Source organism: Streptococcus sp. cx1 (assembly GCF_052384325.1).
Classification (GTDB): Bacteria; Bacillota; Bacilli; order Lactobacillales; family Streptococcaceae; genus Streptococcus; species Streptococcus salivarius_G.
Genome location: NZ_JBQSUN010000001.1, coordinates 1 through 230,686, shown reverse-complemented (window position 1 = coordinate 230,686; position 230,686 = coordinate 1). Strand labels below are relative to the sequence as shown.

Annotated in this window: 205 protein-coding genes, 6 tRNA genes, 4 pseudogenes, 1 riboswitch and 2 other annotated features (1 of these 218 cut by a window edge); of the genes and pseudogenes, 24 read left to right on the top strand and 191 right to left on the bottom strand. The window is 41.0% G+C overall.

Going from position 1 to position 230,686, the window contains the following annotated elements; genetic code table 11:
• From parC to parE, 3 genes are all read right to left on the bottom strand, one after another.
• On the bottom strand, window positions 1-1,637 hold the 5' portion of the coding sequence (gene parC, locus ACT170_RS01075; protein WP_444817929.1) for a DNA topoisomerase IV subunit A. It extends 820 nt beyond the left edge of the window; the window shows 1,637 of its 2,457 coding nt (coding positions 1-1,637); the start codon lies at window positions 1,635-1,637; its stop codon lies off the left edge, out of view.
• A 91-nt stretch (window positions 1,638-1,728) separates the two neighbouring features.
• Window positions 1,729-2,256, bottom strand: a complete 528-nt coding sequence (locus ACT170_RS01070; RefSeq protein WP_444817928.1) for a hypothetical protein — start codon at window positions 2,254-2,256, stop codon at window positions 1,729-1,731.
• A 154-nt stretch (window positions 2,257-2,410) separates the two neighbouring features.
• Window positions 2,411-4,360, bottom strand: a complete 1,950-nt coding sequence (gene parE / locus ACT170_RS01065; RefSeq protein ID WP_444817927.1) for a DNA topoisomerase IV subunit B — start codon at window positions 4,358-4,360, stop codon at window positions 2,411-2,413.
• 137 nt (window positions 4,361-4,497) lie between these two features.
• Between parE and plsY the strand changes: the two genes are divergently transcribed.
• On the top strand, window positions 4,498-5,139 hold the full coding sequence (gene plsY / locus ACT170_RS01060; protein ID WP_145516351.1) for a glycerol-3-phosphate 1-O-acyltransferase PlsY: 642 nt from the start codon (window positions 4,498-4,500) through the stop codon (window positions 5,137-5,139).
• A gap of 115 nt (window positions 5,140-5,254) precedes the next feature.
• Here plsY and ACT170_RS01055 read toward each other — a convergent pair whose 3' ends face one another.
• The 9 genes from ACT170_RS01055 to ACT170_RS01015 form a co-directional block, all read right to left on the bottom strand.
• Complete coding sequence (locus tag ACT170_RS01055) at window positions 5,255-5,632, bottom strand: helix-hairpin-helix domain-containing protein (protein ID WP_060971327.1); 378 nt, start codon at window positions 5,630-5,632, stop codon at window positions 5,255-5,257.
• Window positions 5,633-5,706: 74 nt separating this feature from the next.
• Window positions 5,707-5,961, bottom strand: a complete 255-nt coding sequence (locus tag ACT170_RS01050; RefSeq protein ID WP_002886199.1) for a DUF1912 family protein — start codon at window positions 5,959-5,961, stop codon at window positions 5,707-5,709.
• 112 nt (window positions 5,962-6,073) lie between these two features.
• Window positions 6,074-7,024 (bottom strand): homocysteine S-methyltransferase, encoded by a 951-nt coding sequence (gene mmuM, locus ACT170_RS01045; protein WP_444817926.1) that lies wholly within the window; start codon window positions 7,022-7,024, stop codon window positions 6,074-6,076.
• Window positions 7,025-7,035: 11 nt separating this feature from the next.
• The gene (locus tag ACT170_RS01040; protein WP_139724061.1) at window positions 7,036-8,412 is read right to left on the bottom strand and encodes an amino acid permease; all 1,377 of its coding nucleotides are present in this window, start codon (window positions 8,410-8,412) and stop codon (window positions 7,036-7,038) included.
• Window positions 8,413-8,541: 129 nt separating this feature from the next.
• The gene (yihA, locus tag ACT170_RS01035; RefSeq protein WP_444817925.1) at window positions 8,542-9,141 is read right to left on the bottom strand and encodes a ribosome biogenesis GTP-binding protein YihA/YsxC; all 600 of its coding nucleotides are present in this window, start codon (window positions 9,139-9,141) and stop codon (window positions 8,542-8,544) included.
• Window positions 9,142-9,150: 9 nt separating this feature from the next.
• Window positions 9,151-10,377 carry an ATP-dependent Clp protease ATP-binding subunit ClpX gene (gene clpX / locus ACT170_RS01030; RefSeq protein ID WP_002890340.1) on the bottom strand — a complete coding sequence of 409 codons (1,227 nt, stop codon included), beginning with the start codon at window positions 10,375-10,377 and terminating at the stop codon, window positions 9,151-9,153.
• Window positions 10,378-10,394: 17 nt separating this feature from the next.
• Window positions 10,395-10,565, bottom strand: a complete 171-nt coding sequence (locus ACT170_RS01025; RefSeq protein WP_002886174.1) for a hypothetical protein — start codon at window positions 10,563-10,565, stop codon at window positions 10,395-10,397.
• A gap of 4 nt (window positions 10,566-10,569) precedes the next feature.
• Window positions 10,570-11,073, bottom strand: coding sequence for a dihydrofolate reductase (locus tag ACT170_RS01020; RefSeq protein WP_013990945.1), 504 nt, complete (start codon window positions 11,071-11,073; stop codon window positions 10,570-10,572).
• A 107-nt stretch (window positions 11,074-11,180) separates the two neighbouring features.
• Window positions 11,181-12,041: a thymidylate synthase gene (locus tag ACT170_RS01015; RefSeq protein ID WP_070476514.1), complete on the bottom strand. Its 861-nt coding sequence runs from the start codon at window positions 12,039-12,041 to the stop codon at window positions 11,181-11,183.
• Window positions 12,042-12,511: 470 nt separating this feature from the next.
• Here ACT170_RS01015 and ACT170_RS01010 point away from each other — a divergent pair, with 470 nt between their 5' ends.
• The 4 genes from ACT170_RS01010 (at window position 12,512) to trhA (ending at window position 16,240) form a co-directional block, all read left to right on the top strand.
• A complete protein-coding gene (locus ACT170_RS01010) occupies window positions 12,512-13,678 on the top strand; it encodes a hydroxymethylglutaryl-CoA synthase (protein WP_038675548.1) in 1,167 nt (388 codons plus the stop codon).
• A 1-nt stretch (window position 13,679) separates the two neighbouring features.
• The gene (locus tag ACT170_RS01005) at window positions 13,680-14,951 is read left to right on the top strand and encodes a hydroxymethylglutaryl-CoA reductase, degradative (RefSeq protein WP_410532737.1); all 1,272 of its coding nucleotides are present in this window, start codon (window positions 13,680-13,682) and stop codon (window positions 14,949-14,951) included.
• A gap of 169 nt (window positions 14,952-15,120) precedes the next feature.
• Entirely contained in the window at window positions 15,121-15,570 is a 450-nt protein-coding gene (locus ACT170_RS01000) for a DUF1836 domain-containing protein (protein ID WP_139724069.1), read from the top strand.
• A complete protein-coding gene (trhA, locus tag ACT170_RS00995) occupies window positions 15,563-16,240 on the top strand; it encodes a PAQR family membrane homeostasis protein TrhA (protein ID WP_183136252.1) in 678 nt (225 codons plus the stop codon). The genes ACT170_RS01000 and trhA overlap by 8 nt, the downstream gene beginning before the upstream one ends.
• 171 nt (window positions 16,241-16,411) lie before the next feature.
• Here the strand turns inward: trhA and tnpA are convergent, their stop codons facing one another.
• Window positions 16,412-16,885: an IS200/IS605 family transposase gene (gene tnpA / locus ACT170_RS00990; RefSeq protein ID WP_002891962.1), complete on the bottom strand. Its 474-nt coding sequence runs from the start codon at window positions 16,883-16,885 to the stop codon at window positions 16,412-16,414.
• A gap of 157 nt (window positions 16,886-17,042) precedes the next feature.
• Here tnpA and ACT170_RS00985 point away from each other — a divergent pair, with 157 nt between their 5' ends.
• Entirely contained in the window at window positions 17,043-17,234 is a 192-nt protein-coding gene (locus ACT170_RS00985; protein ID WP_002886147.1) for a PspC domain-containing protein, read from the top strand.
• Window positions 17,235-17,306: 72 nt separating this feature from the next.
• Here the strand turns inward: ACT170_RS00985 and ACT170_RS00980 are convergent, their stop codons facing one another.
• The 28 genes and pseudogenes from ACT170_RS00980 to ACT170_RS00845 form a co-directional block, all read right to left on the bottom strand.
• Entirely contained in the window at window positions 17,307-18,365 is a 1,059-nt protein-coding gene (locus tag ACT170_RS00980; protein ID WP_444817924.1) for a DUF3114 domain-containing protein, read from the bottom strand.
• Between the two features lie 29 nt (window positions 18,366-18,394).
• A complete protein-coding gene (locus ACT170_RS00975; RefSeq protein WP_444817923.1) occupies window positions 18,395-19,333 on the bottom strand; it encodes an alpha/beta fold hydrolase in 939 nt (312 codons plus the stop codon).
• 49 nt (window positions 19,334-19,382) lie between these two features.
• A complete protein-coding gene (gene thrS / locus ACT170_RS00970) occupies window positions 19,383-21,329 on the bottom strand; it encodes a threonine--tRNA ligase (protein WP_002886069.1) in 1,947 nt (648 codons plus the stop codon).
• A 48-nt stretch (window positions 21,330-21,377) separates the two neighbouring features.
• Window positions 21,378-21,770, bottom strand: coding sequence for a hypothetical protein (locus tag ACT170_RS00965; protein ID WP_021144519.1), 393 nt, complete (start codon window positions 21,768-21,770; stop codon window positions 21,378-21,380).
• A gap of 458 nt (window positions 21,771-22,228) precedes the next feature.
• Window positions 22,229-23,551 (bottom strand): glycosyltransferase family 4 protein, encoded by a 1,323-nt coding sequence (locus ACT170_RS00960; protein WP_021144520.1) that lies wholly within the window; start codon window positions 23,549-23,551, stop codon window positions 22,229-22,231.
• Window positions 23,552-24,550 (bottom strand): glycosyltransferase family 4 protein, encoded by a 999-nt coding sequence (locus ACT170_RS00955; RefSeq protein ID WP_021144521.1) that lies wholly within the window; start codon window positions 24,548-24,550, stop codon window positions 23,552-23,554. It lies immediately after the preceding gene.
• A gap of 130 nt (window positions 24,551-24,680) precedes the next feature.
• On the bottom strand, window positions 24,681-27,707 hold the full coding sequence (locus ACT170_RS00950; protein WP_444817922.1) for a Spy0128 family protein: 3,027 nt from the start codon (window positions 27,705-27,707) through the stop codon (window positions 24,681-24,683).
• 392 nt (window positions 27,708-28,099) lie between these two features.
• A complete protein-coding gene (locus tag ACT170_RS00945; protein ID WP_002886153.1) occupies window positions 28,100-28,792 on the bottom strand; it encodes a 5'-methylthioadenosine/adenosylhomocysteine nucleosidase in 693 nt (230 codons plus the stop codon).
• A gap of 66 nt (window positions 28,793-28,858) precedes the next feature.
• On the bottom strand, window positions 28,859-29,119 hold the full coding sequence (gene macP, locus ACT170_RS00940; RefSeq protein WP_014634097.1) for a cell wall synthase accessory phosphoprotein MacP: 261 nt from the start codon (window positions 29,117-29,119) through the stop codon (window positions 28,859-28,861).
• Window positions 29,120-29,122: 3 nt separating this feature from the next.
• On the bottom strand, window positions 29,123-29,671 hold the full coding sequence (locus ACT170_RS00935) for an NUDIX domain-containing protein (protein ID WP_014633436.1): 549 nt from the start codon (window positions 29,669-29,671) through the stop codon (window positions 29,123-29,125).
• A gap of 79 nt (window positions 29,672-29,750) precedes the next feature.
• Window positions 29,751-31,133, bottom strand: a complete 1,383-nt coding sequence (gene glmU / locus ACT170_RS00930; RefSeq protein WP_444817921.1) for a bifunctional UDP-N-acetylglucosamine diphosphorylase/glucosamine-1-phosphate N-acetyltransferase GlmU — start codon at window positions 31,131-31,133, stop codon at window positions 29,751-29,753.
• A gap of 284 nt (window positions 31,134-31,417) precedes the next feature.
• Window positions 31,418-34,078, bottom strand: a complete 2,661-nt coding sequence (mgtA, locus tag ACT170_RS00925) for a magnesium-translocating P-type ATPase (RefSeq protein WP_444817920.1) — start codon at window positions 34,076-34,078, stop codon at window positions 31,418-31,420.
• A gap of 224 nt (window positions 34,079-34,302) precedes the next feature.
• Window positions 34,303-34,458: riboswitch (M-box (ykoK) riboswitch) on the bottom strand.
• A 464-nt stretch (window positions 34,459-34,922) separates the two neighbouring features.
• A complete protein-coding gene (gene fni / locus ACT170_RS00920) occupies window positions 34,923-35,927 on the bottom strand; it encodes a type 2 isopentenyl-diphosphate Delta-isomerase (protein WP_444817919.1) in 1,005 nt (334 codons plus the stop codon).
• Between the two features lie 49 nt (window positions 35,928-35,976).
• Window positions 35,977-36,972 (bottom strand): phosphomevalonate kinase, encoded by a 996-nt coding sequence (locus tag ACT170_RS00915; RefSeq protein ID WP_444817918.1) that lies wholly within the window; start codon window positions 36,970-36,972, stop codon window positions 35,977-35,979.
• Window positions 36,965-37,909 carry a diphosphomevalonate decarboxylase gene (gene mvaD, locus ACT170_RS00910; protein ID WP_444817917.1) on the bottom strand — a complete coding sequence of 315 codons (945 nt, stop codon included), beginning with the start codon at window positions 37,907-37,909 and terminating at the stop codon, window positions 36,965-36,967. The genes ACT170_RS00915 and mvaD overlap by 8 nt, the downstream gene beginning before the upstream one ends.
• The gene (gene mvk, locus ACT170_RS00905; RefSeq protein ID WP_444817916.1) at window positions 37,891-38,769 is read right to left on the bottom strand and encodes a mevalonate kinase; all 879 of its coding nucleotides are present in this window, start codon (window positions 38,767-38,769) and stop codon (window positions 37,891-37,893) included. The genes mvaD and mvk overlap by 19 nt, the downstream gene beginning before the upstream one ends.
• A 242-nt stretch (window positions 38,770-39,011) precedes the next feature.
• On the bottom strand, window positions 39,012-40,328 hold the full coding sequence (locus tag ACT170_RS00900; RefSeq protein ID WP_444817915.1) for an FAD-containing oxidoreductase: 1,317 nt from the start codon (window positions 40,326-40,328) through the stop codon (window positions 39,012-39,014).
• A gap of 141 nt (window positions 40,329-40,469) precedes the next feature.
• Window positions 40,470-41,270, bottom strand: coding sequence for an alpha/beta fold hydrolase (locus tag ACT170_RS00895; protein WP_155123835.1), 801 nt, complete (start codon window positions 41,268-41,270; stop codon window positions 40,470-40,472).
• Between the two features lie 36 nt (window positions 41,271-41,306).
• Window positions 41,307-41,669, bottom strand: coding sequence for a hypothetical protein (locus ACT170_RS00890; RefSeq protein WP_195914466.1), 363 nt, complete (start codon window positions 41,667-41,669; stop codon window positions 41,307-41,309).
• Window positions 41,670-41,890: 221 nt separating this feature from the next.
• On the bottom strand, window positions 41,891-43,003 hold the full coding sequence (gene ald, locus ACT170_RS00885; protein ID WP_444817914.1) for an alanine dehydrogenase: 1,113 nt from the start codon (window positions 43,001-43,003) through the stop codon (window positions 41,891-41,893).
• Window positions 43,004-43,464: 461 nt separating this feature from the next.
• Entirely contained in the window at window positions 43,465-44,610 is a 1,146-nt protein-coding gene (locus tag ACT170_RS00880) for an amidohydrolase (RefSeq protein ID WP_444817913.1), read from the bottom strand.
• A 248-nt stretch (window positions 44,611-44,858) separates the two neighbouring features.
• Window positions 44,859-45,579 (bottom strand): annotated as a pseudogene (locus ACT170_RS00875) (16S rRNA pseudouridine(516) synthase).
• Between the two features lie 79 nt (window positions 45,580-45,658).
• Window positions 45,659-46,342 carry a VIT1/CCC1 transporter family protein gene (locus ACT170_RS00870; RefSeq protein WP_444817912.1) on the bottom strand — a complete coding sequence of 228 codons (684 nt, stop codon included), beginning with the start codon at window positions 46,340-46,342 and terminating at the stop codon, window positions 45,659-45,661.
• Between the two features lie 178 nt (window positions 46,343-46,520).
• Window positions 46,521-47,294, bottom strand: a complete 774-nt coding sequence (locus ACT170_RS00865; RefSeq protein ID WP_444817911.1) for a nucleoside phosphorylase — start codon at window positions 47,292-47,294, stop codon at window positions 46,521-46,523.
• A 78-nt stretch (window positions 47,295-47,372) separates the two neighbouring features.
• The gene (locus ACT170_RS00860; RefSeq protein ID WP_444817910.1) at window positions 47,373-47,867 is read right to left on the bottom strand and encodes a DUF6773 family protein; all 495 of its coding nucleotides are present in this window, start codon (window positions 47,865-47,867) and stop codon (window positions 47,373-47,375) included.
• Window positions 47,868-47,880: 13 nt separating this feature from the next.
• The gene (locus ACT170_RS00855; protein ID WP_180473436.1) at window positions 47,881-48,078 is read right to left on the bottom strand and encodes a helix-turn-helix transcriptional regulator; all 198 of its coding nucleotides are present in this window, start codon (window positions 48,076-48,078) and stop codon (window positions 47,881-47,883) included.
• Between the two features lie 178 nt (window positions 48,079-48,256).
• On the bottom strand, window positions 48,257-49,240 hold the full coding sequence (gene trhO / locus ACT170_RS00850) for an oxygen-dependent tRNA uridine(34) hydroxylase TrhO (RefSeq protein WP_444817909.1): 984 nt from the start codon (window positions 49,238-49,240) through the stop codon (window positions 48,257-48,259).
• 190 nt (window positions 49,241-49,430) lie between these two features.
• The gene (locus ACT170_RS00845; protein ID WP_444817908.1) at window positions 49,431-50,132 is read right to left on the bottom strand and encodes a glucosamine-6-phosphate deaminase; all 702 of its coding nucleotides are present in this window, start codon (window positions 50,130-50,132) and stop codon (window positions 49,431-49,433) included.
• A 151-nt stretch (window positions 50,133-50,283) separates the two neighbouring features.
• Between ACT170_RS00845 and queA the strand changes: the two genes are divergently transcribed.
• Window positions 50,284-51,327, top strand: a complete 1,044-nt coding sequence (queA, locus tag ACT170_RS00840) for a tRNA preQ1(34) S-adenosylmethionine ribosyltransferase-isomerase QueA (RefSeq protein WP_444817907.1) — start codon at window positions 50,284-50,286, stop codon at window positions 51,325-51,327.
• A 97-nt stretch (window positions 51,328-51,424) separates the two neighbouring features.
• Here the strand turns inward: queA and ACT170_RS00835 are convergent, their stop codons facing one another.
• The 27 genes and pseudogenes from ACT170_RS00835 to ACT170_RS00705 form a co-directional block, all read right to left on the bottom strand.
• Window positions 51,425-53,212, bottom strand: coding sequence for an ABC transporter ATP-binding protein (locus ACT170_RS00835; RefSeq protein ID WP_444817906.1), 1,788 nt, complete (start codon window positions 53,210-53,212; stop codon window positions 51,425-51,427).
• 12 nt (window positions 53,213-53,224) lie between these two features.
• The gene (locus ACT170_RS00830; protein WP_444817905.1) at window positions 53,225-54,961 is read right to left on the bottom strand and encodes an ABC transporter ATP-binding protein; all 1,737 of its coding nucleotides are present in this window, start codon (window positions 54,959-54,961) and stop codon (window positions 53,225-53,227) included.
• Between the two features lie 216 nt (window positions 54,962-55,177).
• Entirely contained in the window at window positions 55,178-55,846 is a 669-nt protein-coding gene (locus ACT170_RS00825; RefSeq protein WP_444818049.1) for a LysR family transcriptional regulator substrate-binding protein, read from the bottom strand.
• A 51-nt stretch (window positions 55,847-55,897) separates the two neighbouring features.
• Window positions 55,898-56,071: pseudogene (locus tag ACT170_RS00820) on the bottom strand (LysR family transcriptional regulator); the annotation flags it as partial.
• Between the two features lie 9 nt (window positions 56,072-56,080).
• On the bottom strand, window positions 56,081-57,634 hold the full coding sequence (locus ACT170_RS00815; RefSeq protein WP_118184741.1) for a BCCT family transporter: 1,554 nt from the start codon (window positions 57,632-57,634) through the stop codon (window positions 56,081-56,083).
• Between the two features lie 165 nt (window positions 57,635-57,799).
• Window positions 57,800-57,865, bottom strand: a pseudogene (locus ACT170_RS00810) (nucleotidyl transferase AbiEii/AbiGii toxin family protein); the annotation flags it as partial.
• Window positions 57,862-58,455, bottom strand: a complete 594-nt coding sequence (locus ACT170_RS00805; protein WP_444817904.1) for a type IV toxin-antitoxin system AbiEi family antitoxin domain-containing protein — start codon at window positions 58,453-58,455, stop codon at window positions 57,862-57,864. The pseudogene ACT170_RS00810 and the gene ACT170_RS00805, both read right to left, overlap by 4 nt.
• Window positions 58,456-58,512: 57 nt before the next feature.
• The gene (locus ACT170_RS00800; protein WP_444818048.1) at window positions 58,513-59,589 is read right to left on the bottom strand and encodes a CHAP domain-containing protein; all 1,077 of its coding nucleotides are present in this window, start codon (window positions 59,587-59,589) and stop codon (window positions 58,513-58,515) included.
• Between the two features lie 56 nt (window positions 59,590-59,645).
• Window positions 59,646-59,768 (bottom strand): hypothetical protein, encoded by a 123-nt coding sequence (locus tag ACT170_RS00795; protein WP_002269975.1) that lies wholly within the window; start codon window positions 59,766-59,768, stop codon window positions 59,646-59,648.
• Window positions 59,769-59,980: 212 nt separating this feature from the next.
• On the bottom strand, window positions 59,981-60,349 hold the full coding sequence (gene rplL / locus ACT170_RS00790; protein ID WP_004183006.1) for a 50S ribosomal protein L7/L12: 369 nt from the start codon (window positions 60,347-60,349) through the stop codon (window positions 59,981-59,983).
• A gap of 74 nt (window positions 60,350-60,423) precedes the next feature.
• Window positions 60,424-60,927, bottom strand: a complete 504-nt coding sequence (gene rplJ / locus ACT170_RS00785) for a 50S ribosomal protein L10 (protein WP_084914879.1) — start codon at window positions 60,925-60,927, stop codon at window positions 60,424-60,426.
• Window positions 60,928-60,958: 31 nt separating this feature from the next.
• Window positions 60,959-61,095, bottom strand: a sequence feature (ribosomal protein L10 leader region).
• Between the two features lie 122 nt (window positions 61,096-61,217).
• Window positions 61,218-62,426, bottom strand: a complete 1,209-nt coding sequence (locus tag ACT170_RS00780; RefSeq protein ID WP_444817903.1) for an ABC transporter permease — start codon at window positions 62,424-62,426, stop codon at window positions 61,218-61,220.
• Between the two features lie 9 nt (window positions 62,427-62,435).
• On the bottom strand, window positions 62,436-63,122 hold the full coding sequence (locus ACT170_RS00775; RefSeq protein ID WP_155198189.1) for an ABC transporter ATP-binding protein: 687 nt from the start codon (window positions 63,120-63,122) through the stop codon (window positions 62,436-62,438).
• Between the two features lie 10 nt (window positions 63,123-63,132).
• Window positions 63,133-64,386: an efflux RND transporter periplasmic adaptor subunit gene (locus tag ACT170_RS00770; RefSeq protein WP_444817902.1), complete on the bottom strand. Its 1,254-nt coding sequence runs from the start codon at window positions 64,384-64,386 to the stop codon at window positions 63,133-63,135.
• 62 nt (window positions 64,387-64,448) lie between these two features.
• Entirely contained in the window at window positions 64,449-65,204 is a 756-nt protein-coding gene (locus ACT170_RS00765) for a class I SAM-dependent methyltransferase (protein ID WP_444817901.1), read from the bottom strand.
• A 366-nt stretch (window positions 65,205-65,570) separates the two neighbouring features.
• A complete protein-coding gene (gene carB / locus ACT170_RS00760) occupies window positions 65,571-68,750 on the bottom strand; it encodes a carbamoyl-phosphate synthase large subunit (protein ID WP_070579254.1) in 3,180 nt (1,059 codons plus the stop codon).
• A 227-nt stretch (window positions 68,751-68,977) separates the two neighbouring features.
• On the bottom strand, window positions 68,978-70,066 hold the full coding sequence (locus ACT170_RS00755; protein ID WP_002885900.1) for a carbamoyl phosphate synthase small subunit: 1,089 nt from the start codon (window positions 70,064-70,066) through the stop codon (window positions 68,978-68,980).
• 163 nt (window positions 70,067-70,229) lie between these two features.
• Window positions 70,230-71,156, bottom strand: a complete 927-nt coding sequence (locus ACT170_RS00750; protein WP_002885976.1) for an aspartate carbamoyltransferase catalytic subunit — start codon at window positions 71,154-71,156, stop codon at window positions 70,230-70,232.
• 24 nt (window positions 71,157-71,180) lie between these two features.
• Entirely contained in the window at window positions 71,181-72,458 is a 1,278-nt protein-coding gene (locus ACT170_RS00745) for a uracil-xanthine permease family protein (RefSeq protein WP_045001885.1), read from the bottom strand.
• Between the two features lie 419 nt (window positions 72,459-72,877).
• Window positions 72,878-73,399 carry a bifunctional pyr operon transcriptional regulator/uracil phosphoribosyltransferase PyrR gene (gene pyrR, locus ACT170_RS00740; protein WP_002886175.1) on the bottom strand — a complete coding sequence of 174 codons (522 nt, stop codon included), beginning with the start codon at window positions 73,397-73,399 and terminating at the stop codon, window positions 72,878-72,880.
• 220 nt (window positions 73,400-73,619) lie between these two features.
• On the bottom strand, window positions 73,620-74,510 hold the full coding sequence (locus ACT170_RS00735; RefSeq protein WP_002886027.1) for an RluA family pseudouridine synthase: 891 nt from the start codon (window positions 74,508-74,510) through the stop codon (window positions 73,620-73,622).
• A complete protein-coding gene (gene lspA, locus ACT170_RS00730) occupies window positions 74,494-74,955 on the bottom strand; it encodes a signal peptidase II (protein WP_037602007.1) in 462 nt (153 codons plus the stop codon). The genes ACT170_RS00735 and lspA overlap by 17 nt, the downstream gene beginning before the upstream one ends.
• An 8-nt stretch (window positions 74,956-74,963) precedes the next feature.
• Window positions 74,964-75,869 (bottom strand): LysR family transcriptional regulator, encoded by a 906-nt coding sequence (locus tag ACT170_RS00725; RefSeq protein ID WP_004183016.1) that lies wholly within the window; start codon window positions 75,867-75,869, stop codon window positions 74,964-74,966.
• Window positions 75,870-75,984: 115 nt separating this feature from the next.
• Window positions 75,985-77,223 carry a CD20-like domain-containing protein gene (locus tag ACT170_RS00720; RefSeq protein ID WP_444817900.1) on the bottom strand — a complete coding sequence of 413 codons (1,239 nt, stop codon included), beginning with the start codon at window positions 77,221-77,223 and terminating at the stop codon, window positions 75,985-75,987.
• A gap of 306 nt (window positions 77,224-77,529) precedes the next feature.
• Window positions 77,530-78,120: a hypothetical protein gene (locus ACT170_RS00715; protein ID WP_151404433.1), complete on the bottom strand. Its 591-nt coding sequence runs from the start codon at window positions 78,118-78,120 to the stop codon at window positions 77,530-77,532.
• Window positions 78,121-78,122: 2 nt separating this feature from the next.
• Window positions 78,123-79,184, bottom strand: a complete 1,062-nt coding sequence (locus ACT170_RS00710) for an SPFH domain-containing protein (protein WP_371510957.1) — start codon at window positions 79,182-79,184, stop codon at window positions 78,123-78,125.
• Between the two features lie 332 nt (window positions 79,185-79,516).
• Window positions 79,517-80,863 (bottom strand): hypothetical protein, encoded by a 1,347-nt coding sequence (locus tag ACT170_RS00705; RefSeq protein WP_444817899.1) that lies wholly within the window; start codon window positions 80,861-80,863, stop codon window positions 79,517-79,519.
• Window positions 80,864-81,150: 287 nt separating this feature from the next.
• Between ACT170_RS00705 and ACT170_RS00700 the strand changes: the two genes are divergently transcribed.
• Complete coding sequence (locus ACT170_RS00700) at window positions 81,151-81,909, top strand: peptidylprolyl isomerase (RefSeq protein ID WP_444817898.1); 759 nt, start codon at window positions 81,151-81,153, stop codon at window positions 81,907-81,909.
• A gap of 39 nt (window positions 81,910-81,948) precedes the next feature.
• Here the strand turns inward: ACT170_RS00700 and ACT170_RS00695 are convergent, their stop codons facing one another.
• The gene (locus ACT170_RS00695; RefSeq protein ID WP_444817897.1) at window positions 81,949-83,850 is read right to left on the bottom strand and encodes a beta-glucoside-specific PTS transporter subunit IIABC; all 1,902 of its coding nucleotides are present in this window, start codon (window positions 83,848-83,850) and stop codon (window positions 81,949-81,951) included.
• 306 nt (window positions 83,851-84,156) lie between these two features.
• Here ACT170_RS00695 and ACT170_RS00690 point away from each other — a divergent pair, with 306 nt between their 5' ends.
• Window positions 84,157-84,792 carry a nucleotidyltransferase gene (locus ACT170_RS00690; RefSeq protein ID WP_444817896.1) on the top strand — a complete coding sequence of 212 codons (636 nt, stop codon included), beginning with the start codon at window positions 84,157-84,159 and terminating at the stop codon, window positions 84,790-84,792.
• 71 nt (window positions 84,793-84,863) lie between these two features.
• Here the strand turns inward: ACT170_RS00690 and ACT170_RS00685 are convergent, their stop codons facing one another.
• The 8 genes from ACT170_RS00685 to ACT170_RS00650 all read right to left on the bottom strand — a co-directional run bounded on the left by ACT170_RS00685 (window position 84,864) and on the right by ACT170_RS00650 (window position 95,814).
• Complete coding sequence (locus tag ACT170_RS00685) at window positions 84,864-86,255, bottom strand: amino acid permease (protein WP_151404437.1); 1,392 nt, start codon at window positions 86,253-86,255, stop codon at window positions 84,864-84,866.
• A 167-nt stretch (window positions 86,256-86,422) separates the two neighbouring features.
• Window positions 86,423-86,680 (bottom strand): DUF896 family protein, encoded by a 258-nt coding sequence (locus ACT170_RS00680; protein WP_045769030.1) that lies wholly within the window; start codon window positions 86,678-86,680, stop codon window positions 86,423-86,425.
• 12 nt (window positions 86,681-86,692) lie between these two features.
• The gene (gene glyS / locus ACT170_RS00675; RefSeq protein WP_444817895.1) at window positions 86,693-88,729 is read right to left on the bottom strand and encodes a glycine--tRNA ligase subunit beta; all 2,037 of its coding nucleotides are present in this window, start codon (window positions 88,727-88,729) and stop codon (window positions 86,693-86,695) included.
• Between the two features lie 281 nt (window positions 88,730-89,010).
• Window positions 89,011-89,928, bottom strand: a complete 918-nt coding sequence (glyQ, locus tag ACT170_RS00670; protein ID WP_002886077.1) for a glycine--tRNA ligase subunit alpha — start codon at window positions 89,926-89,928, stop codon at window positions 89,011-89,013.
• Between the two features lie 457 nt (window positions 89,929-90,385).
• Complete coding sequence (locus ACT170_RS00665) at window positions 90,386-91,630, bottom strand: YkvI family membrane protein (protein ID WP_037601981.1); 1,245 nt, start codon at window positions 91,628-91,630, stop codon at window positions 90,386-90,388.
• Window positions 91,631-91,735: 105 nt separating this feature from the next.
• Window positions 91,736-92,884, bottom strand: a complete 1,149-nt coding sequence (gene nagA / locus ACT170_RS00660) for an N-acetylglucosamine-6-phosphate deacetylase (protein ID WP_048790603.1) — start codon at window positions 92,882-92,884, stop codon at window positions 91,736-91,738.
• An 84-nt stretch (window positions 92,885-92,968) separates the two neighbouring features.
• A complete protein-coding gene (locus ACT170_RS00655; protein WP_444817894.1) occupies window positions 92,969-94,600 on the bottom strand; it encodes a Na/Pi cotransporter family protein in 1,632 nt (543 codons plus the stop codon).
• A gap of 137 nt (window positions 94,601-94,737) precedes the next feature.
• Window positions 94,738-95,814, bottom strand: a complete 1,077-nt coding sequence (locus tag ACT170_RS00650; protein ID WP_021144569.1) for an SH3 domain-containing protein — start codon at window positions 95,812-95,814, stop codon at window positions 94,738-94,740.
• Window positions 95,815-96,038: 224 nt separating this feature from the next.
• On the opposite strand from ACT170_RS00650, the gene ACT170_RS00645 reads away from it, so the two are divergent.
• A complete protein-coding gene (locus tag ACT170_RS00645; protein WP_175063613.1) occupies window positions 96,039-96,545 on the top strand; it encodes a YgjV family protein in 507 nt (168 codons plus the stop codon).
• A gap of 18 nt (window positions 96,546-96,563) precedes the next feature.
• Here ACT170_RS00645 and ACT170_RS00640 read toward each other — a convergent pair whose 3' ends face one another.
• From ACT170_RS00640 to ACT170_RS00480, 33 genes are all read right to left on the bottom strand, one after another.
• Window positions 96,564-97,385 (bottom strand): Cof-type HAD-IIB family hydrolase, encoded by an 822-nt coding sequence (locus ACT170_RS00640; RefSeq protein WP_175063612.1) that lies wholly within the window; start codon window positions 97,383-97,385, stop codon window positions 96,564-96,566.
• A gap of 17 nt (window positions 97,386-97,402) precedes the next feature.
• Entirely contained in the window at window positions 97,403-98,059 is a 657-nt protein-coding gene (locus tag ACT170_RS00635) for a glucosaminidase domain-containing protein (protein ID WP_048790595.1), read from the bottom strand.
• A 92-nt stretch (window positions 98,060-98,151) separates the two neighbouring features.
• Window positions 98,152-98,493 carry a P-II family nitrogen regulator gene (locus ACT170_RS00630; protein WP_175063611.1) on the bottom strand — a complete coding sequence of 114 codons (342 nt, stop codon included), beginning with the start codon at window positions 98,491-98,493 and terminating at the stop codon, window positions 98,152-98,154.
• Between the two features lie 10 nt (window positions 98,494-98,503).
• Window positions 98,504-99,739: an ammonium transporter gene (locus ACT170_RS00625; protein ID WP_014634017.1), complete on the bottom strand. Its 1,236-nt coding sequence runs from the start codon at window positions 99,737-99,739 to the stop codon at window positions 98,504-98,506.
• Between the two features lie 137 nt (window positions 99,740-99,876).
• Window positions 99,877-100,743, bottom strand: a complete 867-nt coding sequence (gene rsmI / locus ACT170_RS00620) for a 16S rRNA (cytidine(1402)-2'-O)-methyltransferase (protein ID WP_179968674.1) — start codon at window positions 100,741-100,743, stop codon at window positions 99,877-99,879.
• Between the two features lie 2 nt (window positions 100,744-100,745).
• Complete coding sequence (gene yabA / locus ACT170_RS00615; protein WP_002887582.1) at window positions 100,746-101,066, bottom strand: DNA replication initiation control protein YabA; 321 nt, start codon at window positions 101,064-101,066, stop codon at window positions 100,746-100,748.
• Entirely contained in the window at window positions 101,053-101,859 is an 807-nt protein-coding gene (gene ricT / locus ACT170_RS00610) for a regulatory iron-sulfur-containing complex subunit RicT (protein WP_324711867.1), read from the bottom strand. Before ricT ends, yabA begins: the two co-directional genes overlap by 14 nt.
• Complete coding sequence (locus ACT170_RS00605) at window positions 101,856-102,731, bottom strand: DNA polymerase III subunit delta' (RefSeq protein ID WP_070654894.1); 876 nt, start codon at window positions 102,729-102,731, stop codon at window positions 101,856-101,858. Before ACT170_RS00605 ends, ricT begins: the two co-directional genes overlap by 4 nt.
• Window positions 102,732-102,739: 8 nt before the next feature.
• Entirely contained in the window at window positions 102,740-103,369 is a 630-nt protein-coding gene (gene tmk, locus ACT170_RS00600; protein ID WP_324711868.1) for a dTMP kinase, read from the bottom strand.
• Window positions 103,370-103,492: 123 nt separating this feature from the next.
• Window positions 103,493-103,565: transfer RNA gene (locus ACT170_RS00595), tRNA-Thr, on the bottom strand.
• Window positions 103,566-103,657: 92 nt separating this feature from the next.
• Window positions 103,658-105,643 (bottom strand): transketolase, encoded by a 1,986-nt coding sequence (tkt, locus tag ACT170_RS00590; RefSeq protein WP_270326553.1) that lies wholly within the window; start codon window positions 105,641-105,643, stop codon window positions 103,658-103,660.
• Window positions 105,644-105,905: 262 nt separating this feature from the next.
• Window positions 105,906-106,664 (bottom strand): triose-phosphate isomerase, encoded by a 759-nt coding sequence (gene tpiA / locus ACT170_RS00585; protein ID WP_002890214.1) that lies wholly within the window; start codon window positions 106,662-106,664, stop codon window positions 105,906-105,908.
• Between the two features lie 253 nt (window positions 106,665-106,917).
• Window positions 106,918-108,114, bottom strand: coding sequence for an elongation factor Tu (gene tuf, locus ACT170_RS00580; protein WP_002890213.1), 1,197 nt, complete (start codon window positions 108,112-108,114; stop codon window positions 106,918-106,920).
• A gap of 236 nt (window positions 108,115-108,350) precedes the next feature.
• Complete coding sequence (gene ftsW / locus ACT170_RS00575) at window positions 108,351-109,631, bottom strand: cell division peptidoglycan polymerase FtsW (protein WP_270615316.1); 1,281 nt, start codon at window positions 109,629-109,631, stop codon at window positions 108,351-108,353.
• 260 nt (window positions 109,632-109,891) lie between these two features.
• On the bottom strand, window positions 109,892-110,308 hold the full coding sequence (locus tag ACT170_RS00570) for a F0F1 ATP synthase subunit epsilon (protein WP_002890211.1): 417 nt from the start codon (window positions 110,306-110,308) through the stop codon (window positions 109,892-109,894).
• A 12-nt stretch (window positions 110,309-110,320) separates the two neighbouring features.
• Window positions 110,321-111,727: a F0F1 ATP synthase subunit beta gene (atpD, locus tag ACT170_RS00565; protein ID WP_002890209.1), complete on the bottom strand. Its 1,407-nt coding sequence runs from the start codon at window positions 111,725-111,727 to the stop codon at window positions 110,321-110,323.
• A 75-nt stretch (window positions 111,728-111,802) separates the two neighbouring features.
• The gene (locus tag ACT170_RS00560) at window positions 111,803-112,681 is read right to left on the bottom strand and encodes a F0F1 ATP synthase subunit gamma (protein ID WP_002890208.1); all 879 of its coding nucleotides are present in this window, start codon (window positions 112,679-112,681) and stop codon (window positions 111,803-111,805) included.
• Window positions 112,682-112,699: 18 nt separating this feature from the next.
• Entirely contained in the window at window positions 112,700-114,205 is a 1,506-nt protein-coding gene (atpA, locus tag ACT170_RS00555) for a F0F1 ATP synthase subunit alpha (RefSeq protein WP_002885972.1), read from the bottom strand.
• 15 nt (window positions 114,206-114,220) lie between these two features.
• Window positions 114,221-114,757 carry a F0F1 ATP synthase subunit delta gene (locus ACT170_RS00550; RefSeq protein ID WP_021144582.1) on the bottom strand — a complete coding sequence of 179 codons (537 nt, stop codon included), beginning with the start codon at window positions 114,755-114,757 and terminating at the stop codon, window positions 114,221-114,223.
• The gene (atpF, locus tag ACT170_RS00545) at window positions 114,757-115,254 is read right to left on the bottom strand and encodes a F0F1 ATP synthase subunit B (protein WP_014634008.1); all 498 of its coding nucleotides are present in this window, start codon (window positions 115,252-115,254) and stop codon (window positions 114,757-114,759) included. The genes ACT170_RS00550 and atpF overlap by 1 nt, the downstream gene beginning before the upstream one ends.
• 20 nt (window positions 115,255-115,274) lie before the next feature.
• Window positions 115,275-115,982 carry a F0F1 ATP synthase subunit A gene (atpB, locus tag ACT170_RS00540; protein ID WP_151404497.1) on the bottom strand — a complete coding sequence of 236 codons (708 nt, stop codon included), beginning with the start codon at window positions 115,980-115,982 and terminating at the stop codon, window positions 115,275-115,277.
• A gap of 32 nt (window positions 115,983-116,014) precedes the next feature.
• Complete coding sequence (locus tag ACT170_RS00535) at window positions 116,015-116,212, bottom strand: F0F1 ATP synthase subunit C (protein WP_002886037.1); 198 nt, start codon at window positions 116,210-116,212, stop codon at window positions 116,015-116,017.
• Between the two features lie 624 nt (window positions 116,213-116,836).
• Window positions 116,837-119,704: a hypothetical protein gene (locus ACT170_RS00530; protein ID WP_444817893.1), complete on the bottom strand. Its 2,868-nt coding sequence runs from the start codon at window positions 119,702-119,704 to the stop codon at window positions 116,837-116,839.
• A gap of 71 nt (window positions 119,705-119,775) precedes the next feature.
• On the bottom strand, window positions 119,776-122,427 hold the full coding sequence (locus tag ACT170_RS00525) for a valine--tRNA ligase (protein WP_145516457.1): 2,652 nt from the start codon (window positions 122,425-122,427) through the stop codon (window positions 119,776-119,778).
• 13 nt (window positions 122,428-122,440) lie between these two features.
• Window positions 122,441-122,620 carry a hypothetical protein gene (locus ACT170_RS00520; protein ID WP_002885940.1) on the bottom strand — a complete coding sequence of 60 codons (180 nt, stop codon included), beginning with the start codon at window positions 122,618-122,620 and terminating at the stop codon, window positions 122,441-122,443.
• A gap of 1 nt (window position 122,621) precedes the next feature.
• Window positions 122,622-122,987, bottom strand: coding sequence for a hypothetical protein (locus tag ACT170_RS00515; RefSeq protein ID WP_002885992.1), 366 nt, complete (start codon window positions 122,985-122,987; stop codon window positions 122,622-122,624).
• Between the two features lie 63 nt (window positions 122,988-123,050).
• Window positions 123,051-123,611 (bottom strand): GNAT family N-acetyltransferase, encoded by a 561-nt coding sequence (locus tag ACT170_RS00510; protein ID WP_444817892.1) that lies wholly within the window; start codon window positions 123,609-123,611, stop codon window positions 123,051-123,053.
• Window positions 123,598-124,176 carry a flavin reductase family protein gene (locus ACT170_RS00505; protein WP_444817891.1) on the bottom strand — a complete coding sequence of 193 codons (579 nt, stop codon included), beginning with the start codon at window positions 124,174-124,176 and terminating at the stop codon, window positions 123,598-123,600. The genes ACT170_RS00510 and ACT170_RS00505 overlap by 14 nt, the downstream gene beginning before the upstream one ends.
• Before the next feature lie 446 nt (window positions 124,177-124,622).
• Window positions 124,623-124,826 (bottom strand): hypothetical protein, encoded by a 204-nt coding sequence (locus tag ACT170_RS00500; RefSeq protein ID WP_002886082.1) that lies wholly within the window; start codon window positions 124,824-124,826, stop codon window positions 124,623-124,625.
• Between the two features lie 133 nt (window positions 124,827-124,959).
• The gene (locus ACT170_RS00495) at window positions 124,960-125,577 is read right to left on the bottom strand and encodes a PepSY domain-containing protein (RefSeq protein ID WP_037604153.1); all 618 of its coding nucleotides are present in this window, start codon (window positions 125,575-125,577) and stop codon (window positions 124,960-124,962) included.
• Between the two features lie 112 nt (window positions 125,578-125,689).
• Window positions 125,690-126,574 (bottom strand): EamA family transporter RarD, encoded by an 885-nt coding sequence (gene rarD, locus ACT170_RS00490; protein ID WP_444817890.1) that lies wholly within the window; start codon window positions 126,572-126,574, stop codon window positions 125,690-125,692.
• Window positions 126,567-127,427 carry a homoserine kinase gene (gene thrB / locus ACT170_RS00485; protein ID WP_444817889.1) on the bottom strand — a complete coding sequence of 287 codons (861 nt, stop codon included), beginning with the start codon at window positions 127,425-127,427 and terminating at the stop codon, window positions 126,567-126,569. Before thrB ends, rarD begins: the two co-directional genes overlap by 8 nt.
• Window positions 127,428-127,510: 83 nt before the next feature.
• Window positions 127,511-128,797, bottom strand: coding sequence for a homoserine dehydrogenase (locus tag ACT170_RS00480; RefSeq protein WP_156685156.1), 1,287 nt, complete (start codon window positions 128,795-128,797; stop codon window positions 127,511-127,513).
• A 174-nt stretch (window positions 128,798-128,971) separates the two neighbouring features.
• Between ACT170_RS00480 and ACT170_RS00475 the strand changes: the two genes are divergently transcribed.
• Window positions 128,972-129,850, top strand: coding sequence for a polysaccharide deacetylase family protein (locus ACT170_RS00475; RefSeq protein ID WP_059749088.1), 879 nt, complete (start codon window positions 128,972-128,974; stop codon window positions 129,848-129,850).
• A gap of 40 nt (window positions 129,851-129,890) precedes the next feature.
• Here the strand turns inward: ACT170_RS00475 and ACT170_RS00470 are convergent, their stop codons facing one another.
• From ACT170_RS00470 to ACT170_RS00375, 20 genes are all read right to left on the bottom strand, one after another.
• Window positions 129,891-131,021 carry an acetylornithine transaminase gene (locus ACT170_RS00470; protein WP_021144594.1) on the bottom strand — a complete coding sequence of 377 codons (1,131 nt, stop codon included), beginning with the start codon at window positions 131,019-131,021 and terminating at the stop codon, window positions 129,891-129,893.
• Window positions 131,022-131,024: 3 nt separating this feature from the next.
• Window positions 131,025-131,762, bottom strand: a complete 738-nt coding sequence (argB, locus tag ACT170_RS00465) for an acetylglutamate kinase (protein ID WP_444817888.1) — start codon at window positions 131,760-131,762, stop codon at window positions 131,025-131,027.
• A gap of 26 nt (window positions 131,763-131,788) precedes the next feature.
• A complete protein-coding gene (gene argJ / locus ACT170_RS00460) occupies window positions 131,789-132,982 on the bottom strand; it encodes a bifunctional glutamate N-acetyltransferase/amino-acid acetyltransferase ArgJ (protein ID WP_444817887.1) in 1,194 nt (397 codons plus the stop codon).
• A 28-nt stretch (window positions 132,983-133,010) separates the two neighbouring features.
• Window positions 133,011-134,033: an N-acetyl-gamma-glutamyl-phosphate reductase gene (gene argC, locus ACT170_RS00455; protein ID WP_410532653.1), complete on the bottom strand. Its 1,023-nt coding sequence runs from the start codon at window positions 134,031-134,033 to the stop codon at window positions 133,011-133,013.
• Between the two features lie 127 nt (window positions 134,034-134,160).
• Complete coding sequence (locus tag ACT170_RS00450) at window positions 134,161-135,342, bottom strand: pyridoxal phosphate-dependent aminotransferase (RefSeq protein WP_410532651.1); 1,182 nt, start codon at window positions 135,340-135,342, stop codon at window positions 134,161-134,163.
• A gap of 9 nt (window positions 135,343-135,351) precedes the next feature.
• Window positions 135,352-136,134, bottom strand: coding sequence for a carbon-nitrogen family hydrolase (locus tag ACT170_RS00445; RefSeq protein WP_410532649.1), 783 nt, complete (start codon window positions 136,132-136,134; stop codon window positions 135,352-135,354).
• A gap of 132 nt (window positions 136,135-136,266) precedes the next feature.
• Window positions 136,267-140,343, bottom strand: a complete 4,077-nt coding sequence (gene ldcB, locus ACT170_RS00440) for an LD-carboxypeptidase LdcB/DacB (RefSeq protein WP_444817886.1) — start codon at window positions 140,341-140,343, stop codon at window positions 136,267-136,269.
• A gap of 283 nt (window positions 140,344-140,626) precedes the next feature.
• A complete protein-coding gene (locus ACT170_RS00435; RefSeq protein ID WP_084914946.1) occupies window positions 140,627-141,184 on the bottom strand; it encodes a transcriptional regulator in 558 nt (185 codons plus the stop codon).
• A 97-nt stretch (window positions 141,185-141,281) separates the two neighbouring features.
• Window positions 141,282-142,601 carry a sensor histidine kinase gene (locus ACT170_RS00430; RefSeq protein ID WP_444817885.1) on the bottom strand — a complete coding sequence of 440 codons (1,320 nt, stop codon included), beginning with the start codon at window positions 142,599-142,601 and terminating at the stop codon, window positions 141,282-141,284.
• On the bottom strand, window positions 142,598-143,332 hold the full coding sequence (locus ACT170_RS00425) for a response regulator transcription factor (protein ID WP_444817884.1): 735 nt from the start codon (window positions 143,330-143,332) through the stop codon (window positions 142,598-142,600). The genes ACT170_RS00430 and ACT170_RS00425 overlap by 4 nt, the downstream gene beginning before the upstream one ends.
• A gap of 208 nt (window positions 143,333-143,540) precedes the next feature.
• Window positions 143,541-146,096: an SH3 domain-containing protein gene (locus ACT170_RS00420; protein ID WP_444817883.1), complete on the bottom strand. Its 2,556-nt coding sequence runs from the start codon at window positions 146,094-146,096 to the stop codon at window positions 143,541-143,543.
• A 175-nt stretch (window positions 146,097-146,271) separates the two neighbouring features.
• A complete protein-coding gene (gene alaS, locus ACT170_RS00415) occupies window positions 146,272-148,890 on the bottom strand; it encodes an alanine--tRNA ligase (RefSeq protein WP_151404507.1) in 2,619 nt (872 codons plus the stop codon).
• Between the two features lie 24 nt (window positions 148,891-148,914).
• Window positions 148,915-149,400 carry an LURP-one-related/scramblase family protein gene (locus ACT170_RS00410; protein WP_037611989.1) on the bottom strand — a complete coding sequence of 162 codons (486 nt, stop codon included), beginning with the start codon at window positions 149,398-149,400 and terminating at the stop codon, window positions 148,915-148,917.
• A gap of 132 nt (window positions 149,401-149,532) precedes the next feature.
• A complete protein-coding gene (locus tag ACT170_RS00405) occupies window positions 149,533-149,670 on the bottom strand; it encodes a hypothetical protein (RefSeq protein ID WP_153300621.1) in 138 nt (45 codons plus the stop codon).
• Between the two features lie 68 nt (window positions 149,671-149,738).
• Window positions 149,739-150,881, bottom strand: a complete 1,143-nt coding sequence (locus ACT170_RS00400; protein ID WP_014633987.1) for a peptidyl-prolyl cis-trans isomerase — start codon at window positions 150,879-150,881, stop codon at window positions 149,739-149,741.
• Window positions 150,882-150,942: 61 nt separating this feature from the next.
• Window positions 150,943-151,650: an O-methyltransferase gene (locus tag ACT170_RS00395; RefSeq protein WP_151404508.1), complete on the bottom strand. Its 708-nt coding sequence runs from the start codon at window positions 151,648-151,650 to the stop codon at window positions 150,943-150,945.
• A 71-nt stretch (window positions 151,651-151,721) separates the two neighbouring features.
• Complete coding sequence (locus ACT170_RS00390) at window positions 151,722-152,942, bottom strand: L-lactate MFS transporter (RefSeq protein WP_104020688.1); 1,221 nt, start codon at window positions 152,940-152,942, stop codon at window positions 151,722-151,724.
• 211 nt (window positions 152,943-153,153) lie between these two features.
• On the bottom strand, window positions 153,154-154,959 hold the full coding sequence (pepF, locus tag ACT170_RS00385; RefSeq protein WP_014633984.1) for an oligoendopeptidase F: 1,806 nt from the start codon (window positions 154,957-154,959) through the stop codon (window positions 153,154-153,156).
• Between the two features lie 10 nt (window positions 154,960-154,969).
• Window positions 154,970-155,929, bottom strand: a complete 960-nt coding sequence (locus ACT170_RS00380; RefSeq protein WP_444817882.1) for a competence protein CoiA — start codon at window positions 155,927-155,929, stop codon at window positions 154,970-154,972.
• 1,299 nt (window positions 155,930-157,228) lie between these two features.
• Window positions 157,229-159,166, bottom strand: a complete 1,938-nt coding sequence (locus tag ACT170_RS00375) for a GbpC/Spa domain-containing protein (RefSeq protein WP_288586388.1) — start codon at window positions 159,164-159,166, stop codon at window positions 157,229-157,231.
• A 410-nt stretch (window positions 159,167-159,576) separates the two neighbouring features.
• Between ACT170_RS00375 and ACT170_RS00370 the strand changes: the two genes are divergently transcribed.
• The 3 genes from ACT170_RS00370 to ACT170_RS00360 all read left to right on the top strand — a co-directional run bounded on the left by ACT170_RS00370 (window position 159,577) and on the right by ACT170_RS00360 (window position 162,305).
• A complete protein-coding gene (locus tag ACT170_RS00370; RefSeq protein ID WP_288586390.1) occupies window positions 159,577-160,317 on the top strand; it encodes a CPBP family intramembrane glutamic endopeptidase in 741 nt (246 codons plus the stop codon).
• Between the two features lie 235 nt (window positions 160,318-160,552).
• Entirely contained in the window at window positions 160,553-161,449 is an 897-nt protein-coding gene (locus ACT170_RS00365) for a LysR family transcriptional regulator (RefSeq protein WP_002885507.1), read from the top strand.
• Window positions 161,450-161,459: 10 nt separating this feature from the next.
• Window positions 161,460-162,305, top strand: coding sequence for an aldo/keto reductase (locus ACT170_RS00360; protein WP_444817881.1), 846 nt, complete (start codon window positions 161,460-161,462; stop codon window positions 162,303-162,305).
• Between the two features lie 203 nt (window positions 162,306-162,508).
• Here the strand turns inward: ACT170_RS00360 and metG are convergent, their stop codons facing one another.
• From metG to gdhA, 20 genes are all read right to left on the bottom strand, one after another.
• Window positions 162,509-164,512 (bottom strand): methionine--tRNA ligase, encoded by a 2,004-nt coding sequence (gene metG, locus ACT170_RS00355; protein ID WP_444817880.1) that lies wholly within the window; start codon window positions 164,510-164,512, stop codon window positions 162,509-162,511.
• Window positions 164,513-164,621: 109 nt separating this feature from the next.
• A complete protein-coding gene (locus tag ACT170_RS00350) occupies window positions 164,622-165,500 on the bottom strand; it encodes a hypothetical protein (protein WP_037612004.1) in 879 nt (292 codons plus the stop codon).
• A gap of 130 nt (window positions 165,501-165,630) precedes the next feature.
• Complete coding sequence (locus ACT170_RS00345; RefSeq protein ID WP_038675405.1) at window positions 165,631-166,719, bottom strand: hypothetical protein; 1,089 nt, start codon at window positions 166,717-166,719, stop codon at window positions 165,631-165,633.
• Between the two features lie 152 nt (window positions 166,720-166,871).
• Entirely contained in the window at window positions 166,872-167,570 is a 699-nt protein-coding gene (locus ACT170_RS00340) for a hypothetical protein (RefSeq protein ID WP_038675404.1), read from the bottom strand.
• Between the two features lie 124 nt (window positions 167,571-167,694).
• On the bottom strand, window positions 167,695-168,759 hold the full coding sequence (locus tag ACT170_RS00335) for a PhoH family protein (RefSeq protein ID WP_444817879.1): 1,065 nt from the start codon (window positions 168,757-168,759) through the stop codon (window positions 167,695-167,697).
• A gap of 79 nt (window positions 168,760-168,838) precedes the next feature.
• Window positions 168,839-170,104, bottom strand: coding sequence for a LysM peptidoglycan-binding domain-containing protein (locus ACT170_RS00330; protein ID WP_444817878.1), 1,266 nt, complete (start codon window positions 170,102-170,104; stop codon window positions 168,839-168,841).
• A 239-nt stretch (window positions 170,105-170,343) separates the two neighbouring features.
• Window positions 170,344-170,559, bottom strand: a complete 216-nt coding sequence (locus tag ACT170_RS00325; protein ID WP_002885591.1) for a YozE family protein — start codon at window positions 170,557-170,559, stop codon at window positions 170,344-170,346.
• 8 nt (window positions 170,560-170,567) lie between these two features.
• The gene (gene cvfB / locus ACT170_RS00320; RefSeq protein ID WP_410536499.1) at window positions 170,568-171,425 is read right to left on the bottom strand and encodes an RNA-binding virulence regulatory protein CvfB; all 858 of its coding nucleotides are present in this window, start codon (window positions 171,423-171,425) and stop codon (window positions 170,568-170,570) included.
• Between the two features lie 89 nt (window positions 171,426-171,514).
• Window positions 171,515-172,072 carry a ribosome recycling factor gene (gene frr / locus ACT170_RS00315; protein ID WP_002885567.1) on the bottom strand — a complete coding sequence of 186 codons (558 nt, stop codon included), beginning with the start codon at window positions 172,070-172,072 and terminating at the stop codon, window positions 171,515-171,517.
• A 14-nt stretch (window positions 172,073-172,086) separates the two neighbouring features.
• Window positions 172,087-172,824 carry a UMP kinase gene (gene pyrH, locus ACT170_RS00310; protein WP_002885551.1) on the bottom strand — a complete coding sequence of 246 codons (738 nt, stop codon included), beginning with the start codon at window positions 172,822-172,824 and terminating at the stop codon, window positions 172,087-172,089.
• A 236-nt stretch (window positions 172,825-173,060) separates the two neighbouring features.
• A complete protein-coding gene (locus ACT170_RS00305; RefSeq protein ID WP_129852143.1) occupies window positions 173,061-174,284 on the bottom strand; it encodes a sensor histidine kinase in 1,224 nt (407 codons plus the stop codon).
• A 13-nt stretch (window positions 174,285-174,297) separates the two neighbouring features.
• Window positions 174,298-174,975, bottom strand: coding sequence for a response regulator transcription factor (locus tag ACT170_RS00300; RefSeq protein ID WP_129852144.1), 678 nt, complete (start codon window positions 174,973-174,975; stop codon window positions 174,298-174,300).
• A 1-nt stretch (window position 174,976) separates the two neighbouring features.
• Complete coding sequence (locus tag ACT170_RS00295) at window positions 174,977-175,600, bottom strand: GTP pyrophosphokinase (RefSeq protein WP_129852145.1); 624 nt, start codon at window positions 175,598-175,600, stop codon at window positions 174,977-174,979.
• Window positions 175,601-175,748: 148 nt separating this feature from the next.
• A complete protein-coding gene (locus ACT170_RS00290) occupies window positions 175,749-176,372 on the bottom strand; it encodes a GNAT family N-acetyltransferase (protein WP_444817877.1) in 624 nt (207 codons plus the stop codon).
• A gap of 107 nt (window positions 176,373-176,479) precedes the next feature.
• Window positions 176,480-178,258: an ABC transporter ATP-binding protein gene (locus ACT170_RS00285; protein WP_037612017.1), complete on the bottom strand. Its 1,779-nt coding sequence runs from the start codon at window positions 178,256-178,258 to the stop codon at window positions 176,480-176,482.
• The gene (locus tag ACT170_RS00280; protein ID WP_444817876.1) at window positions 178,248-180,062 is read right to left on the bottom strand and encodes an ABC transporter ATP-binding protein; all 1,815 of its coding nucleotides are present in this window, start codon (window positions 180,060-180,062) and stop codon (window positions 178,248-178,250) included. Before ACT170_RS00280 ends, ACT170_RS00285 begins: the two co-directional genes overlap by 11 nt.
• Window positions 180,063-180,065: 3 nt before the next feature.
• Window positions 180,066-180,509, bottom strand: coding sequence for a MarR family winged helix-turn-helix transcriptional regulator (locus tag ACT170_RS00275; protein WP_002885568.1), 444 nt, complete (start codon window positions 180,507-180,509; stop codon window positions 180,066-180,068).
• Between the two features lie 185 nt (window positions 180,510-180,694).
• Entirely contained in the window at window positions 180,695-181,105 is a 411-nt protein-coding gene (locus tag ACT170_RS00270; protein ID WP_038675386.1) for a peptide deformylase, read from the bottom strand.
• Window positions 181,106-181,262: 157 nt separating this feature from the next.
• The gene (locus ACT170_RS00265) at window positions 181,263-182,804 is read right to left on the bottom strand and encodes a hypothetical protein (RefSeq protein WP_444817875.1); all 1,542 of its coding nucleotides are present in this window, start codon (window positions 182,802-182,804) and stop codon (window positions 181,263-181,265) included.
• Window positions 182,805-183,084: 280 nt separating this feature from the next.
• Entirely contained in the window at window positions 183,085-184,437 is a 1,353-nt protein-coding gene (gdhA, locus tag ACT170_RS00260) for an NADP-specific glutamate dehydrogenase (RefSeq protein ID WP_002885547.1), read from the bottom strand.
• 356 nt (window positions 184,438-184,793) lie between these two features.
• Between gdhA and ACT170_RS00255 the strand changes: the two genes are divergently transcribed.
• The 3 genes from ACT170_RS00255 (at window position 184,794) to ACT170_RS00245 (ending at window position 187,291) form a co-directional block, all read left to right on the top strand.
• Entirely contained in the window at window positions 184,794-185,900 is a 1,107-nt protein-coding gene (locus ACT170_RS00255; RefSeq protein ID WP_014633960.1) for an AAA family ATPase, read from the top strand.
• A 56-nt stretch (window positions 185,901-185,956) separates the two neighbouring features.
• Window positions 185,957-186,718 carry an NUDIX domain-containing protein gene (locus ACT170_RS00250; protein ID WP_444817874.1) on the top strand — a complete coding sequence of 254 codons (762 nt, stop codon included), beginning with the start codon at window positions 185,957-185,959 and terminating at the stop codon, window positions 186,716-186,718.
• Between the two features lie 69 nt (window positions 186,719-186,787).
• Window positions 186,788-187,291, top strand: coding sequence for an HdeD family acid-resistance protein (locus tag ACT170_RS00245; protein WP_013990123.1), 504 nt, complete (start codon window positions 186,788-186,790; stop codon window positions 187,289-187,291).
• A gap of 78 nt (window positions 187,292-187,369) precedes the next feature.
• Here ACT170_RS00245 and ACT170_RS00240 read toward each other — a convergent pair whose 3' ends face one another.
• The 13 genes from ACT170_RS00240 to ACT170_RS00180 form a co-directional block, all read right to left on the bottom strand.
• Complete coding sequence (locus ACT170_RS00240) at window positions 187,370-189,250, bottom strand: ABC-F family ATP-binding cassette domain-containing protein (protein ID WP_410541213.1); 1,881 nt, start codon at window positions 189,248-189,250, stop codon at window positions 187,370-187,372.
• Window positions 189,251-189,333: 83 nt separating this feature from the next.
• Window positions 189,334-190,536, bottom strand: a complete 1,203-nt coding sequence (locus ACT170_RS00235) for a CCA tRNA nucleotidyltransferase (protein WP_195214741.1) — start codon at window positions 190,534-190,536, stop codon at window positions 189,334-189,336.
• Window positions 190,533-191,300 carry a 4-hydroxy-tetrahydrodipicolinate reductase gene (gene dapB, locus ACT170_RS00230; RefSeq protein WP_410532612.1) on the bottom strand — a complete coding sequence of 256 codons (768 nt, stop codon included), beginning with the start codon at window positions 191,298-191,300 and terminating at the stop codon, window positions 190,533-190,535. Before dapB ends, ACT170_RS00235 begins: the two co-directional genes overlap by 4 nt.
• 60 nt (window positions 191,301-191,360) lie before the next feature.
• Window positions 191,361-192,203: a DegV family protein gene (locus tag ACT170_RS00225; protein ID WP_410532611.1), complete on the bottom strand. Its 843-nt coding sequence runs from the start codon at window positions 192,201-192,203 to the stop codon at window positions 191,361-191,363.
• Window position 192,204: 1 nt separating this feature from the next.
• Window positions 192,205-192,579, bottom strand: a complete 375-nt coding sequence (locus ACT170_RS00220; RefSeq protein ID WP_002885550.1) for a DUF1149 family protein — start codon at window positions 192,577-192,579, stop codon at window positions 192,205-192,207.
• Between the two features lie 199 nt (window positions 192,580-192,778).
• Entirely contained in the window at window positions 192,779-193,474 is a 696-nt protein-coding gene (locus tag ACT170_RS00215) for a GNAT family N-acetyltransferase (RefSeq protein WP_014633953.1), read from the bottom strand.
• 57 nt (window positions 193,475-193,531) lie between these two features.
• Window positions 193,532-193,822: a 50S ribosomal protein L27 gene (gene rpmA, locus ACT170_RS00210; RefSeq protein WP_002885483.1), complete on the bottom strand. Its 291-nt coding sequence runs from the start codon at window positions 193,820-193,822 to the stop codon at window positions 193,532-193,534.
• Window positions 193,823-193,857: 35 nt separating this feature from the next.
• Complete coding sequence (rplU, locus tag ACT170_RS00205) at window positions 193,858-194,172, bottom strand: 50S ribosomal protein L21 (protein ID WP_002885597.1); 315 nt, start codon at window positions 194,170-194,172, stop codon at window positions 193,858-193,860.
• Between the two features lie 40 nt (window positions 194,173-194,212).
• Window positions 194,213-194,287 (bottom strand) — a sequence feature (ribosomal protein L21 leader region).
• Window positions 194,288-194,399: 112 nt separating this feature from the next.
• Entirely contained in the window at window positions 194,400-194,936 is a 537-nt protein-coding gene (locus tag ACT170_RS00200) for a GNAT family N-acetyltransferase (RefSeq protein ID WP_048790147.1), read from the bottom strand.
• A gap of 4 nt (window positions 194,937-194,940) precedes the next feature.
• On the bottom strand, window positions 194,941-196,260 hold the full coding sequence (gene gtfB / locus ACT170_RS00195; RefSeq protein ID WP_002885503.1) for an accessory Sec system glycosylation chaperone GtfB: 1,320 nt from the start codon (window positions 196,258-196,260) through the stop codon (window positions 194,941-194,943).
• Window positions 196,253-197,764 carry an accessory Sec system glycosyltransferase GtfA gene (gene gtfA / locus ACT170_RS00190; RefSeq protein ID WP_175061060.1) on the bottom strand — a complete coding sequence of 504 codons (1,512 nt, stop codon included), beginning with the start codon at window positions 197,762-197,764 and terminating at the stop codon, window positions 196,253-196,255. Before gtfA ends, gtfB begins: the two co-directional genes overlap by 8 nt.
• Window positions 197,765-197,869: 105 nt before the next feature.
• Window positions 197,870-199,093 carry a tRNA uracil 4-sulfurtransferase ThiI gene (thiI, locus tag ACT170_RS00185; RefSeq protein WP_014633950.1) on the bottom strand — a complete coding sequence of 408 codons (1,224 nt, stop codon included), beginning with the start codon at window positions 199,091-199,093 and terminating at the stop codon, window positions 197,870-197,872.
• A 54-nt stretch (window positions 199,094-199,147) separates the two neighbouring features.
• Entirely contained in the window at window positions 199,148-200,293 is a 1,146-nt protein-coding gene (locus tag ACT170_RS00180) for a cysteine desulfurase family protein (RefSeq protein WP_444817873.1), read from the bottom strand.
• Window positions 200,294-200,401: 108 nt separating this feature from the next.
• Between ACT170_RS00180 and ACT170_RS00175 the strand changes: the two genes are divergently transcribed.
• Window positions 200,402-200,863 (top strand): DUF6556 family protein, encoded by a 462-nt coding sequence (locus tag ACT170_RS00175; RefSeq protein ID WP_022496261.1) that lies wholly within the window; start codon window positions 200,402-200,404, stop codon window positions 200,861-200,863.
• Window positions 200,864-200,907: 44 nt separating this feature from the next.
• Window positions 200,908-202,164, top strand: a complete 1,257-nt coding sequence (locus ACT170_RS00170; RefSeq protein ID WP_156685173.1) for a bifunctional folylpolyglutamate synthase/dihydrofolate synthase — start codon at window positions 200,908-200,910, stop codon at window positions 202,162-202,164.
• 212 nt (window positions 202,165-202,376) lie between these two features.
• Here ACT170_RS00170 and gorA read toward each other — a convergent pair whose 3' ends face one another.
• Window positions 202,377-203,729 carry a glutathione-disulfide reductase gene (gene gorA / locus ACT170_RS00165; protein WP_022496024.1) on the bottom strand — a complete coding sequence of 451 codons (1,353 nt, stop codon included), beginning with the start codon at window positions 203,727-203,729 and terminating at the stop codon, window positions 202,377-202,379.
• Between the two features lie 236 nt (window positions 203,730-203,965).
• Between gorA and ACT170_RS00160 the strand changes: the two are divergent.
• A pseudogene (locus tag ACT170_RS00160) lies at window positions 203,966-205,215 on the top strand (ISL3 family transposase).
• A gap of 80 nt (window positions 205,216-205,295) precedes the next feature.
• On the opposite strand, the gene ACT170_RS00155 reads toward ACT170_RS00160, so the two are convergent.
• The 4 genes from ACT170_RS00155 to ACT170_RS00140 all read right to left on the bottom strand — a co-directional run bounded on the left by ACT170_RS00155 (window position 205,296) and on the right by ACT170_RS00140 (window position 210,743).
• A complete protein-coding gene (locus ACT170_RS00155) occupies window positions 205,296-207,272 on the bottom strand; it encodes a PTS fructose transporter subunit IIABC (RefSeq protein ID WP_048790245.1) in 1,977 nt (658 codons plus the stop codon).
• Entirely contained in the window at window positions 207,269-208,180 is a 912-nt protein-coding gene (gene pfkB / locus ACT170_RS00150) for a 1-phosphofructokinase (protein WP_002885581.1), read from the bottom strand. The genes ACT170_RS00155 and pfkB overlap by 4 nt, the downstream gene beginning before the upstream one ends.
• A complete protein-coding gene (locus ACT170_RS00145; RefSeq protein ID WP_014633945.1) occupies window positions 208,177-208,923 on the bottom strand; it encodes a DeoR/GlpR family DNA-binding transcription regulator in 747 nt (248 codons plus the stop codon). The genes pfkB and ACT170_RS00145 overlap by 4 nt, the downstream gene beginning before the upstream one ends.
• A 212-nt stretch (window positions 208,924-209,135) precedes the next feature.
• Window positions 209,136-210,743: a ribonuclease Y gene (locus ACT170_RS00140; RefSeq protein WP_002885478.1), complete on the bottom strand. Its 1,608-nt coding sequence runs from the start codon at window positions 210,741-210,743 to the stop codon at window positions 209,136-209,138.
• Window positions 210,744-210,886: 143 nt separating this feature from the next.
• On the opposite strand from ACT170_RS00140, the gene ACT170_RS00135 reads away from it, so the two are divergent.
• Window positions 210,887-211,369, top strand: a complete 483-nt coding sequence (locus ACT170_RS00135; RefSeq protein WP_002885585.1) for an S-ribosylhomocysteine lyase — start codon at window positions 210,887-210,889, stop codon at window positions 211,367-211,369.
• A gap of 29 nt (window positions 211,370-211,398) precedes the next feature.
• Here ACT170_RS00135 and ACT170_RS00130 read toward each other — a convergent pair whose 3' ends face one another.
• The 14 genes from ACT170_RS00130 to ACT170_RS00065 all read right to left on the bottom strand — a co-directional run bounded on the left by ACT170_RS00130 (window position 211,399) and on the right by ACT170_RS00065 (window position 222,931).
• Window positions 211,399-212,169, bottom strand: a complete 771-nt coding sequence (locus tag ACT170_RS00130) for an acetyl-CoA carboxylase carboxyl transferase subunit alpha (protein WP_002886662.1) — start codon at window positions 212,167-212,169, stop codon at window positions 211,399-211,401.
• Window positions 212,166-213,032: an acetyl-CoA carboxylase, carboxyltransferase subunit beta gene (gene accD / locus ACT170_RS00125; protein ID WP_048790246.1), complete on the bottom strand. Its 867-nt coding sequence runs from the start codon at window positions 213,030-213,032 to the stop codon at window positions 212,166-212,168. The genes ACT170_RS00130 and accD overlap by 4 nt, the downstream gene beginning before the upstream one ends.
• Window positions 213,033-213,037: 5 nt before the next feature.
• Complete coding sequence (locus ACT170_RS00120; protein ID WP_002885488.1) at window positions 213,038-214,408, bottom strand: acetyl-CoA carboxylase biotin carboxylase subunit; 1,371 nt, start codon at window positions 214,406-214,408, stop codon at window positions 213,038-213,040.
• Between the two features lie 118 nt (window positions 214,409-214,526).
• Window positions 214,527-214,952, bottom strand: a complete 426-nt coding sequence (gene fabZ / locus ACT170_RS00115; RefSeq protein ID WP_002885470.1) for a 3-hydroxyacyl-ACP dehydratase FabZ — start codon at window positions 214,950-214,952, stop codon at window positions 214,527-214,529.
• Window positions 214,949-215,443, bottom strand: a complete 495-nt coding sequence (gene accB, locus ACT170_RS00110; RefSeq protein ID WP_002885548.1) for an acetyl-CoA carboxylase biotin carboxyl carrier protein — start codon at window positions 215,441-215,443, stop codon at window positions 214,949-214,951. Before accB ends, fabZ begins: the two co-directional genes overlap by 4 nt.
• 3 nt (window positions 215,444-215,446) lie before the next feature.
• A complete protein-coding gene (gene fabF, locus ACT170_RS00105; protein ID WP_002885574.1) occupies window positions 215,447-216,679 on the bottom strand; it encodes a beta-ketoacyl-ACP synthase II in 1,233 nt (410 codons plus the stop codon).
• A gap of 61 nt (window positions 216,680-216,740) precedes the next feature.
• Window positions 216,741-217,475: a 3-oxoacyl-[acyl-carrier-protein] reductase gene (gene fabG / locus ACT170_RS00100; protein ID WP_002886656.1), complete on the bottom strand. Its 735-nt coding sequence runs from the start codon at window positions 217,473-217,475 to the stop codon at window positions 216,741-216,743.
• A 12-nt stretch (window positions 217,476-217,487) separates the two neighbouring features.
• Window positions 217,488-218,408, bottom strand: a complete 921-nt coding sequence (gene fabD / locus ACT170_RS00095) for an ACP S-malonyltransferase (protein WP_021147171.1) — start codon at window positions 218,406-218,408, stop codon at window positions 217,488-217,490.
• A gap of 22 nt (window positions 218,409-218,430) precedes the next feature.
• Window positions 218,431-219,396 carry an enoyl-[acyl-carrier-protein] reductase FabK gene (gene fabK / locus ACT170_RS00090; RefSeq protein WP_021144652.1) on the bottom strand — a complete coding sequence of 322 codons (966 nt, stop codon included), beginning with the start codon at window positions 219,394-219,396 and terminating at the stop codon, window positions 218,431-218,433.
• A gap of 105 nt (window positions 219,397-219,501) precedes the next feature.
• Window positions 219,502-219,726 (bottom strand): acyl carrier protein, encoded by a 225-nt coding sequence (locus tag ACT170_RS00085; RefSeq protein ID WP_002885495.1) that lies wholly within the window; start codon window positions 219,724-219,726, stop codon window positions 219,502-219,504.
• 63 nt (window positions 219,727-219,789) lie between these two features.
• Window positions 219,790-220,752, bottom strand: coding sequence for a beta-ketoacyl-ACP synthase III (locus ACT170_RS00080; protein WP_444817872.1), 963 nt, complete (start codon window positions 220,750-220,752; stop codon window positions 219,790-219,792).
• Window positions 220,752-221,186 (bottom strand): fatty acid biosynthesis transcriptional regulator FabT, encoded by a 435-nt coding sequence (fabT, locus tag ACT170_RS00075; protein WP_002885562.1) that lies wholly within the window; start codon window positions 221,184-221,186, stop codon window positions 220,752-220,754. The genes ACT170_RS00080 and fabT overlap by 1 nt, the downstream gene beginning before the upstream one ends.
• Before the next feature lie 104 nt (window positions 221,187-221,290).
• Window positions 221,291-222,082 (bottom strand): enoyl-CoA hydratase, encoded by a 792-nt coding sequence (locus ACT170_RS00070; RefSeq protein ID WP_002885566.1) that lies wholly within the window; start codon window positions 222,080-222,082, stop codon window positions 221,291-221,293.
• Window positions 222,083-222,292: 210 nt separating this feature from the next.
• Window positions 222,293-222,931, bottom strand: a complete 639-nt coding sequence (locus ACT170_RS00065) for an HAD family hydrolase (RefSeq protein ID WP_002885510.1) — start codon at window positions 222,929-222,931, stop codon at window positions 222,293-222,295.
• Between the two features lie 130 nt (window positions 222,932-223,061).
• Between ACT170_RS00065 and ACT170_RS00060 the strand changes: the two genes are divergently transcribed.
• Window positions 223,062-224,420, top strand: coding sequence for an aspartate kinase (locus ACT170_RS00060; protein WP_444817871.1), 1,359 nt, complete (start codon window positions 223,062-223,064; stop codon window positions 224,418-224,420).
• A gap of 149 nt (window positions 224,421-224,569) precedes the next feature.
• Here the strand turns inward: ACT170_RS00060 and asnA are convergent, their stop codons facing one another.
• A complete protein-coding gene (gene asnA, locus ACT170_RS00055) occupies window positions 224,570-225,562 on the bottom strand; it encodes an aspartate--ammonia ligase (RefSeq protein WP_013990097.1) in 993 nt (330 codons plus the stop codon).
• 109 nt (window positions 225,563-225,671) lie between these two features.
• Window positions 225,672-227,027 carry a 23S rRNA (uracil(1939)-C(5))-methyltransferase RlmD gene (gene rlmD / locus ACT170_RS00050; protein ID WP_084915011.1) on the bottom strand — a complete coding sequence of 452 codons (1,356 nt, stop codon included), beginning with the start codon at window positions 227,025-227,027 and terminating at the stop codon, window positions 225,672-225,674.
• A gap of 34 nt (window positions 227,028-227,061) precedes the next feature.
• Here rlmD and recX point away from each other — a divergent pair, with 34 nt between their 5' ends.
• Window positions 227,062-227,838, top strand: coding sequence for a recombination regulator RecX (gene recX, locus ACT170_RS00045; protein ID WP_084915013.1), 777 nt, complete (start codon window positions 227,062-227,064; stop codon window positions 227,836-227,838).
• A 70-nt stretch (window positions 227,839-227,908) separates the two neighbouring features.
• Window positions 227,909-228,442: a nucleoside tri-diphosphate phosphatase gene (gene ntdP / locus ACT170_RS00040; RefSeq protein WP_002886644.1), complete on the top strand. Its 534-nt coding sequence runs from the start codon at window positions 227,909-227,911 to the stop codon at window positions 228,440-228,442.
• 29 nt (window positions 228,443-228,471) lie between these two features.
• Here the strand turns inward: ntdP and ACT170_RS00035 are convergent, their stop codons facing one another.
• The 7 genes from ACT170_RS00035 to ACT170_RS00005 form a co-directional block, all read right to left on the bottom strand.
• Window positions 228,472-229,131 (bottom strand): DUF1803 domain-containing protein, encoded by a 660-nt coding sequence (locus ACT170_RS00035; protein WP_410532596.1) that lies wholly within the window; start codon window positions 229,129-229,131, stop codon window positions 228,472-228,474.
• 54 nt (window positions 229,132-229,185) lie between these two features.
• The gene (locus ACT170_RS00030) at window positions 229,186-230,118 is read right to left on the bottom strand and encodes a manganese-dependent inorganic pyrophosphatase (RefSeq protein WP_048790253.1); all 933 of its coding nucleotides are present in this window, start codon (window positions 230,116-230,118) and stop codon (window positions 229,186-229,188) included.
• Between the two features lie 89 nt (window positions 230,119-230,207).
• Window positions 230,208-230,279, bottom strand: a tRNA-Glu gene (locus ACT170_RS00025).
• Window positions 230,280-230,286: 7 nt separating this feature from the next.
• A tRNA-Thr gene (locus ACT170_RS00020) sits at window positions 230,287-230,359 on the bottom strand.
• A 12-nt stretch (window positions 230,360-230,371) separates the two neighbouring features.
• Window positions 230,372-230,453, bottom strand: a tRNA-Leu gene (locus ACT170_RS00015).
• Window positions 230,454-230,458: 5 nt separating this feature from the next.
• Window positions 230,459-230,531: transfer RNA gene (locus ACT170_RS00010), tRNA-Lys, on the bottom strand.
• Between the two features lie 18 nt (window positions 230,532-230,549).
• Window positions 230,550-230,622 (bottom strand) — tRNA-Asp (locus ACT170_RS00005).
• Window positions 230,623-230,686 lie beyond the last annotated feature (64 nt).

Here is a 230,686-nt window from a genome sequence, read left to right as displayed (position 1 = left end):
TGTGTCGTCTTGGCCTGCTGGACAAGAATCAAATCATCGTCATCACGTTTTCCAACTTCGTCAATCGTTGAAGCATTGAAGGAACGTGGGCTGGTACGTTTGACGTAGCCACCACGAGTGATGCTGACATAGGTTTCTTCTTCAACAATCAAACTTGCAGTATCAATTTCAATAGTCTTGGTTTCTGCTTGCAACTCTGAACGACGGTCATTACCAAATTTCTTCTTGATATCACGGAGTTCACGTTTCATGACATTAAACATGGTACGCTCGTCACCAATGATGGCAGCCAAGGTCGCGATTTGTTCGCGTAAATCGGCTTCCTCATTTTGGAGAGTGACGATATCCGTATTGGTCAAACGATAAAGTTGCAAGGTCACAATAGCTTCTGCTTGTTCTTCTGAAAAATCATAGCTGACCTTAAGATTTTCCTTAGCGTCAGCCTTATTTTCAGAAGCTCGGATAAGAGCGATAACCTCATCCAAAATAGAGATAACTCGGATTAATCCTTCGACAATATGAAGACGTTTTTCAGCTTTTTCCTTGTCGAATTTTGAACGAGCAACGATAATATCACGACGGTGGGCAATGTAGCTAGACAAAATCTTTTGCAAGCCCACTTGACGTGGGGTGAAATTATCAATAGCCACCATGTTGAAATTGTAGTTGACCTGAAGATCCGTATATTTCAAAAGGTAGTTAAGAATAGTTTGGCTGTCAGCATCCTTCTTAAGTTCAATAGCAATACGCAACCCTGTACGGTCAGACTCGTCACGAACTTCTGCAATGCCAGGAACCTTGTTATTGACACGAACATCATCGATTTTTTTAACAAGAACTGCCTTATTAACATCGTAAGGAATTTCAGTAACAATGATTTGCTCCTTACCACCTTTGAGTTGTTCAATTTCAGTACGTGAACGCACAACGACGCGGCCCTTACCAGTTTCGTAAGCCTTACGAATCTCATCTTTGCCCTGAATGATAGCCCCTGTTGGGAAATCAGGGCCAGGCAAGAATTCCATCAATTTATCCAGTTTAGCAGATGGGTGATCAATCATGTAGACAACAGCATCAATGACCTCTGCCAGATTATGTGGTGGAATGTCTGTGGCATAACCAGCAGAAATCCCTGTAGCCCCATTAACCAAGAGGTTTGGAAAGGCGGCGGGTAAAACGGTTGGTTCCTTCTCTGTATCATCAAAATTCCAAGCCCATGGGACTGTGTTTTTATCGATATCTTGAAGAAGGTAGCCCGCAATCTCTGACAAGCGTGCCTCTGTATAACGCATGGCCGCTGGTGGATCACCGTCCATAGAACCGTTGTTACCGTGCATCTCAACCAAGATTTCACGATTCTTCCAATCCTGAGACATACGGACCATGGCGTCATAAATAGAGATATCACCATGTGGGTGGAAATTACCCATGATGTTACCCACCGACTTGGCAGATTTACGATAGCCCTTGTCATGAGTATTGCCATCCTTATTCATGGAATAAAGAATACGACGTTGAACGGGTTTCAGACCGTCACGAATATCAGGAAGCGCACGCTCCTGAATAATGTATTTGGAGTAGCGCCCAAAACGCTCCCCCATGATGTCCTCAAGGGACATGTTTTGAATATTAGACATAAGATTTCTCTTTATTTTTTAGTTTAAGTAATGATTTGAAATAATATAAAAGACAAATAGTAGACCCCCTACTTCACTGCAACACCTCTAATTACAATGTTGTTCCTTGACTTTGTAACTGTAGAAGAATGGTTTTCACCTTCCTAGTTTCTATTTCACCAATCACAAATTGAACCACTGTGCTTATCGCAATTAAAATGAAAGATACACAAGATAGTGTCAATGAAGTAGAAAGTTCCCCAAAGAATAAAATAAGGTTTAAAATTGTTAGACCGGTCATTATGGAGCCATTGATCACGAGAACTAGAGCTAATGGCATACGGAATAGCTTATAATGATAGATACTTTTTAAAAGAGATGTGATACTACAAACAACACTTAGGGGAGAAAAAACATAGACATAGTAGAAAGCCAATAACAACCCCGTGTAGGTCCTCTGTGAGAAGGGATTATCTATCAAAGATAGAAGGAAGGTTATCACTACTAGTATAGGCAAGATCAAAAAGCGTGTTTTTAGTGGCCTCTTTTTATAAACTCTTAAATAAGCTATTGCCCCTGCACATACAGGAAACACCACTTGAGGATAGTAAAGTAAAAAACTTAATACCTTAGATAACATAGTTCTACCTCCATTGATTTCTAGTCAATGACACTGTAAATAGTTAATAAACTATGTAGAAAATAATTAACTTAATTTTTATAAACCCTAGTAGCTATTGATAGTAAGCGCTCTCCCTGACTCTATCTTATTACTTTCCCTTCTGGTCTGCAACCTAAAATACGCCACTTTCTTCCAAGGTAAATTTAACGTTATCTTCAATCCATTGACGGCGTGGTGCTGCCTTATCTCCCATAAGAACTGAGACGCGACGTTCGGCACGCGCTAGATCGTCAATCGTCACTCGGATAAGGGTTCTTGTTTCTGGATCCATGGTTGTTTCCCACAGTTGGTCAGCATTCATCTCACCAAGCCCCTTGTAACGTTGGAGAATAGCGCCACGACCAAATTTTTGACGAAGTTCTTCAAGTTCCCCATCCGTCCAAGCGTATTCGACAACTTCCTTCTTGCCTTTACCTTTGGACATCTTGTAAAGAGGAGGCAGAGCGATATAAACGTGTCCTGCTTCCACTAGTGGACGCATATAACGATAGAAGAAAGTAAGAAGCAAGGTCTGGATGTGAGCTCCATCGGTATCGGCATCGGTCATGATGATAATCTTGTCATAGTTAATATCATCAAGGTTAAAATCAGCTCCAACCCCTGCACCGATAGTATAAATCATGGTATTGATTTCTTCGTTTTTGAGAATGTCTGCCATTTTGGCTTTCTCAGTGTTGAGGACCTTCCCTCGAAGGGGAAGAATGGCCTGGAATTTACGATCGCGGCCTTGTTTGGCTGAACCGCCGGCAGAATCCCCTTCGACCAGATAAAGCTCATTTTTCTTAGCATTTTTAGACTGGGCTGGCGTCAATTTTCCTGACAAGAGTCCCTTGTCTTTTTTATTTTTCTTACCATTTCGGCTAGCATCACGAGCTTTTCTGGCAGCTTCACGGGCATCACGAGCCTTAATAGCCTTACGCACCAAGTTAGAAGCCAGATCCCCATTTTCCATAAGGAAGTAAGTCAAATGCTCTGAAACGATACTATCAACAATAGGTCGAGCTAAAGGAGATCCAAGTTTGTCCTTGGTTTGTCCTTCAAACTGAAGGTGTTCCTCAGGAACCAAGAGCGAGATAACTGCTGACAAGCCCTCACGATAATCTGACCCTTCGAGGTTCTTATCCTTTTCTTTAAGTAAGCCAGTCTTACGTGCATAATCGTTAAAGGCCTTGGTAATGGCGGATTTGAAGCCCGTCTCGTGGGTACCTCCGTCCTTAGTGCGGACATTATTGACAAAGGAAAGGATATTATCAGAGTAACCATCGTTGTACTGAAGGGCTAATTCTAGGTGAAATTCCTGCTGGTCTCCATCAATATAGATGACTGGTGTCAGCGTTTCCTTGTCCTCATTCAAGTAAGATACAAAGTCTTGAACCCCATTTTCATAGTGGAATTCTTCACGAACTTCTTCTTCGCCACGCAAGTCTGTCAATGTCATAGTGACATTCTTAAGAAGGAAGGCTGATTCTTTGAGACGTTCTGAAATGGTGTTAAATTTGAAGTCAGTCGTTGAAAAGATGCTCGCATCAGGCATAAAGGTAACTTTTGTACCTGTCTTAGACTTAGGCGCCTTACCAATCTTTTCAAGCCCTGTTGCAGGGTGACCACCATTTTCAAAACGTTGGCGATAAACACTACCGTCACGGGTAATTTCTACCTCAAGCCAGCTAGACAGCGCATTAACAACTGAAGAACCCACACCGTGAAGACCTCCAGAAGTTTTATAACCACCCTGTCCAAATTTACCACCCGCGTGGAGAACAGTGAAAATAACTTCAACTGTTGGTTTACCCATGGCATGCATACCTGTCGGCATCCCACGTCCAGAGTCAGAAACAGAAACGGAACCATCCTTATTTAGGGTGACAGCGATGACATCACCAAAACCAGAAAGGGCTTCATCGACCGCATTGTCGACAATCTCCCAAACTAGGTGGTGAAGCCCTGTTCCATCTGTTGAGCCAATGTACATTCCTGGGCGCTTGCGAACCGCATCCAACCCTTCTAGTACCTGAATGGCATCATCATTATAATTATTTACATTTATTTCTTTTTTAGCCAAGAGTGACCTCCAAAATTTTCATCCTTATTATTTTATAAGTTTTCAGAAGAATTTGCAAAAGAAATCAAGAAAGTCCAAAAGATATCTTAAGGCTGACTGACTTTGTCAATTACTAGGCTGTATGCTATAATTATCTCATGAAAATCTTATTGTTAATCCTAATCGCCTACTTGTTAGGTTCCATTCAGACCGGCCTCTGGATTGGGAAACTTTTCTTCCATACCAATCTTCGTGAGCATGGCTCTGGAAATACTGGAACAACCAATACCTTTCGTGTTCTAGGTAAGACTGCTGGTACCATCACATTTTTAGTTGATATGTTCAAGGGTACCTTGGCTGTTCTTCTACCTATCTGGCTTGGTGTCACAGAAGTTTCACCTCTTGTCATTGGTTTCTTTGCCATTATCGGACATGTTTTTCCAATCTTTGCTGGATTTAAAGGTGGGAAGGCTGTTGCGACAAGTGCAGGGGTGCTTCTTGGCTTTGCCCCACTCTACTGTGTATTCCTACTCTTGGTCTTTGTCCTAACACTCTATCTAACCAGCATGATTTCATTTTCAAGTGTCACTGCAGCAATTGTTGGACTTATTACGCTGGCTGTGTTTCCAGCCATCCATTTCTTACTAGATGGCTATGACCTTATTTTCACTGGGGTTCTTACCATCATGGCTTTGCTTATCATCTTCCGCCACACTGAAAATATGGGACGCATCCGCAGGCATCAAGAAAACTTGGTACCTTTTGGACTTAATTTAACCAAACAAAATCCAAAGAAATAAACAATCCAGACCTACTAACCACTAGATTTACTAGTGGTTTTCTTGTTTTTCTAATCAAGCAATGCTTTCTAAAACAATAAAAAATCCGAAGGCTACACCTCGGTTCTTTTTAGGCTTAAGCTTTGAAGCTAACACCATTTTCTTTCAATTTTTTAACTGTCGCAGGTCCGACACCCTTGAGGGCAAGAACTTCTTCTTCAGTCACAGTAGCAAAAGCCTCTACTGAAGTCAAACCTTCATTATAAAGAGTTTCTACAAGGTTTGAACGAAGGCCTTCAACTTCTGGAAGTTGGGCGAAAGCTTCAAGACTAAGGTCTTTGGCTGCTACTTCTTCCTTGGCAACTGTCTTAGTTTCAGCAACAGGTTGTGGTGCTACTGGTGGAACTGGTGGAACAGGCGCAACGGGTGGAACAGGGGCTTTAACATTATTGAAAAGTCCTTGTTTTTTCAAACGGTGTTTAAAAGCTTTCTTTTTATTTTTTACTTTAGCCATGTTTAGTTTTCTCCTATTTTGATAGACGATACCTTTCTATAAAGTAGTATCGCCATTTTCTTTTTCATCCTTTATTAATAGTGACGTTCCCCGAACAAGCCATCTGGCATATCATGGAAACCTTTGCCAGCACGATAGTTGGCAAACTTACCAATTAGGAAATTGTAAGCATCCAATTTAGCTTCATAGCGGTAACTTGCATCACGTGCACGTTCATCGCCGTCTTCTTCCCAGATTTTCTTGCTAGCGGCCAAGGCCGTTTCGTTTACTTTAACTTGGGTAACAACCCAGGCTTCGAAGTCTTTTAGAAATTCTTGTTCGTAGGTCATATTTTCCTCTTCATTTTAAAAACCAGCTTAACGCTGGCTTCATTTTCTACTAATAGTGTGTAGAGCTCATAGCCTTACAGTCTCCTATTATAACAAATAATTAGAAATTTGACTAGGTTCTAAACTCTGTATATAAGGCTTTAATGTCATTTGGACGTGTGCGGCAGCAACCACCTAAAATCTTAACTCCAAACTGTGCATGCCAATCTTTACTATGTTCAACTATGGTTAGAGCATCCTTATCCTTAGGTTTCCAAGTCTGCGTACTGCCATCATAAACCTCACCTGAGTTTGGGTAAGTAATGAGGGCTTTTCCAGCATTTTTAAGAATAGCAAGAGCCTGATCATAAAGAAGAGGCGAACTACAGTTGATTCCTAAAGCCAAGATTTGATCTGACTGGGAAACAAGCTTGGCAATCTCATCTAAAGAAGTCCCGTCACTGATAGTGCCTGGTTCTTGGACTGTAAAACTGAGATAAGCTTCTGATTCTGGAAATTCTTCAGCCAGGAGTTCAATCAGAGCTTGTGCTTCCAAACGATTTGGAATAGTTTCCAAAGCTAACAAGTCCACACCTTGATCTAGGAGAATTTGAATCCTAGGGCGATGAAAATCCTTAAGCTCCTCGATAGTAACTTGACCATAATCACCACTATACTCAGAACCATTAGACAAATAAGCTGCGTAAGGACCGACATCTCCAGAAATCAAAGGATATGGTCGTTTTGCTTTCTCAGTCTCATCCAAGGCTCCCCATACCTTATCACGTGCAACCTTTGCCAACTGAACTGTCAAGACAATAATCTGCTCCGCTTCTTTCTCAGTAAGACCAGCCTCCATCAAGCCTGGCAAGGTCGCCTGATAAGACGATGTGGTAATCAAGTCAGCCCCAGCGGCTACATAGGTTTCGTGGATTTTTTGAATAACTTCTGGCTTTTCAAGAAGGTACTTGGCTGACCAGAGTTTGCCAGAGATATCATAACCCAAGCTCTCCATCTCTGTTCCTAGTGCCCCATGAAGGATAAGAGGAGATTTATTCTCTAAATAGTCTTTAAATATTGCCATACAAGGCCTCCTTACCATTTTTTAAAGCGAAGGTAGTGATAAAGGTAACAGAAAATCATGAAAGGAATACCAAAGTAAAGTCCCGCACGTTGTGAACTATCCCAAGCAATCCCAAGCACAGAAATGGCCAAGAGAACGATTGTGATATAAGGTAGGATTGGGTTAAACGGTGTCTTGTAATCCAACTCATCATCAGAATGTTCTAAATTCCACTGTTTACGGAAGTTGATTTGTGCCAAAGGAATGGAGAGCCAGACAACAACAACTGCAAAACCAGCGATTGATACTAAAGCTAGATAAACCGTATCTGCAGCATAGATACTTGAAAAGAGCGATAAAACTGCTCCTGCCATGGAAATCAAAAGGGCTGTCATTGGAACTCCATGTTTATTAATTTTCACTAGCTTTTTATTGAGCATTCCCTCATTGGCCAAAGACCAAAGCATACGGCTTGAAGCGTAGAGTCCCGAATTCCCAGCAGAAAGAATAGCTGTCAGGATAACAAAGTTCATGATATCTGCCGCAAATGGAATCCCCATCTTGTCAAAAACATCAACGAAAGGTGCTGAAGATACCCCTGCTTCTTTCATGGGAAGAAGTGAAGCCAAGACCACAATGGTCAAGACAAAGAAGATAACCAAACGTCCAATAGTTGTTTTAATAGCACGTGGAACAGCTTCCTTAGGATTGTCTGTCTCACCAGCTGCGATACCGATTAACTCTGTTCCCGAAAAGGCGTAGTTAACCGCCAACATGACTGACACAATGGCAAGACCACCATTTGGAAAGAGACCATTAGCCGTCAGATGCTTGAACATAATAGCTTCATGATGACCATCAAAGCTGACCAAACCAAACATAGCCCCCAGACCTAGGATGATGAAAACCAGGATAGCAATGACTTTTATTGACGAGAAGAAAGATTCCGCTTCCGCAAAAGATCTTACGCTCAAAGCATTAATCCCAAAAATCACTAAGGCAAAGAAGGCTGCAAACATCCAAGCCGGAACTGAGGGAAACCAGCGTTGCATCAGCATGGCCGCACCTAGGAATTCTGTCCCCAAGGCAACCGTCCAACAAATCCAATAAAGCCAGGCTACAGTAAAACCTGTTCCAGGACTGATAAACTTTGTGGCATAGGTGTGAAAGGATCCCGTTACTGGCATAGCAACAGCTAGCTCACCTAATGAAAGCATGACTAAGTAAACAACGATAGCCCCCACAAGATAAGATAGTATCGCACCAAGAGGGCCTGCTTGTGCAATCGTATAGCCTGAGCTAAGAAAGAGACCGGTACCAATGACACCACCTAGCGAGAGCATAAAGAGGTGGCGTGAGGTCATCTTCCGTTGGAACTGACCTTCATTTTCATAATTATGGTTTTCCATAGATTCCTCCAATATATGTGATAAAACAAGCTTATCACAATATCATCCCCTTGGATAATAGGTGGAATCTATCAAAGAGATAGACAAAAACTATCGCAAGAAAAAAACTCGGATTTCTCCGAGCTCTTTTTATAATTCTGCTAAAATCGTATCCCATGCTTTATCATAACCGTCACGTGTGACAGATGAAAAGACGATGAAATGGTCATTTTTATCGAAATTGAGTTTTTTCTTAATAATTGATTCGTGCTTGTTCCATTTTCCGCGAGGAATCTTGTCAGCCTTAGTCGCTACAACGATGACCGGAATTTCATAATACTTGAGAAATTCATACATTTGGATATCGTCTTGAGTTGGTTCATGTCGGAGATCAACCAAGCTAACAACGACACGAAGATTATCTCGAGTCACGAGGTACTCCTCAATCATTTTGCCCCATTTGGCACGTTCTTTTTTAGACACACGGGCATAACCGTAACCTGGCACATCCACAAAACGAAGCTTATCGTCAATATTGTAGAAATTAAGCAACTGAGTTTTCCCTGGTTTCCCAGAAGTACGTGCTAGGTTTTTACGACCAAGAAGTGTATTGATAAAGCTTGACTTACCAACATTCGAGCGTCCTGCTAGGGCAACCTCAGGGAGGTCATCTTGGGGATAGTGGCTCTTATTCGCCGCACTGAGCAAAATCTCAGCATTGTGCGTATTTAGGACTTGTTCTTCAGCCATAGAACCTCCTTATGCTGTTTCCAAAACTGGAGCAGCTGTGCCGTCAACGGCTTCTTTGGTAATACGAACCTTAGTCACATCTTCCTGGCTAGGAATTTCAAACATGACATCCATCATGACTTCTTCAATGATAGAGCGAAGCCCACGCGCACCAGTCTTACGTTCAATCGCCTTACTTGCAATAGCTTCAAGAGCATCTTGGTCAAACTCAAGTTCAACCCCATCATAAGACAAAAGGGTTTGGTACTGTTTAACCAAGGCATTTCTAGGCTCTGTCAAGATACGAACCAAGTCGTCCACCGTTAACTGTTCCAGGGCAGCAAGGACTGGCAAACGTCCGATAAACTCAGGGATAAGACCGAATTTTTGAATATCTTCAGCCACAATTTCCTGCATGTATGATGAGTCATCATCAATAGCCTTATTATTTTGACCAAAACCAATGATTTTCTCACCAAGACGTTGCTTAACGATATCTTCGATACCATCAAAAGCACCACCCACGATAAAGAGAATATTCTTCGTATCAATTTGAATCATCTCTTGGTTAGGGTGTTTACGGCCACCTTGAGGTGGAACGCTAGCTACTGTTCCTTCGATAATCTTCAAGAGGGCTTGTTGAACCCCTTCACCAGAAACGTCACGAGTGATTGATACGTTTTCACCTTTTTTAGCAATCTTATCAATCTCGTCGACATAGATGATCCCACGTTCCGCACGTTCAATATTGAAGTCTGCCGCTTGAATCAGTTTGAGGAGGATATTTTCCACGTCCTCACCCACATAACCTGCCTCTGTCAATGATGTCGCATCCGCAATCGCGAAAGGAACATTCAAGCTACGAGCCAAGGTCTGAGCCAAGAAAGTCTTCCCTGAACCAGTTGGTCCAATCATGAGAATATTTGATTTTTGCAAATCCACATCATTGTCTTCACGACTTTCTGTGAAGTTGATACGTTTATAGTGGTTGTAAACAGCTACCGCCAAGGCACGTTTAGCACGGTCTTGCCCCACGACATAGTTGTTCAAAATATCCAAAAGTTCTTTTGGCTTTGGTGTTTCAGCCAAGTCAGCCAAAACTTCTTCTGCCATTTCCTCACGAATGATTTCTTGTGACAAGGCCACACATTCGTTACAGATAAAGACGCCATTCCCAGCGATAATTTTCTTTACTTCTTCTTGGTTTTTGCCACAAAATGAACAATAAACCATTTCTTCATTACGATTTCCAGCCATTTATTCCTCACTCTTTTCTAAAATAGGGTGCCATAGAAGGCGTGAATAGTATTGACAAGGTTGGTAAAAGCATTTAAAAAGAGAAAAACTGCTAACCCATAACGTTTCTTGCGAAAGGCAGGAATGGCAGAGAGCACACAAAGTACTCCCAATAATGCAGTAAATAACCCAAAAACACTACGTTGCATGAACCTAGTCTCCTTCTTTTTCATAGCGACTTATGCTAAAGTCGTAGGCATTTTTATCATCCTTGGCCACACGTTCGTGTGATACCACTTTAAATGCCGTCATATCTAGTTGTGGAAAATACGTATCTCCCTCTAAATCAGCCTCAATAGTTGTCTTGATGAATGCATCATAATGCCCATCAAAAGCCTTGTAGACACCAGCACCACCAGCAATATAGAGATCCTTATCTTGCTGTTCAAACCAAGCTAGGGCTTCCTCAACACTCGTAACGGTCGTTACACCCTCACAGTCGAAGTCCTTGTCTCGTGTCAAAATCAAGGTTTCACGTCCTGGTAGACAACGACGGTTCATGCCATCAAAGGTCACACGCCCCATGAGAATTGCTGAGCCCATGGTCGTTTTCTTGAAATGTGCCAGTTCAGCAGGCAAATGCCAAGGCATGGTGTGATTCTTCCCAATAACATGGTTATGAGCTTCCGCCCAAATAGCAATGAGTTGTTTAGACACAGTATTTCCTTTTCTTTTTAAGTTTACAATCCATTCTAACAAAAAAAGAGAAAAAGAGCTTGGAAAAACTTTGCCAGCTCTTTAAGGGCTTAAACCATAAGCATTTATTAAATTGCTAAGTCAAATTTGAGTTGAGGCTTAACAGGATCATAGTCAACCAATTCAAAATCTTCCGGTTTGATATCGAAGAAATTCGTTCCATCAGGAACGTTGAGGACCAAACGTGGTTGGCAATCAGCTGGCTGACGTTTGAGAAGTTCCTCAGCTTGCTCAAATTGATTGTCATAGATATGGAGGTTATTGATGAAATAAAAGAATTTACCAACTTTCCAACCAAAGTGCTTGGCAATCATCATCTGAAGAGCCACATACTGCATGGCATTAATATGATGAGCCACCAACATATCGTTAGAACGTTGCGTCAAAGTGGCGTCCAAATAAATGTCCTCGCCCACACGGCGAACGTCAAACATAGTTTGGAAGGCACAAGGCTGAAGTCCTGCTGTCGCCTCGAAGGCCTCGTAATCCCAAAGGGAAATGACATTGCGACGGTTCCACGGATTAGCCTCCAACTGTGCCAGCAAACGGTTAATGATATCGTGCTTCTTAACAATCGCTCCATAACGCTGACCAATCGAACGCTTGTCCCCATTATTGGCAGGCACGCCTTCAACTTCCCAGTCATTCCAATAGTGGACATTGTATTTGTCTTCAAGGACATCTAGGCTGTTTGTCTGGTCTTGATAAATCCAAAACACTTCTTTGATGGCAGATTTGATAGCGATAGGACGAAGAGTGGTAATTGGAAACTCTCCCTTGCTCAAGTCATATTCTGCAAAAGCTCCAGTGATGTATTTGGAGTTGGCTGTGGTGCCATCCTTGTATTTAGGACGTGCTTGCTCCGACCAAACGCCTTCTTCCATGATTTTAGTGATATTTTCTTTAAAAATAGTGTCTGCTTTTGTCATGATTTTCCTCTTTATTCTATTGAAAACAAAGTATTTTTTGAGACTTCCCTTAAGTGATTACGGACGTCTGCGAACTTCTTCGAAGTTCCAAGACTAATTTTTGAGCCTATGGTCTCAAAAATTCCGAGTGTCTGTAAACAAAACACTTTATTTACAGACACTTATCTCACAGCGGAAAGTCTCACTTAACGCTCGCAATGATTTCAATATATAACAACAATTTTACTTTTCTAACATAGCTAAAAAACAAGTAGATTACCACTTCAATTTTACCTTATTCTGGTGTAAATGAGAAATATAAGCTATGGAATAGCAAAAGTAAGTCGTTTAAAATCCCCTAGTTCCTACCAAAAAATGAGATATAACTAACTATCAAAGTTTTTTCAAGGCGAAAGCGCTCTTTTATGGTAAAATCACTATAGATTAGTATCTTCTGGATACTCTACAATGAAGAAAAAAGGAAACATCATATGTCTATTGGAATTGATAAGATTGGTTTTGCGACCAGTCAATATGTTCTAAACATGGCTGATCTCGCTCTTGCCCGTGGGGCGGAGCCTGAAAAATTCAGCAAGGGGCTGATGCTTGATGCAACCAGTATTACGCCGATTACAGAAGATATCGTGACGCTTGCCTCTGATGCGGCGGCTGATATTTTAAATGACGACGACAAAAATGCTATCGATATGGTCATCGTAGCTACTGAGTCTTCCATTGACCAGTCTAAGGCTGCTGCTGTCTATGTCCACAGTCTTTTAGGTATTCAGCCTTTTGCTCGTTCTTTTGAAATGAAGGAAGCTTGTTACGCTGCAACTGCTGGACTTAACTATGCTAAGTTGCATGTGGCAACTCACCCAGATAGCAAAGTTCTGGTTATCGCTAGTGATATTGCCCGCTATGGTGTCGGATCTTCTGGGGAGTCAACTCAAGGAGCTGGTGCTGTAGCTATGCTAGTCAGTCAGAATCCACGTATTTTGGAACTTGCTGATGATAATGTGGCACAAACTCGTGATGTCATGGACTTCTGGCGTCCAAACTACAGTTCAACGCCTTATGTTCAAGGCATCTATTCAACCAAACAGTACCTTGACAGTTTGAAGACAACTTGGGTAGCTTATCAAGAACGCCATCAGGCTAACTTTGCTGATTTTGCTGCTTTTTGTCTCCATCTTCCTTATCCTAAGCTAGCTCTTAAGGGACTTAATAAGATTATTCCAAAAGATTTGAATCCAGAGAACAAAGAGCGTCTGACAAATAACTTCGATGCTTCAATTACCTATAGTCGTCAAATTGGGAATATCTATACAGGGTCACTCTATCTTGGACTTCTTTCTTTGCTTGAACAGTCGCAAGACCTTAAAGCCGGAGATAAGATTGGCTTCTTCTCTTACGGTTCTGGAGCTGTCTCTGAAATTTTCTCAGGACGTCTGGTTGAAGGTTACAAAGACCTGCTTCGTTCGGACCGCCTAGATACCTTTGCCAAACGTCAACAATTAAGCGTTGCTGATTATGAAAAACTTTTCTATGAGGAGGCGCAGTTGGATGACACTGGTTCTACTCAATTCGCTGATTACCAAACCGGAGCTTTCCGTTTAGCTGAAATCTCTGAACACCAACGTATCTATAAAGGACATTAATATGACTAAACTCTCTTGGACTGGTTTTTCCAAGAAGACACCGCAAGAACGTAAAGAGCATTTGAAAACGAATGCTCTTTTGTCTCAGGAAAATCAAGATCTTCTGGATAAGGACCAACAACTCACCCTTGAAACAGCCAATCAGATGGCTGAAAATGTCATTGGTCGATTCACACTCCCCTTTGCCATTTGCCCAGATGTATTGGTAGATGGTGTGACCTATCAGGTTCCCATGGTTACCGAAGAACCTTCAGTTGTGGCTGCTGCTTCCTACGCTAGCAAACTCATTAAGCGTTCTGGTGGTTTCACGACTACAATCCATGACCGTCAAATGATTGGCCAAGTTGCCCTCTTTGACCTTCCTGATAAGGCTGCTGCCTCAAGCAAAATTCAAGCAGCCAGTCAGGACCTTATAGAGATTGCCAAAGAGGCTCACCCTTCTATTGTTAAGCGTGGGGGTGGCCCTCGCAAGCTCTGGACTGAGACTAAAGGAGACTTCCTCATTGTCTATCTAGCCGTTGATACCCAAGAAGCCATGGGAGCCAATATGGTCAACACCATGATGGAAGCCCTGGTGCCAGAATTAGAAAACCTGTCAGAAGGTCAAAGCCTCATGGCTATTCTCTCAAATCTAGCCACTGAAAGTCTTGTGACAGCGACTTGTCGTCTTAGCACACGCTTCCTCAGTCGTAATAAGGAAGAGGCACATGACCTGGCTAAGAAAATGGAGATGGCCAGCCAACTGGCTCAGGTGGACCCCTACCGAGCAGCTACCCATAACAAGGGAATTTTCAATGGTATCGATGCCCTAGTTATCGCGACCGGAAACGATTGGCGAGCAGTTGAGGCCGGTAGCCATGCCTATGCAAGCAAGGATGGTAGCTACCGAGGTCTGTCCACATGGACTTATAATCAGGAATCTAAGGAACTAGTTGGAGAATTATCCCTCCCCATGCCAATCGCAACCCGTGGCGGTTCTATCGGACTTAACCCTAGTGCTTCTATCGCCCATGATTTGCTTAATCATCCAGATGCCAAAACCCTAGCCAGTATCATCGTCTCTCTTGGTTTGGCACAAAATTTGGCTGCTCTGAAAGCTCTGACTTCAACAGGAATACAAGCAGGACATATGAAACTCCAAGCCAAATCCCTGGCTTTGTTAGCTGGGGCCAGTCCTGAAGAAATGCCTCAAGTTTTGGCTGAACTTCTCAAGGCCAAACATATGAACCAAGAAACTGCACAAGCAATTTTGGAGAAACTCAGAACCCCATAAAAAGAGAATATGAAGCAATAAAATATCACTCTGCCTTATCACATAAAAAATAAAGATGTTGGAAATTTTATCTCAACATCTTTTTCATATCTCACAAGTTCTGACTTGACTTGAATTTCTATAATGTTATAATCTAGTTATGAAAACTAGATAAAGAGGTTTTTATAATTTGACAACACAACAATACCCTCTCTGGGAAGAATTACCAGAGATTGAACTCTATTTGGATCAGGTTTTGCTCTATGTCAACCAGGTCACCCAAAGTACTTTGGGACCAAACGACAAGGGGCTAACCGCCTCTATGGTCAATAATTATGTCAAACATGGCCATGTCGCAAAACCCATCAAGAAAAAATATAATGCTGCTCAGGTAGCTAGACTTATTGTCATCACTAGTCTGAAGACCGTCTTTGAGATTTCTGAGATTGCCAAAACCTTAGAAATCCTACGAACAGATGCTGAAAGCCAAAAGAGCTACTACAATGACTTTGTAGCCTGTATGAATGGTCAGTTTCCTCAAGAAGCTCCGCAAGTCATACTCTCAGCCTGTCAGACGCTTCAATGCTACCGAGCTACACATCAACTTTTGAACGACCTTGAAGGAGAAAACAATGTCTAATACTGCTACTTTTAATACTTCTCCCAACCTCAAACTCAGTAAAAAACTTAGCTTTGGTGAGGAAGTGGCTAACAGCGTGACTCACGCCGTCGGAGCTATGGCCATGCTGGTCTTATTGCCAATTACTGCTGTTCATGCCAACAACGGCTATGGTATGACTGCTGCTGTCGGGATGTCTGTTTTCGTTATCAGCCTATTCCTCATGTTTTTGAGCTCAGCCATCTACCATGCTATGGATTACAACTCACCCCACAAGATGGTTCTAAGAATTATTGACCACAGCATGATTTATATCGCCATTGCTGGAAGCTACACCCCTGTTGCCCTCTCATTGGTTGGCGGTTGGCTAGGCTATAGCATCATCATCCTTCAATGGGGAACAACAATTTTTGGTATTCTCTATAAAATTTTTGCTAAAAAAATCAATGAAAAGTTCTCCCTCTTCCTCTATCTGATGATGGGATGGTTGGTTATCTTTATCATTCCAGCTATCGTCACTAAGACAGGACCAGCCTTTTGGGGGCTCATGCTTGCTGGAGGATTGTCATACACGGTTGGAGCAGCTTTTTACGCTAAGAAAAAACCATACTTCCACATGATTTGGCACCTCTTCATCATGCTGGCTTCAGCACTCCAATATCTGGGTATCGTCTACTTCATGCTTCCTTAAGCTAATACTAGACTTCTAGGTGTTATGGTATAGTCAAAACCACCCGTGAGAACGGGTGGCTTGCTCTTCGGCTGAAAGCCTCTGCTACCGGCCGAGGCCTAAAGGCCTACCGAATGGTTTCCCTTCAGCACCACCTTTGCTAGCTGACCCGTCTAGCGGGTCTCTTTAAGATTACTTTCTTTTATTCTTCTCACCTGTAAACGGATCATACTCCTCAAAAAGACTGAGCTGATCTGCTATCACGTCTTCTTGTAATTGATTACGAATATATTCTTCAATTCGCTTCTGATTTCGCCCAACCGTATCAACATAAAAACCTCGACACCAAAATTTGCGATTCCCATATTTATACTTTAAATTAGCGTGTCGGTCGAATATCATTAAGCTACTTTTACCCTTTAAATATCCCATAAATGAAGAAATACTTAGTTTCGGTGGTATACTCACTAACATGTGAATATGATCTGGGCAAGCTTCTGCTTCATGAATTTCAACGCCTTTTCTTTCACATAATAACCGTAAGATTTGACCAATACTTGCTTTGTATTTCCCATAGATTATCTGACGTCTATATTTTGGGGCGAAAACAATATGGTACTTACAATTCCATGTAGTATGTGCTAAACTATTATTATCCTGTCTCATCAGGGGTCCTCCTTTTGTATATTAGTTAGTGGTCGGGAAACCTTATCTAATATAACACTTTAGGGGGACTTTTTTGATACATCGCTAAAAGCTTTTCGGAACCACTAGCACAGCTAGTGGTTTTCGTAAGACAATAAGGCATACGGAGGTAAATCATATGAAAAAAGAACTCAGACGAGATCCAAACAACAAAATCATTGCCGGTGTTTGTTCTGGTATCGCTAAATATCTTGACATCGACCCTGTCATTATTCGCCTTATTTGGGCTGCAGCGATCTTCTTATTTGGAACAGGTTTTCTTTTCTACATCATTTGCTGGATTATTATCCCAGAAGAAAGCAAGTGGTAAGCTATAATTGAATATACAAAAAGTGATACAGATCTAAATTCTTACCATTTAGGTCTATATCACTTTCTTTTTTTATTTTCTCAAGCGGAAAATGAAATAGCTGACGTTAACTAGGAGTAAAACACTCCAAAGAATAAGGAAAGGAATATTTCCTCGGACAGCATTGTGCCAAATACCCAGGGCATATAAGGCCATAAATACTAGTGATCCTAGAACTGCTGTTCCTTTATTGTTTTGTGGTTGTTTAGACATATGAACCTCCTTTGTTTGCTTTTTCTGAACTGGTTTAAAGCCATAAACCATGGCGAGAAAAAGTCTGGCTTGGCGTTTGACATCATTGGCCAAAGATCTATGAGACTGGGCATAGATACCATTTGGATTGTAAAAAGACTTGTCAAAATGCTCAGGCTCTTTCTGACCCCACTTCTTCCTAAGTTTGTTGGGGGATCGAAAACCCTTGGTCATCCGATTACGAAAGGCAGGATCATGTGGTTGAACCGGCTCCACATCCAGTTGCCAGTGGCGCTTGAAATTACCATAGTTGAAACTAGCACCATTTACCACACCACTCTCAGTTACCTTCTCGGCATCGACCTCATTGAGAAAATTTCCCTGACTATCTAGAATAAACTCTACGCGATTATAGAGGAGAATCTTGAGATTAATACTAGGAATCCCATCTGGATAAATCCCCTTGCCATCACAGAAAGAAATCTTTTGGTGCAGACGCCCCTGATCAAACATGGTGAAAGGTTTCCATCTCAGATAGACAGCTAAAGCTTCTTTGTCTGTCATCCCCTTTTTTTTATAATGCGTCCTCACATACTGGGCCTGTTGACTAGAAATCAGGTAACGTAACTGATGGATTTGTCGCTCTACAAGGCCTTCCTGAGACAAGCTATCACCAGGAAAAGCCAAATCTACCAACCTGGCAACATCCTTCCAGAAAGCATCATGAGGCGCTAAGTCAGGGGCAAAATAGGATAATAAACGCTGAGTTTCCTCTATCTCCCCAGATAGATCCTCTGGCATCTCTATATAAGCCAGCAATAACTTCAGCACTTGCAGTGGCTGGTAGTCCCTTCGCCAGTCCTCCCACAAGTTTCGAAAGGCTTTTGAACCAATGAGCATCACATCCCTCCTCAATAACATACGTAAATTTAATCAGTCGTCTCTTTGATGAACTCCTCTATCTTCTCGGCCACCTCTTTGGTCTGATAGTGATAAAGATAATGCGGAGAATCATAAAAAGTCACTTCAATATTTTTCTGGTCCTTTGCAAAGCTAGTCGCATAATGCCGCCAGTCCTCCTGGCTAAAACTCGTGCCTTCTCCATTAGAAACCAAAAGTAAGGTGGGGATTTGTGAATTTATCTTAGCATCAACCTTTTTAGCATTTTCCTTAACAGACAGGCTCTCATTTAACATAGCCTTTGACAAAATTTGACGATAGGCTATCCGTTGATAGAGGCGGTGGTCACTACTACTGAGATTGGCATTAGGCACATATAAGCGACCCGGTAAATACCTTAATAAGCCTAATTGACTTCCCCAACGAGCCATACGTAAAATCTGGGGATGTATTGTTAAATGTGCATAACTTTCTGGTAGGGCCCAATCTAAACCAATGATAGCTTTCACTTCACTAGGGTATTTTTCCTGCCACAGAAGTGTCTCTAAGGAGGCCATCGAATGGGAGAGGATAATATAAGGACCTGATACATGGGCCTTGGCTAGGGCTTGACGTGTCTCTGAAAGAACCTCAGAAACATCTCGGGACTTAGACGTGTCCTCGCTGTAACCATAGCCACCCCTTTCAACAACGACTATCTTATACTGCTTCGAAAGCCCATCATACAAGTCTTTAAAATCTAGAATGGGAGAGGCTGTTCCAGCACCAGAAAGAAAAACTAGAGTTTGTGGCCCCTCCCCCTTTACAAAGACGCTCATGTCATGGCCATTGACAGACACCATTTGTCCCATAGGGTTGAGGGAAGCCTTCTCTCTTTGCAAGGCTAATCTGTGATAAGTAAAGCTAGACAGTAACAAGAGCAGGACTGCTCCCAGCAGAAATAAAAGTCTTTTCCTAAAAACGTGCATGGTTTATCCTACTAAAAAGTCAGCTAGCTTAGCTAACCGACTTTCTGAATTATTCGGCATCTGGGCGTGATTTGCGAGCAATATCAGCAAGGATATTTTCTACAAATTCTGACACAGCTTCAGTGTGTGTTTGTTTTTGTCCATAGCGACGAACGTTAACAGTTCCGTCTTCCATTTCCTTATCACCAACAATCAATTGGTAAGGGATTTTTTGTGTTTGAGACGCACGAATCTTGTATTGCATTTTCTCGTTACGTTCATCCACTTCAACACGGATACCACGGTCACGAAGTTGTTTAGCAACTTCCCAAGCGTAATCTGTGTGGGCTTCATTTGAAACTGGGATAACAGTTACTTGTTGAGGTGCCAACCAAGTTGGGAAGGCTCCTTTATAGTTTTCAATAAGGATAGCTGTAAAGCGTTCCATTGTTGAGATAACCCCACGGTGAATCATAACTGGACGGTGTTCTTCCCCATCAGCTCCGATGTATTTAAGGTCAAAGCGTTCTGGAAGCAAGAAGTCCAATTGGATAGTAGAAAGTGTTTCTTCATTACCAAGGGCAGTCTTCACTTGGATATCAAGTTTTGGACCGTAGAAGGCAGCTTCACCTTCTGCTTCAAAGTAGTCGAGTTCCATGTCATCCATGGCTGATTTCAACATGCTTTGAGCATTTTCCCACATTTCGTCATTGTCAAAGTATTTGTGAGTATCTTTAGGGTCGCGGTATGACAAACGGAAACGATAGTCAGTCAAGTTGAAATCTTCGTAAACGTCGATAATCAATTGAAGCGTACGTTGGAACTCATCTTTGATTTGTTCTGGTGTTACGAAAGTATGACCGTCATTAAGTGACATTTCACGCACACGTTGAAGTCCTGTAAGGGCACCAGATTTTTCATAACGGTGCATCATACCGATTTCAGCGATACGGATAGGCAATTCGCGGTAAGAGTGCACATGGTGTTTGTAAACTTCGATGTGGTGAGGACAGTTCATTGGACGAAGGACAAAGGCTTCACCATCTCCCATATCCATTGTTGGGAACATATCTTCACGGTAGTGATCCCAGTGACCTGAAGTTTTGTATAGCTCAACTGAGGCAATTGGTGGAGTGTAGACGTGTTGGTAGCCTGCTGCTACTTCCTTGTCCACGATGTAGCGTTCCAAGACACGACGGATTGTCGCACCGTTTGGCAACCAGAATGGAAGACCTTGACCAACTTCTTGAGAAATCATGAACAAATCAAGTTCTTTACCAAGTTTACGGTGGTCACGTTCTTTAGCTTCTTCAAGACGTTTAAGGTAAGCCTTGAGATCTTTTTTATCGAACCAAGCTGTACCGTAGATACGTTGCATCATAGCATTATCGCTATTTCCACGCCAGTAAGCACCTGCAACATTCAAAAGATGGAAGACTTGGATACGACCAGTTGATGGTACGTGTGGGCCACGGCAAAGGTCAACGTACTCACCTTGACGGTAGATAGTCAAACCACCTTCGTCTTCTGAGTGCTCTTCAATCAATTCCAATTTATATGGGTCATTTTTGAAGATTTCACGCGCTTCGTCTTTAGTCACTTCTTCACGGATTGATGGGAAGTTTTCTTTAACGATTTTCTTCATTTCTTCTTCGATACGAGGAAGGTCTTCGTTAGAAATTTGACCAGCTTCATTATCAGTGTCGTAGTAGAAACCATCTTCAATCGCTGGACCGACACCCAAGTGGATATCAGGGAAGAGACGACGAGCAGCTTGGGCAAACAAGTGAGCCGCTGAGTGACGCAAGATTGGAAGAGCATCTTCATGATCAGGTGTCACGATTTCGATGCTTCCGTCTTCAGTGATGGCACGTGTAGTGTCAATCAATTTACCGTTGAATTTACCAGCAAGAGCTTTTTTAGCCAAAGAATTGCTGATAGATTGTGCAATGTCAAAAGTTGTAACGCCAGATTCGAATTCACGAACAGCGCCATCTGGGAAAGTAATGTTAATCATAATTAAGATGTAGAGCTCTAAAGGTCGAGCCCTTTCGTCCTTTCTATATTAATTATTTTTGTTGTAATAATTTGTTTCTAGGATGCTTTGCAATTCTGTCTTATGCCAACCTGCACCAATCATCATCTTGTTGATATTAAAGTCTAGCTCCCTATCATCAGTTAGAACGAAACGAAGTTTGTAACCAATGAACAAACGTTTCTTAAACTGATAGGACCTAATCATCTCTTCAGGAAGTGTAGCGATAATCTTTCCTAATTTTCCTAAAGGAGTAATCGAGATAATGAAAACCTCTTTTTCTGTAAAAACAATAAGAAAATAAGCATTGGCTGTTCCACCAAGTCTTTGGGTAGCATAGATAGCATGCATAGTCTCAGCAAGACTAGCATCTACACCGTGGTCAATCAAGTAGGCCTTGATAGCTTCATATTTGAACCCCATAAAATTCTCCCTCACCTAAAAAGATAGTGTCACCTCGTTCTAAACAATCCTTTTAGTAATCAAAGAGAAAATATATAGTCACAAAGTAAAGCTTTTCTATCTAAACTAGACATTCTAAAAATTGTAAAGCATACCAAACAATATAAAAAGCGACATCCTAAAAAGGACGTCGCAACGTGGTTCCACCTTAGTTCATGTACGACAAAAAACGAGTCTGTCCTACACCTCTGATTGGCTCTAACGTGGCCACCGTTTTATGTTTGCATAAAAAGTTAATCGAGTAGTCCCAATCATGTCCTCTGCGTGATTTCCAGCACCACACGCTCTCTGAAAGATTTCCCATGACTGATATGTCTCTATGCGTTATTATAGCATGAAACTGTAATTTTTCAAGCTAATTATCTCTTTTATTAATCAATTCTAAGATTTTATCTGACTAGGAAAATCTGGTAGCTTTCCTAATCCAAAAGTTTCGTGATATTTCTGATTTTCTTGACCTGTTTGGCTGATCCTTTAAGGATACGAACAGAGCCATTAACAGGCAAGGTAATAGCCTTAGTCGGCAAATAAGTTACCATACGCGTCAAGCGTTTCATGGTACTATCTTCACCATTCAAATCATTGTGGAAATCCTTAGAAATCGTAAGGTCCAAGTAATACTCATAGACACGTTTTCCAAAGTTTTCCGCAGAAATTTCATAAAGCTTGTCAGCCCACTTAGTTTCGTCTTTTTCTGGTGTTGCAATGGCTGCTTCCAAAATGGCCCCAGCTAAATCATTATCATGATAATAAAGCGTTCCAAACATCTGGTCTGTAATCACATTATCCAAATAAGGATTTCCGTGAGCAATGATTGGGGTACCACTAGCCAAGGCTTCCAGATAGGTCAAGCCTTGAGTCTCACTGGTTGAAGCCGAAATGAAGAAATCAGCAGACTTATAATAAAGAGCTGTCTCACTAGGCGCAATCATACCAGTGAAAACCACCTTGTCCTGAATACCTAGTTTTTTGGCTTGAGACTTAAGATCTGGTAGGTAAGGACCGTCACCAGCCACAACCAAACGCACCTTGTCGTCTTCCTCCAAAACAGAAGGGAGAGCAGCCAGCACAGCCTGGATGTTTTTCTCATAGGACACACGAGAGAGGCTCAACAACATGGTCTCATCAGAGGCGATACCAAGCTTGGATCTCAAGTCTGCCACATCATCTTCAGTAATCTCTGGACGTTGGAATTTTTCAAGTTCAATTCCAGTTGGAATGACACGTTTTTCAGCTGCAACCTTGTACTTGAGCAAAAGGTCATAAACAATCTCACTCGGACAGATGACTCCATCCAAATCGCTCATAAAGCCACGAACAATGTACTTAACCATACTTGGACGGATAACCATACCTTTGGCAATATAGCGGACATAGTCTTCATACTGAGTATGGTAGGTATGCACAACAGGAATCCTAAGTTCGCGTGCAATGGCAATCCCTAGCAGACCTAATGAAAACTCTGTCTGCGTATGAATAATATCAAGCTTATATTGTTTAGCAATCTCTAGTGCCTTGGAAAAGCCACGATAAGCTACACGGCGATCCTTAAAAGCAAAGAAAGGCACACTCGGAATACGGACAATCTGCCAGTCTTCATAGCGGCCAACATCTCTATCAGTCGTGGTAAAGATAAAGACTGTATGTCCCATTTTTTCCAACTGCGTCTTCAGCGTGCGAATACTAGTCGCAACACCTGATACCTGTGGAAAATAGGTATCTGTAAACAATCCGATACGCATTTAAATCTCCAATACTTCTTTGTAGGCTTCAACAAGCTTTTGGGCGACATCATCAATCGAGCGACTTTCTGCAACCTTATAGCCTTCTTCACGTTTGTCCACTTTACCATCGATAATATCTTGCAAGGCTACTACAAATTCGTCCACGTTGTGCCCAAATGAGGCCGATTTGTCATCAACCCAGCCTTCATAAACAGGAATATCACGCAAAACTACATGCTGGTGACTGGCAAAGGCTTCTAGCACCACAATCCCTTCAGTTTCCTCGTAAGATGGGAAAAAGAAAGCATTAGCACCACTCATGGCTCCCTGGAAGACGGCTCCCTTGAAATAACCTGGGAAGCTGACATTATCAGGATGCTTACCATTGACAATGTCTCGAATCTTCTTAGGAATCAACCATTTGCTGATACTACCTAACCAAATAAAACGAACATGAGGCATCTTTTCGGCAACCTTGACGAAATCTTCAATTCCCTTGCGTTGGAAATAAAGACCCGCACAAATCACCACTGGCTGTCCTTCCTTGATACCAAAGTAGTCTCGGAAAACTTCTTCCTTACGTGGATCCTTACCGTATTTTTTCAAATCAATCCCATTTGAAACAGCAATGATTGGTGTCGTAACTCCGTAAGACTGAATCAATTTTTTGGAATACTCAGATGGCGTAATCACGTAATCGGCCTTTTGATACATGTGGGCCAAGTATTTCCCAAAAAGTGGAGCCAAAAGGTTAGAACCGATGAATGAATTCTCAAAGTCCTCACGTGTCGAATGGCCATGCATGATGACCTTCTTGCCACGGCGTTTTGCAGCGTGCAACAACATCAAACTGCGTGGCCCATAAGTATTAATATGAACGACATCATAATCACCCAAGATGTCCGTTGTATAGGGAATCCCCGCCAAGTCCAAGGCATGCATCTGATGGTGGAGAGCCCGTCCGATTCCTGATTTTTCAAGAACCGATTTTCCTTCAAGATAAAGTAGAACTTTCATACTCTTCATTATAGCTTAATTTAGTAGAAATTTCATCTTGCAGTTGGCTTTATCTTGATTTCTCATTTAATGAGATAGGCGGCCAAATACTAAAAAAGATCGAGAATACTCGATCTTTTAGGTCATCATCTTAAACGTCTTTACGGCGACGATGGCTATATGCTACACCTATGACTGCTGCCACTTCTGCTGCCGCACCAAGGGCAAGCAAGGCAGTATCGTTAGCTTGACCAGTCTCTGGAAGTTGAGGTCCTGATTTCTCAGAGGATTGAACTGGCTTAGCTGGTTTTGGAGTCACCGGTGGAGTAGGCGGAGTTGGTGGTGTTGGCGGAACCACTGGTGGTTTAGGTGGGACACTTGGTGGTGTCGGTGGTGTTGGCGGTGTAGGAGGTTTTGGAGGAATGTAACTATTGTTAAATTCTGTATCCAAAGGAAGGAGAACGGCTGCTACAAGTAGATTTTCCTTTTCACCTACAGTCTTAGTTACGGTCACCTGGAATTTAGCCACCATGTTATCATAAACCACGTCAGCTTCATTACCCTTGACTTCTTCAACAGTGTAGTAGTAAACACCTGGTTTGTCGTAGACAATATTTCCAAAACTAATATTTCCTTGTGCATTATTGGTCACTGTTTGGATAACATTACCCTTGTCGTCCTTGAGAACGAAACTAAACTCACCATCTTTGAGGTTACGACCTGTAAGAACCTTGGTCAATTCGAATTTGGCCTTAGCTGGTTGCACGTCTTTCACATAGTTATTGAAAACAGTATCTTTTGGATTAGCAACTGTTGATACCAAAGCATCACCATCTCGTGTCACTGTAATCCAGACAGTTGCTTTCATACCATCATAGATGATATCTTCGTTAGTTCCCTTAACTTCTTCAACAGTATAAGTGTAAGTTCCTGCCTTATCAAAGTGAAGTTCACTAAAGGCAACACGACCATCAGCTGTATTACCAACTGTTTCGACAATATGACCGGCACTATCTTTGAGAACAAATTGGAACTCATTAGCAGTCAAAGTTTGGTTGACACCTGCCTTAGTCAATTCCTTACTGAACTGAATAGCGGCCTTAGCTGGAGTCACAAACTTGTTGTTAAAGATAGTGTCTTTAGGATTAACCACGGTTGAAACAAGGGCGTCGCCATCACGTGTTACCGTGATAGAAACAGCAGCTTTCATGCTGTCATAAACAATCGAGTCATCCTTACCTGTAAGCTCTTCAACAGTGTAGTTGTAAGTACCTACCTTGTTAAAGGTTAACTCACTAAAAGCAACCTGACCATCAGCTGTATTACCAACAGTTTCAAGGACTTTTCCAAAACGGTCTTTGAGAACAAATTGGAATTGATCTGCTTTTAGATCTTGTTTAACGCCTGCCTTGGTCAATTCCTTACCGAATGCGATTTTAGCTTTAGCTGGAGTGACCAATTTATTATTAAAGATAATATCTTCTGGATAGACAACTTTGGCAACCAATTTAACTTGATTATCCACAGTTTCACGAACAACCTGAATAGTGATATTAGCTTCTAGTTTGTCATATACCACATCTTCATCATTACCTGGAACCTCTGTCACACGATAATGATAGATGCCTGGCTTACTGAGTGAGAGATCTGAAAAGATGATTTTACCCTTGGCATCATTAGTGGTTTCCCCTAAGTCAACAGGATTGGCACTATCAGTCACATCAACCAATTTGAAGGTAAATTCTTTGTCCTTGAGGTCTCTACCCGCCAAGTCCTTCTCAAGCTCAAGATTGAAATGAGCGAGGTTATCTCCGATGGCATCTCCTCGGCCACCAACCAAGCGAATAGTTGACTTGTAAGAATCGGAAACAACATCAGCATGAAGTTTAATACGGTTGACAGGGTTAGCTGATTCTTCAACAGGTTGTGTCAAACGGGTTTGATACCAAACATAAACCATGCGGTCCAACTGATTGAGTTTAAGCTCAAAATGGCTATCATCATAAGAGAAACTCTTAATCAGATCCATAGCTGATCCCTTGTCAATCCAAGGATCTGCCGAATCAATGTAGCGAAGTTGCAAAGAACCGTCCACAAATCTTTGATTGTCAGACCAAGTATCAACCAGTTTCAAGTTGTTAAGGAGACGTCGTGAGTAATTGAGACGCATCTGCCAATTCAAAAGCGTAGGATCATGCTTGTCTTGACTACCCCACTTAGAAATAACCTCTTGACCTGGAGGAGGTGATTGCACTTTACCCACTGAAACATGAATGATACGTCCCTCAAAATCAAGAGTAAGATGTTCCCCTTCATCTACTTCTTCAGAATAAAGGGTATCCAACTCCAAACTCATGAGCTTATTGTTGGGATGTGTTTGGAAATAGTTATTAAAGGTCGTTGTGACACGATTCTTCTCAGGATCAATTTGAGCCAGACCTACAATTTGATTGTCTGGATTATAGACATTGATATCGTAGCTAGTACGGAAACGCAACTGCTCAGGCAAATTAAAAATGACCTGATCCCCTTCATTGATAGTCATATCATCAGGGAAAGGAATATTGTGGTAGACAACCTTGCTAGTAGCGTACTTACTATTTCCGTTCGGAAATTCCATTTCCACATCAGGATTTTGAACAGTGATTTCAGTACCTGTCTTAGTCACCTTGACATCCGCTGGAATCGGGCGACTTAGGTTGGTAACCTTAAGTCCAAAATTATCAGACGAAGTGGAACTCGTATTGTTAGCTGCAGCGAGGTCGCTAGCGCTAGCTTCTCGTGTTTCATTGACTGTAACAGGTTTCTCACTGAGCCCCTCACTAGTCTTATCTTGTGATGAACTTGTTTGCTCAGAGCTTGCAACCGTTTGCTCTTGAAGCGCAACTTCACTAGAAACAGCAGTTACTGAGATAGCACTGGTACTTTCTGCTTGAACGGTAGGTTCAGCTGTCACTTCTTGACTTGAGGCACTAGTGCTCGTCCTTTGGCCCCCACCATCAGACTCACTGGCTTCCTCAAGTACACTCGTCGCTGGTTGGCCTTTAGGCTCTTCAGCTTGATCTGCTTTGGCGGTACTTACACCAAAAACTGCAGACGAAAGTAAGACCGAAGCAACGCCCACCGTAAACTTACGGATGGAGAAACGCTGCCTCGAATCACCGAATCGGTTATTCATGATTCTATCCTCCCATTTTTACAAATCTTAACATTTTTGTAACCCTTTTCATTCTGAATTATACACTATTTTCAGAACTTTGCAAGATAATTATTTACCCCTTTGGAGGTTTTGTAAAGCTTTCTAAGATATCAATAGATAGTGAAATTTGTAAACCCTTATATGATAAGCTTTCTTTCGGAGTCTCTCTTTTAATATTATTTTTCTTTCTCATTTTATTGCCATAATTTTAATTCAACTTCCGTCTGAAAAATGCTAAAATTCAGATTTTTTCTTTAAAAAATGAGAAGCTTATCTTATCTAAAAGCAGAAAAAAACTGCCATTCTTAAATGAATAGCAGTCATCTTTAAATTAATTAAGAAAATGAGCATAAGCACTCATTTAATGTATTTTAGGCAAGTTCTTTGAGAAACTCAACCAAGATAGCAGCTGATTGTTTCCCCGCCTGAATAATGAATTCATCAAAGGTAATGTTAGCATCATGAGCCGCTGTATCACTCATGGCACGTACAACGATGAAAGGCTTTTTGACACTGTGTGCGGCTTGAGCAATAGCTGCTCCCTCCATCTCTACAGCCAAGACTTCTGGAAAATGCCCCTTAATGGCATCAATCTTGTCTTGACCTGCAATGAAGCTATCACCCGTAGCGATAAGCCCAATCTTAGAATCAATGGAAGCCTGAGCCAAGACCTTTTCGAAAGTCTCTACGAAGGTAGAGTCACTTTCAAAGTAAAGTGGCTGCATAGACATTTGCCCATAATCATAGCCAAAGGCTGTCAAATCAACATCGTGATAGGCTAATTTTGAAGCTACAACCACATCTCCAATTTTAAGTCCAGGTGCTACTGCTCCTGCAGAACCAGTGTTAATGAGGGCATCAACGCCAAAATGGTCTGCCAAGACAGCCACAGACATGGCTGACATAACCTTACCAACACCTGATTGTACCAAAACGACGTCGTGTTTTCCCAAACGTCCTGTGTAGTAGGTATTGCCAAGAACAGTTTCTTCAACCTTATTTTCCAATTGCTCCACTAGAAGCACTAACTCCTGCTCCATGGCAGCGATAATTCCGATTTTCATATAGTTCCTTTTCAGCTTGTAATCTTTCCTGAATCAGTAGCTAGGGCTATCTGACTCATAGACTTTTTAGAAATAAAAGACAGCAATGAAGAGAAGAATCAAGAGGACCACTACCCAAAAGAGGATGCGATTAAGCTTGTGTTGAAATTGATTGCGTTTGGCATTCTCAATTCGACGGCTCTTGTAGGCAGAAGGCTGGTAATCAGCCTCATAATCCTCGTCATAGAACTCTTGATCATAGTCCTCATAATAAGGATGTTCCTCTAAATCGATTTCCCCACGCTTGGCCTGCTCAATGATATCTTCGGTCAAAAGTGGTTTTCCCATAGCTTATTTTCCTCCGAAATGAAGTGCATAGTATTGGAGTGCGATGATAGTTTTGGCATCCTGGATAGCCCCTGACGCTACAAGTTCCATACACTCTTCATAGGTCAATTCATAGAGTTCAAGGAACTCATCATCATCAAGTGGACGTGGATTTTCCACAGGTTTAAGGTTGGTCGCTACATAGAGTTTGATTCTCTCATTACAAAAGCCAATGGCTGTGTAAAATTCATAAATCAATTCCAGATCACCCTTGTATTGAGTCTCCTCTTCAAGTTCACGCGCCGCTGCAGCCATCTCATCGCCAGCTTCACCGACTTCCAGTTTACCTGCAGGAATCTCGTAAGAAACCGCCTCAATAGCCTTACGGTATTGCTTGACGATAATGATTTTCCCTTCTGGGGTAACCGCTAAAACAGCTACAGCTCCCTTGTGAAAGATGAGCTCACGACCAGCCGTCTTACCGTCTGGCAAGAGGACCTCGTCTACTGCAACTTCAAAAATATGTCCCTTAAATTTTGACTCACGTTTGAGTGTTTTTTCTTCAAACTCCATGAATTGACTCCTTTTACTTCTGACCTCATTCTAAGCTACCTCTACTCTACAAGAGAATCTAGCTCAGATAGTCTTAAGCCTACTTTTGTTGGCTTGGGTGGTGAGGTTTTTTAATGGCATAGCCTTCTTTATTGACCTGACGGCCACGTCCAATGGCTACGCTGTCAGCTGGCACATCATCTGTGATGGTTGAACCAGCCGCTGTAAGAGCGTTAGCCCCAATTTCAAGCGGTGCAATCAAGGTTGAATTGCTTCCGATAAAGACGTTATTAGCAATTTGGGTCTTGAATTTATGTTGACCATCATAGTTTACAGTGATTGTCCCTGCACCAAAGTTAACGTCAGAACCAACTTCCGCATTACCAATGTAGGTCAAGTGACCAGCCTTAGTATTTTCACCGATAGTAGAACCCTTAACCTCAACGAAGTTACCGATATGAACGCCTTCTTTGAGAAGTGAATCCGGACGAACATGGGCAAATGGTCCCACTGTAACACCTTTTTCAAGCACTGAATGCTCGATCATTGAGTTAGTGATAACAGTTTTAGCACCGATTGTTGAATCAACAATATAAGTCCCATTGGTAAGCACTGATTCTGCACCAATCTTAGTTTTACCTTTAAGCGTTACATTAGCTTCAATGACAACATCTGGATCAATTTCCACATCGACATCGATATAAGTAGCGTTTGGATTTTGGAAAGTAACACCATTAACCATGTGAGCTTGGTTGATGCGACGACGCATAACATCTTCTGCCGTAGCCAAGGCAACACGGTCGTTAACCCCGAGACTTTCTTCAAATTCACGAAGAGTGAAGGCACCTACTTTTTCACCATTCTCACGGAAAATAGAAATAACATCAGTCAAATAGTATTCCCCTTGAGCATTGTTGGTGTTGATGTTTTTAAGTGCTTCGAAGAGGCGTTTATTATCAAAAACGTAAGTCCCTGTATTGATTTCTTTGACCTGTTGTTCGAATTCGTTGGCATCTTTTTGCTCAACAATCTTAGTCACTTCGCCATTTTCGTTACGGATAATACGACCATAACCAAATGGATTGTCCGCAGTTGCAGTCAAGATAGTGGCAACATTTTTGTGATTAACATGGAAATCAATAAGGTTTTTAAGGCTTTCACCAGTAATCAAAGGCGTGTCACCGGCGATAACAAGCGTTTGCCCTTCCAGTCCAGCCAACTCTTCTTCAGCCATCATTACTGCGTGACCAGTCCCCAACTGCTCAGTTTGCATGGTGAAGGCAGATTGACCATCCAAAACCTCACGAACAAGTTCAGCCTTGTGACCAATAACAGTAACGTTTTTAGCTGGTTCGATAGCTGAAACTGCACGGAAGACGTGCTCAAGCATAGTGATGCCTGAAACCTTGTGCAATACTTTTGGAAGATCTGATTTCATGCGAGTTCCTTTACCCGCAGCAAGGATAATAGCGTAATTACTCATTTTCTTTTTCCTTCTTAATATTTTTTTGTGATGATTTCTTTCGTGACGGTCTTAGCCTTGAGCCCCAAATCTCAGGACCTCAACCTCCCACTGGGATGGCCAACGAAAGAAAGGGGCCTTGGAAACATAGTCTCTCATTTCTTAGAAAAGATGTCCTCATAACTGACGTTTTTTAGGGCCTCTGATTATCTATAATCGCCCTATTATACCATAAATGAAAAAGTTTTGGCAGAATGGACGGTAATGAAAAAAGAGCTTATGCTCTTTTTCTAAGTATAGTTATCCTATAACCATTCTTTGTATTTCTTAATATAGATATGCTTCACAAAGGTAACACTAAGCATATACAAAGTAATGATGATAAACAAGAGAATGAAATAGAGACCGTTTAGATGGCTGAGTTTTAAGAAACCAGCCAATGGACTGTATGGAAGAGAAGTCACAAAGAAAGCAGCAAATAAGGTTGTCACAACAACTGATAGTGCTGGGTGACTTTGAATAAATGGTAGTTTTGGTGAACGTAACATGTGGATAACCATGGTTTGAGACCACATAGATTCGATAAACCAACCTGTTTGGAAAATAATGATAAAGGCTGCTGCTTCTGGTGAACCATGAACATAGCCATGCCCCAAAATCATTGGCACAATGATGAAATAGAGCAAGATATATGTCAAAATATCAAATACGGACGAAATAGGTCCTATCCAAGCCATGAAACGCATGATTGATTTGGCTTCCCAGATATGTGGCTCTTTAAGAAATTCCTTGTCCACATTGTCAAATGGAAGGGCGATACAGGAGATATCATAGACAAGATTTAGGACAATCAAATGCACAGGTGCCATTGGTAGGAATGGTAAGAAAATGCTGGCAAAGAGGAGAGAAAAGATATTCCCGAAATTTGAAGAAACGGTCATCTTGATATATTTGGTCATATTAGCATATACCTTCCGTCCTTCAACCAAACCTTTTTCCAAGACCATTAGATCCTTATCAAGCAAGATAACATCTGCAGTTTCTTTGGCGATATCAACAGCTGTATCCACAGAAATCCCCACATCTGACACCTTCATGGATGGGGCATCGTTGATACCATCACCCATATAGCCTACCTTATGCCCATTTTCCTTAAGGCTTAGGATAATTCGTGCCTTTTGGTCTGGGGATAACTTAGCAAAAACTGTTGTCGTTTCCACAGCCTTAGCCAAATCTTGATCTGACATGGTATCAAGATCACTTCCAAGTAGAATGTGCGTCACATCTAGACCAACTTTTTCACAGACAGCCTGTGTCACCTTATCATTGTCTCCAGTCAAAATTTTTGTGGTCACACCATATTCCGCCAAAGCCTTGATAGCAGGTGCTGCTGATGGTTTTGGTGGGTCAAGGAAGGCAAGATATCCCGTCAAAATCATATCACTTTCATCTTCGACACTAAAGACGTCATTTTCATTAAGCTGTGATTTGTAGCTAACACCGAGAACACGCAAACCTTGTTCATTCAACTGTGCAACTTCCGCAAGGACTTCCTCACGAACATCGTCAGTCAATGGGATAATGTCTCCCTTGTATTCCACATAGTTAGAAACAGAGAGCATTTCTTCAAGGGCACCTTTTGTCACCATGCTGACAAAGCCATCATTGTCTTGAACAATGACACTCATGCGACGACGTTCAAAATCAAAAGGTAGCTCATCAATCTTGTGGAAGGTCTGGTCAAGGTCACGAACGATGTCATGTTTCTTAGCTTCTCTTTCAGTTCGGCTAATAATGGCACGGTCCATAAGATTTTTTAAGCCAGTTTGGAAATAAGAATTAAGATAGGCTCTCCGAAGTACTGATAGGTCAAGGTCACCATGGATATCAAGAGGGTACTCAAGAACGATTTCATCCTGAGTCAGGGTTCCTGTCTTATCCGTACAAAGGATATCGATAGCCCCTAGGTCTTGAATAGCATTAAGCTTTTTGATGACCACCTTTTCCTTGGCCATAATGATAGAACCCTTGGCAAGACTGGCTGTGATAATCATCGGCAACATTTCTGGGGTCAAACCGACTCCCACACTAAGGGCAAAGACGCCGGCTTCAAGCCAGTCCCCATCTGTTAAACCGTTAATCACAAAAACAACAGGAACCATAACCAACATGAGTCGAATCAAGAGCCAAGAAATGGAATTCATCTCACGTTCAAATGAAGTTGGTTCGTCATAAGTATTGATGGTCTGCTCAATTGCTCCCATCATGGTTTCATCACCAACAACTAAAACCAAGGCTGTTGCACGACCAGAGATAACATTAGTTCCCATGAAAGCAAGGCTCTCACTTTCAAGCAGGCTCTCTAGATTTTGACCATCTGCTTTAGCCAGACAAGCTTTTTCCACAGCATCGCTTTCACCTGTCAAGCCAGACTGTTGAACAAAGAAATCACGAGAATCTAGTAAGACCACATCAGCCGGAATCATATCTCCCGCACTTAGTTTGACCACATCTCCAACCACAATTTCATCAATTGGGATTTCTTGCTCACTGCCATCTCGAAGTACTGTTGCTGTATTGACAATCATGCGAGACAAATTACTGGCAGCCTTGTCGCTACGAAGTTCTTGAATAAAACGGATACCACCAGATATGAGAACCAGAGTGACAATGATGATAGAAGTCGTTGGGTCTTCTTCACCCGGTTTAGCAAGCCAGACATTGGTGATAAAGGAAACCAGAGCAATGACTAAGAGAATAACAGTAAAGGGATTGATGATAGATTCATAAATCTTTTTGATGATAGAATCCTCTTGTCCTTTGGTTATGACATTTTCCCCATAAAGGTCACGGTTTTCTTCTACTTGGTCTTCCTTCAAGCCATCCAAATGAGTCTTGTAGCGAGTAAGGGTTGTTTCAAGTGGCTCTTGAAGAGCAGCAATAAGTCTTTCTTTATTTGTTGACATTGGAATCTCCTTATTTAATCAGGAGCCAATCACTTATGGAGTCCCTAAGACACTAATCAGCGATTGACTGGTTAGGTGCGGTTCGGGGTGATCGTCGATTAGTCTCATAGGTTTCTCCTTTCATTTTTTTACATAGTGGGTGGACCTCAGACAAAAGAAAAGAGTCCTACCCATATACAGGTAAGACTCTATAAACTCGAGGTTGATTTTTTAATAGATTCTGTCAAAAAATGGACCGTTCAAGCTTTAGCTCCGCAAGGCGATGAAATGAGCTTAGTCTTGACCTTGGCGATCAGGACTGTTGACCAACGAGTAGTGTCTCCACTGCTTTGCGGTAGTCATCCGTATCCTTGTGGTAGCCTCACCTACCGTATTTCACTGAAAATAATACTCCTAAGGCAGTAACTTGTCAAGGGGAAAAGTTACTTTTTGCTTGAGTGGGTAATAAAAAAAGAGCTTCCGCTCTTTTTTGTAAGATATTCTTTTGTAAAATGGATTTTTTTAGACTTTCCTTAAGTGAGTGCGGACGTCAGCGTACTTCTTCGAAGCTCCATGACTAATTTTTGAGACCCTTCACTTTTTAATTTCTAGGCTCAGGCTAAAACAGTTCCCCAAACTGTTTTACTCTCAAAAATTCCGAGTTCTAGAAATACAAGTATTTCTAGAGCTTTTCTCACAGCGGAAAGTCTCGTTAAGTGCTCGCTTTGCTCGCTAGAAACAAATCAAATCAAGAATGTTATTATTTATCCTTGACCGGTGTTAAAATGATGTCTCCATAATATCATCGTCTAGAGAAATTGTTTTATCATCTTTAAAAATTAAAAAAGAGCACTTGGCTCTTTTCCTACTTTCTTTGCTTGATATAAGTCCCTTGTAGCTTACCATGTAAGATGTAATCAACAGATTTTAGCTCATCAATAGCCCGACAATCAAGAGCACACATAATAAGACGAAGGTCGTCCTTCCAGCCATTGACAATAGCCACAACCTTATCCACAGGGTAACGTTCCACCAATTCAAGGACAGTTCGTGAGAGGCCAACGCCTTTTGCTCCTAGGACCAGACATTTGACCATATCGAGTGGGTTTCGCACGCCACCAGAGGCTAGGATTTCCACATCCTCACGAAGGTCTTGGGCTTGCAAGAGGGTCTGAACGGTGCTTTGTCCCCAGTCATTGAGGTAATCACGGTTGCCGCCTCGACTATTTTCAATATAGGCGAAGCTAGTCCCACCACGACCTGAGATATCCACAGTCTTGACGCCTTGAGACATGGCATAACGAATGGTTTCCACATCCATACCAAAGCCGACCTCCTTAAGCACAAGAGGAATCTCTATGTTCTGTGCATAAGCCGCCACATTTTCCTTCCAAGTGTGGAAAATACGCTCTCCCTCAGGCATGAGAAGCTCCTGCATAAGGTTAACATGGAGCTGTAAAAAGACTGGATCCATAGCTTCCACCGTCTTAATCCCCAGGTCCACAGACTTATCCACACCGATATTAGTCGCTAGATCTAAGTCTGGAAACTCTTGACGAAAGTCAAAGGACTCTGGTGCTTCTCCTTTTAGAGCAGCACTGTAGGAACCCGTCACCATGAGAATACCTGTTCGACTGGCCACCTCAGCCAATTTACGATTAACTGCACCACCTTTGGCAGAACCACCTGTCATGGCATTGATATAAAAGGGAAAGTTCCAATCTCGTCCTGCAAAATGTGTGGACAAGTCAATCTGATCTAAATCATAAGTTGGTAGAGACTTGTGGATAAGTTCCATATCGTCAAAACTATTGTAGGGCGACTGGTACTTAAGGGCATAACGGATGTGATCGTCTTTACGATTTGTCATAGGTTATTTCTTTACTTTCTTGCGTGATTATTATCTACTAAGCTGATTCCTATACCTCATACAAGAGCTCTATCCCTGCCTGCTGCCAACGCTCAACTAGAGCATCTCGGCTAGCTTGGTCAAAGGCAAAGGCGATACCACAGTCGCCACCTCCAGCTCCAGAGGACTTAGCAATGGCATCGAGTCCTTGCTCTGCTTCTTTGAGTTTTTTCAGCTTGTCCACATAAATATCTGGACTCAGTGATTCCAACTGGTCACTGACAGTTTGAAGGCTGCTCTTCAGCAAGTTCTTATCTCCTGTTTCCAGAGCCTTGATGGCAGCTTGAACAGCCACTTCGGTTTCACCTAGATACTTGCTTGATATACGAGATTTGGCCATCTTAACCATGTCTTTTGAGATAGCAGCTTGCTTGGTCCACCCCACCAAAAAATGAGCTTTGAGAGCTGGCACTACAGGTCTGATACGATAGCCCCAGTCTTTCTCCAAAAGTTCTGATAGAGTCATTTGGTCTATAAGCTCTGCTATTTTTGCACGGTCAAAAGAGCGATAGGAAACCAGATCCTCGTATACGATACAAGCTAGGTCCCCCATAGAACCGTTGTCTCCTTGTTTGAGGAGGGTGTAACTAGCTAATTTAAAGAGAATGTCTTTGGATAAATCTTTCTGAAGGGCTGCTGCCAAGGCCTTGAGGGTCAATACCACAACAGAACCCGAAGAACCGATACCAAATTTAACACCATCTCGCTCCAACTTTCCAGTAATTGAAAGATCCAGAGTGGGCAAGTTCTCACCACAATAGGCTTCAAAAGTATTCAAAGCCTCTTGAATGAGGGCATAATTTGCGTCTGGCTCACGGTTAACACTATAGTCAAACATATCAGAAGATAGCTGTGTGCTTGGTGCTTCCTTGACCTCTGCTGACATAAAGATAGGGATGAACTGGATTAGGGCTGTCTGCCCAGGTGTTAGAACTGAATATTCTCCAGCAATGTAGAGTTTTCCGCCAGTTTTTACCCTGACTCGACTGACCGACTGCTTAGGCATCTGGCAACTCCTTGGTGCGTGAAACAATGACCTGATAGTCCTTACGGAAGTGCTCTGCTAGGCGGTCCAGGTCTTCTTCCAGACAAAGCACCTTAACATTTGGTCCTGCATCCATAGTGAAATAACACTGTTCACCAGAGGCACGGAGGGCCTTAACCTTGTCCATAGCCTGATAGGAAGCATCCGTCAGATATGAAAATGGAGGGTTGGCCGTACTTGTGGTTTGGTGCATACGAAGGGCATTGGCTTCAGTGAGCTCACCGACCGCTTGGAAATCATTAGCCTTGAGGTAGCCTAACATATCCTTGTAATCCTGCTCGGACTGTTTAATCCACTCTGGAAAGGATGTCGATGTTTCGGTGCACAATTTCATACCATCACGGCTTGATACGGGTTTCTTTTGATCCGTCAAAACCAGCATAATCATGGCCAATTTGAGGTCTGTTTCAACTTGGTAAACCTCACCGCTATCCTTGTCCCAAGCTGCCAATGGACCAAAAAAAGACCGTGATGATGAGCCTGAGGCAAACTTGGCAATTTGAGCCAATTCAGACTGCGTTTTTCCGACTTGGAAGAGTTCGTTAGCCGCCTTAACTAGGGCAGAAAGACCAGAGGAACTTGATGATAAACCTGCAGCTGTTGGCATGTTGTTCCAAGTTTCAATCTTGACATGTTGGTTGGGATTGGTACGGAAGAGATCTAAAACCTTGCTGGCCTTGGTTGTTTCTTTTTCCCCTTGGAGCTCATCATCGATATACATGACATCACCAGTCGCATCCTCAGGCAGAAAAGACAACTTGGTTTCCGTATACATATTCTCCAAAGTCAGTGAGATACTACTGGTTGAAGGAATCATACGCTCCGCATCCACCTTACCCCAGTATTTGACAATAGCAATATTTGCGTACGATTTGACGCTTACAGGCTTTCTATCCACGTGTTTACGGCTCCTTTTTCTTGAAGTTTTTTAGCAATCGTTTGGGCTTGATCCTTGGTACTTGTTAGGGCAATAATGCAACCACCCAGTCCCCCGCCTGACATCTTGGCACCCAGTGCACCATGCTCCAGAGCAGTTGCTACTAGAAGGTCCGACAAGTCACAAGATACCCCTAAAGATTTAAGGTGATTATGGGCTTGAGACATGAGTTGCCCGAGATGCTTTTGATCCTTGGCTTTGAGGGCTTCCTCTGCCTGCTGACTTAATTCGCCCAGTCGGTTCAGGTCTGATAAGGCATCTAGTCCTATAGCCTCAACCTTTTCCACGGCCTCACGGGTATTTCCATGGATGCCCGTATCAGCAATAACCAGATAGGCACCTAGATTGACCTCGATTTCCTTGAAACCAATGTTTCGCGTAAAGCTAATGGCTTGGTCACTCAAGCAGGTCTTGGCATCTAAGCCACTAGGTTTACTATGGGCAATAGTCTCTGCCTGATGGACCAGCATTTCCAAGGTCTCCTGGCTAAGCTCCTGGTCAAAATAATCAAAAACCGCACGAATGGCCGCAATGGCCACTGCAGCAGATGACCCCATACCACGCTTTTCAGGGACACTAGACTTAATAGCATAGCTAATAGGCTGATTCTTGATTTTCAGATAATTAAGAGCTGAAAAAATCGCTGTCGTCAAGGGATCTTGAGCCTTGAGCGTCAAAGGAGTCTCAGCCGCCTGAATCTGACAGACAACCTCAATATCCTTAAGAGGGAGAGCAAGGGCAGGATGACCATAAACGACCGAGTGCTCCCCCATCAAAATAATCTTACTGTGAGCCTTGCCCACTCCTACTTTCTTAGTCATAAGTTACACACACTCACAGACGCATTTGCAGGCGAGTGTCTTTCTAGATTTTTCATACAGATTCTAGTGGTGACTCAAGGTCAATCAACCTCACTGAGTGGATTAAGAGCACCAATCTAAGGAATTTTCCTATGTCACTTCTATCTTATCATCAAAGCGCAAAAAAAGCGACATCTAACCTAGAGTGTCACTTTGTATGGATGATATACTCACAAAAAAAGAGCCTCTCGGCTCTTTTCATTTTAAATCGCAAACAAATCATTTAGGTTCTCAGCCATAGTTGGGTGAGTAAAGATTTGTTTAGCCAAATCTGTGTATGGGATACCATGATTCATCGCTAGGGTAATTAGATTGATAATTTCATGAGATTCTTGACCAAAGAGGGTCACTCCCAAAATTTCCTTAGTTTCAGGATTTACCACAGCTTTGAAAGCACCGCGCAAATCACCGTTAACATGACCACGAGGCATGCCAGCAACTGGAAGTTCCTTGACAGCAACTGGTCCACCTGCTGCTCTGGCTTGGTCTTCAGTAAGGCCAACCTGAGCCAAAGGTGGGTTGAGGAACATGGCAGTTGGAACAACTCCACGCGTTTCAAGGTTATAGCTACCATCCCCTGTTAAGTAATTAAAGACAATACGGAAATCATCTAGTGAGATATAGGTGAATTGAAGACCACCATTAACATCACCCACCGCAAAGACACCAGGAACACTTGTTTCCAAATGTTTATTGACCTGGATACCGCCACGTTCTGTCAAGGCAATATCTGTATTTTCCAAGTGAAGGGGTTCGATATTAGGCTTGCGTCCTGTCGCATAGAGGAGCGCATCAAAACGGAACTCGCCTTTGTCAGTAACAACGACAACTTCATCACCGTCATTCTTAACTTCAGATGTTTTAACACCTTGCTCAAAGACAATGCCGTCCTCTTCCATGTATTCTTTGGCCAACTTAGCAATAGATGGCTCCACACGTGGCAAGAAGCTAGTCGCAGCATCCAAGACAGTCACTTGGCTTCCCAAACGGTTATAAAGGCCAGCAAATTCAAGACCGATATTACCACCACCTAGGACACCCAGACGTTTTGGCAAGGCTTCAAGGGTTTGAATACCAGTTGAATCGTAGACATGCTCAGTTGTTGTCAAGCCAGAAATAGGCAAGACATTAGATACAGCACCAGTATTGATAACAATGGTCTCAGCTGTAAGCTCTTGACGGTCATCACCAGCCACCACTTCGATGACCTTGTTTGACACAAAATGTGCCTCTGCATCAATGACATCAACGCCATTGTCTGCCAACATTTTATAATTCTTAGCATTAAGACGACCAGTCACTGCACCACGTTCCTTCATGGTGTCGTCAAATGACCAGCCCTTCTCAGCCGCAACAATCATAGTCTTGGTTGGGATACACGCAATATTAATGCAAGTACCACCATACATGGCTTTACTGCGCTCGATGACAGCAACTTTCTTACCAGCTGCATTCATCTTAGCAGCCAGAGTTTTACCGGCTTTACCGAAACCGATAACAATCAAATCATAGTTTAACATTTCTGTATCCTCCTATCTATTGCCATTCTATCATTTAATTTTTCAGACTGCACATATCTGAACTGAAAATAAAAAGAGGCTACAAGCTCCACTGTAACCCCTTTCTCATTCTATTTTAATAGATTTCCATAAGTCCACTACCTAAGTGTTTTCTCGCAGAAATTCTAATATCATTTTATTAAATTGCTTACTTTCAATAAAGGCTGCGTGCCCCAGTTTGCTAAATTCATAATAGGAAGCATTTGGAATGCCATTTGCCAGCTCCCTGGCGCCATCCACACCCAGAACTAAATCGTTTTTGGCTCCCAGAACAAGGGTCGGACAAGTGATTTTATCAAGCGAACTATAGCAATCAAAGGCTAGAATTGACTTGGCTAAACAGACAAAGCGATGGCGTTTTTCCTTGCTTACAGACTTCAAAAATAATCTGTTAATCACATATAATTTCTTTAAAACAGGTGACGAAAATGATTTACTCATGGAATCCATATTGAGCTTATCCATATCACCATTTTCTGCCATCTCTATCCACCCTCCTATGGTTTCTCTACTGATGGCATTATTGCGAGAGAGTGTCAGAGCTAATACTAGTTTCTTCACCTCTTGAGGATATTTGATAGCAAATAGCTGAGCAATCATGCCTCCCTGTGATATGCCTATGATAGAGGCATTAGCAATATGTAATTCTTGCAAGGACTGATAGAGGTCATCCGCCATATCCTCAATAGAAACGCCTTCTTCGATGTGGTCCCTTCTATCAAAAATATAGACCTTGTACTCCTTAGCGTATTGATAAAATAGTGAGTAAATAGTCAGGTTGGACATATCACCTAATCGTTGCAAACTTAATCCCGTAATGATAATAAGAGTTTTGTCTCCCTTACCAAAAGTGACATAATCTACACCTGGGTCCGACAAATGATTTCTTTGAATGGTAAACATTATCTACACACTTTCTATTGTAAGATTTAAGTAGTATCATGCGTCTGGGGCATTATTTGATGCCATGATGATAATACTTACCAAGACAACAAAGGTAACTTGCCAAAGAGTGAAGGCCATGAAATCCCCACCTTTAAAAATAAGTAGGTCACAAACTAAAATAGCCAATAGCACAGCATTTTTTCTAAAAAGTTGGTCACAATTTTTCCAAAAAGTTTCAAAAGAAATATTAGCTCCTATCTTACGAACAAGCCTCACATGATAAATAATCTCAACTAGAGATGCTACAGTTACTGTGGTTAGCAGTTTGGTCAAAGAGACATCCATACGAAAACCAAAATAAAAGACGACAAGCTGCGAGAAAACAATTGCTGTGATCACACGAATATGGTTGGCCACGATAAAACCTCCTAATGGCAAGCATTATAGATACTCATTACTCCCCTTAATATTTCTACTCATTATAGCATAAAATAAGACCAAAATTAGAAAAAATCCATCCTTTGCAACTACTCACCCCTCAACTAGCAAAAAAATGATTCACTTCTTGTCTCAGACCACAAAAAAAGAGCCAACCAAATCATGGTGCGACTCCTCTTTGTTTATGCTAAATAATCTATTTATGCCAATTCATCAATTGATGTATACTCTCTGTCTAAGCCCTTTGCAACCGGTTTGCTAGTAATATGACCTTGGTAGGTTGTAACCCCTTGACGAAGACCTTCGTCGTCGTTAATGGCTTTTCTGAATCCTTTTCCTGCAAGGGCTTCAATATAAGGCAATGTGACATTGGTAAGGGCAATGGTTGATGTACGTGCCACAGCTCCTGGGATATTGGCAACAGCATAGTGAAGGACACCATGTGTTTCATAAACAGGCTCATCGTGAGTAGTCACACGATCCGCAGTTTCAACAACCCCACCTTGGTCAACGGCAACGTCCACAATCACTGAACCTGGACGCATTTGTTTAACCATATGGTCAGTAACAAGTTTTGGTGCTTTTGCCCCTGGGATAAGAACTGCACCGATAACCACGTCAGCATCACGAACGCTCGCTTCAATGTTGAGCGGATTTGACATCAGTGTTTGAATTTGGCTACCAAAGACCTCTTCAAGGACAGACAAACGTTTGGCACTGATATCAAGGATAGTCACTTGAGCTCCCAGTCCAAGGGCAATACGAGCTGCATGTGTCCCTACGACACCACCCCCAATAATTGTGACTTTACCTTTAGGAACTCCAGGCACACCACCTAGGAGAACACCAGAGCCACCTTCTTGTTTAGTCAAGAAATGTGCACCGATTTGAACGGCCATACGTCCTGCTACTTCACTCATTGGAACCAAAAGTGGTAGGTGACCTTCTTGGCTACGTACTGTTTCGTATGCCACACCTGTTGTCTTAGCATTGACCATAGCATCTGCCAATTCTGGAGCTGCTGCCATGTGCAAGTAAGTAAAGAGTAAAAGGTCTTCACGAAGGAAGCCATATTCTGCAGCAAGAGGTTCTTTAACCTTAACCACGAGCTCAGCTGCCCACGCTTCTGCAGCAGTTGCAACAATTTTGGCACCTTGTTTTTCGTAGTCTGCATCCGTAAAGCCAGATCCAAGACCTGCATTGGTTTCAATAAGGACTTCATGACCCTTAGCTACAAGACTTTGCACTCCAGCAGGCGTTAGAGCCACACGGTTCTCGTTATTTTTGATTTCTTTTGGAATACCAATTAACATACGTTTCTCCTTATTCGGAAGTTATAAGGTAAAACATCATAAAGATGACTTGACCACTTCCTATCTATTTTTTGAAATGATAACGCTTTCATTTTATCTAAAAAGCTCAAAAATAGCAAGTGAAAAATTCTCACCCCTTTTTAAATCCTGAAATCTTGCTTCGAAAATACGACAAAAGAACCCAACCAATCGGCTGGGTTCTTAAGTGTAAACTAAATGATCAAAAGATTATTTTTCCTTAGGCACGTCCTCCTTTTCAATTTCAAATGTGGCACCAATGTAAAATCCTAAAACCTTATTTAAAACTCTTAACAAAATAATCAAAGAGTCCTTGGTCTTTTAAGAGCTTATGTCCCAAGAGAAACTCAGGATGCCACTGAACACCTATAAATGGGGCGTCAGCGAAGCTCTCAACTCCCTAACAGGGTTTTCATTACTGGTAATACCGATTAAGGGAATGGTCATTTGCCTTTCTCCTTAAAATAGTCAAGTAGGAATAGGGCGTTTTCCACATAGTAATTCACAGCTACTGGCAAGGCCTCATCTTTGACAAGGAAATCATCATGGTGCCAGTCTGGTGCATTTTCTTCACCATTTGAGCCAACAAAGGCAAAGACTCCTGGTATTTCCTTTTGATAGGCTGCAAAATCTTCGCCCCCTGTTGATGGCAGAGTTTCAATCACTTCAGCAAAGGACTTAGAATTTTCAAAGATGAGTGGTGTGAGTGTCTGGTCATTGTAAGTCACGTAAGGTGAATTACCCCAAGTAATGTCAACTTGAGCACCAAACTGGTCTGCTGTCGCCCGAACGACCTTTTCAAAGCGGACAATGACATCTTCACGAACCTTAGGCTCAAAGGTACGAATCGTTCCTTCGAAAAAGCCCGCTGCTGGAAGAACGTTCCAAGTATTTCCAACTTCGATATGAGTAACTGACAGTACAGCTGATTCAAAGGGCGATACTGTACGAGCCACAATCTGCTGTAAATTGTTGATGATGGTCGTAGTGACCAAGACCGTATCCACACCCAAATCAGGACGGGCCGCATGGGAAGAAACACCCTTAACATCAACCCTAAACTGCTCCACACCAGCCATGATGGCACCCGAACGAAGACCAATCTGACCAGGTTTCAAGTGAGGATTATTGTGATAACCGATGATAGCTGACACACCGTCAAGACCACCCGCTTCAATGACCTGATAGGCCCCTTGGAAATTTTCCTCGGCTGGTTGAAAAATCAAGCGAACAGTCCCCTTAAGCTCTGCTTCTCTCTCTTTTAAAAGCTGAGCAGCTCCAAGTAGAGAGGTCTGGTGAAAGTCATGACCACAGGCATGCATGGCCCCATTGTTGCTGGCATAAGGAAGTCCTGTCTTTTCCTTAATCGGTAGGGCATCAATATCAGCACGCAAAGCAATAATCGGATGACCTGACCCAACCTCAGCGATAAGTCCTGTCTTCAAGGGATAATTTAAAGGCTCAATACCTAGATTTTTCAAATAACCTTTCAAAAAGACTGTCGTCTCATGCTCCTCCTCAGAAACCTCTGGATGTTGGTGAATCTGATGACGCGTCTTTGCTAAATGATCGTAAAATGCTTCTGTCATAATGAACCTCCCTCTCTGATTAGACCTGCTCATTGCTCCTGACTTACTTCAGTTCTCAATTGAATTGTTACCATCATACCACCAGAAACAAGGCTTGAGAAATTAAAAAAACTTATAGAATGCCATAAGTTTCACTTATACCCCTAGAAAAGACCGTCGTTATCGGGCTTATAGTCTTAAGGCTCGTGATAGAGGGAACCTATCATGAGATTGAAAGTTCCTATCGCACTTTAAGCCACATAGGGCTGCTAGCCAAGATAAGTACGTAGAATTGCTTTTTCCGCTTCGGTCAACGTTCGGTAGGAGCCTACTGCCATCCCTTCATCAAGCTTAAACTCTCCAAAAGAAATCCGCTTAAGATAGGTCACCTTAACGCCATAAGCCAAGAACATCTTTTTCACCTGATGAAATTTCCCTTCCGAAATCGTGATTCTAGCACAACTCTTGTCACTCGCAGAACTTAGAATTTCTAACTGAGCTGATTTACAAACAGTACCATCCTCAAAGACAACACCTGACTCAAAAAAATGCAGGTGCATCAGGCCCAAGAACATCATTGACCTCGACATAATAAGTCTTAGCCACATGATAGCGTGGGTGAAGCATGGCAAATCCCAAGGGACCATTGTTAGTAATCAGCACCAAACCTTCCGTATCTCTATCCAATCGCCCAACAGGATAAAGCCCCTCTCGCTAATCTTCAGGCTTAATCAAATCAATGACTGTTTGGTGTTCCTTGTCCCTTCGAGCTGACACTACACCTGCTGGCTTATTCATAAGGTAGTAGACTTCTGGGGCATGCTCCAGTTCCTTACCAGAAACCGTGATGGTTTGAAGACTAGCATCCACATTAAGATTATCTTGTTCAGCCAAGATGCCATCCACAGATACCTGACGGCTACGAATAAGCTTCTTGACTTGATTGCGAGAACCATAGCCCGCCTGTCCTAATAATTTATCTAAACGCATAGCCCTATTGTACCATGGATAAGTCTGGTCTAGTAGACTAAAAAAGCCTACCTAAAAGGTAGACTCATATTACTAACAATTACACATTCACATGGAAGACTTGCCCAACTACATAGGTCACGAGCATGGTCAATAGTCCTACTGTCAAGTTACGCAACATCGCTTGTTTAACGGGCGCTTTTCCAAGTTTGGCACTGATATAACCAGTCAAGATCAAGGTCAGCGCAACCACAACCACTGTTACAGGAATGCGGTAAGGCTCTGGGAAAAGCATGATTGCTAATGTTGGTGGCAAAGAACCCACTGAAAAAGCAAAGAAACTAGAGATGGCAGCATGCCATGGATTGGTAATTTCATCCAAGTCCACTCCATATTTTTCCTCAACTAAGACCTTGATAGGATTTTTACTGAAGGCTTGATTGACCTTGACTTCGGCTGCTGTTTCGCAATCCCCCTGACTGAGGAAGGTTTGGTACAAACTCTCTCTAGCTGCTTCAGGTGAGCGATCCAAAAGGGCTTGTTCCTTAGCGACAGCCGCTTCTTCTGTATCCTTTTGCGTTGACACACTGACATATTCACCACCGGCCATCGAAAAGGCACCGGCAAAAATGGCTGACAAGGCTGATATCAAGATAAACCAGATGTTAGATGTCGCACTGGCCACACCGATAACCACTCCCGCAATGGAAATGATGCCATCATTGGCACCCAACACACCAGCTCTCAAAATATTTAAACGTTCTGCAAAATTCTTATCTTCCATTTGTTTACTCCTTATTTAGAATCATTCTAAAAAACATTATAACAGTTATTTAGAATGATTACAAATAAGAAGTTTGAAAAAGAGAGATTTATGTCATCCCAATAAAAAATCAGACCCAAAAGTCTGGTCTGATTCTAACACTATTTAGTCTTCATTCTCCAAATCGTCTAGCTGTTTTTCAAGAGGCTTTCTCCCATAAGAGTGCAAATTGGATGGCTAACTCCGCGATTCGATCCTTACCATCTAAATCCTCATGACTAGATAAGGTTCGGATATCCCATTTTTCTTCTGAGAGGTGGTCTGCTGCGTAGAAGAAATGGCAGAGCTCAAAGCCCCGAAAAGCTGCTAAGGCTGCCACTGCCGAACATTCCATATCCACACAGATGGCTCCTGCTTCCTTTCGACGTTTCATCTTGTCGATGGTTTCCCGGTAGGGTGCATCTGTCGTCCACACTTTTCCTGACTGATAGGAAACCTTGTGACTATCCAGAAAGGATTGGAAGAGAGGGAGGGTTTCCTTATTCACTTCCACTTCATCACTAGCCGGAAGATAGTGGTAACCGGTGCCTTCATCCCGAAGAGCAGCTGTTGGAATGATGATGAAGGTCGCTTCGATATCCCTGTCCAAAACTCCACAAGTTCCAAAGAGAACGAGTTTTTCCATCCCAAATTGAATCAAATCCTCTATAATTCCCTCACAGGAAGCAGCCCCAACTGGTGCATTAAAGACAGCAATCTGTTGGTCTCCAATAGTAAGCCCATAGACAATGACTTCAAAGTTAGCCATAGAGGTTCTTGTAATCTCATCATGTTCGTAATTCTCAAGCAAGCGCGCAAAGGTCACTCTTGAAAAGCAAGAGATAACTACTTTTGGAAATCCCTCAATTGGTTCATGTAGGTCTTGTGGATTGATAATCGCTTGTCTATTCGCATCAAATTCAGTTAGTAGCATACGTGACCACCTTAGTTTTAGGACCCATTATAACATAATAAAATCAGACCCAAAAGTCTGGTCTGATTCTAACCCTATTTATTCTTCATTCTCCATATCATCTAGCTCTTTTTCAAGACGCCTTCTCTCATATCTTCCCAGTGCAACGAGAGCCCAATTCATAAAGAAAACAACAGGAGCATATATGGTATAAGTAATTGGCCAAGCCATAAGATATCTAGGATCCAAGGGATTATTATGATAGACATCATGGTTGTACCGATAGTTAGCTGACATTATCATAAGGGTGATAAGCCCAGTCACTAGTAAACAACCTAGGACTGTCATACCAGAACCCCCAAAAGTGTTAACACTAAGTCGTGCAGATCTATAAATAGACCAAATACTACTTATCAACAATGGATAAAGTAAGTAATCAGCAGAGATGACACCATTGTTAAAGAGGGAGCCATAAACTAAGCATACAAGCGTCCCTGCAATCATTATGTAAAAACATTCAGCAGCAACTTTATTATTTAGAGCTTTCTCGCGTTCATCTGTAACCTCATTATTAATCAGTTTGAATTTCATCATCTTTACTTCCTTCCTAATCCTCCCAAAACAGTTGATCCAAGGTCCTATCCAGTGTCTTGCAAATGGCAATGCATAAGGCTAGGCTGGGATTGTACTTTCCAGCTTCAATCAATCCGATGGTTTGTCTTGTTGCACCTACCGCTTCAGCCAAGTCACCCTGAGTCATATCATGCTCCGCTCGTGCTGCTTTTAAACGTAAATTCTTTGCCACATGCCCCCTCCTTTTCATCATATCTGATATTATCGTCGAAATTGATTAGGTTCACCAGCTATTTTCATCTTAATTATACACTATATATTTCTAATTGCAATATATATATGTCATAATTTTAGAAATAAATTGCAAAATAAAAAGCCGAGATTTCTCTCAGCTTCTTCTCTATTTAAACTTAGGCAGGTGTTACATCCAAGCTCTCACCAATTGCCGCAAGGCGTTCGATAACGTCTTCTTGGCTCAAACCATTTTCAGAGACATAACGATTGCGTGGGTGAACACGGCATTCGTGTGAGCAGCCACGGAGATATTTGTCTTCATTTTCCTCTGAAGCAAGGATACGGCGATTACAGAATGGGTTGCCACAGTTGACATAGCGTTCACAAGGTGTGCCATCGAACCAGTCCTTACCGACAACTATAGGATCTACATGGTTGATATCAACAGCAATACGCTCGTCAAAGACATACATCTTACCATCCCAAAGCTCCCCTTGAACCTCTGGATCTTTTCCGTAAGTCGCAATACCACCATGCAATTGGCCAACATCTTTGTAGCCTTCACGGACCATCCAACCTGAGAATTTCTCACAGCGGACACCACCAGTACAGTAAACAACCACGCGCTTGTCCATGAACTCTTCTTTATGGTCACGGACCCATTGTGGCAATTCACGGAAGTTGCGAATGTCTGGACGAATGGCTCCACGGAAGTGACCAAGGTCATACTCATAGTCATTACGTGTGTCAAGGACAACTGTGTCCTCATCTAGAAGGGCGTCTTTAAACTCTTTTGGTGACAAGTAAGCACCCGTTGTTTCAAGCGGATTGATGTCGCTGTCAAAGTTATCATCCTCTAAACCAAGGTGAACGATTTCCTTCTTGTAGCGAACAAACATCTTCTTGAAAGCTTGCTCCTCTTCCTCATCAATCTTGAACCAAAGGTCCTCCATCCCTGGAAGGCTGTGAACATAGTCCATGTATTTTTGAGTGGTTTCATAGTCACCAGAAACCGTTCCATTAATTCCCTCGTCGGCGACCAAGATGCGTCCTTTCAGACCGATTGACTTACAGAAAGCCAAGTGGTCAGCCGCAAATTGCTCAGCATTTTCGATGGGAAGGTATTTATAATAAAGCAATACTCGAATAGGTTTTGCCATTGTATATCCTCTTTCTTTATGAAATATCTATATCCGTTGTTTGATAGTCAAAGTCAACTTAACTATTATAGCGCTATCAAAGAGGGCTAGGCAATTGATTTGCTTGGAAGTAACTTTTCACAAAAGAAAAAGGCTGAGCGCCAAATGGCTCAACCTGAGTTTCGTGGGATTGATTTTCCACAAGATAGTATTACAATTTCGCAGCGGCTGCCTCATCTAAGATAAGAGTCACATCTGGATGATTTTGCAAGACACTGGCTGGGACTTCCTCTGTCACAGGACCCTTGACCATCTTGAAAATGGCATCTGCCTTCTTGTCACCATAGGCAAACAAAATGATCTTCTTGGCAGCCATAATGGAAGCAATCCCCATCGAAATAGCCTTTGTAGGGACTTGGTCTCGACTGGCAAAGAAACGGCTATTGGCTTCAATGGTACTGTCAGTCAAGTCGACCACATGGGTTTGGCTATCAAAAGGCGTACCTGGCTCATTAAAACCAATATGCCCATTACTTCCAATTCCTAAGATTTGTAGGTCAATAGCATGGTGCAACAAGATCTCATCGTAGTCCTTAGCCGCCTGCTCCAAATCTTCAGCCATACCGTCAGGCAAGAAGCTCTCTTTAAACGGTTTCGCATTAAAAAGATGTTCTTGCATGAAAGCATGGTAGCTCTGCTCATGGTCTGGTGCTAGTCCAACATATTCATCCAAATTGATACTGTATAGTTTCGAAAAATCCAAGTCGCTTTCAACCATCTCTTGGTAAAGGGCGATAGGTGAACTACCTGTAGCCAATCCCAATGTCTGAGCACCCGCTGCAAGGCTCTCTTTTAGAAGATCAAAGGCAACTTGGCCTCCCTCAACTTGATTTTTAACTAAAATCTTTTTCATTCTATTCACCTCGATATTGGTATATACCATTTTTCTTTATTATCTCTTTTTTTAACCTTTTTGTCAAGCGCTTTCACTCGACAAGTTTAATGACGGTCGTCCTATATCGTGCTATAATAAAAAGGCTGAACATTTTTAAACGAGGAAAGAAATGAATACAAACGATTTTGATTTTGAACTGCCAGAGGAACTGATTGCTCAAACCCCATTGGAACAACGTGATGCCTCTAAACTCTTAGTCATTGACCCTGTAACCAAGGAAATGACTGATACCCACTTCGACCACATCATTGACCAGCTTAATCCTGGCGATGCCTTGGTTATGAACAATACACGTGTGCTTCCAGCCCGTCTCTATGGTGAAAAGCCTGATACCCACGGTCATGTAGAATTTCTCCTTTTGAAAAATACCCAAGGGGATCAATGGGAGGTTTTGGCTAAGCCTGCGAAACGCCTTAAAGTAGGCGCCAAGGTCAGTTTTGGTGATGGCCGTTTGACTGCCACTGTCACTGAGGAACTAGATCACGGTGGTCGAATCGTAGAATTTAGCTACGACGGTATCTTCCTTGAGGTTTTGGAAAGTTTGGGCGAGATGCCATTGCCACCTTATATCCATGAAAAATTGGAAGACCGTGACCGTTACCAAACGGTCTATGCCAAAGAAAATGGCTCTGCCGCTGCACCAACAGCTGGTCTCCATTTCACTCCTGAATTGCTTCAAAGGATTGAAGCCAAAGGCGTAAAATTGGTCTACCTCACCCTCCACGTTGGACTGGGAACCTTCCGACCTGTTTCTGTTGAGAATGTCGACGAACATGAGATGCACTCAGAGTTTTACACCCTCAGCCAAGACGCTGCCGATACCCTCAATAGCGTCAAAGCTGCTGGAGGTCGCATTGTTGCAGTAGGTACAACCTCAATCCGAACACTGGAAACAATCGGCAATAAATATGATGGCCAACTCCAAGCCGACTCAGGCTGGACCGATATCTTTATCAAACCAGGTTATCAATTCACAGTCGTAGATGCCTTCTCAACTAACTTCCACCTTCCAAAATCAACCTTGGTGATGTTGGTTTCAGCCTTTGCTGGTCGTGAATTCGTCCTAGATGCCTACAAACACGCCGTCCAAGAACGCTACCGCTTCTTCAGTTTCGGAGATGCCATGTTCGTAACACGACGTGCGGAGAAATAAATAGTGATGTTAAGACTTCTCTTACTGGGAAAGTCTCTCTTATTACTCGTCACATTCAGAAAAAATCCATCAGTTCATAACTGATGGATTTTTCTGTTTATTTCTCCGCAAACTGACTATTATACAAATCGTAATAAAAACCTTTATCTGCAAGGAGGGATTCATGGTTCCCTTGTTCGATGATTTGTCCATCTTTAAGGACCAAAATCTTGTCTGCCTCTTGGATAGTTGACAGACGGTGAGCAATGACAAAGCTTGTTCGACCCTGCATGAGAGTCTTCATAGCCTTTTGAATCAAGAGTTCCAAACGAGTATCAACTGATGAGGTTGCCTCGTCCAAAATCAAAATTTTCGGATCAGCCAAAAGCGCACGCGCAATGGTCAAAAGTTGCTTTTGTCCCAGTGAAATGTTACTTGATTCCTGGTTCATTTCCATGTTGTAACCACCAGGCAGCGTACGGATAAAGTGGTCCACATTGGCAGCCTTAGCGGCTTCAACAATTTCTTCGTCAGTTGCCTCAAGATTACCAAAACGAAGATTTTCCTTGATAGTTCCTTCAAAGAGCCAAGCATCCTGAAGTACCATACCAAACTGTTTACGATAATCCTGACGTGATAAGTTACGAATATCATGACCATCAACCGAGATAGAACCTGCAGTCACATCATAGAAACGCATGAGAAGATTGATAATCGTTGATTTTCCGGCACCAGTTGGGCCGACAATAGCGACCATTTCGCCAGGATTGACTTCAAGATTAAAGTCACGAATCAAAGGTTTATCAACCACATACTGGAAGTCTACATGCTTAAAGCTAACCCGACCGGTCAAATCTCCTTCAAGCACTTCAGTAGCATCATTAGCCTCGTCTGGTTCATCCATCAGTTGGAAAATACGGTCCAAAGAAGACTTAGCACTCTGCAATTGTCCAGCTAACTGAGTCAAGTTCTGAATAGGTTGATTAATCTGCCAAACGTACTGAACAAAGGCCTGCATATTACCAATCGTCAAGCGACCAGCCAAAACTTGCAAACCACCTAGAACAGCGACAATTAGATAGGTCAAGTCAGATAAACCATTAAGTACAGGCATCATGAGGCCTGAAATGAAATTGGCCTTAAAACCTACCTTCTGAAGGTCTTCCGTAATCTCTTTAAAGTCGTCTAAAGATTTATCCTCACGGCCAAAAAGTTTAAGCACATTGAAACCAGTCAGATTTTCCTGAACAAAACCGTTAAGAGTACCTAGGGCATCAGCCTGCTGCTTAAAGTAAGGTTGAGACTTACTCATAATGAAGCGAGCGCCAAAGTAAGTAATGGGAATAGTGACGACAACTATAGCTCCCAATTGAAGATTAAGGTAAAGCACTGTCCCAATAACCAAGACTAGAGTAAAGACGGCATTAACTACCTGCAAAAAGGACTGCTGCAAAGCATTCGAAACTGTCTCGACATCACTGGTAAAGCGGCCCAAGAGGTCCCCAAACTGGTGCTTATCAAAGTATGAGACTGAGGTACGATTGATTTTCTCAGTCATCTCATTTCGCATATCTTGAACCGTTGCTTGCACGGCATTGGTCATAAAATAGTTGGAATAATAAGCAGCCAACTCATAAATAAGACCACGCAAGAGATAAACAACTAGAACCCAACCAACATAGGAAACGTTAATATGAGCGCCTTCCACACCCTTGAACATGTCCAGTGTATTTTTAGTCAGTTCCGTAATGGCTAATCCAATCACAACAGGTTCGAGAACACTCATAATGACACTAACAATTTTCAGGAAAATAGCTAGGTAAAGTGGGAAACGATAAACCTGCAAGTATGACCAAAGGCGGCCAAAACTTGAGGAATGACTTGTTTTCATTTTATTTTTCTTCATTTTGACCTCCTTCTAGTCTTCCGCCAGACTCTTTTGGTTCAGTTGGGAATTAGCAATTTCACGGTAAATATCATTACTTGCCATGAGCTCTTCGTGACGGCCACGACCAACAATTTCACCCTTGTCAAGAACGATAATCTGGTCAGCATCCATAATGGTTCCCACACGTTGGGCCACAATCAAGACTGTCGCATCCTGGGTCACTTCTTTTAGACGACGGCGCAAGGTCGCATCAGTCTTGTAGTCCAAGGCAGAGAAGGAATCATCAAAGATATAGAGATCAGGACGCTTAACCACCGCACGTGCAATTGACAAACGCTGCTTCTGTCCACCAGAAAGGTTGCTGCCACCCTCAGCCAAGTGAGAATCATAGCGTTCTTCCTTACTTTCGATAAATTCCTTGGCTTGAGCCACATCAGTAGCTTGATTCAATTCTTCATGACTGGCATTTTCCTTACCATAACGGATATTTTCACCGATAGTTCCAGTAAAGAGTAGAGCTTTTTGTGGAATAAAGCCAATCTTACGACGAAGAGCCTTAAGATTGTAGTCACGGACATCCACACCATCAACAAGAATGCGTCCAAGTGTGACATCATAAAAGCGTGGGATCAACTGCACAAGAGAGGATTTCCCTGAACCCGTAGAACCGATAAAGGCAATGGTTTCACCTGGTTTAGCCTTGAAGGAAATATTGTGTAGGACAGGACTCTCAGTTTCACCAGGATAGGCGAAGGTCACATTATCAAATTCCAAATATCCCTTAGTATCAGTCTCTGTCACCCCATCTTCATTTGGATTGATAGAAATCGGCATGTCCATAATTTCCTGCAGACGTTCACTAGATACCGCCGTACGAGGATACATGGTAAAGAGATTAGCTAGGAAGAGGAAGGACAATAGTGCATGGAAACTGTACTCAATAAAGGCAACCAAGTCCCCGATTGCCAAAGTCCCAGAACCTAATGGCTCTAGAGCAAACCAAACAATAGCCACAATCATAGCGATGATGATTTGCACAAAAAGGGGCTCTGTTAAACCAGTCAATTTAAAGAGCTTGTTTGAATTATCCGCATAGACAGCATTTTCAGAGGCAAACTTCTGCTCTTGGAAATCTTCTCTAGCGAAAGCACGGATGACACGAAGCCCAGTCAGATTTTCACGAGCATACTGGTTAATCTTGTCGAGAGTTGCCTGTTGCTTTTCAGAAAGCGGACGCGTTTTTACCGCCACATACCAGACAACTACGGCTAGGAAAGGCAAGGAGATGGCCACAATCCAAGCCAAAGATGGACTGGTCGTCAAAATCAAAAAGACACTGGAAACCATCATCAAAGGAGTGATAACCCCTAGCTTAAGAACCTGATCCGCAAACTGCATAAGCACAAAAGCATCTGATGTAATACGAGTCACCAAAGAGGATACCCCAATCTGCTCGTACTCATGGTGTGAATACTCCTGAAGCTTGGCGTATATATCATTACGCATGACTTGCACCATAGTAGTGGTCAATTTACCAACCGCATAGGACAGAAGTATACGACCAACAATCCCAGTCAAAACTACACCAAACATGACCCAAGCATAAGCGTAAAGCTTATCAACATCACCACGGTTTATTCCCTCATCAATCATTCTGGCAAGAACCGTCGGCAAACCCAGATTAGCAATAACAAATAAAATGGCCGCCGTAAAATTCATCGCCAGCCACTTAGGATAACGCCTGAGATAAGACCAAATATAAGCCATAAATTTCTCCTTTTCTTTTTAGCATTTACCATGCCTTTAAGATTTTTATAGTTATTTACAATCACTAAAGCCGTAAAAGACACAGAAAAAGGGCGTGACAAGCACGCACATTACCTACATTCTAACAAATGAAAATATTAAAAGCAATAGAAAAAACCAGAGCTTATGCCCTGGTTTTCTTTTTTAAGCGACTTGAGTCGTTACCTTATTATTTCTTTAGAATAACTCTGCTGGATAATAAACTTTAATCCGCTTTAAAAATTCTTGTGCCACAAGAGAAAGATAGCGACTTTCCTTCCAGACTAATATCATCTCAGAGTAGAGAGAAGGCTCCATAGGGACAAAAGTTACCTCAGCATTGATTCTGTTTTTGACAGCTCCCTCAATACAGACTAGAGCCCCGATTTCATGTTCCACCAGAGGAATTGCATTGAAAGCCAGATTACTACTACCGATAACCACCATGTTATCTTGATGACCTCTAGCCCAAGGAATCAAAAAATCCTTGATTTCCTTTCGGTTTGGGAAAATCACTGGGATGTTTTCCATATCTGTGACAGTCACTCTTGGAAATTTGGCCAGATGGGAATGGCTACCTACCAAGACTCCCCATCGCTCCTTCACAGGCAAAAAATGACTTTGATACCGATCTACATTAACTGGGGTTAAAAGTATACCGAAATCCAAAATCCCTTTATCCAACTTATCCTGAATATCATCACTTGTTCCACTATAAAGCTGAAAATTCACATGCGGATAATCGAAAAGCAAATCCTCAATTATTCCACCCAACAACTGGCTACTCTCAGATTCAATGCAACCGATAGCTTTCTGTCCAGAAAATAGAGCCTGTCTGCGACGCTCAAATTCCTCCTCGGTCTGCATACTTAACTCTAGGATATCCACTGCTCTATCCTTGAGGAAATGTCCAGCTTCTGTGAGAATCATTTGTTTATGTTCACGGATAAAAAGAGGTTCACCAAGTTCCTGCTCCAAATCTTTTAACTGACGACTGAGTGTCGGCTAAGTAATCATCAGCTTCTCAGCTGCATTGGAGATACTCCCCTCCTCAGCAATAGTAATAAAATAACGAAGCACTCTTAACTCCATGCCATCCTCCTAATTTTCCTCATAAGATTTAAACGGTTGATTCTTCTCAGGATATCGGTCTGGTGTAATGGCGAGTCCCATTTGCTCTTTTTCGTGATATAACTCTTTCATAAGCGACCACATCATCAACACTAGTACTATGGAAAATGGAAAAGCGACAATAATGAGCGTGTTTTGTAAAGCTGTCAATCCACCAGAAAACATGAGTGCAATAGCAATCAAGGCCAGCATGACACCCCAAATCACCTTTTTACGATTACTTGGATTTAGATTGCCATCTTCAGACAACATGGCCAAAACATAGGTGGCAGAATCCGCCGAGGTCACAAAGAAGGTTAAAACTAAAATAATTGCCAGGAGTGAAAGGACACTTCCCAGAGGATATTCATTAAAAGAGGCAAAAAGAATTTCTTCTGTGGCAAAACGTATCAAATCAACCCCCGAATCTTGTAGTGAAGTAGATAAGGTACCAAAAGCAGAAAACCAGATAAAACTAAGGACTGTTGGTGCCAAAAGCACTACTGTCAAAAATTCGCGAATAGTCCGACCTTTTGAGATACGGGCAATAAAGACGCCCACAAAAGGTGACCAGGAAATCCACCATGCCCAGTAAAAAATGGTCCATTGGTTAATCCAAGCCCGCTTGGTCTCATCAAAAGCCGCCGCCCGAAAACTCATACGGAAGAAGTTTTGAAAATAAAGGCCGATAGAGTCTGTCATGGTGTCAAATATCTTAACCGTTGGCCCCAAAACTATGACTCCAGCAAGCAAGACAATAGCTAAAATCAAGTTTGTATTAGATAGGATTTTAACACCCTTTCCTAAACCTGATAAGGCAGAAATAAGAAAAAGAATTGTCGCAATGATGATAATGATGACTTGCACAAGACTATTATTAGGAATACCAAAGACATAGGAGAGACCACCATTGATTTGTGAGGCACCAAAGCCGAGCGTTGTCGCTACCCCAATCACTGTCGCAATAATGGTGATGGTATCGATAATGGTTGCTATTGGTCCGTCCGCATATTTTCCAAAAAGAGGCTTAAAGACGACTGAGAGCTGATATTTCTCCCGTTTACGAAAGCCAAAATAAGCCAAAGACAATCCCACCAGGGCATAGACCGCCCAAGCATGAAATCCCCAGTGAAAAAAAGTAAAACGAAAAGCATCTGCGAGAGCATCCGCACTGCCTATTTCTGCATTGGGCGTCGAGATAGCAAAGTGACTCAAAGGCTCTGCTGCCCCATAAAAGACCAGACCAATCCCCATTCCAGCAGAAAACATCATGGCAATCCATGACGTCGTCGAATGCTCTGGCCGACTCGTGGGATTACCCAAGCGAATCTGCCCTATCGGACTTACAATTAAAAAGACACAAAAAATTAAAATCCCCGTAACCAATAACAAGTAAAACCAGCCAACACTAGTTGTTAAGAGATTTTTTAAGTAAGAACTAATATTTTGAAACTGCTGGGGAACAAAGAGCCCTAACAAGACTAAAATAAATATGATGACGAGTGAAAGCTGAAAAACTTTCGTTCTTTTAGAATGCTTCACCATTTTACCTCCTTATGTGTTCTTAGTTATAAAAAGTTTTTGAGAAAACTTAAAATTCTATATGGTTTCATTGTAACACAATTGTTTAATTTATACATATAACAACCGAATACATCCAACATATTCGCACCGTATTCTTCAAATATTTGACTAATCTTTTGAGAAAGAGATCCCTTTTTCTTTTGCAATATTCTTGATTTTAGCTTTGAAACTATTAGCATTTGAAAATTTCACGACAAGACCTCCACATATGATTGTAGTTTTTCGGTTACTTTAAATAGTTGTGCATAGTGATACAACTTGGCATAATCAACAGCTCCTTTTTTAAAGTAAGCTTGAAAAGCTGGAGCAATAACTTGAATATCGACATGATAAGCTGTTCTCAAACACTCCACTAATGTTCGTTCCATATCATATACTGAGATAAACTGTCCAGCCTGTCGCTCCAGTCTAATAATACCGATTTCATGATACTTTCTAGCGACAATTGGCTTGACACCAGCTTCTTTCATTGGCCTCGTATTTGTCCCGAAAGGAAAAGTCATCACAGGCTCAAATGGAATGGTAAGGGACAGACCATGTAACCAAAGTGCTGTTTCTAAGGAATAAATTCCTTTTGGAAAACGGTACTGTAAACTAAAATAGTCATCGATATAGATATCTGGCAGATGATAGATACCTCTTTCAATTGATTCCACTTTCCCTTTTGAGACTAATTGATTCAGTTGTTGATAAGAAAAGTTAAGCTCTTCCATATCACGAAAAGTTATTACTCCATGATTATTTTTAATATAATTATAAACGGGTTTCTCTAACAAATCCATATCACCACCTCCAAAACAATATGCTAACAAATCAAGTCATTGTTAGCATATCCTTTTTTATTTCGTCGTATACGCAAAACTCAAGTTACTATCCACTCCAGATAATTTACGGAAGGTATGGTTTGAATTGCCATTGTAATTGGTTTCGGAGATAAGGAATGAGCCATTTGGGTAGAGTTTTTCGATGAAAGCCACATGTCCGTATTCTGCTGGTGTGCCATGTCCTCCTCCCGCAAAGGAAATAATAGCTCCTGCTTGTGGACTTGTCCCTGTCTCCCCACCGAGACTTGCGGCTGTTCGTACCCAATCTTGGCCATTGCCCATGGTACTGATAATTGGAATCTTCTCACCGTTTTTTCCTTTGAGTTTTAGACCCAGTTGGTTAATACGGGCTGTGACTCCCCAAGTACATTGGCCGTAAGCGTAACCCATACCATCACCACCTCCTGGAATAGAGTTTTCAAAAAGGTCTCCTCGTACAGCTTCAAGTGCTTTTAGATCACTTTGTGCTGTCCCGCCGTTGGGTTGACTAAAGTCTTTTTCAATTTGGTAATACCACTCACTGGCTCGTGTCTGACGTTCAAGTAGTTTATCACCACTATTTCCTTCCCAGTAAATGAGAAAGAGTTGGGCGATATTTTGCAAGATTGGTACTAGACTCATATTCCAAGAGCTAACTATTGAGGTTTGTTCGGCGAAGTCTGGGATTTCTCCGACATTAGCAAACTCATCCAGATAGCTTCTAACATGGATAGGCAGTTGCCCTTTAAAGTCCACATCAGCCTGTCTGGTCAAAGTGGAGAAAACCATAGAGAAAAATAAAGCAGATAGAAAACGAAAGGTAGTATCATTATCTGGAATAACAAGATAGACCATAGTCTTCTGAGTGCCCCACGTTTTCAAGTCCATAGAGTCTTTTTGCGTCAAATCAATCACCGATTGGATATTAAAAAGGGTAAACTTCGCTGTTGTGACCGCAATCACCAAATCCAACGTCTTATCCTTATAGTATTGAAAATCTGCCCAGTTTCTCATGGTAAAGTTCTCGTGACCGTATTTTTTAGCGTAATCTTCAAACAAGACTTTTGGGAGTTTATAATAACGCTCTGATGTCTGAAATTGATTAGCAGTAATACGTTTCATGATTATCCCTCCAAGACTAAAATTCCAAAATTCCCGAATTCATCAAATCAGATTAAACCTGTTTGTTCCATTTCATTTACCAGTTGAGTTGCTTTTAGATTATCAACTCCCATGATGGTCATGATATGGCTCTTCACGATTTGACGTGATGACTGTTCTTCCTTTTGCATAATTACCTCCGAAACGCAAAAAAAAAAGGGTAGACAATCTAGTGTCTACCCCCGAAAGTTTATTAAAACAAAAAAACTGCCAAAGAATTTTTGGCAGGATTTTTGGCAGGAAACCAAATCAATTTATCAGTTTCTCATAATCGCTTATCGTAATAAAAAACCAGAGCTGATGCCCTGGTTTTCTTTATTAAGCGACTTGAGTCGTTACCTTATTATTTAAGAGTAACTGAAGCTCCAGCTTCTTCAAGTTTAGCTTTGATTTCTTCAGCTTCAGCTGCAGCAACACCTTCTTTAATAACTGATGGTGCACCGTCAACGATAGCTTTAGCTTCTTTAAGACCTTCGCCTGTGATTTCACGTACAACTTTGATAACGCCAACTTTTTTGTCGCCTGCAGATGTCAATTCAACGTCGAATGAATCTTTAGCAGCACCAGCGTCAGCAGCACCAGCTGCAGCAGCAGCTACAGGAGCAGCAGCAGTTACGCCAAACTCTTCTTCGATAGCTTTTACAAGGTCGTTCAATTCAAGGATTGAAGCTTCTTTAATTTCAGCAATAATGTTTTCAATGTTCAATGCCATTGTGATTTCCTCCAAATGTGTTTTTTAATATAGTGTTTTAAACGTAGCTTAGGCTACGAGTTGTGAAGATGGGCTTATGCAGCACCGTCTTCTTTGCTTTCTGCAACCGCTTTGACAGCGTATGCAACGTTGCGCACTGGCGCTTGAAGTACAGAAAGGAGCATAGAAAGCATACCTTCTTTGTTTGGAAGTGATGCAAGAGCGTTGATTTCTTCGACTGAAGTGAACGCACCGTCAACAACACCACCTTTGATTTCAAGAGCTTCAGCACCTTTAGCAAATTCGCTAATAACTTTTGCTGGTGCGATAACATCTTCGTTTGAGAATGCTACTGCAGATGGACCAACGAAAAGTTCTTTAAGGTCTTCAAGACCTGCTTCTTCAGCTGCACGGCTCAAGATAGAGTTTTTGATAACTTTAAATTCAACGCCTGATTCACGAAGATTACGACGAAGAACTGTATCTTGGTCAACTGTAAGTCCACGAGAGTCAACAACAACGATAGATGCTGCTGCTTTCATTTTCTCAGCGACGATAGCAACCTGTTCAGCTTTCTTAGCAATAATAGCTTCACTCATTAGTAGTTTTACCTCCGTTTTTATTTTTGGGCTAGGCACAAAAAAATCGTACCTAAACCTAGACACGAAAGTACAATACGTTACAAAAAAATAGTTACGTTTTGTGCCTCGGTTGGATGTTTACGAGTCTAGCTCCCCAACTGTCTTAGGTCAGTTTTTTCAAACCTTATTTATAATATCATGACCTAAATCAGACGTCAAGAAAAAAATGCAATTTTTTTATTTTTTTCTCTATCTTTTTTCGAAGACCATAAAACCTCTCAAAATCTAAAGATTTCAAGAGGTTATTTCTAATCATACCTAAGAGCTTCGATAGGATCGAGTTTCGAAGCCTTATTAGCCGGTAGGAGACCAAAAATGATTCCTACGCCTGCTGAGAAGGCTATGCTTCCCATGGCTACACCAAGAGAAACCGTCGCTTTAAGGTCCATGGCATTCCCAATTGGTCCAACTACAAGGGCCGCAAAACCTAGACCAATCAGACCACCCAGGATGGTAAGGACCATCGATTCAATCAAAAACTGAGTCAAGATTTTACGACGTGTGGCGCCTAAAGCTTTACGGAGACCAATCTCTCGTGTCCGCTCAGTTACCGAAACCAGCATGATATTCATAACACCAATTCCACCAACTAATAATGAAATCCCAGCAATCGCACCGACAACAGTGGTAATGGTTCCAAAAATCGTGTTCACCTGATCTAGGGCCGAACTCATATCTGCCGCCTTATACTCTCCATTGTCATCTTGGGACAACTGGGTCAAGCGTTTAGCGGCATCCTTAGCGACACTGCTACTATTTTTCACATCAGTCACATGGAAAAAAATCTGACCAATAGGATCCGTATTATTCTCAGCTGCTAACTGGGTATTGGCGACAAGAGCTGTCCCAATTTCACCAAAGGCACCAATCGCTGTGTCTTTATTCTTATAAACACCAATCACACGATAATCATTTTTCCCAATAGTAACCACTTGGTTAAGGGCATCCTCATTCGTCTCAAAGAGTTTTTTAGCCACCATCTGATCAATGACAATGACTCGTGAAAAGTTTTTATAATCATTGTCTTGCAAGGAACGTCCTGTCAACATCTCTAACTTTTTAGCTTTAAAGTAGCCCTGGCTGGCACCTGTGATATTAACATTCTTCACAGTCTTTTTCTGGAGGGAGATAGAGGAAGTTAGGCTGTTGGTCACAAAATAACTATCGATACCAGGCGTCTGCCTAGCCACTTGCTCCAACCAAACTTCTTTAACCGGTTTGGTCGGATGTGACAGGTCCGCATAGGCAGGATCTAGCTCCTCACCCTTGGCTTCATAGTAGACTTGAACGGTATCCTTATCACCTGTCACACTATCGGTAACACTCTGACGCATCCCATTTCCTAGACCCATGATAAGTACTACCGCAGCAACACCAATGATAATCCCCAACATGGTCAGGAAGGACCGCATCTTGTGAGAACGAATAGAACTAAGAGCAAATTTCCAATTTTCCATTCTTACCTCCTAGTCTATCCGAACGCTGTCCGTTGTGTCTTGGGTGATTTCCCCATCACGTATGACAATCTTACGTCGGGCATAATCCGCAATCTCTGGTTCATGGGTAACCATGACAATGGTCTTCCCTTCTCGGTTTAGCTGGGTTAAGAGATCCATAATCTGGGTTCCTGTCTTGGTATCAAGCGCACCCGTAGGTTCATCCGCCAAAATGATTGCCGGATCGTTAGACAGTGCACGCGCAATAGCCACCCTTTGCTTCTGTCCACCAGACAGCTCTGACGGCAAATGATGTCTGCGGTCTGACAAGCCGACTTTTTCCAAGAATTGTTGTGCCCTTTGCTTACGTTCACGTGGAGATTTCCCCGCATAAATCAAGGGAAGCTCTACATTCTTTTGGGCACTTAACTTTGGCAAGAGAAAAAACTGCTGAAAGATAAAGCCAATCTGGTCATTTCTTACCTTGGCCAGGCGGTTTTCAGAGAGATCAGCCACATCCTCGCCCTCGAGTTGATAGGAACCTGTAGTTGGTTGATCAAGAAGTCCAATAATATTCATGAGGGTTGATTTACCTGAACCAGAAGGGCCCATGATTGCCACGAAGTCACCTTCATCAACTGATAAGTCAATCCCCTTAAGGACCTGCAAGGACTCTTGGCCATTTTTGAAAGACTTGGTGATCCCCCTTAAAACCATAAGAGCTGGCTTAGTCACTAGACTTCACCTCTTCTCCACTAGTCTCTTTTGATTTTTTGCTATCGGCATCCGTCACATCCTTTAGTGTCTCACCATCCTTGAAGGATTTTTCAGCCTTAGTAATAACCTTTTGACCTTCTTTAAGCCCTGATGCAATTTCTTGCTGCTTAGCATCTGCATTACCAAGTTTGACCTTGACTTGCTTGATTTTTTGACTCTCGTCATCGTAAACCCAGACGTAGTTGTCAGAGCCTTTCTTGGTCACAGCAGTTACTGGAACTAACAGGGCATCATCATCTTTGGTTACTTCAAGAGATACATTGAAACCTTGTTTGAGCTTGCCGATTGGACTGGTCAATTGAACCTTGTATTCATACTGGGAGCCTGTCTGTCCTGAATTGCTAGATGTACCCGCTGACTGACTGGCATTTTGCTTAGGATAATTGGAAACGTAACTGACTTTCCCTGTCCAAGTTTGATCTGGGTATACTTTGGAAGTAATCTTGACCTTTTGACCTACTGAAATATTTGGAATGTCATATTCCGTTAAGGTTCCTTGAATCTCAAATTGGCCTTCACTAGTCACATGAACTAGGGTCTGGCTCTCTTTTGAAGCAGGGTCCACAGAGTCCGCAACTTCTACGACTGTCCCATTAACATCTGAAACAATGACCGTTTGGTTGAGGACGTCTTGTGCCTTTTCTAGCTCTGAGGCTGCATTAGCAACAGCATCATTATAATCTTGCAAGGTTTGGTAATTACTTGCCTCGGTTTGCTGACGCTGTTGAGGGCTAACGGTAGTCGTCAAATCATCCTCATCCGAATCACTATTTGTTTGTGCCGAAGCCGCAGGAGCTGTCCCATACTGTTGGAAATAATTACGGTCACGAACTGCCTTATTATAGGCACGGCTAGCCGTATCATAAGCCGCTTGGGCAGAGATGCTGTCGTATTGGACCAGTTGCTGACCAACGCTAACCTCCTCACCAACAGAGACTGTCACAGTGGCATTGCGTCCAATGGTATTGTCAAAATAAACGTACTGTTCCGACTGAGCCTTCACCATGCCAGTCAGAAGGGTGGACGAGGCCAACTGCCCCTTGGTTACCTTACTTGCTGTGGGGGACTCGGAAGCCTTATCATCTTTGCCACTACCTGCAAAAAGGTTAAAACCTAGGACCAAAAGGACAAGGAAGCCAATTCCTCCAATGATCCAAACTCTTTTTTTATTTTTAAATAACTTTGGACTGATTTTCTTTCGCATAAGTCTCTCTTTTCTTTTGTATCACATAAATAAAACAATTGTAATACTTTTAACTTTCTGTGTCAATGGCCTTCGCTTAAATCCATGACACCATAGTGCAGCTTTTGATTGGGACGAATCTGACGTTCAAACCCAAGTTCCTCAAAAACGGTATCTCGAAAATGCGCCTTGATGATAATTTTTTGTCGTGCGACACGCTTAGCCTCATTTAACCATTCTTCTGTCAGACGGCTGCCATTGGCCAAAGGTTTGATAGCTTGTAGATTTTCCGATTCCTTGATAGTCTCTGAAAACATAGGATCGGCATAGATGATATCAAAAGAGTGATTAGCCTGGGATTTCAAAAAGGATAAGCTATCGCTCTTAATAGCCTTAATAGAACGCATCGCTTTTTCAAGCTGCTTGTCATCTGTCTGATATGTGGCCAGACCACGAGAAACCACCTGAAAAATCACTTCTTGACTCTCAAGGGCAGTCACCTTATTTCCCGCTGCCGCCATAACTAGACTATCGGAAGCCAGACCCATGGTTGTGTCGAGAATAGACTTGGAAGACGAACCCAAAAGATTAACTAGAGCATCGTGTGGCGCCTTAATCCGAAGAACTGCTGTATCTGGATGAAAGGACAGCTCACTGCCATCCGCATTGACAAAAGACAATCTGTCTTTATATAGAAGATAAAAAGCTCCAAATCGCTCTAAACATTTTGCCAAGGATAACTTGCGACGAGGTTGATAGTCAGCCCCGAGTTCGCTAGCTAATTCTTGGGCATGCGCAATCAAGGCCTCATTTTCACGTAAAGATGTGGTAATAATCATGTTACTAGTATAGCAGAATCTTAGAAAACAAAACCATGGTCTTAGCTTTCATTTTAATTTGTTAGCTTACATTTGTGTAAGAAAAAAGCCCCAGCAAGGCTGAGACTCAGAACATAATTAAACTATTTTTAAATATGAAATAGATTTTGCGAACCTAGTAAGCTTATACCGAGACTTTTCGCAGTGATAAAAACGTCTGAAACGATTAGTTTCAGGCGTTCGGAAGTTTTGAGACTTTCGGCTCAAAACCTAGTCATGGAACTTCGCAGAAGGTCGCTGACTTCCGTCATCACTTAAGAAAAGTCTCAAAAGAAAACTTTGTCTTCAATAAAAAAGCCCCAGCAAAGCTGAGACTTTGTTTCGTGATTAGATAGCTTCTGTTGTAAAGCTACGGCTTTCAAGCACACGCACCATAGCATCTGCTGTATCAAGCGCTGTGAAGAGTGGAATTCCAGCTTCAATAGCTGAGCTACGGATAGCTGCTCCGTCTTCGTCATAAGTACGTTTGTTACCAACTGTATTGATAATGGCTTGCGCTTTACCTGTACGAACGAGGGCTGGAATGTCGTTATCATCATTTTCACCCAATTTGTTAACAAGCGTTGCGTGAACCCCGTGTTCATTCAAGAACTTAGCTGTTCCTTCAGTCGCATAGATACCATAACCGATGGCATCGAAACGACGGGCCAAGTCAAGGGCTTCTTCTTTAGTATCATCATGAATAGTGAAGATAACGTTACCAAAGGTTGGCAAGTGGAGGTAAGATGCTTCAAAGGCTTTATAGAGCGCTTTTTCAAGAGTCGCATCTGTCCCCATAACTTCACCAGTTGATTTCATTTCAGGTCCAAGGAGGCTATCTACCTTAGCCAATTTTGTGAATGAGAAGACGGGTGCCTTAACATGAACATGGTTGCTTTCTGGGTAAAGACCATCTTTGTAACCTTGCTCAGCCAATGATTTACCAAGAATCAAGTTTGTAGCAACTTGAGCCATTGGGATATCAGTAACCTTAGACAAGAATGGTACGGTACGGCTAGCACGTGGGTTAACCTCGATAACATAGACCGTTTCATCCTTAATAACAAACTGAATGTTCATCATACCGATACAGTTAAGACCAATAGCCAAGCGTTTAGTGTAGTCAGCGATAGTCTCTTGGATTTTCTTAGAAAGGGTTTGTGGAGGGTAAACCGCCATTGAGTCCCCTGAGTGAACCCCTGCACGTTCGATGTGTTCCATGATACCAGGAATCAAGACATCCTTACCATCAGAGATGGCATCCACTTCACACTCACGTCCGATGATATAGCTATCAACAAGGACTGGGTGGTCTGGACTTGCCTTAACGGCTGTACGCATGTAAGAACGAAGGTCATCTTCATTTTCAACGATTTCCATGGCACGTCCACCCAAAACGTATGACGGACGAACAAGAACTGGGAAACCAATCTTACGAGCTGCTTCAACCGCTTCTTCTTCATTTGTCGCTGTTTGTCCTGGTGGTTGCGGGATATCGAGGTCTTTAAGGGCTTGCTCGAAGAGGTCACGGTCTTCGGCACGGTCAAGGTCAGCAACCTGTGTACCCAAGATTTTCACACCAGCTTTAGACAATGGCTCTGCCAAGTTGATGGCTGTTTGTCCACCAAACTGAACCACGACACCCTTAGGTTGTTCCAATTCGATAACGTTCATCACGTCTTCGAAAGTCAATGGTTCGAAGTAAAGTTTATCTGAAACTGAGAAGTCTGTTGAAACTGTCTCAGGGTTAGAGTTCATGATGATAGCTTCGTAACCTGCAGCCTGGATAGCTTTTACAGAGTGAACTGTCGCATAATCGAACTCAACCCCTTGTCCGATACGGATAGGACCAGAACCAAGAACGATGACAGATTCTTTATCAGACTTGATTGATTCATTTTCCCACTCGTAAGTTGAGTAGAAATACGGTGTTGATGACTCGAACTCAGCCGCACAGGTATCAACCATCTTGTAGACAGGAACAATGTTATTTTCCAAACGTGTCGCACGAACTTGGTCAGCTGTTTGATTCCAAAGATCAGCAATCTTACGATCAGAGAAACCGTTACGTTTAGCTTCTTTCAAAACTTCAACATCGCCTACGTGAGTAGCCAATTCTTGTTCCAATTCGAAGATGTGGAGCAATTTATCAAGGAAGAAGATATCAATCTTAGTCAACTCTGACAATTCTTCAATAGTATATCCACGACGGATGGCTTCAGAAAGGTAGAAGAGACGGTCGTCTTGAGCTTTGACAATCTTTTCAACCAAAGCATCATCTGTGACGTCCGCAAGCTCAGACATTTCATTGTGGTAAACACCGATTTCAAGTGAACGGCAGGCTTTAAGAAGTGACTCTTCGATGTTACGACCGATAGCCATAACTTCACCTGTTGCTTTCATTTGAGTACCAAGACGACGTTCACCGTGTTCAAATTTATCAAATGGGAAACGTGGAATCTTAGCAACCACATAGTCAAGAGCTGGTTCAAACATGGCATAAGTTGTACCAGTGACTGGGTTAATCATTTCATCAAGTGTCAAACCAACAGCGATCTTGGCTGCCAATTTGGCGATTGGGTAACCAGTTGCTTTTGAGGCAAGGGCTGATGAACGTGATACACGAGGGTTTACTTCGATAACATAGTACTTGAAGCTATTAGGGTCAAGAGCCAACTGTACATTACAGCCACCCTCAATTTTAAGGGCACGGATAATCTTCAAGCTGGCATCACGAAGCATTTGGTTTTCAATATCTGACAAGGTTTGCGTTGGGGCAAATACGATTGAGTCCCCTGTGTGGATACCAACTGGGTCAAAGTTTTCCATGTTACATACCACAAGAGCATTGTCTGCGGCATCACGCATAACTTCGTATTCGATTTCCTTGAAACCAGCGATAGAACGCTCAATCAAACATTGTGTTACTGGTGACAATTTCAAGCCATTTTCAGCGATTTCACGAAGTTCTTCTTCGTTGGCACACATACCACCACCAGTACCACCAAGGGTAAAGGCTGGACGCACGATAACTGGGTAACCAATTTCTGACGCAAAGGCAACTGCTTCTTCAACTGTATTGACGATTTCAGATTCTGGAATTGGTTGTTCCAAATCTTCCATCAATTGTTTGAAGAGGTCACGGTCTTCGGCTTGGTCGATGGCAGACAATTTTGTCCCCAAAAGCTCTACTCCAAGCTCTTCAAGAATACCAGCTTTTGACAATTCCATTGCCATGTTCAAACCAGTTTGTCCGCCAAGTGTTGGCAAGAGGGCATCAGGACGCTCTTTACGAAGAATGCGTGTGACAAATTCAAGCGTAATTGGTTCAATGTAAACCTTGTCTGCGATTTCTTTATCAGTCATGATTGTCGCAGGGTTAGAGTTAACAAGGACAACACTGTAACCTTCTTCTTTCAAGGCCAAGCAGGCTTGCGTACCAGCATAGTCGAACTCAGCAGCCTGACCGATGATGATAGGACCAGACCCGATAACCATAATTTTTTTAATATCAGAACGTTTAGGCATAATTTATGATACAAAGCCCGTTAAGGACCCAGTGAAAATAGGAAACGTGACGACGCCCAAGCGTCTAGTCACCGTTTATCTTTTTCACACAGTCCTTAGGGCGTGTTCACTTCCGTGAACCTGTATCTTCTCCTTTCTATTTGACAACTCTCTGGTTGTCATTAAATAAGGTAGTAGACTGGGGCGAACAAGAGTCATACCCCACTATAGTCACTAGACAGTTGCAATTAACGACGTGCTTTTTCAGCTTGGAAAGCATCAATCAATTCCAAGAACTCATCAAAGAGATAGCTAGCATCGTGTGGACCAGGAGCTGCATCTGGGTGGAATTGCACTGAGAATGCAGGGAAGTCACGGTGACGAACACCTTCAACTGACTTATCGTTAATTTCTTCGTGTGTTACCATGAGGCAATCTGGAAGTGACTCACGGTCAATGGCATAACCATGGTTTTGGCTAGTGAAATCAACACGACCAGTCGCAATTTCACGAACCGCATGGTTAAATCCACGGTGACCGAACTTCATCTTGTAGGCCTTGGCACCATTCGCCAAACTAAACAACTGATGACCCATACAAATACCAAAGATTGGAATTTTACCTTGGATGCCACGAATCATATCAAGTGCATACGGTACGTCTTCAGGGTTACCTGGACCATTTGACAACATCACACCATCTGGATTAAGGTGGAGAATTTCTTCAGCAGTGATATCATGTGGCACAACAGTCACGTTACAATCACGTTTTGAAAACTCACGCAAGATAGAGTGCTTGAGACCAAAGTCAACCAAAACGATATTTTTACCAACACCTGGTGCTGGGTAGGCTGTCTTAGTTGATACCTGCTCAATATTATTGGTTGGCAAAACAGTCGCACGCAATTGATCTTGCAAGTGCTCGATACTGTCACCAGGGCTAGCCAAAGTGGCTTTCATGGTACCGTGTTGACGGATAATCTTAGTCAAGGCACGTGTATCAATACCAGAGATACCAGGGATGTTTTTCGCCTTCAAAAACTCATCCAAGGTCATTTGGTTACGCCAGTTGCTGGCACGACGGCTAGCCTCTGACACAACGACACCCTTAGTCGTTGGCTTAATTGACTCATAGTCGTCACGGTTAACACCGTAGTTACCAACAAGTGGATAAGTAAAAGTCAAAATTTGACCATTGTAAGACTGGTCTGTGATAGATTCTTGATAACCTGTCATACCAGTATTAAAGACGATTTCACCCGTCACATCCACATCAGCACCGAAGGCCTGACCTTCAAAAATAGTGCCGTCTTCCAAAATAAGTAAACGTTTTGCCATTATAGTAAATTGTTCCTTTCACTAAGATACAAAGGGCGTTAAACATCTGAATGAAAATCAAATCTGACAGAGAAGCTCCAGCCTCTAGGAAGATTTGTCTCTTTTCAAAGATTTAGCCCATGTTCTTTTTCGTCTGATTCTCTCAGGAATCGGTTAACGTTGTTTACGCTTTGCCATTTAAAATAGCTTCAATAATTGCCATACGGACAAAGACCCCGTTTTGCATCTGAGCAACGATACGAGCCTTAGGCGCCTCAACCAGGCTATCAGCAATCTCCACATCACGATTAACCGGAGCAGGGTGCATGATTATCGCCTGATCAGCTAACTTGGCATAACGTTCTTCAGTCAAACCATAGAGAGCATGGTAGTCTTCTTTTGAAAATCCTTTGTCATCCCCATGACGCTCGTGCTGAACACGAAGCAACATGAGTACATCCAAGTCCTCAATGACGTCGTCAATAGCCACATGCTGACCATAAACATCAAACTCATTCGAGTACCACTCTGCCGGACCTGCAAAATAAAGCTGAGCTCCCAAACGCTTGAGAATCTGCATATTTGACTTAGCGACACGCGAATGCGTAATGTCACCTGCAATACAAATCTTAAGATCTTCAAAGGTTCCGAACTCTTCGTAAATGGTCATCAAGTCAAGCAAACACTGACTTGGGTGTTGCCCTGAACCATCACCACCATTGACAATAGAGGTCTGAATAGTTCTACTATCAATCAACTGCTTGTAGTAATCAACTTCCGAGTGGCGGACCACACAGATGTCAACACCCAAGGCAGACATGGTTAAGATCGTATCATAGAGGGTCTCACCCTTGTTCACCGAGCTAGTTCCAGCATCGAACTCAATCACATCCAAGCCTAGTTTTTTCTCAGCCACTTCGAAGGACTTGTGCGTTCGTGTTGAATTTTCAAAAAAGAGATTGGCAGCGAAATACTGTCGATCCAGCTGGAAATCAGCTCTGCCATTTTTAAAATCTCCACCTCGACGAATCAGGCCTAAGACCTCTTCATTCGTGAGGGTTTCCATTGTCACCAAATGTTTCAGTGACACTTTTCCATCTGCAATCGCCATAGTTTTTCCTTTTAAATTGATTGACTAATCTTTGCTACCTTTTTTAGGATCTGGCAAGATTTGATAGAGCAAGATACCAAGAATGGTTGAACTTGCCACACCCGTGATTTGAAGACCACCAAGGTCAATCATCAAACCACCGATACCAGATACCAAGATAACACTAGCAATCAAGAGATTCTTTTTATTATCAAAATCAATCTTATGTTCAACTAAAATTTTCAAACCGCTAGCAGCGATAACTCCAAAGAGGGCAATAGATAATCCGCCCAATACAGGAGTTGGAATAGAATGCAAGAGTGCTGATAGCTTACCAATAAAGCTCATCAAGACCGCAATCACTGCTGCGCCCGCAATAACGTAAACTGAGTAGACCTTACTGAGGGCCATAACCCCAATATTTTCACCATAAGAAGTTACCGGAGGAGCTCCAAAGAAACCAGCGATAATCTGTGCCAAACCATCACCAGTAAGGGTGTGGTCAAGTCCTGGATCTTTGAAGTAATCACGCTCAGTCAAACTGTTTAGAACCATGACGTGACCAAAGTGTTCAGTCATCGTCACAAAGGCAATCGGAGCCATGGTCAAAATCGCACTTGGGTAGAGCTTAAAGCTATAATCCACAAATGGAATGTCAAAGTTGGGAACTTGAATCCAATGTGCCGCAGCTACCTCTGAGAAATTGATAAAACTATGTCCTGTCAGCAAACCAAGAACCGCTGAGAAAATATAGCCCACAACTAAACCAAGCAAAATTGGGATGACACCGACAATCTTCTTGCCATACATGTTAAAGAGGATAACCGCAAAGAGGGTCACCATCGAAATCAATAGAGCATAGATACTATAGCTTTTATTTAAAGTTGTCGCATCATTGACTGCATTGGCTGCAAGGTTCAAACCAATCACCATGATAATGGGACCAACCACGATTGGTGGAAGGACCTTATCAATCCAGTCTTTACCCGCATACTTAACAATCAGAGCCACAAGCAAGTAAACCAAACCACCTGCCATGGCACCTTGAGCCACTGCCGCAATGCCATCAGTCTTCATAAGTGTCTGCATAGCCGCAATATAGGCAAAACTAGACCCCATGTAAGCTGGAATTTTGTACTTGGTCACCGTCAAGTGAGCCAAAGTTCCCAAACCAGATGAGAAAAGAGCAATAGCGGGATCAATCCCAACCAAAATCGGCACAAGCACCGTCGCACCAAACATGGCAAACAAGTGCTGGAATGACAAACCAACCAATAAACCAGGTTTCGGCATATCATTCACATCATATTTTACGTTATTCACGATATCAAAGAACTCCTTAAAATTAAGATACAAAGGGCGTATAAAGAGCAAAGTAAAATTAGGAAATCTGACGCTGAAGCCTTAGCTTCTAGGAAGATTTATCTATTTTACACAGCTCTTAGCCCGTGTTCAATTAGTAAGATACAAAGGGACGTTTTAGCGTAGCTAAACATTTCTGTAGAAAAATAGGAAGTCGACAAGGCACTCCAAAGAGTGCTAGGAGACTTATCTTTTTTCCTAAGAAATGAGTCCCGTGTTCAATTAAACAAGATACAAAGCCCGTCTAAAGCCTAAAGCAAAAATAGGAAATATGATGACGGAGCGCCAGCTCCTAAGAATATTTATCTTTTTTGCACAAGGCTTAGGGCGTGTTCAATTAACAAGATACAAAGGGCATATTACCCTATCCGTCAGTCAACTTAGCTTGGATCAATAATGTTGACGCTATCTTTGCCATCAACTTCTGCGACCAAAACTTCGATTTCTTCTGACTCACTAGTTGGGATATTTTTACCAACATAGTCCGCACGGATTGGCAATTCACGGTGACCACGGTCAACCAAGACAGCCAAACCAACACGCGCTGGACGTCCATGGCTAACGATATTATCAATAGCTGCACGAATCGTACGACCTGTGTAAAGCACATCATCCACAAGGATAACATCTGTTCCATCAATTTCAATAGGAAAAACAGATGTGTCTTGTTCAGCCTTAACATCATCACGGAAAGCCTTAGTATCAAGCTCAATCAATGGCACATCAAGGTTTTCCAACTGTTTCAAGCGCTCTTGGATACGCTGAGCAATATAAACACCACGTGTCTTAATACCAGCCAAGACAATCTTGTCGAGATTTTTGTTACGCTCAATAATCTCATAAGTGATACGTGTAATGGCACGTTTCATGGTTACGTCATCGACGATCTCTTTTTTCTTCATAAAAAGAACCTTTCTAAATACAAAAAAATCCCCTCGAAAACAAGGAGATACACAAAAATATGAGTACAGTTCACCCGTACACTTCTCATGGCTCCTTGCCTGCCTCTCTGGACAGTGATTAAAGGACTTATTTAATTAGGTAAATTATAGCAAATTTCAGACTCTTTTACAAGAAAAAAACGGACGCCTCTCCCAAGAAAGACTATCCGTTTAATAACTGTTAAGCTTCTCTCAGCTTCTCCAAGGTTTCCTTGAAAATAGCAGGTTCTTCCGCTGTAAATTCGACCAATTCTCCAGTCGTAGGATGCGTGAAACCAAGGGTCTTGGCATGTAGAAATTGGCCATGGCCCTTGAGGGTCTTGCGTGGCCCATAAAGAGGATCTCCCGCCACCGGGTGACCGATATAAGCCATGTGCACACGAATCTGGTGCGTACGACCTGTTTCCAGTTGCAACTCTACCAACGTATAGTTGCCAAAACGTTCAAGAACGGTAAATCGTGTAACTGCAGGTTTTCCTTTAGCTGTAACCGCCTGCTTCTTGCGGTCCTTGTCTGAGCGCCCAATCGGAGCCTCAATCACGCCTCGATCGTTAGGCAGATTGCCATGCACGATAGCCACATACTTACGAAGGGACTTCTTATCCTTAAGCTCCGCCGCCAAAGCATTGTGGGCCTTATCATTCTTAGCAATCATTAGAAGGCCTGACGTGTCCTTATCGATACGGTGGACAATCCCTGGACGAACCACACCATTGATAGACGAGAGGTCCTTGACATGATACATAAGGGCATTGACCAAGGTACCAGACGTGTGACCAGCTGAAGGATGGACCACCATGCCTTGAGGTTTGTTGACCACTGCCACATCCGCATCTTCGTAGATAATATCCAAAGGAATATCCTCGGCCTTGTACTCCAAGACCTCTTCTTCCGGTAATTCATAGGTGATGACATCACCCTCTTTAACCGCATACTTGGCCTTTGCCGACTTACCATTAACCAAGACTGTCCCAGCCTTGATTGCTTCATTGGCCTGACTACGTGACAATTCTGTCAAATCTGCCAAAGCCTTGTCCAGACGGTTTCCCGCCTCTTTAATGATGACTTCCATTTTCCTCTTTCCATAAGATTAAAATCAAGAGCAACACGCCCACTGTTAGATAGGAGTCTGCCACGTTAAATATCGCAAAATCAATAAAATCAAGCTGAACCATATCAACTACGTAACCCAAGTGCAGACGGTCAATAAAGTTACCAATACCACCTGAGATAATCAACACCAAAGATAGCACCAGCCAAAGACTCTTCTGATAATTCTTAACCAGATAAACCAGAGCCGCACCAATCACTAGAACCGTCAAAATCACAAAGAAATATTTCTGATCCTGTAAAATCGAAAAGGCAGCACCACGGTTCTGTAGATAGGTTAAGCTGAAAAGTCCGGGAATAGCCTTGATAACTTGGTTAAGGGCAATATTTGCCACAACCCAATGCTTGACCCACTGATCCAAACCAATCAGAGCTAGAATAGCCAAAGGAATCGCAACCTTACGCATAAATCCTCCTATGGTTTGTATGTATCAAAGTAGTCAAACATAACATTGACAAACTTGAGAGCACAAGACGACAAGTTAATCCCCTTACGACGGACATAAACCATCTTGTTATCCAAATTATCCTCAAGCGGAATCACTGTAATCCCATTCACACTTTGTGCATCCAAGAAGCCAGACCCCGTCGCATAAGCATCCGTACGTTCCAAGATACCGTTCAAAGTCGCACGGTCTGTCACGTTAAACATAAGAGACGAATCTGACGTATCCACAAAGTTCTCAGAATAGTAAAGGTACTCGTCCTTCTCCTGAGTGAAACGCACCGTAGGCAAGGCCGCCAAGTCCTCCATGACCAGACTTTCTTTTTTAGCCAGAGGATGCCCCTTACGGAGATAAATGTGCGTCTTAAACGGAATTAAATCAATAGCCTCAAGCCCAAGCTTGTCCATATTTTGCTGGATTCCCTTGCTATTTTGACGATTCAAATAGATAATCCCAATCTCACTGTGTCCCTTGGCTACCTCATCCAAAATCTGAATGGTCGTAGACTCAAAGATACGGAAATCCTTGTAATCAGGGTAACGCTCTGAAAAAGTCGTAATCAAAGGTGGCAAAAAGTCATAGTGCTGACTGGCAATCGAATACTGGTTACCCTTTTCAGAAGCATTGAGATAGCGATTTTCAAAACTATCAAAACTGCGTACCACCTCAAGCGCACGCTCATAAAAGGTCATACCCTGACTAGTCAAGACAGCCCCCGTCGTTGTACGGGTGAAAATTTGAAAATTCAGCTCCTGCTCCAAATCCTTGATAGCCACTGATAGGCTAGGCTGGCTCACAAAGAGCTTGCTGGCTGCCTCACGAAAGGTTCCGCTGTTGGCAATGGCTACGACATAACGTAGTTGTTGTATGTTCATCTGTGACACTTCTTTCTTGAAAAATCAATCAGTTCTATTATACCAGATTTTATCCTCTTTTGTTGATACTAAAAAGCCCAGGCAACCCTGAGCTTAAATGACTAACAAAGTAGTCCTATTCGTCTGATTTGTCTGTCAAGAAGTACTCGTTTTCACGTTTGTCATAGTCGAAGGTCAAACGAACAGTATCTACCTTACCATTTTCTGGATTATAATCACGGTAGCTAAGACTCACTGACTGAGTGAGATCGCCCTGTTCAGTTTGTGTCATTTCATGATAAGTGAAGCTAGCCTCTGGGTGTTTTTCAACCACTTCAGAAAGTCGTGTCCCCTTAAGCAAATCAGCTTGTGTACCTACAGCCAACTTTTCATAGTCATCTTTTGTCCAGTTGCTATGATAGTCATCGACTTCTTTGACCTTATCATAGTCGAAGGTTGCTGAGGCAGATTTCAAAACATAGACACCGTCTTTTATCTCGAAAGTCAAACGAACATAGTTGTTTCCATCTGTGTTTTCTTTTCTATAGGTAAGGTCTAGTAAATCTGGTTTATCTTCCTCGTAAGCGTCACTATACTCGGCATCAGTCGCCTTACCGTGAGCATCCAAGACCTCGTCCAATGTCAAAGTACCAACCTTCAACTCCTTAAACTGATCCTCAGTCCAGTCAAACTTATAATTCTCATCGATGTACAGATAAGCTCTATCGTGACCGTCACTTTGGAACTGTTCAGCATGGTTCATGACATATTTCACCGCTTGATAACCTGCTCCAGCAAGCGAAGTCATGAAGAAGATAATTGACATGACTAGGGCAATAATAGATAGTGCCTTGCGTGTCGATTTCAGACTCAAAACCAAAGTCACAATCGCCAAAATGATAAGGAAGAAAGCAAGGAAAGTAAAGACAAAACCGATAGGAAGCGTCCAAGACAAAATGACAAATAGAATCCCCAAAACTAGGATAATAATTGGCAAAGCAATATTAACAAAAGCATTGTTCTTGGTTACTTTTGGCTTGTAATAAGGGTTTTCCAAAGGTATCTGACTTGTCTTTGGAGTTTCTTTTTCTTGCTCTTTCTCCAGATTCAACTCAGGCATTGGCTTAGGAGCTTCCTCCTCTAATGCCACCTGAGCCTTGTCTGGTTGCGTATCTGCTACTGAGTCAGCTGTCACCTCTTCAGTAGTTTCAGAGCTATCCACTTGCTGAGCCTCAACCTGCTCAGACACTTGGACACTTGGTTCCTCCGAAGCGATGACAAAGCCCTCTTTCTTAGCTTCCATAAACTCCTCAGGACTTGGTTTACGACCATTGACGTCCTCAAAGTGACGCACCCATTCTTCTCTAGTTGCCATAGCTGACTCCTTTATCTCTTTTTCTTTATTTTATCATACTTTAATCTGGTTTTATGAAAATAAGGTCGGATATAGGAGAAAATTTTTTGAGACTGCCTGATGTGCTTTAGTGACAAGATATAATATGAAAATGGATGGAAGAAGAAAAGAAACAGTACCTTTCTGGATACTGTTTTTTGGGAAATTCATAGGATAACTCTATATTCTACAAAGCATTTATAAATTTGTCTTAACATTAGTTAAAAATGCAAAAAGATGAGAATACTCATAAAAGCACACACAAATAGCTCTATACTAAACATCATTCTATTGTAATACCGTTCCACAAAAATCACATTCTTTTGTTTGACCAATAATCTCATTAGTAGCACCACAGTTAGGACAAAGCACGCGCCTTGCATCTTGTAAAATTACTTCTCCAATCAGTGGTGAAGTAATTAATCGCCTAGAATGATTGATGTATGTCTTCTCCAAAATCCCTCGATTAATAAGAAATTCAATATCTGAAACTACAGTCTCATAAGGATAACCAAGCGATGCCGAAATAGCATCCAATGAACCATTTTTACTATCAGCAATACAAGCAAAATAATTCGGTAAACGTTTATACATTGGCATTCTTGTTAGTTCAATAATTATCAAGATTAATCCAACTATCGTAAATACTATACTTATAAGAATAGTAATCCAGTTAAAAGCTATAGCTAAGACACTTAAGCCCAAAAATATAATCAAGCCACCATAATATGCAAGCCACCCTCGTAGACTTCTCAATTTATATTTTTTTTGGGCTCTTGCTAACATATCTGCTTTTTCTTTAGAGAAAAGATTGAAACCTACAGACTCCCCTATGTCTTTCATATTGCCTGTTACTTTATTTTTCAAATCATCTAGCATTTTTATCCTCCTTGTAGATTTTGTCCACAGTTTGAACAGAATTTCATTCCCAGTTCAACTTTTTGCTGGCATTGAGGACATGATAAATCTTGTTTTTGCCCACATTCTAGGCAAAATTTAGCTTCAATTTGTAAAGGTGTATGACATCTAATACAATTCTTAGTCGTTTGATTATCTACCTGAGAATTGAGAGTTTGAGAAAGGCTTGCAAAGTTATTTACCATATTTCCACCAAGACCTACACCCATTGCCATTCCTAAGCCTGCACCCATAATAGAACTTGCATCTGAGCCTGTGTTTTTAGCAGCGCCCTCCAACGTATCAAATGAGCGTTCTTGATGATAATCATATCCTAAAAGATTCATCTCGGCACGTTTTGAAAGCGCTGATTTTAATTGCTTAACTCCTTCATCATTCTCTGGAACACTGATATCATTAATATAGAAACTGATTAAACTAATACCGTAGTCCTCCAAGAAAGGATGAAGGTCAGCCTTTAGGAAGTTTGACAAATCATTCAGATGAGCATTTATTTCCAAAATACCAACATTTTTCTTTACAAGATATGAGGCAATAGTATCCTTTACTTTAGTAACATAAACTCCTCTAAAGAAATTAGTAACATTCGTAGCATTGAATACCGACAACGTTCCAACAAATTTTCTTAAAAACTTTTCTGAATCTGTGATTCTAATACCAAAAATACCATTAGCTCTGACTGGAGCAAAGATACCAAATTTAGGGTCTTGTAGTTGAATAGGTGAAGGAGTACCCCACTTAATATCTAGGCTATAAGCCTTATTAACATACCAAACCTCTGCCTTAAATGGTGACTCTCCACCAAAAGGAAGATTGATAATATTATTAAGAATTGGAATGTTTGCTGTTGTCAGTCTATACCTTCCTGCTTTAAAAATATCTGCAAATTGTCCATCTTTCACTAAGATAGCTTCTTGAGACTCATTCACAATCAGTTGTGTAAAGGTACTAAGCTCATCACTTGGAAATTTCCAAGCAAAGACATTTGGACCACCATTGTATTTTACAACATCAATTAAAGCCAAATTAAAGTTCCTCCAAAATTAATTTATACAACCATACACTAAAAACCTTTTATATAAGCCATATTATGCTATTTTATCAATATATAAAAGTTCTCAACAATAGCATAATCTTGTATTGTCTAAAAATTCGATTTATATGACAGAAATATTATAGCACAAAAGTTCTATAAATAGAATATAATCTTATGTAAGAAAGTTCTTATCTAACTCCACTAATACTATTATTAAATAAAGAATAATAACATGACGAATAAAACAATCTATACGTATTGATGATAAAACTAGAAAATGAGAGATAAAAAAACAGGAAGGTTTCCCCTCCTGTTCCTTAATTAATCCTCGCCATCTGGACCTGATTTATAAGTAAGGTAGAACGTATCGTCATCTTCTTTGGTATCAAATGACAAGTAAACACTCTTGAGTTTACCATCTCCAGCATCATAGTCACTATAAGAAATGCTCATTTCTTTTTTGAATTCACCTTGACGAGATGTTGAGATTGTGTATTCTGCACTTGAAGCTTTAGGGTGATCCTTAACGATATCTTCAAGTTTCGTACCGTTTGATGGATCAGTGTAATCACCCTTAGTGAGAGCATCAAACTGTTCTTTTGTCCAGTCAGCTTTGTAAGAGCGATCAACTTCAACCTTATCTTGAGGGAATCTACCTGAAGCATATGACAAGATAAATGTACCGTCATATTGTTTCTTAAAGTTTAGGTAAACACTTTCACCATAGTCTTTACCAGAGTAATTCAACTTCATCTCATCGCCAGAGATTTGTGCATCAGAAGCCTTACCATAAGTCTTGATGATAGACTTAACGGTATCCTTACCTGCTTTCAACTTCTTAAACTTAGATTCATTCCAGTCAAATTTAGCATTTTTGTCAATGTAATCGTTGACGTCAGTGCTATCACCTTTTGAATCAGATTTAGAGTCAGATTTTGAATCGCTGTCATCATCTTTCTTGTCAGCGTCATCATCGTCTTTATCAGCAACTTTTGATGTCTTGCTTGAGCTTGTGTTGTCACTAGCGTTTTGAGAGATTTGAAAAATCAAACCGCCAATAGAAACACAGAGCATGAAACTAGCAAAACCTGTTGCAATAATTGAGAGCAATTTCTTGCTTGATTTAAGACTAAAGACAAGTGAAACAACTGCCATTGCAACTGCGAGGACTGTCAAGATGATGAAGAACCAAGCAGGACTTATGAACCACGCCAAGATTGCAAAGATCACTGAAAGTGCAATCGCAACGATTGGCAAGATAAGATTGAAGAGAGGTTTATCTGCTGAGCCAGCTGCTGCTGGATTAGGAACTGTTCCAAATCCTGGAGCTGAAGAGATAGGTGCCTTTTCAAACATGCTTGAATCAAATTGCGGGGTTGGTTGTTGCACAGGTGCTTCTGAGAAAGCTTCTGCACCAACTGGTGATTCACTGCTTGCTTGTTCTGCGACAGCATCTTCAGCTGTTTCAGCCACATCTGCGATGTCATCTTGTTCTGTGACTTCTTCAGTAGCAACTGGTTCATTAGCTGGTGCTTCTACAGATGCCGCTTGAGCAGTCAAAGCGCTAGTATCAAAGTCAGCTGCTTTAGCGTCCAAAAATTCTTGGGGGCTAGGTTTACGCCCATGTACCGACTCAAAGAGTTCAGCCCATTCTGCTTTAGTTGACATAAAAATCTCCTTTTATCAAGAAATCTAAACAAGAGATCCCTTCGACTTGGCGAAGTTTTCTATAGTCAGGATCTAGACACCTCTCTCTGATAAGAGCAAGTAGCATATGTCCCTTAAAAAGTCCGACCTCACTTTACAACTTGAGGCAACCTTTCCCTATATCTAGTCCCATGTTCATTTTCTTGTTGATAGTTCCATTCTACCATATTTAAAGACCTCTGTTAACCGTTTCCCAAAAGGTTTTTTTCTGCTACAATAGTAGGTATAATGCACCAAAGGAGTTATATATGAAAAACATTAAAAAGTACATTCCATTAATTATTGTACTTGTTATCGCAGGCCTAGGTTTTGCCTTTCGTGAGAACATCTCACGCGCCGTTCGTGGAGATGCCTACGTTGATAACAAGATATTCACTAAACAATTAGAAAAGGCTCAAAAATCTGGAAAAGATGCCTTTCCACAGTTGTCAGACAAGGTTGGCAAGGACGAAGCTGAAGTTATCCTCCACACTTCAAAGGGTGATATCACAGTCAAACTCTTCCCTACTCTTGCTCCTAAGGCTTCTGAAAACTTCTTGAAGCATGCCAAGGACAAATACTATGATGGGCTTTCCTTCCACCGTGTAATCAAGGACTTCATGATTCAAAGTGGTGACCCTAAGGGTGACGGTACTGGTGGAGAATCTATCTGGAAGAAAGGGTTCGCTGTTGAGCCTACACCATTCCTCTACAACATCCGTGGCGCACTTGCTATGGCTAATACTGGTGCTAAAGAGTCAAACGGCAGCCAATTCTACATTGTTCAAAACAAGGATGATCAAAGCAAACAGCTAGGAAATGCTGGCTATCCAAAACCTATCATTGACGCCTACAAAAAAGGTGGTTACCCAGCTGGCGATACTAAATATACCGTCTTTGGTCAAGTCATCAAAGGCATGGATGTCGTTGATACCATTGGCAACCTTGAAGTCGATGACAACAGCAAACCAAAAGAAAATGTAACGGTTAATTCCGTTGAAGTTGTTAAAGACTACAAATTCAAATAATAAACAAAAATCCGAGAAGCTGATTCTCGGATTTCTTTTTTATTTAACAGCGGTGAGGAGATAATCACCAGTGTTAACACGAGCTTCTTTAGTTGTTAAGACATCATCAAAGTCAGCTGTATTGGTTACAATGACTGGTGTGATAACTGGTAATTTAGCATCTCGGATAGTTGCTAGGTCAAATTCTATAAGTTTTTGACCCGCTTCTACGACATCCCCTGCTTCCACATAGGTCTTGAACCCTTTTCCAGCAAGAGAAACAGTGTCCATACCAATATGGATGAGAAGCTCTGCACCATTTTCAGTTGTCAAACCAATCGCATGACCAGTAGGGAAGACTAAATTAACCGTTGCCTTAGTTGGTGCGACCACTACCCCATCAGAAGGGTCAATAGCGATTCCTTTACCCATAGCTCCTGAAGCAAAGACTTGGTCAGGCACTTGGTCAAGTGGCACAACATTCCCAATAAGTGGGCTAGCAATGATTTCTTGTTGAATTTCCTTAGGAGCAGGTGCAGCTTCCTCAGCTTTTTCTTCAACCTTAGCTGCTCCACCACCGTATAGGTTTGGTACTCGTACAAAGAGTTGGATGAGGAAGGCAAGAACACCACCCACAATGGCAATGATAATGGCAATGATAACTTTAGAAAGATTACCGTCAGGCCCAATAAGGCTTGGGAAGACAAAGACACCCAGACCACCTATTGAATACAAATTAATATCTAGGGCCATCATGGCAGCCCCCATAAGTCCTGAAACACCACATGAAATGTAGAATGGCGTTTTCATTGGAAGAGTTACCCCATAGATAGCAGGTTCTGTAACCCCAAAAATAGATGAAATGAAGGCTGGCATAGAGATGGTACGGACTTTTTCTTCTTTCGTTTTAAGCATGATAGCTCCCAACACACCTGTTTGCGTGAAACATGGAAGGATAGCCGCTGAAAGAATAGTAGAACTTCCGTTTGTTGCCACATCTAAGATAGCAAGGGGAACAAGTGCCCAGTGCATTCCGAACATAACCAAGACTTGCCACAAAATACCAAGTATAAGACCAAAGACAATCGGACTAAAATTCATGATTGCTTGGAAAAGGCTTGTCAATCCATCAGAGAAAGTATTGGCAACTGGACCCACCACCAAGAACGTTAATGGAACGGTAATGAGTAATGTAAAGAAAGGCACTACGAAGACTTTAATCACATCTGGAGTAATCTTGGTAAAGAATTTTTGAATGTATGAAGCCACCCAAATTGCCAAGATAGAAGGCATTACTGTTGAGAGGTAGCCCCCTGCAGGAAGCGTAAACGGAATAACCCCTAAAACATGACCTTGACCAGCCTTTTGAAGAGCAGTCACCAGCGTAGCAATATCAGGATAAACAAGTGCCGCTGCAATCGCAATAGCTGTAAACTCATTAACCTTGAAACGACGAGCAGATGTCAAAGCAATTAAGATTGGAAAGAACTGGAAGAAACCATCTCCTGCTGCATTCAAGATGACATACATAGGACTCGTTGCAGCTGACAAGCCACAAGCTGCCATGATAGCAACTATCCCTTTGATAATCCCCGCTGCAGCCAAAGGTCCAAGGAAAGGTTGGAAAATACTTGAAACCAAAGATACAAAGCGGTCAAAAAGATTCCCTTTAGGCGCATCCCCTTCATCAATATCAAGACTACCACCTGCTGGAAGACCGCCAACTTGGAGAACCTCCGCATAAACATCAGGGACATGGTTACCGATAACCACCTGATATTGACCACCTGCCTTAACAACAGTAACAACACCGTCACGGTTCTTAAGGTAGTCATCATCTGCTTTAGACTCATCTTTCAAATCAAAGCGCAAACGTGTCACACAATGTTTTAAGCTATTGACATTTCGCTTACCACCAACGTGTTTGAGAATGTCTTCAGCTAATTCAGTATATTTAGCCATAAGGGCTCCTTTCTCTTCTAGGATTTTAGTTCTTTCGAGGCTTTTTCAACGAAAAAAACCTAAATAAATACCAAGAACCAATTAGGGTGAGTATACACTACTCCCATTAGTTTTCCGTATTTATCTAGGTTTTGCCTGCTGACCAGTAACAATCCTTTTGCTATGGTTATATAATATCAGAGTCCAAATATTTTTGCAAGCCCTTACAAAAAATATTTTTTGTTTTTTGAGGTAAAATCTTGACCAAGATAATAAGTCATGATAAACTATTGTTAGTTTATAAACTAACAGAAAGAGAGTTACACGATGAAAACAAGTGCAATTATTGAATTTAAAGATACATACGCTAGCATGGAATGTCACGAGCTTGGTTACCAAACCAAGGAAACTGCCTTAGCTATTATTTCTCCTACTGGACATATTCTATCAAGTACACCGCTTTTCAGAAAGGTATATGGTTCAAATACTGCTCACATCGACCAACTTCCTTTCAATATAGATAACCTCAGTATCACAGCAAGAGGTCTTAGTAAAAAAGCTAGAGCCAACTTGGAAGATTGGATTACCCATACTATAATTCTTCCAATGGACTATGATAAGTCCTTTACTAAGCATCAAGAACTTTTGCACCTCTTAGCAGATTCACCTATCGTTGAGTCTGTCCAAGCTTTAACTTATAAGACAGTAAAGATTCATTTTTCCGAAGCACTCAATGATGAACATATTCGCCAACTGCAAGGTTTTATTCTCGCTCAGGCAGGCATCTACAGCTATATTGGGACATCTACAGTCTCAGACCGAAATGCCCACCAGGCTCTTGAATGGGCTAAACTTGATGTTAATGGTCGTTCACACAACGATCACAAGCCTGCTATTTTCCATTGTAGCAAGGGCCTCTTAAGTGGTTTCTTTCACCATGGAAGCCAAGAAAGTATTGCATAGATAATAATTGGGACACCTTGTGTCCTTTTTTGGCAACTAAAAAACCCACCATAAAGGTGAGCTAAATCGATTTATTTACTGTGTTTCCAGTTACTGTAAATACTAAACACGACAATCCAGATGGCTGCTCCGATAGCTCCGACAACTGTTGACTTTTGCAAGAAGAGACAAACAAAGACGAAGATGAAGAAAAGGATAGTCAATGGATTAAGAATCTTATAGGCTGGCATAAGGAAGCCATCTGCCATAAACTCTTGAGACTTACGGTACTTGAGATGAGCAAGCATGGTCAAAATATAGATGGCAATGTAGACACCTGATGATGATGCCGTAATCAAAGCGAAGGCATCAGATACACCAGGTAAGACGTTGATGAAGGCTGAAACACATACTACAATGGCTGAAACAATGATGGCACGTGAAGGAATACCATTACGTGACAAGGTATCTAGCTTCAAAGCTTTCATGACTTTACTATTTGGTGTCTCCTTAGCAATTTGGAAGAGGTGACGACCTGTAGAGTAAAGCGTTGAGTTCAAAGATGACGCCGCTGCTGTCAAGACAACAAAGTTGATGAAAGCTGCTGCCCACTTGATACCAGCCATTTGGAAGACCGTTACGAAGGGTGATTCATTAACTGGAAGTTTTTGCCATGGGAAGATAGCCATGAGGGCAATGAGGGCACCCACATAGAAGATGACAATACGAATCGGAATCTCCTTGATTGCCTTTGGTAAGACCTTACGTGGATTTGCTGTCTCGGAAGTTGTAATCCCTACAAATTCGATGGCTTGGTAGGCAAAGAAGACCATTTGGAAGGTCATGACAAAGCTCACCCAACCTTTAGGGAACATCTGAAAGCCGTGTGTAATATTGGAAAGGCTAGCATGTCCAGCAGGCGTTTCAAAGTTGGTTGCTACCATGAAGATACCTGTTGCGATAAGAGCAAGAATGGTGATAATCTTGATCATCCCAAACCAAAACTCAACTTCCCCGAAAATCTTAACCGCAATCAGGTTAACCGAGCTCAGGATAAGCAAGAAGACAATCTGAATCTGCCAGGCAGGCCAACTTGGGAACCAATATTGCACATAGGTCGATACAGCCGTAATTTCTGCCATTCCAAGGAATATCAGTGATACCCAGTAAGACCAACCCGAGAAGAATCCCCAGCCCTTACCAAGGTATTTGGTAATAAAGTTGATAAAGGTGTGCTGGTCAGGGTCCATATAGAGCATCTCACCGATCGCTCGCATCATAAGATACATGAAGATACCAGTCAGTATATATACTAAGATGATTGAAGGTCCTGTTAGGGAGAGAGAACGACCTGCCCCGAGGAAGAGACCTGTACCGATCGTACCAGCGATGGCAATCAGCTGGACGTGACGGTTTTGAAGACCACGCACCATCCCATTCTCAGTCTGGTTGTCATCGTCTTTATGATGTTGCTTTTGCGACATTTTTTTCACTCCAATTCTATTTAGCACAACTCACTGAATCATGCCATTTTCAACATAACTTATATTTTACCATTTTTGAAATAATTGGTCAAATTTATACAGAATATTCAGAATTTTATGTTTCAAAACAAGGGCATGGAAACATTCCAAACCCTTGTTCATCGTTATTATGATTCAGGATCATCGAGACTACGGCCATGCAAACCTTTTTCACGTTGTATTTGACGTAGTTTTTCAGGTGTCACATCGTTACCCTCTTCGTCAACCACTTTAATTCCTTCGATATGGTGACGAACTGAGCGACGATAGCCCTCAATGTATTCTTCACGAAGTTTTGCTTGCTCCACTGCTTCTTCTGGAGTCAAACCTTCTGTTTTTTTCTTTTTAGCAAGCTCATTGATACGAGCAATTTTTTTAGGATCCATTCCTTTTCACCTCTATTTTGTGTTTAATTGGTTGAAGGCTGCAACAGCATTAGCTTTAGACACAAGACCTGCAAGAAGGGCCAAACGGTTGTTTTTAACAGCTTCATCCTCTGCCATAACCATCGTGTTGTCAAAGAAGGCATCGATGACTGGGCTAAGAGCAAAGAGCTGAGCCAATTTGTCACTAGCTGAACCAGTCAATTCAAGCTCTTCAATTGCTTTAGAAAGGGCTTTTTCTTGGTCATTTTCAAAGAGACTGGCATCGACTGCTACTGAAGCATCTGCTTTTTCTGCCAAGTTGAAGGCACGTGAGAGTGATTCAACAGCCGCCTTGTAACTATCAGCCTTAGCAGCTTCTGAGAGGGCGTCAGCTGCTTCCAGCATATCCGCAACCACGAAGTTTGAACCAGCAAGAACGGCTTCTTTGATATCTTTTGATGTGCGTCCCATCATCTTGTCCACACGCGCTTTGATGAAGTTGATGACTTCTGCTTGATTGTCATAAGAAAGACTATCAAATGAAAGGGCGTAAAGGCTGTCGATCAACTCATCCATAGGGATGTGCCAACCAAAAGCATCCAAGATACGAACAATCCCTTGCGTTGCACGACGAAGCGCATAAGGGTCATTAGAACCTGATGGAATCAAGCCAACTGAGAAGAAGGAAAGGAGAGTATCCAATTTATCTGCAAGCGCAAGGATGGCACCAACCTTAGTCTCTGGAAGAGCTCCGTCTGCTGAATCAGGAAGGTAGTGCTCACGGATAGCTGTCGCAACCGCAGCATCCTCACCAGCAAGGAGGGCGTATTTTTCACCCATGATTCCTTGCAATTCATCGAACTCTCCGACCATACCAGTCAAGAGGTCAAATTTATAGATTTCAGCTGCACGCGCTACGGCTGCCGTTTCTTCGGCAGTCAAACCAGCTTGCTCAGCCAATGATGCGGCAATGACACCAGCACGGGCCATGTGTTCTGAGAGGGAACCGATTTTTTCATGGAAAGTCACGTTAGCCAATTTAGCAACCAGGTCTTCAATCTTGAGTTTTTGGTCTTCACGCCAGAAGAATTCACCATCTTCGAGACGGGCCACCAAGACTTTTTCATTTCCTCGAACAACATTTTCCAAGTGCTCGGCGTTACCGTTACGGACTGAGATGAAGTTTGGTTTAAGCTTACCGTCAAGGTCACGTACAACAAAGTAACGTTGGTGGGTTTCCATTGAGGTCACCAAGACTTCTTCTGGAACGTCCAAATACTTAGTATCGAAACTTCCCATAAATGCAGTTGGGTATTCGACCAAGTTCAAGACTTCATTCAAAAGTCCTTCTTCGATTTGGACTTGAACACCTTGTTCTGCTTCGATAGCTTTGATTTGCTCACGAATCATGTTTTCACGTTCTTTGCTATCCGCAATCACGTAAACAGTACGAAGGTCTTCCTCATAAGAATCCGCATTGGTAATTTCCACTTCATGTCCAAGGAAACGATGTCCACGACTCACACGACCTGACTTGATATCCAAGAAGTCAAGGTCAAGCGCTTCGTCGCCCAAAAGAACTGTCAAGGTGTGAACTGGGCGAATGTATTCAAATGTGTTGTTAGCCCAGTGCATGCTGACAGGGAAAGTCAATGAAGCAAGTACTTCTGGAACGCCAGCCAAGACTTCTTTGGCAGGTTTTCCAGCTTCGTGTTTAGTAACATAAACGTACTCTTCACCTTTGACTTCACGGAATTCGATATCGTCAACAGTCAAGCCTTTCCCACGGACAAATCCTTGCGCCGCTTTTGAGAAGTTACCTTCTGCATCCAAAGCGATTTTCTTAGAAGGACCTTTAAAATCTTCGGTCAAATCGGATTGTTGATCAGCCAAACCAATCACACGGACTGCCAAACGGCGTGGTGTTGAGAAGGTTTGAATGCTTTCGTATGAGAGACGGTTATCATCCAAGAAGGCTGCCATTTTTTCACCGAGTTGTTTTTCACTTGGTGTGACAACGTAGGCTGGCAACTCTTCAAGTCCAAGTTCTACTAATAAGTTTTTTGTCATGTTTTTTCCTTTACAAAATTCTTTTTTCGATAGGCGCCTTAGGTACTGGGGACGTTGCTAACTAACTTTGTGAGGCTGTATGGAAATCTGGTGTCTCCTTGACATAGATTTCCAACAGTCTCATCAAAGTGGATTTAGCTAACTGATTTTTGAACCTAACGTTTCAAAAATTCCCATATACCAGTACAGCGGTGCCTATCCCTTTAGCAAGTCTTCGACTTGCCTCTGGGTAGCCATGTGGGCTCACTAGGTTCGCCCATTTTCCATTCTTGTAACTTTGCTTATTCTTCCTCTTCTGCTAGGAGTTTTGCGCGTGTGGCTTCATCAAGAAGTGGGTAACCAAGTTTCTTACGTTCTGCAACGAAGGTTTTGGCTACGACACGGGCCAAGTTACGGATGCGGGCAATGTAACCGGCACGTTCTGTAACGGACACTGCTCCACGAGCATCTAGCAAGTTAAAAGTATGTGAACATTTCAAAACGTAGTCATAGGCAGGGTGAACAAGACCCAATTCCAAAGCACGTCCTGCTTCTTTTTCAAATTTTTCGAAGTTTTCAAGAAGCATGTCTTGGTCAGAAACTTCAAAGCTGTATTTTGAGTGTTCGTATTCTGGTTGAAGGAAGATTTCCCCGTATTTAACGCCTGGAGCCCACTCAATATCGTAAACAGAATCTACTTCTTGGATGTAAGAAGCCAAACGTTCCAAACCGTAAGTGACCTCAGAAGTTACCGGACCAGTTGCCAATCCACCAACTTGTTGGAAGTAGGTGAACTGAGTGATTTCCATACCGTCAAGCCAAACTTCCCAACCAAGACCAGCTGAACCAGTTGATGGGTTTTCCCAGTTATCTTCAACGAAACGAATATCGTGTTCCAAAGGATTGATGCCCAATTTTTCCAATGACTCAAGGTAGAGCTCTTGGATGTTTGATGGAGAAGGTTTCATAACCACTTGGAATTGGTGGTGTTGGTAAAGGCGGTTTGGGTTTTCCCCGTAACGACCATCTGCTGGACGACGAGATGGCTCTACATAAGCCGCATTCCATGGCTCAGGACCAATGGCACGAAGGAAAGTGTAAGGACTCATGGTTCCCGCACCTTTTTCATTATCATAAGCCTGCATGAGCATACAACCCTGGTCATTCCAGTATTGTTGCAAAGTCAAAATAATTTCTTGAAATGTTAATTTCTTAGACATTGAATACTCCTTGATTAAAAATGATTTCTTGCGACACGAGTCTGCCTCGTCGATTATACGAGGCAGGACGAGTTAGTACTGCGTCTAGCTCAGGCACCCTAGTGCTGAGCGTGGGGCAGTCCGACTGTAAGGAGGTCTCTGCCACTGACGCAGTGGAAGGTTAGTTTTTTAGACATGTTTTACTCCTTATTCATAAAGTTTCTTGTGACTCAGGATACAAAAAGAACCGTGTCTCTGCTCCTAAGTCGTTTGACCTAGGGGCGTCAGAAACGCGGTTCCACCCTAATTTATTACTTCATTTTATCTGTTTGTCTTCAGCCATTTGCTGAGAGAAAGCGCCACTTGCCTACTTTGCTCTACTTGGCTTCCACTGTCCCAAGCTCGCTAGAAAAACGCCATAAGCCCTTCTTTCTTGTCAGTATTATAGCAGAAATAGAGAAACTTGTAAAATAAAATTCTAATCCTTCTTACTAATCCCCATTTCCTGACGAACATGCGCATGGGAGTCTTCATGGAGAATATCATTATCAAGAATTGAGGCTTCTCGAAGTTCTTCGGCCTTTTTCTTGTCCCGATGGGTCAAGTCTTGATTGGGATCATAAGCTTTCTCAACGATAGACAAAAGATGATTTCGAATTTCCTTTTCCTTACGAATCTTAGCTTTTTTGCGGTAGCTAGCAACAACTAGCACTACCAACATCAGCATTCCCAGATAACCGATAATAGGATACATAACCGCTACCAGTTGACGGAAGCCCATGAAGGAAATAGCAAAACCAGCAAGGGCAAATGCGGCCACAAAGAACTTGAAGCGTTTCTCACTACCTGCTGAGAAGCGTTTCCCAAGGGCATAGTAGAGACTAAAGACGGTATTAAAAATCAAACCAAAGATCACCAAGGCGTAAAGTGTCGCAAAGATAGGATTCACTTCCTTAGCAATAGCCAACATAGGAACATCCGAGCTAGCAATTTTATCACTGTTAGCAAAGAGGATCAATGTTGTGACAAAGAAAATCACACCAACCATAAATCCTCCCCAGGCTCCACTCTTTTCGGCTTCATTGATTTTGAGAATAGAGCCACCCATGACAAAGGCCATGGCTATGGCTGACATGACACAAACGGCAAAATAATTAACCACAGACAGCCAAACACTTGGAAAGGGAGATTGAATGGTTTGCGACACCTTATCCATCTCGGCAAAATCCCAGTGACGCCCTAAAACATTGGTCACGAATATCATGGCAATCATAACCAAAATCATAGGGGTAAAAATTCCAATAACACCAATGATTTTTTTGAAATCTAGGAAACTCACAAAGATTGTCAGAGCTGTACACAGGAAGGCACCTACCCAAATCGGAAAGCCGAACTGTTGGTTTAGGTTAGCCCCTGCCCCCGCTGTCATAACAAAGCCAAACAGGAAACAAGTGATAATCAAAGCGATATCCAAAATACGGTAGATAACAGGGTGACTGATTTCTGCCAGGACTACTGAGTGATCGTCTGAGCGGTAATAACTTCCCAGAGCAATCATGAGTCGCCCAAAGCCAACATGCAAAACTCCTAGAACTATGACACCTATCAGTCCCCAGGCTCCAAAACTAACAAAATACTGTAAGAGGTCCTGTCCTGAAGATACCCCTGCACCAATCATTACACCGACATAGGCCAGGGCAATGCTCCAAATACGTTTTGACATATTACCTCCTGTAAAATACAAAGTATTTTTATTTTACACTACTCTAACACCTTTGTAAAAATCAATAAAAAACAGCACTTTCATAAGAAAGTGCTACTCATACTCTTATTTTTCCCAACCTTTTCGTCCATCAACAAAGGTTGCTTGTAATTCCAAGGAGTCATCTAATACAATAAAATCAGCTGGTAAACCTGCTTTTAGGCTTCCGCAAGTATTTTCAAGCCCAACCGATTTAGCTGGAACACTAGTGGCCATTTGTAAGGCTTGAGCAACTGTCACAAGTCCCCAATCAACCACATGTTTGACTCCGTCTTTAAGTTGTAAGATAGATCCAGCTAGATTACCACCTTCTTTGAGGCGGGCGGTACCATTTTCAACAATAACAGGAAGTTCGCCTAACATATAGTCGCCGTCCGGACAGCCTCCCGCTGACATACAGTCTGTAATTAGGGCAACTCCTTGAGGTGTCTTTTGCTTGATAAGAACTTTACAAGCTGCAGGGACCACGTGATGACCATCTGCAATCAGCTCACCAATAGTTTCTGGACTATCGAAGGCTGCCCCAACCATACCTGGCTCACGGTGGGTAAAGCCACGCATCCCGTTGTAGACGTGAACCCAAACGGACGCCCCAGCTTCCACTGCTGCCATGGCTTCTTCATATGTGGCATTGGAATGACCTAGAGCGATGGTCACACCTTGCTTGGTTGCTTCTTGGATAAATTCAGCCACTCCCTCACGTTCAGGAGCAAGGGCCAATTTAATCAGTTTTCCTTGAGCCGCCTCCTGCCATTCCTTCAATTGTTCCACACTTGGATTGCCCATATACTTAGGATTTTGAGCTCCCTTGTAGGTTTCAGTGAAATAAGGTCCTTCAAAGAAGAGCCCTTGAATTTTGGCGCCAGTCTCCTTACCAACCGTATTAGCTGTTGTTTGGCAAATTGCCTTCAACTCTTCAAATGGCGCTGTTAAAGCTGTCGGTAAGAAGGAGGTCACACCTGCTGAAAGCAAGGCCTGACTCATGCCTAGAAGACTTTCCTCAGAATTATCCATGACATCATAACCCGCAAATCCATGAATGTGAGTATCTACAAGACCCGGAGAAATCTGATAATCACTGTAATCTAATACCTCTGCACCTTCTGGTACATTTTCCGTCCAGTCACCAAAACGGCTATCCTCAACCGCTAGGTAGCCACCTTCCTTGATTTTATGTTCAAAGTAAAAACGTTTGGCTGAAATATAATAGGTCATAGGACCACCTCTCATCATTTTTCTATGTTTTTAATACGCTTTCATTATAACAAAAAAGCCGAGAAATTTTCTCGACTTTCTCTATTAAATCACACCTTCTGTAACCTTTTCAACAAGGTTAATCGCATGATCTGCGATACGTGTGTAATGTGAGAGGTAATCAACATAGTTGATACCTGCTTGCGCAGTACACTCACCATTGTTAAGACGTTTGGTATGTATTTTACGCAATTGTTTTTCAAGTTTTTCCAACTCTTCATGGCGAAGGATGACTTGACCTGCAAGTACCTTATCGTCATCTACAACAACACGAATACTATCAAGGGCGATACGGTGAGTACGGTTGTAAACATCCGCAAGCTCAGCCTTGGCAGTATCAGAAAATTCAATTCCCTTATTATGAATGTGTTGTGAAAGGTTTGCACTTGCAACTGCAAGGTCACCAATACGCTCCAAGTCACGAACAGAGTCAAGCACACTTGCCAACACTTCATTTTCAGAAACGCTTAGAGATTCGTTAGAGATGTCAATCAAGTAAGTTGTCAACTCTTCGTCAATACTATTAACTGCTGTTTCATACTTCTCAACCTTATCATAGTATTTCTCATCTCCCTTAGCAAAGAAAGCATAGGAAGCTTCCAAAGACTGGATAGCGTATGATGCCAAGTGCACCAATTCTTTCTTAGCATTACCAAGGGCGATAGCTGGTGCCTGTGTGATAAGCAAACGGTCCAAGTAGAGTGCTTCGTACTTGTTAATTTCGTCCTCACCAGGAATAATCTTAGTTACAAGGTAAGCCAAGAGTCCGATGAATGGGAATTGAACGATAGTATTTGCGATGTTAAAAGTACCGTGAGCAAAGGCGATAGTCATCTCAGGTGTCAAACCAAGCACAGACTTAAACCATTGAATCAAGGCTGTGAATGGTACCAAGAGAATCAAACACAAGACCGTCCCGATGACGTTGAACAGGACGTGAGCCCCCGCCACACGTTTAGCTGCAATGTTTGAACCAAGAGCAGCTAGAACCGCTGTGATAGTCGTCCCGATATTATCTCCAAAGAGGATTGGAAGGGCACCTTGCAGATCAAGCAAACCACCTGAGTAGAGGCTCTGAAGAATACCGATGGTCGCTGCTGACGATTGAATCAACATGGTCAAGCCAGCACCGATGATAACCCCCATGACTGGGCGATCACCCAAGGTTGCCAAGTAGTCCTTAAAGGCTGTAACTGACTTCAAAGGTTCTACCGCATCTCCCATAAGGTTAAGGGCAAAGAAAATCCCCCCAACACCAAACAAGATACGTCCTAGATTATTGAGCTTCTTATTGCTTGTAAAGAAGAGAAGCGCAGCCCCCAGGAAAATCACTGGAAGGGCATAGTCACCAAGCTTGAAACCAATCATGAAGGAAGTTACGGTTGTACCGATGTTTGCCCCCATGACAATACCAATAGCCTGACGAAGACTCAAAAGCCCTGCCGAAACCAGACCGACGACAATAACGGTAACCCCTGAACTCGATTGAATCAAGGCCGTCATGACAATACCAATCAAAACCCCTAAAAACGGGTTGCTGGTATACTTATCGATGTAAAAGCGCAACTTATCTCCGGCTGCTTGTTGAAGACCATCTCCCATATACTTGATACTAAAGAGGAAAAGCCCCAAACCACCGAGGAAAGAAAACGCAATATCTTGCCAATTTACTGACACATTTTTGTCCTCATTATTTAAAAATTTTCGGTTAAACCGACCTTTCTATTGTATCGATTTATTAGGGAATAGACAAGGCTTTTTCCACAAAATAATAGAAAGATCAGAAGAAATTCTGACCTTTCTAGATATCTTATTTAATCCACTTGAACATAACGGCGAACACCACTATAGCTGATGTAAGAAATCCAACTATGATCGTCTTGAGTAACCTTCATATCAAAGTTAATCTTATCGCCTGCTTCTAAGTAAAATTCAACTGGAGCTGTATCACTAGGAGTATTTTTGACAACTGTGCGTTTGGTAAGCGTGTAACTGCCAGATTCTGCTATACCACCATCAATTGGAAGTTGATTGTCAGTAACTGTCACATCTTTAGGTAGCGTCACATTGTCTGATTCTTTAAAGTAGACCTTTGTTCCACCAGTACTGGTTACTTGAATGGTATCTTGTTCATAGCTAGGACCAGAAATAGCTGCCTTTTTAGAAACAAAACTAATATCGCCAACAATACCAGAGGTGTCACCCCTATCTCTTGAAAGGGTAGCATCATACTTACCTGAGCCCTCTTGATAATTATCTTTCGGATGCACATAATTGTGAACTGTCGCTTGACCTTGGGCAGTGATATCTCCTACTAGACTAGTATTGTTAAAGACCAGACGACTACCATCACTGGACTTCCAAGTTCCAGCAATACTATCAAACTGACCACGCGCTACAGCACTCACATCCATATCCACGGTGGTTACTTGCGTATCCGTTTTAGCTTGAGCTTGACTGCTAGATTGGCTACTTGAAGCTTGGCTATCACTTGAGCTCTTTGGCGCTTGAGATTGACTGGCTGAAGATTGGCTCTCGTTTGATGATTTAGGTGCTTGGGACTGGCTACTTGAGGGAACTGATGAACTCTTTGAAGATGATGACTGAGCCTGACTACTACTCGAACTTGGGACAGAAGCCTTTTGACTACTTTGCGTGCTTGAAGACTCCGTCTTTGCACCCGAAGATTCCTTGGCCTTAGCACTAGACTTGCTAGTCTTACCGCTATCTTTACTGGATGTTTTAGCCTTACTTGATGAGGTCACCTGGCTACTCTTAGGCGTCTTATCTGCTGAACTCGATTCCTTATGGCTGGAACAGGCCGTCAGCAAAACCATTGAGGAAAGGGTAACCATGGAAAGCACGATTGCTTGGGAAAATTTGTTTTTCATAATTATTTCCTCATTTCTAGTCTATCGCAAAAAGTAAAGATAGGACCTATGTTACAAGGCAACATTGGGTTCTCTCTACTTTTAAGGGAATAATCTTTTCTACACTTTTATTATATCATTTTCTAATGTAAGCGTTAACATATTAGGATTGTAAATTCTAAAAAAGAGATGAAAATCTCTTGAATCCTTGTGATATAATGGAGACAAAAATTGAAAGTTATATCATGACAATCTATCTTCTAGCACAAGTATTCTCAGCCATCGGAGCTCTCTGTGTCGCTATTTCCTCTTTTGCAAAATCAAAACATAAAATGCTGGTCTGGCAAATTACCGACTACATTTTTACTGCTATTGCCAACCTCTTATTGGGTGGCTATACCGGTGCTTTAACCATTAGTATTTCCATCATACGTAATAGCTTGATGGTCAAAAAGAAGATGACCAAGACTATCTTGACCATCCTCATCATTATTCAAATCATTGTAGGAACCTATCTCAATCAGCTTGGACTTATTGGCTATCTGCCAATCATCTCTTCAGTCTCTTATAGTTTAGCGATTGCTGCCACACCAAACCTTCAGTGGCTTCGCTGGGTCATCATTGAGAATATGTTACTCTGGCTGATTTACGATTTGACCATTCAGGCCTACCCCGCTGCCATAACTGATATTACCATCACACTAACCACTCTCATTGCCATTATCCAAAATCAAAAAACCTTTAGCAGATAGAAGCTAAAGGTCTTTTTCTTATAAAGCCCAAGTACGAATAGCGTGAGCTACACCTGCCTCGTCATTTGTCAAGGTCACATACTTACACAACTCTTTAATGTCGTCACTAGCATTACCCATGGCAACACTTTGACCGACGAATTGAAGCATTTCAAGGTCATTAGCAGCATCACCCAGAGCCATGATTTGATCTGGAGCAATTCCAAGTTTTTCCGCTAAATGCTTAAGTCCGCTGGCCTTAGTTGCCCCCTGTGGCATGATTTCAAAGATATATTCTTGGCTACGAACTGTGCTATAGCTCTGATCAAGTCTGTCTTGCACAGCATTTTGGAAGGCATCCAAAGGTTCAGAATCAGCCATATACATGGCTTGGAAAATCACTTGCCCTTCCGCAAAGATTTCTTCCAAACTCCTAGCTTTTGCTTCTGTGAAAACAGTCCCAGCATCATATGCTACTAGCTCAGGCACCTCATCGCCCACAACATAGTAAGTTTTTTCACCAGTAAAGGTTAGAGCCACCTCTGGGAAGTCTTCGCAAGCCTGCAAGAGTTCTTCCATCTCGGAGCGAGATAAACTTTCATATTGAAGCAACTTCCAATTTTTTGTCTCATAAGTTGAACAGCCATTATTCATGATAATGTACTCTTCTTCACTCAGTCCTAATTTCTCAAAATGGGGAAGAATGCCTGAACGTGGGCGTCCTGTACAAAGGACAATTTTGATACCTGCCGCAGCTGCTTCTTGAATAGCCTTAATATTCTCTTCAGGGATCTCTTTTTGGCTATCCAAGAGTGTTCCGTCCATATCTATTGCAATGAGTTTCACTTGGTTCTGATTCATTTTACTCTCCTTCGACCCTAATAAGTGTCATAAATGGTTAACTGATATTGTTCAATGATGCTGTTTAATTTGTCTCCATAGGTTGTGTCCGTAGCGTAGACCCCTGTTAGGGCTGCTGTTGCATCCTTATAATTCTTAGTCTTGGAACGGTGCACCCCTACATAGTAGCTTCCCTCAAGGAAATCCACATAGTCCTGTAAAGAATTTTCCACAGAACCATAAGAACGAAAAGCCGCATCAATATAGTAAGGATTGCCCTTACCATCATCCTCCCAGGTCGGTAGGGTCACACTTTGACCATTGTAGTCCCCCTTAATCCCAAAGAAGTTATAGGACGGCTTCTGACTCAAAGTAGATTGTCCAGAGTCAGATTCCAAGATGGCCTGAGCTATCATAACAGATGCATAAAGATCATTTCTAGCTGCCAAATAGCGCGACGTCTCACCAATCTCAGCAATAAAAGCAACCGTCGTCTCATCCGTAGACGTCATGTTCTTTTCCATGGTCAACCTTGGAAAATTTAAACTAGCTAGGAGTCCCAATAAGGCAAATAGGCCGATAAAAATCAGACTCCACTTTTGGAAAAATTTAGGAAAGAGCAAGAAAGACTTCTGTTTCTTTTTAGTTTTCTTAGGTCTAGCTTTAGACTTACTTTTCTTTTTTCCTTTCGCCAATCGGTCACCCCCTCAAATCATACTAACTCTCCTAAGTATATCAAAAATCACTAAAAAAGACCCAAACCAACTGGTTTAAGTCTCTATTATTCCTATATTGCATCTCCACTACGTTCGCCAGTACGGATACGGATAACATCATCAATGGGAATGATGAAGATTTTCCCGTCACCAACATCTCCAGTCGCCACGGCGTTCCGAATGGCATCAACAACCTCGTCAACCGCTAGATCTTTGACTACAATTTCAACCTTAACCTTAGCTAGTAAGGTTGGAACAATGCGCTGTCCACGAACAAACTCTGCAAAGCCACGTTGATTACCGTAACCCAGAACTTGACTTACAGTCATCCCCTTGGCCAAGCCACTACCAGTCAAGGCATTTTTCAAATCTTCCAATTTATCCGAACGAATAATCGCTTCTACTTTTTTCATCTGTATTCTCCTACGAATCTAAGCCCATAAAGGTTGGATAGGCTGTCTCTTTGTGTTCACAGTCATCAAGACCAATAGCTTCATCACGGTCACTAACACGCAAAGGCATATAATGAGCAATTACTTTAATAATACCATAGGTCACAAGAGCAGACCAAATAGCTGTAAAGACAATAGCCAAAATGGTCACAACAAAGAGATGGGCCTTTCCATAAATCAAGCCAATATTGGCCTTATCTAGGGCTAAATCTGGTGTCGTAAAAATCGCAGTAGCCAAACCACCAAAGATACCTCCAACACCGTGGCAACCAAAAGCATCCAAAGCATCATCATAGGCAAAACGTTTCTTCAAGACAGAAATAGCATAGAAACAAATCGGACTAACCATAAGACCAATTAGAATAGCGCTCCAAATTGAAACAAAACCTGCTCCAGGTGTGATTGCAACCAGTCCTGCCACCAAACCGGTTGAACCACCAACCAAGGATGGATGTCCTGTGACATGTTTTTCAATTGCCAACCATGAAAACATGGCTGCAGCAGCTGAAACATGGGTGGTTACTAGCGCGTGCACTGCCAAGCCATTAGCAGCCAAGGCTGATCCTGCATTAAATCCAAACCAACCAAACCATAAGAGACCCGCTCCCAATAGAACAAAAGGAACATTATGAGGACGGTGTTCTAAAATGCCAAAATCACGGCGTTTACCAACAACGATTGCCAAAACCAAGGCTGATACCCCAGAGGTAATATGAACCACATCACCACCTGCGAAGTCAATTGTCCCCCATTTAGCAAGGAGCCCTTCGTCCCAAACCATATGTGCAAATGGATAGTAGACAAGAATCAACCAAAAGACAACAAAGATGGCTAAAGGTGTAAAGCGCATCCTTCCTACCACTGAACCCGTCAAAATCGCCACACAGATAATTGAAAACATCATCTGAAAAGCAGCAAACAGCATATCAGGAATGGTTAGACCACGACTTGAGGCAGTTTCAGACACGCCATTTAAAAAAAGGTGACTGAAATTACCGAAGATGTTCCCATGACCGCCAAAAGAAAGCGAGTAGCCAGCAACAATCCACAAGAGAGAAGCTATAGCTAAGGGAAGAACAGACATCATCATGGTATTGATAACATTCTTACGACGTCCGAGCCCACCATAGAAGAAAGCCAAGGCCGGTGTCATCAAACAAACCATGGCTGAACAAATCAATATAAAGGCACTGCTACCTGTATCCATGAAACCACTCCAATTCTCAAATTATTTTATGTCAGATAATATAACACAAAAACATGAGATAAACAAGCGTATTTACGGAATTTTTTGATAATTCTTTCTTTTCTGACATCTTATGTCGCCACAAAAAAAGGAGCCTCTTAAACCCCATGAAAAAGGTTATAAAGCTCTTGTCTGTTTATTTTTCGCTCTTTAGCAACGGTTTTTATAGCCTGATTAGGTTTCATGCCAGAAGCAATTAAAGCTTCAACAGCCTCTACTGGCGTAACATCTGATGTTAGATTTTCTTCCCTATCATTTTCAGAAGCTCCAGCCACAATCAGTAAACATTCTCCCTTGAGAGGATTACTAGCAATATAATCTAAAATTTCTGAAATTGACCCTCGCTGGTACTCTTCATAAAGCTTGGTTAATTCTCGAACTAGCGTTACTTGACGATCGCCATAGACCTCATGCATATTTTCAAGGGTATCCGCCACACGGTATGGTGAGTCGTAAAAAATCTGTGTCTCAGGATAAGATACTTTTTCCTTGAAGAAATCAATCTGCTGTCCCTTTTTACGAGGCAGGAAGCCATAAAAAATATGAGGTTGGGGTGCTAAACCACTGGCAATCAAGGCTGTAATACCAGCCGATGCTCCCGGTAAGGCCACCACAGGAATATCCTCAGCAATGGCGGCTTTGACCAAATCATGCCCAGGATCCGAAATGGAAGGCATACCCGCATCAGAAACCTGAGCCAAAGAAAGACCTGACTTCAAACGCTCCAGTAAATCTGGAATTTTCTCATAGGCATTGTGCTCATGAAAAGAATACTGCTTGGTTTCAATCTCAAAATGCTTGAGCAAGAGACCCGTATTGCGCGTGTCCTCTGCACAAATAAGGTCTACCTCTTTCAAGATTTGAACACTGCGAAAAGTCATATCCTGCAAATTCCCAATAGGTGTGGGAACCAGGTAGAGGGTACCGTAGTTAGACTGCCCCTTAAAACTCTTTTGAACCTGCATGCTTAATCTCCGTACAACAATTCTGCACAGAAGCCACAAGCCTCATTATTATCACGACGTTGACCATAAAAATCTGGACAAATATGGAATCCATCATCATAAATGGCCTCGAGGTTCACCTTGCCATGAGACATCTTAGTTCCTGTCTCCTCTTGAACCACTTGACTCAAGTGTTCACGCAACTTGTCGTTTTCCAACTTGAGGGCTGTATTCTCATCAAGAATCCCTGAGAAGTTCGCCTTAATTGCTTCTACTTCTGCCAACATTGACATCAAATTTTGTGATAATTCTTCGAACTTATCATACAATTCACGCTTTTCCATTTAGCTGAACTTCCTCCACTCCATAAATTAGGGGCGCACGCCCTTTTTCAAACACAACCTTAATAGTCCCTGCAATCACATCAATGGCAACAACTTGACCTTTCCCATCCTTGGTTTCAATTTCATCACCCAAATCAGGATAACTAGCCTTGCTATCTCGGTAAAAGTCATCTTCATAACTGAGACAACACATAAGTCGACCACAGACCCCATTCATCTTACCAGAATTCAAAGATAAACTCTGATTTTTAGCCATCTTAATCGATACTGGTGGGAATTCACCCAAAAAACTAGAACAACAAAGTGCCCGGCCACAAGGTCCTAAGCCACCATAGATTTTTGATTCCTCACGACTTGAAATTTGACGCAACTCAATGCGTGTCTTAAAGTAAGCTGCCAAATCCTTGAGCAACTGACGAAAATCGACTCTCTTTTCAGCCACAAAACTAATCAGTACATAAGAGCTATTTAGAGGAAAAACGATGTCAACCACTTTCATATCTAGTTGATTTTGAGTGATTAAATCAGCCACCACAGACATACTCTTTTCAGCCTTCAAAAGATTTTCATCATATCTGGCAAAATCCCTCTCTCCGGCTAGGCCTTCAACTCGGTTCAAATCAGTAGGCAAACTAACTTCAGGAAAATCAGTGTTTTCCATGACAACCTGAGCTAGGCGCTTATCTTTTTTCTCCAAAACGACTACAAAGTCATCTTTGGCGTAATTTTTATCAGGAACAACGTATTCTACTGCTCCAGTTTCTTCAAATTTTATTCCAATGACTTCTGTCATGATAATACCATATACTCCATCGCATTTTGAAAGCTGACATTAGCTAGCCACATTTTTCGTGCCTCATAAACTAAGTCTAGCCATCGTCTTGCTTGTGGATTTTGTATATCCTTCCCCAATTGATAAGTTAAAAAAGCCCAGACCATCTCTTGTTCCGACTTTTCACTACACTGGACAGCCAGTTTTGCAACGTCCAAATAAAGCAGGTCCTGATTAGATAGCAGGGACTGTGTGAAACGCTCTACTGTATTAATCAGATCAAGAATCTTATTATCTTTAGCTAAGTCTAAAGCCTGAACATCATCTTTAGCAAAGTCCGCCAACACTTTGGCTTGTGTCAGCAACAAGCCTTCCTTCTGCAACAACTCTTCCAGATAAGCCCGATTCTTTGGAAAATAAAAGAGTTGAGCTCGGCTTTTAATCGTCGGTAACATACGACTATCATCAGCTGTCAAAAGAAAAATATAAATCTGACTTTGAGGTTCTTCAATAAACTTTAAAAGACTGTTAGCAGCATTGACGTGCATCTTATCTGCATCCCGAATGATAAAAACCTGAGCCTGCCCCTCAAAACTCGATTGACTAAACTCTCTAGTCAACTGACGAATCGTGTCCGTCTTAATAATCTGTCCTTGTGGCTCTACTAATTTAACATCAGAAAAGTCCCCTTGTGCAATCAAGCGACAGGGACGACAGTGACCACAAGGTAGACCATTCTCAGGAGTCAGACAAAACCGACTCTGTGCTAGCCAAATAGCCATGTCGAGACTTCCAAAATCACCCGAAAACAAATAAGCATGACTCAAACGATTTTCTCTGATAATTTGTGAAAACTCTTCAAATAGTTTGCTTTGACTTTCAGCTAACTTCATCTTGCTCCTTATAAATAGTCTTTAATTACATTCCAAGCTTGCTCTACAACATCCTCAAAAGCCTGTGAGGCATCAATTAGCTTGATACGTTCTGGTTCAGCCTGTGCCAAATCCAAATAACCTTGACGTACACGCTGATGTAGGTCAAGTTTCTCTAAATCCAACCGATTGACTTCACGTTCGCCGCTAGCTGCAATGCGGTCCAAACCAGTCTCAGAATCCACATCAAACAATAGGGTCACATCAGGTTTATACCCATCAGTCGCATAGGCATTTAACCAGGCAATCTCATTCTGATTCAAGCCACGACCAGTACCTTGATAGGCAACTGATGAATCAATAAAGCGATCCATGATGACCATATTGCCCTTTTCAAGCTCTGGCAAAACCTTCTCAACCAGATGTTGACGGCGAGCAGCAATATAGAGCAAGAGCTCTGTCTTAGCATCCATAGCCGTATTATCTACATCCAGAATAACCTCACGGATTTGCTCTGCAATAGCTACTCCTCCTGGTTCACGTGTCGTCACGACTTTGGCTGGATAGGCTTCTCTAAGACGAGGTAAAAGTGCCTCCAAAACTGTTGTCTTTCCAGCACCATCTGGCCCTTCGATTGAGATTAATAACCCTTTTGACATGATACTTCCTTTTTGATTTCTTTACTTTCTATTTTATCAAATTTTAGCTCAAATGAACAATCAAGGGCAAAAGAAAACAGAGGTTTCTAAAAACCCCTGTTTCTATCTGAATACTTCTGACCATGCCGATTGCAGGTTTCGAACCTGTGACCTACGCGTTACGAGTGCGTTGCTCTACCAACTGAGCTAAATCGGCTGACACAGTCATTCTAACACTATGTCCTAAAAAGTCAAGTTCTGTATGAAATTTACAAAAAAGAACTTGGACTAGCCAAGCTCATTCTTTTCTTACAATGATTTGTAAAGTTGACTTGCATTTTCAACAGTGAATCCATATTCTTTAAAGATACGGTCACCAGGTGCTGAGGCACCCCAAGTATCAATAGTAAGTGTTTTACCTGCAAGACCAACATATTTGCCCCAACCAAAGCTAGTTCCAGCTTCGATAGCCAAACGTTTTGTAACAGCTGCTGGAAGAACTTCTTCTTTATATGCAGCATCTTGTTCATCAAAGAGATTTTGTGATGGCATTGAAACAACACGGACATGCACTCCTTCAGCTTCAAGAGCCGCTTGAGTATCAAGAGCCAATTTCACTTCAGAACCTGTCGCAATGATGATACCATCAAGATCACCTTTAGCTTCTGAGATGATGTAAGCCCCTTTATTGACACCAGCTTCGGCATTTTCAGCTGTACCATCAAGGACTGGCAAGTTTTGACGTGTCAAAACTAGCATTGTTGGACGTTCAGTCTCAGCCAAGGCACGTTTCCACGCAGCATTAGTTTCATTACCATCTGCAGGACGGATAACGTTAAGGTTAGGCATTGAACGCACACTTGCCAATTGTTCGATTGGTTCGTGAGTAGGTCCATCTTCACCAACTGCTACTGAGTCGTGAGTCATAACATAAGTTACTGGCAAGTTTTGAAGAGCTGCCATACGTACTGCTGGAAGCAAGTAGTTTGAGAAGACGAAGAAAGTACCACCATAAACACGAGTACCACCATGAAGAGCAATACCATTCATTGCTGCAGCCATAGCAAACTCACGTACACCGAACCAAATATTACGTCCAGCATAGTTGTCTGCTTGGAAATCAGACTCAGCCTTAACCATAGTATTGTTAGAAGCTGAAAGGTCTGCTGAACCTCCCCAGAATGAAGGAACTTGTTTAGAAATCTGTTGGATAGCTTGTTGGCTTGACACACGGCTAGCTACTGCTGAACCCAATTCATGAGCATTCAAGTCAACGTGTACAGGTTCATTCGCAAAGGCAGCCTTGTATTCCGCAGCCAATTCTGGGTAAGCAGCTTCATATTCTGCAAATTTAGTTTGCCAAGCATTTTCAGCAGCTTCACCACGGAATTTAATACCAACTTCGAAACGACGAGCGACTTCATCTGGAACTGTAAAGGCTGGGGCATCATAACCATAAACATCTTTTGCGTGATCAATGCCGTCTTGACCAATTGGAGCACCGTGGACAGCTGATGTTCCTTGGCCTTCAGCTCCGTAACCAATGATTGTCTTAACTTCGATAATAGATGGTTTATCTGTCTCAGCCTTAGCTTCTTCAATAGCTTTAGCAATAGCTTCCAAATCATTACCATCTTTAACAAGAATGTGTTGCCAACCATAAGCTTCAAACTTAGCCTTAACATCTTCTGTGAAAGCCATTGAAGTTGGTCCATCAAGTGAGATATCATTTGAATCGTAAAGAAGTACCAACTTACCAAGTTTAAGGTGACCAGCAAGACTAGCAGCTTCTTGAGAAACACCTTCCATCAAACAACCATCGCCATGGAGGGCATAAGTATAATGGTCAACAATATCAAAACCAGGTTTGTTAAATTTAGCTGCCAAGTGCGCTTCAGCCATTGCCATACCTACAGCATTAGCAATCCCTTGACCAAGAGGTCCTGAAGTCGCTTCAACACCATCTGTATGGTTAACTTCAGGGTGACCTGGAGTCTTAGATCCCCATTGACGGAAGTTCTTCAAGTCGTCCATTGTCACGTCGTAGCCAGAAAGGTGCAAGAGACTATAAAGCAAGGCAGAACCATGACCTGCAGAAAGAACAAAACGGTCACGGTTTGTCCAGTTACGGCTAGTCTTTGGATTAACATTCATCACATGGTTCCAAAGTACATAAGCCATTGGCGCTGCACCCATAGGAAGACCTGGGTGCCCAGAATTCGCGGCTTGAATGGCCTCGATCGAAAGCGAACGAATAGTGCTGACCGCCATTTGGTCAATTGCATCAAAAGTCATGATTCTAACTCTCCTTTTTTGGGAAAAAATGCGGAGCATACAGACTATTAGCGTCTGAGCTCTAGTTATACTATTTTAATTATAGCATATTATCTATCTCTTTGGGCAGTCCAATTCTATTTGTGAGACCCTAAACCTATAAAATACAGGACCTAAAGCGTTCGTTTTTACAAACCAATAGCATTTGTCCTATCCCAAGCAATTATTAAATCTATTCATCAAAAAACAAAAAAGCCGAGGGAAACCTCGACTTTATCTAAAATTATTTAACGAAGTCAAGCAATGCCAAGAAGCTTTCAGCTTCAAGTGATGCACCACCTACAAGAGCTCCGTCAACGTCTGGACAAGCCATGTATTCAGCAACGTTTTCAGGTTTAACTGATCCACCGTATTGAACACGTACTTTGTCGGCAACTTCTTGACCAAAGTCAGCAGCTACAACGTCACGAACAACTTTACACATTTTTTGTGCGTCGTCTTGTGAAGCTGATTTACCAGTACCGATAGCCCAGATTGGTTCGTAGGCGATTACTGTTGAAGCTACTTGTTCTGCAGTCAATCCAGCAAGAGCAGCTGAAACTTGAGCACCTACGAATTCTGCTGCTTTACCAGCTTCGTAAGTTTCAAGTGATTCACCACAACAGATGATTGGAAGCATACCATTAGCAAAGATTGCTTTAGCTTTTTTGTTGATGTCTTCATCAGTTTCGTGGAAGTAGTCACGACGTTCTGAGTGACCGATAACAACGTAGTCAGTACCGATTTCTTTCAAAACTTGTGGGCTAGTTTCACCAGTGAAGGCACCAGCATTTTCAAAGTAAGTGTTTTGTGCAGCAACTTTAAGGTTTGAACCTTTAGCAGCGGCAAGTACAGCTGTCAAGTCAACTGCAGGAGCTGCGATACCAGCTTCAACAAGATCTGATGAAGGAAGTTTTGATGCTACAGCTTCAACGAATGCTTTTGCTTCTTCTGGATTTTTGTTCATTTTCCAGTTACCAGCGATAAATGGTTTACGTGACATTTCACATACCTCTTCTTTTATTTATTTACTCGTTTATTTTATCACAAATCCCTTACTATTACTAGGATTTTAGGAAAATTCCGAAAACTCGATCTGCTTTATGTCTATTTATCACTATCAAAACTTAGCTTAAGGACCTTAAACAGTTTAAAAGTATAGAATACAAACATTTTCAAACACCAAAAAGAGCCGAGTAAACTCGACTCTCTCAATTATTGTCTGACGAATAATTGTATTGGGAACTTAATATTAATTAAGCTTCGATTTCAGATACAATACCTGAACCAACAGTACGTCCACCTTCACGGATAGAGAATGTTGTACCTTGTTCAACGGCGATTGGGTGAATCAACTCAACGTCGATAGTCACGTTATCACCAGGCATAACCATTTCAGTACCTGCAGGAAGTTCGATTGAACCTGTTACGTCAGTTGTACGGAAGTAGAACTGTGGACGGTAGTTGTTGAAGAATGGAGTGTGACGTCCACCTTCTTCTTTAGAAAGGATGTAAACTTCACCTTTGAATTTAGTGTGTGGGTTGATTGAACCAGGTGCAGCCAATACTTGACCACGTTCGATTTCATCACGTTGGATACCACGAAGAAGGACACCGACGTTATCTCCGGCAATACCTTCGTCAAGTTGTTTACGGAACATTTCAACACCAGTAACAACTGCTTTTTGGATTTCTTCTTTAAGACCAACGATTTCAACTTCGTCATTGACACGAACAACACCACGGTCGATACGTCCTGAAGCAACAGTACCACGACCAGTGATTGAGAATACGTCTTCGACTGGAAGCAACAATGGTTTGTCAGTGTCACGTTCTGGTTCTGGAATGTATTCGTCAACAGTGTTCATCAAGTCCATGATGATGTCTTCGTATTTAGAATCACCTTCAAGAGCTTTAAGAGCTGAACCTTGGATAACTGGAATGTCATCACCTGGGAAATCGTATTCTGAAAGAAGGTCACGGATTTCCATTTCAACCAATTCAAGCAATTCTTCATCGTCAACCAAGTCAACTTTGTTCATGAAGACGATAAGGTGTTTAACACCAACCTGACGTGAAAGAAGGATGTGCTCACGAGTTTGTGGCATTGGTCCGTCAGTAGATGCTACTACAAGGATCGCACCGTCCATTTGAGCGGCACCAGTGATCATGTTTTTAACGTAGTCCGCGTGTCCTGGCGCGTCGATGTGAGCGTAGTGACGTTTTTCAGTTTCATACTCAACGTGTGCAGTGTTGATTGTGATACCGCGTTCACGTTCTTCTGGTGCAGCGTCGATTGAAGCGTAGTCTTTTGGTGTGTTAACTGCGCTAGGAAGACGACGAGCCAATACAGTTGTGATAGCAGCTGTCAAAGTAGTTTTACCGTGGTCAACGTGTCCGATTGTACCAATGTTAACGTGTGGTTTACTACGATCGTATTTTTCTTTTGCCATTTAGGAAAAGCCTCCAATAAAATATATTTTATAGATAGACAGTAGGCAATACAGTCTAACTTTACTCTACTATTCTATCAAAATGTCATAGAATTGCAAGTATTTTATATAGTTTTCAGTTTTTCTTTAGAGTAATTACAAATATTCCTTTCAATAATTCTATTTCTACTGCTCCTATTAGCTTTCACTATATTCATACTACTGCCTAACACCATCTAACGAAAAAAGAAGCCGTATTAACGACTTCTTCTTAAAGGTACGATTTTTTCATCTTGATTTTCCAATTCTTGAGTCTGAGATAACTCATCCTCAATCGCTTGAACAATATTATCACGCTTTTCATTAGCAGCGATGTTCAAGACAAAGGCTATCCCAACTGAAGTCACTAAAAGAGAGTTACCTCCTTGCGAAAGGAAGGGGAAGGTAACCCCTGTTGATGGAATTAGCCCTGAGATTCCTCCGATGTTAACGAAGACCTGCATTAGCATTAAGGCACCTACACCCAATGCCATCATAGAGTTAAAAGGATTTCGTGCCTTTACTCCCACAATCATAATACGAAGAATGAGGAAAAAGAGGAGGGCCAGAATCAAGCCAGCTCCGATAAGACCTAACTCTTCAATTGCAATTGAAAACACAAAGTCTGTTGTAGCTTCTGGGAGATAACCAGTTTTTTCAATCGAATTTCCAAGTCCAAGACCGAACCAGCCCCCATTACTCATAGCATAGTAGGAATGAGATAGCTGGAGACCAGATCCAGTCAAATCCTTGAACGGATTAAAATATGCTGCGAAACGCTTGGCAACATAACCGAAGATAGGTACCTTAGCCATGGTTTGAACCCCAACCAAGGCAATTAAACCAAGGAAGGCTGATGAAATCCCTACAATGCCTGCAAATAAGGCCGTGAACCAACGGTAGCCAACACCAGAAATTGAAAACATAACTACCGTAGTCAACACAATGATAGCCGCATTACCCAAGTCAGGTTGGATAGCAACCAAACCAATCATTACAAGCAAATAAACACGCCAGTCATTAAGTTCCTTACCATTCCTAGGAATCCATCTATTCTTCGTCAAGGCTTGGTAGTCATAACGTTCTATAGCAGACTGTTTTTTTGAAAAAGTGTGTGCCAAGAACCAGACAACAATGATCTTAAGGTACTCTGCTGGTTGGAAAGACAAGGGTCCAAGCACAATCCAACCATTGGCACCATTGATTTCCCTGGTGAAAAATTTGGCAATGACCAAAAGTAAAATCTCAAAGGCAATAACAACACCCAAAAGCTTATCTTTCCTGAGAAAGTTCAATTTCAGTCGGTAGATGAAAAAAATAGAGAACAAGGATACCAACCAAAAGGCTCCTTGGTTCACAACAGACGCGAAGGGATTGGCACCCAAGGCTACTAAACGAGCACTCGTTGTTGAATACACTACTATCAAACCAACCACGGATAAGATTAAATAAGGTATCAAGATGGTGTAATCTAAAAGATGCTTCTTTTCAATTTTCATATCTTTAAAAAACTCATACTTTCTATTACGTTACTCTACATTCTTTCTAAAAATATAAAGCTAACAGCTTATATTATAACACTTTGATACCTTAAACTAAAGTAAAAGCTAAATTAACCGTTTTCAAGACTGGAAATCTAATTTTTTAACTTACCTTCAGATAGGTTTTACAATGAGCTTTCTTTGATAACCTTGCTGCTTCTCATGTTTTCTCTTACTACAAACAAAAAACAAGACCTAAGTCTCGTTTTTTGTTTATCTTATTTTGTACCGACACTGATACGATTAAGTGCTCGACGGAGAGCAACCTGAGCACGTTGAACTTCATCAATACGGTCAGATTTAGTTGCTTCTTCCAAGTCACGTTCGGCACGTTGCTTGGCACGTTCGGCACGAGAAACGTCAATGTCGCGTTCACGTTCTGCTGAATCGGCAACGATAGTAATAAAATCATCTTTAACTTCGATGATACCACCGTTTACGGCAATCCAATCGACGTGACTCTCGTCATCCACACGACGAACCTTGAGTTCATCCACTTCAAGTGGCGCAATCAAGTTAATATGGCCTGGCAAGATACCAATTTGACCATCTTTAGTAACCGCGTGGATAAAGCTGGCATGGTGGTCATATTTGAGACCATCCGGAGTTACCACTTGTACGGTCATTTGTGCCATATCTTCACCTCATTAGTAGCCCATAGCTTTAGCTTTAGCTACTACATCCTCAATTGGACCTACGCTACGGAAGGCATCTTCTGGAAGATTGTCATATTTACCTTCAAGGATTTCTTTAAAGCTACGAACGGTTTCAGCAACTGGAACATAAGAACCTGGTTGACCTGTAAACTGTTCAGCAACGTTGAAGTTTTGTGACAAGAAGAATTGGATACGACGAGCACGTCCAACCAATGTTTTTTCTTCGTCTGACAATTCATCCATACCAAGGATAGCGATAATATCTTGCAATTCACGGTAACGTTGAAGCACACGTTGAACTTCAGTCGCAACAGCATAGTGTTCTTCACCAACAATTTCAGGTGAAAGGGCACGTGAGCTTGATGCCAATGGGTCAACGGCTGGATAAATACCCATTTGTGTCAACTTACGTTCAAGGTTGGTTGTTGAATCCAAGTGAGCAAATGCTGTAGCTGGCGCTGGGTCAGTATAGTCATCGGCTGGAACGTAGATGGCTTGGATTGATGTAACAGAACCTTTTTTAGTTGATGTGATACGTTCTTGCAATTGACCCATTTCAGTAGCAAGTGTAGGTTGGTAACCAACGGCTGATGGCATACGACCAAGAAGGGCAGAAACCTCAGAACCTGCTTGAGTGAAACGGAAGATGTTATCGATGAAGAGAAGCACGTCTTGACCTTCAACATCACGGAAGTATTCCGCAATTGTCAAACCAGTAAGAGCAACACGCATACGTGCTCCAGGTGGTTCGTTCATTTGACCGAAGACCATGGCTGTTTTCTCAATAACGCCAGATTCTTTCATTTCCCAGTAAAGGTCATTACCTTCACGTGTACGTTCACCAACACCTGTAAACACGGAAATACCACCGTGCTCTTGGGCAATGTTGTGAATCAACTCTTGAATAAGAACGGTTTTACCAACACCGGCACCACCAAAGAGTCCGACTTTACCACCTTTAAGGTAAGGGGCAAGCAAGTCGATAACTTTAATCCCTGTTTCAAGGATTTCAGTAGATGTTGACAATTCATCGAAAGTTGGTGCTTTTTTGTGAATTGGTTCACGCTCTGCATCTTCTGCAAAAGGTGCTTCCAAGTCAATGGTATCACCAAGAACGTTAAAGACACGTCCAAGGGTATCTTTACCAACAGGAACGCTGATTGGACGACCAGTGTCCAGAACTTCTAGTCCACGAGTCAATCCATCAGTAGATTCCATGGCAATGGTACGAACCACACCTTCTCCAAGTTCAAGAGCTACTTCGAGCACGATACGTTTAGACTTTTGTTCATCAGTATAAACGACCAATGCATTGTTAATCTCAGGGAGTTTATCACCGGCTGCAAACGCTACGTCTACAACAGGACCAACAACCTGAGCAATTTTGCCTGAGCTCATTGTTTTCTCCTTATGATAGTTTTTTGGATGACAATCATCCCTTTTTCATGTGTGTCTAATTAAGACAAATCTCTGCTATTCAAGTGCACTTGCACCACCAACAATTTCAGTAATTTCCTGAGTGATGGCAGCTTGACGCGCACGGTTATATTGGATTGTCAAATCGTTAATCACGTTCTTAGCATTATCAGTGGCTGTCTGCATTGCAGTCATACCCGCTGCGTGCTCAGCTGTTTTGGCATCTACGATAGCACCGTAGATAAGACTCTCCGCATATTGTGGTAAGAGTTGATCCAAAATAGTGTCACGATCTGGTTCCAATTCAAACTTGGTCAACACATGACCTTCTGATTCATTGGGATCCAAATCAGCGATAGGAAGCATTTGTTCCACACGAACTTCGCTAGACAAACTGTTAACATGGTGGTTATAGCACACATAGAGTTCATCAAAAAGTTCATTTTGATACATTCCTACAGCTTTAGAAATGATTTTTCCGACTTGATCAAAACTAGGTTGATCTTCAAGGCCACGAAGTTCAAAAGCAACATTCATGTTACGAGCCTTGAAGAAATCTGAACCTGTTCCACCAATAGAAATGATAGCATATTCATCTTCAGAATCATGGTCACGTTTAATCATGTCCAACACAGCTTTAAGAATTGTTGAGTTATAACCTCCAACAAGTCCTTTATCTGAAGTAATGACAATGTAACCTGTCTTACGAACTGGGCGTGCATCCAACATTGGATTTGACGAACCATTAATCAATTCTGAATGTAGAAGATCTGTTGTGATCTGTCTAATTTTTGAGGCATAGATTTGGAAATCTTTAGCAGCTTGCTCAGAACGTGTCAATTTTGAGGCAGAAACCATTTGCATGGCTCCTGTGATCTGACTCGTTTTCTTTGTTGAAGCAATTTTTGCTTGGATTTCTCTTAGAGAGCCTGCCATATGCTGTCCTCCCTATTTCTATTTGTATTCTGATTGATCTTTGAAAGCTTGGATAGCTTCATTAAGTACAGATTCCTCAGGAAGATCCTTAGTCGTACGAATAGTTTCAAAGATATCCTCATGGTGACTATCAAAGTAGTCATAGAGTGCTTCTTCAAAATCCAAGATTTGATCAACCGGAACACTATCCAAGAAACCGTGTGTCAAAGCGTAAAGGATAACAACTTGTTTCTCAACTGGAAGTGGTTTATGAAGCGGTTGTTTCAAAACTTCGATTGTACGACGACCACGGTTCAATTTCGCTTGAGTCGCAGCATCCAAATCTGAACCAAATTGCGTAAAGGCTTCAAGTTCACGATATGAAGCCAAGTCAAGACGAAGTGTACCAGCAACCTTCTTCATCGCTTTAATTTGCGCTGATCCACCTACACGTGATACGGAAGAACCCGCATCAATGGCTGGACGAATACCTGAGTTAAACAAGTTTTCTTGCAAGAAGATTTGTCCATCTGTGATTGAGATAACGTTTGTTGCGATATAAGCTGAGATATCTCCGGCTTGCGTTTGGATGATTGGCAAGGCAGTAATTGAACCACCACCAAGGTCATCTGAAACTTTAGCTGAACGTTCCAAAAGACGTGAGTGGAGATAGAAGACATCCCCTGGGTAGGCTTCACGACCTGGTGGACGACGGAGAAGCAATGAAAGTTCACGGTAGGCCACGGCTTGTTTAGACAAATCATCATAAACAATCAAGACGTGTTTTCCGTTATACATGAACTCTTCAGCCATTGCAACACCAGCGTAAGGCGCGATGTAAAGCAATGGTGATGGTTGTGATGCTGAGGCAGTCACAACGATTGTGTAATCAAGAGCACCATGTTTACGAAGCGTTTCTACTTGTGTACGAACTGTTGATTCTTTTTGACCAATAGCCACATAGATACAGATCATATCTTGACCTTTTTGGTTCAAGATAGCATCAATGGCTACTGAAGTTTTACCAGTTTGGCGGTCTCCGATGACCAACTCACGTTGACCACGTCCAATTGGAACCAAGGCATCAATGGCCTTAAGACCAGTTTGCAATGGCTCAGAAACTGATTTACGTTGCATAACACCTGGAGCAGGTGTTTCAACTGGACGGAAACCTGTTGTTTCGATGTCACCAAGACCATCAACTGGTTGCCCAAGTGGGTTTACTACACGACCAATAAGGGCTTCACCAACTGGAACTTCCATGATTTTTCCAGTACGTTTAACAATATCGCCTTCACGAATTGCTACGAAATCCCCCAAGATAATGATACCGACATCATTAGTTTCAAGGTTTTGGGCCATACCATAGGCACCATTTTCAAATTCGAGCAACTCACCACTCATGGCATTATCAAGACCACGAGCACGTGCGATACCGTCACCGATATAGGTAACGACACCAGTTTCAGTGACGTCAAAGTTTGGCTGGAAGTTTTCAATTTGCTTTTTAATTAAAGCGCTAATTTCTTGTGCGTTAATTGCCAAAAGTCACACCACTTTCTATTTCAAATTCGTTTTAAAGGTTTGCAATTGACTGCGAATTGACGTGTCAACAACCTTATTTTTTGCTTTGATGACGAATCCTCCGATGAGGTCCTCATCAATTTTTTCTACTAAACGACGTGTCTTAATCTCAAATTTTTGTGAAACAATCGCCAAAAGTCGGGCTTTTTGTTCCTCAGACAAGGGACTTGCTGATGTCACTGTAACATCGTAAGTATTGTCTTCTTGATCAAAGAGCTCAAGGACCAATTTCAACACATCATAGAGAATGTTGGCACGGTCATTGAGTAAGATTACCTCAAGAAAATTGTTCATATACACTGAACAAGACTCTTGAAACAAGCTCAAACTTTCTTTTTTAGCTTCACTTGTCACATTTTCCTGCGACAAGAAGTTTTTTAGATTTGTTTCAGAAAAAACTGTTAGGATTTGCCTTACTTCTTCTTGGATTGTTGACACGGCGTCTTGTTCAAAAGCGACTTCTACCAGGCTTCTGGCATACTGCTCAACAAGAGCTTGTGTTTTCTTATCCATTAAGCATCTCCTAATTGATCAAGATAGCTATCAATCAAGTCAGATTGCGCTTTAGCATCAAGGTTTTGTTTCATAACTTTTTCCGCCAAGAGGACAGTTAAGTCTGCAACTTCACCTTTAACGCCAGCAAGTGCTTCCACACGGCTTTGGGCGATGTCTTGATTTGCTTTTTCTTTCAAGCGTTTAGCTTCATCATGTGCTTCTGCAATGATTTTAGATTCTTGAGTTTTACCAGTTTCCTTGGCCCCATCAATAATTTGAGCTGCCTCAGTGCGAGCACCTGCCAACTCATCTTGACGTTTTTGTGCCAAGCTTTCTGCTTCTTGACGAGCATTTTCAGCACTATCAATATCTGTGGCAATTTTCTTTTCACGAGCAGCAAAGATTCCTGTAATTTGATCCCATGCGAATTTACGGATGAGGTAATACAAGAGAAAAACTGAGCCGAGTGTGATAATGATATTACCAAGTGTCGTACTATTAATAAGTATTGACATTTCATTTCTCCCTTTCTTAATTATTCTTCGTTGACTTTATCACCAATATAGTTTGAACTTAGGATAATAAAGACATAGGCTTGGATAAAGCCGATAAAGGCTGAAAAGGCAACCCAGACAAGGTTCAAAGCAAAGGATACAGGTGCTGCAAAAGCAGACCAGGTCACCAATTGAAGAATCAAGCCAGTAAGTACCTCACCAGAATAAATGTTACCAAACAAACGCAAGGCCAATGAAGCAGGGTTGGTTAATTGTTCCAAAATGTTCATTGGGAGCATAGCTGGGTATGGTGAAAGGTAGCCCTTTAGATAGCCTTTAAACCCTTTTTTACGGATCCCCTCAATATGACTAATGAGGGTAATAATCAAAGAAAGAGTGATAGTAACACCGAAGTTCGATGTTGGAGAAGTCCAAAAATTGTAATGCTCACTTTTTACAGATACAAGCAAACCTAAGTTGTTCGCTGTAAAAACAAAGGTGAAAATTACAAACAAGAGCAAACTATAATTTTTCGTGAATTTCCCAAGATTTTGAGAAATGGTACTGTTCACAAACTCATAGATGAACTCAAGCACATTTTGTTTTCCCTTTGGTTTAATGGTCATCTTACGACTTGACCAAAAAACCACTCCAAAAACGATAATTACTGTCAAGAGAGACATGGCAAGGACAGTCAAGTCAAAATCAATCCCAAATAATGAGACGGTTGGATTACTTGTAGTTTCCACTGCTCATCCCTCCTTCATCTTTTATTTGTCTATTAGACAATGTAGCTAAGGGCAAACAATACGAAGAAGGTACCTTCGATAAAGGCAACACCAGTAAACATCAATGTTTGAAGTTTGCTAAACATCTCAGGTTGGCGAGCTGCAGCTTTAGCGATATTGGCAACGAGGATACCCTCACCAAGAGATACACCCATAACGGCCAAACCGAGGGCTAAGATAGTTAGATTCATAGTAGAATTCTCCTTTTTAATTATTTTTACCCTGCTATTTTAGTCCTATTTTCCACGAAAGTCAATGAATTGACGGTTTTTTAGACGTTTTCACTGACTTTGCCTAACGTTTTCATTTTACTTACACAAGCGTTTATTTTTAATGAAAAACTTTCTGCTTATTTCATAAAAACAAGCCTAACCTTGTGAGATTAGACTTGTTTGGGAGATTTATGAAAAAAAGAAAGTTTCACTGTCTGACTCAGCGTCAGAGGTGTGAGATCTACCGAACCATGTTCAGCAATACTTATTAGGATGGTCATAGTATAGCTTGAGTTACTTAAAGAAAGCTGAAGGGGGGGGGGTGGATTATTTAGTGTCTCTCTCCAAATAAATCTACATGTCTGTTTATTTCCTCTCAAGATAGTCACTAATAAAAATCAATACGAAATCGACCTTTAACCACCAGTTAAATATCTATCTTAATACTAATTCACTTTAATACAAATACATAATTTTACACTTCTCTTCAATTAACATAAATTTAAAAAATACGACTGATTCTTCTACTTTATTGTCTGTATAATAAGAAGAATTACTGTTGCTTTATATAGATAAGTGATTAGTCTTAAAAATTAAATATAACTATTTATAACGATACCTTCTCTTCTTGAAATTCAATCTTTCTTTAAATTCATCCTGAATAATAAGATTTTTTATAAAATCAATCATTTGACCTTGTTTTAAAGGTGAAAGTTTGTTACCTACTAATTTGTTGGAAAGAGATTGAACAAATACTTCAACAGACAGCATTTGCCTATCTAAAGTACTCTCAATATAAGATTTTAATCTCTTTAAAAACTCTATATTCTCAAACATATCTTGGTAGAACGGATCACCAATTTTTATTATATAAAAATCATAAAGTTCATTATTTTGAAAAAAATACGAACCGTATTCATTGAACATTTCCACTGCAAAAGTATTTCCTGAGTAATATTCTTGACGACTAAACTTGAAAGCATTCCATCTCAAATCAAACTCTAAAAGCAGTAAACCATTAATTGATAATCTGTTAAGAATGGACGATAATTTCAGATTACTATTGAATAACAAATAATCAATAGAATTTTCAAGTTGATCGTTGTTATACACCTTACTTAAACAATCATTTTCAAAATCACTTGAGAAGTGACTTCTCAAACTAAAATATTCGCTACAGAAGATACTGAATTCTTCCCTTCTTTGGTTAGCTTTTATTTGAAGTTGTCTCTTTAGAATTAATGATTGAGCATACTGACTTTTACTGTTTACATTTTCTGTAAAGAAATCACTATTTTTACAAACATTATTATGGCTAACAAATCTAAATGGCATTTTCTTATTAAGTTTAAATCTACCTTGATAGCTATATCTATCACCTAACATCCATTGAATAAAAAAAACTTTAAAATTTGATTGATTATTATATTCAAATTGTTTGAACCAAGACCAATCTTTGATGATATCATTTCTTGTTTTCCAGAGTATATCTAGGAATCTATCAGTAAATTTATATTTAATATTTGTCTCTAAAAGTATTTTTTTAGACTCCCCATATACTTTGTTACTATCATTGTTATTATTCGAAATTATTTTTTTTATATTTTTGCAATAGAAATATAAATCTATGTTTTCATACCATTGATTATCATATGTTGACAATAATTGATAGAGCATATATGCAAGTTGATATTTTTCATTCATGCTCCAAATTAAACTTTGAATATTTTTATTTCTGCTCGAAGCATATGTTCTATCATTTTTTAAGATATTAAAATATGTCTTAGAATGAAATTCTTTAAAATCTTCTGTAACATATCTGAATATTTTTTCAATATCTACAGTATCTTCATCAATATCTTTCAATCTCTTCACAATAGCTTCCCATTGATACTCCCTTATTCGATAAATATATTGACAGTTTAATTCGGGTTGTTTATTTTCAAAGTAATTACCAAACGACATTCTGTGGTGTTTAACAAAATCTGAAAAAACTCTTATCACAACCTCATCTTTTTTTAAAATTTGACTAATAAGCAATTCATGAAGAGGAACATATAAATCTAATCTAAAACCTATAAATTCTTTTTCTATTGATAATTCTTGTTTATATATTATACTCGTAAAGTCTTTTCTAATCATTTGTATCAATAGTTTTAGGTGACCGTCTAATACTGATAGCCAAACTTCATTTGAAATACTATCACAGGACTCATCCAGAAACTGTATAAGTTTTTCACAGTATGACTTATAAAATTTAAATAACTTTTTGATCTTAACTTCAGACCATTTTTTTTCAAGAATTCTACTTCTCAATTCTTTTTGAATCCTTTCAAAAATAGTCTTTATCAATAAGGACTTTTCTGAGTCGTTATTCATCTTATTGTACTGTTTACGAACTCCTATAAATAACCTATCTGCTTCTCCGGCTCTTAAACATTCTATAAATAATGAATCATATGTATTTTCAATATCATTTTCTATCTGTTTTTCTATCCATCTAGCTTTTCCAATTTTTAATTCAATGGAAGTTCCAACTGTCTTAATCATTGTAATAACTAAAAAAACATATAATACAATCAAGAACAAAAAATCAAGTTGCCAAATTATTCTCATATCTTCTTGCAGATTAATAAACAACTTATTTCTAGCAAAAAAAATCGTCAAAAATGGAATAATACCAAATGATAAAATAAAGAAAGAAAAACAGTTTGATTTGCTTAATTGATATGAAAATGATCTATTTAAAATATAATTTAACTTATTTTCACCCATATACATATCTCTATCTGCTCCGTTTGCAACGAATTGAAGAAATGCAAAATACATTCCATATAGTGATAAAATGGGAGTAATATTTTTTAAAGCTAAAAAAAGACCATCAGAAAAATCAACCTTTGACATAATGCTTGTATATTTCAACCCAAGAAAATTAAATTTTACACTAAAAAATAAAGCAACATAAATCACTAATGAAATCAAAATCGCTGATATACCAAAATAATCATTAAAAATTCTTTTTATCACTGAATTATAACTTTTTTCACATAGATATACCTTATTCCCAATATAAGGTATGGAAGATAAAGAAATAAATATACCTTTTATAATCAACCTTATTGACGAAATAATAAACAAAAATAGCAATAGTTTACTATAATCTGAACTAATCTTGTTTAAAAAAAATAATATTAATAATATAACATAAAGTGGTAGGACTAATATTTTCTGCCATTTTTTAACATCATCGGAATAAGCAATTCCCAAAAGAAGTGTGGCAGGAACAACAATCCCCCCCAAAACAATCTCTGTAATCAGCACAGATATATTACCATAATAACTTAATATAACCAATAAAACACAAAAGAAATAATAAAAGAAAGCTTTTATAGTACTTTGTGAATTAACAAATAAAGCAAACGTTGAGATAATGAACAATAATAAAATAGTGATGTTAGAAAAAATTAACATACACCCTCCTATATAACTTTTATGCTACTCATTATACCAAAAAAACACGGTATTCCGCCGTGTCTCTTTGTTTATTTAACCAATTTCTTCATTTCTTCAATACGTACGACTGTCGCATCGTATTTAGCTTGGTAATCTTCTTGTTTGTCGCGTTCTTTTTGGACGACTTCTGGTTTGGCATTGGCTACGAAGCGTTCGTTGCTAAGTTTCTTACCAACCATGTCGAGTTCTTTTTGCCATTTGGCCAATTCTTTTTCAAGACGAGCCAATTCTTCTTCGACATTAAGAAGGTCAGCGAGTGGCAAGTAGATTTCTGCACCTGTAATGATGCTTGACATAACCAAGTCAGGCACTTCGACATCTGCTGCAATTTCCAAGTGTTCTGGGTTTGTGAAGCGTTTGATGTAGTTGACATTATCATTAAAGAAAGCATCGAGCTTGCTGTCGCTTGTCTTGATCAAGATAGTGATTGGTTTACTTGGCGCTACGTTCACTTCTGCACGTGAGTTACGAACGGAGCGAATCACATCTTTAAGAGCTTCAACACCGGCTGCTGCTTCTTCGTTTTTAAACTCTGGACGAACCACTGGGTATTCCGCCGTCACGATTGTTCCTTCAGAGATTTGACCGTAGATTTCCTCAGTCACGAATGGCATGATTGGATGAAGAAGACGCAAGATTTGGTCCAAAGTGTAAAGAAGAACCGAACGAGTGATGACTTTTTCGTCCTCATTGTCGCTGTATAGCACTTCCTTAGTCAACTCAACATACCAGTCCGCAAACTCATCCCAGATGAAGTTGTAGAGGATGTGACCAGCCACACCAAATTCGAACTTGTCAAAGTTTTCAGTGACTTTTCCAATCGTTTCGTTGAGGTTGTGAAGAATCCAACGGTCTGTCACGTTACCTGCTTGACTAGCAGCCACTTTAGCTACATTTTCACGCGCCACATCCAAAGTCAATCCTTCATTGTTCATGAGGATGTAACGAGAGATGTTCCAGATTTTGTTAATGAAGTTCCAAGACGCATCCATTTTCTCGTAAGAGAAACGCACGTCTTGACCTGGTGCAGAACCGTTTGAAAGGAACCAACGAAGGGCATCAGCACCGTATTTCTCAATAACATCCATTGGGTCAATCCCGTTTCCGAGAGATTTCGACATCTTGCGTCCTTGCTCGTCACGAATCAAACCGTGGATCAGAACGTTTTGAAATGGTTGACGGCCAGTGAATTCCAATGATTGGAAAATCATACGAGACACCCAGAAGAAGATGATGTCGTAACCTGTTACTAGGGTTGAAGTTGGGAAGTAACGTTTGAAGTCTTCTGAGTCGACATCAGGCCAGCCCATGGTTGAGAATGGCCAAAGGGCAGAACTGAACCAAGTGTCCAAGACGTCTTCATCCTGTTTCCATCCGTCACCTTCTGGAGCTTCTTCGCCGACGTACATTTCACCCTCAGCATTGTACCAGGCAGGGATTTGGTGACCCCACCAGAGCTGACGAGAAATAACCCAATCATGGACATTTTCCATCCATTGGAGGAAGGTATCGTTGAAACGAGGTGGGTAGAATTCTACCTTATCATCTGTGTCTTGGTTGGCAATAGCGTTCTTAGCCAATTGATCCATCTTCACGAACCATTGCGTAGATAAGCGTGGCTCAACCATAACTCCAGTACGCTCTGAGTGACCAACTGAGTGGGTCATCTTCTCAATCTTAACAAGCGCACCGATTTCTTCCAATTTCTTAACAACAGCCTTACGAGCTTCAAAGCGGTCCATACCGTTGAATTCACCAGCCAATTCATTCATGGTACCATCATCGTTCATGACATTGACTTGTGGCAAGTTATGACGTTGACCAACTAAGAAGTCGTTAGGGTCGTGGGCAGGAGTGATTTTCACCACACCAGTACCAAATTCAGGGTCTGCGTGCTCATCGCCAACGATTGGGATTGGCTTGTTCAAGATTGGCAAGATAACATTTTTACCAATCAAATCTTTATAACGGTCATCGTTTGGGTTAACCGCTACAGCAGTATCCCCAAACATAGTTTCAGGACGTGTTGTTGCCACTTCAAGGGCACGTGAACCATCTTCCAACATGTAGTTCATGTGGTAGAAGGCACCTTCGACATCCTTGTGAATAACCTCGATATCAGAAAGGGCTGTACGGGCTTTCGGATCCCAGTTGATGATAAATTCACCACGGTAAATCCAACCTTTCTTGTAGAGCTCTACAAAAACCTTACGAACCGCTTTTGAAAGACCTTCGTCAAGGGTGAAACGCTCACGAGAGTAATCTACAGAAAGACCCATCTTACCCCATTGTTGCTTGATAGTTGACGCATACTCGTCTTTCCATTCCCAGACTTTAGTCAAGAAAGATTCACGACCCAGGTCATAACGAGAGATGCCGTCTTCAGCCAAACGAGCTTCTACTTTAGCTTGAGTGGCAATCCCAGCGTGGTCCATACCAGGAAGCCAAAGTGTATCAAAACCTTGCATGCGTTTTTGACGGATGATGATATCCTGTAAAGTCGTATCCCAAGCGTGACCAAGGTGAAGTTTACCGGTTACGTTTGGTGGTGGAATAACGATTGAATAAGGCTTAGCCTTTTTATCGCCTGAAGGCTTGAAAACATCTTCGTCAAGCCATTTTTGGTAACGACCAGCCTCAACCTCGGCTGGATTGTATTTAGGTGAAAGTTCTTTAGACATGTGTGTGTCCTTTCTAGCTATTTCTTTTCTTTTCTTCTATAACTTTATCAACTACCTTAGTGACTAAAGTTTCGACCATGAATTTCATTTGTTTTTTAAATTCTTCACTTTTCAGAAATTCTGTTATCAATTCTAGCATAAATTTAATAACAGCTTTTCCTCCTTTAACAGCTAAATCCCCAACATTTGCCATTTTATACTCCTTTTTTTAGCTCACGAATAATCTTTTTTAAATATTTGTTTTTTGTTGTTTTTTCCAAGAAATCATAAGCACTTTGTTTCAAATCATCTTTTTCAATTTCAGGATTAAGTTCAGCCTCAACTTTTAAAGCATGGTATAATGCTTTCGGTTTCAAATCAATACTTTTTTGAAATTCAACTAATTGTAATTTTACTTCGTTGTCAATTTTTTCCTGTAGTTGGGGTGTTATTAGATCAGCTGGTAATACTTCTTTGTACTTATTTATTCCTTCAGATAAGTTAGATTCAAAACGAACTAACTCTTTTTCCTGTTGATTTTCTACTTCCTTAATAATTAAATCCAAGCTTTCGTTTTCCATTTTGTACCTCAATACTTTATAAGTTATTTAAACTTTACAAATTTTTTTAGTGTCTATACTTAGTTATTTCTCATCCCACTCACTCTTCAGCAAGCCATATATGAAACTGTCACAACGGTTGCCTTGAGCATCTTTGCGATCTCGGATACGAGCTTCAAGGGTAAATCCTAATTTTTCCGCAACTCGTTGACTTTGAAGGTTGTAACCAAAGCAAGACAATTCAATCTTGTGAAGACCCAAATCCTTAAAGTCTAGGTCAATCAAAGCACGCGCCGCTTCAGGCACATAGCCTCGCCCCCAATAATCTGGGTGCAAGGTATAGCCAATCTCCAGCACATCGTCTTCGTGGCGATGGTTGAAGTCAACAGAGCCGATGATTTTATCAGTCCCTTTGACCACAATTCCATAGCCTGCTGGGAGATTGTCCTTTTGATTGCGCTCGAGGAGGAGATGTTCTAAATAATAGATTTCCTCTTCGAGGGTCTTAACAGGTGGGAAACCTGCTGGGTAGGAGACTTCTGGACGACTGGCAAAACCAAAGATATCCTCAGCATCCGCCACTGTTCGGACTCGTAAAAGAAGACGCTCCGTTTCGATTCGTTCTGGCAATTCAGCTCTTGTCATCCTTCTTCCTCGCTTTCTTGATGAAGCTTCCCATGGGGTCGACTCGATCATCTAGATAGCGATAGACACGCTTATGACCATCACCCATAAAGTAAGTCGGTGCAAAGCGGTCATTTTTAAAATGGCCCTTATCATCCAACAAATCAGATTCAGCCAGACGGTCTAGAATCTTAGCAAAGATATGATAGATACCATCTTCCTCTATAATTCTGTCGACCTTACAATCCAAAACGACTGGACAAGCATCCAAAATAGGTGCTTGTGTCAGTTCAGAAGGTCGGAAATCCAAACCAAGTTTATCAATCTTCTCACGATGACTAATAAAACCAGCCTGTTCCATCTCTAGCATGAGGTTTTCATCAGGGATATTAACCGTAAATTTCTGATAATATTTAATCTGGTCTGCCGCATTTTCCTCGCTACCAACCCCGATGACTAGCCAATCTCCTAGACTATAGGAAGAACTACAAGTCGTCACATTATAGCCGTATGTTTGGTCCTGGTAACCCAAGATAAAAATGGGAAAACCATAATACAATTTACTGGTCTCAAAAGATTGCTTCATGTCACCCTCCTTGGATAGGAACGTAGACCTCGCTTTCGCTCCGTCTACATCAATATCTCTAAATTCACCTGCGACCTTCGGTCTTGGTTCTTTAAAAGATATAGAAAATCCCTGCCATAACTATGACAGGGACGAATGTGTATCCGCGGTACCACCCAGTTTTGAGTGGCAACCACTCACAGCTTTCTTGATTCAATTTGACCATCAGCAACCAGCTTTGACATTTGTGCGGATTTCTCAGTACCACCGCTTCCTGTGACAAATGGGCTTCAAAGCACCTCTGAATGGTCTTATTCTATCACATTTTTAATCTCAAGACAAATGAAATTGTGGGGAAGATGTTATCAGAATAAGTCAGACTACAGATTCCACCTTGAAAAGTAAATACAATGCTTCACTTTTTATTTTCATAAGAAAAATCCCTGTCTGCCGACAAGGATTGTATCTTATTTTTCTTCCTTAGCTCTTTCTTCTTTTAGCCATTTTTCATAGCTTTCAAGTAGATTGATAGCCATTTGGGTTGCCAAGGCTAATGAGAAGGCTTCTGTACCTTCAGTTGTTTCGTCTTGAACTTCCAATTTACTTTCTTCGTAAATGGCTTTGAGAGCCTTATTGCTAAGCGTGTCTTTAAATGCTTGGAATTCTTTCATGGTCAAAGCCTCCTTGATTCTACGGCAACTTTTACAACTACTGTTACCGTTTTCACTTTAAGTTTACACCATTTCAGAGAAATTGCAAGGATTTTCCTCAATAATAAGGAGAGCTTTTCACCCTATCTGCGACCTACTGAGCAGGAGTCGCAGCCCCTGTCAGATACTCAGTCGTATAGGCTACGATAGCTCCTGAATCAGCATTTACCGCGTATTTATAACGTAGACCGCTAGCAGCATAATCAAAGCTGATATTGTAGACTTTACCGTCTCCTTCAGTCTTCAAGTCCGTTTTCAAGTTGGTCACAGAACCTTCAGCTAGGCCAGCATGGTTAAGAGCTGTCGTTTGCGCAGCTTCTTTAGATACTGCTGTCTCTTCCTTGTTTTCGCTAGGTTGAGTCTCGTCTTTAGGCTCTTCACTTTTTTGAGTATCATCCTCATCCTTAGATGTTGGATGGTCACTCTTATGTTTCAAAATAGATCCCGACTGACCGTCAATCGTATACTCAAAATGGTTGTCTGACGTTGTGAAACTAATCTCATAACTTCCGTGAAGCCCAGAACGTGCTTTTGAAACTGTTGATTGAGAGATCTCAGAAGTTTTGACACCTGCATTTTTGTAAGCAATGTCTGCTGCATCTTTTTCTGACAAACGGTAACCTGAACCGTTAAAGATAAACAGACCTGCAGCGATGGCAACTGGGATAGCGAGCAGAAGCAGATAGCTCACTAGCTTTTTCATTTTTCGCATAAAATTCTCCGCTATTTTAATCTAATACTACTATTATATCTTAAAGTTCTAAAATTGTCAGATAAACTTGGCTCATTTTTAGGTCGACATTATAAAAAGTTCCCGATAGCTATCAGGAACTTCTACGAAATGTTACTATTTGGCCAGTTACAAAGACTAGGATGGCTATCCAGATAAAGAGGAAACCTTTCAATTCTCCAAAGCTGACCGTCTCACCAAAAATTAGAATGGCTACGAGAAGTTGAATCGTAGGATTAAGATACTGGATGAAACCAATAAGGTTAAGCGGTGCCCTTTTGACTGCTTCCGAGAAGCAAAGCAAGGGAACAGCCGTCACTATACCTGAAATGGCTAAGAAAAACATTTCCATGCTCGAATAGGACGAAAATGATTCTGGAGAAAAGAAAATGAGATAGATGGCTACAAAAGGTAGTAGCAATCCACTTTCTACTAGCATGGCTACGTCACTGGAGAGCTTAACCCCTTTTTTTATGAGACCGTAGAAACCAAAGCTCAGAGCTAGCCCCAAAGAAACCATGGGAAGTTTTCCTGTATTGACAACAAGAACCAGTACTCCTATAAAGGCCAACACTACTGCTGCCCACATGGTTCTGCTCAGAGATTCACGAAGAAAAATAAGAGCAAACAAGATAGAAACAATAGGCATAATGTAATAGCCCAGGCTAGCCTGCGTCGCTTGCCCATGACCCACAGCATAGATATAAATCAACCAGTTAGCTGCTATGAGAAAACTAGCAAGTAGCATTCGAAATAAGACTTTCTTATCCTGCCAAAGTTCGACTAGCTCATCTTTAAAACGTGCATTTTGCTTAGCAACCAGGGCATAGACCAACATAGTCACTACAGTAAAAACAATTCGCCATGAGAAGGTGTTGTAAGCCGAAACACCTGCTAAAAGCTTCCAAAAAAGGGATAAAAATCCCCATTGAATATAGGTTGCTAGACCAAAGAGTAGCCCTTGATTTTTTCTAGTCAACGACAACACCTGCTTTATCCACAGATAGGATGAAGGTTTCACCATCTAAGCCAAGACCATCTATTGCAGTTTTAAGAGCCTCAGCCTGATCATTTGGCGTCAAGGTCATAACTGTTGGGCCAGCACCTGAGAGATAGGTCGCATAAGCACCGTATTGACCTGACAATTCTTTAATAGTCGCAAATTCTTTAACCAGTTTTTGGCGGTAACGTTCGTGGAACATGTCTCCTTGGATGGCACGTCCCGCCTTAACCAAATCACCTGCAAAGAGGGCAGCAATGGCAACGTTGGCAATAGATGATGCAGCTACAGCTTCTTTGTAAGACAAGTCACTTGGAAGCACCCCACGTGAATCAGACGTCTTAAGTTCATAGCTCGGGATGAAGGCTACAAAGGCACACTCTGGAAAGTCTGTCACGATGCTATTAACATGTTCATCCACATAAGAGGCTACAACGAGATTCCCAAAAATAGCTGGGGCAACATTGTCCGGATGACCTTCAATCTTGGTTGCAATATCAAGTTTATCATCGTCTGAGAGCTGCAAGTCTGCCAATTGATTGGCCAACTCGATTCCTGCGACAATAACAGAGCTTGAAGAACCTAGCCCACGCGCCAAGGGAATATCTGATGCCATCACCAATTTATGGGGCTGCAAATCAGACTTAACTTGCAAGGCAGTTGAAATGAGGAGGTTATTTTCATCTGAAGGAATATCTCCCAATTCATGTTCGATATGCCATGCATCCGCTGGTTCAAGCACCTCGACTGTCAAATATTTAGAAACGGCAACACCCACAGAGTCAAAACCTGGACCAATATTGGCAGATGTTGCTGGAACAGTAATTTTCATAATAATACACCAAAAGGAGGAAAGCCATCAGCGACTTTTCTCCTTGAATACCTTTCTTATACGCACCAGTATGGGCTTATCAATTAGTTAGACAAAACTTTCAATGTGTTGACAACAGTGAAGTCTTCTGCTGCTTCAAGTTTTTCAGTAACAGCTTTGAGTTGTGTCTTAGACATAGCATGTGTAATCACAACGATACGAGCTGTTGTGCCATTTGCTTTTTGTTGCAAGACTTGTTCAAATGAAATATCTTCTGAGTTGAAGATTTCAGATAAGTGAAGGATTTTACCTTTTTCGTCTGGCGTATCAAGGGCAAAGTAGTAGTTGCTCTTAACATCTGCTGGATTAGCCAATGGCAAGTCACGACGGAACTCGTTGAATGGTTTCCCAACATTACCATCTGAAAGACGACGAGCAATACGGATAATATCTGCCAAAACAGATGTTGCTGTTGGTTTTTGACCAGCACCAGGACCGTAGTACATTGATTCGCCAATGCCGATAGATTCAACAAAGACTGCATTCATAACATCGTTGACGCTAGCAAGTGGGTGATTTTTTGGCAAGAATGTTGGTGATACTTCTGCAGAGATACCTGATTCTACTTCACGCACATCACCAACCAATTTGATAACATAACCCAATTCTTGAGCGACAGCTACATCATCAGTAGAGATGTTTGTAATCCCCTTGTGAGTCACATCGTCGAAATCAATTGTGGCACCAAAACCAAATTGGCTAAGGATAACAGCTTTATAAGCAGCATCAATACCTTCAACGTCGTTGGTTGGATCACTTTCAGCATAACCAAGTTCTTGGGCAGTCTTAAGAGCATCCTCATATGACCAACCTTCGTCAACCATCTTAGTCATCATAAAGTTAGATGTTCCGTTGAGTACACCAAGGATACGTGTTACCTTGTCAGATGTCAAAGAATTAGCCAAAGTACGCAAAATTGGAATACCACCAGCAACGGCAGCTTCATAGTAGAAAGCCACACCCTTATCTTGAGCAAGAGAAATCAACTCTTGGCCGTGAGTAGCAATCAAGTCTTTGTTGGCAGAAACAACGTTTTTACCTGCTTCAAGTGCTTTTGTGATAAAGGTACGAGCTGGCTCGATACGACCCATCAATTCAACAACGATTTGAATCTCATCATCGTTAAGGATTTCGTCAACATTTGTGACAAAATTGTAGTCGTTGCCTGCAGCGATAAGACGATTTTTTTCCTCGTCATCTTTAACCAAAACCTTCGCAATTTCGAGTTGGTCACGTGAGGCTGCAAGAACCTTTTCACCATTTTCCTTCAAGAGGAAAGGAATACCGCTAGCTACTGTACCAAAGCCAAGCAATCCAATTTTAATAGACATTTACGATTTCTCCTTAAAAACATACATTTTTTTAATTGTACCACATTTTTATCGGAATTGACAGAATATTGTTGCCATTTAAGAAGAGAAGTATTCTTTTTTTACTGAAAATTCTGTGCATTTTCACCCCATTTTTGTTAGAATAATAGCTAGACCTATTTGAAAGGGGATACAATGACTTCTCAAAAGAAAAAAATAACTCAAGCTAACAGAAAAAAACTGAACCTTCTTCTACTTATCCTAAACCTCGTCCTTCTTGGCTTACTGGCAGTCTTTATGCTTAACCGACCAAATCAGTCGAAAAGCAAGCAACAACAGGCTCAGACCAGTCAGTCTAAGACGACAGCTAAATGGAAAACCTATGACGATCCTGTCCAAATCCCTATCCTCATGTATCATGCGGTACACGTCATGGATCCATCTGAAGCCTCCAACGCCAACCTTATCGTTGACCCAGACCTCTTCGAGGCACAAATCAAGGCTTTGTCAAAGGCAGGATACTACTTCCTAACGCCTGAAGAAGCCTACAAAGCCTTCACTGAAAACGCCCTACCTGCTAAGAAGGTTGTCTGGCTGACCTTTGACGATGGTAACGAAGATTTCTACACCATTGCCTATCCTATTCTCAAAAAATACAAGGCTAAAGCAACCAATAATGTGATCACTGGCTTTGTTAAGAAAGGAAATGCTGGAAATCTTACCGTCAAACAGATGAAAGAAATGATGGCTCACGGTATGAGCTTCCAGTCTCATACGGTTAACCACCCCGATTTGTCAACCACTGATAAGGCGACACAAAAGGTTGAATTAACGGATTCTATTGACTTCCTTGAAAATAAACTCAATACCAAGGTCAATACCATTGCCTACCCATCAGGTCGCTACAATCAAACGACACTGGACCTAGCTAAGAAAACATACAAGTTAGGACTGACAACTAACGAAGGGCTAGCCAGTGCCAAGGATGGTCTTCTCTCACTTAATCGTGTCCGTATTCTGCCAACAACAACAGCTAAAGGACTTCTCAGCGAGATTGATACTGACAATGAGTAAAAGAAATCACTTGATTCAAGAATCAAGTGATTTTTATGTTCTAGTCAAATATTTCTGATAGGAGAGCCACACCCTTTTCAATTTCAGCAGCACTTAGGGTGATTGGTGGCAAAAGACGAATCACGTTTGTCCCTGCAGTTAAGACAATTAACCCCTTATCTCGAGCCGACTGGACCAATTCTCCTAAATTGCCAGTGGTCTCAATCCCAATCATATAGCCCAAACCACGTACAGTGGTAACCGTCTCTTTATCAGATAAATCTGCTTGCAATTTTGCTTGTAGCTGGTTTCCATTTTCAAGGGCAGTATCTAGAAAACCTGGGACCAACATAACTTCAAGCGTAGCTTTGGCCGCCGCCATAGCCAGTTTATTTCCTCCAAAGGTAGAGCCGTGACTTCCGTAAGAGAAGGCTTCTCCAAGAGATGACTTAGCAAGCATGGCACCAACTGGCACCCCATTTGCCAAACCTTTTGCCAGAGTAAAGATATCTGGTTCAATATCGTAGTGCTCATAAGCATAAAGCTTACCAGTACGACCAAGTCCTGTCTGAACCTCATCTACAATAAGATAAATACCCGTCTCCTTACAAAAGTCATCCAAAGCCTTAACAAAGTCCTTATCAGCAGGTTGAACACCTGATTCCCCTTGAACCAACTCCAACATAATAGCCGCTGTTTCGTCACTAGCTAGGGCCTTGACACTATCTATGTCATTGAAAATAGCATAGCTAAAGTGGGGCACACCTTCACCAAAGCCTTGTTTGATTTTATCCTGACCAGTGGCAGACATGGATCCAAACGTTCGACCATGGAAGGAATTTTGGAAGGTAATGATTTCTTGTTTACCTGATGCCTTTCGGGCGATTTTTATGGCTGCTTCATTGGCCTCTGCACCACTATTACAGAAAAAGGCTAGATAGTCCTTGTCACCAATTAAAAGTCCAGCAACATCTTCTTGCAACTGATTGTGATAAAGATTAGGCTGGTGCAAAATCTTACCCGCCTGCTCTGTCAAAGCCTGATTGACATGGGGATGATAGCCCAGGTTAGTTACCCCAATACCAGATGAAAAATCCAAATAGGTCTTACCAGTGGTATCTGTCAAATAATTGCCTTGAGCCGAAGCGAAATCAATCGCTGCCCGTTTATAGTTTGAAAATAGTTTTGTCATCTCTTACTCCTTGATTATGGTGCCGTCTGTCAGGTTATCACCAATAATGACCTGCTCGACACCAGCTAGAACTGTCTGAACAGCACTTTGAATTTTAGGAATCATGCCTCCAGTTATCACACCTGAATCTATTTTTTTCTGAACGTCCACAAAGTTCAGATGTTCCAAAACCTGACCATTTTCTAAAACACCCTTGACATCTGTCATAAGGATAAGTTTTTTGGTACCTAGACTAATTGCCACAGCTCTAGCAAGGTAATCGGCATTGATATTGAGCAAATCCCCCTGCTCACTATAGCCTAGGCTAGGAATCAAGGGAAGTTTGCCTTGAGATAGGAGCGCCACTAGGGTTTGATTATTGATGCTTTTGACTTCACCCACAAAACCATAGATCTCTTGATCTAAGAAATCAGCATGGACAAGGTCTGGCAATTCATCTACAAGCTGATAGGCTGGCAAACCTGCAGTTGTCAGCTCATCCGCTAAGTTTTTCCCAACTATGTCAACCAAAGCTTCTTTGATCAAGGCCATATCTGACTGACCCGTCACACGAAGACCATTGACCTTGTGAATTGGAATATGATTCTCCTCCATCAGCTGATTAATAGCAAAACCGCCCCCATGAACGATAACAATTTTTTGACCAGCCTGCTGCCATTCTGACAGTTTAGCCAATATCTCAGGAGTCAGCTGCTTACTGGCTACTCCACCAATCTTGATTACAATATATTCAGTAGTCATCAGTTAACTCCTTTGTTATAATTAGCCTAGGTATGATAGAGGGCATTAATCTTAACATAATCGTAGGAAAGGTCACACCCCCAAGCAGTTCCTTTTTCATGTCCAGCATGAAGATCTACCGTTATAGTAACTTCATCATCATGCATGATGTCTTTCATTTCTTCATCATCAAAGGAAACAGGACTAGAGGCCAACATGACTGGCAGACCGCCAATCATAATATCAACATTATCCACAGGAACATCCACATCAGCATAGCCAACAGCTGCTAAAATACGTCCCCAGTTAGGATCTTCACCAAAGATAGCTGTTTTAACCAGGCTTGAACCGACAACTGATTTTGCCATCATACGTGCATCAAGGGCATTAGGGGCATTAACCACATCAACTTGGATGAGTTTATTGGCACCTTCACCGTCCTTGGCAATTTTCTTAGCCAACTCTTGCATCACAAAATTCAACATCTTAGAAAACTTCTCAAATTCTGGTGTATCTGGCAGAATCTCTTCGTTTAGTGTACAGCCATTGGACATGACAAGAACCATATCATTAGTTGAAGTATCTCCGTCAACTGTAATCTGATTAAAGGTCTTTTCAACATTTTGGCTCAAGGCCAATTGAAGAGTGTCACTAGAAATATTAGCATCACAAGTGATAAATCCTAACATGGTCGCCATATTAGGGTGAATCATACCTGAGCCCTTAGCGACACCAGCCATAGTGACCACATCACGTCCAAAAGTCTCCGTCACAGCAATAGTCTTAGTTGCTGTATCTGTCGTCAAAATTGCCTTGGCAAAATCATCCGCATTCCCATTAACCACTATCTTGGAAAGACCATTTTTCAAGGTATCCATTGGTAGCAACTCACCGATAATCCCTGTAGAAGCTACACCAACCAACTCTGATTCAACACCTAGCTTTTCAGCGGTCCACTCCTGCATGGTGTAAGCATCCTCCAAGCCTTGAGTCCCTGTGCACGAATTGGCTACACCAGAGTTAACAACGATTGCCTTCATTTTCCCAGCTTTTTTAACTGAAGTCTTGGTCACAATTAGAGGAGCTGCGATAACCTTATTGGTTGTGTAAACTCCTGCCACACTGGCTGGCTTTTCAGAGACAATCCAACCAAAATCCATTTTTCTCTTTTTAAATCCTGCATGTAGCCCATCTGCTGAGAATCCCAGCGGACTAGCAATTGTTCCATCGATGACTTTCATATTTTTTCTCCTAACTCTATGCTTACATCTACAAGTATGACGGTGTCATAAGCAAACCTTCTGTCTCATCCCACCCCTGCATGAGGTTGAGATTCTGCACTGCCTGTCCAGCTGCTCCCTTAATCAGATTATCAATAACTGAAATGACTGTCAGAACATTGGTTTTCTCATTGTAGGCAAAGCCAATATCTGTAAAATTCGATCCGATAACGTTGTGTAGTTCTGGCAAGCTGTCTTGCACACGCACAAAGGGTTTATCGCTATAAGCCTTTGTGAATGCTGAAGCCACATCAGATACCGTCACGTCCTTCTTCAACTTACAATAAACCGTAGCCATGATTCCGCGATTAACCGGTAAAAGCGACGTTGAAAACTGAATCTCAGGCATTTCCGGATTAAAGGTCTGCAAGGTTTGAACAATTTCAGGAATATGCTGATGATGATTGAGTTTATAAGTCACGTAATTATCGTGAACATTGACAAAATGACTAGACTCACTCAAAGCCTTACCCGCACCAGTTAAACCAGACTTGGCATCCACAATGACACTATCCGTCTCAATCAGACTAGAAGCAACCAAAGGAATCAGGGCCAACTCCGTCGCTGTTGCATAGCATCCAGGATTGGCAATGAATTTCTTATCCTTCACATCTGTATATTCCGATAATGCATATGTAAATTTATTCAAAACACTCTGCTTGGCAGGTGATTTTTTATACCATTCTTGATAAACATCTGCCGGCAAGCGATGATCCCCAGATAAATCAATAATAGGAAAATCAGCTTGAACAAATTCCTCTGCTAGCGAGCTAGCAACTCCTGAAGGTGTGGCAAAGAAAACCAAATCCGCCTTTTGCATAATCTTTTCCGCATCATAAGCTTCAATATCTAAGTCACAAACACCTGTCAGATAGGGATACACATCAGACAATCGTCGGCCCACTTCCTTGGTTGCGTGAATAGAAACAAGTTCCACTTTTTTATGATTATTCAAAATTTTAACTAACTCTAAACCACTATAACCAGTGATACCAACGATTGAAACTTTCATTTATGCACTCCTTTTGTATAAATATGTAACTAGTTTATTGCATTTTTATTCATTTGTCAAGGGGGGATTGAAATTAATATGAAAAAACAAGCAGTCTTTTTCAACTACTTGTTTTCATGATCACTATCTAGTTATTAAATAAATGCAAGTTGGCAATACGATTGACCGCTTCGACCAGACGCTCTGGCTCTACCAAAAGCCCAATGCGAACATAAGCATCACCCGCAGGACCAAATCCTTTACCTGGTGCCACAGCAACATGGGCCTTCTCAAGCAAAAGATCCGCAAAACTCTCACTGGTATACCCCTCTGGCACAGGCATCCAAGCATAGAAAGAACCTCTAGATGGAAAGGCCTGCCAGCCAATCTTAGCAGCTGCCTGAACAAAAGCATCTCGACGGCTATCATAAGTCGCATTCAGTTGGGCAACAGCCTCCTCAGATTTAGGATCTAAGAGAGCTGCAATCCCAGCCTCCTGCAAGGCAGGAAAGATTCCCACAAAAAGATGGTCTTGAATCAGATTTAAGGCTTCAATCATCTGGTCACTCCCAGCTGCAAAGGCCAAACGCCAACCAGCCATATTGAAGGTTTTCGAGAAAGTATAGAACTCAATGCCCACATCTTTAGCACCAGGCGTTGATAAAAAGCTAGGATTCTCATAACCCTGATAACCCAAAGCTCCGTAAGCCAAATCACTCACCACTCCTACTTCGTAGGTCTTAGCCCAAGCAACTAACTTTTCATAAAAGGCCTTAGTCGCCACAGCCCCCGTCGGATTATTCGGATAATTGATATAGATAAACTTAGCTCGGCGAGCTGTCTCCTCAGGAATGGCATCCAAATCTGGCAAGAAATCATTTTCAGCCGTCAAAGGAAAGGTTTCATAGGTCACACGGCCTAAACTCACTCCTGACAAGTAATCTGGATAACCTGGGTCAGGCAAGAGCAAGAGGTCGCCAGGATTCATCAAAGCTAGAGGCAATTCCACTAGTCCAATTTTAGCTCCACCCATGACACAAATCTCACGCTCTGCATCCAAATTGACCTCATAATGTTTTTCGTAAAAACAAGCAGCCGCTTCCTTAAAGGGACGATTGCCTCGAAACTGTGAATACTTATGGCTAGCAGGATTTTTCGCTGAGACGCACAGCGCCTCAACAATATGGTCATAAGTCGGTTGGTCGGGATTGCCTTGACCGAGATTGATAACATCTGCTCCTTCCGCTACCTTGGCATTAACTTTAGCAACCAAACCTGCAAAAAACTGTTCTGGCAATGCCTTCAATAAGTCAGATTCTTCAAATAACATAAACGCTCCTTAATGATACAAGTCCGTGCGACGATCCTCAAAAACAGGAATCTGACCTCGAACCTTATCTACCTCTTCAAGATTAATATCGGCCGTAAAAATGCCCTCCTCATGCTCCTTGGATTGCAAGACCACATTTCCAAGTGGATCGATAACCATAGAATGTCCTGAGAAGACATCGTCTGGTCCTGTTCCGACACGATTAACAGCAACTACAAAAGCTTGATTTTCAACCGCACGCGCCTTTAACAAAATCTCCCATTGCTGCACACGAGGTTCCGGCCACTGCGCTACCACAAAAAGCACTTTGGCCCCTTGTGCCATCTGTGTCCGCACCCATTCAGGAAAACGAATATCATAACAAATGACACTAGCAGCTGTCACACCATCAAGCTCAAAAACAGACTCCGCAGACCCAGCAGACATATACTGGTCTTCTGCCATGAGGCCAAAGAGATGGACCTTGCTATAAGTATTGATTAGGTCCCCAGACTTATTGTAGACGTAGGTCGTGTTGTAGAATTTGCCGTCCTTCTCAATAGCAACGGACCCTCCGATAATAGCCACAGCATGTTTCCTAGCAAAATGAGACAAGAGTTCTTGAGAGTCCAAACCTTCCTTGTCTGCAAGCCCATCCAGTTCATCTAAAGCATAGCCAGTATTCCACATTTCAGGGAGCACAATGACGTCAGGCTTTTCGCTAAGTGCCCTTTCCAACATCTCTTTCACGTGCTTTTTATTTTCCACAGGCTGTCCGTGGGCAACATCCATCTGTACCAATGCGATTTTCATAGTAACCTCGATTCTATATTAACCATTATAGCACTCCAAAAGACGTCACAAAAATTGAAAAATTCAATCTCATGATAAAGAAAGGCTATCAAAAAAGGCTGGACACATTGTCCAACCTGATTCATTACTTCATTAAGCAATATCAACGTAACGACGAGCACCGCTCACTGTCATGTATGAGAGCCATGTGTGACCATCGGCTGTCAAAACTTTGTCATAGTTAACACTCATGCCTTTGTCATAGTAGGCCAACTCTGGACTTGAAACCTTAGCTTCTGCCTTGATTGACGCACGACTTGTGAAGGTATAACGACCTGACTCTGGGAGACTTGGTTTTGCGGCTGGTTGACTTGCTTCTGGCTTAGCCGCTGCAATATCAACGTAACGACGAGCACCACTTGTTGTCACATATGAAAGCCATTGACGGCCATCGGCTGTGAGAACCTTATCATAGTTAACAGTCATGCCCTTGTCATAGTAAGCCAATTCTGGGCTTGAAACCTTGGCTTCTGCCTTGATTGACGCACGACTTGTGAAGGTATAAGTGCCTGATTCTGGGAGACTTGGTTTATCCGCTGGTTTAGCAACTGGTTTAACTTCTGGCTTAGCCTCTGCCTTGGCTGCTGCAATGTCAACATAACGACGAGCACCACTTGAGGTCACGTATGAAAGCCATTGACGGCCATCGGCTGTGAGAACCTTATCGTAGTTTACACTCATACCCTTGTCATAGTAGGCTAATTCTGGGCTTGAAACTTTAGCTTCTGCCTTGATTGACGCACGACCTGTAAAGGTATAAGTTCCTGATTCAGGGAGACTTGGTTTATCCGCTGGTTTCGCAACTGGTTTTGTTTCTGGCTTAGCCTCTGTCTTGGCTGCTGCAATGTCAACGTAACGACGAGCACCACTTGCGGTCACGTATGAAAGCCATTGACGGCCATCGGCTGTGAGAACCTTATCGTAGTTTACACTCATACCTTTGTCATAGTAGGCCAATTCTGGGCTTGAAACCTTAGCTTCTGCCTTGATTGACGCACGACCTGTAAAGGTATAAGTTCCTGTCGCTGGAAGGTTAATAGCACCTGTAGTGGCTGGTTTGCTTTCAGCAGGTTTGCTGCTAGCAGCATAATCGCCACCTTCGATACCGAAGTATTCTTCCAAACTCAAGCCTGAATCGTGAATATCTTTAGCTTCTTTACCCACATAGCGAATGTGCCATGCTTCTGGCATGTAGCCAGTTGAAGCTTCTTTACCTGCCTGGAAACGCACGATAAAGCCATAGTTATGTGCATTGTCTTTAAGCCATTGGCTAGCACGTGAATCTTCAAGCAAATTACCAGATTTATCGGTCAAATCAAAGACCAATCCAGTTTGGTGTTCGCTATATCCAGGACGAGCTGAGTAACGGTCCGCAGCTGCCTGACCATCACGGCTAACATAGTTGTCGTAAAGAGTCTTTTGATAGTCATAAGAACGGAAACCACTGTATGAACGTCCAACATTCAAACCTTGGTTAATCATATCGTCACGAAGACGAACAAAGGCTGCCTTAGCTGTAGGATTTTCACCTGGGTTATAGTCCTTAGAAAGACCATGTTTTTTATTGACAATGATAATATCATCGTATTTACCACGAACACTGTAGTAAGAACCGTTATTTGTCAATTTCCCTGTTACATGGGATTCCGTAGCTTGAGGGACTGTAGCTTTAGTTTCTGTAATATAGGTTCTCTTGCCATTCAACATATAGTAAAGATGAACGGAATAAGTACCGGCATCGCCCTTATGGCTAGCTGTATCTACATGAACCTTGTAGCTACCGTCTGATTGTTTGTCGGCATGATACCATGTAAGGTCATCTTGGCCATTCTTATCTGACCAAATTGGAACACGCACTTCTTTAACTTCTTTACCGCCACCTGAAACATTGGTTACAACAACATCAAAACCATTAGATGTTTGGTTGCTGATGGTCAATTTTCCTGTTACATGAGATTCCGTAGCTTGAGGGACTGTAGCTTTAGTTTCTGTAATATAAGTTCTCTTACCATTCAACATATAGTAAAGATGCACAGAATAGGTACCAGCATCACCCTTATGGCTAGCTGTGTCTACATGAACCTTGTAGCTTCCATCTGATTGTTTATCGGCATGATACCATGTAAGATCGTCTTGACCATTCTTATCTGACCAAATTGGAACACGCACTTCTTTAACTTCTTTGCCGCCACCTGAAACATTAGTAACGACAACATCAAAACCATTAGAGGTTTGGTTGTTGATAGTCAATTTTCCTGTCACTTGAGATTCGACAGATTGAGGGACCGTTGCCTTTGTTTCAGTAATATAGGTTCTCTTGCCATTCAACATATAGTAAAGATGGACAGAATAGGTACCAGCATCGCCCTTGTGACTGGCTTTATCTACATGAACCTTGTAGCTTCCATCTGACTGTTTATCAGCATGATACCATGTAAGGTCGTCTTGACCATTCTTATCTGACCAAATTGGGACACGCACTTCTTTAACTTCTTTGCCGCCACCTGAAACATTGGTTACGACTACATCAAAGCCATTAGATGTTTGATTGCTGATGGTCAATTTCCCTGTCACTTGGGATTCCGTGGCTTGAGGCACTGTAGCTTTGGTTTCTGTGATATAGGTTCTCTTACCATTCAACATATAGTAGAGATGGACAGAATATGTACCGGCATCGCCCTTATGGCTAGCTGTGTCTACATGAACCTTGTAAGTTCCATCTGATTGCTTATCAGCATGATACCAAGTGAGGTCGTCTTGACCATTCTTATCTGACCAGATTGGAACACGGACTTCTTTAACTTCTTTGCCACCACCTGAAACATTGGTTACAACTACATCAAAGCCATTAGATGTTTGGTTGTTGATGGTAAGGTTACCAGAAACACGATTTTCTTGTGGCTTAGACTCAGTAGTTTTCAAGGTCGCAATATCCACATAACGACGTGTACCACTGTAACTAATGTAAGAAATCCATTGGTGGTTATCCGCAGTCAATACCTTGTCATAGTTCACTTTGTAGCCTTTTTCCAAGGTATAAAGTGTTTCTGCAGAAGCTTTAGGTTCGTTTTTGACATTCAAGCTACGTGTCACATTATAAGTACCACTTGCTGGAAGCTTTTCAGCACCAGTAACTTCTGGTTTTGCTTGATTAGTTTCTGTTGGTTTAACAGTTGGTGTTTCAGCTTTAGCAGGTGTCAAAGTCGCAACATCTGCATAATAGCGAACATAGTCATAACCAAGGTAAGAAATCCATTGGTGATTATCCGCAGTCAAAACTTTGTCATAGATAACATGGTCACCCTTACTGAAAACAAAAGTAGGTTTGAGGTCTGCTTTTGGTTCTTTCTTAATATCTGTGTCACGTGTAAAGTAGAAAGTTCCTGTCGCTGGGATGTTCAAAGCACCTGTTGTGGCTTGAGTGCCATTAGAAGGCTTACCATCCCCATTACCACTATTACCGTTACCACTACCAGCTGCCACTGGTTTCACTGGCGCATAACGACGCACGCCAGAGTATGATTTGTAGCTAATCCATTGGTAGCCGTCAGCCGTCACGACTTGATCGTAAAGGACGCTGTCTCCTGGATTTACATAAAATTCAGCCTTGGCAGACACCTTAGGTTGATTCTTAATCTCTGTACGTTCCTTGTAGACATAAGTTCCTTGACTTGGAAGGTCGCTGTCTGTAGTTGTAGCTGGTTGGCTCACCAAACTAGTGTTGACAGCCGCTCTCGTTAAGGCAGATACATCAAGGTTAGTGGCTGTTTCAGATGAAGCATTTGTGTTCCTTGTCGCTTCTGAACTAGCAGTTGTTGATTCAGAAATTTTATCTGCTGCTTGTGAGTTACTAGCACTCACTTCACTTCTAGCCTCGCTAGTAGCAGTTTCACTAGCGGTTTGGCTAGTTGTTGAGACTTGGCTAGCTTTCTCGCTTGATACTACCCCATCGGTCGCTACACCACTGAAAATATCAGCTGCTGTCACAGCATCACTATCTGAGGTAGCACGCAAAGTGGCATCTGAAGGTGTTGAAACTTCATGATGCTCATCAGCCAAAGCTTGACCTGCAAAGACCAAACTAGCTCCTAAAAGGACTGATGCTGCCCCAAATGAATATTTACGAATGGAAAAACGTTGTTGTTCGTGTAAAAATTTTTCTCGTTTCATATCAATTATTCTCTCTATCGAATTGATGTTACTGTTTGATTGTAACACTCAGTGACAAACATTACAAGTATTTTACATAATGTTACTGAATATTTCTCACTTGTCCATTAGTATACCAAATTTATTTGACTTGTTCACACCTAAATCATAAACTGTCCAATTTTTGTCATAATCGGAAAATGACTGATTATACTTATATATTCGTTGTTTTTCCAAAAAAATTGAAAATAAAGTAAAAACACGACAGCTTTAAATGCCATCATGTTTCATTTTGAACCTTTTATCAATGTCCTACATCTGAATATGAAATGTAGTATCGTTGACCATCCTTAACAAAACTATACCAGTTTCCATCAGGTAAAATTTCATATTTGTCCCAATCAACATCCCCTGCAGGAAGTTTAGAAACAGCTCCACTGTCTTTATCTGGCGCAGCATAGACAGGTGTTTCCGCATCAAGTGTCAATGTTCCAGAAGTAGCTGTCCAAGCACCTCGACCACCTTCAACTTGAGAAGCTGGTGTTGTAGCTTCAGCCACTTGTCCGCCATCTGTAGTACCTGCTTGAGCTTGTTCTTGAGAAGAAGCTTTAGGTGCTACTGCTGAGGCCTGATTTCCATTTTCTTCATTTGAAACTGATGAAGATGATGATTGAGTTGATTTTTTATCCTTCTTAACAGCCTTACTTGAGCTTGAAGATGACTTCTTAACCGTTTTGACTGGACTGCTACTTGTGCTAACACGAGCTGATTCATGGCTGTTAAACTTAGTCACCAGGAAGATGGCAAGAATAACTACGATAAGAGCTGCCACGATACCAATGAGTTTACTTGTATTTTTCATGAGTGAGATTCCTTTTCTGTTAATTTACTAAGTTATTATAATATATAGACAGCTAAATTTTTCATTGAAGTCATAAACGGTGGTTTTTTCGTCATAATCAAACCACATCTTCTATTTTTAGTGTCTGTTTAAAACGATAGTCTTTAGATTGTGTTGACAAAGAACAATTAGGGTACTTCCCTAAAATCTCTCGAACAGTGGACAGACCTATACCACGTCCCTCTCCTTTACTTGAGCGGCCAAGTTTAAAGATACCGACTGTATTGATAGATTCTGGAGCAATGGTATTCTCTACTATTACTACCTTTGTCTCTCCACTGATAAGAGCAATATTTACTTCCTTAGTACTGCTATCCAAACTAGCCTCTATAGCATTATCCAAGAAGATGGACAGCACCGTTATGAAATCCAACAATTCCATCCTCGAAACTTCAAAGACGTCGCTGACCTCAAGGTGAATGGTAATGGACTGTCCCTGTGCTTCCATGATTTTACTAGTCAGGACACCTTTAACAGCTTCATCTTTAATATTAATCAAGTTGGCAATTTCGTACTGTTTTCCCTCAATCCGAGTCTTTGTTTTTTCAAGGATATTATCGTAGATATCGGAAATCATAGCTATATCCTTGGAGTCAATGCCATATTTGATACTAGACAAGACATTTAGGTAATCATGCCTGAAGCGACGAATATCCGTATAGAGTTGCTCGATTTGTTGACTATAATGGGCCAAATCACTAATTTGCCTATCTTTTTGGAGTAGGACTTCTTCTTTCAGTCTTTCACTGAAAGTCGCATTAATGTAAACAAGGGTCGCAAGAAAGAGTAAAGCATAGGTCACCACGAGATAAACATGCCAATCTCTTCCTCCAGGGCTCTGTTGCACAAAAAAGGTAATATATTGGAGAAGAGGGGCATAAGATAACATTGATATATCTATAAGCAATAAAAAGTACTTTGAAAATGACTTTCTAAAACCATAGTTCAACGCTTTGAAATCCACTTTTAAGGTCTTAATGATTAACCAAAACACAGGAAAGACTAGCAACTCAATGACAAGGTTTAAATGAAAATGGTTAAGTACAATCAGATAATGACGATTGATGACTAAGGCAATCCCATAAATAATAAGATTGTGAACAAGACTTTCTATGACGATTGGAAACAAGCCATAGAAAATATCTAATAACCTATTGCCATAACGATTTCTGTAGAGGGAATAAACAACCAAGAAGGCATGCCCTAAAACATAGGATAGTGCTGGAGAAAGCACAAACAAAAATCGGATAATCAAGGGGATGATGATATACCATCTTAGCTTTATCTTCTCGGAGGTAATGTATTGATAAATGAGAATAAAGAGGATAATCTCCGCTAAAAAGTCTAGATTATCCAACACAAAATTAATCGCTGTCATCGGCCAATTCTCTCAATCAATTTCTTTATTTTCAATTTTGAAACATAGCAAACACCACCATTTTCAAAATAGACCGTCCCCGTACTCTTATCTAATTTGATGATATTTTCTGGATTAACTAGGAAGGACTTATGACATTTAAACAGTCTAGGGTCGCTCTTTTCAATTTGAGAGAGACTGCCATAAAACTCAATCTGCTCCTCTTTAGTATAAAGGATAACCTTATGAACGATATCCGAGGTCTCAAGGTACAAGATATCATGAAAGGGAACCTGAATAACGGTCTTAACATTCTCAATCCGAAAAGCGTCTTCTGGATTCTGACTCTGTATCTTTTTGCAAGTTAATAAGATAATACTTTCCACACGCTTTTGAAAGTCCTCACCCTCCAAAGACTTATCAATAAAGTCTAGAGCTGCCAGTTGGTATTGAAAAGTTAAGGGAAGATACTCTGAATGGGTCGTGAAGAAAACAATATTGGCATAGGGATCATTCTTGCGAATCTGCTTAGCCACTTCCAAACCTTTTTTAGTATCGTCTTTAATTTGAATATCCAAGAAAAAGAGCTGGTGAGACCCTCGCTCGGTAATAGAGTCTAACAGTTGATTGGGTTTGTCAAAAATCTCAAAGTCACCCACTTTAATGTTATTTTTCTTAAGAATCGTATGAATAACCTCTTCAATACGATTTTGTTGGATAAAATGATCCTCTAAAACATAGATGTTAAGCATGGCATAACTTCCTTTAGCATAATCTTAAGAGAAATCCAAGGTGGAGCAGTTCCTTTAATAAACGAATCCCTCTTATTCAAAATGAGATTTATTGTTCTCTTTAATTATTTTACATTTTTATTACAAAAAAGACAATAGTTTGTAATATTTTTTGCTTCATTCAACTAAAAAAAAACACCACCCTCACAAGAGAGTGATGTTACAAATCTTAAGAAATATCCACATAGCGTCTTGCACCGCTATAAGTCATATAAGATAACCAGGTGTGTCCATCGGCTGTAAGGACCTTGTCATAGCGAACGGACATGCCTTTATCATAGTAGGCTAATTCTGGACTAACAACACTTGGTTGAGCCTTGATAGAGCTAGGTTTGGTAAAGGTATAAGTGCCAGTTGCCGCTAGGCTTGGACTTACTGGTTGAGTAACTGCTGTTGCCTTACCATCAATAGCAATGTATCGGCGGTTGCCTCCATGGCTGACATAAGAGAGCCATGTATGACCATCTGCAGTCACCAATCTGTCATAGTTAACGGACATACCAGCATCATAGTAAGCCAACTCTGGACTCGCTACACTTGGTTCTGCTTTAATGCTAGAGCGTTCTTTGAAAGTATAGGTACCAGATGATGGTGTGCTTGGTTGAACAGGTTGTTCTACTGGTTTAGTCACACTTGTTGGTGCGATAGCCACATAGAAACGATGTCCTGAATAGCTAAGGTAAGAAAGCCATGTATAGCCATCATTATTGACAACCTTGTCATAGTTGACTGACATACCAGCATCGTAGTAGCTAACATCTGGGTTGGCTACCAAAGGTTGAGTCTTGATGCCAGTACGGGCGGTAAAGGTGTATGAACCTGAAGCTGGAAGGTTGTGGCGGGTTGCATTTTGAACTGGAACAGTTGTGCTAGTGCCTCCGATACCTACCATTTTACCATCTTGGACATAGTAGAGATGGACAATGTATTCACCTGCTTCAGCCTTATGGTCACTAACATTGATACGAACCTTGTAGCTACCATCATTTTGTCTGCTAGCTTGGTGCCATACAAGATCGTCTTGACCGTTTTGAGCTGTCCAAACTGGAACACTTACGCCTTGGATAGCTTTATCACCACCAGAAACATTAGTGATATGAACGTCAAAACCAAGGTTAGAGAGATTTTCAATATTGATAGTACCGCTTGGTTTGCTTTCTTGTTGAGCAAGTTTAGACACGGCTACATAACGGCGGTTGCCATTGTAGCTGAGGTAAGAAAGCCATTGGTAACCATCACCACTGACAATCTTGTCGTAGTTAACTGACATACCAGCATCGTAGTAGGCTAACTCTGGGCTTGCTACACGAGGTTCTGCCTTAATGCTAGAGCGTTCTTTGAAAGTATAAGTTCCTGAGTCAGGAAGGCTATAACTAGTTGTTGTATGAGTTTCTTCAACCTTAGTAGGAACTGTGTAAGTTGTGCCACCCACACCAACTAATTTACCATTAGTTTCAACATAGTAAAGATGAACATTGTAGAGACCACGTTCATTCTTATGGTCAGTTAGACTGACGTTAACCTTGTAGTTGCCATTGTTAAGACGAGTCGCATTGTACCAGATGATATCATCTTGTCCATTCTTTTCAGACCAGATTGGAACAGATACCCCGAGGACACCGTTTTGGTCTGAAACATTACTGATAACCACACTAAAGTCACCATTGTCATGGCTTTCAATAGCGATATCACCTCTTGGTTTAGCGACAGCCTCTGCAGTAGCACCTAGGTCGACGTAACGACGAGTACCATTGTATGACACATAAGAAATCCAACGGTGGTTGTCAGCAAGCAAAGATCTATCGTAGTTGACTGACATACCTGGATCAAAATTGAACTCAGTCTTAGCAGTCAAGCTAGGTTGGTTCTTCACATCTGCAGGTTTAGTGAAGTAATAAGTACCACGTTCAGGGATGGCTTCATCTCTAGTCGCTTCAGTGTTGCTACTAGTATTTTCAGCCTTTAAAGCTGCGATATCAGCATAGTAGCGTTCATAGTCGTAACCAATGTAAGAAATCCATTGGTGATTGTCTCTCTTCAAGACCTTGTCATAGATAACATGGTCACCTGCACTAAAGACAAAAGTAGGTTTGATATCCATGATTGGCGCAGTACGAATTTCTGTTGTGCGACGGAAATAATAGGTGCCGTTTGATGGGATATCAAGAGAACCATCAGCAGTCACTGGACCATCCACACCAGGTTGAGGAGTATCCACAGCTTCACGGTCAGTAACTCTAGCTTCTGCTACTTCCGAAGTTACTGAACGGTTAGTCTCACTTGCTACTTCAGAGCTAGCTACTGATGATACTTCAGAACGTGGACTAGCCACTTCTGATCTAGAAACAGTAGCAACAGCAGATGCAGAATGAGCAACCTCTGCCGGTACTTCCAAAGAAGCAGCCTCGCTAGCCACCACACTATTAGCTTCAGAAGAGGCAACCTCACTGCTAGCAAGCTTAGGTCTTGGCGCTTCAGATCTTGAAGCTGGTTGATTGAGGACATCGGTAACAGCTTCTGAAGTTGCCTGGTCGATTTGAAGTGGTTCAGAATTATTTACAAAAACTTCATAATCCTTGCTGGTACTTGTGCTGTCGGCTTGTTCCTGAGCCAAAGCATGTCCACCAAGCATCAAGCTCGCACCAATCAAGACTGATGCAGCTCCAAAAGAATATTTACGAATTGAGTAACGTTGACGTTCCTTAACAACATATGCCTTTCTCATTTTGATCACTCTCACTTTCTAGGCTGTTTGATAAACATTGGAATCGTTTTCATATTTCTATTATACCCCTTTGGAATATTTTTTACAATTATTTCAATATTATTACTAAAGTTTTCAAAGAAAAAAGATAGGATTTTCATCCTACCTTTTTAAGTTACTTTTATTGTATCACGTCTTAAAGCTGTTCTGCTACTGCTGAAAGAAGATCTTGGATACCATTGGCATCACTACCACCGGCCATGGCCATATCTGGTTTACCACCACCACGACCTGATACGATTGGTGCGAGAACCTTGATAACATTACCTGCGTGAACATCTTTAGACTTGCTTGCTACAAGGACATTAACTTTTTCGCCAATGTGAGCTGCAAGGACAAGGACGTCAGAGTAGTCTGCTTGTTTCCATTGGTCAGCAAATGTACGAAGGGCACCTGCGTCAGATACTTCCACTTGGCTAGCGATGTAACGAACACCGTTAGCTTCTTTAACGTCTTTGAAGACATCACCAGCTGCTGCAGCTGCTGCTTTTTCTTTAAGAGCAGCATTTTCTTTTTGAAGGGCATGCAACTGCTCTTGAAGGCTAGCAACCTTGTTAGGTACTTCTTTCAATTGTGGTGCCTTAAGTGTTGCTGCGATCGCTTTGAGGGCATCTTCTTCTTCACGGTAAGCAAGGTAAGCTTCACGTGATGTCACTGCCAAGATACGACGTGTTCCTGAACCGATACCTTCTTCTTTCACAATCTTGAACATACCGATTTCAGCAGTGTTGGCAACGTGCGTACCACCACAAAGCTCAACAGAGTAATCACCGATTGAAACGACGCGAACATTCTTACCATATTTTTCGCCAAAGAGGGCCATAGCTCCCATTGATTTAGCAGTGTCAATGTCTGTTTCAATAGTTGTTACTGGAGTTGCTTTCCAGATTTCTTCGTTGACTTGTTCTTCGATAGCACGCAATTCTTCTGGAGTTACAGCCTCAAAGTGAGTGAAGTCGAAACGCAAGAATTCTTGTTCATTAAGAGAACCCGCTTGAACAGCATGATCACCAACAATATTATGAAGGGCAGCATGCAAGAGGTGAGTCGCTGTGTGGTTTTTCATAACACGGTGACGACGTGTGTGGTCAATTTCAAGTTTGTAGTTAGCACCTACAACAAGTTCGCCTTCAACCTCAACAGTGTGAAGGGCTTGTCCATTTGGCGCACGTTGAACATCAACAACACGCGCAACGACTGTACCAGCTGCATCTGAGATCGTACCGTGGTCTGCTACTTGTCCACCCATTTCAGCGTAGAATGGTGTTTGTTCAAAGACAAGGAGTGCTTGACCAGAATTTACACTATCATGACGAGCATCGTCAGCAACGATTACGCTCAAACGGCTTTCTGTTGTTTCAGCCTCATACAAGAACTCAGATGGTTCAGTGATGTTGGCGAGTGTTTCATTTTGCATACCCATAGAACCACCTTTAACCACGCTAGCACGCGCACGTTCTTGTTGTTCTTTCATGGCAGCTTTGAAACCTTCATGGTCAATCTTGAAGCCTTCATCTTCAGCCAACTCTTCTGTCAATTCCACTGGGAATCCATAAGTATCGTAAAGTTTAAAGATATCTTTACCTTCAAGCGTATCTTTACCAGATTTCTTAAGGTTAGCAAGAAGCTCGTCAAGCATGCTTGAACCTGCATCGATGGTACGTGCAAAGGTTTCTTCTTCACGTTTAACGATTTTTTCGATAAAGTCTTTCTTCTCAAGAACTTCTGGGTAATAGCTTTCCATGATTTGACCAACAGTTGGAACAAGTTTGTACAAGAAAGCATCAGAAATGCCGAGACGACGGCCGTGCATTACGGCACGACGGAGAAGACGACGAAGGACATAACCACGACCTTCATTACCTGGAAGGGCACCATCACCAATGGCAAATGCCAATGAACGGATGTGGTCAGCGATAACCTTGAAGCTCATTGTGTCACCATCTGGATCATAAGTTTTACCAGACATTTTTTCGATTTCACGAATGATAGGCATGAAGAGGTCTGTTTCAAAGTTTGTTTTAGCCCCTTGCATTACGGCTACAAGACGTTCAAGACCTGCGCCCGTATCAATGTTTTTATTAGGAAGTTCTTTATATTCTGAACGTGGAACAGCTGGATCTGCGTTGAATTGTGACAAAACGATGTTCCAAATTTCAATGTAACGATCGTTTTCAATATCTTCTTCAAGCAAACGAATACCAATATTGTCAGGGTCAAAGTCTTCGCCACGGTCAAAGAAGATTTCAGTATCTGGTCCTGAAGGTCCAGCACCGATTTCCCAGAAGTTATCTTCAATTGGAATCAAATGACTAGGTTCAACACCGCAAGCAATCCAACGGTTGTATGAATCTTTATCATCTGGATAGTAAGTCATGTAAAGTTTGTCTTTTGGAAAATCAAACCACTCTGGGCTTGTCAAAAGCTCATAACCCCATTCGATAGCTTCGTCACGGAAGTAGTCACCAACTGAGAAGTTACCAAGCATTTCAAACATTGTGTGGTGACGAGCTGTCTTACCAACGTTTTCGATATCATTGGTACGGATAGCCTTTTGTGAGTTGGTGATACGTGGATTTTCAGGAATCACAGAGCCATCAAAGTATTTTTTCAAAGTGGCAACCCCTGAGTTAATCCAAAGAAGGGTTGGATCGTTAACTGGAACCAAGTTAGCTGATGGTTCAACAGCGTGACCTTTTGATTTCCAGAAATCAAGCCACATTTGACGAATTTGTGCTGAAGTAAGTTGTTTCATTGTTTCTCCTTAAATAAATGTTTCTTATTTTGAGCTATTCTCGAGCATTTCCACATAGTCAATAGCAACACACAGGGAAATGGCCAAATCGGCGTAAGTATTTTCATAAACAGTAACAGTATAGGTCGATGTCAGATGGAAGAGCTCCTTTTGAATCCTAGCAACTACCTGATTTTGACTATTAAGCAGTTGAAAATCCAAGTCCCAAATATTACCCTCTATTCGCAAGCCAAGATTATCGACATCATACTTATCACGAAGAAGGGTTAGTTTTTTACGAATGTAAAAACTCGAACCATCCTGCAAGTCTACTGTAAACTTAGGCAAGAGACTAAGTGGCTCCTTGGTGATATGACTAACCTCACGACCGTCCTCACCAAAAATCGTAAAGGTCTTTGGAATCTTAAAAAAGGACCCTTCAACCTGATAGGCAACTCTACCTTGATCATCCTTGATATCAAAGCGTTCGCCACCCAATCGAAACTTCTGTTTGACAAAATAGGTTTTCATACGCTACCTCCAATATTGCCATACAGTTCATTCAGAAAATACCCAAAGAATAAAAGACAAGACCACTAAACGAAGGGCGACGTGAACCGCGGTACCACCTTCATTCAATGAACTTGTCATTCTTATTTGTCTTTAATTGTGAACTTTGAGTAGCAAGTAACCAGATTCGTCCATGGCTCGCAGCGACCGCCATTTTTCTGTATCAGAAGCGATGATTACCAATCTCAAAGGGAAGGCTAAAAATGTCATGATATTAGAACTCTCAGCCACTCTCCATTTTAACGTGTTTTAGGTCTTAGGTCAAGCTGATAATAGCATTATCAACTCTATCTTGTGATTTATTTGCTAGAGCTTGATGATGAACTTGATGAAGCCCCAGAACCAGTCACATACTGGTCAAGAATTGCGCTGAAGGCCTTGTCTACAACTTTAACATTGTATTTCTTAAGGACCTTAGCAATCACTGAGTTAGTGAAGTTAGTATCAGATTTCTTACCATTGATGATGACCTTAGTCAAATCATCCTTATAGTTTTTCCAATCTGCATTTTTCTCAGATTTTGAAACAGTTTTGACGATGTAGTAAGTTGCAGCACCAGTTGAGCTGTTTGAAACAGTCACTACGTCAGAAACGGCATTAGCATCTTGTTTGAAGGCTGCTGTCAAAACATCTGCTGGGAAGTCTTGTGAAGCTGAGTTAACTGTCTTAGAAGTCACTTCCAAGCTGTTATCTTTAGCTACTTGTGAGAAGTCTGCTCCTTCTGCCTTAGCTTCAGAGTCTACTTTATCTGCCACTGCTTTATCAGTAGTTGAAACCACTTGCACCTCTGTATTTGGTGTGTAGTTATCATAGGCAGCCTTGTAATTTGCTTCCGTCAAATCTTTTTGTGCGGCTTGGTTAACAGCATACTCAACCAATTTTTGTGTACGGATTTGATTACGGTATGACTCTTCTGTTTGACCATAGGCTGCAAGTACTTGTGAGAATTGATCTCCGTATTGTTCTGAAGCTTGCTTATAGGCTTTGTCAACGTCTTCTTTGCTGACTTTGCTACCATATTCTTTTTCAAGAGCCTTTTGCAAAGTTGCACTCAAAACACTTTGTTGTGTTTGGCTGCTACCTTTAAGTGAATCAAAAACATCACCAACAGTAACAGTATCACCTTTCATAGATACCAAAGTTGTTTCTTCAGTTGTTTTGTTACCTAGAGAAACATACATAGCACCTGCACCAACGAGAGCTGAAACAGCTACAAGGGCAAGACCTCCAAGGAAGCGACCACCTGAGCTTGGTTTACCAGCATCACGTGTCTTTTTAGTTTTAGCACGTTTAGCTTTTTCTTTCGCTTTTTCACTGGCGAGGGCGATGCTTTCCTCTTCTTCTTTTTGGCGATCAAGATGCTCTTGTTCTGCGTCTTTGTCTGCTACAACCTCTTCAACAGTTTCTTCTGTTGACTCAAGATTTTCATTTTCTTTAGCCATTCTATCTACTCCTTAAATTGTCAATATCTTTGTTATTATACCACACTTACTTAAATAATGCTTAATCTGGCAAGATAATATTTTCAGAATTTTTCCGAAGCATAAGAAGTCCGTCACTCATAGGGACCAAACTAGCAGTCAATCCAGGGTTATCTAAGGTCGCATCGAAAAGACGATGCAAGCCACGGTAAATCGTACGCTGACCACGGCGAACCTCCATGATGTCTTTGGCAATGTCCCCACCTTGGAAGATATCATCAAAGACGATGACACCACCTACCTTGAGACGTTTTAGGATTTCAGGCAGAAAGACGATATATTTAGACTTGGCTGAGTCCATAAAGACAAAATCATAATCAGTGTCCAAATCTTTCAAAACTTCCGCTGCATCTCCTTCGACCAAGGTAATTTGTTTGCGACTGTCATACTTGGCTAGATTTTCCTTGGCAAAGCCAATCATTTCTTCATTACGATCAACCGTTGTAATCTGAGCATCAGGTGCATACTCAGCCATAAGAAGGGCTGAAAAACCAATAGCTGTTCCTACCTCAAGGATTTTCTTAGGCTGCAAGGTCTGTAACAAAAATCGGAAATAAGCAACTACTTCGTGCTGGATAATTGGAATATTTTCCTTACGAGCAAAGGCCTCCAGTTCAGCCAAATGCCCTTTATTTTCCTGAAGATGCGTTCGCATGTAGTCCACGATATCCTTGTTGACTACAGGACGTCGCATGTTGTGATTTGCGTTTTTACTATATGATTTAACCATGTGTTTTATTATATAAAAAATCCCTAGCGAGTGCTAGAGATTTTTCTTATCTATAAATCAAATCGTCATCATTAGGCTACTTGACGTACCCCCCTCTTTTTCAAGAGGTAAGCAATGACCAAAGCCACCACGTAAAGAGCAATAAAAACAAGCAAGGTCATCTGGTATGATTTTGTCAATTCGTAGGTTACCGACAAGAGCATTGGCCCCACTAAGGCCGCCATCGCCCAGGCAGTCAAAATATAACCATGAAGGGTAGCCAACTCCTTTGCCCCAAAGATATCGCTAAGGTAGGGAGGAATCAAGGAGAATCCTGCCCCGTAGCAAGTCATCAGAACAGCCATCGCAACCACAAAGACAAGTGGAACTTGCAGGACAATTAGGAGGACGGCCATAACAATATTAACCACAAAGAGGAGGATAAAGGTCTTCGGACGCCCAATATAATCCGACAAGCCTGCCCACAGAAGGCGACCAAAACCATTAAAGATTCCCATAACACCTACAACAACTGCCGCTGATTCCGCTGACATCCCAACCATATCTTGAGCCATTGGAGAAATAGCAGAGACAAGGGCTAAGCCACATGAAATATTGATAAACAGAATAAGCCATAACCAGTAGAAAGTTGATGATTTCAGAGCCTCATTAGCCGTAACTCCTTTACTTAAATCAGCAGCCTGACGGTTTGGACTCTTGTCAGCCAACAGTTGTGCTTCCTCTACACTTGGTCGTTTAATGAATTGTGAGACAAAAAGCATAACAACAAAATAAACAACTCCCAAGATATAAAAGGTCTGCTCAACACCACGTGCCTGAATCAGATATTGGGCAATAGGACTGGTTAACAGCGAGGCAAAGCCAAAGCCCATAATGGCAAGGCCAGTCGCAAGGCCACGCTTATCAGGAAACCACTTAATAATGGTTGAAACAGGCGTAATATACCCCACACCCAGTCCTAGACCACCAAGAATACCATAACCAAGATAAAGCATCCACAGCTCTCCATGAGCAATGGCAACTCCTGTCAGAATATTTCCCCCAGCATAGAGGACCGCCGACATACTTCCAGTCACTCTCGGACCAAATTTTTCAACCAGACGCCCCATGAAAGCTGCAGAAAGCCCTAGACAAAAGATAGCCAATGAAAAGGCAAAAGAAACTGAAGATTGATCCCAGCCAGTCTGGGCCATAATAGGATTACGATAGATACTCCAAGCATAGGTAGACCCCAACATGAGATGGAGTAAGACACCACACGTTGCTACAAGATAACGATTGGTTGTTTTCACAAAAACCTACTTTCTATTTCTGAACATTGTTCACTTATAAAACACAAAACGTTAGGTTTTTAGTCTATCATGAATATAAACCATGGGCTATAAATATGCTCATCAACTCATTTCCAAATCAATTAGAACTTGTATTCTAGTAAACGTTCGTTTTTAGACATAAAAAGAATCATCCTGATTCAGAATGATTCTCTCTTATAGTGACTTATTTTTAAGAAAGGTGAACACCTTTTTCAACCAAGTCTTCCAATTCAACGAGACGGTCTTCAAAAACTTTGAAGGCAGCATCCAAGTAGTCGGTATTGGTCATATCAACACCAGCTTTCTTGATGACTTCCAAAGGATAGTCTGAGCTTCCCGCCTTAAGGTAAGTAAGGTAAGCTTCCTTATCTTCTTCAGTACCATGAACAATTTTTTCAGCCAAGTAGCTTGCTGCCGCAAACCCTGTAGCGTATTGGTAGACATAGTAATTCATGTAGAAATGCGGAATACGTTCCCACTCAAACTGAATTTCGTAGTTATCTTCAGCTTTGAGATTATAGTATTTCTCATTGAGATCTGCGTAAAGCTTATTCATGAAGTCGGCTGTCAAGATTTGACCAGATGCATCTGCTTCATGGATAGCATGTTCAAACTCTGCAAATTGTGTTTGACGGAAGACAGTTCCCTTGAAACCATCCAAATAGTGGTTAAGAATAGCAAAACGTGTCTTGTCATCTTTGACCTCTTTAAGAAGCGTTTCTGTCAAGATATTTTCATTGGTTGTAGACGCAATTTCCGCCAAGAAGATTGGGTAATCTCCGTAAACATATGGTTGAGTCTGACGTGTGAACGTTGAATGCAAACTATGACCAGTCTCGTGAACCAAGGTAAAGAGATTGTCCAAAGTATCTTGCCAGTTCAAAAGCATGAAAGCATTGGTATCATAGGCACCACCTGAGTAAGCACCTGAACGTTTTCCTTTGTTAGGGTGAACGTCAATCCAACGTTCCGTAAAGGCTGCATGAACCCCTTTACTATACTCTTCACCAAAGATTGCCAAGACTTCTTCTGCTTTCTTGAGGGATTCTTCATAAGTAAGAGCAGTTTCAGTCTCAGAAAGTGGTGTATAGACATCATACATCTTAAGCTCGTCAAGCCCCAAGACCTTCTTACGCAAATCAAGGTAACGATGCAAAAGTGGCAAATGCTTGTTCACTGATTCCAAGAGTGAATCATAAACACTTTCTGGAATAAAGTTAGCTGCAAGTGCTGCATGACGTGCTGAATTATAGTGACGAACTTTGGCTTGGTAATTGTGAACCTTGACAACGCCTTGGAGTGTTTGTGCATAAGTATGTTGGAACTGCTCGTAGGTCCCATACATCGCTTCATAAGCTCCCTTACGAATGTCACGGTCCTTAGATTCCATGAGGGTGATAAAGTTACCATGTGTCAACTCAACCACATCCCCTTGACCATCTGATACCCATGGGAAGAGGATATCAGCATTATCCAAGACATTGAAGGTATCCGTTGGACCGTTGAAGATATCACCTGCTGCTGCCAAGAGCTCCTCAGCTTCTTGAGAAAGAACGTGGTCCTTGTTTGCCAAAAGGCGTTCGAAATAGTGGTCATAAAGTCCAAGACCTGGCTCTTGTTCTTTAAACTCAGCTAATTTCTTATCATCCAAGGCCATAAATTCAGGCTCAAAGTATGCAAAGGCTTCACTCAACTGTGAGTAAAGGTTTGAGGCCTTAGCTTGGTACTCTTGGTAAAGCCCTACTGTTGTGTCTTGGTCATTTTTCATTGACGCATAGACATAGATTTTCTCCAAGCGACGCATAAGGCTCATATAAAGTTCTGTTGCCTCAAGCAAGTTCTTAGCAGAATCTAAGAGATGACCTGCATAAGCACTAGCCTTCTTCAAATCCTGAACAGTGCTTTCATACTCAGTCTCCCAATCTGCATCTGTCGCAAAAATGGTCGTCAAATCCCATGTGTATTTCTCTTCTAAATGAGCACGATTGTCTGACATAATATTCTCCTTAATTGTATCTATTCTTTACTATTTTAGCATAAAAGGTGGGAGGGTAGAGAGTTTGTCGATAAGAAAAATGCCTTTTTCGATAATATTGCATAAAAAGCTTTTCAAAACCTTCAAGTGACTGTCTAATTTGTACAAAACCCTGCTTAGATTCTGGAAATCTCACTTGTGGAAAAAAATCCTGATCAGACAGGCATAACAAATTCATTCCCTTAAGATAGGCTTTTTCCTGCCTTCTCATCCACCTTGGATTTTTCCCAATTAATTCTCGTTGAATCACATGTGAGACCTTCTTTCGCTGAGTTACTTGATAAGTCTCAACCTGCTCTGCTTGATAAGGAAAACGTAAAACTGTCATGAGATTTTCGGTTAACGGCCAAGCCTTAGTTAAATAATAGACTTTCCCAAAAATATCCTCATAGATGAGATACTTAAGTCTAATTTCCTCTTTCTTCCAATCAAGCTCCCACAGGTGAAATCCAATCTTAGCCGAAAAATAGAGAAAGTCCCGCTGTAGGTCTGTTAAACGACCATTCAACCAGAGTTCCTCACCCAAAAGCCAACGCACTTCGTAACCTGCTTGGTGATAGGCACGTGTCCTCTCTCTCAAACGTTGCTGGGATAACCGAGAACACTGAACTTCTAGAGCCAGGGAATCGCCAACAAATAAATCTGCAATTTGCCCCATCTCAGACAAAACCTTTTCAATCCTTACTTTTTCACCATGATTAACCAAAGATTTATACAAAGCTGCCTTAAGGGATAAATGTTGAGCCGATTCATTCTCCGAAAAGAACTGACAATTTTGCAAAGACTTATGAGCAAAATGTGGACACATTACCTGGCCATGCCTCAACAGGACAACTCCCTGGCAACCAGGACAGCTATAGGATTCCTTACGTTGCAAACTGGTTTCTAGAGCTGAAACGAGGTTTCCCTCCTGATTTCTTGCAATTAACACGACACCCTCCTTCATGCACTCTCTTACTTATTCGCAAAAGAATTCACAAAATAAAAAACATCTAGATTACTCTAGATGCGTCCCCCATTCAAACTGAAACTTGCTCCCTGCTGTATGGAAACTTAGGTTTATAGGTGTATTGCTTACCTTGGAATACAAGTGCCGCTCAGTCCATTTGATCTCTTTTCAAAAATCTCAATTCTTCAAGGAAAATCCCCCAATTTTCCTAGGAATCAGGATTTTGAAAACAGTTTCTATCCCACATAACCATTAAAAATAGCTAATGTAGCATAGACAGATGCTCTCACAAACATCTGGTCAAATTCCGTCACTGAAGCATCATCCCAATATGCTTATCACCCTTTTGTTCCGCAATCCCAATAAAAACTTAATCCTTGAGTTGATAATGAGATAAAACAATTTTTAGACTTTTACAAGTTAAAGTCTTTATTTACTAACATTGAACCACCATTTCCCTAGGTGCAGTTCAATACCAACAAACGCAAAATCGTGTTGGTTCAAAATGGTTTCTAGTTAAGAGTATCTTGTGATTGATAGTCAGTCAATCTGAAGAACTTTCCCTCTAGCTTCTTTACGTAGAACGTCATACTACTTACAAGATACTATTTCCTAGAAGAGTATTAGCTAAAACGCCACTCTCAAAACATACCACCTATCAGTCATTAGGTTTAGTCCACCTTCTGATAGGTATATTAGCAGTTACTGCTTTATTTTCTTTCCCTCTTCGCTTTTGACGATTAGTCTCTACCGATTCTGCTGTTTTTGAATCTGTCGTTTGCTCTACACGGATTAAAAATACCGCTAGCTCCCGCTACGATGATGCTGATGTTTTAAATCGATTAATCTAATTTTTTGCTGTTTAAATCTTCTCTTTTTTAAATCATCACAATGAAACATTGGAATTTGATAACTTAGAATTCCAGATTCTAAGCTAGTCCTTTTTGACTAGGGAGTCACCCTGCCAAAAAAACAAACTCTTCCTAACACAATCTATTATACTGTATTATAATTTTTTGTCAATTAATTTATTTCATATTTTTTGAAAATAATATTTACACCCTTGTTTTATACATAGTTAACTATAGAAAAAAGCTTATAATATAGGCTTTAGTTGCGATTTTGAAAAAATTAGAAAATGTATGTCTATTTTTCTTTTTTCAGTCTAAATCAAGCAACCCCAGGAAATGTCAGAAAATTTCATCTTTATTATTTCTGGTTAACTTAATTTTTCCAAACTAAAAAAACTAGGAAATTTTCCTAGCTTTTTTATGTATTATCTTAGTGTTTACGTTTGTAAGTTGAAATACCGAACAAGGCCAAAGCTGATGTCACCATAGCTGCACCTGCTGCTGCAGAAGCTACTGTTGATTTTTCACCAGTAGATGGAAGAGCTGGAGCTTCTTCTTTTACAGGTACTGATGTTGGTGTTACAGGTTTACCTGGTGTAGGTTCTGTTGGAGTTGTTGGTACTTGAGGTTTTGGTTTCTCAGTTGTTTCTTCAACAGATACAAAGTTTTTGTGGTAAGTAACTTTTGCTGAAACAGTGTTTGGAAGAACTGGTTTGTTTGGTTCTTCTGGCAATTCAGGAACAACTACTGTTGAGTTAGTTGCGAACCAGTAAGCAGTTGGAACGTTAAGGTTATTTCCGCTTACGATGAAGTCCATTGGTTCACCCTTGAAGATTGTTGCAGCAGCGCCATAGTAGGCATTCTTCGTACGAGGTGTTCCGTCTGGGTTGATCGCATCCCAACCTTCATCTGTAACTTCACCAGTTGTTGGATCCACTGTTGGGTCACTGTTAAAGCGTGAACCGTTAGCCACAAATTCGTTATCGTTTGTTGCATAAGCATAACCATCTTCATGCAAAGTGATAGATGAACCAGGAATTTGAACGTATTCATTACCATTCAAACCAACTTTTTCAATGTGGTTTCCAAGCTCAGTGTTCCAGTGGTTAAGTGAAGAGATACTCAAAACTGATCCGTTCTTAGACAAATCAAGTGGTGTCACTGATGACTCAGAATCAAAGAAGTTCAAGTTCATCTTAACGTGAAGTTTTTTGTTAGTGTCGTCAGTTTGTGAACCAATGAAAAGTGTCTTAGTTGGATCGTGGTACAACTTAACAATGGCTGAACCATCTGCACTTGGTGTTTCTACCAAAGTGTAAGTTGCAACGATTTTCTTAACTGGAGTACCATTGAATGATGTTCCGTTTAGGTTGTTGTATGTTACAGTCAATGTTTGACCTGTAGCCATCTTCAACCATACATCTTCAGTGTATTCACCGTCAGCATTGATAGTGTATTGTGTACCGTTAGCTGCACTAAAGTCACTTGGAATGTAACGAGATGTGTTGAATTGTTCAAGGATTTCATCTACTGAGTGACCTGATTGGATTGTTTTATCCAAGTAGTCAACAGAACCTGCTGAGTTTTCAACAGTCATAGTAGCATCAGATTCTGTTTTATAGATCAAGCCAGTAGCATTTTCAGCCAAGCCTTTTGTCAAGAGACGAGCTGTTGTTCCCCCAGTGTACTCTTTGTATGATTTTTCCCAAGCAGCATAAGCAAGAACGTCTTGGTAGTATTTATCCAATTGTGTCTTGTAATCTGCAAGTTTTTGTTTATATTCTGAAACCGCAGTTGTCAAAGCTGTTGTTTGAACTTTGTTGTCATTGTTAGCAGCTTCAACGCTAGTGTGTTTAACACCTGCTTCTTCTGTAGCTATGAATCCCCCTGTAGCAACAACATTTGCTTTAGCAGATGTAAGAGCTGCATCAGCTTCTTCACGAGTCAATTTATTTTCAGAAACAACTGTATTTGAAGCTTCTTGAGCATCTTTAGCTGCTTGATCTTGGACAGCTTTAACATCAGCAGAATCTTTTGATGCTACTGCAGTCGTTGTTGCAGCTTCAACAGCGTTATCGAAGTCAGGATTTGAAACTTCAGCAATAGCTTTAGTTGTTGTTTTTACAGTAGTATCTGTTTCAGTAGTAGTTTTTTCTTCTGTTCCAGGTACTGTAGTAACAACTGCTGCATCACCTGTTGTTTTAACAAGGTTAGCACTTGATTCTGCAGCCGTATTTGATACGGTTGCATCAGTATCAGTAGTTGCTGTTACATCTTTAGCTTCATCCGCAGCTGCTACGCTTGTAGCCGCGAGTCCTGCAAGCAATACGCTTGAATACAATGTTGTTTTAAATGGATTGACTTTCATTTACACTTTCTCCTTCTTGGTTAACATTTTATTAACCTATTTTCTTCACCGTTTAATATACTACCGTGATTTTCAAAATTTGGCAATAGCTTTCTGAAAAAAATATTATATATTTGCTACATGTTTTTAAAATTTGACACACTTTTGTTATATTTTAATCATTTCTTTACAATAAAGAGTAATTCGTAAGGATTTTACAGAGTTTTTACTTAATACTTTCTTATAACTGTTCATTTATTTCTCATAATAAACTGTTTCAACGATAGAATAGGCTTTCTATTAGAAGCAGGTCATCAAGAACCGGCCTCTTCATAACTAAAAATACATAAAAAACACCTTCAAGTCCTTGACTTTAGTCGTTTTTCGTCGTATGCTTGAAAAAAATGTTAAGAAAGTTGGGGGACTTTTCAATGACAAAAAAAGAAACTAGGACACTGATCCTTTTTGGGGTTAGTATTATTTTTGCGAACCTTGTACTTCGTTTGCTTCTTAAGCCACTGCCAGAGGAGATAGCCTTTCTCATTAAGACACTAGGCCTAGGGTGTGGCTACTATTTCCTAGTCCATAAGCGACTAGGATTAAAAATAAAATCAACTAAAAAGATCAGTTGGTCTGAAACCTTAAGTGTATGTTGGTTGGTTCTTTTAGCAGATTTCTTCTATCTTTCTGCGGGTGCTTTTGGTATCATTAAGGCACCTCACATGATAGGAACTGCCTTGACTATTGCCTTAGGGGCTGGTTTTTTCGAGGAATATGTTTCTCGCGGACTCTTCCTTAAAATCGCCTTCCAAGATGGTGTTAAATCTTCAAAACAGGTTTTAGGTGTCGTTCTCCTATCTGCCTTATCCTTTGGGTTGGCTCATCTTGTAAATCTCACTCATCAACCCTTGAATGCTACTCTGTTTCAGGTTTATTATGCGACAGCTATAGGTATATTCTATGCGGCTATTTACTTACGTACTGGTAGCCTGTGGTGGACTATTATTCTGCACTTTTTGATTGATTTTGCCAGTGTCCTTATCTCGCAATCAACACAGGCTGCACCAGCTACAAGTATTTGGCATTTCATTTTCTGGCTACCTTTAATTGCCCTAGGACTCTTTCTCATTCGTCCTAAAAAATTGAAAGCCATTAGATATCTTAATGATTAATATTTCAAACTGCATCCCATAAGTTAGATTTTTGGTGTCTAACCTGTGGATGCAGTTTTTTCATTTATCAGAACTGCTTTCTTACGACTTATCTCAATTTCCATAATTAAAAACGATTTATTCATAGAAATTTCATATCAGGTCTTCATCTATTCCTATCAGAATTTTGCTGATTTTAGACTTCTCATTTTGTTATAATATGACCTACAATCATATTTTTTCAAAGGGGATGCTTATGAATTTTCAACAATGTCGCTATGTTCAGACTATCGCTGAAACAGGGTCTTTTAGTAAGGCTGCTAAAAAACTCTTCTTGACTCAGCCTAATCTCTCAGCATCCATCCGTGACTTAGAGGAAGAACTTGGTGTCCAACTCTTTGAGCGTTCCAATACAGGAGCTAAACTAACTGATGACGGTCATGATTTTCTCAAATACGCCAAACGTATTCTTGGAGAGTTAGATCTCCTAGAAGGACGTTACCGTAAATCATTCAAGAAATCATTCACTGTTGCCAGTCACCACTACGATTTCTTATCACTTCCCATGGCTCACATTGCCCAACGTTTTCGTAGTGATTATCAAGAATTTCAACTGATTGAAACAACGACTAGAAAGATTCTCAAAAGCGTTGAAAGCTTCGAAAGTGATCTGGGGATTATTTATCTAGATGAAGACAATGACCATATCCTTGAACGCAGTTTCCAACACATGGATCTGACTTTCACCCCACTCGGAGAGTTTGAAACTAAGATTTTCTTAGGTCGTCAACATCCCCTAGCTCACAAAAAATCCCTCAATCTCAAAGATTTAGAGGGATACCCACAGGTCCGCTTTCGTCAAGAAAGCTCTGGAATCCATTTTGACGAAGATCCTCTCGAGGTTCTGCCTGACCAACAAGTGATTTACAGTAATGACCGAGGCAGTGTCATGAATTTGCTCTGTGCCTCAGATAGTTACGCTTCTGGTCTCGGTATTGTTAATAGTTTCATTAAGGACCAAATTGTTTTACTTCCACTAAAGAACAGTCCAAAGCACACCTTGGGTTTTGTGACCAATAATAAACAGAAACAATCCGCAATTATTCAAGCATTTATCGAGGAAATTCAGGATAGCTTACTACCCCACCACTAAGGAGAAGAAAATGGAATTTCAAACACTTAATAATGGCATCAAAATACCCGTGCTTGGTTTTGGTGTCTGGCAAATTTTCGATCAAAAAGAATGTCAAAAAGCCGTTGAAGATGCTCTTTCTGTAGGCTATCGATTGATTGATACTGCTAGTCTTTATCGAAATGAGGAAGCCGTGGGACGTGCTATTAAGGCATCTGGTATCCCTCGCGAGGATATTTTCCTGACTAGTAAGGCCTGGATTAGCCAGCTTGGCTACGAAGATACCAAATTAGCCCTAAAAGAAACACTTCGCAAACTAGATACTGACTATCTTGATTTATATTTGATTCATCAACCTTTTGGCGACTTACATGGTGCCTGGCGTGCTATGATTGAGCTTAAGCATGAAGAACTTATTAGAGCCATTGGTGTTTCTAACTTCTCAACAGGGCGTTTGGCGGATTTTGCCTTGCAGACACCTGTAATTCCAGCAGTCAATCAAATCGAGTTGCATCCCTATAAACAACACAAACTGATTCAGAAAGCTGATAAGGAATTTGGCACCCTAACGCAAGCCTGGGCTCCTTTCCACAGAGGAGAGGACGGTATTTTTGAGGACCCAACTCTAACTGCTATTGCTGAAAAACATGGCAAGACAGTTGCCCAGGTCATCCTCAGATGGCAAACCCAACAAGGCATCTTGACCATTCCTAAAAGTACCCATATCGAACGGATGAAGGAAAACTTTAATAGCTTTGACTTCCACCTAGACCAAGCAGACCTTGACGCTATCAGTAAACTAGACCGATACCCAAATGCTTATGGTCCTGATGAAAGTGTGGAACGCATTAAGCATTTATTGAAATATAGTGTATAAGAAAACGAGTTCGACTGAACTCGTTTTCTTATACAACAAGTCCTCTTAAGACTTTCCTTAAGAGTAGATGATTTCCGGTTTTAAGGAAGCAAAACTGCCGAGAACTCAACAAAGATCTATTTAAGCGCTTTACTCACAACTGAAGATTAGTAAAAAACAGTTTCCCAATTCAAAAAATTGATAAACTGTTTTTTTATGATATTTTACCCAATCACACTTCCGTTTGGAACAGATGGATCTACTGTCAAGACAGTGAGTTTGCCGTCATGTTCTGCGGAAAGAATCATACCTTGGCTGACATATTTCTTCATCATCTTACGTGGTTTGAGATTAGCCACGACTTGAAGTTTCTTGCCGACCAATTCTTGTTCGTTCGGATAGAATTTAGCGATACCTGAGAGGATTTGACGATCTTCACCGTCACCAGCGTCAAGACGGAAGCGGAGCAATTTGTCTGAACCTTCGACCTTTTCTACTTCTTTAACTTCAGCGACACGGATTTCAACCTTGTCAAAGTCGTCAAATTTAATTTGGTCTTTTTCAGACTTAAGTTCAACCTCTTCTGGGTTCCATTCCTTCTCTTGAGGTTTGCCTGCGTTCATTTGAGATTGGATGTAGGCAATTTCTTCGTCCATGTCCAAACGTGGGAAGATTGGTGTTCCTTTTGAAACGACTGTCACATTCTCTGGGAAGCCTGAAAGTTCAAGATTTTCAAGGTCAAACGCTCCTGGCAAGCCAAGTTGTTCCATGATGGCATTTGAAGTGGTCATCATGAATGGTTGAATGAGGTGGGCAACGACACGAAGACTAGCAGCCAAGTGAGCCATAACAGCTGCCAATTGTTCCTTGTCACCATCTTCTTTTGCAAGGACCCATGGAGCTGTTTCATCAATATACTTATTGGTACGTGAAATGATGTTCCAAACGGCGTCCAAGGCACGTGGGAAATCTACAGCATTCATTTGTTTGTGGAATTCTTCAATATTTTCAGCCACAACCTTAGCCAAATCAGCATCAAAGTCTGTAACGTTCTCAACATAGGCAGGCACTTGACCACCGAAATACTTGTTAATCATGGCAACTGTACGGTTGAGGAGGTTCCCAAGGTCATTAGCCAACTCGTAGTTGATACGGGCCACATAGTCTTCTGGTGTGAAGGTACCATCTGAACCGACAGGAAGACTACGCATGAGGTAGTAACGGAGTGGATCAAGACCAAAATGCTCTACCAACATTTCTGGATAGATCACGTTTCCTTTAGACTTAGACATCTTACCGTCTTTCATGACGAACCAACCGTGGGCAACAAGACGTGTAGGCAATGGCAAATCAAGAGCCATAAGGATGATTGGCCAGTAGATTGAGTGGAAACGAAGAATATCCTTACCAATCATGTGGATAATTTCGTGGTTTTCATCATTTTGCCAGAACAAATCAAAGTTACCATGCTCATCCTGACCATAACCAAGGGCAGTAATATAGTTGATAAGAGCATCAATCCACACATATACCACGTGTTTTGGATCTGATGGGACTTTAACCCCCCAAGTGAAGGTTGTACGTGATACTGCCAAGTCTTCCAAGCCTGGCTCGATGAAGTTTTTAAGCATTTCATTCATACGACCATCAGGTTGGATAAATTCTGGGTGTTCTTTAAAGAAGGCCGTCAAACGGTCTGCGTAGTTGCTGAGTTTAAAGAAATATGATTCTTCAGACACTAGCTCTACTTCATGTCCTGATGGAGCCACACCACCAATAACATTGCCTTCTTCATCACGGTAAACTTCTGCCAACTGACTTTCAGTGAAGAATTCTTCGTCTGAAACTGAGTACCAACCAGAGTATTCACCAAGGTAGATATCTCCTTGTTCCAAGAGGCGCTCGAAAACTTGAGCAACAACTTTTTCATGGTAATCATCAGTCGTACGGATGAATTTATCGTATGAGATATCCAAAAGTTGCCAGAGGTCCTTAACACCAACAGCCATACCATCCACATACTCTTGTGGTGTGATTCCTGCTTCTTCAGCCTTTTGTTGAATCTTTTGGCCGTGCTCATCAAGCCCAGTAAGGTAGAAGACATCATAGTTCATCATACGTTTGTAACGTGCCAAGACGTCACAAGCAATGGTTGTATAGGCTGAACCAATATGCAATTTACCAGATGGGTAGTAGATAGGTGTTGTGATGTAGAATGTTTTTGTCATTTTAATTTCCTTTCATGTGTTAACAAATGGGCTAACACTGATGATATAACATCTTATTATAGCACGTTTTGGACACTAAAAAAACCAGACTAGCTGGTTTTAAACATTACTAGTTTTGGAAGCGCTTTTTATCAACTCTAACATCACGTTCATAGTCATAATCTAATTTCTTCACGTCATCCCCTGATAGGCGTTTGAAACTTCTTTCTTCAATAAGTTTGCCTTTCTTATTATAAGTTGTAACGATCAATCTATCACCCTTAACCTTGTATCGAACGGTTTCTTCAAGAGATTCTTTGTAGGATTTAACGTAAATCTTTTTACTTTCATCGTTATCAGCCTGAGTTCGATATTCACTTATTTTGTATTGATTATCTACCGCTTGGTCAATGACTTTGGTATATTCAGATAGTGACATGGTTGGTTTAAGCGTTCCTGACCAAGCATCTGGATGGTATGCTTCGTCAGTATCATAGTCTGTAAAGTCAACCAGATTGTTCCCGCCAGCTAAGGTATAAAAATAAAATTTAACATTATTACCTTTGACTTTAACAAAATCATGAGCCTCTAGACCACTTTTCTTGAAAGATTCCATACCATCAACCATTTTCTTCTTATCTTTATGGTAAAAGCGATAAGTTTCAAGCAGATAGGTTCCTTCAGGTATTTTACCGCCTTGCAGGTGCATAAACGCATAGCCACCAAATGAAAGTGCCACTAGGACAATCGCCCCCACTACAGAAGCAATAATAATTTTAGCTTTCTTAGACAAGCCTGTCTTAGCAGGAGCAACTTGTGAAACGGCTTGTGTCACTTGGTCACTCAACTGAGCTTGCTGTGGATTAATACCCTCGTCCTTAGCCTCTTGAGAAATAAATTCCCCATTAGCTTTTGCTTGTTGGATTTCTTCCTCTGTCGGCTTACGATTATTGATTGTTTCGAAATAATCTAACCACTCTTTTTCGTTCATAAAAGTCCCCTTTTTCATTGATACTTCCATTCTAACAGAAAAAAGACTCCAAGGCTATTTGATTATTTCCATATAAAGAAAAGCGATACCAGAATGGAGTTTTGGCTCTCCTTCTCGTACCACTTTACTCATTTACATCATTGGGTGATTAGATTTTATCACTAGATTTTTTACTACTTTTACTATCGTCAGAGCCTGATTTAGAACCACTACCATAGTCATCGCTATTACCATAGCCATAGTCATTACCATAACCATAGCCGTAATTGTAGCCATAACCATAATCATAGTAATCCTTGAAGTCATCATATTGATCACTATAAGTCTTCAAATCTTTCTTATAATCTTTGATGGCATCCTTATAGTCATCCCAGCGCTCCTCAGCGTCTCCCTTACTCATACGTTTATAAGTAATACGTGACTGAAGCTTCCCTTTTTTATCATAAGTAGTCAGAGTGTATTCATCGCCATGCTTGACATAGGTACGTTTTTCCTTCAAGGTATCTTTATATTCTCTTGTTGTTTTTTTAACGACTTTGTCAGCTTCCTCTTTGGTATAAAACGAATAGTCTTTTCTCATCTTTTTCATGAAGTCTTTTGTGACATCTTCGACTTGATCCGCATCTAAAACTTGACTCTCTGTTCTATTCCACGGATCAAATACCTGAGGAACATCTATCTCATAGTCCATCAAACTAACATATGATTTATTGTCACTCTCTACTAAATTGTAGGTTCTAGATTGATTATTCTTTACAACTACAAAAGACTGAAACTCCAAATCCTCCTTCTTGTATTCATCTATGCCGTCAACCATTTTATCTTTGTCTTCATCATAACGAGAGAAAGAAACTACCTCATATGTTCCATCCGCAATCTTACCTGATTGGTAGCGCCATAGTGAGTAGCCCCCAACAATAAGTAAAATTGCTGCCAAGGAACCAAAGACTGATGCCAAAATAATCTTAGTTTTCTTAGACATACCTTTTTTAGCAGGTACGACTTGTTGGAAGGTTGCTGTTGTTTGGGCAAACTGAGGCTGCTGTGTCATCGTTATCACAGGTTCAGCTGGCTTAATCGGTCTTTGCTCCGTCGCCTGTCTATTTGAGCCAAAGACGTTAGGGTTAGGTCGTTCAAGGATAAACTCGCCTGCTGCTTGAGCTTGAGCTAACTCTGCGGGAGTTGGTTTGCGACCGTTGACTAATTCAAAGTACTCAATCCACTCTTGCTGGTTCATAATAATCTCCTTTTTTATTGGTCTACTGTTCTATTGTACCAAAATAAATGGTGAAATAGTATTTGACAATTATCATAAAGACTGTAAGGTTTTTTAATAAATCATTAGGTTATGATTCTCGATAGAAAAGAGCTGCTTGGTCGGTAAGTGGTTCAACGCCAGATGAGATAATCCCCATCATGCCTTGAATAATTATAATACTTCAAGGCATACTCATAATCCCTATCATAACCACTTTTGACCCCTTTGGCTTCCTCTGAGCTCAATCGTTTAAAAGTTCTACGCGACTCAATATGTCCATCATTAGCATAAACAGTCAGAACGAGACCATTAGGGCGCTTTTCATAAGTTCTTTTTTGCTTCAACATTTTTTTATAATCGTCTACACACCTTTGGACAGATACTTCTTTTACTCTTGAATACTCCTCTCCCTTTTTAGAAATCTTATCTATATGAGAAATCACTAGAGCTTCATATTCAGAGACTGTTAGATCCTGTTTCAAAGTCCCTGTACGTGGGTCAAAAGTCTGTGGGAGCTTTTCATCATGCTCAAATGGTGAGACAAAAGGTTCCCCATCCCCCACAAAAACATAATAAAATTGAGATTTCATATTCTCAACAACTATAAAATCCTCATATAAGCTATCATTATTCTCTCCTCGCTCAGTCCAATTTATCAATTCATTGGAATATGCCGATTTAGCCTCGTATTTTAGCATCTGATAAGTGCCGTCTGGAATATAGTTCTCTTGATACTTCCAAAATCTTCCCTCTCCTATGGCTATCAAGACTGTCGCAACAAGTCCAAGCAATACAATGATAGCAATCTTCCATTTTTTTGCTTTAGTCATGGCTCTCCCCCCTTACTGGCCTGTGATTCAATTCTATTTTACCAGAAATAGGGGAAAAGCTGATGACATGACTGCAAAGGAAAAGAGGTTGAGAACACAGACTCTCAAACCTCTTTTCAGCTATTTATTTTTTAAGATCCTCAGCACCAATAACTGGGTATTCAGTCAATCCTGACGCTGCTTCTTCTTCAACCTTGTTTGTTTCCTCTGATTTTTCCTCAAAGTCAACCTTAGGTGCATCTTTTTCATAAGCATTAATGATATCAGCTACAACTGGGTGACGAACGACATCGCTAGCAGAGAAGTGAACAAAATCAATAGCCTTAATTCCCTTCAATTTCTCCATAGCATCGACAAGGCCTGATTTAACACGACGTGGCAAGTCAATCTGACTCATGTCCCCATTGACAATCATCTTAGAATTAAAACCAAGACGGGTCAAGAACATCTTCATTTGCATGATGGTTGTATTTTGTGCCTCATCAAGGATAACAAAGGCATCCTCTAGGGTACGACCACGCATATAAGCGAGGGGGGCAATCTCAATAATTTCACGTTCCATGAGGCGGGTCGTTTGCTCCTTACCAAGAATTTGATATAAGGCATCATAAACAGGGCGAAGGTAAGGATCCACCTTTTCCTTGAGATCACCAGGCAAGAAACCAAGGCTCTCACCCGCCTCAACCGCCGGACGTGTCAGAACAATACGTTTAACTTGACCACGTTTAAGGGCTGTAACCGCAAGGGTAACCGCTAAAAAGGTCTTCCCTGTACCAGCTGGACCAATTCCAAAGACCACATCATGACTTTTAATGCTATCAACATAGACCTTTTGTCCTAAAGTCTTCACTCGGATAGGCTTACCACTGTTGTCCTTGATAATCTCTTCTTCATATAAAGCAACAAACTTGTCAATCGAACCATCTTGAGCCATGGTTAAGGCCGCAACAACATCTGAAGTGTTGACTAGCATTCCACGCTCCACTAAAACAAGGAGGGCTTGAATGGTCAAACGAGCCAATTCAATACTTTCCTCGTCATCTCCAAGGATCTGCACACGCTCTGTTCGAGCATGAATAATAACATTTAGGTTTTCCTCGATAAGTTTTAGATGGCGCTCATTGGTCCCAAAAAGTGACAAGACATCATCTGGGTGATTTAGGGTAATTTCAACAGAATACTCTTGCAAATAGAGTTCCTCTTTCTTTCGTCTTTTTCTCCATTATATCAAAAAAATCACGCCAGGCGTGACTTTTTATTATTCTGACTTATTCATTAAATGACACGTGAACGTGGTCATAGTGGTTTTCAGTAATGCTACCACGGTCAGGCATTTGGTTCCAAGTGTTAGCTGGTCCGTAGATATTATCTACTGGTGCGTAGAATTGTTGTCTGTAGATGACATATGAGATACCTGCATTTGAGATATTGTCTACTGCATATTGAGCGACTTGATTACCAACTTCTGAACCAACTGGTACCATAACGTCAACGGCAAGTCCTTGACCATGGTCTTGTGGATCACCTTCACGGTAACCACCGATATCAGTAAGACCGAATTGTGCTGCTACATCTTGACGGAAAGCTTCAGCTTGTGGTTGAAGGTGTGGATCCGTTGGAAGTGTATTTGTTGATGCAGGTTGTGCTGCTGGTGCCTCTGAAGCCGCTGGTGCCTCTGAAGCTACTTCTGATGTTGCTGCTGGTTCTACCGCTGGCTGTTCTGCTGGCGCCTCTGATGCTGCTGGTGCTTCTGAGGCAGCTTCTGATGTTGCTGCTGGTTCTGCAGCTGGTTGTTCTGCTGGTGCCTCTGAAGTTGCTGGTGCTTCTGAAGACGCTTCTGACGTTGCTGCTGGAGCTTCTTCTTTTACTTCAGGTTGTGCTGGTGTTTCAGCAGTTGGAGTAGTTTCTGCTTCAGGTGTAGCTTCTGCTGACGTAGTGACATGATCAATAGCATCAGCAACTGGTTGTTCAGTTTCTGCATATGCTGGTGCTTCTGATGCTGATGCGATAGCTTCTGTTACTTCTGAAACAGCTTGAGTTGATTCTTCTGTAGCAGGTGCTTGAGTAGCTGTTGTGCTTACTGTTTCAACTGGAGCTGTCAAGTCCGCTGCAACTACAGATTGACCATTTACAGTCACTTCGTTAGTTGTCAAATTAGCTTCTGCAACTACAGGTGTAGTTGATGTTTCTGAAGCTGGAGTTTCAACTTTAACAGAGACTGCTTGATTATCAGCATTGTAAGTTGCTGTCAAGACTGTTCCAGGGTAAATCAAATCAATGTTTGTAATTTGATTGATGTTAGCCAAAACGTTCACATCGATACCCATAGCTTCAGCGATACTTCCCAAAGTATCACCGTATTGAACTGTATAAGTTTGTTGGTTATCACTTACAGCGATATCTGCTTTGATTTGATCTACTGAACGTACTGCCCAGTTTGAAGTTTCATCGGCATGTACGTGACTTGCAGCAAAAAGTGAAAGTGCTGCGGTCGAGTAAAGAAGTGCCTTTGTAGTTTTAGATTTTGATAACATGTATAATTCATTCCTTTTTTAACAATTTCAATATCTACAATAATACCACACTTTTCATCAAAAAAGTTATGATTTACTGCTCTTTAAAGCAATTACTAACTAGTTGTAACAAGCCTAATTTATTGAAAAACATCTGAGATATTTGTAAAAAAATGTAACAATTCATCCCAATTCAAATGGTAATTACTTTTTAAAGAAAATGCTAAAAGTCATTATGCTTATCGTAAGCTTAGTCACTATTAATGGGCTAGGTAATCTTCCCAAATCTGGTCAAACTGCCCTAGATTAAAGGAAAAGCTAGCTTGATCTTCCAAGTAACGACTGACTTCTTCAAAGTCATCGGTATGCTTCGGGAAGGTTGAATCTTCAAAAGCCAAATCAGCCAAGATTGCTACTGGTTCATTGGATTTGGGATTACGCTGGGCCATCAGCCAAGTATAAAAGGATTTTCTCATGCCTTCTCCTAACCGATTAATTCTGTTCCAAACTGATCTTGTTTGATTTTTTTGGCCTTCATCAGACCACCTAGAGCCTTCTTAAATTGACCCTTAGAAATACCGAAGGTTGCCTTGATATCTGCTGGTGATGACTTGTCATTAAGCGTCATAAAGCCGCCATTGCTCTCTAAATAGGTCAAAATCATCTGAGCATCATTTTCGAGCATTTCAAAAGAACGTGGTTTAAGAGAAAGATTGAGGGTCCGGTCAACTTCTCTGAACCCAATCACACGCGCTTCAAGGACCTGACCTAAACGTGGCTCCGCATAACGTTCTGATGGATGGATGAAACCAAGCATGTTATTCTCTGGCAAATAAACAAAAGTTCCTGACAATTTGAGACGGTAGGCAATAGCTGGCCATTTTTGGTTTTGCATATTATCGTAAGCAGGTCCAGCCATACGTTGAAAGACCTCAGGTTCGGCAGGAAGTCCCCAAATACGGTCTTTTTTGTCAACATCGAGTTTGATGTAGAGTTTATCCCCCTTCTTAGGCCAAAGCTCCTTGAGTTCTGGCAAAACATCGAGAGAGACAACAATCTCCTTATCTGGAATTCCTACGTCTACAAAGACACCCAAATCCTTACGAACTTCAGTAACCTCTCCCCAATCATAAGAATCGCGAGTTGCCTTGATTTCCTTTTGAGTCAGACGTGATTTTTGCTTGCTATCTGTATAGGCGAAACCTGTCACCATGTCACCAATAGCGCGTTCTCCTTCTTCTTTAGATAAAGCAAAAGTCACACCGTCCTTTTGTACAAAGTAAAATTTATCATTTTCATCAGTTACTAGGGCAGTAATGATCGTTCCAAGTAATGTATTCATCTTTTTCCTCTAAAAAGAGAGTCGGACAAGGAAGCTAACATAGTCCATGCTCTTTTGCTTCTGTCCCACTCTCCTTATTTTTCTATTGATTAAACAGTAAGGAGTTCTTTTTCCTTTTCTGCTGTCATGCTGTCAATCTTCTTAACAGCGTCATCAGTTGCTTTTTGGATATCTTTTTCCAAAGCTTTCAATTGATCTTCTGTGATTTCTTTGTCTTTTTCTTGCTTCTTAGCTTCATCCATAGCATCACGACGGATGTTACGGATAGCGATTTTAGCATTTTCGCCGACTTTTTTCACTTCTTTAGCCAACTCTTTACGTGTTTCTTCTGTAAGTGCTGGGATAACCAAGCGTACAACAGAACCATCGTTTGCTGGGTTAATACCAAGATCTGATTCATTAATCGCACGTTCGATATCAGCAATTGAACCTTTATCAAATGGTGAAATCAAAAGGACACGTGCTTCAGGAACCGTTATTGAAGCCAATTGGTTAAGTGGTGTTGGAGCACCATAGTATTCTACAGTGATGCGGTCAAGAAGTGAAGCATTGGCACGACCTGCACGGATAGAGCCAAATTCACGGGCCAATGACTCGTGTGAGTGGGCGAAACGTTCTTTTGCTTTTTCAATAATTGCGTTTGTCATAAATTCTCTCTTTCTTACTTGTGTGATTCTGCTTTGTTAGATACAGTTGTCCCAATTTGCTCACCAAAGATAACACGTTTGATGTTTCCTGGTTCGTTCATGTTGAAGACAACAAGGTCAATGTCATTATCCATTGAAAGGGTAGAAGCTGTGGCATCCATAATTTTCAAACCACGTTTGATAACTTCCACGTGTGTCAATTCATCAAATTTGACAGCATCAGCGTTTTTACGAGGGTCGTCATTGTAGACACCATCAACGCCGTTTTTAGCCATAAGAATAGCATCAGCTTCAATTTCAGCTGCACGAAGAGCCGCTGTTGTATCTGTTGAGAAGTACGGTGAACCAATACCTGCTGCAAAGATAACAATACGACCTTTTTCAAGGTGACGAAGGGCACGACCACGAATATAAGGCTCTGCCACAGATTTCATATCAATCGCTGTCTGAACACGTGTATCAACACCGAGTTGTTTCAAACTATCTGCCATAACAAGAGCATTCATAGTTGTTCCAAGCATACCAGTATAGTCTGCTTGAACACGATCCATTCCTGCTTCAGCTGCAGGTTCCCCACGCCAAAGGTTACCACCACCGATAACTAGAGCAATTTGAATACCTGAATCCGCTACCTCAGCAATTTCCTTAGCCATAGCTTGGACAGTTGGAAGATCAATCCCAACACCTCGTTCACCAGCCAAAGCTTCACCTGAAAGTTTAATGAGGACACGTTTGTATTTTGGTTCTGCCATGATTTCTCCCTATTAACTATTTTGTTTTATGATTTGATTCTTAGCTGAGATTTATCTTTCCTAAGTCGTACATTACCAGCCTTTTAAGGTGGTTAAGGGGTCTCATTCGAGCATCTCCTTTTTATGATTAGGATAGGAAAATGGTTTCTTTTTTGCAAAGAAAATACTAAATCTTCATCCTTACTATTTTATCATAAATTAGGGTTTTAACCTAGTCAAATATTTAAAAAATATCTTTACAAGATGACTGTAAAAGTAATGGTATCATTTTTGTAGGAAGCAAAGAGACGTCCCTTAAATAATTTGACCATACTTTGTGCCATAGACAGACCAATACCAAATCCCTTATGTTCTTTATTATTATGGGATTCTTCTGTACGGTAAAAACGTTCGAAAAACTTACTATAGTCAACAGACTTGCCTTCTTTATAAGTATTAGACACTTCTAGACGAGCCCGTTTTCGCGTCCTACCAATCTGACAAAGCCTTACAGTAACCGTCCCTTCTGGATCACAATACTTGTTAGCATTATCCACAAGCAAGGTCACAAGTTCAAAGAGAGACTTCTCCTCTGCCTTAACATGAATCCCTGGAGTAATATCCATGACAAACGATTTACCGTCTCGGATAACAGGCCCCTTAAAGTCCTCTGCAGCATCCTCCGTAATATAGGAAAAATCCACATCTTGAAGAACAATGTCCGGCTGCTCCTCCAGACGGGATAGAGCTACCAGAGAATTGATTAGAGTAGTCAAACGTGCCACCTGGTCGTTCGTCGACTTGGTCCATTCGTTCTCTCCAGTCATGAGTTCTTGTAGCTCCGTATTGGCAGAAATAATAGCCAATGGTGTCTTTAATTCATGACCTGCATTGGTAATAAAACGTCGCTGCTTTTCGTAGTTTCGAATGAAGGGACGAATGACAATTCCTGATAAGGCACTGACAATGATGACAAAAAAGATAAAGCCAAACATTGATAAAAGGATAGAAAGACTTAACAAGGCTTGGGAAGAATTATAATAAGAGGTCGTGTCCAGAAAGACCACAAGGATCTTATTTTTGCTAACTTTACTAACCTGATAACTGAGATTAATATTTTTTTCTCTAATGGTTCCAAGAGTACTCGTCATTCGGCTAGCTGCACGGGCATAAGTAGCGGCCTCTTCATCATTTATCAAGGAAGTATGACTGGTGTCCTGACTGACCACTTTATCACCAGACAAGGTCACGCTGAAAAAACGAAAACTATCTGATGGAATTTCACGCCCTTGATTGGTCTCAATTTTTTTCGTTTTTCCGAAACTACCATTATTTTCTGTAAGTGTGTTGAGAACCTTACTAATTTCCTGCTCCGTCTGAAAGGACCTCACAGTATTGATGATTCCCACAGTAGAGACCAAGATAAAGAGGATAGCCAAGGAAGCAATCGTAATAAATTGAAGTCGTAAACGTCTAAACATGAGCTACTCCTCTCTAATTGGTGAGAAGGCAAAAGTCGCCTCCTTTTTCACCAAGAATGCTGATGTCAGCCTGGATGGCTTGCAATTTCTGACGCAGATAGGAAATATAGACCCAGACAATAGACTCGTCCACATCTTCCTCATCCTCCCAGATAGTCTTGAAAAGGTGCTCAGTCGTTAATTTCTTGGCAGGATTGAGCATGAAGTGGGCCATTAACTTGGTCTCTCTGCTTGAAAGTCGAATGGCGTTCCCAGCTACCAACTCCTGCTCTTCTTGGTCCAAACGAACAGAACCAAGAGTCAAAATTTTGGCAGTGAAGCTCTCACTCACACGACGTTCTAATGAGCGCAGACGAGCCAAAAGTTCTTTAAGGGAGATTGGCTTGGTCAAGTAATCGTCTGCCCCAGCATCAAGCCCGGTCACACGATCATCAATTTCAGCCATAGCTGTCAACATAATGACATGCGTCCTGTCCCCAGAGGAGCGAATCTCTTTCAGGGCATCAATACCTGTTTTAATGGGCATCATAATATCCATGATCATCACTTGATAGGCATTCTGTGCAGCTAGATCTACTGCCTCTTGCCCATTGAATGCTTGATCCACCTCATAGCCTTGATGTTCTAGGGCTGCCTTATAAACTCGAGACAGGGCTTCCTCATCCTCAGCTAACAGAATTTTCAAAGTCATTCTAGTCCCCTCCTTCTTGAATTAAGTTACGGATGGTCTGCATGGTCAAATCACATGAGGCTAATTCATCCGCACAGCGCTTAAGCTCACGGGTAATCATTTCTGGATTTTTGATGTCATGTTTATACTTCATCTGATGCTCCAAACTGGCCCATGAATCCTGAGCAATGGTCCGAAGTTGAACCTCAACAAAATAGGTTCCCTTATCATTTCCTAAGACATCTGGAAACTCGGTTTCTACTTCCAAAATGAGGTGGTAAGAACGATAGCCGTTTGGCTTGGCATTTAAAATATAGTCCTTCTCATTATAGACTGAAATGCCAGGAATAGCCTTAATGACATCGATAGTCTTGTAAATATCATCGACAAAGCCACAAACAATTCGAATCCCTATACTATCACGAATTTCCTTGAGAGCAGATTGGCTGGTTTCAGGCAAATTTTTCCTACGACACTTTTCACGCATAGAATCGCTCTCTTTGATTCGTGAAATAAAATGTTCATAGAGTTTAAAGCCTGTTTCTTTTTTGCTAGTTATATTAGCCGCAATAATCGGGTCTGTTATTTCTTGTAAAATCTTGGGGAGATACTGAGCATATTCCCCATAAATACTTGGAGTTGACATATAAACCTCCTCTAATAGCGTTTCCTAATTATAGCATAGATAGACTTAAAATTAAGGAATGAGCCTGGTAGGATAGGCGTTGAGACTATGAAAAAAATCCAGCCGAAGCCGGATTTTTTTTAGTTATCTAAGTTTCATTAGCACTCGACTATTCATCAAGCGATTTGACAAAAGGCCAGTTACCTAGTTTGTGTGTTTCATAAGTCAAGACCTTATAACCACATTGCTTGTAGCCATTTTTCTCATAGAAAGGTACATTGTAATCGCGATTGGTAATCAAACCAAGACTGTGACCTCCTGTACTACGCACAAAAGGTTCAACCCCTTCAAGCAAGAAACGACTCCCTATCCCTTTTCTTTGATAATCTGGAGTCACCGCCAACATCATCAAGTACCAGTCGTATTCTGCAGAATCTTCCAGATGTCTTTCAGACTCTTCAACAAAGTTAAAATACTTGAACAACTTAGTGATGCTTATAAAACGGAAAAGCTTGGTCGCCCCATTTTGAAGATAATTAAGCATAGAAATCGTCTGATGCTGTAAAATAGCTGCCGCAACAATGCGACCGTCCTTTTCAGCCACCAAACATGAGTCCCGTTTAATCGCCAAACGCACCAATATTTCCTGCAAGGCTAAGACAAATTCCTTATACTGTTCAGGCTTCTTTAAATTACTGGCAATCATTGAAAGATAGGGGTAATCTTCAAAGGCATCTGCACATACTTGTGCAACTTCCTGAACTTCGTCTAGTCTTGCTTTGCGATATCGCATCATAATCTCCTAATCTGTCTGTTTTTTTCAGTATAACACAAAACGTATGACTGACAGTCATACGTTCTATGGCCTTTTGTAAAATCTTATAATTTTATAAGAAAAGTTTAGGCAACTTCTTCTGTAAATTGACTATTATAAAGATCAGCATAGAAACCATCTGCTGCCATAAGCTCATCATGATTGCCCTGTTCAATAATGTTACCATCTTTCATGACAAGGATAAGGTCAGCATTTCGAATGGTTGATAAGCGGTGGGCAATGACAAAGGAAGTCCGACCTTCCATAAGCTTGTCCATAGCTTTTTGAATCAACTCTTCTGTCCGGGTGTCAACTGATGATGTCGCTTCATCCAAGATAAGAAGAGGGGCATCCTTAAGAAGCGCACGCGCAATGGTCAAGAGCTGTTTCTGACCAACTGACAAGGTCACAGAGTCATCCAAATAAGTATCATAACCCTTTGGAAGTGTGGTGATGAAGTGGTGAACACCGACAGCTTTGGCTGCAGCAATAACTTGCTCGTCAGAGATATTTTCTTGGTTGTAAATCAAATTATCACGAATAGTACCTTCAAAGAGCCAAGTGTCCTGAAGCACCATAGAAAATTGGTCATGAACGGTTTCACGCTTCATGTCATTCGTATCCACACCGTCAATGGTGATACGACCTTGGTCGATGTTATAGAACTTCATAAGCAGGTTAACAATAGTCGTCTTACCAGCACCCGTTGGACCAACGATTGCAATCTTTTGACCTGGCTTAGCAAGAGCTGAAAAGTCATGAATAATAGTTTTTTCAGGAGTATAACCAAAGGAAACATGATCAAAGACAACTTGACCTTTAGTATCTGTCAATTCAGCTGTCTTAGCCGACTCGTCGTCCATATCTTTTTCTTCCAAAAATTCAAAGATACGACCAATGGCTGCAGTGGCTGATTGGAGTTGTGTAATCCCTTGGGCAATTTGAGAAAGAGGTTGGGAGAAGATACGAACGTAGGTCATGAAGGCTACCACATCACCAATCGTCAAGCTACCATCAATAACTTTGATAGCACCCACAAGACAGACCATGACATAACCAAAGTTCCCAATGAAAATCATAAGTGGCATCATAATACCTGAGATAAACTGTGATTGCCACATCGATTTATAGAGTTTATCATTAAGTCCCTTGAAAGCTTGACTACTTTCTTGAGCAGCATTGTAGCTTGTTACGACTGCTTGACCCGTGTAGATTTCTTCAATATAACCATTAATATTAGCCAAATTTTCTTGTTGGCGCTTGAAAAGGGGTTGCGAGAAGCCCATGATGAAGGCTACCAGAACAAAACCTATCAAGACAGAACCAATCGCAGTAAAAGCCATAGTGACATTTGAGTAGAACATCATAATAATGGCTGCCACCAAGAGAACACTTGAAGTAATCAAGGTACCTAAACCTTGACTAAGCGATTGTCCCAAAAGGTCAACGTCGTTGGTCACACGAGAGAGGGTATCCCCTTGAGAGTGACTATCAAAATAATTAAGAGGGACACTGTTGATTTTCTTTTGGATAGCTGTACGGAAACGTTGTGAAAAGCGTTGTGTAACTGTCGCAACCGTAAAGCTTTGTAAGTAACCAACAATCGCTGAAATGGCATAGAGAACAGCCAAGGTCATAGCAATACTTGCTACCTTGTCCAAATCAATACCTGGAATTGTCCCCATTTTAGTAGGTGTAATCCCTTCAGTAATAGTATTGGTAATTTCTTTAAGCTTATCTGGTCCAATAACTGTAATGACTGCTGAAATAATTGCTCCAAAAATCGCAAGGACAAACGGAATTTGGAAACCTTTAATATAGGGTTTTAAGCGTTTATAGGATGATGTTTTTGGCTTATTTTCCATTTTCTAACTCCTCCTTAGACAATTGTGAATAGGCAATTTCTTGGTAAACCTCATTATTTGCCAAGAGTTCCTTGTGAGTTCCTTGACCAACGACCTTACCTTGATCAAGTACCAAAATTTGGTCCGCATCCATAATAGTAGAGATACGTTGGGCAACAATCAACTTGGTCATCTCTTGTGTTCTTTCAGCCAATTCTTGACGTAACTTACGATCGGTCTTATAGTCTAAGGCTGAAAAAGAATCATCGAAAATCAAGATTTCAGGCTTACGTGCCAAGGCACGCGCAATAGCCAAACGTTGTTTCTGTCCACCTGAGAAGTTAGACCCGGCTTGGTCAACTTCTGCTTTAAGTTGACCTTCTTTATTTTCAACAAAGTCTTTTCCTTGAGCCAATTCGAGAGCTTCCCAAATCTTAGCATCATCAAGGGGACTGTTATTGCTCGTTCCCATCGTCATATTTGACGTAATATCACCTGAGAAAAGCACTGCCTTCTGTGGAATATAACCGACTATATTGTGCAAGGTTTCATGGTCATAATGTCGCACATCGACACCGTCAACCTTGATCGTTCCTTGCGTGGCATCATAAAAACGTGGGATAAGGTTGACAAGCGTTGATTTACCAGATCCAGTCGAACCAATAAAGGCAACCGTGTCACCTTTTTTAGCTTTGAAGCTAACATGCTCCAAAACAGGCTCTGAAGTTTCAGAATAACGGAAGGAAACATCATCAAATTCGACAGTACCCACTTCTTTAGGTTTTTCAGAACTATTTTCAGGATAAGAGACTGAAGATTGGGTATCTAGAACTTCATTGATACGACCAGCTGCTACAACTGCACGTGGAAGAAGGAAGAAAACAACAATCATCATCATGAATCCCATCACAACCTGCATGGCATAAGATGAATAAACCACCATGTCTGAGAAGAGATGGACCTTATTTTCCATAGCACCAGCAATCTTAGTTGGATCTGTTGGAATCTTAACATCTTCAATCAAATGTGCACCAATCCAATAAATAGCCAGTGTCAAACCACTTGATACAGCAGTCATCACGGGTGTCAGTAAGGCAAAAGAACGACCGATAAAGAGATTGTTTTGGGTCAAATCAGTATTGGCCTTTTCAAATTTATCCTCTTGATAACTTTCGGCGTTATAGGCACGCACCACACGAATTCCTGTAAGAGATTCACGCGTTACGCTATTCAGTTTATCGGTCAGAGTTTGAATCAAGCGTTGCTTAGGCATAACCATAATCAAGAGGAAAAGCATGAGAATGGCAATCACTGCCACAGCGACAAGCAAGGCAAGGAGCCAATTTCCATTTTTATCGGCAATCTTTGTAATCGCCCAAATGGCCATGATAGGTCCCTGTGTAATAACCTGTAACCCCATGGTAAGTACCATCTGCAATTGGGTAATATCATTTGTCGTACGGGTCAAAAGACTAGGAATTGAGAATTTCTTGATCTCTGCGTCCGAAAAATCTAGAACCTGATGGAAGATATCATCACGAAGGCGGGTGGTAAAACTTGCCGCTGTTCTGGCAGCTAAGAAACCAACCACTACAGAGGCCATAAAGCCTGCAAACGACATTAAAAGCATTCGCATCCCTGGAGCATCTGTATTCCAGGCAAAAATATCCGACGCTTTAGTTCCCTTAGTTGATAAGAGTGTCGTAATATCAGACATATAGTCTGGAATTTTCAAGTTTAGATAGACGTTCAAGCAAACAAAAATCACCGCTAAGACAATCATGATTAACTCTTTTGTCGTCAAACGTTTAAAAATTTTAAACATAAGTTACTCCTTATTTTTTTCTAAATTCATACGAATTTGGTGAAAGACACGAAAGGCTGTTTCAGCATCTTCTTTGGAAATACCTTCTAACAGCTGTTCATGGATGGCCTCTCGAAAATGTTTGACATCTCGAGCTTTCTTTTTACCTAAGTCTGTCAGATGAACATACTTGTAGCGTTTATCCTTGTCCGATGTCACCAACTCAACAAAACCATTTTTTTCCATTCGTTTGACCAAATTACTAGCCACTGATTTAGAAATACATAGTCTTTTTTCAATGTCTTTGATAAAGATTTCTTTATCTTGATTGTCAGACAAATACTTGACAGCAAATCCTTGAGGGCCAGCTAAATGCTCAACCCCATGGACCTTTCCTAACTCTTGCACGCGAGATTCCATAGTATTGATGAATTCTCTGAATTCACTAAAAGTATCTTTTCCATGCATCGCAAGTCCCTCCTTGAATAATTCTCATGGAAACTATTTTAGTTCTTATGAGAACTAATGTCAAGAAAAAAGTTCCTATGAGAACTAAAAAAGAGTGAGAAAAAAATTGCTTTCCGCTCTCACTCCCATAACTATGATTATTAAGGCTTTGAACTCAAAAACCTAGCCCGCTTGGGCTAGGCTATCTAAATAATAATCCCCTCTAAATGATCCAATTCATGTTGAATAATTTGGGCTGGCATACCAGAAAAACTTAACTGTTTAGGCATCCATTGTTCATCTAAATAGGCAACCTCAATCGACTCATAACGTCTGGTCGGACGACTTCCCTCTAAAGACAAGCAAGACTCCTCTGTTTGATAAGGTGAGGACTTGCTGACTAAAACAGGATTAAACATGACCAGATTGACAAAACCGATATTGACGATAATAACACGCTTTTTAACGCCAATCATATTGGCAGCCATACCCACACAGGCTTCCTTATGAAACTCCAGTGTATCACGTAAATCTTTAGCCAAATAGAGGTCTTCTTTAGTCGCTTCTGTCGATTTTTGTCCAAGGAAAAAGACATCCTTTACGATAGTTTTTATCATCTATTTACTCCCTTTTCTTATCTAAACTATGAAATCATATACACTTCTTTTATCGGAAACAAAGGTTTTCAATTTCATATTAATCACCTTGACCTATTATATCAAAAGGGCTACCATCTAGTAAAACAGACAAAAAAAGAAACCCGCAAGCTTCTTTTTAGTCATCTTTCTTCACTCTATACAAATAACCAATAAACGCCAAAAGACTAATAGTTGATACACCCATTGCCAATTTGGCAACTGGGGTATAGCCATAGGTCAAAACGACATCATGCTTACCTGGTGGTAGGACTAGATTAGTTGGATTCTTTTCCTTAGCTAAGTAAGTAGTTACTCGCTTTCCATCAATCCTCGCTTCTTGTCCTTTATAGCAGAAAACTGGTAGCGACAAGACTTTAGCTTCTTTTGACTCGTTATCTACTGTAAGTGCTAGCTCCTTTGGAGAACGGCTGATGGTTGACTTAATTTCCTGATTATCCAAGAAAAGATGTTTGTCAAAGACAAAGCCAAAGGGCACTTCTTTATTGGTGTAATCGCCATTTATATTTTTATAAGTTCCCTTAGCTAGCATTTCTCTCGTGACTTTTGTATTGCTTGGCAATATATTCTTGGCTTTAGTCATCTTATCTTGGACAGTAACAATCTGAAACATATTCAGGCAAAGACCAAACAAGACAAGTATCGTCGTTGCCTTCATAGACATATTTTCCAAGATATTAGACAAGGCTAAGCTGAAGAAAAGCAAGGCAAAACTCCATAATCTCCAAGGAAATTGTAGGTTGGACACTGGACTCTCCTGTAATAACTGCCAAGGAAAACTATTCAAAGTTAAAAAAGCCAAAACAAAAGAAATAAAAAGGTAAATTCTAGCTTCCTTATCCTTCACAAAACGCTTAGCAAAGATTAGGCTTAGCACTAGACCCAAGAGATAGAGAAGATTAACTGATGGAGTCCTTAAATCACTTTTTAGAATCAACTCCCAGTTGTCTGCCAAACTTAAGGCAGTCTTGGATAGGAGCGGTTTAAAAGTCGTTCGTAGGGTGACATACTTGAATTGCTCTATCATAGGAACAAAGAAAGCTAGAGACATACTAAGAGTGACAAGAGTGGCCTTAAGAAATCCTAGAATACGTTCTTTTTTATTATCCCAAATCCCAAAACTAGCTACCACTGCTATGAAAATCATAAGAGAAGCCAAAAGGACAGACAAGACATGGGAATAGACTAAACCAAGCATGCCAAGAGTCAAAACCCACCATTTCTTGTAATCTCCAAATGTTATCAAACGAACGCCAACGAAAACTAGAGGTAAAAAAATCATAGCCAGCGTTTCGCCAACGGCTGCCCGGTAATAAGAATTGTGCAAGAAATAACCCGAAAAGAGATAAAAGGTAGCAAATACCATCACCTGTTTATCAGAATAGTTCAATAAACGTAATCCGTAAAAACTAAGCAAACAAGTTACAAAGCGAACAAGAAATTGAAAACTCATCCAGGCTACAAAGACTGACTGAGTCAGCTTATAGATTATAAAAATAGGATAATAGGTTAACCAGGGATAAAAGGTATTGATTAATTGTCCGGTCCCTCCGTTAGTTGTAAAATTGATAGGACTCTTCCAGACAGTATCCAAGGATAACAGTCGGTTAATGTGAAAGACAATATCATCACCATAAAGCTTGTCCCTAAAAAAGAACATAGGCAGTATTGACACTATGCTGATCAAGAAACTTATTAGAATGACTGTCTGATTAGTATACTTCTTTTCTTTTGCCCCACAGGGATCCTTTCCAAGACTCACGATTATTCCTCTCATATTCTAATTCATAAAAATCTACTCTAGAAAAAGATTTCTTACTAGCTCATTATACCAAAAAAGGACAAATCTCCTCTTCCTCCTAAGTCTGTCTAAACAAAAAAAGAAACCCGCAGGCTTCTTTTCTTATTTTATCGAGAGGCTATTGGTAATAGTCTATTAATTAAACGATACCTTGTGCTGACATAGCATCTGCAACTTTAAGGAATCCAGCGATGTTGGCACCCACAACAAGGTTACCTTCATGACCAAATTCTTTAGCAGCTGCTGCAGCATTTTCATAGATACCTTTCATGATATCGTAGAGTTTAGCATCAACTTCTTCGAATGTCCATTGTGTACGTCCGCTGTTTTGTGCCATTTCAAGAGCTGATACAGCAACACCACCGGCGTTAGCAGCTTTGGCAGGACCAAATGATACACCAGCTTTAAGGAAGACATCAATAGCTCCCAAAGTTGAAGGCATGTTAGCACCTTCTGAAACAGCCAATACACCATTTGCTACAAGTGTTTCTGCATCTGTTTCATCCAATTCATTTTGAGTTGCACATGGGAATGCCAAGTCAGCTTTAACTGACCAAACTGTCTTTTCACCACCAGCAGGTGTGAAGGTTGCATTTGGACGAGCTTCTGCATATTTAACGATACGTTCACGTTTAACTTCTTTGATTTCTTTCAACAAGTCAACGTCGATTCCGTCTGGATCATAAACAAAACCAGATGAGTCAGAACATGTTACTGCTTTAGCACCAAGGCTTTGCAATTTTTCAATAGCGTAGATGGCAACGTTACCAGCACCTGAAACAACTGCAGTTTTACCGTTAAAGTTTTCACCACGTGCATTAAGCATTTGTTCTGCAAAGTAAACAGCACCGTAACCAGTTGCTTCTGTACGAGCAAGTGATCCACCCCAGTTCAAACCTTTACCAGTAAGAACACCTGTGTACTCGTTACGAAGACGTTTGTATTGGCCGTAGAGGTAACCAATTTCACGTCCACCAACACCGATATCACCTGCAGGTACGTCTGTATCTGCACCAATGTGTTTGCTCAATTCAGTCATGAAGCTTTGGCAGAAACGCATGATTTCGTTATCTGATTTACCTTTAGGATCGAAGTTTGATCCACCTTTACCACCACCGATTGGTTGACCAGTCAATGAGTTTTTAAAGATTTGTTCGAAACCAAGGAATTTGATGATTGATTGGTTTACTGATGGGTGGAAACGAAGACCACCTTTGTAAGGACCAATAGCTGATGAGAATTGTACACGGAAACCACGGTTTACTTGTACTTGTCCTTTATCGTCAACCCATGGCACACGGAATGAAACGATACGTTCTGGTTCAACCAAACGTTCCAAAAGGTTTTCTTCAATATATTTAGGATATTTATCGAAGACAGGAACAAGTGAATCGAAAACTTCTTCAACTGCTTGAAGGAACTCAGCCTCATGGCCATTTTGAGCTTTCACTTTTTCAAAAACGCTAGCAACGTACTCTTTACCTGTTGTCATATCAATGTTTCCTTTCAAATAATTACCTTAGTAATTTAATTACATGAATAGTATAAATTTTCAGAATCTTCTTGTCAAGTATTTTCTGCTATTTTTTTGATTTTTATGTTAGGTTTTATGACATAGCAAGTGACCTCTCTTTTTTAAGTTAATCCTAAAATGTTATCAATTCAACAATGTAAGCGGATTCCATTTTTCTAGTTTTTCTCCAAAATTTTTTAAACTTTTTTTGAACTTTAAGGCTAAAATGTGTTGAAAATAATTTAGTAAATTTACTATTTTTACATTTACAAAGATTACCAACTATGTTATCATGAATTTAGTAATTTTACTAAATCTCAAAAAGGATCATTTTTATGAAAAGAAAACAATTATCTGGAAAGCGCATCGGCATTGTTTTTGGAACTTTCGCTCCAATGCACGTTGGACACGTTGACCTCATTACCAAGGCAAAACGCGCTAATGACAATGTGCTCGTCATCGTAAGTGGCAGCAACACACAAGAAGATCGTGGGACACGCGCAGGCCTATCACTCAATCGACGTTTCCGTTATGTTCGAGAAGTCTTCTATGATGATGAATTAGTCGTTGTGGATAAACTAGACGAAGCTGGGATGCCAGCCTATCCAGAGGGCTGGGTGCCTTGGGTTAATCGTGTCAAAGAGCTTATCGCTAAGAATACGGATGATCCTGAAAAGATTACCTTCTATGTTGGAGAGCCAGAGTATGTGACTGAGCTCAATCGCTATTACCCTCAAGCTCAGGTAGAACTCATCGAACGGTCTATTATCAATATCTCTGCTACTGAGATTCGAGACAATCCGATGGAAAATTGGCGTTTTATCACCAAGCCTTTCCGTCGCCACTTTACGCGCAAGGTCCTTGTTGTGGGCTCTGCTAGCGGTGGAAAGACTACTCTTGTTAAGGATTTGGCCCGCACTTACAATGCTCCCTGCTCTCTGGAATATGCTAGGGAATATCAAGAAAAGTATAATGTACGAGATGACGAGTTAGATACCAACGACTATATTCACCTCCTAACAGATCAATATGCCCAGACCTCTGATATCATTGACAAAGGGCAGCATTCGGGTCTTATTTTTGCCGACACCAACTCAACAGTCACCAAGGTTTATATCGATTACTATTTGAAAGAAAATATTTCTAAAGAAGAATTTGACATGCTGGATAGGCTCTATCAGGTAACCCAGGCCCGTGAAAAGTGGGATTTGATTTTTGTGATTCTGCCAAAATCAAACTATGTGGATGATGGTTTCCGTGACATGACTATGGCTGATAACCAAACACGTGACTGGTTTACCCAGCACCTCTTAGACCTCCTATCACCATTTAAGGATAAAATCGTTATTTTAGGGGAAAATAGTAATAGCGACAGCTTCTTTGCGGATAACTACCATCACGCTAAGAAGGCAATCAAGGAACGTCTACACATCGAGATTTAGAAGACTGATGTAAAGCCATCATCATTTGAACTTACAATAAATAAAGGAGGAAACCTATGACTAAAACCTTCGAAAACTCTGGTGGTGAAAAGGAATTTTTGGACATCTATCGGCGAGAAGAAATGGATAAGTACGTGAAGCCCTCAGTGACCGTTGACTCGGTCATCTTCCGCTATTATGAAGGAAGAGTCCAAACCTTACTTATCAAGCGAAAAAACCATCCCTTCATGGGGAAATACGCCCTCAGTGGTGGCTTCGTTCAGGAGCAAGAAGATCTCAATCTAGCTGTCTGTCGTGAGGTACAGGAGGAAACATCCGTTAAACTCAACCCTGACCACATTGAGCAACTCATTACAGTGGGAACACCTTATCGTGATCCTCGAATGTGGACCATTACAGTGGCTTATCTCTGCTTTATGACCTTTAATGACATTCAAGTGGAAAAGGCTGCCGACGATGCGGCGTCTACGCATTGGTTAGACATCGCCATGGTAGACGGTCGACTGCAACTTGTTGATGGCGATAAGACACTGTCACATGATGACCTCGCCTTTGACCACTGGGAAATCCTCTTAACAGCTATGGAACGTATCAAGGGACGACTCGAATACTATCCAACTATCCTTTCCATTATGCCCGAGGAAAACACCTTGACTACCTACCGTCAACTTTTTGGTACCTTTAATGAAGACTACCTCAAGATGGATTCCACAAATTTCTTGCGCCGCTTTAAACACCTCTTCCAAAAAACAGGTCGTCAGGTAGCTACGAGAACCAGAAAGGCTGCCACCTACACTTATCAGATCAAGCCACTCTAAAGTAAGGTCTTTGTTTGACAATTTGATACTTACATAGTAGTATTAAGAAAAATTAATAAGAGGTATCCTATGAAAAGTTTTACATTGATTAGTGGAATTCTCATTACACTCTTGGGTGTCTTTTTCTTCGCTAATCCTACAAACCTTCTTGCCATCGTTGGTTGGCTGTTTGCCCTAGTGATGCTCATATCTGGTGTTTCAAGTCTCATGGTTTATTTTAAACGAGATAACGAAAACCGCTCCTTCTTCCAACTGCTTCAGAGTATCATTTCCATTGTTTTTGGGATTATTTTGCTATCAACATCAGCATGGGTGCTCTCAGGTGTAGCTGTAACCATTATCGCTTGGTGGCTTCTTGTCTCAGCCTTTACACAAGGCTTTCAAGCTCATCGCCAACGTCAATTCGGCTTCTCAGGACAACCCGCCCTGTCAATCGCCTTAATTTGTCTGGTATTTGGGCTCTTGCTCTTTAGTGCTCCGTTTTTCTCAGCCTTTCTTATTGGGCGCTTGGTAGCTTCCTTAATTATCTTTACGGGTGTTTCAGTCCTTTCCTTTTCATTCCGCTTGTGGTAAGAAGAAACCAGACACTACATAAACATAAAAAAGCCTTGCAAATGCAGGGCTTTTGTCATACTTTGATTACTAAAGAGCTTATCCCTCTAGCTCACTCAAATACTCATAGCGTTCATACTTTTCAAGTAAGGTTTCATTAGCAGCATCCAAATCACGTTGAAGGGTAGCTAACTGTCCATAATCGCTAGCATTTTCAAGCATGGCTGCTTCAATCTCTTCGATTTTGGCTTCAATGTCAGCAATCTCATCCTCGATGGTCGCCCACTCTTGTTTTTCAAAGTAGCTCATGCGTTTTTTGTCTTCTTTGACTTTCTCAACTTTAACGCTAGCTTGCTCTTTTTCCTTCTCGAGGAGGGCTGATTGCTCTTGTAAGAAGGCTTTTTCATCAAGATAGTCAGTGTAGTTACCAAAGAACTCTCGCACGCCACCCTCTTCAAAGGCTAGAATCTTGTTAGCTACCTTGTCCAAGAAATAGCGGTCGTGACTTACTGTAACGACAGGGCCGCCAAAACCATTAAGGAAGTTTTCCAAAACCGTCAAAGTTGCAATGTCCAAATCATTTGTCGGCTCATCCAAGAGCAGAACGTTAGGCTTTTCAATCAGAATCTTAAGTAGATAAAGACGTTTCTTTTCCCCACCAGAGAGCTTGGCAATCTGTGTCCCATGGGTAGAACGAGGGAAAAGGAATTGCTCCAAGAGCTCTGTGATACTGGTTGTTCCAACCGTTGTCTTAACTTCATCTGCAACTTCTTGCAAGTAGTTAATGACACGCTTGCTCTCATCCATATCTTTAATTTGCTGTGAGAAATAACCAATACGTACCGTCTCACCAATATCTAGAACACCAGCTGTAGGCACAAGGTCGCCATTAATCAGATTGAGCAAGGTCGATTTCCCGACACCATTATCCCCAACAATACCGATACGATCACGATTTTGCATGATAAGATTGAAATCACTGAGAATTTGCTTGCCATCTTCATAAGCAAAATCGACATGCTCGAAGTTCACTACTTTCTTACCAATACGGCTGGTCTCAAAGTTAATTTCAAGATCGTCATTATTAACCGTTTGGTGAACCTCACCCTTAAGGTCCTTAAAGCGATTGATACGAGCTTGTTGTTTGGTTGCACGTGCCTGTGGTTGTGTTCGCATCCATGCCAACTCCTGCTTATAGAGTTGCTTTTTCTTGTGAAGGGCTGCTGCATCTCGTTCATCTTGTTCGGCCTTTAGACGCACATAGTCTTGATAATTCCCTTGATATTCAATCAGATTAGCCTGGTCTAACTCAAAGATACGTGTGGCTACATTGTCCAAGAAATAACGGTCGTGGGTAATAAAGAGTACCGTTTTTTTAGAAGACTTGAGAAAATTCGTCAACCAAGCAATAGTATCAATATCCAAATGGTTGGTTGGCTCATCCAAGAGCAGGAGATCTGCATCATTCAAGAGAACCTGAGCCAACTGCACACGACGACGAAGACCACCTGAGAGGTCCCCGACCTTTTGCGAGAGATCTGACAATCCCAACTTAGACAAGACTGTCTTAACCTCGCTCTCAATAGACCAAGCATCTAGACTATCCATCTCAGCCATAACCTTCTCCAAGCGAGCCTGATTCTCCTCAGAATAATCTGCCATAAGGGTTTCATATTCACGAATCAAAGCCATCTCACGAAGGTCTGATGACAAGACCGTATCAAGCACTGTCTTGCTATCATCAAATTCTGGCTCCTGGGTCAAATAAGCAATCTTATAGCCATTAGCCTTAGTGAAAGGTGACACATCACCATCAAAACCAATACGCTCAGAGACAACATCTAGCAGGGTTGTCTTACCTGTCCCATTGACACCAATAATCCCAATACGATCCAAATCATGGATAATGAATGAAATCTCTTTAAAAACCGTCTTATCCCCAACGGACTTGGTTAATTTTTCAACAATAAAATCTGACATCTTTCTTCCTTTTTACAAATAACACCGCTACGGATCCTACGCATGCTCTGTAGCGGTGTGTCATTTTTATCACGTCTCTAGACTTATTTCATAGCTTGAACAAAGGCCATGATGGCTTCCTCGGCATTAGCTAGTTGACCATCAACGATGGCATTTTCGATAGCCTTAAGTGCACGACCAAGGTCCGGACCAGGTTTGAATCCTAGCTCCTTCATCAGTGTGCCACCATTCACAACGATTTCGTGCTTATCATGGATGAGCAACTGACCATCCAACTCGGCAATACGCTCATAATCGACGTCCAAGCCCTGAGCCCGTCTCAAGGTTTCAGCCTCCTCTATGAGTTCCTTACCATACTGATAAACATCTTGTTTAGTCACGGCTCTCTCCAAACGGAAATTGAAAATCTCAATCAAGGACTGAACTATCTTTTGGAAATTAACAGACGTCTTCCATTTTTTAAGGAAAGAGCGTGGATTATCATGCTTGAGAGCCAAAAGAGTTGCCGCCCAAGCCTGTTCAGAACTTGTAAATCTAAAGTTCTCCACATAGTCTGCCACAAAAGACTGCCATTCTTCAGCAGTTTCTTGAAAATCTGGAAGATACTGATAAGCCTTTGTCGCTAGAAGTGCCTTGATTCCTTTTTTCCAATGTGGGGCCAAAAGCAACTTATCGAACTCGATGAAACTTCGCTCAATCGAGATCTTTTCCAGAAGTGGGGCATGGCTGGTCATAGCCTGAAAAGTCTTTTCTTCGATATCAAAGTCTAAACTCGCGGCAAAACGTAGTCCTCGCATGATACGAAGTGCATCCTCGTTAAAGCGTTCCTCAGCCTTACCAACAGCCCTCAAAACACGATTGTCCAAATCAGTAAGACCATCAAACTTGTCGATAATCTCAGCATTTTCATTAAGAGCAAAAGCATTGACTGTAAAATCACGACGCTTAAGATCTTCTTCCAATGAACGCACAAAGGACACGCTAGACGGACGACGGTAATCTACATAGACGTCCTCTGTTCGGAAGGTCGTCACTTCATACTCACCGCCATTTTCCAAGACCAAAACGGTCCCATGCTCAATACCAATGTCTACCGTACGCTCAAAAATCTGTTTAGTCTCCTCAGGATAAGAAGACGAAGCAATATCAACATCGTGAATGGGACGGTTGAGAAGGGCATCGCGGACCGATCCACCAACAAAGTAAGCCTCAAACCCTGCAGCCTTAATTTTCTCTAATATTGGTAAAGCCTTCTGAAATTCAGAAGGCAAATAACTTAATCTCATAGTAAATGTTCCAAACCATAAACAAGCTGATTACGTTTAACAACTTCTTTAATCCCAAGATTAACACCACCCATAAAGGAAATGCGGTCGTAAGAGTCGTGACGCAAGGTCAATCCTTCTCCTTGGGCACCAAAGATAACCTCTTGGTGAGCCACAAGACCTGGCAAACGCACACTGTGAATACGGAAACCATCAAACTCCGCACCACGTGCCCCAGCAAGTGTTTCCACCTCATCCTTAGCTCCCTGACGTTTAGTCTCGCGAACCTCACGAATAAGTTCAGCCGTTTTCACTGCTGTACCTGAAGGCGCATCTTTTTTCTTGTCATGGTGAAGCTCAATGATTTCAAGATCTGGGAAATATTTGCTAGCTTCTGCCGCAAACTTCATAAGAAGGATAGCACCAATAGCAAAGTTAGGAGCAATCAAACCACCAATAGACTTGTCTTTAGAAAGGTCTGTCAATTCCTGAATTTGTGCTTCAGTAAATCCTGTGGTACCCACAACTGGTGCAAAACCATTCTCCAAAGCAAAACGAGTATTTTCATAGGCAACAGCTGGCATGGTGAAATCCACCCAGACATCTGCGTCAAAGCCAACCAAATCCGCTTTATCTGTGAAGACAGGAACACCGTCCACTTCTTTTTCTGTCGCAAATGGGTCAAGCAAGGCAGCCAAAGTCAATTCGTCATCTCCCTTGACCATTTCAACCGCAGTTGAACCCATTCTTCCTTTAAATCCAGCAACAATAACTTTAATAGACATGTCATTTTTCCTCTCTATTGATTTTAATCATAGACAAACCCCATTCCAGATGGATAGTACTTATTTGGTAAATTTAGGTGTTATACCTAGTACTAGTGCTCCTTCACCCAAGTGTGTCGCAATTACAGCACATAAGGATACCACTGTTGAAACGCTAATTCCCTGTGCTTCTAGCTGCTTTTTAAAATCTTCAGCTTTTTCAGGAGCATTGGTGTGAAGGATACTAAGTTCCATTTCACGATTTTCCTCAGCTAGGGCAACCAAACGTTTCACAGCTTTCTTCTCTGTACGCACCTTTTCAAAAACAACGATTTTTCCTTCGTCATTAAAATTCAAAATAGGTTTGATAGACAAAAGATTTCCTAAAATCGCCGAACCATTCGACAAACGGCCACCCTTAACCAGATGATTAAGATCATCCACAAGAATATAAGCCGTCGTTTGGTCAACTTGCTCCTCAAGCTTCTTCAAAATGTTCTCAAAAGACATTCCTTGGGCTGACCAATGCAAAACGTTTCTCACCATAGCTCCCATAGGAGCTGCTGTGATTTTTGTATCAGGAAAAGCAATCTTCAACTTGGCATGGTCCTCAATCAAAAACTGACTATTGGCCCAAAAACCAGAGATTCCTGAAGAAAGGAAAAGCCCAATGACATGGGTATAACCTTCCGCCTCCAACTCCATAAGCAAGTTATCCAAGTCAGCTAGATTAGGTTGCGACGTCTTGAGCAGTTCCTCAGAGTTTGCCATTTGTTCATAAAACTGATTGACATCCAAGTTTTTTCCTTCAACAAAAGGCTGCCCCTCAATGATGACTGGAATATCTAAAACATAAACATCAGCATGGCCCTGAATCTCAGCAGGGAGATTAACCGATGAATCCGTAATAACTGCAAGAGACATCTTAGAACTCCAAGTTGATACCTGGGCGATCCAAGGCAATTTCAGTTACTTCATAAGTCAAACGTTGAAGCGTATCCAAGAGCGGTGCAGCCAAGGCTTCTGCTTCTTCTTGTGAGAAGTCTTTTGGTTCATTGACGATACGGTTTTGAATATGGTCCATTTGAGAAACAATCCCTGAGATAACAAACTCATCACGGACAATCATAAATTGCAAAACAGCTACAACAGACGTATTGTTAGCTTCTTCATCTTTATTGTGCAACTGGAAAGTTACTTCAACATTTGTTTTAGGCACACCATTCTCTTTTTCCCACTCATGGTTACGAACATCATAGTGGTAACGGTTAACAAATACTTTTTCGCGAATTAAATCCATTAGTCATATTCTCCTTGATACAATTACTCTTTATTATAGCATAAATATGCTTTATTATGGGAATATTATTGACAGAAAAATGAGTATTTAGACTGATTTTGACAGCAACAATAATCACTAGAAAAGTAGGAGCTTTGATTTAGGACTAGGACTACTAAAATAAGGCTCCTTCATCAGAAGAGAACCCTTATATTGCCAGCTAACAATCCCTCAAAGAACATTTCTGCTGTCCCTTTTCATCAAAATTCTCAGGAGCTAGCCAATTCTCAAATCGTTTCTTAAGTGCCGGCCACTCACTATCAATAATCGAGAACCAGTCCGTATCACGGCTACGTCCCTTATAGATAGCATGGTTACGAAAACGCCCCTCATAGGTGAACCCTAAACGCATGGCAGCATTGGCAGAAGGACGGTTGAGACTATCACATTTCCACTCATAACGACGATAGTTAAGATCTTCAAAGACATATTTCATAAGCAGGTATTGAGCTTCTGTAGCTGCTCGAGTCTTTTGTAAAGCAGGTGCTAAAATCACTCGTCCCATCTCAACACTACGATTTTTTGGTGTAATAGCCATAAGTGAAAAGGTTCCCAGAACCTTACCTGAAGCCTTATCCCTGATGGCAAAGAAATAAGGGTTATCGGATTGCTCATAATCCTCCAAACACTGACGTACAGCTTCTTCAGATTCAAATGGATCGGCATACATATAGGTCCAATCAGAAAGAATCTGATTAGTAAAGTAAAAGTCTAAAATGTCCTTATAATGCTCTGCAACCGTCAAATGTTCAACGCTACAATAACGACCTTCTAATAGAGCAACATCTGGCATTTTACCTGGACTGGCATCTGCTAGACTTGGCCCTACTTCTTGTTGGTAGTGATTTAAAGGCATAGGATTCTCCTTTTTTCATAAAGAAAAGCCTACACAAAAGTGCAGACTTTAGCTTAATTATTTAGCAACTGGGTATACAGATACTTGTTTTTTGTCGCGACCTTTACGTTCGAAACGTACAACACCTTCAACTTTAGCGAAGAGTGTATCATCACCACCACGGCCTACGTTTACACCTGGGTAGATGTGTGTACCGCGTTGACGGTAAAGGATTGATCCACCTGATACAGTTTGTCCATCAGCTGCTTTAGCACCAAGACGTTTAGCTTGTGAATCACGACCATTGGAAGTAGAACCCCCACCTTTTTTGTGGGCGAAAAGTTGCAAGTTTTCAAGAGTTTTCAACATAAGATTGTGTCCTTTCTTAGTGATTAGTCGCTAACTTACGCGTTGATAGCGTTGATAACAACTTTTGTATAAGGTTGACGGTGACCTTGTTTACGGTGGCTACCTTTTTTAGGTTTGTATTTGAAAGTAACAACTTTCTTTTGTTTACCTTGTTTTTCGATAGTTCCGACAACAGTAGCTCCCTCAACAACTGGAGTACCTACTACAGTTTTATCACCACCGACAAGAACAACTTCGTTAAAAGTTACTTCTGATCCAGCTTCAGCGTTGATTTTTTCAACGTAGATCGCTTGACCTACTTCAACTTTAACTTGTTTTCCACCAGTTTTGATGATTGCGTATGTGCTCATGATGCACCTCCTATTAAAATTTTTAATGTGTCTGAGGTTTCCCTCTGTGAAGACTCGCCTAGTACTGCGGGGACGAACCCACTTGCAAACAGTAGTCGTGCGGTTGCACAGGACGTGCATTTAGTCAACGTTACAATTCTATCATTTTTTCCCTCTAATGACAAGAGAAAAAGTTATTTTGATTATTCTTATTCTGCTCATTGAAATTTATCAAAGTAACGATTACCCTAATCAACTCTTATTCCATATCTTCCTAGAAAAGTCTTAGCTAGAGCCCGCTCCAGACCAACTAAGGAAAGGCTCTTATCCGTTGTCAAAATTTGATAGCGTTCACTTCCTTCAAAATAGAAGTGATTCAATGCCTGATAGCCATTTCGTTCATAAAATGCTAAACGTTTTAAACGTTGAGCCCGATTAGAGACTTGCTCCTCATCCATAGGTTCAATCGTAAGCACACACGGTCGTACCCCTGCTTTTTTCTTAACTTGTGCCAAAATCTGACTGCCATATCCCTGAGACTGTTTACTTTCTTTAACCGCGAGAAAGAGTAGGTAGACCAGGTTATCAGTACAGATTACATAGGTAAAACCAATAAAAACTCCCTGATCAAAATAAGCCAAGAAAGATTGTCCATTTTTCAAACTGTTCCAAGACAATTGCCAAAGTGGGAGTCTCTCCTCCACAGGAAAAGCCGCTTCATAAAGCGAAGCGACCATCTTGAATGTTGGTGTCAGAGGATAAATGTTACGAATCTCTAGTGTCATTTTCCTAACCAATAACCTTCTTATAATCTTCTGGTGTTGCTACATGAGCATGCTCACGTTGGCGATCAAGCAAGTGACTGAGGAAGTCACGGTTGCCCAAGGCTTCTTTAAGTGTTTGCTTAAATTGCCCAGCATTCATTGGTGAGAAGATATTACTTGGCGCGGTATACTCAGGACCATGGCTAGTGTTCGTAAAGGCAAGGATAAGCAAGTTATTTTCAAAGGCAGCACGTGTCGCTGACAAGATTTCATTTTGATGGTTAATATCCAAGTAAAAATCAGCTTCTTTATAAAGGCGCTTAACCTGCTCCGTTGTAATATTAGGGTAGAGGCTAACATTACTATATTTAGCCAAATCCATCAAGCGACTTGACATTTCTGTGATTGCTCCAACATGATAGTGCATGGTAGGTACTTCACTGACAATGCTTTCCAAATGTTCAATCTGGTCTGAATTGGTCAAGATAAGCGCTTGATTTTGGAAGTTGTTCTGACGGGCAAATGGATACATGAATCCAAGGAAGGCCACGCGAGAAGCCTGCTCTGGACTAACCAACTTTAGAAGATTCGTATAAGCTGTGTAATCTTGTACAACAATCTTAGTCTGACGATGGTTGCTCTCAAGAAGCAGACGCATATTTCCAGGAACTGAATCAGTGATAGGCTCTTGCCAGAAGAGAACGTCTTGACCAGAATTTGGAAGATTCATAGTTGTCAAGAAAGGTGTCGCCAGTGAGTTGTATAGAATACGACTCAAATCATAACCAGCTTCTTTAAGATAGAAGACTACAAATTCAGATTTATTTTTGAAAATGTAGACCTTGTCTTTCCAATTCAAGATAACGTCTTTAGTCAAATGGTTGATGACGATAACTTCCTTGTTGTCTGGAGTGAAATAGCTCGTAATGGTCGCTTCTTGCTTAACATTATAGGTTGTTTGTGAGAAACGGTAACCCTTGTTATTGTAGCGATCAGTCACGCGCAAGCGTCCTGACTCATCATACCAGTCAACAGCTTTAACCAGACGTTGGTGAGCAGGATGCGCATAATGAATATGACCACGTTTCTTATCAAAACGGAAGATTTCCGCATTGCTATTCGTTCCTATAATTTCCCAGTAGTCAGGCACAGGGACCTGATTAAAGTAAAGTGCAGAACCTTGAACCTTGTCAAAACCAGTGAAATAAAGGTAGGGTGAGGTCACATCACTAGGCAGAAAGCCATCATCTGAAAGACAAACTGTTGTATTTACATAGCCAGCGACAATCAGTGAGTAATGGAGATCCCAACTACCCTGACTATAGTTTTCAAATAAATTAATCATGACTAGTCATCTCCTTTACTAAGTTAAGCCACTTCTGCTCGATTTCCTCTGTCAAAAAGCCTTTGGCGATATCATAAGAAACTTGATGAACATGCTCCAAATCTGAGCGATTGAAGAAGGCTACAATTTTCTCTGCCAAGGCAGCCACGATAGCAGGCTCATCATCTTTTTCAAAACGAGGAATGAGGTAGCCATTTTCATTATCCTTGATAAAGGTTTGGTTCCCATAACGAACATCAAAACCAATCATACCGAGACCCGATCCCACGGCTTCTAGAAGTGTCAAGCCAAACCCTTCACTCTTAGAACCTGATAGGTAAAGTTCGTAGTCCTTGTAGACTTCTGTCAAGTCTTGGTGACCTTTAAGGTGGATATAATCCTGAGCTTGATTTTCCTCGATAATGGTCTTAAGCTTGGCTTCTTCAGCACCTGTTCCATAGATATCAAAGTTTACTTGTGGCAGACTTTCTTTAGCCTTAACGACAGCCTTGGCCAACCAGTCCACGTGTTTTTCATTGGCCAAACGTGAGGCTGTGATGATAGAGAATGGTTTACGCTCTCCTTCAGGCTTTCTCAGTTTATCCACACTTCCCACAGGGATGGTTACGATATGAGGCGTAAACGGTGTGTATTTATTGAACTGATCTAGCATAATGCTACGTTGACGCTCTGTCGCTGTGATAAAGAAATCAACCTTATCCGCATTGCTGAATTGGTACTCGTAGAAGTTATTCCATAAAATAGTCTTATCTGTCACAGCATTTTCACTAAAGTGCTCTGCATGAACCACAACCCCAAGCTTAGCAGGTTTGGCATTACGGAAAACGGCCTGCCCTGTACCAGTTGCACGGTCCAAGATGACGATATCCTGGTCAGTTAGACCAAGTTGAGACATGAAGTAGGCGATAAATTCATGCTTAGATGACAAAATCTTATCTGGAAAACGGAAGACACTATCCTTACCATCAACAATTTCATCATAGGCAACACTACCATCCTCATTGAAGAAACGACGTTGATAGAGGTGAGCCTTATTGTCTACCGGTGTGTAGTACTCTGTGAACATCTTAGTGTAAGAGTAAAAATCTTTACGGATTAAGCAACCACGCGATACTTTTTCCACACGGTGAACAATATCTTCACCTTCTTTACGCAAGTAGGCTGCATAGAAGATATCTTCCTTGGCACAAAAGAGCTTAACCACTTTACCATTAATCTCACGACGCGTGATGTCATAAGGAATTTCCTTTTCCAAATCCTTGACAGTATAGGTCGTTGGAGCAATTTTTAGGTCTGTAAAATAGCTGTAGAGCCAGATGATGTCTTCATCCGCAAACCCCATGTTACGGGTTAAATCAGAAAGATTGTCCTGCAAGAACATATCCATAAAGACAAATTTGGCCTTAATACCTGTGTTTTTGAAAATTGTAGAACGATAGGCCTGAGCGTATTCAACACCACTTGATGCCCAACCGATTCCTAAATTGATGTTATAAACAGTCATGTATTTTCCTTTCTGGGTAAAAGTTCAACATCGACATTTCTTTTTCGACATACCTAACTCTAGTAGCAGCTAAGCACTGCTATGTTAGTACGATATCTTCCTAGATTAGAGCAAGTCTTCGATAAGTGTATCCACTTCGTCTTGCGCCTCTTCAATAGGTGTGATTTCAGTCACCATGATTCCTGCAACCGCACGTTCAACCAAGGCGTCAACATCCATACGACGTTCATATTGTTCGACATTTTTGATTTTTGGATTAGTCTTTGGACGGTCAGGTGCAAAGATGGTACAGCAATCCTCAAAAGGTTGGATGGAAATGTCAAAGGTATCAATTTTTTGTGCCAAATCAATGATTTCCAACTTGTCCATAGTGACAACCGGGCGAATCACTGGCGTACATGTAACAGCATTAATCGCCTGCATAGACTCCATAGTCTGACTAGCAACCTGACCAAGACTTTCACCATTGATAATCACAAGGCCTCGGCGTTCTTCACGAATGCGGTCCGTAATACGCATCATAAAGCGACGTGTCAAGGTCATCAAATAAGCCTCAGGCGCTTTTTCTTTGATTTCCTCTTGAATTTCAGTAAATGGTACTTCGATGAACTGAATATTACCTCCAAATTTAGTCAACTTACGGGTCAAATCTTGAGCCTTTTTAAGAGCTCCAGGACTAGTGTAAGGAGGACTTGCAAAGTGGACAGCTTCGATATCTACACCACGTTTAAGCGCAAGATAACCTGCCACTGGTGAGTCAATCCCACCTGAAAGCATGAGCATTCCTTTACCAGCAGTACCTACAGGTAGGCCGCCTGCTCCTTTGATTTCCTCGTGAGAAATATAAGCCGCCTCAGCACGAATTTCTACCTTAAGGTTGACATCTGGTCCCTTCATCTGAGCCTTAATGTCAGGCAATACATCAAAAACTGCATTTCCTAAAGTAAGATTGAGCTCACGACTGTCAAGGACAAAATCGTGGTCGCTACGTTTAGCAGTTACCTTAAAGGTAAGACCGTCACGATAGAGGCCAGTCATAATATCTTGAACAGCTTTTTTCAAGACTTCGACATCTTTTTCAAACTTGTAAACAGGACTAAAGGCTTGAATACCAAAAATTTGCTTCAAAGACTCTGCTACTGGCTCGTAGTCTGTACCATTGAGATAGATATGTCCACGGTCTCGATCAAAAGTCACTTTAACTTCTGGATAGATGGATAGGACATCTTTAATATTATTTCTAAGTTTATTGATAAAGCGCATACGGTTCTTGCCCTTGGTAGACAATTCACCATAGCGAACCATAATTTCTGAATATGTTAGTGTCATTCCTTTTCCTTTTAAATGTGAATTTAGTTTTATTGTTTAATCGATTAAATCTTGCTATCTCACTTTTTGTGTCTTGGCATAGACCTGCTTGAAAATCGTGAGGAACTGTTCCACCTGTCCCATATCATTGTCATCATCAAGACTGATACGAACGGCCGTTTGAGCTAACTTAGTCGGTACACCCATAGAAATAAGGGTTCCCGCTGGTTTACCCGCCTTAGATGAACATGCTGATGTCGTTGAAATATAGATTTGATGCTCTTCAAAAGCATGGACAATAACTTCACCTCGAACACCCTTGATTCCAAAGGTCAAAATATTGGGAGCAAAGTCTTCACCTTCACCTGAGAAAATAGTAATATCCTCGTACTTAGCCAATTCGTCAAAGATAATCTTTTTCATCTTGGCAATTTTAGGAAGAGAAAATTCCTCTTTGTCAGTTACCAAGCGCAAGGCCTTGGCCATACTCGCAATGCCGGCAACATTTTCAGTCGTTGAACGAAAATCTTTTTCTTGGCCACCACCAGTTAAGAGTGGCGTAATCTTTTTCCCTGCCTTTTTGTAGACAAAACCGACACCACGAACAGCATGAAACTTGTGACCAGAAAAAGTCGCAAAATCTACACGGTCAGTTAAATAGGACGATACTGGAATCTTTCCAATAGCCTGGACAGCATCCACATGAAAAGATATGGTAGGCTCATTAACCAAGAGATCTGAGATGGCTTGAATAGGTTGAATTGATCCGATTTCATTATTAACAGCCATAACCGAAACCAAGATTGTGTCAGGGCGTAATAATCCAGCAAGAGCTTCAACATCCACAAACCCTTGCTCATTTACTGGTGCATAAGATACCTCGAAACCATGTTCTGAAAGCCATTTGGCAGATTCTTTTACCGCAGGGTGTTCAATATCAGAAACAATGATGTGATTGCCGTAAGGCTCCTTTTCGAAAGCTACACCTTTGATGACCCAGTTATCACCTTCGGTTCCTCCAGACGTAAAGAAAATCTCATCGGCTGATTTTCCAATGAGTTCCGCAACTTGCTTACGAGAAGCCTCCAAAATACGTGTCGCAGATGTTCCTAATTGGTGTAGGCTGGATGGGTTCCCAAAAATTTTAGTAGCCACTTCTTGATAGGTTCTAAGTGCCTCTGGATAAGGCACCGTCGTGGCCGAATTATCAAAATAAATCATGATTTTTCCTCGATTTTTATTTACTATTTATTATAGCATAATTTTTTTAGCAATTTTTGCGAGAAAATCATATAATAGAAAGTACGAAATATTTTTAAGGAGAGCATCATGTCTGAAAATTACTCACGCCGTAATCATTCATCAAAAGAAGAAAAAAAATCTGCCCCAAAGGTGACTGAACACGTTACAAAAGGCTTCACTGCCTTCCAAAAAGTCCTTACTGCCGTCGGGACAATTTTATCAATCATCGTGGCTTCAATCACTATCATGAATTTCACAGCCTCTAAAAATAAGGACACTTCTGATTCATCAGCCAATCAATCAACTGTAGTCATCAAAGAAGGCAATAATAAGACTCAAGAATCAAGTGCTGCCTCATCTAGTTATGGCAATGCGACTGATTCAGAAACAGAAACAAGTAGCCAAGCAGGAACTAATACCTATTCGTCATCTGCAGATACAACAACGGGTGGCAATACGACTACCTCTTCATCAGCAGCTACTGCAGACACAACATCTGGCAATGCGACTACTGGTGGTGCAACAACTGGTGACGCCGCTTCTAACTAAGACATGTAAAAGGCTAGGAAACCCTGCCTTTTTTCTATAATCCTATGAACTATACAGAAACTCTAAATTTTATCCATTCTTTCAAGGGCAATGGCCGTCGCCCTCAACTCGAACGTATGCGTTGGCTCTTGAAACAAGCTGGAGATCCCCAGTCTCACTATCCAACGGTACATATTGTCGGGACCAACGGTAAGGGGTCAACAACTAGCTACCTACAAAATATCCTAACAAAGTCAGGCTATCAGGTCGGGACTTTCACCTCCCCTTATATTACTCGCTTCAACGAACGTATTAGTATTAACGGCACAGAAATTCCTGATAAGGATTTGATTAGCCTTGTCGCGAAAGCTCAGGTTATTCTCAACGATTTAGAAGAGCACACTAATTTTGGCAGACCAACGGAATTTGAGTTGGTCACCTTACTCATGTTCCTCTACTTCGACCTTAAACAGGTTGATATGGCTATCATTGAAGCTGGAATTGGTGGACGACTTGATTCGACCAATGTTCTTTCGCCAGAGCTTGTCATCTGTACTTCGATTGGCTTTGATCACACTGAAACCTTGGGCAATAGCCTTTTGGACATTGCCAATCATAAGGCAGGCGTCATGCGAGAAAATACACCCATCTTACTTGGTCGGGTCTCTACAGAAGTTGAACATTTCTTCGACCAAAAATCACATGACCTACAAGCTCCTTTAGCCATCATTGATAGGGAAATTCAGCTGCTTCCGAAAGACAATCGAACGATCCAAATTTCTTATGACCATTGGGAAAGTCCAAATCTTAAACTTCCAATGTTAGGGCAGCATCAAGAAAACAATGCTGGGCTAGCTGTCACTGCTGCCCATCTCCTAGCTCAAACATTTTCTAAGATTACCGATAAGAGCATCCAAGAGGGGATTGAAGAGACGCATTGGCCTGGTCGTAGTGAGTGGATAGGAAATAACATTTATCTAGATGGTGCCCATAACCCTCAAGGAATTGCCAGCTTAAAGCAGGTACTAAAAGATAACTTCGCTAATCGTAGGGTACATATCCTCTTTGCAGGACTTAGACGAAAGCCTTTGGCAGACTTACTAGAGGAATTGAAAGATTATGATATAACGGTAACCAGCTTTGACTTTTTTGAGGCACTGCCCTTGGACGACTATCCCAAAGACTTCAAACGTGCAGCCGACTATAGAGACTGGTTAGCACAAGCTGAATCATCAAATTCTGATGACCTATTTGTTGTCACTGGATCTCTTTACTTTATCTCAGAAGTAAGAAACTACTTAATTAACGAAAGAAAGGCCTGAAGGCCTTTTTTTATTTAGACAGTCTATAGTTTTACACAAAGTGTAGGCTGCTATTTGAACACAAAGAAAAGTCTGAAACTCTCGGTTAACAGACTTTACTTTTCTATCTCATCGTTATAAATTCTTCTGAACCCGTTAGAAGGATAGTTTCAATTGAACCCATTCAGACACAAAGAAAAGCCTGAAACTCTCGGTTAACAGACTTCACTTTTCTATCGCATCGTTACAAATTCTTCTGAACCTGTTGGATGAATGGCAACCGTATTATCAAAATCAGCCTTAGTTGCTCCCATCTTAATAGCCACAGAGAAACCTTGAATCATCTCATCAACACCATAGCCAATACCGTGAAGACCAATGATTTTTTCATCCTCACCAAGCGTTACTAATTTCATAGTTGAAGGCTGACGATTCTCTCCAAGGGCCGTATACATTGGAGTGAAACTAGATTTATAAACCGTAATATTCTCCTCACCATATTTGGCGATTGCTTTTTCTTCAGTCAAGCCAACAGAACCAATAACTGGATGGCTAAAGACCACAGTGGCTACATCAGTGTAATCAAGCTTAGCATCAGCTTTATTGTTGAAGAGTCGCTCTGACAATTGACGTCCAGCCTTGACTGCAACTGGTGTCAAATCAAGTTTACCAGTTACATCGCCAAGGGCATAGATTCCAGGAACAGATGTATTTTCAAACTCATCCGAATAGATTGTTCCTTTTTCAGTCAGTTTAACACCTGTCTTTTCAAGTCCAAAACCAGAGGTGTTGGCTGCGCGTCCAATAGTCCAGATGAGGCAATCAACAGTAATCGTTTCTCCATTATCAAAACTAATGGTTAAGGAATCATCTGCATTCTTCACTACCTCTGTCACATTAGCATGCGTATGGAGGGTCGGACCAGATTTAGCCATTTCATCAACTAAAACATCAACGATATCCTTATCAAAGGTACGCAATGGACGATCTTTACGCACAAAGAGGTGTGTATCACTTCCAAGAGCATTGAGAACACCAGCAACCTCAACGGCGATGTAGCCAGCACCAATAACAGCTGTACGTTTTGGCACCTCATCTAGTTCAAAGAAACCATCGGAGGTAATCCCATATTCACTACCTGGAATGTTTGGATAAAGGGCGTGACCACCAGTCGCAATAAGGATATGGGGTGCTGTATAACGCTCACCCGCTACTTCAACCGTATGAGGGTCAACAAATCTTGCATACTCGTATACACGTTCAACGCCATTGCTATCAAAACCACGCTCATAAGAACCATGGATACGGTCGATATAAGCCTGACGATTGGCCTTAAGCGTTGCAAAATCAAACTTATTAATTGTCACATCAAAACCGTACTCGCCTGCATAACGGTGAAGGGTTTCAGCAACCTGAGCACCATACCACATGACCTTTTTAGGCACACAACCTACATTGACACAGGTACCACCGACCTCTTTTCCTTCAAAGAGAATAACCTTAGCACCATGCATGGCAGCACGATTGGCACTGGCAATACCACCAGAACCACCACCAATGACAATATAATCGTATTCTTTTACCATATTTTACCTCTTATGTTTCTTTATACAGCGTACTGGCTACTAGATAAGCCATTTCTGCCTATACTTTATCATAAAATAGGTACCCTGACAAAAATCTGCTACGACACAAAAAACAGGCTCTATAATTTCTGTAGTGGGTAAAACCACTGTAGAGATTATAGAGCTTTTTGAGTGTAAACAAAAAGTCCCATAAGAACTATAATGAAAAGCAACCAAACCATCATTAGGAAGAACTTATGAGACTTATTAAGAATACCACAGAATTAATCGGAATTAAAGACCCTAACATCATTATTTCTCTTGTTTTGGAAACTAATACTCATATCGAGATTCATGCAAAACTTGATTATTCTGCACCACCATGCCCTCATTGCCATGGAATGATGATCAAGTACGACTTTCAAAAATCTTCTAAAATCCCTCTTCTTGAACAAGCTGGAACTCCAACACTACTACGTCTGAAGAAACGTCGCTTCCAGTGTAAAGTGTGTAAGAGAGTAACGGTGGCTGAAACCTCAATCGTTGAGAAAAACCACCAAATCTCCAACCTTATCCGACAAAAGGTTGCACAACTTCTAACTGAGAAGGTATCACTAACGGATATTGCCAGAAGACTTCGTGTATCGACGTCCACTGTCTATCGTAAACTTGACCAGTTTACTTTCAAGGAACATTATGACAAACTCCCAGCTGTTATGTCCTGGGATGAGTTTGGGTTCAAGAAAGGTGAACTCGCTTTTGTGGCTCAAAACTATGAGACCAACAAACTCATAACCATCCTTGATAATCGCTGCCAAACTACTATACGAAACTATTTTTTGAAGTATCCATTGAAAGTCCGACAACAGGTACAGTTTATCACGATGGACATGTCAGGAGCCTATATGCCACTGGCTCGCAAACTCTTCCCTAACGCCAAAATCGTTCTTGATCGATTTCACATTATCCAGCACCTTGGTCGAGCCTTTTTAAAGACAAGAATTGCGATTATGAATCAGTTTGATAAGAAGTCACTACCTTATCGAGCTTTAAAAAATCACTGGAGACTCTTCCAAAAGGACAGCCGTAAGTTATCTCTCAACCCTTTTTACTCAAAGACCTTCCATCAAACATTATGCCCACATGAAGTCGTTGAGAAGACACTGAATTTCTCAGAAGAACTCTCCAATTATTATAACCTCTATCAGCTTTTGCTTTTTCACTTTCAGGAGAAGAGGGGGAATGAGTTTTTTGAACTCATAGAGGAGAATATAAGCAAGGTCAATCATTACTTCAAAACAGTCTTTAGGACTTTTCGTAAACATAAACAATACATCAAAAATGCACTAGAAACACATTACTCAAATGCAAAATTGGAGGGGACCAATAAGCTTATCAAAGATATTAAACGTCTAGGCTTCGGTTTTAGAAACTTTATTAACTTTAGGAAGCGTGTTTTCATCACTCTGAACATACAAAAAGAGAAAACCTATCAGGTTCTCTCTAGATGTTAGCTTTTCGTCACCCACTACAGTTGACAAAGAGCCAAAAAACAACCCCGTCACAACGAGATTGTTTTGTCATATCTTATTTATCTAGTGGTTTACGGAGGAATCCGAAGAGGATACCTGATACCACAGCACCAATCAAGATGAAGAGAAGGTAGAGAAGGGCATTTGATGTGAGGGCAATAACGAAGATACCTCCGTGTGGTGCCATCAATTTGATTCCTGCCATACCTACAAGAGCACCTGTAAGAGCTGAACCGACGATAAAGCTTGGGATAGCGCGTGCTGGGTCAGCTGCACCAAATGGGATCGCACCTTCAGTGATGAATGAAAGTCCCATAACAATGTTTGTCAAACCAGAGTTGCGTTCTTCTTCAGTAAATTTATCTTTAAACAAGAGTGTTGCTACAAATACTGCCAACGGAGGAACCATACCAGCCGCCATAACTGCTGCCATAACAACTGAACCACCTGAAGTTACTGTTGCTGCGAGAGTACCTGTACCAAAGACATAAGCTGCTTTGTTGACTGGTCCACCCATATCCACTGCCATCATACCACCAACAAGGAGACCAAGTAGTACGGCTGAGCTTCCTGACAAGCTTGACAAGAAGTTATTAAGACCAGTATTAATTGCTGCCATTGGGATATTTACTGCCAACATCAAGAAACCAGTAGCAAATACACCAAGAAGTGGCAAGAGCAAGATAGAACGAATTCCTTCAAGGGCACGTGGAATACCTGCCAAGAGTTTACGAAGAACAAGGATAACACCACCTGCAAGGAAACCACCAACAAGAGCTCCAAGGAAACCTGAAGATACGCCAGCAAGGGCAAGGGTTGCTTTACCACCTGAAGCAAATGGAACACCACCAAAGGCTGCACCACTTGAAGCAATAGCACCAGCTACGAAACCTGATACCAAACCTGGTTTTTCAGCGATAGAGTAAGCAATGTAACCTGCAAGTACTGGAAGCATGAAGCCAAAGGCAGCGCCACCAATTGTCTTGAATTGAGCAGCAATTTCATGGTAAGAACCAAGTTGTGACAATTGATCTTTAGGAACACCCATGATTTGGTCAAGCAAGAAGGCAAGCGCAATCATGATACCACCACCGATAACGAATGGAAGCATTTGTGATACCCCACTCATCAAGTGTTTATAGAAGGCACCACCAAGGCTCAATTTCTCACTTGATTCTTGAGCAGATCCAGCATTTTCAGCATGGAAAATTTCAGCTTTACCATCCAAGATGTTTTGGATTAACTCTTGAGGTTGACGAATACCTGCAGCGACTGGTTTAGAAAGCAATTTTTTACCATCGAAACGTGCTGTTTCAACTGCCTTGTCTGCTGCTACGATAACACCTACAGCCTTACTGATTTCTTCAGCAGTCAATGGTGTTCCGACACCTGAAGCACCGTTAGTTTCAACACGAACATTGACACCCATTTCTTCACCTGTTTTAATTAGTGATTCTTCAGCCATGTAAGTGTGAGCAATACCAGTTGTACAAGCTGTTACGGCTACGATAAGTGGTTTATCGCTTGAAGCTGCTTCTTTAACAGCTTGTGCTTTCTTAGCTTCCTCAGCTTGTGCTTCTTCTTCACCCGTATTGAAAGCAGCAATCACTTCATCTGGAGAAGTCACCTTACGCAAACGATCTGCAAAACCATCTTGCATAAGGTATTTTGACAACTCAGCGAGGGCTGCCAAGTGAGTGTCATTTGCTCCCTCTGGAGCAGCAATCATAAAGAAGAGGTCTGTAGGTTGACCATCAAGTGATTCGTAATCTACACCTTTATTAGATTTAGCAAAAAGTACTGTTGCTTCTTTTACTGCAGCATTTTTGCTGTGTGGCATAGCGATTCCATCACCCAAACCAGTTGATGTTTGTGCTTCACGAGCCATAATACCTGCTTTGAAAACATCAAAGTCAGTCACAACACCATTGTCAACCAAGCTGTTAATCATTTCATCGATAGCAGCTTCTTTTGTAGTTGCTTGAAGGTCAAGCAACATTACTTTTTTGTTCAGTAAATCCTGAATTTTCATAGTTTTTCTACCTCTACTTTATTGTATGTTTCTTTAATAAATTCAATTGTCGCTAAGTCATCTGAGAAAGCTGTAGATGTTCCACACGCTACTCCCCACTTGAGAGCCTCAATCGGATCACCAGATTTAACAAACTCACCAGTGAAACCAGCAACCATCGAGTCACCCGCACCAACAGAGTTTTTAACTGTTCCCTTGATTGGTTTGGCAAAATAAGCAGCCTCTGGTGTGACAAGCAGCGCTCCATCACCTGCCATTGAGATGATAACGTTCTGTGCCCCCTTAGCAAGGATTTCACGCGCATATTTTTCAACATCAGCCAAACCATTAAGTTTGACATTGAAAATAGCTTCTAACTCATGATTATTTGGTTTAACCAAGAGTGGTTGATAAGCCAAGGAATCAAGCAAGGTTTGTCCTTCAAAGTCACAGACAACCTGTGCACCCGTTTCACGCACTAGTGGAATCAATTTGTTATAGACCTTATTTCCAAGATTGCTTGGTGCTGATCCAGCAAAAACAACCACATCATCGGCACTTACACTTGAAAGAACTGCTTCCAATTCAGCCAATTGATACTCATTAATGACAGGTCCTGCACCATTAATTTCAGTTTCTTGGTCAGCCTTGATTTTAACATTAATACGTGTGTCTTGATCCACTGCTACAAACTTGGTTTTAATGCCCTCTGCATCCAAACCATCTGTCACAAAACGTCCTGTAAAACCACCGATGAAGCCCGTTGCAGTATTATCAACACCTAAGCGTTGCAAAATACGACTAACATTAATACCCTTACCGCCAGCGAACTTATCATCACTCTCCATACGGTTAACTTCACCAATCTCTACTTTATCGATACGAACAATGAAGTCGATTGATGGATTCAGCGTTACAGTATAAATCATACTTCAATAACCCTCGTTTTCTCTTTTAATTCTTTTAGGAGCTCTTCTTCCGAAGCATTTGTAATTATGGTTACTTTTTCAACCTCAGCTACCTTAGCATAGGTAATCTGACCAAGTTTAGAGGCATCAGCTAGAACATAGGCTTTTTGCGCATTAGCTATAACCGTCCGTTTGATAACTGCCTCTTCCATGTCTGGTGTGGTGAAATAATGAGCATCAACGCCATTAGCACCAATGAAAGCACAATCAAAATTCAGTTGTCTGATTTGCTCTTGAGCAGTACTTCCAATAGACGCATCCGTTGAATGTTTAACCTTTCCTCCAACAATCCTAGTGCTAACACCAAGATCTACCAGCTTAACCGCATGATGGATAGAATTAGTCACAACCGTTACCTGACGATTGGCCAAATGTGGAATCAAAAGTTCATTTGTTGTACTAGCCTCAAGAAAGACGACATCACCTTCCTTAATCAAATCGGCAGCATAACCAGCTAACTGAGCCTTTTCTTGAACGTTTCTAATAGCTTTTTGACTATTGGCAATTTCTTCCTTTAGACCATGAATGCTTTCAGCACCACCATGAACACGTTTAAGTTGGCCATCTGCCGCTAACTCGTCCAAGTCACGACGAATCGTCGACTCGGAAGTATCACTTAACAAAACAGTTAGGTTTTCCAAAGTGACAAAACCATCTTGTTTCAACTGAGACAAGATAATCTGCTTACGTTCAGACTTTAGCATAATCTCTCCTTCTGTAATCGTTTACAAAATCTATTATACTCAATTTTTAATAACTGTCAACTAAAATCAGTCAAAAAAAATCAAAATATTTCATTATAAAATACTAATCTACCAAAATGACGCAATTTGATAAGAAAGTTCTTACATTTTCAAAAAGAATACAACCTTTCAGTATCAAGTGCAAAATAAAAAAGCCTTGCGGCTCTCTTATCTTATTTGGCATAGTCAACTGCACGGAATTCACGAATGACTGTAACCTTAATATTTCCTGGGTAATCCAAGTTCTTCTCGATTTGTTCACGTACCTTGTGAGACAAGATTGTAACTTCATCATCTGAGATTTTGTTTGGATGAACCATAATACGAATCTCACGACCAGCTTGAAGGGCGAAGCTTGTTTGAACACCGTCAAAGCTTGATGCAATTTCTTCCAAATCACGAAGGCGTTTGACGTAATTCTCAACAGATTCATTACGAGCCCCTGGACGAGCCGAACTCAAAGCATCTGCTGCAGCTACAATAACTGCAATGACGCTCTCAGGTTCTACATCGCCATGGTGGCTGGCAATAGCGTTAACCACAACTGGATGTTCTTTGTACTTACGTGCAAACTCAGCACCAATCTCTACGTGACTACCTTCGACTTCTTTGTCAATGGCTTTCCCCATATCGTGAAGGAAACCAGCACGACGAGCGAGGGCAACATTCTCACCCAATTCACCAGCCATGATACCTGCTAGTTTACCAACTTCAACTGAGTGACGAAGTACGTTTTGACCATACGACGTACGGAACTGCAAGCGTCCCATAATCTTGATCAAATCAGGGTGAAGATTCATAGCGCCAATTTCGTAGGCTGCCTCTTCACCATATTCACGGATACGGTTATCCATTTCCTGACGGCTCTTCTCAACCAACTCTTCAATACGAGCTGGATGGATGCGTCCATCCTTAATCAAGGCTTCGAGAGTCATACGTGCAATTTCACGACGAACGGGATCGAAACCAGAAAGGACAACCACTTCTGGAGTATCGTCAATAATAACGTCAATACCTGTTAGACTTTCAAGCGTACGGATGTTACGCCCCTCACGTCCAATGATACGACCTTTCATATTGTCATCTGGAAGGTGAACAGTAGTTACTGTTTGTTCAGTAACATAATCTCCAGCCAAGCGTTGCATAGCTTGAGCCAACACGTTTTTGGCTTTCTTATCAACAGTATCTTTAACCTGTGCTTCCGCATCTTTGATACGTGTTGCAATCTCATGAGTCAGATTATTCTCAGTCTCCGTTAAGATTACCTCACGCGCCTCTGCAATGGTCATCTGACCAACACGTTCAAGTTCAGCTTGCTTCTCAGCCTCTAACTGAGTCACATTCTCTTCACGCTCATTAAGATGTTTAGATTTGTCAGCAAGACTCTGCTCTTTCTTCTCGAGGGCAAGTTCTTTACTTGATAGATTTTCATCCTTACGATCAAGGCTGGTTGCACGTTCTGTTAAACGATTTTCCATTTGTTTAAGCTCTTGACGTTCAGATTTGAATTCTTTTTCAATATCTTCTCGATATTTTCTAGCTTCCTCTTTTGCTTCTAACAAGAACTCTTTACGTTGAGCCTTACTTTCGCGTTCAGCAGTCACACGCAGATGATCTGCATCATGTTCCGCCTGACTGCGAAGGTTCACAGCGTCTTGTTCTGCCTTTAGCAAGGTAGTTTCTGCTTGCTCCTTAGCTTTGCTAAGTTTAATAGAAATTGCTAAATATCCAACGACTAAACCAATGAGTGCAAAGACAACTAAAATTATCATGTTTATCATGTCTTTACCTCAACTTTTCTAAGGTTTCCATAAAGAAAACCGTCTTCTAGTGTATCATATTTACAGCGATTCCTCAAATAAATACTAGAACTTTAAACTGATTTTGTGGTATCATAACTCTATTAGAATAGGGAGGTATTACCATGCCAAAAGACGTTACTGTTGAAAGTTTTGAACTTGATCACACTATTGTAAAAGCACCTTATGTCCGTCTTATTTCAGAGGAAGTTGGACCTAAAGGAGATATCATCACAAACTTTGATATCCGTTTGATCCAACCCAATGAAAACAGTATTGATACAGGTGGTCTTCATACTATCGAACACCTACTCGCTAAACTGATCCGTCAACGTATAGATGGCCTTATTGATTGCTCACCATTTGGTTGCCGTACAGGTTTCCATATGATTATGTGGGGTAAACAAGATCCTACAGAAATTGCCAAAGTTATCAAATCTAGTCTTGAAGCTATCGCTAACGAGATTACATGGGAAGATGTTCCAGGGACAACCATTGAATCTTGTGGTAACTACAAGGATCACAGTCTTCATTCAGCTAAGGAATGGGCTAAACTTATCCTTGAACAAGGTATCTCAGACCAAGCCTTCGAACGCCATACCGTATAAAAAAACATTGGGGTAAATCCCAATGTTTTTTAATATTTTCTAAAACGTTGATAACGCGCTTCAAGTAAGTCTTCTGTTGATAATTGGCTTAATTCTGCCAACTCATCTACAATTGCTGTCTTAATTGCTTCAATAATTTCACTTGTAAAGTAACCACGTTCTGGGATAACCTTATCAACGATTCCCATGTTAAGCAACTCGCCTGATGTAATCTTCATCAACTCTGCCGCCTCTTCTGAACGTGAGCCATCTTTCCAGAGGATAGTTGCAAATCCTTCAGGACTCAAGATAGAATAGATGGTATTTTCAAGCATCCAAACCTTATCGGCTACTGCCAAGGCAAGAGCTCCTCCCGAACCACCTTCACCAATGATAATGGCAATAATTGGCACCTTAAGGTCGCTCATTTCCATAAGGTTACGCGCAATTGCCTCACCTTGTCCGCGTTCTTCTGCCCCAACACCAGGATAAGCACCTGCAGTATTGATAAATGTAACGACTGGACGACCAAACTTTTCAGCCTGTTTCATGAGGCGAAGAGCCTTACGATAACCCTCTGGATGAGGTTGGCCAAAGTTACGGTTGAGGTTATCTTGTAGGTTTCTACCTTTTTGGATACCCACTACAGTAACCGCTTGGCCATTTAAACGACCAATACCACCAATAATGGCACCATCGTCACGGAAATTACGATCGCCATGAAGTTCGATAAAGTCATCGAAGATTCCTTGGGCAAAGTCCAAAGCAGTTAAACGGCCTTGGTCACGCGCTTCTTTTAAAATACGTGCTACGTCGCTCATTGAACACCTCCATGGAATGATAAGAGTGTGGCAATGGTATCAGCCAACTCTGTACGTTTAACAATGGCATCAACAAAACCATGTTCTTGAAGGAACTCAGCCTTTTGAAAATCATCTGGCAAAGTTTCGCGAACTGTGTTTTCAATGACACGACGACCTGCAAAACCAATCAAGGTTTGTGGCTCAGCTAAGATGATATCACCTTCCATGGCGAAACTTGCTGTAACCCCACCAGTTGTTGGATCTGTCAATACAGTCAAATACAACAAGCCAGCATTCGAATGACGTTTTACAGCAGCTGAAATCTTAGCCATTTGCATCAAACTCATGATTCCTTCTTGCATACGGGCCCCACCAGATGCTGTAAAAATAACAACTGGAAGTTTTTCCTCAATCGCATGTTCAAAGAGTTTAGTGATTTTCTCACCAACAACAGTTCCCATTGAAGCCATGATAAAGTTAGAATCCATAATGGCCAAGGCTGTTTTTTGCCCCTTGATACTTGCAACACCGGTTACAACAGCTTCATCAAGACCTGTTTTTTCCTTAGTCGCTGCTAATTTCTCCATATAACCTGGGAAATTCAATGGATTTTCAGTTTTAATACCAGTAAAAAGTTCTTGGAATGAACCCTCATCAACCGTTAAATCGAGACGTTCTTTAGCGGAAATACGGAAGGTATAAGAACAATTTGGACAGATTTTAGCTTGTCCCAAGTCCTTTTGATAAATAGCTTGTTTACAACCAGGACATTTGGCAAAAAGTTCATCTGGAACTTCTGGCACTTGGTGATCAACCCCATTACGTACAGAACGGTTAGGATTGATACGGATATACTTTTCTTTTCGATCAAATAATCCCATAAACTTTATTCCTCACGATTCTGATAATCTGGTAGGAAGGTCTCCATCAAGAAGGAAGTATCATAATCCCCAGCGATAACGCTACGATCTGAAATCAAATCCAACTGGAAGTCAGCATTAGTCACAACACCATCGATTTCTAGCTCATAAAGAGCACGTTGCATCTTCATGAGTGCCTCAAATCGATTCTCTCCATGAACAATGATTTTAGCAATCATTGAATCATAGTAAGGTGGAATAGTATAGCCAGGATAAACTGCACTGTCTACACGGAGACCAACGCCACCACTAGGTAGGTAGAGATTGCTAATTTTCCCTGGACTAGGTGCAAAGTTGAACTTAGGATTTTCTGCATTGATACGACACTCAATAGCATGTCCCTTGATTTCAATATCATCTTGGGTCACAGAGAGTTTTTCACCTGCGGCAATACGGATTTGTTCTTTAACAATATCCACACCACTTACAAATTCTGTAACTGGGTGCTCAACTTGAACACGGGTATTCATTTCCATGAAGTAGAACTGACCTGTTTTTTCATCAAGAAGAAACTCGATAGTACCCGCATTTTCATAATTAACAGCCTTAGCAGCACGGACGGCCGCTGAACCAATTTCGTGACGAAGAGTCTTACCAATAGCAACTGAAGGTGATTCTTCCAAGACCTTTTGGTTATTACGTTGAAGAGAGCAATCACGCTCACCTAGGTGAACAATGTTACCGTAGCTATCTCCCAAAATTTGAACCTCGATATGACGAGCTGGGTAAATAACTTTTTCAATATACATTGCCCCATTACCAAAGGCTGCTTTAGCTTCTTGTGACGCAGATTCGAAGGCAGGTGCTAACTCTTCTTCAGTGTTAACCTTACGAATCCCCTTACCGCCACCACCAGCAGAAGCCTTAAGCATTACTGGATAACCAAGACGGTTGGCAACTTCCAAAGCCTCCTCAGCTGTAAAGACTTCACCATCTGAACCAGGAATTACAGGGACATTAGCCTTAATCATTTCAGCACGGGCATTGATTTTGTCACCCATCTTGTCCATGACTTCGCCTGAAGGACCAATAAACTTGATGTTCATTTCTTCACAGAGAGTGGCAAATTTAGAGTTTTCACTCAAGAAACCAAACCCTGGGTGAATAGCTTGAGCCTCAGTCACAATAGCAGCTGATAGGACACGATTCATATTCAAATAAGAATCCGTTGATTTTGCAGGCCCGATACAAATAGCTTCATCAGCGAGCATAGTATGGAGAGAATCCTTATCTGCTTCAGAATAAATAGCAACCGTTTGGATACCCAATTCACGCGCTGCACGGATAATACGCACTGCAATTTCACCACGATTGGCAATCAATAATTTTTTAAACATAAAACAAGATAACATCAGACATTTTTTGATAGTCTGTGTTGATTTCCTTTCTATGTGATAGACCAATGTCTAAAGAAAAATCCTTTCCGACTGTCGCCAGAAGGATTTTCACAAAACATTAGCTTCCAATAGCAAAAGTCAAAGTACCTGATGCAGCAAGTTTCCCATCGACTTCAGCCTTAGCTTCAACAACAGCAATTGTTCCACGACGTTTAACAAACTTAGCTGTCATAACAAGTTGGTCACCAGGAACCACTTGTTTTTTAAATTTAACCTTATCCATACCTGCGTAAAAGACTAATTTGCCTTTGTTTTCAGGTTTAGACAATTCAAGAACACCAGCTGTTTGCGCAAGAGCTTCCATGATAAGAACGCCAGGCATAACTGGGTATTGAGGAAAATGTCCATTAAAGAAAGGTTCATTGATCGTTACATTTTTAATAGCTGTGATTTCGTCTTCTGAAACTTCTAGCACACGGTCAACCAAAAGCATTGGATAACGGTGTGGTAAAGCTTCACGAATAGCATTAATATCAATTGTCATTTGATGCGTACCAATCCTTTTCCATAGTCAACAACTTCTTCATTCGCTACCAAGATCTCAGTAATAACACCATCTTTAGGCGCTGGCACTTCATTCATAACCTTCATCGCTTCAACGATAAGAAGAGTTTGACCTTTCTTAACAGTGTCGCCAACAGAAACAAAGGCTGGTTTTTCAGGTGATGGAGACAAGTAAGCCACACCGACAAGTGGACTTTCAACCACTTCTCCTTCAGCAGCTTGAGCTGGTGCAGAAGCTTCTTCAACTGGTGTTGCTGGAGTTTCAACAGCAGCAGGTGCTGCTACTGGAGCAACCGGAGCCTGAGGAGCTGGCGCAACTACTTCAACTGTAGGAGCTACTGGGGCAGCTGTTACTGAACTTGTTTGATTTTTGCTCAAGTTCAATTCTTCACCATTGTTTTTGTATGAAAATTCACGCAAAGTTGATGCATCAAATTGAGCCAACAAATCTTTGATTTCAGAAATATTCATGAATTAAGCCTCCCAACGTTTAAAGGCAAGAACAGCATTGTGTCCACCAAAACCGAAAGTATTTGAAATTGCGTACTCAATATCAGCTTCTTGACCTTCACCATAAACAACATTAGCTTCTATGTAGTCAGACAATTCTTTTGTACCAGCAGTTTTCGGTACATAGCTATGACGAATAGCTTCGATTGTTGCAATAGCCTCAACCGCACCAGCAGCACCTAGCAAGTGACCTGTAAATGATTTAGTAGATGAAACTGGAACATCTTTACCAAGTACAGAAACAATGGCGCCACTTTCACCTTTTTCATTGGCAGGTGTTGATGTCCCGTGAGCATTAACATAATCAACATCTTCAGGTTTGATACCAGCTTCATTGATAGCCAATTTAATTGCTTTAGCAGCACCAGAACCGTCTGGAGTTGGTGTTGTCATGTGATAGGCATCACAGTTTGATCCGTAACCAACAATCTCAGCCAAGATGTTAGCACCACGTTTTTGGGCATGTTCCAAGCTTTCGATAACGAGAACCCCTGCACCTTCACCCATAACAAAACCATTACGGTCTTTATCAAATGGAATTGATGAACGTTCTGGATCCTCTGTTGTTGAAAGTGCTGTAAGAGCATTGAAACCACCAATACCAATCTTAGTGATTGAAGCTTCAGCACCACCAGCCAAGACAACATCATGCAAACCGAATTTAATTTCACGGAAGGCTTCACCGATTGCATCATTGGCAGAGGCACAAGCAGTCGTCACTGATTTACATACCCCTTGAGCACCAATTTTAAGAGCAATGTTACCAGCACCCATGTTTGAAAGTGCTTTAGGGATAAACATTGGTTTGATACGTTTCATCCCACGTTCGTGCATACGAATGATTTGATCTTCAAGTTCTTGAAGACCACCGATACCAGATGACACGATGACACCAACACGATCACGATCTTCTTCTTCCATGTTAAGTCCTGAATTTTCAAGAGCTTCCATAGCAGCATAAATCGCATAAAGTGAGTAAGTGTCCATACGGTTAGTATCTTTTTTCACAAAGTACTTATCGAACGGGAAATCTTGGATTTCACCAGCGTTAAAGACTGGAATTTCAGAAGCATCGAACTTCGTAATTGGTTTGATACCAATTTTACCGTCATGAAGACTGTTCCAAAATTCTTCTGGTGTATTACCGATTGGTGAGGTTACGCCGTAACCTGTAACAACAACACGATTTGTAGACATATATATTCTCCTTTTGTCGGGTGGATATTCTAGTAAATGACTTTTTGATATTGACATTCAATTATTGCATGGTCATACCACCATCAATAGCGATGGTTTGACCTGTGAGATATTCTTGACTAGCCAAGAATGCTGCAACTTCAGCCACTTCTTCTGCTTGACCAATACGTTTCATTGGCACTTGAGCAATCATAGCATCTTTCATTTTCTCTGGAATAGCGTCAGTCATATCTGATTCAATGAAACCAGGAGCAATAGCATTGACACGGACACCACGAGCCGCAACTTCACGCGCCACTGATTTTGTAAAACCAATCAAACCAGCTTTTGAAGCCGCATAGTTAGCTTGACCAATATTCCCCATGAGACCTACAACAGATGACATATTGATGATGGCACCTTGACGAGCCTTAGACATTGGTTTTAAGACAGCCTGTGTCATATTGAAAGCACCAGTCAAGTTGATTTTCAAGACACGTTCAAAATCTTCTTCACTCATCTTCAACATCAACTTATCATTAGTGATCCCAGCATTATTAACTAGCACATCAACACTACCAAGCTTTTCAATAGCTTCAGCTACCATACGTTTAGCATCTTCACCGTTAGAAATATCACCTGAGATACCTACAACTGTTACACCATAATCTGCAAACTGTGCAAGCAAGTCCTCAGAGATTTCAGAACGTCCATTTAGAACAACATTGGCACCAAGACTAGCAAATTTGTGTGCCACAGCTAATCCAATTCCACGTGTTGAACCTGTTACAAAAACATTTTTATTCTTAAGTTCCATGTTTACCTCGTTTTAAGCATTAAGAAGGGCATCAAGACTAGCTTGATCTTCAACATTATAAGTTGGTAAGGTTTTATCAATTTTCTTCAAGAAGCCTGACAAGACTTTTCCTGGACCAATCTCAATTACTTCATCTACACCAAATTCTTGGATAGTGGCAATCGAATCATAAAAACGTACAGGTTCCATCACCTGACGAGCCAAAAGTGCTTTGACGTCTTCTGACTTCATGATTTGAGCCTCAGTATTACCTACTAAAGGAAGCGTAAAGTCCTTGAATGACACTTTCTCAAGTTCTGCTGCCAATTTTTGACTAGCTGATTCAAGTAAAGCTGTATGGAACGGCCCTGAAACATTAAGAGGAATCAGACGTTTAGCACCAGCTTCTTTAAGCAATTCCACAGCATAATCAACAGCCTCAACTTCACCACCAATAACAATTTGTGCTGGAGTATTATAGTTAGCAGGCGTTACTACACCCTTTTCAGATGCTTTTTGACAGATTTCTTCAATCAAACTTGGATCTGTATTCATGACAGCAACCATTTTCCCACTTCCAGCAGGAGCAGCTGTTTCCATGAATTCTCCACGTTTAGCAACCAGGGCTACCGCATCCTCAAATGAGAGTGCTCCAGCCGCAACTAGGGCAGAATATTCACCCAAAGAGAGACCGGCAACAATATCAGGAGTGATACCATTTTCTGCCAAAAGGCGATAAATGGCTACTGACGTTGTCAAAATAGCTGGTTGAGTATAGCGTGTCTGATTAAGTTTTTCTTCGTTAGAATCAATCAATTCACGCAAATCATAACCTAGAATACGACTTGCCGTATCAAATGTCTCTTTGACAACGGGATAAGTCGCATACAAATCGCTCGCCATGCCCAATTTCTGAGCCCCTTGACCAGCAAATAAGAACGCACGTTTTGTCACTATCCTAATCCTTTCGACGTTTTTAGACGTTTACATCTGCCCAACGAGCAGCTTCTTCTTTAATCACCTTGGCAGCACCTGTGTATAGGTCTTCCAAGATTTCTGCACATGTTTCTTCTTTACGAACAAGACCTGCAATTTGTCCAGCCATAACTGAACCATATTCCACATCTCCATCAACAACCGCGTTACGAAGGGCACCTGCACCAAGCTCTTCAATTTCCTCTTGAGTCTTCTTACCAGCCAAGAAATCTTTTTCAGCTTGGTTATATTCAGTAGCCAATTTATTCTTAATCGCACGAACTGGGTGTCCAACAACTGAGGCTGAAATAACAGTATCAATATCTTTAGCCTTCAAAATCTTATCTTTGAAGTTTTGGTGTGCATTAGATTCTTTAGCAACAGCGAAACGCGTACCAACCTGAACAGCTTCTGCTCCAAGCATAAGAACAGCAGCCATACCACGTCCATCAGCAACACCACCAGCTCCAATAACTGGGATAGATACCGCATCAGCAACTTGGCGAACAAGTGCCATAGTTGTCAATTTACCGATGTGACCACCAGCTTCCATACCTTCTGCGACAACAGCATCTGCTCCAAGTTTTTCCATACGTTTAGCAAGTGCTACCGATGGAATAACTGGGATTACTGTAATTCCAGCATCGTGGAAACGCTCCATATATTTACCTGGATTTCCGGCTCCTGTTGTAACAACCTTAACGCCCTCTTCGATAACGAGGTCAACGATGTCATCTGCAAATGGTGACAAAAGCATGATATTAACACCGAAAGGTTTGTCAGTGATTTGTTTTACTCTATCAATATTAGCTTTTACCACTTCTTTAGGGGCATTACCGCCACCAATAATTCCGAGTCCACCAGCATTTGAAACGGCTCCTGCCAAGTCGCCATCAGCAACCCAGGCCATACCACCTTGGAAGATTGGATATTTAATTCCTAACAGTTCTGTAATACGAGATTTCATTTTGCACCTTTTTTCGATTTTCTAATCAAATAAATAGTTTAATAATCAAAGTAATTGTATAAACAAAGGAGAATATCCCAAATAAGAATATTCTCTATGCCCTGCTCATTTAGTTTTTTCTTCTACGTAAGCAACAAGGTCACCAACAGTGTTAAGACCTTCTTCAGTTTCGATTTGGATATCGAACTCATCTTCGATTTCTGAGATAACTTGGAACACGTCAAGTGAGTCAGCGTCAAGTTCGTCAAAAGTAGTTTCTACTTTTACTTCTTCTGCATCTTTCCCAAGTTCTTCAACGATGATTTCTTGTACTTTTTCAAATACTGCCATTTTAATTTCTCCTTTAAGATAAATATATTTCTTATAATCTATGCTGGTGCATAATTTATATAACTAGATTTTAACAATAAGACTGCCCCATGTCAAACCCCCACCAAAACCTGATAAGAGAATTGTTTGACCGCTGTCTAATTTTAAGGTCCCATTCGCCAAGTTTTCAGAAAGCAGAATTGGGATACTTGCCGCACTGGTATTACCATAAGACATCATGTTTGCCAAGAATTTGTCACGATTGACATCGATTTTCTTAGCCATAATATCCAAAATACGAATATTAGCTTGATGAAGAAGGAAGTAATCAGGCTCACCTTTTTCTTCAACCAAGGCCTTAATACTCTTTGAAACCGTCTTAACGGCAAAATCAAAGATTGCTTTCCCATCCATTTGCATATAGGGATTAGGCTGATCAGACTCATCTGAATAAGGCGAGATAACTGCAGAGGCTCCTGACTCAAGACCACCCTTGCTACCATCGGTATTTAAAGATTCTCCCAAGAAATGTTCTTCTTCAGTTTCTTCCAAAAGGACTCCGCCAGCACCATCTCCAAAGAGGACAGCTGTTGTACGGTCAGACCAGTCTAACGTTTTAGAAAGGACTTCAGCACCAATAACTAGACCTCTTTTGTAGACACCTGACTTAATCAATTTTTCTGCGGTTGCCAGGGCAAAGACAAACCCACTACATGCCGCAGTAATATCAAAAGCAAAGGCATTGACTGCTCCAATTGTTCCTTGAACACGCGCTGCCACTGACGGCATCGAGCTATCAGGAGAAATCGTTGCAACTAAAACAAAGTCTAGCTCCTCAGGAGCTAATCCTGATTTTTCTAATAGCTGATGAGCAACATTGGTAGCTAAATCACTCGTATTCTCATTCAATGAGATGCGACGTTCCTGAATACCGGTACGTGAGCGAATCCACTCATCGCTAGTATCCATGATTTTTGATAGGTCATCATTAGTCACGACCTGAGCAGGTGCATAATGGGCAACCTGACTAATTTTTGCAAATGCCATTATTTCAACTCCTCAAGAAAGGCGTGGAGATTTTCCAATCCCTTGCTCATAACCTTCAATTCCTCGTCGTTAAAGCCTTCTGTAATCCTCATCACCATTGATTTATGAAAACGACGGTGAAGACGATATACCAAACGACCCTTTTTAGAAAGCGAAAGATGGACCACACGACGGTCAACTGATGAACGCGTACGGACAATATAACCTTTCTTTTCAAGTTTATTGAGAGATGTTGTTACAGTACCAAGAGTTAGCATGAGTTCTTTAGCTACTGCACTTGGTGTCGTATCTGGATGTGTACCGATCACATCAATGGTATGCATTTCCTTGAGGGAAACATCGTTAAACTTTGAATTCTTTAAACTTGCTTCTTCGATAATAACTACGTTATTAAAAATATCAACAAGATAGCCATCAATTTTGTCGTAATTCACACCAGACTCCTTTCAATAAAACTTTGACTTTCAAATTATATCAGACTCAAACTAATTTCGCAAGCCCGATTAAAAAACTTTAGTTTTTCTTTTAGAAAATGTGGCTATTTTCCTTGGAATTTAGGTCGACGTCGCTCACTATAAGCACGAACCCCTTCCTTGAAGTCCTCTGTAAAGGCAAGAGATTTTTGCAAGTCAAGTTCCAACTTAGCATAATTTTCCCATCCTGCAAATTCAGATTCCCAAACCATTTCTTTAATAGCTTTGAAGGAGTTCACTGAAGAACGGTTCAATTTTTTAATCAGCTGACTAACTGTTTTTTCAAGTTTTTCTGATTCGACAACCTTATAGGCAATTCCCCAGTCCAAGGCTTTTTCAGCTGATACTGGCTCTCCTGTCATGGTAATTTGAGTCGCACGGTTGATACCAATTGAACGTGTCAAAAGGTAAAGACCTCCAGCGTCAGGTGCCAAACCAACACCTACAAAAGCTTGGATGAATTTAGCCTTATCAGATGCAATGGTAAAGTCTGCTGCAACAGCTAAGTTAGCTGCAGCACCAGCACAAGGTCCATCAACAACCATAATAACTGGCTTAGGCAATTTTTTAAGAGCAAATGAAATTTCATTTACCTGCTCAGCAATACGAACCAAAGACTGCACATCATCTACAGCAACCGCTTTTTGCATTTGATCAAGGTCTCCACCAACAGAAAAGACTTTCCCATTAGCATTGATTACCAAGAATTTTACTGACGCATCTTGATTAGCTTCTTCAATTGCAGCCATAATTTCATCACAAACTGGAATATTAAATCCATTTTGCACTTCTGGACGATTAAGTGTCAAAGTTGCTACTCCCTCTTCAACACTATAAAGAATTGTTTCGTAAGCCATTTTTTACATTCCTCCGATAACTAGTTCCTATATGAAAACCGCATGTTCTTTATGTTTTTATACAATTTTATTTGATGAATAGATAATTTGATTATCAAATCATTCATCGTTATTTTCTAGTATACCATAGTCCACCTAAAGGTCAACAGAAACTTAGAGTTTTTTAATTTGATATATCAAAACACCGAGCTCTACAACTCGGTGTCTCTGTTACTCCAATAAGTCCAAAACATCTATGAGGTTATCCAACAAACCTTTGGCTGCTCCCTGATCCATGCCAAAACGATTATCTTTTATGGCCCAGACCTCAACGCCAGCAGCAACGCCAGCAGCAATTCCTTTTTCGCTATCTTCAATAATTAAAGCTTGATTTGGTTTGACGCCTAATTGATTTAAGGCTGTCAGGTAAATCTCTGGATTGGGTTTACTCTCTTTGAATTCCTCCCCAGAAAGAACAACATCAAAGAAACCATCCAAATGATTTTCCTTCAAAGCTCTAAGAATATCTGCCTTCACTGAGCTAGAAGCCAAACCTATTTTCAACCCTCGAGATTTCACTTCATTCAAAACTTTTAAAACATCAGGAAAGATTAATTCTTTATAGGGTAAGGGATTGTCTTGTTTATAAGCATTGTACTCTTCTTGTAAAGTTGGCACATCCCAGTTATCATAGTCATCTCTGAGAATATTTTCCCAAACCTGCTTGGTATTTCCACCTATAAAGAAAGACGGGGGTAAATGATCTATTGAAATTCCCTTTTGAGCCAAGAAATTTGCACGTCGATCATAATAATATTTTTCAGTGTCAAAAAGGACACCATCCATATCAAAAATAATTGCCTCTACCACGGGATATCCTCCTTTTTCTTACCTTATTGTACCATATTAGGGCTAAATCTTACTTGCTTTTAAAAACAATGTGACAAATTGTCAGAATTTTGCTATAATTGTATAGTAATTTAAATTTTTTGGAGAAACTATGAAAGTCATCAAATTCGGTGGAAGCTCACTTGCTTCAGCCACACAATTAGAAAAAGTCTTAAACATTGTAAAATCTGACCCTGAACGTCGCTTTGTCGTTGTCTCAGCCCCAGGTAAACGTAACGATGAAGATACCAAAGTTACGGATGCCTTGATTAAATACTATAAACACTATACAAAAGGTGCTGATGTCAAGGCTGACCAAGAATGGATTATTAACCGCTACCAGGCTATGGTTGATGAACTAGGTTTTAAATCAACAGAAATGGCTAAAATAGCCAAATCTATCAATGATTTAGCAACCCTCCCTATCGAGGATAACGAATTCCTCTACGATACATTTCTAGCCGCTGGTGAGGACAATAACGCAAAACTGATTGCTGAGTATTTCCGTAATAATGGTATTGAAGCACGTTACGTTCATCCTCGCCAAGCTGGTATTTTTGTCTCAAGCGAACCTGGGAATGCTCGTATCCTTCCAGGAGCTTATGACAAGTTGGAAGAGCTTCGTGAATCAGATGAGGTTCTTGTAATCCCTGGTTTCTTTGGTGTTACCCCTGATAATCAAATTTGTACTTTCTCGCGTGGAGGCTCTGATATCACAGGTTCTATCGTTGCAGCTGGAGTTAAGGCAGACTTATATGAAAACTTCACAGATGTAGATGGTATTTTCGCAGCCCATCCTGGTGTCGTTCATGAACCACATTCTATTCCTGAGTTAACTTATAAAGAAATGCGTGAATTGGCTTATGCTGGATTCTCAGTTCTTCATGATGAGGCTCTACTGCCTGCCTATCGTGGTAAAATTCCATTGGTTATTAAAAATACTAATAATCCAGACCATCCAGGCACACGTATTATTCTTGAACATAAGGGTGCAACTGTTCCTGTCGTTGGTATTGCGAGTGATGATAAATTCGTCAGCATCAATATGACCAAATACCTCATGAATCGTGAAGTTGGTTTTGGACGTAAGGTCCTCCAAATTTTGGAAGATTTAAACATCCGTTGGGAACACATGCCTTCTGGAATCGATGATCTCTCAATCATTATTCGAGAATGTGAACTTACCCCAATCAAAGAACAAGAAATTCTTTCATACTTGACTCGTGAACTCGGTGTTGATGAAGTTGAAATTGAACATGGCCTTTCAATCCTCATGATTGTTGGTGAAAATATGAAAGACCACATCGGTGTTACAGCGACAGCGGCTAAAGCGCTCTCTGAAAAACATATTAACCTAGAAATGATTTCTCAAGGTTCTAGTGAAGTTTCTGTTATGTTTGTAATTGAAACCGAGCAAGAAAAAGCAGCTGTCAGAGCTCTTTACGATGCTTTTTTCCGTAGTGACGACTAATCTAAAAACCTATCTCCTTCAAGGGATAGGTTTTTTCTTTATGAAAAAATAAGTCATCTCTCATGATATTTACTCCAATAGAAAATTCGTTGAGCAATTATACACAGCAATTGCTAACCAAAAAACACTAACTTTCGTTAGTGCTTTTTTTACAAGATATTTTCGTAAGTTTCACGAACGGCATCTGGCCAAACTGAAGTTTGAACCTCACCAATATGTTTCTTACGAAGCAAGAACATAGCCATACGTGACTGACCAATACCTCCACCAATTGTTAGTGGGAAAAGGCCATGTAACAAGGCTTGGTGCCAATCCAATTTCAAACGATCTTGGTCGCCAGTAATTTCAACCTGACGTTTAAGGGCATCTTCATCAACACGAATACCCATTGATGACAATTCAAAGGCATGTCCTAATTGTTCATTCCAAACCAAGATATCCCCATTCAAACCATGGTAACCATTCTCAGACTCAGTTGTCCAGTCATCATAGTCAGGTGCACGGCCATCATGTGGTTTTCCATCAGGAAGAACACCACCGATACCAATCAAGAATACAGCGCCATATTCCTTGGTAATAGCATCTTCACGCTCTTTTGGTGTCAAATCAGGGTACTTCTCAACAAGTTCTTCTGAATGGATGAAGGTAATTTTCTTTGGTAAAATTGCTTCAATATCGTAACGTGCTTCAACTGCTAGCTCAGTCAAACGAATGACCTTATAAATGGTTTCAACAGTTTCTTTCAAATAAGCGATATTACGATGTCCGTCAGGAATAACTTTTTCCCAGTCCCATTGGTCAACGTAAACAGAGTGCGTTGCATCCAATGAATCTTCATCTGGACGAAGAGCCTTCATATTAACCACAAGCCCTTCACCTTCATTGAAACCAAAACGAGCCAAAGTATGGCGTTTCCATTTTGCTAATGAGTGAACAACTTCGTATGTCGCGTCTGGAATCTGAAGCACATTAACAGTTACAGGATTCTCAATACCGCTCAAATTATCCTGCATACCATCCCCGACCTTACTCAAAATAGGCCCTTGCACTTCAACGACGTCAAGTTTATCAATCAAATACTGTGTAAAAGTATTCTTCACAAAAGAAATTTCCTCTTGTTGATGAATGAAGCTCTTTTTCATACGCTCCTCCTTTAAAAAATCGATAAGCCTATTATACTCCTATTTTTCAGAAAAATAAAGAAATTTTCCAACAATTTTGAAAATTTCTTGTTTTTTATGTTAGGTTTTATCACATTTTCTTAGTTAGCTTCACAACTGCTTCTGTTCGAGCCGTATGAGGAAACATATCTACTGACTGGATATAATTAACATCATAAACTTTAGCCAAAGAAACTAGGTCTCTAGCCAAAGTAGATACATTACATGAAACATATACCATTTTTTCAGGAGTGTAGTCCCGTATCGTTTTAAGTAGCTTATCATCTAAACCAGTTCTAGGGGGATCCACAATAAGAGCATCTGCTCGATACCCTTCCTTGTACCAACGTGGAATGATATCTTCTGCTTTACCCACCTCATAGTGAGCATTTTCCAGTCCAAGTGATTTGGCATTCTTCCTAGCATCCTCGATAGCCTCAGGAATAATATCCATACCTCGAATACTCTTTACCTTATTTGCAAAAGCAAGTCCAATAGTACCAACCCCACAATAAGCATCAATAAGATGTTCAGCCTTATCCACATCCAAAGCTTCAACAGCCTGACCATAGAGTACCTCTGTTTGTTGAGGATTCAACTGGTAAAATGCACGAGGAGAGAGAGCGAAGTTATAGTCCAGTACCTCTTCTTGAATCGTGTCTTGTCCCCAAATAATCTCAGTATCCTGTCCATAAATTTCACTAGATTTCGAATAGTTATAATTGACAGCGATTGTTACGATTTCTGGAAAACTTTCCGTCAATTCCTTAACTAATTTTGTGAAAGAAACTGATTTAGAGGTTACAAAAATTAACTGGACCTGATTTGAACCCAAAGCACGTCGTATCATAACAGTACGAATTCCAGCAATTTTGCGCTCATTATAAATTGGTAACTTGTATTTATCTAACAAATTTGTCACCTTATTCATAATGGCTTGAGTTAGCTCATCCTGAACTAGGCAATCATCAATATTAATGAGGCGATGACTCCCTTCCGCAAATAAGCCAGCCTTAACTGAGCCACCAAAAGAACGGGTTTGAAATTGTAGTTTAGCTCGGTAATGTTGTGGTTGCTCCATCCCTATTGTTGGACGAATGTCATATGACTCAAAATTAGCCGGTTTAAACTTCTTCAAGGCTTGTCCTAACAAGTCAGTTTTAAACTCTAATTGCTTATCATAACGAAGATGCATTAACTGGCAACCACCACAGTCTTCATAAATATTACATGCAGGTTCGACACGAAACTTAGAAGGTTTATTAATCTTTAATAATTTCGCCTGAACAAAGTTTCTCTTAACAGAAACAATCTGACAGAACACCTCTTCACCCTTCAAAGCCCCTGGTACAAAAACTAGAGTTTTCTTATAAAAACCAATGCCTTCGCCATTGATTCCCATGCGTTTTATCTTAAGCGGGATACGCTGTTTCACTTGTAAATTCATACTACCATTCTAACATTTTGATATAATAATAACTATGAAAATCACAAAAATCGAGAAGAAAAAGAGACTTTATCTCCTTGAGATAGATAAAAAAGAGAGTCTCTACGTTACAGAAGATACCATCGTTAAATACATGTTGACTAAAGAAATGATACTGGACAAAGATCAACTAGAGGATATTAAATCCTTTGCTCAGTTCTCGCATGGTAAAAACCTAGCTCTCTATTTTATTTCATTTAAACAACGTACTGAGAAAGAAGTAAAAGATTACCTTTTTAAACATGAAATAAACCCTCATATAATTCCCAAAATTATTGATAATCTAAAAAAGAATCATTGGATTGATGATTACAAACTCCTAGAAAGTCTAGCTCAACAAAATCTGAATTCAGGCGATAAAGGGGCCTATGTGCTGAAGCAAAAATGGCTTCAAAAAGGTTGTAACAAACAAATCATTGACGATGTTTTAAGCCAATTTGATTTCTCAGAAATAGCCATTAAAGTAGCCTCAAAACTGTTACGAAAATATCAGGGAAAACTACCATCTAAAGCTCTAAAAGATAAATTAACTCAAAGCCTTATCAATAAAGGTTTTTCATTCCAAGAAAGTAAACTAGCAATCGATCATCTAGAACTTGAAGCAGATGAAGAAAATGAGCAAGCTCTACTTTATAAAGAAATTGATAAGCAATATCAAAAATTTAGTAAAAAATACGACGGTTATGAGCTTAAGCAACGCTTGACACAATCTTTAGCCCGAAAAGGTTATGACTTTGATGCGATAGCATCCGCTCTAAGAGAATATTTATAGGTATTCCCCCTCTTTTCAAAAAATTATGATACAATAAAGGGGATAACCCTTATTGTAGAAAGAGGACGCCATGAAATTACCAAAAGAAGGCGACTTTATCACAATTCAAAGTTATAAGCATGATGGTAGTTTGCACCGTACTTGGCGCGATACTATGGTACTAAAGACAACTGAGAATGCTGTTATTGGCGTTAACGACCACACCCTCGTTACTGAAGCAGACGGAAGACGATGGGTAACACGTGAACCTGCTATTGTTTATTTCCACAAAAAATACTGGTTTAATATTATAGCCATGATTAGGGATAACGGCATTTCCTACTACTGCAATTTAGCTAGTCCATATATTTTGGACCAAGAAGCACTAAAATATATTGACTACGACCTAGATGTCAAAGTCTTCGCTGATGGTGAAAAAAAATTGCTAGATGTAGATGAGTATGAAACACATAAAAAAGAAATGCATTACTCTCCTGATATTGACTATATCTTAAAGGAACATGTTAAAATCTTGGTAGATTGGATTAACAATGGTAAGGGGCCATTTTCACAATCTTATGTTAACATCTGGTACAAACGTTATCTTGAACTAAGGAATCGTTAAAGTTGTCATAAAAAAGACTAGTAATGATACTAGTCTTTTTTTGCACTAAAAACTAATGCTTCGGAGTCTAAATCCATATTCAAAAGATAACGACCTTCTTCTACTTGAATAAGATACCCTAATAATTCTAAAGCATCAACAAAAATATTCCTCCTTTTTTGAAGTGCATATTCCTTCCTAACGTATTTTAAAAGAAAAGTCGTAACATGTTTTAAAAAATATTCAGGATTAACATCCCCTAATATATCATATAATCTATTCTGCTCTTCCGATAATGGTAGATTTTCTCTTAATTTATAGAAATAGTTTGAAATTGTAAGATCATCTCTCGTGATACTCGTTTGTTCAATAATGACAACTTCATTAGTAGAATTACTTATCTCAGTAACAAATCTACGATTTAATAGCTCTAAATAACAAGTAGAATCATCTTCAATAAAAAAATGCTGATCTAAGTCAATTGTAGAAGAATCCAACACTAGATTAATTAATAGACGATAACGCTTCTCAAATCGTTCAATATAGCCTGCTTTTACAAACTCCTCAATTAATTTATCTATATTCTTTTGAAAAGGAAACTCCCTTTTTATTGCTCTCAGGGTCACAGGCTGATTAAGATATAGATAATTCACTATTTCCATAAAAAAAGCTTGCTTACATAGTTTGTTTGGGTTAAATTGTATTATCATAAGAAGTATTATACCATTAATCAGACCACTAAAAAAAGGCCTGACGGCCTAATTTTATGCATTAAAGCTTTCAGTCAACTGTGGTACTACTTGTTTCTTACGAGAAACGGCACCTTCAAGGAAAGCATGATTATTTTCTAAAACAAAATCAAAGGCTTCTTCAACATTATCAGTATTTGAACCAAGTGCAAGAATTTCTGAATTTGAATTAAGGATATCAGTAATCATTAAGACAAAGTCAGAGTATCCATTGCTTTTAATTGAGTTATTAATAGCTTCTTCGATTTCCTCTTGACGAGAAAGAACATCGGAAATATCAACTGTATTAACTTGTGCAACACGAACTTGATTGCCATTCAATTCAAAAGTTTTGGCATCAATATCAATAAGTTCTTCAGCAGATTTAGAAGAAAGATTAGTACCAGCTTTAAGCATAGCAAGCCCATATTCTTCCAAATTAACTCCAGCAATTTCTGCAAGTTCAGCTGCAACTGCAGGATCTGAAGCATGTGTAGTTGGAGATTTAAGGAGAAGAGTATCCGAAATCAAACCTGACAAAAGCAAACCAGCCACTTCCTTAGGAACTTCAACATTGTTTTCTTTGAACATACGATAAACAATTGAAGAAGCTGATCCAACAGGTTCCAATCGCATCATTAATGGATTAGCGGTTTCAAAGTTAGCCACACGGTGATGGTCTACTACCTCAATAACCTCAACATCCTTAATATCTGAAATAGATTGTTGAAACTCATTATGGTCTGTAAGAATTACTTGATTAACTCCCTCTGACAAAGCTGATTCAACAACTCGTGGTGCCTCAACACCAAAATAATCAAGAACGAAAGCTGTTTCTTCGTTAGGAGTACCTAAAGCAACAGCTTCAGCATCAACGCCAAGTTGACGTTTCAAATAAGCGTATCCATAAGAAGACCCAATCGCATCAGAATCAGGGTTTTGATGACCAAAAACAAAAACTTTAGACATAAATTCACCTCAAAAATAGTATTATAAGTTATTATAACATATAAAAAAAAGAAACAAAATAAAAAGAGTAACCTAAGTTACTCGAAATATAGTCCGTACGGGATTCGAACCCGTGTTACCGCCGTGAAAAGGCGGTGTCTTAACCCCTTGACCAACGGACCATCTTTATGCCGGCTACATGACTTGAACACGCGACCCTCTGATTACAAATCAGATGCTCTACCAACTGAGCTAAGCCGGCTAACTTTTCTAATGCGGGTGAAGGGACTTGAACCCCCACGCCGTTAAGCGCCAGATCCTAAATCTGGTGCGTCTGCCAATTCCGCCACACCCGCATATATGACCCGTACTGGGCTCGAACCAGTGACCCATTGATTAAAAGTCAATTGCTCTACCAACTGAGCTAACGAGTCTCAAATATTTCTACTTGACGGTCCCGACGGGAATCGAACCCGCGATCTTCGCCGTGACAGGGCGACGTGATAACCGCTACACCACGGGACCTATGGGAGTTAACGGGATCGAACCGCTGACCCTCTGCTTGTAAGGCAGATGCTCTCCCAGCTGA

Excerpts from the sequence above, each read along its gene's own strand:
- macP (WP_014634097.1), bottom strand. The coding sequence starts at position 29,119 with ATGGGAAAACCACTTTTGACCGAAGATATCATTGAGCAGGCCAAGCGT.
- argJ (WP_444817887.1), bottom strand. The coding sequence starts at position 132,982 with ATGAAAGTCATCGATGGAACAATTGCTAGTCCGCTGGGATTCTCAGCA.
- thrB (WP_444817889.1), bottom strand. The coding sequence starts at position 127,427 with ATGAAAATTACTGTTCCAGCAACATCTGCCAATATTGGTCCAGGTTTT.
- ACT170_RS00200 (WP_048790147.1), bottom strand. The coding sequence starts at position 194,936 with ATGACACTAGAGATTCGTAACATTTATCCTCTGACACCAACATTCAAG.
- ACT170_RS00830 (WP_444817905.1), bottom strand. The coding sequence starts at position 54,961 with ATGGCTTATATTTGGTCTTATCTCAGGCGTTATCCTAAGTGGCTGGCG.
- ACT170_RS00570 (WP_002890211.1), bottom strand. The coding sequence starts at position 110,308 with ATGGCACAAATGACCGTACAAGTGGTAACTCCGGATGGTCTCAAATAT.
- tkt (WP_270326553.1), bottom strand. The coding sequence starts at position 105,643 with ATGACTTTTGATGCAATTGACCAAATGGCGGTCAGCACTATTCGTTCG.
- ACT170_RS00430 (WP_444817885.1), bottom strand. The coding sequence starts at position 142,601 with ATGACAGCGATTAATTTTGTGTTGGATAATCTAGACTTTTTAGCGGAG.
- ldcB (WP_444817886.1), bottom strand. The coding sequence starts at position 140,343 with ATGAAACGAGAAAAATTTTTACACGAACAACAACGTTTTTCCATTCGT.
- ACT170_RS00530 (WP_444817893.1), bottom strand. The coding sequence starts at position 119,704 with ATGTTAATTTTTTCTAACATCACTATTTTATTATTGTTCATTATCTCA.
- ACT170_RS00550 (WP_021144582.1), bottom strand. The coding sequence starts at position 114,757 with ATGGATAAGAAAACACAAGCTCTTGTTGAGCAGTATGCCAGAAGCCTG.
- ACT170_RS00360 (WP_444817881.1), top strand. The coding sequence starts at position 161,460 with ATGGAATTTCAAACACTTAATAATGGCATCAAAATACCCGTGCTTGGT.
- ACT170_RS00070 (WP_002885566.1), bottom strand. The coding sequence starts at position 222,082 with ATGGCTTACGAAACAATTCTTTATAGTGTTGAAGAGGGAGTAGCAACT.
- argC (WP_410532653.1), bottom strand. The coding sequence starts at position 134,033 with ATGAAAGTTTCAATCGTTGGTATCACTGGTTATAGTGGTTTAGAGTTA.
- ACT170_RS00085 (WP_002885495.1), bottom strand. The coding sequence starts at position 219,726 with ATGGCAGTATTTGAAAAAGTACAAGAAATCATCGTTGAAGAACTTGGG.
- ACT170_RS01050 (WP_002886199.1), bottom strand. The coding sequence starts at position 5,961 with ATGACCTACGAACAAGAATTTCTAAAAGACTTCGAAGCCTGGGTTGTT.
- atpD (WP_002890209.1), bottom strand. The coding sequence starts at position 111,727 with ATGAGCTCAGGCAAAATTGCTCAGGTTGTTGGTCCTGTTGTAGACGTA.
- ACT170_RS00145 (WP_014633945.1), bottom strand. The coding sequence starts at position 208,923 with ATGCTAAAGTCTGAACGTAAGCAGATTATCTTGTCTCAGTTGAAACAA.
- ACT170_RS00965 (WP_021144519.1), bottom strand. The coding sequence starts at position 21,770 with ATGGGGTTCAAATATGAAGCTATCAAGGCCTACTTGATTGACCACGGT.
- ACT170_RS00470 (WP_021144594.1), bottom strand. The coding sequence starts at position 131,021 with ATGACAAAACTATTTTCAAACTATAAACGGGCAGCGATTGATTTCGCT.
- ACT170_RS00780 (WP_444817903.1), bottom strand. The coding sequence starts at position 62,426 with ATGGAAAATTGGAAATTTGCTCTTAGTTCTATTCGTTCTCACAAGATG.
- lspA (WP_037602007.1), bottom strand. The coding sequence starts at position 74,955 with ATGCGTAAGGTTGCGATTCCTTTGGCTATTCTAGCTCTGATTGGTTTG.
- ACT170_RS00495 (WP_037604153.1), bottom strand. The coding sequence starts at position 125,577 with ATGCGAAAAATGAAAAAGCTAGTGAGCTATCTGCTTCTGCTCGCTATC.
- ACT170_RS01015 (WP_070476514.1), bottom strand. The coding sequence starts at position 12,041 with ATGACAAAAGCAGACACTATTTTTAAAGAAAATATCACTAAAATCATG.
- ACT170_RS00770 (WP_444817902.1), bottom strand. The coding sequence starts at position 64,386 with ATGCGAAAGAAAATCAGTCCAAAGTTATTTAAAAATAAAAAAAGAGTT.
- fabF (WP_002885574.1), bottom strand. The coding sequence starts at position 216,679 with ATGTCTACAAATCGTGTTGTTGTTACAGGTTACGGCGTAACCTCACCA.
- ACT170_RS00140 (WP_002885478.1), bottom strand. The coding sequence starts at position 210,743 with ATGATAAACATGATAATTTTAGTTGTCTTTGCACTCATTGGTTTAGTC.
- ACT170_RS00725 (WP_004183016.1), bottom strand. The coding sequence starts at position 75,869 with ATGAACATACAACAACTACGTTATGTCGTAGCCATTGCCAACAGCGGA.
- rlmD (WP_084915011.1), bottom strand. The coding sequence starts at position 227,027 with ATGAATTTACAAGTGAAACAGCGTATCCCGCTTAAGATAAAACGCATG.
- metG (WP_444817880.1), bottom strand. The coding sequence starts at position 164,512 with ATGACAAAAACATTCTACATCACAACACCTATCTACTACCCATCTGGT.
- tmk (WP_324711868.1), bottom strand. The coding sequence starts at position 103,369 with ATGTCAAAAGGGTTATTAATCTCAATCGAAGGGCCAGATGGTGCTGGA.
- thiI (WP_014633950.1), bottom strand. The coding sequence starts at position 199,093 with ATGACACTAACATATTCAGAAATTATGGTTCGCTATGGTGAATTGTCT.
- ACT170_RS00835 (WP_444817906.1), bottom strand. The coding sequence starts at position 53,212 with ATGAAGAAAAATAAAATGAAAACAAGTCATTCCTCAAGTTTTGGCCGC.
- ACT170_RS00975 (WP_444817923.1), bottom strand. The coding sequence starts at position 19,333 with ATGCACGTTTTTAGGAAAAGACTTTTATTTCTGCTGGGAGCAGTCCTG.
- ACT170_RS00505 (WP_444817891.1), bottom strand. The coding sequence starts at position 124,176 with ATGAAGCAATCTTTTGAGACCAGTAAATTGTATTATGGTTTTCCCATT.
- ACT170_RS00245 (WP_013990123.1), top strand. The coding sequence starts at position 186,788 with ATGAAAAGTTTTACATTGATTAGTGGAATTCTCATTACACTCTTGGGT.
- ACT170_RS00225 (WP_410532611.1), bottom strand. The coding sequence starts at position 192,203 with ATGTCTCTTGCAGTTATTACGGATTCATCGGTTAATCTCCCTGCTGAG.
- recX (WP_084915013.1), top strand. The coding sequence starts at position 227,062 with ATGAAAATCACAAAAATCGAGAAGAAAAAGAGACTTTATCTCCTTGAG.
- yihA (WP_444817925.1), bottom strand. The coding sequence starts at position 9,141 with ATGGCTGAAGAACAAGTCCTAAATACGCACAATGCTGAGATTTTGCTC.
- ACT170_RS00120 (WP_002885488.1), bottom strand. The coding sequence starts at position 214,408 with ATGTTTAAAAAATTATTGATTGCCAATCGTGGTGAAATTGCAGTGCGT.
- trhO (WP_444817909.1), bottom strand. The coding sequence starts at position 49,240 with ATGGCAAAACCTATTCGAGTATTGCTTTATTATAAATACCTTCCCATC.
- ACT170_RS00445 (WP_410532649.1), bottom strand. The coding sequence starts at position 136,134 with ATGAAAATCGCATTGGTACAGATGGATGTTGCCCACGGACAGCCTGTG.
- ACT170_RS00640 (WP_175063612.1), bottom strand. The coding sequence starts at position 97,385 with ATGAATCAGAACCAAGTGAAACTCATTGCAATAGATATGGACGGAACA.
- ACT170_RS00370 (WP_288586390.1), top strand. The coding sequence starts at position 159,577 with ATGACAAAAAAAGAAACTAGGACACTGATCCTTTTTGGGGTTAGTATT.
- atpF (WP_014634008.1), bottom strand. The coding sequence starts at position 115,254 with ATGTCAATACTTATTAATAGTACGACACTTGGTAATATCATTATCACA.
- ACT170_RS00525 (WP_145516457.1), bottom strand. The coding sequence starts at position 122,427 with ATGTCTAAAGAACTTTCACCTAAATACAATCCAGCCGAGGTTGAGGCT.
- ACT170_RS00915 (WP_444817918.1), bottom strand. The coding sequence starts at position 36,972 with ATGCCTAAGCAGTCGGTCAGTCGAGTCAGGGTAAAAACTGGCGGAAAA.
- mgtA (WP_444817920.1), bottom strand. The coding sequence starts at position 34,078 with ATGTCAACAAATAAAGAAAGACTTATTGCTGCTCTTCAAGAGCCACTT.
- ACT170_RS00275 (WP_002885568.1), bottom strand. The coding sequence starts at position 180,509 with ATGCATGGAAAAGATACTTTTAGTGAATTCAGAGAATTCATCAATACT.
- ACT170_RS00265 (WP_444817875.1), bottom strand. The coding sequence starts at position 182,804 with ATGTTCTTTTTTAGGGACAAGCTTTATGGTGATGATATTGTCTTTCAC.
- ACT170_RS00860 (WP_444817910.1), bottom strand. The coding sequence starts at position 47,867 with ATGATGAAATTCAAACTGATTAATAATGAGGTTACAGATGAACGCGAG.
- ACT170_RS00515 (WP_002885992.1), bottom strand. The coding sequence starts at position 122,987 with ATGGAAAACGAAAGCTTGGATTTAATTATTAAGGAAGTAGAAAATCAA.
- ACT170_RS01025 (WP_002886174.1), bottom strand. The coding sequence starts at position 10,565 with ATGCAACGTAGTGTTTTTGGGTTATTTACTGCATTATTGGGAGTACTT.
- ACT170_RS00955 (WP_021144521.1), bottom strand. The coding sequence starts at position 24,550 with ATGAAAGTTCTACTTTATCTTGAAGGAAAATCGGTTCTTGAAAAATCA.
- mvk (WP_444817916.1), bottom strand. The coding sequence starts at position 38,769 with ATGACTAAGAAAGTAGGAGTGGGCAAGGCTCACAGTAAGATTATTTTG.
- ACT170_RS00350 (WP_037612004.1), bottom strand. The coding sequence starts at position 165,500 with ATGAAAAAGGGGACTTTTATGAACGAAAAAGAGTGGTTAGATTATTTC.
- pyrR (WP_002886175.1), bottom strand. The coding sequence starts at position 73,399 with ATGAAGAAAAAAGAGATCGTCGATGACGTAACCATGAAACGTGCCATT.
- nagA (WP_048790603.1), bottom strand. The coding sequence starts at position 92,884 with ATGACCTATTATATTTCAGCCAAACGTTTTTACTTTGAACATAAAATC.
- ACT170_RS00605 (WP_070654894.1), bottom strand. The coding sequence starts at position 102,731 with ATGAAGTTAGCTGAAAGTCAAAGCAAACTATTTGAAGAGTTTTCACAA.
- ACT170_RS00715 (WP_151404433.1), bottom strand. The coding sequence starts at position 78,120 with ATGCTAGATGATTTGAAAAATAAAGTAACAGGCAATATGAAAGACATA.
- ACT170_RS00155 (WP_048790245.1), bottom strand. The coding sequence starts at position 207,272 with ATGAAAATTCAGGATTTACTGAACAAAAAAGTAATGTTGCTTGACCTT.
- thrS (WP_002886069.1), bottom strand. The coding sequence starts at position 21,329 with ATGATTAACATTACTTTCCCAGATGGCGCTGTTCGTGAATTCGAATCT.
- ACT170_RS00035 (WP_410532596.1), bottom strand. The coding sequence starts at position 229,131 with ATGATAATACAATTTAACCCAAACAAACTATGTAAGCAAGCTTTTTTT.
- pyrH (WP_002885551.1), bottom strand. The coding sequence starts at position 172,824 with ATGGCAGAACCAAAATACAAACGTGTCCTCATTAAACTTTCAGGTGAA.
- ACT170_RS00135 (WP_002885585.1), top strand. The coding sequence starts at position 210,887 with ATGCCAAAAGACGTTACTGTTGAAAGTTTTGAACTTGATCACACTATT.
- ACT170_RS00060 (WP_444817871.1), top strand. The coding sequence starts at position 223,062 with ATGAAAGTCATCAAATTCGGTGGAAGCTCACTTGCTTCAGCCACACAA.
- ACT170_RS01055 (WP_060971327.1), bottom strand. The coding sequence starts at position 5,632 with ATGGCTAAAGTAAAAAATAAAAAGAAAGCTTTTAAACACCGTTTGAAA.
- ACT170_RS00270 (WP_038675386.1), bottom strand. The coding sequence starts at position 181,105 with ATGATAAAAACTATCGTAAAGGATGTCTTTTTCCTTGGACAAAAATCG.
- ACT170_RS01040 (WP_139724061.1), bottom strand. The coding sequence starts at position 8,412 with ATGGAAAACCATAATTATGAAAATGAAGGTCAGTTCCAACGGAAGATG.
- ACT170_RS00775 (WP_155198189.1), bottom strand. The coding sequence starts at position 63,122 with ATGGTTTTAAGGGGGATCACCAAGTCTTTCAAAAATGGCCAAGAGTCC.
- ACT170_RS00330 (WP_444817878.1), bottom strand. The coding sequence starts at position 170,104 with ATGTTATCAAAATCTAAAACTACAAAGGCACTTCTTTACTCGACCGCA.
- ACT170_RS00130 (WP_002886662.1), bottom strand. The coding sequence starts at position 212,169 with ATGAGCGACGTAGCACGTATTTTAAAAGAAGCGCGTGACCAAGGCCGT.
- ACT170_RS00980 (WP_444817924.1), bottom strand. The coding sequence starts at position 18,365 with ATGCTCATTGGTTCAAAAGCCTTTCGAAACTTGTGGGAGGACTGGCGA.
- ACT170_RS00815 (WP_118184741.1), bottom strand. The coding sequence starts at position 57,634 with ATGGTGAAGCATTCTAAAAGAACGAAAGTTTTTCAGCTTTCACTCGTC.
- fabG (WP_002886656.1), bottom strand. The coding sequence starts at position 217,475 with ATGGAACTTAAGAATAAAAATGTTTTTGTAACAGGTTCAACACGTGGA.
- clpX (WP_002890340.1), bottom strand. The coding sequence starts at position 10,377 with ATGGCTGGAAATCGTAATGAAGAAATGGTTTATTGTTCATTTTGTGGC.
- plsY (WP_145516351.1), top strand. The coding sequence starts at position 4,498 with ATGAAAATCTTATTGTTAATCCTAATCGCCTACTTGTTAGGTTCCATT.
- pfkB (WP_002885581.1), bottom strand. The coding sequence starts at position 208,180 with ATGATTTATACTGTAACGCTGAATCCATCAATCGACTTCATTGTTCGT.
- accD (WP_048790246.1), bottom strand. The coding sequence starts at position 213,032 with ATGGGATTATTTGATCGAAAAGAAAAGTATATCCGTATCAATCCTAAC.
- ACT170_RS00720 (WP_444817900.1), bottom strand. The coding sequence starts at position 77,223 with ATGGCAACTAGAGAAGAATGGGTGCGTCACTTTGAGGACGTCAATGGT.
- glyS (WP_444817895.1), bottom strand. The coding sequence starts at position 88,729 with ATGACAAAAAACTTATTAGTAGAACTTGGACTTGAAGAGTTGCCAGCC.
- ACT170_RS00365 (WP_002885507.1), top strand. The coding sequence starts at position 160,553 with ATGAATTTTCAACAATGTCGCTATGTTCAGACTATCGCTGAAACAGGG.
- ACT170_RS01070 (WP_444817928.1), bottom strand. The coding sequence starts at position 2,256 with ATGTTATCTAAGGTATTAAGTTTTTTACTTTACTATCCTCAAGTGGTG.
- ACT170_RS00645 (WP_175063613.1), top strand. The coding sequence starts at position 96,039 with ATGACAATCTATCTTCTAGCACAAGTATTCTCAGCCATCGGAGCTCTC.
- glyQ (WP_002886077.1), bottom strand. The coding sequence starts at position 89,928 with ATGTCTAAGAAATTAACATTTCAAGAAATTATTTTGACTTTGCAACAA.
- ald (WP_444817914.1), bottom strand. The coding sequence starts at position 43,003 with ATGTTAATTGGTATTCCAAAAGAAATCAAAAATAACGAGAACCGTGTG.
- dapB (WP_410532612.1), bottom strand. The coding sequence starts at position 191,300 with ATGTCTATTAAAGTTATTGTTGCTGGATTTAAAGGAAGAATGGGTTCA.
- ACT170_RS00175 (WP_022496261.1), top strand. The coding sequence starts at position 200,402 with ATGTCTGAAAATTACTCACGCCGTAATCATTCATCAAAAGAAGAAAAA.
- ACT170_RS00255 (WP_014633960.1), top strand. The coding sequence starts at position 184,794 with ATGAAAAGAAAACAATTATCTGGAAAGCGCATCGGCATTGTTTTTGGA.
- ACT170_RS00825 (WP_444818049.1), bottom strand. The coding sequence starts at position 55,846 with ATGCAGACCGAGGAGGAATTTGAGCGTCGCAGACAGGCTCTATTTTCT.
- ACT170_RS00560 (WP_002890208.1), bottom strand. The coding sequence starts at position 112,681 with ATGGCAGGCTCTCTAAGAGAAATCCAAGCAAAAATTGCTTCAACAAAG.
- carB (WP_070579254.1), bottom strand. The coding sequence starts at position 68,750 with ATGCCTAAACGTTCTGATATTAAAAAAATTATGGTTATCGGGTCTGGT.
- pepF (WP_014633984.1), bottom strand. The coding sequence starts at position 154,959 with ATGTCAGACAATCGTGCTCATTTAGAAGAGAAATACACATGGGATTTG.
- ACT170_RS00945 (WP_002886153.1), bottom strand. The coding sequence starts at position 28,792 with ATGAAAATCGGAATTATCGCTGCCATGGAGCAGGAGTTAGTGCTTCTA.
- ACT170_RS00080 (WP_444817872.1), bottom strand. The coding sequence starts at position 220,752 with ATGGCATTTGCAAAAATTAGTCAGGTTGCCCATTATGCACCTGCTCAG.
- ACT170_RS00880 (WP_444817913.1), bottom strand. The coding sequence starts at position 44,610 with ATGACAGAAGCATTTTACGATCATTTAGCAAAGACGCGTCATCAGATT.
- ACT170_RS00960 (WP_021144520.1), bottom strand. The coding sequence starts at position 23,551 with ATGCGTATCGGATTGTTTACAGATACCTATTTTCCACAGGTATCAGGT.
- ACT170_RS00630 (WP_175063611.1), bottom strand. The coding sequence starts at position 98,493 with ATGAAAAAAGTAGAAGCGATTATTCGTTCGGATAAATTGGAAGATTTG.
- ACT170_RS00295 (WP_129852145.1), bottom strand. The coding sequence starts at position 175,600 with ATGTCAACTCCAAGTATTTATGGGGAATATGCTCAGTATCTCCCCAAG.
- ACT170_RS00345 (WP_038675405.1), bottom strand. The coding sequence starts at position 166,719 with ATGAACCAGCAAGAGTGGATTGAGTACTTTGAATTAGTCAACGGTCGC.
- trhA (WP_183136252.1), top strand. The coding sequence starts at position 15,563 with ATGTCTAATACTGCTACTTTTAATACTTCTCCCAACCTCAAACTCAGT.
- ACT170_RS00030 (WP_048790253.1), bottom strand. The coding sequence starts at position 230,118 with ATGTCTAAAGTTTTTGTTTTTGGTCATCAAAACCCTGATTCTGATGCG.
- ACT170_RS00735 (WP_002886027.1), bottom strand. The coding sequence starts at position 74,510 with ATGGAAGTCATCATTAAAGAGGCGGGAAACCGTCTGGACAAGGCTTTG.
- alaS (WP_151404507.1), bottom strand. The coding sequence starts at position 148,890 with ATGAAACAACTTACTTCAGCACAAATTCGTCAAATGTGGCTTGATTTC.
- fni (WP_444817919.1), bottom strand. The coding sequence starts at position 35,927 with ATGACAAATCGTAAAGACGATCACATCCGTTATGCCCTTAAGTACCAG.
- ACT170_RS00305 (WP_129852143.1), bottom strand. The coding sequence starts at position 174,284 with ATGTTTAGACGTTTACGACTTCAATTTATTACGATTGCTTCCTTGGCT.
- ACT170_RS00285 (WP_037612017.1), bottom strand. The coding sequence starts at position 178,258 with ATGGAAAATAAGCCAAAAACATCATCCTATAAACGCTTAAAACCCTAT.
- glmU (WP_444817921.1), bottom strand. The coding sequence starts at position 31,133 with ATGAGTAATTACGCTATTATCCTTGCTGCGGGTAAAGGAACTCGCATG.
- fabZ (WP_002885470.1), bottom strand. The coding sequence starts at position 214,952 with ATGACAATTGATATTAATGCTATTCGTGAAGCTTTACCACACCGTTAT.
- ACT170_RS00420 (WP_444817883.1), bottom strand. The coding sequence starts at position 146,096 with ATGAGAAAGGCATATGTTGTTAAGGAACGTCAACGTTACTCAATTCGT.
- ACT170_RS00680 (WP_045769030.1), bottom strand. The coding sequence starts at position 86,680 with ATGGATCCTAAAAAAATTGCTCGTATCAATGAGCTTGCTAAAAAGAAA.
- ACT170_RS00985 (WP_002886147.1), top strand. The coding sequence starts at position 17,043 with ATGAAAAAAGAACTCAGACGAGATCCAAACAACAAAATCATTGCCGGT.
- ACT170_RS00950 (WP_444817922.1), bottom strand. The coding sequence starts at position 27,707 with ATGAATAACCGATTCGGTGATTCGAGGCAGCGTTTCTCCATCCGTAAG.
- ntdP (WP_002886644.1), top strand. The coding sequence starts at position 227,909 with ATGAAATTACCAAAAGAAGGCGACTTTATCACAATTCAAAGTTATAAG.
- frr (WP_002885567.1), bottom strand. The coding sequence starts at position 172,072 with ATGACAAACGCAATTATTGAAAAAGCAAAAGAACGTTTCGCCCACTCA.
- ricT (WP_324711867.1), bottom strand. The coding sequence starts at position 101,859 with ATGACAGAAGTCATTGGAATAAAATTTGAAGAAACTGGAGCAGTAGAA.
- rplL (WP_004183006.1), bottom strand. The coding sequence starts at position 60,349 with ATGGCATTGAACATTGAAAACATTATTGCTGAAATTAAAGAAGCTTCA.
- ACT170_RS00240 (WP_410541213.1), bottom strand. The coding sequence starts at position 189,250 with ATGTCAGATTTTATTGTTGAAAAATTAACCAAGTCCGTTGGGGATAAG.
- ACT170_RS00425 (WP_444817884.1), bottom strand. The coding sequence starts at position 143,332 with ATGCTTAACATCTATGTTTTAGAGGATCATTTTATCCAACAAAATCGT.
- ACT170_RS00900 (WP_444817915.1), bottom strand. The coding sequence starts at position 40,328 with ATGTTAAACTATGATTTGATTGTTATCGGTTTCGGTAAAGCCGGTAAA.
- gtfA (WP_175061060.1), bottom strand. The coding sequence starts at position 197,764 with ATGACTGTTTATAACATCAATTTAGGAATCGGTTGGGCATCAAGTGGT.
- ACT170_RS00340 (WP_038675404.1), bottom strand. The coding sequence starts at position 167,570 with ATGACTAAAGCAAAAAAATGGAAGATTGCTATCATTGTATTGCTTGGA.
- ACT170_RS00625 (WP_014634017.1), bottom strand. The coding sequence starts at position 99,739 with ATGGATACAGGTAGCAGTGCCTTTATATTGATTTGTTCAGCCATGGTT.
- ACT170_RS00215 (WP_014633953.1), bottom strand. The coding sequence starts at position 193,474 with ATGCCTTTAAATCACTACCAACAAGAAGTAGGGCCAAGTCTAGCAGAT.
- ACT170_RS00795 (WP_002269975.1), bottom strand. The coding sequence starts at position 59,768 with ATGCAAAAGGAAGAACAGTCATCACGTCAAATCGTGAAGAGCCATATC.
- gtfB (WP_002885503.1), bottom strand. The coding sequence starts at position 196,260 with ATGATTAATTTATTTGAAAACTATAGTCAGGGTAGTTGGGATCTCCAT.
- ACT170_RS00700 (WP_444817898.1), top strand. The coding sequence starts at position 81,151 with ATGAAAAACATTAAAAAGTACATTCCATTAATTATTGTACTTGTTATC.
- ACT170_RS00500 (WP_002886082.1), bottom strand. The coding sequence starts at position 124,826 with ATGAAAGAATTCCAAGCATTTAAAGACACGCTTAGCAATAAGGCTCTC.
- ACT170_RS00435 (WP_084914946.1), bottom strand. The coding sequence starts at position 141,184 with ATGAAAAATACAAGTAAACTCATTGGTATCGTGGCAGCTCTTATCGTA.
- ACT170_RS00395 (WP_151404508.1), bottom strand. The coding sequence starts at position 151,650 with ATGGTTAAATCATATAGTAAAAACGCAAATCACAACATGCGACGTCCT.
- fabK (WP_021144652.1), bottom strand. The coding sequence starts at position 219,396 with ATGAAATCTCGTATTACAGAACTGTTAGGAATTAAATATCCAATCTTC.
- tpiA (WP_002890214.1), bottom strand. The coding sequence starts at position 106,664 with ATGTCACGTAAACCATTTATCGCTGGTAACTGGAAAATGAACAAAAAT.
- ACT170_RS01010 (WP_038675548.1), top strand. The coding sequence starts at position 12,512 with ATGTCTATTGGAATTGATAAGATTGGTTTTGCGACCAGTCAATATGTT.
- ACT170_RS00695 (WP_444817897.1), bottom strand. The coding sequence starts at position 83,850 with ATGGCTAAATATACTGAATTAGCTGAAGACATTCTCAAACACGTTGGT.
- queA (WP_444817907.1), top strand. The coding sequence starts at position 50,284 with ATGAATACAAACGATTTTGATTTTGAACTGCCAGAGGAACTGATTGCT.
- rsmI (WP_179968674.1), bottom strand. The coding sequence starts at position 100,743 with ATGCAGGTTCAAAAGAGTTTTAAGGGGCAGTCTAACTACGGTACCCTC.
- ACT170_RS00535 (WP_002886037.1), bottom strand. The coding sequence starts at position 116,212 with ATGAATCTAACTATCTTAGCCCTCGGTTTGGCCGTTATGGGTGTATCT.
- rplU (WP_002885597.1), bottom strand. The coding sequence starts at position 194,172 with ATGAGCACATACGCAATCATCAAAACTGGTGGAAAACAAGTTAAAGTT.
- ACT170_RS01005 (WP_410532737.1), top strand. The coding sequence starts at position 13,680 with ATGACTAAACTCTCTTGGACTGGTTTTTCCAAGAAGACACCGCAAGAA.
- ACT170_RS00300 (WP_129852144.1), bottom strand. The coding sequence starts at position 174,975 with ATGACTTTGAAAATTCTGTTAGCTGAGGATGAGGAAGCCCTGTCTCGA.
- ACT170_RS00750 (WP_002885976.1), bottom strand. The coding sequence starts at position 71,156 with ATGGCGATTGCAGATGGAAAAGTGTCACTGAAACATTTGGTGACAATG.
- ACT170_RS00870 (WP_444817912.1), bottom strand. The coding sequence starts at position 46,342 with ATGGAAGATAAGAATTTTGCAGAACGTTTAAATATTTTGAGAGCTGGT.
- ACT170_RS00400 (WP_014633987.1), bottom strand. The coding sequence starts at position 150,881 with ATGGCTAAAGAAAATGAAAATCTTGAGTCAACAGAAGAAACTGTTGAA.
- yabA (WP_002887582.1), bottom strand. The coding sequence starts at position 101,066 with ATGGAAAAGCGTGAATTGTATGATAAGTTCGAAGAATTATCACAAAAT.
- ftsW (WP_270615316.1), bottom strand. The coding sequence starts at position 109,631 with ATGAAAATTGAAAAGAAGCATCTTTTAGATTACACCATCTTGATACCT.
- ACT170_RS00475 (WP_059749088.1), top strand. The coding sequence starts at position 128,972 with ATGACTTCTCAAAAGAAAAAAATAACTCAAGCTAACAGAAAAAAACTG.
- ACT170_RS00510 (WP_444817892.1), bottom strand. The coding sequence starts at position 123,611 with ATGACAAGAGCTGAATTGCCAGAACGAATCGAAACGGAGCGTCTTCTT.
- asnA (WP_013990097.1), bottom strand. The coding sequence starts at position 225,562 with ATGAAAAAGAGCTTCATTCATCAACAAGAGGAAATTTCTTTTGTGAAG.
- ACT170_RS00690 (WP_444817896.1), top strand. The coding sequence starts at position 84,157 with ATGAAAACAAGTGCAATTATTGAATTTAAAGATACATACGCTAGCATG.
- ACT170_RS00325 (WP_002885591.1), bottom strand. The coding sequence starts at position 170,559 with ATGAGAAAATCCTTTTATACTTGGCTGATGGCCCAGCGTAATCCCAAA.
- argB (WP_444817888.1), bottom strand. The coding sequence starts at position 131,762 with ATGACTACTGAATATATTGTAATCAAGATTGGTGGAGTAGCCAGTAAG.
- ACT170_RS00250 (WP_444817874.1), top strand. The coding sequence starts at position 185,957 with ATGACTAAAACCTTCGAAAACTCTGGTGGTGAAAAGGAATTTTTGGAC.
- accB (WP_002885548.1), bottom strand. The coding sequence starts at position 215,443 with ATGAATATTTCTGAAATCAAAGATTTGTTGGCTCAATTTGATGCATCA.
- ACT170_RS00375 (WP_288586388.1), bottom strand. The coding sequence starts at position 159,166 with ATGAAAGTCAATCCATTTAAAACAACATTGTATTCAAGCGTATTGCTT.
- ACT170_RS00705 (WP_444817899.1), bottom strand. The coding sequence starts at position 80,863 with ATGTCAACTAAAGCAGAATGGGCTGAACTCTTTGAGTCGGTACATGGG.
- gdhA (WP_002885547.1), bottom strand. The coding sequence starts at position 184,437 with ATGACAACAGGTAAAGAGTACGTTGCTAGCGTTTTTGAAAAAGTGAAA.
- ACT170_RS00895 (WP_155123835.1), bottom strand. The coding sequence starts at position 41,270 with ATGTTTACCATTCAAAGAAATCATTTGTCGGACCCAGGTGTAGATTAT.
- ACT170_RS00755 (WP_002885900.1), bottom strand. The coding sequence starts at position 70,066 with ATGGCAAAACGTTTACTTATTTTGGAAGACGGCACTATTTTTGAAGGT.
- ACT170_RS00280 (WP_444817876.1), bottom strand. The coding sequence starts at position 180,062 with ATGTTTAAAATTTTTAAACGTTTGACGACAAAAGAGTTAATCATGATT.
- ACT170_RS00665 (WP_037601981.1), bottom strand. The coding sequence starts at position 91,630 with ATGTCAAAACGTATTTGGAGCATTGCCCTGGCCTATGTCGGTGTAATG.
- ACT170_RS00450 (WP_410532651.1), bottom strand. The coding sequence starts at position 135,342 with ATGTTATTTGAAGAATCTGACTTATTGAAGGCATTGCCAGAACAGTTT.
- ACT170_RS00935 (WP_014633436.1), bottom strand. The coding sequence starts at position 29,671 with ATGGAGTTTGAAGAAAAAACACTCAAACGTGAGTCAAAATTTAAGGGA.
- tuf (WP_002890213.1), bottom strand. The coding sequence starts at position 108,114 with ATGGCAAAAGAAAAATACGATCGTAGTAAACCACACGTTAACATTGGT.
- rplJ (WP_084914879.1), bottom strand. The coding sequence starts at position 60,927 with ATGAGTGAAGCTATTATTGCTAAGAAAGCTGAACAGGTTGCTATCGTC.
- ACT170_RS00865 (WP_444817911.1), bottom strand. The coding sequence starts at position 47,294 with ATGCTACTAACTGAATTTGATGCGAATAGACAAGCGATTATCAATCCA.
- tnpA (WP_002891962.1), bottom strand. The coding sequence starts at position 16,885 with ATGAGACAGGATAATAATAGTTTAGCACATACTACATGGAATTGTAAG.
- cvfB (WP_410536499.1), bottom strand. The coding sequence starts at position 171,425 with ATGAATACATTACTTGGAACGATCATTACTGCCCTAGTAACTGATGAA.
- ACT170_RS00170 (WP_156685173.1), top strand. The coding sequence starts at position 200,908 with ATGAACTATACAGAAACTCTAAATTTTATCCATTCTTTCAAGGGCAAT.
- ACT170_RS00685 (WP_151404437.1), bottom strand. The coding sequence starts at position 86,255 with ATGTCGCAAAAGCAACATCATAAAGACGATGACAACCAGACTGAGAAT.
- ACT170_RS00410 (WP_037611989.1), bottom strand. The coding sequence starts at position 149,400 with ATGAAAACCTATTTTGTCAAACAGAAGTTTCGATTGGGTGGCGAACGC.
- ACT170_RS00520 (WP_002885940.1), bottom strand. The coding sequence starts at position 122,620 with ATGGCAAATGTTGGGGATTTAGCTGTTAAAGGAGGAAAAGCTGTTATT.
- ACT170_RS00180 (WP_444817873.1), bottom strand. The coding sequence starts at position 200,293 with ATGATTTATTTTGATAATTCGGCCACGACGGTGCCTTATCCAGAGGCA.
- ACT170_RS00220 (WP_002885550.1), bottom strand. The coding sequence starts at position 192,579 with ATGGATTTAATTCGCGAAAAAGTATTTGTTAACCGTTACCACTATGAT.
- ACT170_RS00235 (WP_195214741.1), bottom strand. The coding sequence starts at position 190,536 with ATGAGATTAAGTTATTTGCCTTCTGAATTTCAGAAGGCTTTACCAATA.
- ACT170_RS00765 (WP_444817901.1), bottom strand. The coding sequence starts at position 65,204 with ATGATTATTACCACATCTTTACGTGAAAATGAGGCCTTGATTGCGCAT.
- ACT170_RS00480 (WP_156685156.1), bottom strand. The coding sequence starts at position 128,797 with ATGTCTATTAAAATTGGATTGCTTGGCTTTGGTACAGTAGCTAGCGGT.
- rpmA (WP_002885483.1), bottom strand. The coding sequence starts at position 193,822 with ATGTTGAAAACTCTTGAAAACTTGCAACTTTTCGCCCACAAAAAAGGT.
- ACT170_RS00650 (WP_021144569.1), bottom strand. The coding sequence starts at position 95,814 with ATGAAAAACAAATTTTCCCAAGCAATCGTGCTTTCCATGGTTACCCTT.
- gorA (WP_022496024.1), bottom strand. The coding sequence starts at position 203,729 with ATGGTAAAAGAATACGATTATATTGTCATTGGTGGTGGTTCTGGTGGT.
- mmuM (WP_444817926.1), bottom strand. The coding sequence starts at position 7,024 with ATGGCAATATTTAAAGACTATTTAGAGAATAAATCTCCTCTTATCCTT.
- ACT170_RS00290 (WP_444817877.1), bottom strand. The coding sequence starts at position 176,372 with ATGCGATATCGCAAAGCAAGACTAGACGAAGTTCAGGAAGTTGCACAA.
- ACT170_RS00845 (WP_444817908.1), bottom strand. The coding sequence starts at position 50,132 with ATGAAAAAGATTTTAGTTAAAAATCAAGTTGAGGGAGGCCAAGTTGCC.
- ACT170_RS00805 (WP_444817904.1), bottom strand. The coding sequence starts at position 58,455 with ATGGATTTGTTAGAGAAACCCGTTTATAATTATATTAAAAATAATCAT.